This is a genomic window from Streptomyces neyagawaensis (genome assembly GCF_023516595.1).
GTDB classification, from domain to species: Bacteria; Actinomycetota; Actinomycetes; order Streptomycetales; family Streptomycetaceae; genus Streptomyces; species Streptomyces neyagawaensis.
Window position 1 is genome coordinate 1 of the sequence record NZ_JAMGBG010000034.1, and the last position, 173,142, is coordinate 173,142.

A 173,142-nucleotide genomic window follows, 5' to 3' on the forward strand; every position below is an offset into this window, starting at 1 on the left:
CCCTCGCCCGACGCCGCTACCGGTGACATGAGCGAGGGCCAGCCCACCGGGCGCCGTCGTCGTGCGCTGGCCAAGGCGGAGGAGCGGGCCGCCGCCGAGCCCGCCGGGCGTGCCGTCTTCGCGCTGCCGCCGGCCGAGGCCGACCGTGGCCCCGAGTACGCGCAGAACGCCGGGCTCGGTCCGGTGCCGGTGCCCGCGGCGCCGGGCGTGCCGGGGACGCCGGGTGCGCCGGGTGCGCCGGGTGCGCCTGCCGGAGCTGTGGCCGTGCCTTCGGTGCCCGCACAGGGGGCGCAGGGCGCCCCGGGGGCCCCGGGAGCAGAGGCGTACGACGGTGAGGGCGGCCAGGGAGCCGTGGCGGCCGGGGGGATGGTGCCCGCCGGTGGGGCCGGCCTGCCTGGAGGAGGCGCCGCGCTGCCCGCCGGAGGGGTCGTACCGCCTGGTGGGGCCGTACCCGCCGGTGGGCCTGTACCGATGATGGGGGCTGCGCCTGGCGGAGGACCGGTCCCTGCCGCTGGGCCCGTGCCCGCCGGGCAGCCGATGCCGGGGCCCGTGCCGCCCGGGGGGATGGTCCCCGCCTGGGGCCCGGTTCCCGTGCCGGGGGCTCCCGCCGCTGGTGCGGACGACGGGCGCCATGACGCCGCGCTGCACAACCCGGCGGACGACCACACCCCGCCGCAGCCGCACCCCCTGCCCACGCCGACCGGCCGCCGCCGCGCCGTCCGCCCCGCCGCACAGCAGGGCGACGCCGGGGCCCAGGTCGCCGCCGGGCAGCAGCCGGTGCCTGTCCAGGTTCCCCCGGGTCAGGGCATCCCTCCGCAGATGGTTCCCGGTCAGCCGGTGCCCGCGCAGGGTGCCTCAGCACCACAGCCGGTGCCCGCACAGGGCGTCCCGGCACCGCAGCCCGTCCCCGCGCAGGGTGTCCCCATGGCGGCCGCCCCGGCGCAGGCCGTGGCTCCCGGTCAGCCCGTCCCCGCCCAGGGTCTGCCGGGCGCCCCACAGCCGGTACCCGCTCAGGGGGTTCCCGGGGCCGCTGCTCAAGCCGCTGCCGCACAGGCCGGTGCCGTACCGCCGCAGGGGGTCGCCGGTCCGGCTCAGCAGGTGCCCGCCCAAGCCGTCGCCCCCGGCCAGCCCGTCGGTGGCGCGGCACCGGCGCCCGGTCAGCCCGTCGGCGCTCCCGGTGCGGGCGCGCAGCCCGTGCCCGGCCAGGGTGTCCCCGGGGCCGCCGAGCAGGTCGCTGCCGTACCGGCGCAAGGTGTCCCCCAACAGGGCGCTGCCGTACCGGCCCAGGGTGCCCCCCAGCAGGTGGCCGCGCCGGGACAGCCCGGCGCCGCGCAGGGTGCCGTACCGGGTGCTCAGGGTGCCCCTCAGCCGGTGCAGGCCCAAGGCGTGCCCGGCGGTGTCCAACCCGCCCCCGCCCAAGCCGCGACTCAGCCTCAGGCCACGCCGCAGGCGCAGCCCCAGTCCTGGCCCGACCCCGGTCATCACACCTCCGGCGCGGGTGTCCCCGTGACCGGTGCGCAGGCCCCCTTGCCTCCGCAGTCGACGCCGTCGTCGGGGACCCCGCTGCCGCCGGAGCGTGCCGTGCAGCAGCAGCCTCGTGCCGCGCAGCCGCTGCCCGCCGAGGCCGCGCCGACCGCCGGGCCCGTCGCCTCGCTCGACCCCAACTCGACCCAGGGCCGGGCGATCAGCGTGCGGACACTCGGCCAGGGGGTACCGTTCGCCCGCCAGGGCGCCCCCCAGGCGCAGGGTCAGCCGCAGCCGGGGTCCACCCCCGCTCCGAACCAGCCCGGCGGTTCCGGTCGGCGCCGCAAGCTCGGTACGCCGCCCGAACCCGCCGGTGACCGCCCCGAGTCGGCCGCGCGGCCCCACCCGCAGCCCGGACAGGCCAAGGGCAACGGCAGTGGGCAGACCCCGCTGCCCGCTCAACCGGGCCAGCCCTCACTGGCCGGACAGGTGCCGCTGCCGCCGCAGCCCTCCCTCGCCGGGCAGTCCCGGCTGGTGGGCAACACCGACGGGGCCGGGCGCTCGTACGCCATAGGGGCCCCGGACGAGAACGCGGACGAAGGGCCCGAGCCGCTGGACGGGCCCGGCGGGGCGGTGGAGGTTCCCGACCGGCCCCAGCCGCAGCCGATGGACGACGAGTTGCCGCCGGAGCCGCTGGACAACCCGCGCCGGCTGCTTGTGTGGCCCGCTCCGGACGTGCCCACCCACCAGGCGCTCAGCGAGCGCGGCTACCGGCCCGTCATCGTGAACTCGCGTGAGGACGTCGACGCGCAGATCGCCGCGTATCCGGCCGCCCTCTTCGTCGACCCGCTCACCGGTCCCATCACGCGTACGGCCCTTCAGTCGCTGCGCCAGGCCGCGGTGGCCGCCGAGGTCCCCGTGCTCGTCACGGCGGGGCTCGGCCAGGCGACACGTGACGCGGCGTACGGGGCCGACCCGGCCATCCTGCTGAAGGCGCTCGCGCCGCGTGACTCCGAGCAGCATCCGCCGAGGGTCCTGCTGATCGAGGAGCACGCGGAGATCGCGCTCGCCCTGACCGCCACGCTGGAACGGCGGGGCATGCAGGTCGCGCGGGCCGCGTCCGACGCGGACGCCGTCACGCTCGCCGCGCAGATGCGCCCCAACCTCGTGGTGATGGATCTGCTCCAGGTCCACCGGCACCAGGCCGGGATCATCGACTGGCTGCGGACGAACGGGCAGTTGAACCGCACCCCGCTCGTCGTCTACACCACCGCCGTCGACCAGGCCGAACTCCCGCGCCTCGCCTCGGGCGAGACCGTTCTGTTCCTCGCCGAACGCTCGACGAGCCCGGACGTCCAGACCCGCATCGTGGACCTCCTGGCCCGCATCGGCACGAACTGAGGCCGCCGACCACAGCACTTGGGGCACTGTTTCACGTGAAACAGTGCCCCAAGTCGTGCAAGTCTTCTCAGCCGGCCAGACGCCGGACCCTCAGATCCGCGTCACGTCCCTCAGATCCGCGTCACGTCCCTCAGATCTGAGTCACGTCCAGCTGACCATCCGCGTACTGCCTGCGCAGCACCTTCTTGTCGAACTTGCCGACGCTCGTCTTCGGGACCGACTCGATGATCGTCCAGCGCTCCGGGAGCTGCCACTTGGCGATACGGCCCTCCTCCGCAAGGAAGGACCGCAGCGCCGCGAAGTCCGTGCTGGCGCCTTCCTTCAGTACGACGGTGGCCAGCGGGCGCTCGCCCCACTTCTCGTCCGGCACGGCGACGACGGCGGCCTCGGCGACGTCCGGGTGGGCCATGAGGGCGTTCTCGAGGTCGACCGAGGAGATCCACTCGCCGCCGGACTTGATGACGTCCTTGGCGCGGTCGGTGAGGGTGAGGAAGCCGTCCGGGCTGATCGTGCCGACGTCGCCGGTCTTGAGCCAGCCGTCCTCGCTGAACTTGTCGTCGGGCCTCAGGTGCTCGGCGCCCTGGCCGCCGTAGTAGGCGCCCGCGATCCAGGGGCCGCGGACCTCCAGCTCACCGGCGGACTCGCCGTCCCAGGGGAGCCGCTCGCCGCCGGGGCCGGTGAGGCGGGCCTCCACGGAGGCGGGGAAGCGGCCCTGGGTGAGGCGGTACGCAAGCTCCTCCTCCGAGTCGGCCTCGACGTGGGCCGGCGGCCGGGCGATGGTGCCCAGCGGGGACGTCTCCGTCATGCCCCAGGCGTGGCAGACCCGCATACCGAGCTTGTCGAAGGCCTCCATGAGGGCGGGCGGGCAGGCGGAGCCGCCGATGGTGACCTGGGTGAGGGAGGAGACCTCACGTGGGCGGGCGTGCAGCTCGGCGAGCAGGCCCTGCCAGATGGTGGGGACGGCGGCGGCGTGGGTCGGCTTCTGCGTCTCGATCATCTCGGCGAGAGGGGCGGGCTGCAGGAACCGGTCCGGCATCAGCATGTTGACGCCGGTCATGAACGTCGCGTGGGGCAGGCCCCAGGCGTTCACATGGAACTGCGGGACGACGACGAGGGAGAGGTCCGCGTCCGTCAGGCCCATGGACTGCGCCATGTTGACCTGCATGGAGTGCAGGTAGATCGAGCGGTGGGAGTACACGACGCCCTTGGGGTCGCCGGTGGTGCCGGAGGTGTAACACATGGCCGCGGCGGAGCGCTCGTCCAGCTCGGGCCAGTCGTACGTGGTCGGCTTGCCGGCGATCAGGTCCTCGTACTCGTGCACCTGGACGCTCGCTCCGGCGAGCAGCGACCGGTCGCCGGGGCCGGACACGACGACGTGCTCCACCGGCTTGAGGTGCGGGAGGAGCGGCGCGAGGAGGGGGAGCAGCGAGCCGTTGGCGATGATCACCCGGTCCGCGGCGTGGTTGACGATCCAGGCGAGCTGCTCGGGGGGCAGCCGCAGGTTGAGGGTGTGGAGGACGGCTCCCATGGAGGGGATCGCGAAGTACGCCTCGACGTGCTCCGCGTTGTTCCACATGAGGGTCGCGACCCGCTCGTCGCCCTCGACCCCGAGGTCCTCACGCAGGGCGTGGGCCAGCTGGGCGGTGCGGGCGCCGATCTCGGCGTAGGAGCGGCGGTCGGGTTCCCCCTCGCCGGTCCATGTGATCACCTGCGACGTCCCGTGGATGACCTGCCCGTGGGCCAGGATCCTGGAGATCAACAGCGGTACGTCCTGCATGGTGCTCAGCACGGCGTCCTCCCGGGGCGGCTCTGCCTACGCGGTGGTAACGGTTGCGCTGATTCTGCTCACATACCGCGCGGTATGTCACTAGGTGCCGGGATGATCGATCAGAGAGCGTTACCTGAGGAGCTTGATCGCAGCCGCATGCCAGTGCCAACGATCGGGCTAGCGGACGGGTTCCAGTTCCGGGTCTTCGCGGAGCTTGCTGAGCGCGCGGGACACCGCGGACTTCACCGTGCCCACCGAGACGCCGAGGACCTCGGCCGTCTGCACCTCGCTGAGATCCTCGTAGTACCTCAGGACCACCATCGCCCGCTGGCGGGCCGGCAGCTTCATGATCGCCCGCCACATCGCGTCGTGCAGCGCCTGCTGTTCGGCCGGGTCCGGCGTGTGGACGCCGTCCGGCTCGGGCAGCTCCTCGCACGCGAACTCGTCCACCTTGCGCTTGCGCCACTGGGACGTCCGCGTGTTCAGCAGCGCCCGCCGCACATACCCGTCGAGCGCCCGGTGGTCCTCGATCCGCTCCCAGGCGACGTACGTCTTGGCCAGCGCGGTCTGCAGCAGATCCTCGGCGTCGCTCGGGTTCGCCGTCAGTGACCGGGCGGTCCGCAGCAGCAGCGGCTGGCGGGCCTTCACGTACGCCGAGAACGACGGGTACGACAGGGTCACCAGGGGCGGGGTCGGCCGGGTCCGCGTCGCCGGTACAGCGGCGTTCGAAGCGCTGGTGCAGACGAGTGTGGTCATGGCTCCACGCTAGGAGCGGGCCCGCCCCGGCGGATCGGCCGCAGGTCCCGAAGACGAATCCCCCTCAGGTTGTAGGAGTGGGGCAGACCCCACCTACTGGAGGTGGATGAACGGCCCCCATCCACTGAGGGTGTACCCCTGAGGAACGCCTGCCCGGACCGTACGGGTACGGGGTCGTCGCCGCCCTCACCCGCCCGTGCCCGGAGCACCGGCCCGGAGCACCGGCCCGGAGCACCGGCCCCGAGGGCGTGGCCCCCACCCACCGGCCCTCACCCGCCCGTGCCCAGTACCAGGCCCGAGGTCGGTACTCCGGTGCCCGCGGTGACCAGGACGTGTTCCGTGCCGGCGATCTGGTTGACCGCGGTGCCCCGAAGCTGCCGTACCGCCTCCGCGATGCCGTTCATGCCGTGCAGATACGCCTCGCCGAGCTGGCCGCCGTGCGTGTTCAGCGGGAGGCGTTCCTCCGCGACGTAGTCGGCCGCCTCCCCGGCCGCGCAGAACCCGAACTCCTCCAGCTGCATCAGCACGAACGGCGTGAAGTGGTCGTAGAGGATGCCCACGTCGATGTCGCCCGGCCCGAGCCCGGAGGTCCGCCACAGCTGGCGCGCGACGACGCCCATCTCGGGCAGCCCCGTCAGATCGGCGCCGTAGAAGCTCGTCATCTGCTCCTGGGCCCGGCCGGCACCCTGCGCCGCGGCGACGATCACCGCGGGCGGCTTCGGCAGGTCCCGCGCCCGTTCCACCGACGTCACGACGAGGGCCTGGCCGCCGTCCGTCTCCTGGCAGCAGTCGAGCAGCCGCAGCGGCTCGACGATCCACCGGGAGGCGGCGTGCTCGGCGAGTGTGATGGGGCGCCCGTGGAAGTACGCCGCCGGGTTCGTGGCCGCGTACTTGCGGTCCACCACCGCCACGTGCCCGAACGCCTCCGGGGTCAGCCCGTAGGTGTGGAGGTACCGCTGCGCCGCCATCGCCACCCAGGACGCGGGGGTGAGCAGCCCGAACGGCAGGGTCCAGCCGAGTGCCGTCCCCTCCGCCGACGGCTCGCGGTGCCGCACGCCGGCCCCGAACCGCCGCCCCGACCGCTCGTTGAACGCGCGGTAGCAGACCACGACATCCGCGATGCCCGTCGCGACGGCGAGCGCCGCCTGCTGCACCGTCGCGCACGCCGCCCCGCCGCCGTAGTGGACGCGGGAGAAGAAGGACAGCTCCCCGATGCCGGCGGCCTGCGCGACCGTGATCTCCGGGCTCGTGTCCATCGTGAACGTCACCAGCCCGTCCACGTCCGCGGGCGTCAGCCCCGCGTCGTCCAGGGCGGCCCGCACCGCCTCCACGGCCAGCCGCAGCTCGCTGCGCCCCGAGTCCTTGGAGAAGTCGGTGGCCCCGATCCCGACGACGGCGGCCCGCCCGCCGAGCCGGTCCTTCACCCGCACGCTCATACGACACCCTCCGCCGGGCTTACGACGCCCTCCGCCGGGACGGTGACGGTGACCGTCCCCGTGACATGTCGGCCGATCCCGTTCTCCCCCACGATCTTCACGGTGGCCGTGTCCCCGTCGACCTCCTCGACCGTGCCGGACAACACCATCGTGTCGCCGGGGTAGTTGGGCGCGCCGAGCCGGATGGCGACCCTGCGCAGGACGGCACGTGGGCCGAAGCAGTCGGTGACGTACCGTCCGACCAGCCCGTTCGTCGTCAGGATGTTCATGAAGACGTCGGGCGATCCGCGCCGCCGCGCCAGCTCGGGATCGTGGTGCACGTCCTGGTAGTCGCGCGAGGCGATGGCTCCGGCGACCACGAGGGTCCGGGTGATCGGGATCCGCAGCGGAGGAAGCCCGTCCCCGGCCCTCATGCCCGCACCCCTTCCTCCGCACGGAACACGGGCAACTCCAACTCCTCGTCGTACCGCACGAAGGCGAGCCGTACGGGCATGCCGATGCGCACCTTGTCGTACGGCACCCCGATGACGTTGCTGATCATCCGTACGCCCTCTGCGAGTTCGATCAGGCCGACGGCGTAGGGGGGATCGAAGGCCGGGAAGGGCGGGTGGTGCATGACGACGTACGAGTGGACGGTGCCCTCGCCGCTCGCCTCGACGGTGTCCCACTCGGGCGAGCCGCATGCGTTGCACCCCGGCAGCCAGGGGAAACGCAGCGTGCCGCATCCGGTGCAGCGCTGGATGAGGAGGCGGTGCCGTGCGACGCCCTCCCAGAAGCCGGCGTTGTCGCGGTTGACGACGGGGCGGGGGCGGCGCGGGGGCGGGTCCTGTGGCGGGGCCGCGGCGCGGGGCGCGTACTTGAGGATCCGGAAGCGATGGGTACCGGCGAGTTCGCCGCCGACGCGGACGTCCATGCGGGTGGTGACGAAGTACCCGGTGCCGAGTTTGGTGGTCTTCCGGTCCGACACCGACTCGATGACCGAGTCGAAGCTGATCTCGTCCCCGGGGCGCAGCGCCCGCAGATACTCCTGCTCGCAGTCGGTGGCGACGACGGAGGTGTACCCGGCGCCGTCGAGGAGGGCGAGGAGTTCCTCGTACGCCGATGAACGCGTCTCGTGTCCGCTCAGCCCGCCCATCGTCCACACCTGGAGCATGGTGGGCGGCGCGATCGCGTCGGGTCCGGTGTACGCGGGGTTGGTGTCGCCCATGGCCTCGCACCAGTGCCGGATCATGGGCGAGTTGACGGGGTCCTTGCCGAGGCCACCGCGTACGGCGGGGCGCCCCTCGTAGACCTTGAGTCGCACGGACAGATCCTCGACCACCACGCCACGGCCCCCTCCGGAGGTTTCTGACTACCCGTCAGATTGAAGGAAGGGGTGGGGGAACTGTCAATACGCCGGCGCGGCGGCGAGGAGACTCCGCGCCGATCCGGTTGCGCGGGTGCACGGCGGCGCGGGGGCGCGGGGGCACGGAGGCGCGGGTGCGCGGGTGCGCAGCGGCGCGGGGCACGGAAGCGCGGCGGCGCGGAAGCAACGGACCGTCCGGCCGCATCCATATATGACGTCAAACGCCTGTGCGGCGGCACCGAAGTACCGCCGCACAGGCGCACCACACCCCACAAACATGTCCCACACCCGGGGAGGCGGCCCCTGAGCCACGAGGCCCGGACCCGCCCCCCGTCGGCTCACCAGATGGCGGTGAAGCCGAGGACGGCGTTGTTCTGGTCGAGGGCCGTGAGGCCGGAGCCGTTGACCTGTGCCGTGTTGTTCTGGTTCGAGGTGCCGGACCCGACGGCCTGCTGCTGCGAGGTGGACGAGTTGCCGCTGTCGTCCCCTCCGACCCCGCTGCCGAGGATTCCGCCGTTGGCCGCGTTCGATCCGTTGTCCGCGCCGACACCGCTGCCGGCCGCCGCGGCACCGCCGAAGAGAGCGACGGCGAGCCGCAGGGCCGAGACGGCGGCCAGAACGCGGGCAGCACGGATGCCTGCCATGCATGTCCTCCAGGACGTTCCCAAGTACGAGGCGCGCCGGTGCGGTTGGCCGACCGCTCCGGTGCTGGTCATCGACGTTGCGCAACCAGAGTTGCCCACCGAATCCCCGGCGAACCACCCCGGAAGCCCCCATTCCCCCTCAAGCGTGAGGACTTGTCGATAAACGCTCTTGGATCAAGGAACCCCCAGCTCAGCATGGGGATGGCCACCCAGACCCCCTCAAGATCAAGCGGGGCAAGGGCCGAAGCGTCGCGACATACGCCCTGCCGCCGGCCGAGGAGACGGCCGAGCACCCATACCCCGAACCCTCTTCCCTTTATCGAACGTACGTACGAACATAGAGGCATGGCCACCAAGGACCGGCAGGCCACCACCCTGGCCCTGGCACACGCCCTCTCCGCCGCCGAACGCGGACTGGCGGTGATCCCCCTGTCCCGCTCAAAACTCCCGGCCCTGCGCTCACCCCACCGCGACGACCCGACCCCCACCCCCTGCCACGGCGAATGCGGCCGCTTCGGCCACGGCGTGTACGACGCCTCCACCGACCCCCGCCGCATCCGCGCGCTCTTCGCCGCCGCGCCCTGGGCCATCGGCTACGGCATCGCGTGCGGTCTCCACCCCCACCATCTGATCGGCGTCGACCTCGACACGAAATCCGGTACGGACTCCTCCGCCGCCCTCCGTGAACTGGCCCTGCGCCACCTCTTCACGATCCCGGACACGGTCGTGATCCTGACCCCCAGCGGAGGCCGCCACCTGTGGCTCACCGGCCCGCCCGACGTCGTGGTGCCGAACTCGGCGAGCCGTCTCGCCCCCGGCATCGACATCAGGGGCGCCGGCGGCTACCTGGTCGGCCCCGGCTCCCGCACGGACCACGGCGTCTACGGCACGGTCCCGGGAACGGCCCACCTCCCGCCGGCCCCCTGCCCCTCCGCCCTGCTGCGACTGCTCCTGCCGCCGCCGACCAGGGAGCCCCGAGCGGGCGGAGGCGCGGCCGGTAGGCCGGGCGGCCGGGGGCTGGGCCGTGGCTCCGGCTTCGACCTGGGCGGCGGGATCCCTGCTGCTGACGGCCGTGGCCACGGAGAATGGCGAGGCCAAGGTCATCCCCGTGGTCACGACCACGGCCACGGTTTGATCCACTTCGTCCTCACGGCCCACGAAGGGCAACGCAACACCCGCCTCTTCTGGGCCGCCTGCCGCGCCTACGAGAACGGCCTCGGCCCCGACCTCGCCAACGCCCTCATAGACGCCGCGATCCACACGGGCCTCACGGAACGCGAGGCCCGCTCGACGGTGGCGTCGGCGGCACGGATGTCGGGGCGGAGGGGGTGAGACTCGGTCGCGGAGCACTCGTAGCAACCGGCGTGAGACCGGCGCCCCGAATTGCGGGCGCCGGTCTCACGCGGCTGAAGCTCACTGGGGGTCGCCGCGGGCACGGGTACGCCTCACAGACCTGCTCGGCACCGGCCGAACGGCAACCGACCGCATGCATCGCCCATCACTCGGCGTCCGCGCCACTGCGGGCTACCGACCCATTGCGGGCTACCGACCACCCATGCCCCTTACCTACCGCGGAGGCGGCTCTTCCCGGCCGCCCGGGTCCGTCTGGCCTGTCTGGTCCGTGCCCAGCTGCTGCTTGAGCCGGTCCTGAGCGGTGTCGACGTGACGCCTGTGCTTGCCCTGGGTCTTCTCGTCGACGAAGTCACCGGCCCGGTCGACGCCCTTGCCGGCCTGCTCCTCATGGCCCTTCAGCATGTGCTTGAGCTTGTCCATCACAGACATCGCGGCTCCTTCCGCTGTTCGCCGTCCTCTCCAGAATCAGGGCCCGTCCTCCACCCCGCATCCGGAGGCGCGGAAGGGGCGCCCCGCACACCGGGACACCCCTTCCACCCAGCGAGTTCACCGGAACGCCGCGCGGGGCGTCCAGCGAGGCGCGCGGCGCCGGCGGCCGGGCGTACCGCTCACCCCGTACCGCTGACGCCGGGCGCGACGAACCGTCGGTGCAGCGGGCTGAAGACGATCTCGGGCGCCCCCGTGAGGCCGGCCTTCTGGATCGCGGGCGCGAGCCGCTCACCGAAGAACTCCTCGAACGCCTCCTGGGAGTCCCACACATCCGTCACATGGAACCCCTGGTCGTCGAACCAGGCCACATGCATCTGCCCCCCGGCCGCCGGCTCCTCCTCCCACCCGACCGCGTCCCGCACCGTGTCGTACTGCTCCGGCGTGACCCCCGCCCAGTGCATCGACAACACCACAGCCATGCCAGGCCCCCTTCAGCTGATTTCTCGCCGATACCGGCACGGGGATCGTTCCAGCCACCGGGTTCCGCGCGGCAGAGCGTGCGGACGCACACCGGCGAGCGGCCAAGCCCCCGTACGCTCGCCCGGCGCGGCTCTGTGTGAGCCCACGGGCTTGTGCGATACGAAGGCGTCGCATGGCCTCCCATGGTGTCCGGAATAACACGGTTTTCCCGAGGGGAGTGTGCTGCCCGCCACAGCGGGCCGGAGACGCGTAGGCTCATACTGAGCCATGACAAAGCCCGCGGCACCGAAGCGTCATTTGCCCACCAGCCCGTTCAAGGCCCCGGTCGCACCGGCTCCCAAGCACTTCGCCCTGGGCGATCAGGTCACGCACGACGTGTACGGACTCGGCCGGGTGGTCGGCATCGAGGACGGAATCGCGGCGCTCGTCGATTTCGGCTCGGCGCAGGTGCGGATCTCGAGCCCGTACGCCAAGATGACCAAGCTGTAGAACCGCTGTGCCCGGTCACGGCACACCAGGTCCTCTCAGGGACCTGTAACGAAAGGCAGACCTCTCATCGACCAGACGTCGCTGTTCTCCGCCGTGGAAGGGCAGCCCAGCCGTCCCGCCACGGTATCGCCGCCTCCGACGACCGACCCGTTCCGGGCCCCGGACTTCGGAGAGGACGAGCCCTACTGGCCCGAGGACGCCGAGGACCCGGCCCCGAGCCCCGTTGCCCGGCCGACCCGGTCAGCCCGGCCTCCCAAGGCGGCCTAGCGCCCACCGCGCAGAAGAAGGGCCCCTGACCATCCGACATGGTCAGGGGGCCGTTCACGGTGCGCCCGGCGTGCCCGGTGTGCCCGGAGCGCCGCATGGCACCGGTAATCCGGGCCCCCGGCCCCCGACCACGCCGCAGTAATCACCGCGCCTCGTCCCCCGCCGCGCCGGCCCGTTCATCACGGTCGCCCGAGCGGGAAGAGTCCAGCGGTGCGAGCACATAGGCGGCGATCATTCCTGCCACGCTCATCAGGCAGTTCAGGTAGACGTCCAGGGTGGGCGCGGCGCCGTTGACCGCCATGATCAGAACGATCCCGGTCACGAGCACGGCGAGAAACGTCGTGTAGTGGCGGCGCAGCGACATCCTGAGGTCGATCGGCATGTGCGGTCACCTTCCTCTTCCGATCCTCGGCTTGAGATGTAGGCCAGTTGACCAGGCACCGCTCCACGCGGTCCAGGGATTCCGGCAGAGCCCGAAAGTCCTGGAAGCTTCGGCGGAATTCGGGCTTCTTCGGCGGGATTCGGCGAAGTTCGACGGCCGCCCGGAGAGAGTGGGACGATCACGGTCGTCGACCGATCACACGCATCGAAGCCGATCACCGTCATCGGACCGGATGACGGTGATGGGACCGGATGACGGTCGTCGCGCCGAAAGACGGTCGTCCGAACCGAAAGACGGTCGTCCGAACCGAAAGACGGTCGTCCGAACCGAAAGACGGTCGTCGGAACCGAAAGACGGTCGTCGGACCGGGCGACGCTCTCAGGGGGAACCATGAACGTCCACGCGGGCGGTGTGCCGCCGGCCGTGCGTCGCTTCGCGGCGGAACTGAGCCGGCTGAGGATCACTGCGGGCACCCCGCAGATCACGACGATCGCCGCGCGGGCGCAGTGCAGTCCGTCGACGGTCTCCGAGGCCCTCAACGGGCGCCGTCTGCCCGGCGAGACGGTCACCCGCCGCCTGGTCGCCGCGCTGGACGGGGAGTGGAGCCAGTGGCAGTCCCTGTGGCGCGAGGCCAGGACGGAGCTGGACAGGCTCAAGCGGGAGGGACCCGAAGCACCGGTGGAGGCGCTGAGGGCGGAGATGGTGCGCTACCCGGACCCGTCGTCCTTCTACCGCGCCTCCGCCGCGCGCATCCGGGCGGCCCGCCGCGAGATCCGGCTCACCTATGTCCGACGGCACCCGCCCAGCCACTGGGGAGCACCGGAAGTGGCCGAGTACTACAGCACGGTGCTGGACTGGGCGAGGGACCACTCCGGAGAGGGCGCGAGCGCCCGGCGCATCATCGGCGTCCCCGAGCGCGACGGCACACCGGAGCCGGCCTACTTGCAGTGGCTGCTCGACCACCAGAGGGAGACGGCGGACATCTACGCCTACGAGGCGCGCGTCATGCCCTGGACCGCGTCCTGCGCCTGGCACAACACCGGCCTCGTGGACGACTCCGTCACGTTCATGTCCTTCTCCGGAGCCGGCCGCCAACAACTGACGGGCTTCAGCGTCGAAGGCCCCGCATTCCTGAGGTACTTCGCGGACAGCTTCGACCAGGCGTGGGGCGCGCTGGAACCCCTGGACGTGTACGCGACCCGGCACAGCCGCTGACTGCCCCACCGCCGACCAACTCCCCACCCTCACCCGGCCACCACATCGGACGCACCGTCCTGCCCACCGGAAAACATCAGCCAGGCACCGCCGTTGATCGCGCCGAGAGACACCAACGCCAAACCATGCCGCAACAACCGCATGCCCCCGTCCCAGTCATGCGGAGCCCCAAAGACCAGCCAGGCCGCCAGCCCAATACCGCCCACCACACCCACGATCCCGCCCGCACGACGTAAACCAATACTCATGAGTACATGATCACCCCGCTCTACGAGACCCCCCTCACACAGTGCGAGCAGGTTCTGGGCGACACCCACCCCCCACCCTGACCAGCCGCAACAACCTCACGGCCACCCGTAGAGCTGCAGCAGCTGTACAGCAACCCCCGCAACCGCCCCCGACCACCAACCCCCTGACACCCCCGAGCAACCGGTATGACCGTCCCCGAGCGATCTCTTTTGAGCTACGGACCGGAAGGCTGTCCGTACGCACTCCGGTGGACCGGCAACCGGCCGCTACCTTTGGCCCGTGAACGACAGAGGTGGACGGCTCGGTGCGGCAGCCTGGCCTGTCGTCTGGTGGGGCCTGACAACAGTGGTCTTCCGCCTCATCAGCATGGTCATCGACGACGATCCCAAGAGCTGGACACATTGTGGCGTCCTGGCTGCTGCTTCCATCGCGACCGGCGAACTGTCGGAGCGCTGGCGCCTACGCCGACGACGGACGAAGTCTCAAGGTGCCCCGGACACCGCGACCTGAGACAGACAGGCCGCACCACAGGGGCACCAGATCGAGCGGGGAACAGCGGGGAGTCACGGTGAAGGCATCCGTGTGCGACAGGACGCATCCCCAGCCGTTCGCCAAGGCCAGCGTCCCAACCGGCCGGCAATGATCGCTGCTTCCCAAGCTGATGATCTCCGCACGGCCTTGACCTCCTGGGCACGCCCTGAAAGGCCAACACTGCCGGTTTGAGGACCCTGGCCGGCCACCTCCTCACGCTCGCGCAGGACGGCACACCGGACGGTGCTCATCTCCATCTGGAAGAGAACAACGGGCTCGAAGAAGGCTCCGTAGGCCTGGTCTTGGAGCGGTGCGACGACGAATGATTCGTGCCAGACGCGTGCCAGATCGTGCGGGGAACCACAGGGAACAGCAGGGAACCAATCGACCGTCTACCGCGCGTCTGGGTCCCGCCGACGCAGGTCAGGCCTGGAGCAAGCTCCGGACGCCTTGAGCTTCTCAAGTTGAGGGCGCGAGTCGATTGCGTCACCCTCTCCTGCGAAGCACGGCTTTCAACGCATGCTACGCAGCTCCCGATCGATGTCCTCCTCGGTGATGGGCCGCCGGAAGAAGGCCTGCCACGCGTCAAGCAGCAGGAACACGCCCCATCCGCCGAGGACCCAGCCCGGCCAGAAGTACCCGGCTCCGGTCAGTGCCCACACCACGATCAGGAAAGCGTTGATCACGACGTAGGCCGCGAAGTCCGCTCGGAGTTTGCGTTTCTTCTCCAGCCGTTTGTGTGCCCATTCCCTCTCCGGCTTCGCTCGGGGGGCGTGGGAATCGTCAGGGCCGAAGGGACCCACCATGATCGCCACCTCCTCGGTCGCGGTGGGCTGCCGTGCCTCTTTCCAATGATCCCCCGGATCCGCTGTGGGTGCCGCTCAAGGCAACGACACCGGACGCGCCCCCTGGCGCGGGCAGCGCGTAAGCGGGCCAGAGCCAGCACTCAGACAGGAGCGGCGTCCGTCTCACACCGCTCGGCGGTGTGGACCCCAACCACTCGGGACATGTTCGCGGACGCTTCCAGAGCGCCACGTTCGGTGCAGCGCTTGGTGAGCTACCCGCGGTTTTCGGTATTCGGCTCTGCGTCATCGCTGCCCGCTACAAGCTTGAGCTTTCGGAGGAACTTGCGGCCATCCTTCCCGCCTCTGACACCGATGACGAGTAGGTGCCGGCGGCGTCGCGACCTGCACCACTACCGCACCGGAAATGACGGGGAACAGCAGGGAACCACGGTGAAAGCGACCCGCCCCCGCGAGGCCTCACCATGGCCGTACGCACAGGCCAGAGCCCTGACGAACCGCACATGCCCGCAGTTTCCCAAGCTGAGGGCATCAATGCTGTGGTTCCGCAGCGGTCGGGTCCCTCATCGGCAGGGGCCCTGCCAGTCATCACCCCGGCCGTTCGGGGGATAGGCGGATGACCTCGGAGGCGTGTCCCATCCCGCAGGGGCATCCCTAGGTGGGACGAAAGGGAGACATGATGCCGCTCTATCTATCGAGGTTCAGCTACACGCCGGAGACCTGGGCGAGACTCATCGGCCACCCCGAGGACCGCGCCAAGGCCGCTCAGTCGTACATCGAGTCCGTCGGCGGCAAGCTCCACGGCTTCTGGTACGCGTTCGGCACCCACGACGGCTACAACCTGTGGGAGGCCCCGGACAACGTCTCCATGGCAGCGGTCGCCTTGGCGATCAGCGGAGGCGGCGCGCTCGACTCGTTCGAGACGACCGTTCTCCTGACCATCGACGAAACCATGGATGCCCTGCGCAAAGCCGGGCAAGTTCAGTACCGGGCTCCCGGCGCGTAGCGGTCCAGGCAGCCGGCAACTGACGGGGTCAGGAGTCGAGACGGCAGCGAAGTACAGCACCGTCAGCAACCGTCCGCGCCCAGCAGCGGTCGTTGAAGGCCGCACAGCATCATGCATGACCACCATGACCGACATCCGTAGAGCTACGGATCAGAAGGTGCACGTGCCCCATCCGTGCCCGCTCCAGCGGGAAAGCCGCAGGAAACCACGGTGCTGAGCGGAAACCGCGCACGACGACGGCCCCTGACCGATTGCCTGGTCAGGGGCCGTTCACTACGCGGTGGGTGTGGGATTTGAACCCACGGTGACTTGCGCCACGACGGTTTTCAAGACCGTTCCCTTAGGCCGCTCGGGCAACCCACCCGTGCCCCGGCCCACCAGGGGCGGAGCGGGTACAGCGTACCGGCCCGGCGCGGGTCGCGGGGGCCGTGGGCCGCGCGTGGGCCCTTCGGGGGGAGGACGGGGCACGCACCACCCCGGGAGAGGGGCGGTGCGTGGGGGACGTCAGGGGGGCACCGCCCCCAGCAGCCGGCTGCGCGCTCGTGTCAGCCGACTGTGCGCGGCTCCGTCAGCTGTCGCCCTCGCGTTCGCCGAGGGTGACCTCGGCGGTGCGGGTCTTGCCGTCGCGGGTGTACGTGAGCGTGACCTTGTCGCCGGGCTGGTGGGTCCAGATCTCGCCGATGAGGGTGGGGCCGCTGTCGATGACGTGGTCGTCGAGCTTGGTGATCACGTCGCCCGACTTCAGACCGGCCTTGTCGGCGGGGCCGTTGGGCGTGACCGAGGACGCGCCGTTCGCCCCGGAGTCGGTGATCTCCGCGCCCCCGGTGCCCTCGGTGAGGGAGACCGACGCGCCGATCACCGGGTACACCGGCTTGCCCGTCTTGATCAGTTGCTGGGCCACGTTCTTCGCCTGGTTGATCGGGATCGCGAAGCCCAGGCCGATCGAACCCGCCTGGCCCGAGCCGAAGCCGCCGTTGCTCGCGGACTGGATCGCCGAGTTGATGCCGATGACGTTGCCCCGGGCGTCGAGCAGTGGACCGCCGGAGTTGCCGGGGTTGATCGACGCGTCGGTCTGCAGGGCGCTCATGTACGAGGCCTTGCTGCCCGAGGAGCCGTCGCTGGAGGCGACCGGGCGGTTCTTCGCGCTGATGATGCCCGTCGTCACCGTGTTCGACAGGCCGAAGGGGGCGCCGATCGCGATCGTCGAGTCGCCCACCGCCACCTTGTCGGAGTCGCCGAGCGTCAGCGGGTTGAGGTCCGACGGGGCGTTCTTCAGCTTGATGACCGCCACGTCGTAGCCCTGCGCGTGGCCGACGACCTCGGCGTTGTACTTCTTGCCGTTCGGGAAGGTCGCCGACACCTTGCCGCCGTCGACCGCGTCCGCCACCACGTGGTTGTTGGTGACGATGTGCCCTTCCTTGTCGAACACGAAGCCCGTGCCCGTGCCGCCCTCGCCGTCGCTGCCCGACGCCTCGATCGTGACCGTGCTCGGCAGCGCCGCCGCGGCCACCGCGGCGACCGTACCGGCCGCGCGCTTGACGTCCCCGCCGTTCTGGGAGGCCGAAACAGTCGTGGAACCCGTCGAGTTGTCGTTGCGGTCGGCCAGCGTGTAGCCGATGCCACCGCCTACGCCACCCGCCACCAGCGCGGCCACCAGGACCGCCGCGATCAGACCGCCGCGCTTCTTGGCGCCCGGCTGAGGGGCCGGCTGCTGCGTCTGCTGCCACGAGGAGCCCCAGCCGCCGCCCGCGCCACCGCCGTGCCCGCCGGCGCCGCCCTGGTCTCCGGGGCCGCCCGGTCCCGCGAAACCGCTGCCCTCGGGGTACGTGTGCCCGCCGTCCGCGTACGAGGGGACGGCCGGCGGAGCCGGGGGCGGCCACGCCGCGTCGGGTGCGGAGGAGCCCCCGGGAGCACCAGGAACACCGGGAACACCGGGAACACCAGAGGCTCCCGGCATACCGGGACCGCCGGGTGCCTGGCCGTAGCCTCCGCCGGCGCCGGGCGCCTGCCCGTAGCCATGGCCATGGCCGGGGCCGGCTCCGTGGCCCGAGGCGGCCGCGTACCCGGGCGCACCGGCGGTCACCAGTTCCGGCTGAGCCTGCTGCCCATACGGCTGCTGCCCATGCGCCTGCGGCTGCGCGTGGGCCACCGGCTGCTCGTGCGGCGGCTGCTGCGGCTGAACCGCCGTCTGGTCCGGTGCGGTCGGCGGGACCGACGGGAGCTGGGCCGTCGGGGCGTTCTCGGCGGCGCCGGCCGCGGCCGGGGGCGCCGTGTGGGCGGGCGGTGCCGACTCGGAGGTGGTTCCCGCGGTGGCCGCGCTCGGCTCGGGGGCCGGGGCCGGCGCGGAGGCAGCGGGAGTGTCCACCGGCACGGGAGGTGCGGACGGGGCCGGGGGTACCGCGGTGCCCTCGTTCTCGGTGCTCACAGCTTCTCTCCTCGATCCACGGCTGTCACCTGTCAGCGGTCGACTCGTCTTGGGCGCACAGCGGGGATGTGCGCGAGTTTTTGTATGCGGTCAGCTTTTCCCACGAGCCGTCAGGGCACCATAAGCGGTGTCTGTGGGTCCGGGAGGAACCTTTATATAGGATCTATCTGACTAAAGGTTCGTATCATTCTTGGTGCCGCAGCCGTACAACGCCACCGTCCCGACGCGTACCCCCTTCACGGTGGCACCATGACGCGGTGACCCACGTACGACAGCTCCCTATTCAGGTCGTCGCCCACCGCGGGGCCTCCGAGGAAGCCCCCGAGCACACCCTGGCCGCCTACAAGAAGGCGATCGAGGACGGTGCGGACGCCCTCGAATGCGATGTCCGGCTGACCGCGGACGGCCATCTGGTCTGTGTCCACGACCGACGCGTCAACCGTACGTCGAACGGCCGCGGCGCGGTGTCCACCCTGGAGCTCGCCGATCTCGCCGCGCTGGACTTCGGCTCCTGGAAGAACGGCGACGAGGCACCCGACTGGGAGATCGCCCCCGAGGAGCGGGCCGACACCTCCGTCCTCACCCTGGAACGACTGCTCGAACTCGTGGCCGACGCGGGACGCCGTGTGGAACTGGCCATCGAGACCAAGCACCCCACGCGTTGGGCCGGGCAGGTGGAGGAGCGGCTGCTGGAGCTGTTGAAGCGGTTCGGGCTGGACGCGCCGGCGTCGGCCGACGAGTCGCCGGTACGGATCATGAGCTTCTCGGCGCGCTCGCTGCACCGCGTGCGGGCCGCCTCGCCGACGCTGCCCGCGGTCTACCTCATGCAGTTCGTCTCGCCCCGGCTGCGGGACGGACGTCTGCCGGGCGGCGTCCGGATCGCGGGCCCCTCCATCCGGATCGTGCGCAATCACCCCGCGTACATCGAGCGCCTGAAGAAGGCCGGACACCAGGTGCACGTATGGACGGTGAACGAGCCCGAGGACGTCGACCTCTGCGTCGGCCTCGGCGTCGACGCGATCATCACCAACCGCCCCCGCGCGGTCCTCGACCAGCTCCACCGCTGACCCTCACCGCGCACGCCGCGTACGCGCCCCCCAACCCACCCCACCACCCGCCCTCGCCGCGTGCGCGCCGCCGCTCCTCCGCGTACCCCCTCCTCGCACCCCCTCCGCGCGCGCCCTCCTCGCACCCCCTCCGCGCGCCCTCCACACACCACCTCCACGTGCCGTGCCGCCTCGGTTCCGAATACAAGCCTGTTCACTCTTGGCCATGCCACTGGCCCTCTCCGCAGCCCCGCACACAACGTCGGCGGAGGTAAGAATTCCGCCAGAACGGCGAATCTGTGTGCGCGGACAAGTCCGTACATCGGGGGCGAAATTCAGCCAGTCCCTCACTGGGAGTGCACCGGCGCGTTCGGACCGTATTCGATCGGTGTGAGTGCCTCAGAGCACATGTGTTGGCCGGTTTCCAGTCCAGTCCCATGGGGCATTCACACCGTGGCGTGGGGTGAAGGAGGTCTCGGGGGTGGCGTTGGTGGTGGCACAGGAGGTGCCCACGTCGTCGAGCATGGCCGTACCCCATGGCCCTGCGGGCGTGGGGCAGGCGAGGCACCGGTTGCGTGATCAGTTGCGCGACGGTGGTGTGGCGGAATCGGTCATCGACGACGCCCTGCTGATCCTTTCCGAACTACTGAGCAATGCCTGCAAACACGGCAGGCCCCTCAACGACGCGCTGGCCGGCGACGGCGACGTGCGCTGCGCATGGCGCATGGACCCCTCGGGGCGGCTCACCCTCGAGGTCACGGACGGCGGTGGCCCGACCCGCCCGATTCCGTCCACCCCCTCGGTCACCGCCCACGGCGGCCGCGGGCTCAACATCGTGACGGCACTGGCCGACGACTGGGGCGTACGGGACGACGCCCGGGGCGAGGTCACGGTCTGGGTCGTCGTCCAGGACGACGTCCGCCACACCCACCGCCGGGACGACTTCGCTACGCGCGTCACGGCCCCGCCGGTCTCGTCCCTGCCCGACCTGGACTTCGCGGACGCGTTCGAGGACATGGACTGACCCTCCACCGATCACCGATCCCCTACTGGCCCTCCCCGGAAGCGGCCGCATCCGTCCGGCGCCCGCCCCCGGTTCCTCCGCCAGTCGCCCCTCCCTACGACGGTCCCCCGGCCACGACCGACCAACCTGGCCTGAATCACCGGTTCCGTGACGACTCGGTGCGTTGTCCACAGCGTCCCGTCGGCCGCCGCACGAGCGGCTAGGCTCGCGCCAGTACGAGACGAGCCGTGATCGGGAGACACCCACGATGGCCAAGAAGCGACCCCACACGAAGGCCAAGCGCCCGCAGGGCACCGGCGGAGTCGGCACCGCAGGCGCCGATGGGCAGGTCCCCGTCGTCGGTGCGCGCGAGCCCTGCCCCTGCGGCAGCGGCCGCCGTTACAAGGCCTGTCACGGCCGGGCCGCCGCGCAGGCCGTGACCGAGCTGGTGCAGCGCCCGTTCGAGGGCCTGCCCGGCGAGTGCGACTGGGTGGCGCTGCGCGAACTGGTCCCCGCCGCCACCGTCGAGCTGAAGCTGCGCGAGGCACTCCCCGAGGGTGTCCCGTCGGTCACGCTCGCCACCGTCCTGCCGATGGCGTGGCCCGCGCTGCGCCGCGACGACGGCTCGGTGCTGATCGGCCTGCAGAACGACACGGCGTCGGGCGACATCAGCCGCGACCTCGCCGACACCCTCCAGCGCGCCCTCGTCGCCGAGCCGGGCACCCCCGTCCAGGGCCGGCGCGCCCCGGCCGACGGGCTGCGGCTGCAGGACCTGCTCGACCCCGAAGGTGAGTTCGAGCCAGTTGTGCACACGGGCTTCGAGTTCTGGGTCCCCGACACGGAGAACGCCACCCCGGAGGTCACCGCCTCCCTGGAGCGGGCCAACTCCGCGGCGATCCCGACCGTGAAGCTCTCGGGCGTCGACGCGGCCTACTGGTGCGAGACCCCCGACAAGAACCATCTGCGCTGGGTCATGCCGCACCCGGAGGAGCGTCTTCTGGACGCTCTGGCGCGGCTGCACGCGGCGGGCGCCTCCAGCCTCGGTGAGGGCACCCGTCTGGTGGGCTCCTTCCGTGCTCACGGGCTCACGGTGCCCGTGTGGGACCTCCCCACCGGGGTCGGCGCGGACGACATCGAGAAGCCGGCCGCGGAGTTCGCCGAGCGGCTCGCCGCGGCTCTGGCGGAGGAGTCTCCGCTCACCCCGGAGGAGCGTCGGGCCCGCGGCGGACTCACCAACCGGCAGGTCACGCTCAGCTGACACGGGGAGCGCCGACCGGTCGTCCACCGGTCGGCGCTGACCCTGCGTTTGTGGTGACTCCTGTCACAACTCCCCTACGTGACAGGCAAATTCGTGTCCGAATAGCCGAGATCGAATTTGCGAAGCGCCGATCTCTTGTTACGGTTCCATCAGCCCGGTTGCTGGTGCATCCCCCGTCGCCAGCAACCGGGTTTTTTCATGTCCGGGCCCGCGAGCGGCCGCACTGTACGGATTCGCCGCCGCCGTCAACGCCTTTGAGTGCGGCTGGAGTTGCTTCCGGAACGCAAGAGCAGCGGCCCACTTCCGTCGGGTGCCGCGAACTCCGCCACGGCCGTGTACGCGCCCGGCTCGACCTGAGTGCGCTCCCTCGGTGTCTCGCACGCCCCCGGCTCGTCCTCCGCACCCACGGCGCAGTGCATGCGCACACTTCGACCGCCGGGACCCATCATGCTGAGGACCGAACTCAGCTCCCGTCCGGTCGCGTTGCGGTAGTACGTACGCGCCCAGGTCTCCTCACCCTGGGTGAGGACGCAGGTCTGGGCCTCGATGCCGTCGGGCGAGGTGAGTTCGGGGCCGCAGCGGGCGGCGGTGGCGAGCCCGAGGCCGAGCAGCATGTGCGAGCGGGACGACTCCGCGTCCCCGCGGGCCTCCTGCGCCTTGTCGTCGGGTCCGTCGCCGGGCCCGGCCGCCGACCTCCCGGCGGACCCGCCCCCGGAGTACCCGGTCCCCGCGCGCCCGCCGACTTCAGCGGTATCAGCGACTTCAGCCGATCCGGCGGCTCCGGCGACATCGGCGGCTCCGACGGCTGCGTCGGCCGCATCGGTGGAGAGTCGCTCCGCACCCGTGCCGTCGAGCTGTGCGGCAGCCCGCCGCGCCACGGTGTCGCCGGCGTCGGCCAGGGGTCCCGCCGACGCCACGAGCGGCAGGGTGAGGGTGCACGCCACCGCGACCGTCAGCCCGAGGAGCCGGAGCCCGCGCGCGTCCGGACCACCGCGCACCATTCCGGTCGCTCGGTGGGTCCGGGGTGAGGGCGCACTGTGCCGACCGCGCGACGACGGGGCCCTGAGGCCCCCGGGAAGACGCTGCATGAGCGGAAGATAACGACCCACCGGGGCGCCCGGCCGAGCGCGCGCCGGGCGGGCTCAGAACTCGGGGGCGCTCACACCCGTACGAGTGAGGGCGTCGACGACCGCGTCCACGACGGCCTCGACGTCGGGCACCCAGGGGGCCGCGGAGCCCGGCAGTGGCGCGCGCTCCCAGCGGATCCGGCCGTGGCCCGTCTCGGACGGCGGCAGCGCGATGTAGCCGCCCTCGCCGTGGAAGCGGAGCGAGCCGGGGACGAAGTCCTTGGCGTAGAGCAGTTCGCCCAGCTGCTCCATCGAGTACGGGGCGACGAGGATCGACCAGCGGTGCGGGGCGGCGACGACCGGGCCGAGGCGCATGCCACTGCGGTCCAGCGCGGCGAGGGCCCGTGCGGCGGCGAGGGCCGGCAGGCTGACCGCGCACGGCGCGCTGCCGCCTGTGGCCAGGACGATGGGTGCCGTGGGCCGGTTGGTCCACCACCAGCGGACCATGCGCTCGTCGGTGGTGGCGGCAAGCAGGCCGGGATCAAACGGGTGAGCGCCTGGCACCACGCACTCCGGGTCCGGGCAGGCGCAGCGGGCGCGCCCCTGCGGGTCCGGCGCCACGCCCGGGAGTACGGGCCACTGCCATTCCCTCGCGAACGTCAGGGCCTGCTCGAGCAGCTCGGGCCTCCCGCCGTTGCGCTTGGACAGGAGCCTGCGTCGCCTTCCGGGGATCTCGCGCATGAGCGCTCGTCCTTTCCGTTGCACGCATGGCAACACCGTGGGGTCACTCACAACATGTGTCGTTCACTTCACTGTGCGTACCTGCTGGCGCATCACACCCCTGTCGCGGACAAGGGGAACCCCTGCGGGCCTGGCTCGGCTACGTCCGCGTCCATCGCTTGCGCTGACTTGCAGTCTGTCCAAAGCATGGCGTGGCGTGGGGGTGGCGACGCCTGGCGTTTTGCCGTCCGGCGTTTGCTCGCCGCCTCCGCCACGGGAGGATGGGGCTCGGTCGTCGGTGGATAGGACGCCCGGTTCCGTCGCCAGGTTCCGGATGACTGACGCCACCCCTGGCCTTCACCGAGTACGTACCCATCACGACCGCTGTGACGCTCTGTTGAACAAGGCCAGTCGACCTCAATACGCCGTTCACCACAACACTTTTAAGCCAACTTTGATTTTCCCAAAGGACTGGACAGTAACCCAACACAAGTCCAACAGGGCCACACGGACACCACATATCCCAGCAGGACAATGCTGGACATCCCCTCACGAGTGCGTGTACATGTGGAGACACTGCTAGCGGCGCAGAATGACATGGGGGTTTGCGATGCTATTGAGCAATACGCACCGGTCGGAAAGCCGGACACCATGAACGCCCCTCACCCTCCGAAAGTGGCCGGAATCGATTCCACGGTTCCCTCTCCCGCACACACTGTCGCGCCCGCGCCTGCCGCCCCCGGCGCCTCGGCAGCCACTCCCGCCACAGCAGCGGGCACGCCCCCCGGGGCCGTCCTCCAGGACCGGCTCGCCGGCTGGGTCTCGGACCTCACGACCCTGCACGAACTCACCGAACGGCTGGCACGCACGGACGCGCTCGACGGCGCCCTCCAGGAGGCGCTGAGCGCGGGAGCCGCCCTGGTCGGCGCCCGGCGCGGCCTCGTCGTCCTGGAACCGCGCGACGGACTCGGACCCGACACGACCATCGGCCTCGGCCTCGGCCGCGCCGACCTCGGCCACATGGAGACCGTGCCGCGCAGTTCCCTGCCGTACGGCCGCATCCTCGACGGACTGCCCGGCGGCGACGGCGAGATCGCGCAACCCGACCTGTTCGCCGAGGACGGGCTCGACCCCCGCCACCGTGAGGTCGCCGCCCGGCTCGGATACGCCGCCAGCTACGCGCTCCCCCTGTCCACCGACGCCGCGGGCCGCCTCGGCGCCGTCGTCTGGCTGTACGACGAGCCCGCCGAACCTGCCGAGCGGCAGCGGCACCTCGTCGGGCTTTACGCGCGGTACGCAGCCGAGCACCTGGCGCGGCTCGTCGAGGTCGAGCGGACCCGCGTGTCCATGGCGACCATCGCCGAGGAACTGCTGCCCTCCCGGCTGCCCCGCGTCGCAGGGGTCCAGCTCGCCGCCCGGCACCGCACCGGACCGCTTGGCGGCGGCGACTGGTACGACGCCCTGCCGCTGCCCGACGCCGCGCTCGGCCTCGCGGTCGGCTCGGTGACGGGGTCCGGGCCCAGCGCGATCGCCGCGATGGGCCGGCTGAGGGCCTCGCTGCGCGCGTACGCCGTGATGGAGGGCGAGGACCCCGTCGCCGTCCTCTCCGACCTCGAACTGCTGCTCCGCCTCACCGAGCCGGCCCGCTCCGCGACGGCCCTCTTCGCCTACGTCGAGCCCGCGCTGCGCAAACTGACGCTGGCCGGAGCCGGGCACAGCCCGCCGCTGGTGATGGGCGACCGGCGCACCGAGTTCGTGGAGACGTCCCTGTCGGCGCCGCTCGGCATGCTCGCCTGCTGGGAGGCGCCCAGCATCGAGCTGACCGCCCAGCCAGGAGAAACCGTCCTGCTGTACACCGACGGCCTCCTCCAGCGCACCGGTGAGCCCGTCGACCGCGCCTTCGCCCGGCTCCACGCGGCCGCCGCCGGCGTCCCCCGCGCGCTGCGCGCCGACCCCGGCGCCCTCGCCGACCACGTCCTGCGGACCGTGCTGCCGGACGAGCTGGATGCGACGGACGGCGCGGAGGACGTGGTGCTGCTGGCGGCACGGTTCGAGTAGCCGACCGGGTCGTGACGGCATCGCGTGAGCGAGCGCGGCTGGGTGCCGCGAGCACCGTACGACCGCTTCCCGTGGGCCCGCGCGGCTGCTTCCCATGAGCCCGCGCCGCTGTTCCCGCGAGCCTCATACGGCTGCCTCCCGCGAGCCCCGTACGACTGCTCCCGCGAGCCCCGTACGACCGCTTCCCGTGGGCCCGCGCGGCTGCTTCCCGTGAGCCCGCGCCGCTGTTCCCGCGAGCCTCATACGGCTGCCTCCCGCGAGCCCCGTACGACTGCTCCCGCGAGCCCCGTACGACCGCTTCCCGAGAGCCCGCGCTGCTGCTTCCCGTGAGCCCTCGGTGACCGGGTGTGAGACGTCCTGAAGGGTCCTGGGCCCCGTCCGTCGCGACCGTACGATGGACGGGGTCCAGTGCCGTACCTAGGAGGATGACCGTGGCGGACGAGCTCGAGCCGGCGACCCCGGAGAACGAGGCCACCGAAGCCGAGGAGCCCATCAAGCAGCGCAAGAACGGCCTGTACCCGGGCGTGTCCGACGAGCTGGCCGAGAACATGAAGTCCGGCTGGGCCGACACCGAGCTGCACGACCTGCGGCCCATCGCCCAGGCCGCCGAGACCGCCGCCCGCCGCGCCGCGCTCTCCGCGCGCTTCCCCGGCGACCGGCTGGTGATCCCCTCGGGCAACCTGAAGACCCGCTCGAACGACACCGAGTACCCGTTCCGGGCGTCGGTGGAGTACGCGTACCTCACCGGCAACCAGACCGAGGACGGCGTCCTCGTCCTGGAGCCGAAGGGCGAGGGCCACGAGGCGACGCTCTACCTCCTGCCGCGGTCCGACCGCGAGAACGGCGAGTTCTGGCTCTCCGGCCAGGGCGAGCTGTGGGTCGGCCGCCGCCACTCGCTGACCGAGTCGGAGAAGCTGTACGGCATCCCCGTCTCCGACGTGCGCGAACTCGCCGACTCGCTGCGCGAGGCCACCGGCCCCGTCCGGGTCGTCCGCGGCCACGACGCGGGCATCGAGGCGGCGCTCACCGACAAGGTCACCGCCGAGCGCGACGAGGAACTGCGCGTCTTCCTCTCCGAGGCACGACTGGTCAAGGACGAGTTCGAGATCGGCGAACTGCAGAAGGCGGTCGACTCGACCGTGCGCGGCTTCGAGGACGTCGTCCGGGTGCTCGACAAGGCCGAGGCCACCTCCGAGCGCTACATCGAGGGAACGTTCTTCCTGCGCGCTCGGGTCGAGGGCAACGACGTCGGCTACGGCTCCATCTGCGCGGCCGGGCCGCACGCCACCACGCTGCACTGGGTCCGCAACGACGGCCCCGTGCGCTCCGGCGACCTGCTGCTGCTCGACGCGGGCGTGGAGACCCACACGTACTACACCGCCGACGTCACGCGCACGCTGCCGATCAACGGCCGTTTCAGCGAGATCCAGCGGAAGATCTACGACGCCGTGTACGACGCGCAGGAGGCCGGTATCGCGGCGGTGCAGCCGGGCGGCAAGTACCGCGACTTCCACGATGCCGCGCAGCGGGTGCTGACCGAGCGGCTGGTGGAGTGGGGGCTCGTCGAGGGCCCTGTGGAGCGCGTCCTGGAACTGGGCCTGCAGCGCCGGTGGACCCTGCACGGCACCGGGCACATGCTCGGCATGGACGTCCACGACTGCGCGGCCGCGCGGGTGGAGACGTATGTCGACGGCACGCTGGAGCCGGGGATGGTGCTGACCGTCGAGCCCGGGCTGTACTTCCAGGCGGACGACCTGACCGTTCCGGAGGAGTACCGGGGGATCGGCGTCCGGATCGAGGACGACATCCTGGTGACGGAGAACGGCAACCGGAACCTCAGCGCCGCGCTGCCTCGCCGAAGTGACGAGGTCGAGCTGTGGATGGCGTCCGTGAAGGGTGCCGGACAGAGCTGAGAGGGGGGTGGTGGCCGGGGTCCCTCGGGGGTGCTCCGGCCATCGACTTTTTCTGCGGGTGGTGGGGCCGGTTCGCGCCCACGCGGCGGAGCCGCATGTGTCACCGCCTCGCGCCTCTGAAGGGTAGGGGCCGCGGCCCGCCCTTCTGCTGAAAAGCACGGGGGGCGCAGCCCCGGTCGCTTTTCAGGGCCGCGGGAAACTGCGCGAGACACCACAACGAACCCGCACCCGCCAACGAACCGCGCACCCCCGGGCTACCAGGCGCCCCGGCCCACCCCCACCCGCAGCGCGTCGGCGAACAACGCCCCCGCGAGCAGGGAACCGCTGCCCCGCGGACTCCAGCCCCGCTGCTGCAGGTCCGCGTCGAACGCGGCCAAGGCCCGGCGGCCGGCCGGCGTGGCCGTACCCCCCTCGTCGAGAACACCACGGGCGGCCGCCTGGACGTGACGGAGTCCGTGCGGGCCGGCGGTGTAGAGCAGTTCGGTGTCCTGGAGGGTCGACATGACCGTCAGCAGGGCATCGAGACGGGCGTCCTCCTCCGGTGTTCCGGCGGTGCGCGCCGCGGCCAGCACGTCCAGGGCCCGGCGTACATGAGGGAAGCCGGCGCGGGCCTCGCCCCGGGCGCCGGCCGCGCCGTACTTGGCGGAGACCGAGGACCCTCGGGACGGCAGCCGGGGCGCCCTTCGGTCGGGGTGGACGGCGATCTTCTTCGCGGTGGCGACGAGTTCGCGGCCCCGGGCGCCCGGTTCCAGGGCCGCCGCGGCGACCAGGAGGCCCAGGACCCAGGTGGCGCCCCGGTGGCCGCCCCCGGCGAGGGCCAGTGAGTGTTCGGTGGAGCGCCCTATCGCCCCGAGTTCCGCGCGGAGTTCGGGTGTCGGGGCGCCGTTGCGGCGGGCGCAGGCCGCCATCGCTCCGAGGCCGGGGAGCAGTGCCTTCGCCGACCAGCGCAGGGCGCGGTGGTCCTGGCGGGTGATCCGTGCGCGGAGGTCGCGCGGGTCGGGCAGCCCGGGTTTGGGGGTCAGCTCCAACTGCCGGGTGAGCGCGGTCACGGCGGCACGCGCCAGCGCCTCGTCCTCGCGGCTGCTCATGGCCGGGCCTACGAAGCGGAGGTGGCGGTGGCGGTGTTGGTGTCAGTCGACGCCTCCGACGAACCGTCCGTCGGGGCGTCCGTCGGAGGCTCGCCCGACGGCGGAAGCTCGCCCGACGGCGGTGTGCCGCCCTCGCCACCACCGCCGTTGCCGCTTCCTGCGCCGGTGTTCTCGGTGTCGGGGTCGATGCCGAGGGTGAGGAGGCCCTGGTAACCACGGGCGGGGGTGCCCTTCTTGACGGCCTTGAGGGTGAGCAGGCCGCTGGCGGCGCCACCGCCGTCGTAGACCATGTCGTCGTCGAGGGTGGTGTAGCTGCCGCTGTGCCGGGAGTACGGCTCCAGGGTGAAGATCTCCTGGGCGATCTCGTCGTCGAAGAAGAACTGGCCGGTGTGATTGACCTTGCCTCCCTCGTAGGTGCCGTCCTCCTTCGCGCCGCCCGTGTGCACCTTGACGTGGATGTGGCAGGTGCGGGGCGTGTACCAACCGGGGAAGATCGTATGGAACTTGACGACGCCGTGGGCGTTGGCGATCTGGTAGCCGCGCAGGTAGGTGTCGTTGTCGGCGGTGGAGCCGTCCTCGCTCTCGGCGGGGGCCGAACTACCGGGGTTGGCGGTGGTGTAGCCGGAGTAGTAGCCCCAGGCGTCGCAGTGCCAGATCTCCACGGCCGCGCCGGGGACCGGGGTGCAGCCGTCGGTGGCGTCGACGACCGTCAGCCGCAGGGTGAGCGGGACGCCGCTCTTGCCCTCGGTGATGTCCTTCCGCACCAGGGCGCCGTCCAGGTAATACGGCCCCTCGGTGACGCTCGTCATCAGCGTCATGCAGGTGCTGCCGCTCGCACTCGTCGCCGAGGCCGAGGCCGCCGTCCCCGCCGTTCCGGTCGTCTCGTCCGCGAACGCTGCCCGATAACCGGCGACCGCCAGCCCACCGGCCGCGACCGCCCCGCCGGTCACGGCGAGCGCCCGACGCCGAGTGATCGATTTGCTTGCGTGATGTCCCGTCATATCGCAGAAGCTAGGGGCGCAGTCCGTCAGGGGGCTGGGGAGTGACTGTGAGGGGGCTGAGAGCGGGAGGCAGGTCGGTCGGCGTGAGGCGGAACCGTTCGCTTGGGCGCTGCGTCGTCCCGCTTGGGCAGCCTTCCACCCCTGCTTGTCGTTACGGAGAGTGACTTTAGCGGAGCTTATCCGGGGCCGAGAAATGTTGTACAGGGCCGGGCGCTCCACGAGGACGGAAGTCGATCAAGTCGCCTGGGGGCGCTCTTGGTTGGGTGGGGCGCCGAAGAATGCACCGCCGCGCTCTTCGTGCTTCAGATCGAGTTCAGTACGCCACCTCGAGGACCGTTTTACCCCTTTTGTCGATTGGCTCAAAAGTAAAGAATGGGCAAAAACCTTACGAGGTCCAGGCCTGCTCGCGATCGTCATCATGGCGAGGTTGACCAGGCCTCAGGGCGGTGGCCTCGACATTGGCAACAGAGGGAGGTGTGGGCATTCACCCACTGGTGTGACCCGCCTCACGTTTATGCCGTGGAGGAGGCGCTCGCCGTCCGGTACGGGCGCTATCGTCAGCACGCAATCAGGCCGACTGGTATCTGATGCCGCTCGTCCAGTCGGCCCCTGCAGCGTTCTGACTCGGCCTCCCGACGCGCGGTTCCCGTCGGCCAATGCTTCAGTTATCGAAGGCCATACAGGTCAGCACCTGAGGTGCTGTCAGAAGATGAGGTCCGAATGAACGCTTCTCTCGACATCGCGGCCGAAGAGCCGGGAAAGCCGACCGCGGTCGGCCCGGAGCGGGTCTCCCTCGTGCGTTTGGCTGCACAGAGTAGCGGCGCACTGTCCCCGGCGGTGACTCGCGCCGTGTCGAACGGCGTCGAGCGGCGGGGACCGGGCAGGGTCGCGGTCGCGGCCTTCCAGAGCTCGGTCTGATCTCATCGATCACCCATCGATCGGGAACTGACACACCTCTCATGACACCCATGGGCCGACCAATCCACCCCTTACGCCAATTCGTGCTCAAAATGCACAGCCGCTGCGATCTGGCATGTGATCACTGCTATGTGTTCGAACATGCGGACCAAAGCTGGCGCGGTCGGCCCATTGTGACGTCCGACGAAGTCCTGAAGGCCACGGCGGAACGCATCGCCGAACATGCCACAACGCATGGCCTGGACACCGTTCATGTGGTTCTGCACGGCGGCGAACCGCTCCTGGCCGGTCACACCCGGCTGCGCCGAGCGGCCCAGGAACTGCACCGGACGCTCACCGGTGTGTGTGCGCTCGACCTGCGGATCCACACCAACGCCGTCACCCTCGACGAGCGGTTCCTCGACCTGTTCGACGAGTTCGACATCAAGGTCGGCGTCTCGCTCGACGGCGACAAGGCCGCGAACGACCTGCACCGCCGCTACGCCAACGGGCGCAGCAGCCACGACCGGGTCCTGCGGGGCATCGCCCTGCTCGACCGGCCCCGCTACCGCCACCTGTTCGCGGGCATCCTGTGCACCATCGACGTGCGCAACGACCCGATCGCCGTCTACGACGCGCTCGCCGAACTCCGGCCGCCCCGCGTCGACTTTCTCCTCCCGCACGCCACCTGGGACGAACCCCCGCTCCGGCCGGCCGACGACACGGACGGCACGGCCTACGCCCGCTGGCTGCTGGCGGTGTACGACCGTTGGGCGGCGGACGGCCGCCCCATGGACGTACGGATCTTCGACTCCGTGCTGCGGACCCTGCGCGGCGACAGCAGCCTGACCGAGTCGCTCGGGCTGGCGCCCGCCGACCTCGCCGTGATCGAGACCGACGGCAGCTTCGAACAGGCCGACTCCCTCAAGACGGCCTACGACGGCGCCCCCGTCACCGGCATGGACGTGATCACCCACTCGCTCGACGAAGTGGCCGCGCACCCGGGCCTCGTCGCCCGGCAGCAGGGACTCGACGGGCTGTCCGACCAGTGCCGGGCCTGCCCGGTCGTACGCTCCTGCGGCGGCGGGCTGTACGCCCACCGGTACCGGACCGGCAGCGGCTTCCTCAACCCGTCCGTGTACTGCTCCGACCTGCTGCGCCTCATCACCGACATCCGGGACCGACACATGTCCGACCAGTCCGTCCAGCCCGCGCTGGCCGACGAGCACCTCGACGAACTGGCCGCGGGCCTCGGCTCCACCGCCACCACGGACCTGCTGGCCCGCCACCAGCTCTCCCTCGGCCGCGAGCTGCTGGGCCTCGTCTGGCACGAGACACCGCACACCCCGCTGGGCGAAGCAGCCTGGGAGACACTCACGCTCCTCGACGGCACGGCCCCCGAATCCGTCGACCGGGTCCTCACGCACCCCTACGTACGTCCCTGGGCCCTCCGGTCGCTGCGAGGTGGCACGGACGCGGCCGAGATCGCCATGCGCGGCGTGGCGGAGATCGCCGCGGCCGCCGCACTGCGCGCCGGACGGGCGGAGGCAGTCGTCGTGCCCGTCCACGAGGGGGTGCTGCGACTGCCGACGCTGGGAACCCTCACGCTGGGGGACGGCGTCGAACAGGCCGAGGTCCGCACGAACGACGAAGGCTTCACGGTCCGCGCGGACGGCACGACGTACACGGTGTCCTGGAAGGGCCCCAAGGACCCTGCCTGGCGGGGGAGCCGACGGTTCGAACTGGACGGCTGGGCCGTGGCGCTGGAGGACACCGACCCCTGGCGGGACTGCCACGGCCATCCGGCGCACCCCCGGCTCGGCGAGGACGAGGCCGAGGCATGGCGGACCGACCTGGCCGCCGCGTGGGCGTGGATCCGCCGCGAACTTCCTCAGTACGCCCCCGGTATCGCCGCCGGGCTCCAGGTGGTCACCCCTCTCCGCCCCTCCTCCGACGGCTCCGACATCAGCTCGGCGGCCCGCGACGCGTTCGGGGCGGTCGCCATCGCGCGCCCCTCCGACCCCGAGTCGCTCGCGTTGCTGCTCGTCCATGAGTTCCAGCACGTCAAGCTCGGTGCCGTGCTCGATCTGACGGATCTTTACGACCCGTCGTGCGACAAGCTGTTCTACGCCCCTTGGCGCCCTGATCCGCGTCCGCTGGAGGGGCTGCTGCAGGGGACGTACGCCCATCTGGCGGTGATCGACTTCTGGTTCGCGCGGTGGCGGTCCGCCGACGGTGACACGGCCCGCAAGGCCGAGGTGCAGTTCTCCCGCTGGCGGGACCAGACGGCCGAGGCGGTGGAGACCCTCGCCGGGTCCGGTGCCCTCACTCCCGCGGGGGAGCGGTTCGTGGCTGGGATGCGGGGGACCCTCCGAGGGTTCCGGACGGCCGACGTAGGGGCGGAGGCACTGCGGGCGGCCCGGCAGGTGGCCGGAGAGCACCGGGGCGCCTGGGAGGCGGCGGCGCGGTAGAACCCACACGGCGAGGGCGGCGACTCAATGCCTGGTCGGGCCGGGTTCTTTCCGGCCGCAACTCCCCGTTCCTCCGGCCCCGCAGCGGTACGGCCCCTCACCCTTCGCGTCGGCCACCACGGCGTCGGGTTGCCAGAACATGACCTTCCGGAGCCGAGTCGGGTGTGTTCGTCCTGTTCCGAACAGGACTTGTGGGTTCCTACACTAGGGGCCCAGTCACGGAGCGTCGGGGGGCATACGTGCAAGGAGCCGGTCTGGCCAGAGGAGGCAGTAGCCCTTACTTCTTCCTCAGTTACGCGCACACACCGAGCCATGACTCGAGTGGCGGCGACCCCAATGTGTGGGTGAAGAAGCTGTACGACGGTCTGTGCGAGCACATCATGGGGCTGACCGACCTGCCCCGGGGGGCGAAGGTCGGGTTTCTGGACCAGAAGATGTCGGTCGGCACCAAGTGGACCGACGAGTTGTCCATGAATCTCGCGCGCTGCAAGGTGTTCGTCCCGCTGTACTCACCGCGCTACTTCACGAGCCGGCAGTGCGGACGTGAGTGGTGGGCGTTCTCGCAACGCCAGGTCACCCAGCGGGCGCGCGGCGGTCCCGCGCGGGAGAACACGATCATCCCGGCGTTATGGGTGCCGGTGGAACCGGCCCAGATGCCCCAGGTGGCGAGGGACCTGCAGTTCAACCACTCCGCCTTCGGGCAGGACTACGCGGACGAGGGCTTCTACGGGCTGACCAAGCTGCGCTACTTCCGGGACGAGTACGAGCGGGCCGTGTACCGGCTGGCCAAGGAGATCGTGCGGGTGGCCAACGAGGCCACGTTGGAGGAAGGCAAGATCTCCAAGGAGTACGAGTCCCTGCCGGCCGCCTTCGGCTCGGACGAGCGTCCGCCGGAGTTCGACATATCCGTGCTCGCCTGCACCCGTTCCGACCTGCCGCAGGGCCGCAAGCCGGACTACTACGGGGACCAGCCGCACGAATGGAACCCCTACCACCCCGAGTCCGCCCTGCCACTGGGTGATCACGCGGCGGAGCTCGTCCGCACCAGGAACTACAAGGTCAACGTCGGTGTGCTCGACGAGAGCGCGCGGATGTTTCACGAGGGCCGGCCGAAGGCGCCCGGACTGATGCTGCTCGACCGCTGGGCTCTGGAGTCACAGCGGAGCAGGGAGCTGGTGGGCAGGCTGTGCGGGGAGCAGCGCCCCTGGATCAGCGTCATGACTCCGCGGCACAAGGACGACGTCGTGACCGCCGAGCGGGAACGGGAGCTGGACGAGCTCACCTACCGCACGCTCGTGTCCCGCATGACGGACCGGGCCGGCCACTACTCGGCCAACGGCAGCATCCGCGACCTGGACTCCTTCGGCAACGAGCTGAACCGGGCCGTGACGTCGGCCGTCCACTACTACTGGGAGAACGTCGAGACCTATCCACCGGAGGGACCACCGAGCGAGCCTCCACGGCTGAGGGGGCCCGACCTGGGTTAGCGAGCCCCGGGTGACGGACCCCGGCAGCACCACCTGGCACGACCACCGAAAGGCGCGCGACGAGCGAGGCCGAAAGAGGCCGACAGGGCGGAGGGCATGAGCATGACCAAGAGCCGCAACGGCACCGTGATCACGTTCTACTCGTACAAGGGCGGCACCGGGCGGACCATGGCGCTCGCCAACGTGGCCTGGATCCTGGCCGCGAACGGACACCGTGTCCTGGCCGTGGACTGGGACCTGGAGGCGCCGGGCCTGCACAAGTTCTTCCATCCCTTCCTCGACGCCCAGTTGCTGCGGGGGACCCCCGGACTGATCAACCTGATCGACGACTACCGCCGGGAGGCGCTGCGCAACCTGCCCGACCGGGCGTCGGACTGGCACCGCCACTACGCCCGGGTGAGGCCGCACGCGCTGTCGTTGGACTGGGCGTTTCCCGAGGGCGGCAGCCTGGACTTCCTGTCCGCGGGCAAACGGCACCGGGACTACCCGATCGTCGGCAACATGGACTGGGACCGCTTCTACGCCAGCTACGGCGGCGGCCAGTTCTTCGACGCGATGCGCGACGACATGCAGCGCTTCTACGACTACACGCTGATCGACAGCCGGACGGGCCTGAGCGACCTCGCGGACATCTGCACCGTGCAGATGCCGAACACCCTGGTCGTCTGCTACACGCTGAGCGAGCAGAGCATCGAGGGTGCCGCCGCCGTCGCACAGGACATCAAGGAACTGCACGGCGAGAAGGGCATCCGCATCCTGCCCGTCGCCATGCGCATCGACCTCGGTGAGAAGGACAAGCTGGACGCCGGCCGCGCCCGCGCCAGAGAACGCTTCTCCGGACTGCCCTCCGGCCTGAACACCGACCAGATGGCCGACTACTGGGCGACCACGGAGATCCTCTACCAGCCGTACTACGCGTACGAGGAGATCCTCGCGGCCTTCGGCGACCCTCCGAAGTCGGCCAACTCCATGCTGAGCGCCTGCGAACGGCTCACCTCTGTGATCACCGAGGAGCGGGTCACCAAGCTGCCGCCCATCAGTGAGGCGAAGCGGGCCCAGTACAAGGCCGCGTACACCCGGCAGCGGCCGGTGCCGCTGTCCCAGCTGACGCTCTACTACGTGTCCGAGGACCGGATGTGGGTGGACTGGCTGGAGTCGGTGCTGCGCGGTGCCGGCTTCGAGGTCGTGCCGAAGAACGTGCAGACGATGCCGACGGCGGAGATCGGCGCCGAGGCCATGCCCGGCGGGGCGCACCGGGTGCTCGCGGTGCTCTCGCCCAGCTTCGTCGACTCCCGCCGGGCGCGGGTCGCCTGGGAGGCGGCGGTGCACTCCGGTGGCTCGGAGAAGCGGCAGCAGCCGTTGTCGATCCGTGTCGACGACGTGCAGATCAGCCTGCCGTTCGCCGGCCGGAGCGTCATCGACCTCAAGGGCCTCAACGAGACCCAGGCGTACAGCGCTCTGCTGAACGGCCTCGACCGCCCCGAAGCGGTCTCCACCGTCTCCCCCAGCTCGCGCGGCCTGCGCTTCCCCAGTGTGGGCAGACGCGTCTCCAACGTCCCCGCTCGCTACCGGTGGTTCACCGGCCGCTCCACCATCCTGGACAAGCTGCGCGAGCAGCTGACCACGAACCGCCCCGGGCAGCGCGTGCCGCAGGTCCTGCACGGCCTCGGCGGTGTGGGCAAGACACAGCTCGCCCGTGAGTACGCCCACCGGTTCATGGCGGACTACGACGTGGTGTGGTGGGTCGATGCCGAGCAGCCCGAACTGGTGCTGCCGAAGCTGGCGGCGCTCGCACAGCCCCTCGGCCTCGGTGTGGGCGAGGACGTGAAGGAGGCGGCCGAGGCGGTGATCCAGGCTCTGCGCAGTGGGGAACCGTTCAATCGCTGGCTGTTGATCTTCGACAACGTCGAGGACCTCGACAAGGTGCTGAAGAGGTTCCCGGACTACACCGCTCCCGTCCCCGACCACGTCTACGGCCACCTCCTGGCGACCACCCGCACCCGGCCCACGCTCCCGAAGGTCCAGCCGCTGGAGGTGGAGGTCTTCACCCGCGAGGAGAGCGTGGAGCACCTGTGCCGCCGGGTGCCGGGGCTGAGCGAGGAGGACGGCGGGCTGGTCGCCGACGCGGTGGGCGACCTGCCGCTCGCCATCGAGGTCGCGGCGGCCTGGCTGGAGGCGACGGCGACACCCGTCGAGGAGTACATCGAGCAGCTGCGCGAACAGTCCACCCAGGTGCTTTCCGTCAAGGAGGCGGTGGAGGCCGTGGAGTACCCGAGGTCCGTGGGCGCCACGTGGAACATCTCCATCAACCGTCTCCGGGACGAGTCACCGGCCGCCGCCCGCCTCCTCGAACTCTGCGCGTTCTTCTCGGCCGAACCCATCTCGATGGGCCTCATCGGCAGCGACGCGATGATCAAGGCACTGCTGCCGTACGACCGGGACCTGCGCGCCCGCTACATGCTGGGCCGGGTCACCCAGGCACTGAACCGTTTCGCCCTCGCCAAGGTCGACTCGACCGACAACTCGATCCAGGTGCACCGCCTCGTCCAGGCCGCCGTCCGCGACGGCATGGACGAGGTGAAGTTCGACGACACCATCCATGAGGTGCACCGCATCCTGGCCGCCGCCCGGCCGCCCGAAGAGGCTCTGGACGACCCCGCCCAGTGGCCGGGCTTCGAGGTGATCTGGCCGCATCTGACGCCGTCCAACATCCGGAACTGCTCGGAGGAGGACCCACGGCAGCTGATGGTCTACCGCGTCCGCTACCTGTGGAAGCGCGGTGACCTGCACGCCGCCCGCACCCTGAGCAGCCAGCTCAACGAGTTCTGGTCGGGTGAGTTCCCGGACGCCAACGACGAGCAGATCCTCAATCTCCGCTTCGAACTGGCGAATGTGCTGCGCTCGCAGGGGCAGTACCAGGAGGCCCTCGACCTCGACGAGAAGACCCTCGCCGACCAGAGGGAACTCCTCGGTGACGACCATCCGAGCATCCTGATCACCTCCGGAAGCTTCGCCGCCGACCTGCGCGCGGTCGGCCGCTTCAAGGAGGCCCTCGACCTGGACCAGCGGATCTACCGGGGCTTCCGCGAGATCTTCGGCGAGGATCACCCCCGTACGTTGTCCGCCGCCAACAACCTCGCCATCGACTACCGGCTGGCCGGCGACAGCGAGGCCGCCCGGCAGCTCGACGAGGACACCGTCCGCCGCCGTACCGCGCTGCTCGGGCCGCTGCACCCGTACACCCTCACCACCAAGGGCCATCACGCGCGTGACTTGCGGGAACTGGGCGACTACAAGAACTCGGTGGAGATCCTGCGCGAGGTCCGCGAGGGCTTCAAGCAGGTCATGAACCCGAATGTGCCCGAGGTGCTGCGGGTCGACAAGAGCCTCGCGGTCTCCCTGCGCAAGGACGGCCAGATCGCGGAGGCGCTGCGCATCTCCCAGGAGACCTCGGAGACGTACGCCCTGTACCGCGACCGCTACGGCAGCAATCTCCCCGAGGCCTTGGCCTGCAGACTCAACCTCGCGGCGGACTACTTCGCCACGGATGCCGGGAACGGCGCCGCGCGGGCGGTCGAACTGGTCAACGAGGTGCTGGAGGGCTACAAGACCTCCTTCGGCCCCGAGCACCCGTTCGTCATGTACTGCCTCAACAACCTGTCCATCTACCACCGGGCCCTGGGCGAGGTGGAGAAGGCCGCAGAGTTGAGCAAAGAGGCCCGTGACGCCTTGGCGGAGGACCTCGGGGAGGGCCACCCCGCGGTGCTCTGCGCGGGGGTCAATCTCGCCAACGCCTATGGGGAGATGGGCATGTACGACCGTGCCGAGCACTGGGAGCGGTTGGCCGTCGAGGGGCTGCGCCGCCGCTTCGGCCCCACCCATCCCGACGTGCTGGTGAGCATCGGCAATCTGTCGATCACTCTGCGGGACATGCAGCGCCAGGAGGAAGCCGAACGGCTCCAGCAGCAGACGGAGTCGAGGGCGTCCGTGTTGCTGGGCGACGCCCATCCCGTCACCGAGTCCATCCGCGTATGGCGCCGGGTGGGCAGGGACCTGGAGCCGCAGCAGACCTGAGCACCGGGGAGGTCCGGAGGTCGGTGGCTCCGCGGAGCGCCGACCTCCCCCACGGCCCAGGTGTATTGATCACGAGCGTTGTTAACGCTGGCCGGGCTTGATCATGGCGAAGGCCTCCGTGTGTGGTGGAGGTGTCGAATCTTCACCGCACGGAGGCCTTCAAGTCCCACCGTAAAGCCCGGCTGACCCTTCATGGCGGGTGACGGCTGGTCGAACGTGTCCGCACCGGGCGCCCTGTCGCCCATGTTGCCGCCGAGATGGGCATCTCCCGGGTCACCGCTGACAAGTGGATGCGTCGTCGCTGGCGGACCGAAGGCGAGCAAGGGCTGCACGACCGGTCCATCCGTCCCCGCACGACACCGCATCGCGCGGCGGGGGCGATCGGGGCCCGCACATGCCGTCTTCGACGGGACGGCGAGCTCGGCCCAGCTCGTATCGGTCCGGTCCTGGGACTTCCCGCCTCGACCGTGCACCGTGTCCTGGTCCGTCATGGTCTGAACCGCTTGTCGTTCCTGGACCGGCCCACCGGCCAGGTCATCCGCCGCTACGAACGCGACCGGCCCGGCGAACTCGTCCACGTGGACGTCAAGAAACTCGGCCGCATCCCCGACGGCGGCGGGCACAAGGTACTGGGCCGCCAGGCCGGCCGCGCCACACGCAACGGCATGGGCTTCGACTACATCCACTCCGCGGTCGCCGACCACAGCCGCCTCGCCTACAGCGAAGTCCACGCGAACGAGAAGGCCACCACCTGCGCGGCCTTCCTGCGCCGGGCCGCCGCCTTCTTCGCCGCCTCGGGCATCGACCGCATCGAGCGGGCACCGACCGACAACGCCTTGCCCTACCGCAAGAGCTTCGCCTGGCGGCAAGCCCTGGACGACCTCGGCGCGGCCGGCAAGCTCACCCGCGCCTACCGGCCACAGACCAACGGCAAGGTCGAACGCCTCAACCGCACCCTGCTCGACGAATGGGCCTACCTACGGCCCTACATCACCAACAGCGAACGCACGGCAGCACTGGCAGACTTCCTTCACACCTACAACCACCACCGCTGCCACACCGCACTGGGCGGCCGGCCACCCATCAGCCGCGTCAACAACCCCGCGGGGCAATACACCTAGGGCCTGCCGTCTGGATCATGCCGGCTTCGGGCTACGGCACCTTGATGCCTGCCGGTGAGCGGGGGCTTGGTGCGTGCAGCTGCAAGGCGGAGGAGGGCGTCAACGCGATGGGCCTCCGCGCAAGGTTGTTCGAGCGTGGGGGAGTTGGGGACCGACGACAGCGCGGCAGATGTGCGTGCCAAGCCCTGCGGCACAGGCGTGATCCGAACGACGGAACCTAGCTTACGGCCCAGCTCAGGACCCGGGTCAGGACCCGCAGAGCGCCGAAGTGGGCGGCGCCCCGCTCGACCTCGACCTCCGCGTCCGGGATGTGCCGGCCGAGCCAGCGGGTGTGTTCGACGGGGGCGAAGATGTCGTCCTCACCGTGCCACAGCTTCACCGGCGTGTTGATCCGGCCCAGATCGAACCCCCACCCCGTACTGAACGCCATCACGTCGTCCACCCAGCCGTCGGGAGAACTGCGCAGGCCCTCCGCGAAGTTGCGGACCAGCATGTCCTGGATCCCGGCGTCCGCGACGATCCACCGGTCCGACTCGGGAAGCCCGCCGGCCATCTCGGCGACGGACGCGGCCGGGTCGGCGAGGATCGACCGCGAACGGCGCCCGAGGGTCGCGGTCACCCGGCTGCGGCCGATGGCGGCGTTCACGTACTCACGCACGTTCGACTCGGTCATGCCGTCGAACCAGTGCAGTCCGGGCGCGTCCCGCGGGGCGAGGCTCACCAGGGCCGCCGCCCGAGTCGTGCGGTCCGGCAGCAGCGCGGCGCAGGCCAGTGCGTGCGGGGCGCCGCCCGAGCGGCCGACCACGGCGAATCGGCCGATGCCGAGCGCGTCCGCGATGTGCCGGACATCGGCAGCGGCCGCGCTGACGGTGCGGCCCGGCAGCCGGTCCGAGTCGCCGTACCCGGGCCGGTCGAAGGTGATCAGCCGGACGCCCAGGTGGTACAGCACCCGTTCACGCGGAGCGGGCCCGAACCTGCTGCCCGGTGTGCCGTGCAGCAGGAATACCGGTCGGCCGGCGGGATGCCCGCCGTCGTTGATCGACAGGCGCCGACCGTCCGAGGTACGCACCATGAGCTGCATTCGCCATCCCCTGTCGTCCCGTCCCGCCCGTGTGCCCCGCCAATCCCCGCCCCCGCCGGTCGTCAACCACCACGGCGTGCAAGGTCTTCGGGCCGCGCCCGACGTCGGCGGTGGACATCTTCGAGGGAGCCCATGCCCGTGAACACCCCGCGAGGCGGACGCCCGGCGCGGAGTGGCGTGCGGCACGCGTGCGCCGCAGGGCAGGCAGGTGTCGTACGGCTGGGTGCGGTCGTCCTGGCCGACCGTGTCGTACGGAGTGGCACGGCCGGTCGGGGCGTGCCGGCGTACGGCTCGGCGTCGTCGTACGGCGTGGGAACGGGCACGGCGGGATCACGTGCTGGTCTGTCACGTGCTGGTCTTCCACGTGCTCTTCGGTCACATGCTCTTTGATCACATGGTGTTCGGTCGCATGCTGTTCGGTCACGCGCGCCGTCGGCGCGGGTGTCTGCGCACGGGCCTCAGCTGCCGTGTCCGGTGACGTTCTGTCGGCCCGCGGCTGCGTCCCCCTCACCGGTGAACGCCCGTGCTGGTCGCCAACTCCCCCATCCAGCCAGTATGCAACCGGACGGCCACCCGGCCCAGACCGCGCGCTACACCGCCACGAGCGGTGCGCCCTCTTGCCATTTGAGGATCTTGTCGAAGCTCACGACGGCGCCGCCGCAGCCCGGTTTGTTGCCGATGTGGACGTGGTCGGCGAGTTCGCGGATCAGGCAGAGGCCGCGGCCGTTCTCGTCGTCGGCGTGGGCCTGGCGGGGCGGCTGGCGGTGCGGGAAGCCGGGGCCCGAGTCGGCGACCTCGATACGGCACTTCTCGCCGTCGAGGTACGCGGTGACCCGGTATGCCTCGGACGTGCTGCCCGACGGGACGGCGCCACCGTGCTCCACGGCGTTGGCGCAGGCTTCGCTGAGGGCGACGGAGAGGTCGTACGAGATGTCCGGGTCGACGCCCGCCGTCTCCATCGTGCCGAGCAGCAGCCGCCGGGCGAGCGGCACGCTCGCAGCATCACGCCGCAAATGGAGTGACCACCAGATGCTCATGCTCCAGCCTCCCGGCCACGGCTCGACATACCGTTACGTATTGCCACCGAGACGGGCGCGCAATCGCCCGGAACCGGTCCCGCCGCCCATACGGCGGATGCGTGCTCGTCACAATCGGTGTATGCGGACGAAACCCTTCCGAATCCCCCACCACTTCCACACCTCGGGCCCCAGGAAATGGGCCCGAGGGAGGTGGGGTGCCGGGACGCCGCGCCCCCGGGCCACCGTGACGCCGGGACGCCGTGCCGCCTGGGCGTCGGGCCCGAGGGCGCCGCTCCCTCCGGTGCCGTACCGCCGTCTGAACACCGGCTCCTCCCGCCCCGTACCTCACCGTGGGAACCCGGCGCTCCCCCGACCGGACCTCGATGGGATGATGACCCCGCCATGAAAGCCCGCACACGCACCGGAGGTGATCTCCGGGTTCTACGGGCCGCGGTGTTCGCCGCGGTCTGCGTCGTGCTGGCCGGCGCGGGCCACGCGCTCGCCTCGTGCGCGTCCATTCCGCTGTGGAGCCTCGGTGTCGGATTCGTCGGCGTCTTCGCCGTCGCCGCCGCCCTGGCCGGCGGGGAACGCTCGCTGCCGGGCATCGCGGCCCTGCTCGCCGTGGGCCAGACCGTGCTGCACACCCTCTTCGGGCTCGGCCAGCACGGCGTGGGGACCACGTCGAAGGCCACCGCCGCCATGGACGCGGCGCTCGTCGAACGCGCCGCACGACTCGTCTGCGGGGCCACCGCGGCGGCCATGAGCCCCGCCGAGGCCCGACGGATCCTCGTCGACGCGGGGCTCGGCGGTACGTACGCCACGCACCACCCCGCGGACGCCATGACGACCGCGCCGGACTCCTCGGCCGCCGTCCTGCCGTCCCTGCCCATGCTGCTCGGCCACGTCCTCGCGGCCGTCGCCGCCGGGTGGCTGCTCCGCCACGGCGACCTCGCGCTGCTGCGCCTCGCCCGGCTGTCGGCCCACGAGCCGCTCGTACGGTCGCTGCGGGGGGCGCTCGCGCTGGCGCGGGCTCTGCGGTCGGGGCTCCAGGGCGCGCCGGACGCCGTATCGCGCGCCCCTCGCCCCACGTCCGCGACGCCGCCGGCCCCGCGGACGACCGCGCTCCAGCACACGGTGATCCGACGCGGCCCTCCGACCGCCGCGCTCACCCTCGCCGCCTGACACGACGACGGCCACTCGTACTCACACTCCACGTACTGCCTGCACACGGCTCGGCAGCGCGGGCTTCACCGCCTCGCGTCGCCTCTCCGCGCATGCGCAGGAGGGAGTCGGGGACGTCGGCGTGCGGCGCACGCGCGCGTGCGGTCGCGGTTCTGTGGGTGCAGGTGTGGGTGCGGTACGAGCGTGGCTCGATCCGCGCTCCTCGCGCCTCCCCTCAACTGCTCATGACACGCGTTCCCCTTCCGTCCTTTCCTCTCCCACTCACTCACCGTGGAGTGTCACCAGTCATGAAGGCTTCTCGTATCGCCGCCGTCGGCGCCCTTGCCGGTTCCGCCGTCCTCGTCCTGTCCGGTCCCGCGTTCGCGCACGTCAGCGTCGCGGCGGAGGGCACGGCGGCGAAGGGCGGGTACGCGACCGTCAACTTCAAGGTCCCGAACGAGCGCGACGACGCCTCCACCACCAAGGTCGAGGTGAACTTCCCGACCGACCACCCGCTCGCCTCGGCCCAGCCCGAGGCCGTCCCGGGCTGGAAGATCAAGGTCACCCGGGCCAAGCTCGACAAGCCGATCGAACTGCACGGCGAGCAGATCGACGAGGCCGTGTCCAAGGTCACCTGGACCGCCACCGGCAAGGGCATCGAGCCGGGCTATTTCCAGAAGTTCCCGCTCTCCCTGGGCCAGCTCCCCGAGGACACCGACGAACTGGTCTTCAAGGCGCTGCAGACGTACTCCAACAAGGAGGTCGTCCGCTGGATCGAGGTCCCGCAAAAGGGGCAGGAGGAGCCCGAGCACCCGGCGCCGGTGCTCGCGCTGTCCGCCGCCTCCGGCGACCACCACGGCTCGTCCACCGCCGCCTCGGACGAGTCGGAGCATGCGGAGGACGCGAAGAACGCGAAGGACGCCGAGGCCGCCTCGAAGGAGACCGCGGCCGAGCCCGCCGACAGCAGTGACACCACGGCCCGCGTGCTCGCCGTCGTCGGCATCGTCGTCGGCGCCGCGGGCGTGGCGTACGGCGTCCTCGCCGGCCGTCGGCGCACCGACGCCTGACCCCCGGCCTCCCGGCTTCTCCCTTCCCTTCCCTCCCCTCCCCGGCGCGCACACGGTCGTCGTACGGCGTGTGTGTCCGCCGCAGCGGCGCCCGCCCGGTGCGCGCCGGGGATCGAACCACCTGGGACATTTCCATATGCACACGAATACGAAGATGACCAAGAACACGAAGGACGCCAGGAAGTCGAGGCAGACGTACGCGGTCGGTGCCCTGCTCGTCGCGGCCATCCTCGGCCTCTCCGCCTGCGGCAGCGAGGACGCGTCCACGACGTCCGTCGTCGAGGTCTCCGAGACCGGGGCGACCAAGGTGTCCACCGTTCTCGACGAGCCGTTCGCCAAGCCGGACCTGGTGCTCACCGACACCGAGGGCAAACCGTACGACCTCCGCAAGGAGACCAAGGGCAAGCCGACGCTGATCTACTTCGGCTACACCAACTGCCCCGATGTGTGCCCGCTGACCATGAACAACATCGCGGTCGCGAAGAAGGAGGTCTCGAAGAAGCTGCCGAAGTCGGAGCTGGCGAACCTCCGGATCGTCTTCGTCACCACCGACCCGGAGCGGGACACTCCGGCCGAGCTCGGCAAGTGGCTCAAGGGCATCGACCCCGAGATCGTCGGCCTGACGGGCGACTTCGACAAGATCCAGGCAGGCGCGCTCGAGCTCCACATCTCCATCGCCCCGCCGACCAAGGACGAGAACGGCAAGACCGTCTCGGAGCACGGCACCCAGGTCATCGCGTTCTCGCCGAAGACCGACGCGGGCTATGTGCTGTACGACAAGAGCGCGACCGTGCAGGACTACGAGAAGGACCTGCCGAAGCTGCTGAAGGGCGCGAAGCCGTGAGGGTGCGTACGGCGGGAGTCGCTGTGGTCGTGGCCGGTGGGATCGTGGCCGGTGGGCTCGCGCTGACCGGGTGCGGCTCGTCGGACGCCTCCGGATCCTCTGGCTCCTCCGCGGCCGAGCTGTCCGTGAAGGCGGCGTACATGCCGCAGCCGGTCACCGACTCCATGGCGGCCGGATACCTCGTCATCGAGAACAAGGGCGGCGCGGCGGACGAGCTCACCTCCGTGACCAGCGATCTCGCTCAGGACGTCACCGTCCACGAGACGGCCGGGCAGGCGATGAAGCAGGTCTCGGCGCTGCAGGTCCCCGCCGGTGGTGAACTCGTCCTCCGGAGCGGCGGAAGTCACCTGATGTTCGAGAACCTGAAGCGCAAGCCGAAGGAAGGCGAGACGGTGTCCCTGCGCTTGAACTTCATCAAGTCCAAGGCCATCACGGTCGAGATGCCCGTGAAGTCGGCGACGTACCAGCCGACGACCGGTCACTGAGGGAGGGAACCCCGTTGAGGCCCTTGAACGGGTTGCGGCCGTGGCGCCGACCGAGACCGTCCCGCGAGGTACGGCGGTCCAGCGCGGCGAGGCGGTCGGAGGGCGTGCGGCGGTCCAGCGCGTCCTGGCGGTCGCGGGGCGTGCGGCACTCCGGTGTCGCGAGGCGGTCGGCCGGTGGTGCTTCGCCGTCGTCGCACCGGCTGAGGGCGTTGCCTCTGCTGCTGCTCGCCACGGTCGCGGCGGTGCTCGTCGGTGCCGTGCCGGTCTCCGCGCATGCCGCGCTGACCGGCAGCGACCCGCAGCAGGGGTCGGTGGTCCAGGAGGCGCCGTCCCAGATCTCGCTCACCTTCTCCGAGAAGGTCGCGACGTCCGACGGCTCGGTGCGCGTGTACGACCCCAAGGGCAAGCAGGTCGACACCGGCGACGTCGCCGACCTGGGCGGCAACAGCTACGGGGTGAAGCTGCGCCCCGGACAGCCCGACGGCACCTTCACCGTGACCTACCAGGTGGTCTCGGCGGACAGCCACCCCGTCTCCGGCGCCTTCACCTTCTCCGTGGGGGCGCCCTCGAAGACGACGGTTCCCGTGCCGGGCCAGGAGGCCGGCGGCGGGGTGGTCGGCGGGCTCTACGGGTTCGCCCGCTACCTGTCGTACGCCGGTTTCATCCTGCTGGTCGGCGGCGCCGCGTTCGTCCTGGCCTGCTGGCAGCGCGGCGCCGGGGTACGACCCGTGCAGCGGCTCGTGGTCTCCGGGTGGCTCACGCTCGCCGTGGCCACCCTCGCCATGCTGCTCCTGCGCGGCTCGTACACCGGTTCCGGCAAGCTCGGCGACGTCTTCGACCTGGACCTGCTCAGCGATGTCCTCCAGACGAAGACGGGCGCCGCCCTCATCTCCCGTCTGCTCCTGCTTGCCGCAGCCGCCCTCTTCATCGCGGTCCTCTTCGGCGCGTACGCCCGGCGGGACGAGGACGACGACGAGGACGACGAGGGCGTCGTGGCGGACGGCGCGGAAACGGGCGGTACGGAGACGGACCGCACGGAGGAGGCGAGTGCCGGGGACGACGACGAGCCCTCCGACGCCGACGACGGCTCCTACCAGCGGGACCTCACCTTCGGGCTGGCCATCGGCGGTGGCGTGGTCGCCGCCGGGCTCGCCGCGAGCTGGGCGATGGCCGAGCACGCCTCGACCGGTCTCCAGGCGGGCCTCGCGATGCCTCTCGACATCCTGCACCTGCTGGCGGTCGCCGCCTGGCTGGGCGGTCTGGCGACGCTGCTCGTCGCGCTGTTCCGGGCCCCCGCCGACGCGCAGATCGAGACCGCGGCCGTACGCCGGTTCTCGCGGGTCGCGTTCGGCAGTGTGCTGGTGCTGACAGCCACGGGGATCTACCAGTCCTGGCGGCAGGTCGGCACCTGGTCGGCGCTGACCGGCACGTCGTACGGGCAGTTGCTACTCGTGAAGATCGGCCTGGTCGCCGTGCTGGTCGGGATCGCCTGGATATCCCGCCGGTGGACCACCCAGCTGGCGGAGGCACCGGTGGCGACGGGGGAGGGCCGGGAGAAGGCCACGGGCGATGGCGCAGGCGCGAGTACCGTCGGCGATGGCGCAGGCGCAAGCGCGGATGCCGTCGGCGATGACGCAGACGCAAGTGCGGGTACCGCTGGCGATGGCGCAAGCGCGGGTGCCGTCGGCGATGACGGTCGCGACGACCCCGAGCGGGCAGCCCAGCTCGCCCGGCAGCGGGTCGCGATGGCCACCGCGCGCGAGAAGCGGCTGCGGGACGCCGATCCGGGTCGGCGGGGCCTGCGCCGGTCGGTGCTCGCGGAGGCGGCCGTCGCCGTCGTCCTCCTCGCCGTCACCACGGCCCTGACCTCCACCGAGCCCGGCCGCACCGTGGAGGAGGCCAAGGCGGCCAACGCGGCCGTCGCGCCGGACACGCAGTCCGGGGCGCTGGCGCTCGACATGTCGTTCGACACCGGAGGCAAGAACGGCAAGGGCGTCGTCCGGCTGGAGATCGACCCGGCGCGCGTCGGCGCCAACGAGATGCACGTCTACGTCCAGGGCCCCGACGGCAAGGCCCATGACATCCCCGAGGTGAAGGTCGCCGTCACCCTGGAGGCCAAGGACATCGGCCCCCTGCCCGTGGTGCCCGACCACATCGCCACCGGGCACTGGACGGCCGACGGCGTGCAGATCCCCATGGCGGGCGACTGGAACATCGAGGTCACCGTACGCACGTCCGACATCGACCAGGTGACCGTGAGCAAGAACGCGAAGATCGGCTGAACCGCACCATGACCGACCCGTCCACCACCGACCAGTCCACCACCGTTCCGTCCGACGCCCCGTCCGAGGGTGTCCCCGCCAAGGGCACCTCCGCCAAGGGCGTGCCCTCCGAGGCTTCCGAGGGCACCCCGTCCGAGGGAGCGATCTCACGACGCCGTCTGCTCGGTACCGCCGGTGCCACCGGTCTCGCCCTGGGCGCGGCCGGGGGAGCCGTCGGATACGCGACCGGGTCCTCGTCCTCGTCCGACGCGTCGTCCTCGTCCGCCTCCGGGGGCGAGGTCGCCCCGCTCTCCTCCCTCGGGGCGGGAGAGGTGATGTTTCACGGGAAACATCAGCCGGGGATCACGACGCCGCTCCAGGCCCGCGGTCACCTCGTCGCGTTCGACCTGGCTGCCGGGGCGGGTCGCAAGGAGGCCGCCGCGCTGCTGCGTCGCTGGTCGGAGACGGCCCGGCGGCTGATGGCGGGCGAGGCAGCGGCCCAGGACGACACCGGGGTGGCGCGCGACGCCGGGCCCTCCTCGTTGACGGTCACCTTCGGCTTCGGGCACAGCTTCTTCGCCCGTACGGGGCTGGAGAAGCAACGCCCCGACTCGCTGGACCCGTTGCCGGACTTCTCCTCCGACCAGCTGGACAAGGCGCGCAGCAACGGCGATCTGTGGGTGCAGATCGGCGCCGACGACGCCCTCGTCGCCTTCCACGCCCTGCGCACGATTCAGAAGGACGCGGGCGGCGCGGCCCGGGTGCGCTGGCAGATGAACGGCTTCAATCGTTCGCCGGGCGCCACGGCGCATCCCATGACGGCCCGCAATCTGATGGGGCAGATCGACGGCACGCGCAATCCCAAGCCGGCCGAGCCCGACTTCGACGAGCGGATCTTCGTACCCGCGTCGGGGGCGTCCGGCGAGCCGGCGTGGATGGCGAACGGCTCGTACGCCGTCGTACGCCGTATCCGCATGCTCCTCGACGACTGGGAACAGCTGTCGCTGAAGGAGCAGGAGAACGTCATCGGGCGGCGGAAGTCGGACGGCGCTCCCCTGAGCGGGGGCGCGAAGGCGACGGAGACGACGGAGACGACGGAGATGGACCTGGAGAAGACCGACTCCCGGGGTGATCTGCTCGTTCCGATCAACGCGCACGCCCGGATCAGCCGCCCCGACCAGAACGGTGGCGCGGCCATGCTGCGCCGGCCGTTCTCCTTCCACGACGGCATCGACGCGAAGGGCGTCCCCGACGCGGGCCTCCTCTTCGTCTGCTGGCAGGCCGACCCGCTCCGCGGCTTCGTCACCGTCCAGCGCAAACTCGACCGCGGTGACGCCCTCTCCAAGTTCATCCGCCACGAGTCCAGCGGCCTCTTCGCGGTGCCGGGCGGCGCGGCGAAGGGCGAGTACGTGGGCCAGCGGCTGCTGGAGGGGTAGTGGGTGCGGCGGCGCCGGGGTGCGGGGCTCAGGTGCTGCCGAGGTCCGGTGCCGGGCCCGCGGTGGGGGCGCTCCGGGGCCGGGGTCGCCCGCGGGGGTGGTGTGGACGGTAGTCGTGCGCCGTCCCCGTGTAGGCCCATTAGGGTGAGGTCATGCCAGCCAGCTACGTGTACCTCGGCCCCGAGGGCACCTTCACCGAGGTCGCCCTGCGCACGCTGCCGGAGTCCGCGACCCGCGAGCTCGTCCCGATGGTGTCCGTCCCCGCAGCCCTCGACGCCGTCCGTACCGGCGAGGCCGAGGCCGCCTTCGTCCCGATCGAGAACTCCGTCGAGGGCGGTATCACCACGACCCTCGACGAGCTGGTCGCCGGCGCCCCGCTGATGATCTACCGCGAGGTGCTCCTGTCGATCACCTTCGCGCTGCTGGTCCGCCCGGGCACGAAGCTCGCCGAGATCAAGACGGTCACCGCGCACCCGGCCGCCCAGCCGCAGGTCCGCAACTGGATGAAGGCCAACCTGCCCCCGGATGTCGTCTGGGAGTCCGCCGCCTCGAACGCCGACGGCGCCCGGCTCGTCCAGGAGGGTCGCTACGACGCCGCCTTCGCCGGCGAGTTCGCGGCCTCGCGGTACGGCCTGGAGGCCCTGGAGACGGAGATCCACGACGCGGAGAACGCCCAGACCCGGTTCGTCCTGGTCGGCCGCCCCGCCCGGCCCGCCGCCCCGACCGGCGCCGACAAGACCTCCGTCGTCATCTGGCAGCGCGACGACCACCCCGGTGGGCTGCGCGATCTGCTCGGCGAGTTCGCCGTCCGCGGCGTCAACCTCATGCTGCTCCAGTCCCGCCCTACCGGTGAGGGCATCGGCAACTACTGCTTCGCCATCGACGCCGAGGGCCATATCTCCGACCGCCGGGTGGCCGAGGCGCTGATGGGCCTCAAGCGGGTGTGCCTCCAGGTGCGCTTCCTCGGCTCGTACCCGCGTGCGGACGCCGCCGTGGCGGAGATCCGGCCCACGCTGCCGGGGACCTCGGACGCCGAGTTCGTCGCCGCCGCGGACTGGGTGGCGCGCTGCCAGGACGGTCGGTTCTAGGCCACGCGGTCGGTCCTACCTGCTTATTTTCTTTGTCCACAGAAGTTATCCACAGGTGGGCTTCTCGATCTGGGGACAAGTCGACAGCGCAGTGCCATGCAGTCGACAAATCCCCTTACAGAGCCTCGCTCTGTCCACAGCCCCGTAGATCACCCTTCGTCCACGCGTTTCCCAGGGTCAATCCTTTAGGGCGACTCATTCCCACGTGAATCCACTCGAATGTGGGCGTGAGGGCGGTTTGAGCCGGGAATCCTGGAGTCGACACCCACCTTTCAAAACGATCTTCCCGACAGTCCACAGATCTTTCGCACAGCCTGTGGATAACTTTTGCGGACTGTGGACCCCTGTGGACGAGCGGACCCCAAGTCCCGTACACCGCAAGGGAATCCAGTCAACCAAAGGCCATCTTCGCGCCTCCTTTCAGGGAATCGGCCCACAATTCATTGACGTCCACCGACCGCATGAACGCGGGGGACATTTCACGCAAATCGCCACTGTGGCGGCGTACCGCAATTCCGAGTCGTGGGGCGGAAGCACTCCCCGGTAGCCTTGAGGGGTGATTGACCTTCGCCTGCTCCGTGAGGACCCCGACCGTGTGCGCGCGTCCCAGCGCGCCCGTGGAGAGGACGTCGCGCTCGTCGACGCTCTCCTGTCTGCCGACGAGCGGCGCAGGTCCTCCGGCGTCCGCTTCGACGAGCTCCGCGCCGAACAGAAGTCGCTCGGCAAGCTGATCCCCAAGGCCACCCCCGACGAGAAGGCCGAGCTGCTGAAGCGCGCGGAGCAGCTCAAGGCCGACGTCAAGGCCGCCGACGCCGAACGCGACGCGGCCGACTCCGAGACCCAGGAACTCCTCCTCCAGCTCGGCAACCTCGTCCACCCCGACGTCCCCGTCGGCGGCGAGGAGGACTTCGTCACGCTGGAGACGCACGGCGAGATCCGCGACTTCACGGCCGAGGGCTTCGAGCCCAAGGACCACCTGGAGCTGGGCACGCTCCTCGGCGCCATCGACACCGAGCGCGGCGCCAAGGTCTCGGGCTCGCGCTTCTACTTCCTGACGGGCGTCGGCGCCCTCCTGGAGCTCGCCCTCGTCAACGCGGCGATCGCCCAGGCCACCGCGGCCGGCTTCACCCCGATGCTGACCCCTGCGCTGGTCCGCCCACAGTCGATGGCCGGCACCGGCTTCCTCGGCCAGGCCGCCCAGGACGTCTACCACCTGGACAAGGACGACCTCTACCTGGTCGGCACCTCCGAGGTGGCGCTCGCCGCGTACCACATGGACGAGATCATCGACGCCGACCGCCTCCCGCTGCGCTACGCCGGCTTCTCGCCGTGCTTCCGCCGCGAGGCCGGTTCGCACGGCAAGGACACCCGCGGCATCTTCCGCGTCCACCAGTTCGACAAGGTGGAGATGTTCTCGTACGTCAACCCGGAGGACTCCCAGGCCGAGCACCAGCGCCTGCTGGAGTGGGAGAAGCAGTGGCTGACGTCGCTGGAACTGCCGTTCCGCGTCATCGACGTCGCCTCCGCCGACCTCGGTTCCTCGGCCTCGCGCAAGTTCGACTGCGAGGCGTGGATCCCCACCCAGGGCAAGTACCGCGAGCTGACCTCGACCTCGGACTGCACCGAGTTCCAGTCCCGCCGGCTGTCGATCCGCGTCCGTGACGGCAAGCAGGTCCGCCCGCTGGCCACGCTCAACGGCACGCTCTGCGCCGTCCCGCGCACTATCGTCGCAATCCTGGAGAACCACCAGCAGGCCGACGGCTCCGTCCGTGTCCCCGAGGTCCTGCGCCCGTACCTGGGCGGCCGCGAGGTCCTGGAGCCGGTCACCAAGTGAGCGACGCGGCTGCCACCGGGGAAGCGCCCGCGGGGGCCCTCTCCGCCCCCTCGGGCTTCCCGTACAAGCTGATCGCGACCGACCTCGACGGAACGCTCCTGCGCTCCGACGACTCGGTCTCGCAGCGCACCCGTGAGGCGCTCGCCGCGGCCACCGCGGCGGGCGCCGCCCACATCGTCGTCACCGGCCGGGCCGTCCCCTCGACCCGCCACATCCTCGACGACCTCGGCTACCGCGGCCTGGCCGTCTGCGGCCAGGGCGCCCAGGTGTACGACGCCGGGGAGCACCGGCTCCTCACGGCGGTCACCCTGGACCGGAAGCTCGCCGCGGTGGCCCTCGCCAAGATCGAGGCGGAGGTCGGCCCGCTGTACCTGGCCGCCAGCCGCGCGGGCCTGGACGGCGAGCTGCTGGCCGGTCCGGGCTACGCCTTCCGCGGCTCCCTGCCCACGGTCCCGTTCACGGACGTCTCCGACCTCTGGTCGGCGCCGCTCAACAAGATCTACCTACAGCACCCCACCTTGACCACCGACGAACTCACCGAGGCCGCCCAGCGGGCAGCCGGCGGCTTCGTCACGGTGGCCATGGCCGGCGAGGGCATCGTCGAACTCCTCCCCCTCGGCCTCACCAAGGCCACCGGGCTCTCCCTCGCCGCGCGCCGCCTCGGGGCCAAGGCCGCCGACACGATCGCCTTCGGCGACATGCCCAACGACATCCCGCTCCTGGCCTGGTCCGCCCACGGCGTCGCCATGGCCAACGCCCACCCCACCCTCAAGTCCATCGCCGACGAGGTGACCTCCTCCAACGACGCCGACGGCATCGCCGAGGTCCTGGAACGCCTTCTGCCGGACTGAGCCTGCTCACGCCGCGACGTCCGGCGGCCGGCCGCCGCCGGGGCACGCCGACTTCGGGGCCGAGGGCTCCGAGGTGATGGGCTTGGGGCCGGTGGTCTGAGGTCGGCGGGTTCCGAGGTCCGCGAGGTCTGAGATCCGCGAGGTCCGACGTCCGCGAGGTCTGCGGGTGGGGGGTGATGGCCAGGGGGCGGCGGGGCCGGGGTCTGTGGGGCGCCGAGCGATGGCCGGGGCCAGCGGATCTGAGATCTGTGGGAACGAGTTCAATGGGGCTGAGGCTTCTTGCCGGGGCTGGGGCTGGAACTGAGGCTTCGGGCCGGGGCTGCCGCTGAGGCTTCAGGCCGGGGCCGAGGCCGGGGCTGGGGCTTCGGGCCGGGGCTGAGGTTCCGGCTTCGGGCCGGGGCTGGGGCTTCGGGGCGACAGCCGGGGTCTGGAGGCTGTGGGTCCGGAGCCTGCGGGTACGGAGCGATGGCCAGGGTCGACGGATCCGAGCTCTGTGGGTTGGGGGGCGACGGCCCTCGGGGCGATCGTGGGCGGGCGTCGTCCCGGCTGAGCCGTCACCTGGGGGCGGCCTCCTCGCCGGACAGCACGGCCTGGATCAGCTGGTGTGCGCGGCTCCGGCGCGAGTCGGTGGATCGGCATCGACACCGAGGCCCCTCACACGCGCCCCCAAACCCAGCACTCGGCCAAGTCACAGCGACAGCGACCCGGCGGAGGATGCACGATTCGAACGTGCGCGGGCAGAACCCGACCACGGCTTAGCAAGCCGGTGCCTTACCACTCGGCCAATCCTCCGGGTGGGCGGCCCACGCGAAGCGATTCGCGTGCTCGAAGCGGCCGCCCCGGGCAGTTCCCTTGCGGCGCGAACTCGACGGAGGGGTAACTACTCCGGACTCCGCCGCGGACTGCCCTGTCGGGAACTCGACGTACTGCGCCTGATGAACAGCATCGCCGGGCTCCTCTCCCAGAACGTGGTGCCGCCTCCATCCGGCGGCCTGAACACCAACCACTCTGCCTGGCGCCCGAGTTGTCCGCCACCGAATATCGTCCGCGCCCGTCCCGCCGTGGAGAACGGTCAGCGGCGACGCCACTTGCGCCGGCGCGCCTTGCTGAAGAACCACCCCGCAGGCGGTTCGTCCGACCGCCACGGCTGGGGATCAGGCGCCTGCTCCCGCCAACGCGCCGCAAGCATCCGAGCCCTCGCCGAAGGCTCGGCGGCCTCCGCGGACCGTATGAAGTCCTCATCCAGAACGAGGTCGTCCCACATGCCCGCCGACTCGTCGCGGCTCGGGCCTCCGGCCCCTGACGCCGCCTCGGAACCGCCCCCGGACGCCATGTCCTGCCCCTCGCCCCCGTCGGGTGTGACCTCAGCCGCCATCCCGTGCCCTCCTGCCTCCTGGCCGCCCTTCCTGGCCGTCTCCTACCACTTCGCGCCCCTTGGCCCACTGTGCCTGGACGCGTGTGAAGCCTCCGTCAAGCCCGCGGGGGCCCGCCGAGGCGGCTGCGTGCCCCAAAGGGTGCCCGCGGCCGCCTCCCCGGAGGGTCGCGTCACTCCTCGCCGGCCAGCTTCAGCGTCCGCAGCTTCTGTCCCGCGTACCAGGTGGCCCCGGCCGTGACGACCGTCAGCAGGATCACCGCCGTGGACAGTCCGACTTCGGAGGTCACGAGGTCTCCGTCGGTGACCTTCTGGGCCACGGCGAGGGACCACTGCTGGACGCTGAGCGTGCGCGCTCCCTGCACCAGCGACCCGAACAGGGCCTCCCAGACGAGCGCGTAGACCAGCCCGAAGACCACCGCGTGCCGGGTCACCGTGCCCAGGAGCAGGAACATCGCCGCGTACGCGATGGAGGCGACCAGCGCCGCGACCGTGTAGGCGACCGCGATCTGCTGCCCGTTGCCGTTCAGGATCAGGCCCGCGACGAACGTCGGTATCGCCGAGAAGGCCATGGTCACGGCGATCGCCACGATCAGCTTCGTGAAGATGATCGTCGACCGCTTCACCGGCTTCGCCAGCAGATACACCACCGAACCGTCGTCGATCTCAGGCCCGATCGCGCCCGTCCCCGCGATGACGCCGATGATCGGCACCATGGTGGCGAGCGCGAACCCACCGAGCAGATCGGCCGCCACCTGGTCGTCGGCTCCGCTCAGACCGCGTACGGCCGCGGAGATCACGAGCAGCAGCACCGGCAGCGCGGCGAGAATGAGAGCCCGACGGCGGCCGAGCAAGGCCCGGTAGGTGAGCCGGGCGACTGTGGGGTCGTACATCTTCGGCCTCCTACGCCGCGACCAGATACGAGAACACGGACTCGAGGGACTCGTCCGACGGTGAGACCGTGAGCAGACGGATGCCCTGGTCCCGGGCGACCTTCGGCAACAGGGCGGTGAACCGTCCGAAGTCGACGGCCTGGATGCGCAGCGCGCCCTCGGTCAGGTCCACTTCGATGCCGGCGGTCGACGGGTCGGCGATCAGCGCGGCGGCCAGTGCCCGGTCGTCGCTGGAGCGCACCAGATAGACGTGCGGACGGTCGGTCATCAGACGCCGGATGCGCCGGAAGTCACCGCTCGCCGCGTGCCGCCCGGCGACTATCACCTCGATATGGGAGGCCAGCTGCTCCACCTCTTCGAGGATGTGTGAGGAGAACAGCACCGATCGGCCCTCGTCGCCCATGCGCCGCAGCAGGTCCATGAGCTGCATGCGCTGACGCGGGTCCATACCGTTGAACGGCTCGTCGAGCAGCAGCAGGGACGGGTCGTGGACCAGGGCGGACGCCATCTTCACTCGCTGCCGCATGCCCTTGGAGTACGTCGAGATCTTGCGGTCCTGCGCGTACTCCATCTCCACCGTGGCGAGCGCCCGTTGGGCCGCCGTCGCCCCCAGGCCCTGCAACTCGGCGTTGGCGACGACGAACTCGCGGCCCGTGAGGAAGTCGTACATCGCCTCCCGCTCGGGGACGATGCCGATGTCCTTGTAGATCTTCTCGTTCCGCCAGACCGGCCGGCCGTCGAGAGTGACCGTGCCCGTCGAGGGGGCGAGGAAGCCGCCCATCATGTTGATGAGGGTGGACTTCCCGGCGCCGTTCGGGCCGAGGAGGCCGGTTACGCCGGGGCCGATGGTCATCGTGATGTCGTTGACCGCCACCACGTTGCCGAACCAGCGTGAGACGTGATCGATATTGAGCGTGGTCACAGCCCGGCCTTTCGGTAGCGGCGCATCAGCAGGCCGTAGGAGCCCGCGATGAGACCCAGGACGACGAGGAGATAGACGACCCCCTGTCCGCTGGACGGCCCGTGCCCGCCGGGGAAGGCGGAGGTGGCGCCCAGGAAGGCGGTCTGCACGCCGTCTATCAACGTGATCGGCGAGAAGAGGCCGAGCCAGGGGATCACGCCACTGCTGGACTGCTCGTCGGCGATGGCCTGGACGACGGACACGGCTCCGTAGGAGATGGTGAAGACCGCGATGACGGCGGCGATGCCGAACCCTCGTCGAGGCGTGACCGCGGAGATCACCAGACCGATGCCGGCGAAGAGGAGTGACAGCAGGGCCACGGACACCAGTCCTTGTGCGAAGCCCTTGGTCTGGTCGGTGAAGTCCAGCTTGGCCAGGAGGGCGCCCACGTAGAGCACGACGAGGGGAACGGCGGTGATGATGAAGAGCGCCGAGGTCAGCGCGGCGTACTTGGAGCGCACGTAGTCCGAGGTCTCGATCGGACGCGAGAAGTACAACGGCACCGTCTTGAAGCGCAGATCGAGGGAGACCGACTGGGGCGCCTGGGAGGCGACGTACAGCCCGATGACGGCCTGCATGATGATCGCGTAGTCGGTGTACTTGATGGGCAGGTCGTTGGCCTTCGTGGCGACCGCGACCGCCACCATGATGGCCGCCGGCACGCACATCACCGCGAAGAGCATCGCCGGCAGCACCTTGGACTTGGCCGACCGGCCGAGCCCGTACGCACCGCGCAGGGACTGCGAGTACAGCGAGCGGCGGGCGTAGGCGCGGCCCAGACGGGGGCCGTCGTAGCTGCGGTAGCCGATGTTGTGGATACGGCTCTGTTCGCCGGTGCGTGTGGGCTGTGCACCGGCTTGGGCCGGGGCCTGGGCCCGGGTCTGCTCAACCGCCATGGCCGACCGCCTCCTTCCAGGCATCCTGCGTGCGCTGGGAAATCGCCTGCTCGTCGCTGTCCTGGAACACCTCGGCGATGTGGTGCCTACGCTGCTCCATGCGGACCAGGCCGAGGCCCAGATCCGCGACGACGTCACGGATCAGGTCGTAGGTCTCCTCGCCCTGCGCGGTGAGCAGCAGGACGTGCCCGGCGCCGGGGAGACCGCTGCCGTCGGAGACGGTCACACCGCGCGCTTGGAGCGCCTCACGCAGCGCGCGGGTGCCGTCGGGATGCTCGTCGGTGTCCGTGACCTCGATCGCGAGGGTGGCCGTGCTCTGGGTGAAGTCCCGCGTGGAGCTGGACCGCAGGAGCTTGCCGCCGTCGATGACCACGACGTGGTCGCAGGTGCGCTCCAGCTCGCCCAGCAGGTGCGATGTGACCAGGACCGAGATGCCGAAGTCGGTGTGGATGCGGCGGATCAGGCCGAGCATCTCGTCCCGGCCGACCGGGTCGAGGCCGTTCGTCGGCTCGTCCAGGAAGACCAGTTCCGGATCGTGCACCAGGGCTTGCGCCAGCTTCACGCGCTGCTTCATGCCGGTGGAGTAGCCGCCCATCGGGCGGTACCGCTCCTCGTAGAGGCCGACATGGCGCAGGGTGTCAGCGGTCCGCTCGCGGGCGGCGGTCGGCGGGAGCCCCGACATCCGGGCCATGTGCACGACGAACTCGGTGGCCGACACATCGGGCGGCAGACAGTCGTGCTCCGGCATGTACCCGACGCGCTCGCGGATGGCGGCGCCCTTGCTGGCGACGTCCAGTCCGAGCACCTCGGCACGGCCTTCCGTGGCGGGGGACAGACCCAGGAGGATCTTGATCAGCGTGGACTTGCCGGCGCCATTGGCACCGACGAGTCCCGTCACACCGGGTCCGATGTCCACGGAGAGCCGGTCAAGAGCGGTCACCCTCGGGAACCGCTTGCTCAGGCTTTCGGTCGCGATCACAGTCACGATTTCGACATTAGGGCCGGCGGGCCTTCGTGGTCGTCACCCCGCAGAGCTGTCTCGACGTCACCCTCGAGTCGTACGGGCCCGTAGGGGGCATCAGCCGTCAGTCCCCCTAGGGGTCACCCTGAGGTCGAACAACCGGCAGGCCAGGGCCCGGCGGGAGTAGTCGCCGCGATGGAAGAACGACCGGCTCCTCGATTTGGTCCCCGCGGTCTTCCACAGCCTCGGCCACCCCTATTGACGCAGCCGCGGATCACTGTCACATTCGTTGATGTCACATTGCGAACACGGACCGTAGTCGACGAAGACAGGTGGGGCGGTGGCATGAGCTCGGTGACACGGGAACGCGCGGCGGACCTGCGGGGGTTCCGTGAGGTGCAGACCCTCGCGTACGCGTGTGCGGAAGCGGTCGCGGCCCAGCTGAAGCCGGGTGTGACCGAGCGCGAGGCGGCGCGGATGCAGCGCCGCTGGCTGCGGGAGCGTGGGGTGCGGGACTGGTTCCATCTGCCCTTCGCCTGGTTCGGTGACCGCACGGCGTTCGTGAACTTCCGCATACCGCTGCAGTTCTTCCCCACCGACCGCCGTCTCGAGCCGGGCATGCCGTTCATCCTCGACATGGCCCCCGTCCACAAGGGCTACACCGCGGACATCGGCTACTCGGGCTGCCTCGGCCCCAGTCCTCTGCACGACAAGCTGATGGCGGACCTCGAAGCGCATCGGGAGCTGATCCTGCGTGAGGTGCGCGAGCGGCGTTCACTGCGGGAGATCTACGAGGACGTGGACCGGCTCATGGTCCGCCAGGGGTATGCCAACCGCCATCGCGCGTATCCCTTCGGTGTCATCGCGCACAAGGTCGACCGGGTCAAGGAACGTCGCTGGTCACCCCATGTTTTCGGGTTCGGCACCCAGGCGCTGAAGGGTCTGGCGGCGGACGCGTTGCACGGGCACCGTGACGGCTGGTCGCCCTTGTGGTCCCCGTACCGGTTCTCGGACCATCCGCCGCAGCCGGGGCTGTGGGCGGTCGAGCCGCACCTCGGCTTCCGCAGCACCGGCGCCAAGTTCGAGGAGATCCTGGTCGTCACCGACTCCCGGGACCCGCAGGAGAGCGCGTTCTGGCTGGACGACGACTTGCCGCACGTACGGCGGTGGGCGGAGGAGAAGTGCCGATGAGCGAGGGGGAAGAGGTGAAGGCTTCGGTGGGGCCGGCGCGTGCGCGGGAGCGCCGGGTGTGCGCGGACGGGGTCGAGCTGTGCGTGGCTGAGCTAGGCGACCCACAGCAGCCGACGGTGCTGCTCGTGCACGGCTATCCCGACTCCAAGGAGGTCTGGTCCGAGGTGGCCGCGCACCTCGCCGAGCGGTTCCACGTGGTGTTGTACGACGTGCGCGGCCACGGCGGGTCGACGGCGCCGCGGCCGTTGCGCGGCGGGTTCACCCTGGAGAAGCTGACGGACGACTTCCTCGCGGTCGTGGATGCCGTCAGCCCCGACCGGCCCGTTCATCTCGTGGGACACGACTGGGGCTCGGTGCAGGGCTGGGAGTTCGTGACGGTCGAGCGCACCGAGGGCCGCATCGCGTCCTTCACCTCAATGTCCGGACCCTCCCTCGACCATCTCGGCCACTGGATCAAGCGGCGCGCGAAGTCCCCCACCCCGCGCCGGCTCGGCCAGCTTCTCAACCAGGGCGTCAGGTCCTGGTACATCTATGCGCTCCACACACCCGGACTGCCCGAGTTCGCCTGGCGCGGTCCGCTCGGCAAGCGGTGGCCCGGCATGGTCCAGCGGGCCGAGAAGCTGTCGCCGAGCGGCGGCTATCCGTCCCCGTCGTTGCCCGAGGACGCCGCACACGGCGTGTGGCTGTACCGGGACAACGTACGGCCCCGCCTTGCCGAGCCGCGGGACGACGCGTACGCGCACGCGCCCGTGCAGCTCATCACTCCCCTGGGAGACGCGTTCCTGTCCGAGCGGCTCTACGACGAACTGGACCAGTGGGCTCCGCGGCTGATCCGACGCACTCTCCCCGCCAAGCACTGGATCCCGCGCACACGCCCTCACCAGCTGGCTGCCTGGATCACCGAATTCGTCACGGCCACCGACGGAGGACGCCCAGCGCCCGCCGCATCCACCGGCAAGTACGCCGACCGGTTCGGCGGGCAGTTGGTGCTGGTCACCGGAGCCGCGGGCGGGATCGGCCGGGCCACCGCCTTCGCGTTCGCCGAAGCCGGTGCGCGCGTCATCGCCGTCGACCGGGACGCGGAGGGCGCGGCCCGCACAGCGGAACTGTCCCGGCTGATAGGCGCCCCCGAGGCCTGGGCCGAGACGGTCGACGTCTCCGACGAGCAGGCCATGGAGAAACTCTCCGAGAAGGTCGCCGCCGAGTACGGGGTGGTGGACGTACTGGTGAACAACGCCGGGATCGGCCTCTCGGGCTCCTTCCTCGACACCACCCCCGAGGACTGGCGGAAGGTTCTCGACGTCAACCTGTGGGGCGTGATCCATGGCTGCCGCCTCTTCGGCAGGCAGATGGCAGAGCGCGGGCAGGGCGGCCACATCGTCAACACCGCCTCGGCCGCGGCCTATCTGCCCTCACGGACATTGCCCGCCTACAGCACCTCCAAGGCGGCCGTGCTCATGCTCAGCGAATGCCTCCGAGCGGAGCTGGCCGGCAAGGGCATCGGGGTCTCGGCGATCTGCCCCGGCATCGTCAACACCAACATCACCTCGACCGCCCGCTTCGCCGGTGTCGACGCCGCGGAGGAGAAGCGCCGACAGCGGAACGCCGCCCGGCTGTACGGCCTGCGGAACTACCCTCCGGAGAAGGTCGCGGACGCTGTTCTGCGGGCGGCGGTGCGCGACCAGGCCGTGGTGCCCGTCACCCCGGAGGCCCGCGGCGGCCGTCTCATGGCGCGCTTCACTCCCAGGGCACTGCGCGCCTTCGCCCGACTGGGGCCCCGACTGTGAGCCCGGCGCGCGAAGATCACCCCGAGGACGGGGCGGAGCGGCACGCGATCGCACCACGAAGGGTCTCCTTCGACTGGGAGAAGACCCCGCTGCACTGGATCCCCGACGAGCCGACCGCCACCCACGTCATCAACGTGCTGCATCTGCTGCTGCCGGCGGGGGAGCGGTGGTTCGTGAAGGTCTTCAAGGAGGGCCTGCCGCTGGTCACGGACCCAGAACTCCTGAAGGACGTCAAGGGGTTCATGGGGCAGGAGGCCACACACAGCGTGCAGCACGCGTATGTGCTGAACCATCTCGCGGCGCAGCGGCTCGACACCGCGGATTTCACCAAGTACGTCGACTTCCTCTTCGAAAAGCTGCTCGGTGAGAGACCTCCTCTGGGGGCCCCGATCCCGCCCCGGGAGTGGTTGCGTTTCCGCCTGTCGTTGATCGCGGCGATCGAGCAGTTCACGGCGGTGCTGGGTGACTGGGTCCTGGCCGCGGAGGGGCTCGACCGGGCCGGAGCCGACGAGGTCATGCTCGACCTGCTGCGCTGGCACGGCGCGGAGGAGGTCGAACACCGTGCGGTCGCCTTCGACATGTATCAGCACTGCGGAGGCCGGGGCCGGTCCCGCTACGCCCGCCGGATCGCGGGCATGGCGGTCACGGCGCCGGTGATGCTCTACATGTGGGTGTGGGGTACCGCCTATCTGATACGGCACGACCCGGAGCTCGCCGGACGCCTGCGCTACTCCCTCGCCGCGCACAACAGGGCTGTGCGCAAGGGGCTGCTGCCCACTTGGAAGGAGCTCGGCACGGCCGTCCCCCGCTATCTGCGACGTTCCTACCACCCCTCGCAGGAGGGTTCGTTGCGCAGGGCTGTGGCGTATCTGGCGCAGTCGCCCGCAGCACGTACGGCAGCAGCGGCGATCGTACGAGCGGGGACGTAGACGGCGTGATCGCCCGGGCGTGGACGCAAGGAGAAGCAGGCGGAGCCCGGGCGTGGACGCAAGGAGAAGCAGGCGGGGAAGGTATGAGGACCATGAACGACGAACCGGCCGAGACGACCGGCGCGCCCACGGCTGCCGCCCGCACCACCTCCGCCAACGCCACCCCCCGGGCCACCACGGGGAGCGCCCCCACCACCGCGCTCCCGCCTGTCGGAACGCGCCTGCCCGCGCCCATCTCCGCCCCCAGCCCGGCTTCCACCTACCGCATCGAGGATCTGGCGCACCTCAGCGGCACCACCGTCCGCACCATCCGCGCCTACCAGGACAAAGGGTTGCTCCCCCGCCCCGAGCGGCGCGGCCGGGCGAACGTCTACTCGCAGGCCCATCTCCAGCGGCTGCACCAGATCGCGGACCTTCTCGACCGCGGGTACACCTTGGCCTCCATCAAGGAACTCCTCGAGGCATGGGACACGGGCCGCGGCCTCGGAGGGGTGCTCGGTCTGGTCGCCGAGGTGGACGGACCGTGGACCGACGAGCAGGCCGACCGGATCACCCGGTCCGAGTTGGTCGAACGGTTCGGCGGGGTCCCGGACGAGGCCGCCGTGACGGACGCGGTCGAGCTGGGCGTACTGGAGCCGGTCCCCGGCGAGGAGGACCTCTTTCTCGTGCCGAGCCCTCAAGAGCTGTCTGTCGCGGCCGAGTTGCACGCTGCCGGAGTTCCGTTGTCGGCGATCACGGGCCATCTAAGGGAGTTGAGGGGACAGATCGAGCACATCGCCGCTCGTTTCCTGGACTTCACCACCGAGCACGTGTTCGCTCGCTACCTCAGCGGGCACCAGGCTCCGAGCGAGGCGGACACTGCCGAAGCCGCAGCCCTGATCCGTCGGCTGCGGCCTCTCGCCCAGCAGTCGGTGGACGCGGAACTCGCCCGCGCGATGCGCTCATTGGCGACCCGACACCTCAGACAGCATCTCGGTGCCGACGCCTCCGTGCAGCGGACGAGTGAGTCGTTCCCGGTTCAGATCCCGGCCTCCACAATTCAGGCGGTGGAGAGGCTCGTCGGCCCCGAGCACCTCCAGGCGTTCATCACAGCGGCCGCGGAACGAGAGGTGCAGACACGCACCTTGGACTGCCTGACAGCAAGTGCTCAGAATACGAGCAAACTTGACCAATCACCCTGAAGAGGGGGTGGTGTTGTCCACAGAATCTCCAATTCCCCTGTGGATAACTCCACTTGGCTGTGGATCAAACATCGCGGCCAAAATCGCGTGCGTGACGCGTGTCTCGCGGGCACGCTGGCGGCATGGACGAAAGACGCACCGTGAAGGTGTCGAAGTACCTCTCCAAGCATCTGCGACACCAGCCCGAGCGGATCGGGCTCACTCTGGACGACGCCGGCTGGGTCGAGATCGACACGCTCATCGAGGCGGCCGCCGCACACGGCTTCCGCTTCACCAGGGCGGAACTCGACCACGTGGTCGAAGCCAACGACAAGCGGCGCTTCGCCGTGCAGGGCGACCGCATCCGCGCCAATCAGGGCCACACCGTCGAGGTGGACCTCGGCCTGCCCCCGGCGACCCCGCCGCCGTACCTCTACCACGGGACGATCGCGGCCTATATGACCGCGATCCGCGCGGAGGGCCTGCGGCCCATGAACCGGCACGACGTGCACCTGTCACCCGACCGAGAGACCGCCACCCGGGTCGGCGCCCGACGCGGCCGCCCGGTCGTTCTCTCCGTCGACACCGGAGCGATGCACCGCGACGGCCATGTGTTCCGGGTCAGTGCCAACGGCGTGTGGCTGACCGAGGCGGTTCCGCCCCAGTACTTGCGCTTCCCGCAGACCCACTGACCACGCCCCGGAGCGGACCCACCCCTCCCGTCCCTGGTCGGACCATCGCGCGTCTGCGCTTACGCTCGAAGCATGAGTCTGCGTCTGAGCACCGTGATCCTGCCGTACCTCCGCTGGCACGACGGCGGCCGCACCACCTGGCAGCGGGCCGACCAGCTCGGGTTCCACACCGCGTACACATACGACCACCTGTCGTGGCGGACCTTCCGGGACGGGCCGTGGTACGGCGCCGTACCGACCCTGACCGCCGCGGCCGCGGTCACGGACCAGCTGCGGCTCGGCACCCTGGTGACCTCGCCGAACTTCCGCCACCCGGTGACCCTCGCCAAGGAACTGATCTCCCTCGACGACATCTCCGGCGGCCGGATCACCCTCGGCGTCGGCGCGGGCGGCACCGGTTTCGACGCCACCGTGCTCGGCCAGGAGCCGTGGACACCGCGCGAGCGCGCCGACCGGTTCGCCGAGTTCGTCCCCCTGCTCGACCGGCTGCTCAGGGAGGACTCCGTCTCCTTCGAGGGCGACTACTACTCGGCCCACGAGGCGCGCAACATCCCCGGCTGCGTCCAGCGCCCCAGGCTGCCCTTCGCGGTGGCCGCCACCGGCCCTCGCGGCATGAAGCTGGCGGCGCGCCACGGACAGGCGTGGGTGACCACGGGGGACCCCAAGCTGTTCGAGACGGGCACCCCGGAACAGTCCGTGCAGGCCATGCGCGGGCAGATCGAGAAGCTGGCCGACGCGGCCGCCCAGATCGGTCGGGACGCCGCCGGGATCGACAAGGTGCTGCTCACCGGCTTCACCCCGGACCGCGGCCGTCCGCTGGAGTCGCTCGACGCGTTCGTGGACTTCGCCGGCCGCCACGCCGAGCTGGGCTTCACCGACATCGTGATCCACTGGCCGATCCCGGACTCCGACTTCGCGGCGGACGAGAAGGTCTTCGAACGCATCGCCATGGAGGCCCCCGCCCAGCTGTCCTGAACCCGCCGGTCAGCCGCCGCGGCCAGGAAGGCCACGGCGGCTATCGGCGCAGGTCGAGACATGTGCACAGGACAGGCATCACTCACCTGTGCGGGCGCCCGCACGGCCGTGCACGCATATGCGCGACAATGGGGTCCGTGACCTCAGCGACGAGACAGCCCGAGACCCCGGCCCCGACCGTCCCGCCGCGGCTGATAGCCACGGACCTCGACGGCACCCTGCTCCGAGACGACAAGTCCGTCTCCCCGCGTACGGTCGCCGCCCTGGCGGCCGCCGAGCAGGCCGGCATCGAGGTCTTCTTCGTCACCGGGCGCCCGGCCCGCTGGATGGACGTCGTCAGCGAACACGTCCACGGCCACGGCCTCGCGATCTGTGGCAACGGAGCAGCCGTCGTCGACCTGCACGGCGGCCCCGGCACCCACCGTTTCGTCAAGGTCCGCGAACTGGCGCGGGAGAACGCGCTCGATGCCGTCAGGCTGGTGCGGGACGCAGCGCCGGGCACGGTCTACGCCGTCGAGCAGACGTACGGCTTCAACCAGGAGCCCGAGTACCCGAAGCTTCACATGGAGATCCCCGACATCCTCGCGTCGGCCGAGAAGCTGCTGGCCCCGGGCGGTGTCGCCGATCACGAGCCGGTGCTGAAGATCCTCGCGTACCACCCCTCGATCGACCCCGACGACTTCCTCGCCACCGCCCGCCTGGCCGTCGGCGACCGCGCCACCATCACCCGGTCCAGCCCCAGCGCCCTGCTGGAGATCAGCGGCCCGGGTGTCTCCAAGGCCAGCACCCTCGCCCTGTGCTGCGCCGAGCGCGGTATTTCGCACGAGGAGGTCGTCGCCTTCGGCGACATGCCGAACGACGTGGAGATGCTCACCTGGGCCGGCCAGTCGTACGCCATGGGCAACGCGCACCCGGACGTCCTCGCGGCCGCCTCCGGCCGAACCGTCGCCAACAACGAGGACGGCGTCGCGGTCGTCATCGAACGCCTGCTGGCAGAGCGGCCGTAACCGAGGCGGAGCGCCGTGGCTACAGCCGCACCCCGTGCTTCAGCAGCCACGGCACGGGGTCCACGCCCGACCCCAGCTCCGGCGTGACCCGTACCTCGAAGTGCAGATGCGGACCGGTGGAGTTCCCGGTGGTGCCCGACTGACCGATCCACTGACCGGGCGCCACCCGTTCGCCCTGGTCGACGGTGACGGCGGCGAGGTGTGCGTACTGGGTGTAGTAGCCGTCCGGGTGCTGGAGCACGACCTCGATGCCGAAGGCACCGCCGCACGACACTTTCACCACCCGCCCGACCCCCACCGCCCGCACCGGTGTGCCGATGGGTACCGCGAAGTCCTGCCCGGTGTGCCGGCTGGACCAGCGCTCACCACCACTGCCGAAGCCGGCGGAGAGCTCGTACGACTCCACCGGCGCGACCCACGGTCGTGTACGGCCCTGGTTCGGCTGTTCCAGGCGGACGGCGCCCCGGCAGGAGCCGGCCGCGACGGACGCGTCGGCCTGCCCCTGGAGCGTCCACTGGGCCTGTTCGAGTTTCCGCTGGATGTCCTGCTTGATCTCGCCGAGTTCGGAGTTCCGCTTCTCCAGCCGCCCCCACGCCGTCGCGGCCCTCGCCTTGCCCGCGGCGAACCGCGCCTCCGCGCGCCGGCTCCTCGTGACCGCCTTGTCGAGCGCCAGATCGGCCTGCCGTCCGGCTCGCTGCCCCCGCATGAGCTCGTCGGGATCGTCCGCGAGGAGCATCTGCGCGGTGTAAGGCATCCCGCCGCCCTCGCGGTACTGGGCCCGGGCGATCCGGCCGAGGTCGGCGTGGAACGCGGCGAGCTGCCGCCGTTCCCGCCCGAGCAGCTTCTCCATCCGCTGAGCCTGCACCCCTTGCCGATCCGCGGCCCTCCGCCCGGCCTCGTACTGCTGCGTCGCCACGGCCGCCTCCTCGAACAGCCGCGCCACCTGGGCACTGACCCCGGCGTCAGCGGGAACAAAAGCCGGGCTCACTCCGCCGTCACCGCCGCCGACACCGCCACTCTCGGCGGCTGTCGGCCGAGCCGCGAGAACCGCGGCGGCACACAGCAGCACGGCGACGAGAACCCGATGGCGGCGAAGTGAACGCATGCCGCGATCGTGGCCCGCGCCGGAGACCGTGGTCATGTCCGGGGCGTCCAGCCGGGGGACATCCTGCCCTGGATGGACCAGGTCGACTGCTCCGAACAGGGGCCCGACACCATCGCGTTCGGCGAGGATCCTTGCGCAAGCCCCACGCACGTACGGCACCTGACGCGGCGCCAGCCTCGACAGCGCCCGAGACCGCACGCGAACGGGGGCGCTCCGCCCCTGGTCAGAGGCTCAAGCCCTGACCAGCAACTCCCCCGCCGCCTCTCGCTCGACCATCGCACGCAAGGGGCCGTCCACCGAGGTCAGTTCGGCGTAGGTCCCGCGCTGCGCGACGCGCCCCTCCGCCAGTACGACGACCTCGTCCACGGCGTCCAGCCCGGCCAGCCGATGGGTGATCAGCAGGGTCGTCCGGCCCTCGGTCGCGGCCAGCAGATCGGCGGTGAGCGCGTCGGCCGTCGCCAGGTCGAGGTGTTCCGCCGGTTCGTCCAGGACGAGGACGGGGAAGTCGGCCAGCAACGCCCGGGCGAGGGCGAGCCGCTGACGCTGGCCGCCGGACAACCGCGCCCCGTGCTCACCGATCAACGTGTCGAGTCCGTCGGGCAGTCCGTCGACCCAGGCGAGCAGCCGTGCCCGCGCGAGCGCGTCCCTCAGGTCCTCCTCGTCGGCGTCCTTGCGGGCCAGCAGCAGGTTCTCGCGCACGGAGCTGTCGAAGAGGTGCGCGTCCTGCGCGCACAGCCCCACGAGGCGCCGTACGTCGTCCCCGTCGAGCGTGGAGGCGTCCGCGCCGCCCAGCGTGTACGTCCCCTCGCGCACATCCAGGAACCGCAGCATCACCTGGGCGAGCGTCGTCTTGCCCGCACCCGAGACACCGACAACGGCGACCCTCCGGCCCTGTTCGAGGGTGAGGTCCAGCCCTGCGAGCGCATCCCGTTCCTGGCCCGCGTACCGGGCACCGAGCCCTTCGAGTCGCAGTGGGAAGGGCGACACCGGCGGCTTCGCGGGCTGTTCCGGCTCGCGGACGGGGTCAGGGGCATCCAGCACCTCGTAGACCCGCTCCGCGCTTCTGCGCACCCGCTGGCGGAACTGGGCCGCGAGCGGCATGCCGAGCACCGCCTCGAACGCGGCGAGCGGGGTGAGCACGACGACGGCCATGGCCACACCACTCAGCCGTCCGTCGCCGACCGCCCGGGCTCCCAGCAGTGCGGTGCCGGTGACGGTGAGCCCCGACACGAGCGCCGTCAGACCGTCGCCGATCGCGGTGGCGGTGGCGGCGCGTGAGGCGATCCGGGTGAGGACCCGGTCGGCCCGCTTCGCCTCGGCGGTGCGAGCGGGCAGGGCGCCGGCGACCGTCAGCTCGGCGGTGCCGCTCAGCAGGTCGGCCACGCGGGTGGCCAGCACGCCACGGGCGGGCGCCAACCGCTGCTCGGCCCGCCGGGCCACGGCTCCGGTGATCAGGGGCACCCCGGCCCCGGCCGCCAGCAGCCCGGCGGCGAGGGCCGCACCGGCCTCGGGCAGCAGCCAGGCGGTGAACCCGACGGAGGCGGCGGACACGGCCACGGCCGCACCGGCCGGCAACAACCAGCGCACCCAGTAGTCCTGCAGAGCATCCACATCGGCGACGAGCCGTGAAAGCAGGTCGCCCCGCCGCACCCTGCGCAGCCCGGCGGGAGCCAGGCGCTCCAGTCGCCGGTAGACGGCCACCCTGGCGTCGGCGAGCATCCGCAGCACGGCGTCGTGGGACACCAGCCGCTCCGCGTACCGGAACACGGCCCGCCCGATCCCGAACGCCCGCGTGGCGGTCACCGCGACCATCAGATACAGCACCGGAGGCTGCTGCGAGGCCCGCGAGATCAGCCACCCGGACGTCGCCATCAGTCCGACGGCGCTGCCGAGGGCGAGGCTGCCGAGCAGCAGGGCGAGAGCGAGGCGGCCCCGGCGGGGGCCGGCCATATGACGGACGCGGGTCAGCACGCCGCCCTGCCGTTCGAGCGGGAGGGACACAGAAGGCACGGCGGCCGCCGCCGCTTCCGGCTGGTCGGGGCGGCGGGGCGCAGTCGCTTCTGCACGGTCGGCGGAGGGTGCCACGGCGGACACCGCGGCCTCCTCCAGGCGGACCACCCGGTCCGCGACGTCGAGCAGCGCCGGTCGGTGCACCACGAGGAGGACGGTCCGGCCAACGGCCAGCCGCCGTACCGCTTCCACGACCTCCGCCTCGGTCTCCCCGTCCAGCGAGGCCGTCGGCTCGTCGAGGAGCAGAACGGGCCGGTCCGCGAGGAAGGCCCGGGCGAGCGCGAGCCGTTGCCGCTGGCCGGAGGAGAGACCGGCGCCGTCCTCGCCAAGTACCGTGTCGACCCCGGCGGCCAGCGCGTCCACGAACTCCAGCGCTCCGGCGTCGGCCAGCGCCCGCCGCACCGCCGCGTCGTCCGCGTCCGGCCGGGCCAGCCGTACGTTCTCGGCGATGGACCCGGCGTACAGGTGGGGGCGCTGCGGCACCCAGGCGACCCGCGAGCGCCACTGCTCCATGTCGAGCATGGCGAGATCGGCTCCGCCGACCGACACGGTGCCCGCAGTGGTCCTGGTGAACCCCAGCAGGACGTTCAGGAGCGTGGACTTGCCCACCCCGCTCGGCCCGACGATCGCCACTGTCTCACCGGGCGCGACGGTCAAGGACACATCGGAGACGGCGTCGTACGAGCGCCCGGGGTACCGGACCGTCACCCCCTCGAAGCAGATGTCACCGGAGGGCGGGACCGTCCCCGTGCCGGACGCCGGGACCGGTGTCTCCAGGACCTCGAAGATCTCCTCGGCCGCCGCGAGCCCCTCGGCGGCCGCGTGGAACTGGGCACCCACCTGTCGGAGGGGCAGGTAGGCCTCGGGCGCCAGGACGAGGATGACGAGTCCGATGTACAGATCCATCTCGCCGTGCACGAGCCGCATGCCGATGGTGACCGCGACCAGCGCCACCGAGATCGTCGCCAGCAGTTCCAGAGCGAAGGACGACAGGAACGCGATCCGCAGCGTACGCATGGTCGCCTGCCGGTACTCGCCGGTGATCCTTTTGATCGACTCGGCCTGCGCCTTGGCCCGGCCGAACACCTTGAGCGTCGGCAACCCGGCCACGACGTCGAGGAAGTGCCCCGAGAGCCGTGACAGCAGGCGCCACTGGCGATCCATCTGGGAGCGGGTGGCCCAGCCGATGAGCACCATGAAGATCGGGATCAGGGGCAGAGTGCCGACGATGATCGCAGCCGACACCCAGTCCTCGGTGACGATCCGCGCGAGCACCGCCACGGGCACGACCACCGCGAGGCCCAACTGCGGCAGGTAGCGCGAGAAGTAGTCGTCCAGCGCGTCGACGCCGCGAGTGGCGAGGGCGACCAGCGAACCCGTGCGCTGGCCGCTGAGCCAGCCGGGCCCGAGTGCGACGGCTCGTTCCAGAAGTCGGCCTCGAAGCTCCGACTTCACGGCCGCACTCGCACGATGAGCAGCCAGCTCGGTGAGCCACGAGACGACGGCCCGTCCCATCGCAACTGCCACCAACAGCAGCAGGGGAGTGCCGAGTTCACCGACGGTCAGCCCGTGCTGGAAGGCACCGACCACCACCTCGGCGATGAGCATCGCCTGCGCGATGACGAGCGCGGCCCCGACGGCACCCAGGCCGATGACGGCCGCGAGGAAGAGGCGGGTCGCTCGCGCGTACCGCAGCAGTCGTGGGTCGATCGGTTTCACGTGAAACACCCTTTTCTCAGCGGGCATGTTTCACGTGAAACATGCCCCTTCGACCACAGGGGGTGTGTTTCACGTGAAACATCGCGAACCACACCCCTGGGGCCCAGACTCAGTGCGCCGGCTCGGCGATGTGCTGCGTGCCGATCCGCTTGCGGAACACCCAGTACGTCCAACCCTGGTAGAGCATCACGATCGGCGTGGCGACGGCCGCACACCAGGTCATGATCTTCAGGGTGTACGGACTCGACGAGGCGTTGGTGACCGTCAGGCTCCAGTCCTCATTCAGCGAGGACGGCATGACGTTCGGGAAGAGCGTCAGGAAGAGCATCGCGACGGCCGCCACGATGGTGAGACCGGACAGAGCGAACGCCCAGCCCTCACGGCCCGCCCGAACGGCGACCAGCGCTGCCACAAGCGCGGCGACCGCGACGATCACCGCGACCAGCGAGGCGCCGTCACCCTTGTCGATCTGCGTCCAGAGGAGGAACAGCAGCACCAGTCCCGCCGTCACGGCCCCGACCCTCAGGGCCAGCTTCCGGGCTCGTTCCCTGATGTCCCCGACGGTCTTGAGCCCGACGAACACCGTCCCGTGGAAGGTGAACAGCGTCAGCGTGACGAGGCCGCCCAGCAGGGCGTACGGGTTCAGCAGGTCGGCGACGCCGCCCACGTACTCGAAGTCCCGGTCGATCTTGACGCCGCGCACGATGTTGGCGAAGGCCACACCCCATAGGAAGGCGGGCAGCAGCGAGGTCCAGAAGATCGCGGTCTCCCAGTTGCGCTGCCACTTCTCCTCGGGCCTCTTGGCCCGGTACTCGAAGGCGACACCGCGGACGATCAGGCAGACCAGGATGAGCAGCAGGGGCAGATAGAACCCGGAGAAGAGCGTGGCGTACCACTCGGGGAAGGCGGCGAAGGTCGCGCCGCCCGCCGAGAGGAGCCACACCTCATTGCCGTCCCAGACGGGCCCGATGGTGTTGATGAGGACCCGCTTCTCCGACCGGTTCCGGGCCAGCAGCCGGGTGAGGACACCGACCCCGAAGTCGAAGCCCTCCAAGAAGAAGTAGCCGATCCACAGGACCGCGATGGCGACGAACCAGACGTCGTGAAGTTCCATGACTGAGCAGCTCCCTCGGCCTAGTACGAGAAGGCCATCGGCTTGTCGGCGTCACGGGAGTCGCCGCCGATCTTCGTGGGCGGGTTGAGGTCGGCCTCCGTCAGTTCGGGCGGCCCGGCCTTGACGTACTTCACGAGCAGCTTGACCTCGACGACGGCAAGGATCGCGTAGAGCGCGGTGAAGACGATCATCGAGGTGAGGATCTCGCCCTGCGAGACACCGGGGGAGACCGCGTCACGGGTCCGCAGCACGCCGTAGACGACCCACGGCTGACGTCCCATCTCGGTGAAGATCCAGCCCCAGGAGTTGGCGATCAGCGGGAAGCCCAGGGTGAGGATGGCGATCCGCCAGTACCACTTGGTGAGGGTGGGGCCGAGGGCCCGGCCCGGCAGGAGCGAGAGGTGCGGCACCTCGTCGTCGCCGACCCTGAGGTGCTGCGGAAGCAGGAACTTCTTTCGGGTCAGCCAGAGCCCGACGGCGCCGAGGGCGAACGATGCCATCCCGAAGCCGATCATCCAGCGGAAGCCCCAGTAGGCCACGGGGATGTTGGGCCGGTAGTCGCCGGGCCCGTACTTCTCCTGCTCGGCCTTGTTGACGTCGTTGATGCCGGGGACGTACGAGCTGAAGTCGTCCTTGGCCAGGAAGGAGAGCAGGCCCGGGATCTCGATGGCGACCTTGTTGTGGCCCTCGTCGACATCACCGACGGCGAAGACCGAGAAGGGCGCGGGCGCCTCGCCGTCCCAGAGGGCCTCGGCGGCAGCCATCTTCATGGGCTGCTGCTCGTACATGACCTTGCCCAGCAGGTCGCCGCTGATCGCGGTGAGCATGCCGCCGACGACCACGGTGACCAGGCCGAGCCGCAGCGAGGTCTTCATCACGGGGATGTGCTTCTTGCGCGTCAGGTGGAACGCGGCGATGCCGACCATGAAGGCGCCGCCGGTGAGGAAGGCCGCCGAGAGGGTGTGGAAAACCTGGGTGAGCGCCGTGTTCTGGGTCAGCACCAGCCAGAAGTCGGTCAGCTCGGCACGGCCCTTGGCCTCGTTGATGCGGTAGCCGACGGGGTGCTGCATCCACGAGTTGGCCGCGAGGATGAAGTACGCCGACAGGATCGTGCCGATGGAGACCATCCAAATACAGGCCAGATGGATCTTCTGGGGCAGCTTGTCCCAGCCGAAGATCCACAGACCGATGAAGGTGGACTCGAAGAAGAAGGCGATCAGCGCCTCGAAGGCGAGCGGAGCACCGAAGACGTCGCCGACGAAGCGCGAGTAGTCGGACCAGTTCATACCGAACTGGAACTCCTGCACGATGCCGGTGACGACACCCATCGCGATGTTGATCAGGAAGAGCTTGCCCCAGAACTTGGTGGCCTTGAGGTACTTCTCCTTCCCCGAGCGCACCCAGGCGGTCTGCAGGCCGGCCGTGAGCGCGGCGAGCGAGATCGTGAGCGGGACGAAGAGGAAGTGGTAGACGGTCGTGATGCCGAACTGCCATCGCGCCAGTGTCTCCGGCGCCAGAGCGAGGTCCACGTCTTCTCCTTACATGCCGTGGCACTGCGGCAGTAGCCCCGCCTGTTCCGTACATCACGGGGCAACCGGGACGCGCTTGTGAAAGCGTTCACATTCACAAGCAATTATGCCGCATACCCGTTCGGGCATCGATGGGCGGGGGGTCCCTCTTCCCGTGCCGATGGTCCCGTGTCGCAAATCCCTAGGTCAGAAATGTGATCAGACACAAAAGGGCCCGAGGGGGAACCTCGGGCCCGCATCCTTGACAGCCGCCTGGCCGAGGCAGACGAACCGCCCCCGGCCAGAGCTCGCTAGAGGTCCTTGCGGAACTCCGCCGTCACCTTCAGGAAGATGTCGTTCGCCTCGTCCTCGCCGATCGTCACCCGGACACCCTCGCCCGGGAAGGGCCGCACGACGACGCCGGCCCCCTCGCACGCGGCGGCGAAGTCGACCGTCCGCTCCCCCAGCCGCAGCCACACGAAGTTCGCCTGGGTGTCGGGCACCGTCCAGCCCTGGCCGCGGAGCGACTCGACGACCCGGTTGCGCTCGCAGACCAGCGAGCCCACCCGCCCGAGAAGCTCGTCCTCGGCACGCAGCGAGGCGACCGCCGCCTCCTGGGCGAGCTGGCTCACCCCGAACGGCACGGCCGTCTTGCGCAGAGCGGCCGCAACCGGCTCGTGAGCGATCGCGAAACCCACACGGAGGCCCGCGAGCCCGTACGCCTTGGAGAAGGTCCGCAGCACACAGACGTTCGACCGCTCACGGTAGAACTCGACGCCGTCCGGCACCTCGACATCCCGCACGAACTCGCGGTACGCCTCGTCCAGCACCACCAGCACATCGCTGGGCACCCGGTCGAGGAACCGCTCCAGCTCGGCCCGGCGGACAGCCGTCCCGGTCGGGTTGTTGGGGTTGCAGACGAAAATAAGCCGGGTCCGGTCGGTGATCGCGGCCGCCATCGCGTCCAGGTCGTGCACCTCGCCCGACGTCAGCGGCACCTGCACGGACGTCGCCCCGCTGATCTGCGTGATGATCGGGTACGCCTCGAACGACCGCCAGGCGTAGATCACCTCGTCGCCCGGCCCCGCGGTCGACTGGATCAGTTGCTGGGCGACACCGACCGAGCCCGTACCCGTGGCCAGGTGCGTGAGCGGCACCCCGAAGCGGTCCGACAACTCGTTCATCAGCCCGGTGCACGCCATGTCGGGGTACCGGTTGAACGACGCGGCCGCGCCGGTCACGCTCTCCAGCACGCCGGGCAGCGGCGGATAGGGGTTCTCGTTGGAGGACAGCTTGTACGCCACCGGACCGCCCGCCGCGGCCGGCTTGCCGGGCTTGTAGGTGGGGATACCCTCCAGCTCGGCTCGCAGCTTGGGGCTCGTCTCGCTCACCGCAGTCCTCCTCGTCGACGTAATGCTTCTCACCTTATGAGGATTCGGCGCGCCTGCGAATGGGTGTGGGCAACGAGGTCCGTCACTGTCGTTTCACCTGCATCACGGGCATCAGCGCACGAAGGGGAACAAAGCGGGGGCGCGCTGCTCACAAACGCACGCGCCGGTGGCTCGCGCCGTAGCGCGCATCACCCGTGCAGGTGAGTTGAGACCTCTTCGAAACATGAGCCACTTGGCAGGCTCATGCGTGCCGACAAGTAGCGTACTGATATTAGATCGTTCAACTCCCTTGCATTGCAAGGCAATTGGATATGGTTGACCTTGCAGAAACGTACCTGTCAACGGGTGCATATGCGTCCGCACTACCCCACCGCATGAGCCCTACTATCGGCTCGCCATGACAGCAGCAGGGAAGCACCAGGTGAGCCGGGCGGAAACTCCCCGCCGAGGCAGCCGGTCGGGCCGGGCGGGCATCCGAGACGTGGCCGCCGCCGCCGGGGTCTCCATCACGACCGTTTCCGACGCCCTCAACGGCAAGGGCCGGCTCCCGGACGCCACCCGACGCCATGTACGCGAGGTCGCGGACCGACTTGGCTACCGCCCTTCGGCGGCGGCTCGAACCCTGAGAACGGGCAAGTCCGGCCTCATCGGCCTGACCGTGACCACGTACGGGGATGAACCTTTCACCTTCACCGAGTTCGCGTACTTCGCGGAGATGGCGCGAGCGGCCACCTCGGCCGCGCTCGCCCGGGGCTACGCCCTCGTCATCCTGCCCGCGACCTCGCGCCACGACGTGTGGTCCAACGTGGCCCTGGACGGCACGGTGGTCATCGACCCGTCCGACCAGGACCCGGTGGTCAGTGAGCTGGTCCGCCAGGGATTACCGGTGGTCTCCGACGGCCGCCCGGCCGGAGCCCTGCCGGTCACCGCGTGGGTCGACAACGACCACGAGGCCGCGGTCCTCGGCATCCTCGACCACCTCGCCGACGCCGGCGCCCGCCGGATCGGCCTCCTCACGGGCACGTCGACGGACACGTACACCCATCTCTCGACGACCGCATACCTGCGTTGGTGCGAGCGTGTGGGCCAGGATCCGGTGTACGAGGCCTACCCGGCGCACGATCCGTGCGCGGGAGCCGTCGCAGCCGACCGGCTGCTGGCCAGGCCCGACCGCCCGGACGCGGTCTACGGCCTCTTCGACCCGAACGGCACCGATCTCCTCGCCGCGGCCCGGCGCTACGGCCTGCGCGTCCCGGACGACCTGCTCCTCGTGTGCTGCAGCGAGTCCGCCGTGTACGCCACCACGGAGCCGCCGATCACCACGCTCTCGCTGAAGCCGCGCCGGATCGGCACGGCGGTGGTCCAGCTCCTCATCGACGCCATCGAAGGGGTCGAATCGGACCAACCGGTCGAGCAGGTGATACCGACGGAGCTGATCGTGCGGACCTCGTCCGAGCGGCGTTCGCCGCGTACGACAGTCAGTCCGCCACGATCACCCGAAGAGGGTTGACGCCCGAGCTGAGGGCCCGAACGCGAATTGGGCGGGGAGAGCCCCGCCCAATTCGGGAGAAAACCGTGGTGAACTCGGGCCCCGCGCCATTTCACCACCCCTGGGTCATCACATGGCGCGATCCGCATTCCTATGATGGGCGGACGACACCGCGGGCCGCTGCGACCAGGCAGTCCGATGCGGTGCAGATGCGGCGCGATGGTGGTGGAGGGGTCGATGACTCAGGGGGCCGGTCAGGGACCCGAGGTGCGGACGCCGACGGTGCGTGATTTCCGCGTGCCCGCGTACGTCCACGAGGCCGGTCCGTACGGACACACCACACAGCCCGGCCAGACGGGCGATCCCGCCGAGACCATGGAGTACCCCGAGGGGTACACCCCCACCCAGCGGGACCTTCCGGTGATCAACCGGGGTGACACCCTTCAGGTGACCATCGACCCGGAGGCCGTGGCCGCCGAGCAGCCCTCCGGCAGGCCGGGCCCGCTGTTCGTCGTCGGTGACGTGCACGGCTACCTGGACGAGCTGATCGCCGCTCTGCGGGAGAAGGGCCTCGTCGACGCCGCGGGCAACTGGTCGGCGGGCACCGCCCGACTCTGGTTCCTCGGCGACTTCACCGACCGCGGCCCGGACGGCATCGGTGTCATCGATCTCGTGATGCGCCTGTCCGCCGAGGCCGCGGCGGCCGGCGGCTACTGCAAGGCCCTCATGGGCAACCACGAGCTGCTGCTGCTCGGCGCCAAGCGCTTCGGCGACACACCCGTCAACTCGGGCGCCGGCACCGCCACCTTCCAGGCCGCGTGGCTCCTCAACGGCGGCCAGAAGACCGACATGGACCGCCTCCAGGACCACCACTTGCAGTGGATGGCCCGCCTCGACGCCATGGAGGAGGTCGACGGCCACCTCCTGGTGCACTCGGACACCACCGCCTACCGCGACTACGGCGACTCCATCGAGGCCGTCAACGACACCATCCGCGAGACGATCACCCGCAACGACGCGGACGAGGTCTGGGACCTCTTCCGCAAGTTCACCCGGCGCTTCTCGTTCCGCGACGAGGGCGGCGCCGACGCCGTGCGCTCCCTGCTCGACGTCTACGGCGGCACACGCATCGTCCATGGCCACAGCCCCATCCCGTATCTCCTGGGCGAGGTCGGCTCGGAGGACGGCGAGGACGGGGCGGGCCCCTCGGTCGAGGGGCCGTACATCTATGCGGACGGTCTGGCGGTCGCCATGGACGGCGGCGTGACGATGGCAGGAAAGCTGCTGGTCCAGCAACTCCCGCTGCAGAGCTGATCCCCTCTCGGGCCGGCCTCCTCCGTCGAAAGAGTTCGCCGGCCAGGGTCCAATTTCTTCAAACCCCCTGTCACCGCCCGCCGTCACCGCTCTACCATCGGCTTATCCGTAGCAGGCTCCCCTCCGTTTCTGCCCGACGGCTCGTCAGCATGCCGAGCCACAAGCCCTACGGAGCATCGGGGGATGCACATGAACAGCGTTCCGCAGCACCTCCTCAGTGAGGACCGCCAGGAGTACGAGCGGATCCTCGGCGAGGCGCTGCGCTCCGCGCCGTACCGTCCGGAATTCGCCGCAGGCCTGCAGCGGCTCAACCCCGAACAACTGCGCACCATGGCTCTCAACGCCACGGCCATCATCACGGCGGCCGCGGCGACTGAGTACGAGTACTACGTCAAGGCCCGCGACGAACTGCGCAACCCGCCACCGGCCCGCACCACTTCCTCAAGCACGGCGTCCGGCTCCACCGAGCCCGACGGGACGGCGGTGGGCCTCGTGGCCGCCATGGGCGAGGTCGGCGAGGCCGCCGGAGCGGGCGCGGGTGCCGTGGCCGCCGTGCTCGCCCCCGTGCTCGCCGGCACCGCCGCGGTGATCTTCCTGCTCGTCGGCTACATCATGAAGGTGCTCGACCCCGATCGGGCGATCGCCGAGACGCTCCTCACGACCGGTTGGGTCTTCGGCGCGGTCACGGCGGCGGCGATTCTCGTGGCCGCCGTCGGCCTGCTGCTCACCGCCCTGCGCAACGGCGCCACCGCCCTGGAGGACCGTGGAGCACGCGACGAGTTGAACGAAGAGGTGACCCGCGCCAAGGAGGCATGGCGTGACGCCCTCCTGCAGCGCGGCATCCTGCCGTTCCTCCGGGACGCCCTGGCCCACCCGGACCCCGCGGTGCTGGGCGAGCCGGACCGGCCGACTCCGCCCAGCCGCATGCCGCACCTGGGCTACAACCGGCCCAACTTCACCAGCCCCGGCAGCGGCTCCTCCGGTTCCCGTCCCAGCTTCACCAGCCCGGACTTCAGCAGCCCGGACTTCGGCGGCCCGGAGCACCAGCCGGAGTGACCCGCCCGGCCCGGGCCGCCGCCCGGAACCCACCGGGGCGGCGGCCGCCTGACGCTCAGCGGTGTCACCCGCACGAGTGCCGGCGGTCGCGTTCGCCGCGGTCGGCCGACCGCCACGGTCACGCACCCGGCGCCGGCGGCCCGCGTACAGCCGACGGTCAAGGCGGCCCTGTGCCGGTGGAGGGTCCCCACCCGCGCCACCGCCCGACCGGCTGACGTCTGCGGACTCCTCAGTCCGCGAGCGGCAGATAGACCCGATTCCCGGCCTGCGCGAACTCCTTGGACTTCTGTGCCATGCCCTCCTCGATCTCAGCCTGCGAGGTGCCGTGTTCGCGGCGGATGTCCTGGGAGATCTTCATCGAACAAAACTTCGGGCCGCACATGGAGCAGAAGTGAGCCGTCTTGGCCGGCTCCGCCGGGAGCGTCTCGTCGTGGAACTCGCGGGCCGTGTCGGGGTCGAGGGCCAGGTTGAACTGGTCCTCCCAGCGGAACTCGAAGCGGGCGTCCGACAGCGCGTCGTCCCACTCCTGTGCGCCCGGGTGTCCCTTGGCGAGGTCCGCCGCGTGGGCCGCGATCTTGTAGGTGATGACGCCCGTCTTGACGTCGTCACGGTTCGGCAGACCCAGGTGCTCCTTGGGCGTGACGTAGCAGAGCATTGCGGTGCCCCACCACGCGATCATCGCGGCGCCGATGCCTGAGGTGATGTGGTCGTACGCCGGCGCGACGTCCGTGGTCAGCGGGCCGAGCGTATAGAACGGAGCTTCATCGCAGATCTCCTGCTGAAGCTCGATGTTCTCCTTGATCTTGTGCATCGGGACATGGCCCGGGCCCTCGATCATCGTCTGTACGTGGAAACGCTTCGCGGTCCGGTTGAGTTCCCCGAGCGTGCGCAACTCCGCGAACTGGGCGGCGTCGTTGGCGTCAGCGATCGAGCCGGGCCGCAGACCGTCGCCGAGCGAGTACGTGACGTCGTACGCGGCGAGGATCTCGCACAGTTCCTCGAAGTGCTCGTAGAGGAACGACTCCTTGTGGTGGGCCAGACACCAGGCGGCCATGATCGAGCCGCCGCGCGAGACGATGCCGGTCTTGCGGTTGGCGGTGAGCGGAACGTACGCCAGGCGCACACCCGCGTGGACCGTCATGTAGTCCACGCCCTGCTCGGCCTGCTCGATGACCGTGTCCTTGTAGATCTCCCAGGTCAGTTCCTCGGCCTTGCCGTCGACCTTCTCGAGGGCCTGGTACAGCGGCACCGTGCCGATCGGCACGGGGGAGTTGCGCAGCACCCACTCGCGCGTGGTGTGGATGTTCCGCCCGGTCGACAGGTCCATGACCGTGTCGGCGCCCCAACGGGTTGCCCAGGTCATCTTCTCCACCTCCTCCTCGATGGAGGACGTGACCGCCGAGTTGCCGATGTTGGCGTTGACCTTCACCAGGAACCGCTTGCCGATGATCATCGGCTCGATCTCCGGGTGGTTCACATTCGCCGGCAGCACCGCCCGGCCCGCCGCGATCTCCTCACGGACGACCTCGGGCGAAACGTTCTCGCGTACCGCCACGTACTCCATCTCAGGAGTGATCTCCCCGCGCCGCGCATACGCGAGCTGCGTAACGGCCCGGCCGTCACGGCTGCGCCGCGGCTGGCGCGGCCGCCCCGGGAACACCGCGTCGAGATTCCGCAGGCCCCCACGCGGTGAGGTGTGCTTGATGCCGTCGTCCTCGGGGCGGACAGGGCGACCCGCGTACTCCTCGGTGTCGCCACGGGCGATGATCCAGTTGTCGCGGAGAGGGCTGAGGCCCCTCCTGACATCGGTCTCGACGGTCGGATCGGTATACGGACCGGAGGTGTCGTACAGGGTGACGGACTGGCCGTTGGTCAGGTGCACCTGACGGACCGGCACCTGTAGATCGGGGCGCGAGCCCTCGATGTACGCCTTGTGCCAGCCGATGGACCTGTCAGTCCCCGCAAGCCGTACAGCCTGGGGATTGGCGTCCTGCTGTGAGGCATTTGCCCCGTCTGTCTGACTGGAGGCAGACGTGCGTGTGTCCTCGATGGTCATGAGACCTACTCCCTACGCCGGCATTACCCGGTAACAGGTTCAGCGGTCGACGCAGCGATTTCCGTCCGCCGATGTTCCACGTGAAACATCGCGTCTACGGAGGTCAGCGCCCTCTCAGCCCGGTGCTCCGAGCTCCCGCGTGTGCAAAGGTGTCTCCACGCTAGCGTCCGATGTGGCGCGGTGAACAGTGGGCCTCGCTCGTTCTTGCGATGATCGGTCGGTGACCACGATGCAGCAGCCTCCGCCTCCCCCCTCCGAGCCGCCCCACGGCCATGGCCCTGGGAACGGGCACGGCCATGGCTCCGGCGGGGGTCAGGGATACGGCTCCGGAGGGGGAAACGGCCCCGGTGACGGGCACGGACAAGGCCCGTCCTCCGGGGGTGGCCACGGCCACTCCCACAGTCACAGCCACGGCCCGGCCGCGCCTGTGTCCCAGCACCTGCGCAAAGTGATCGCGGCGGTACTGATCCCCTTCGCCACCGCGGTCCTCGTGGGCCTCGTCGTCCTGTGGCCCGGCGGTGCACCGCCGCACGAGCGCACCGGTGTGGGCTTCGACCGGCAGACCCAGTCAGCCACCGTCACCAAGGTTGAGGAGGTCGACTGCGCCTCCGTGAACGCCTCGGGCGTGCCGCCCACCGGTGACACGTCCACCGCCGAGGGGTCGTCCGCCCAGCAGCAGGAGAAGGGCACCTGCAAGAAGGCGACGGTGCGCGTCGACACCGGCAAGGACAAGGGCCGTACGTTCACGGAGATCGTCCAGCCCGACCAGTCACGGCAGTTGAAGGAGGGCCAGGAGGTTGTCGTCGCCTACGAGCCCGCCGCGCCCAAGGATCTGCAGTACTCGGTCACCGATGTGAACCGTAAGTTCCCCATGGCGCTGCTCGCAGGGATCTTCGCGCTCGCCGTCGTGGTGGTGGGGCGCATGCGCGGAGTCATGGCGCTGGTGGCCCTGGCGATCAGCTTCCTGGTGCTGACGTTCTTCATCCTGCCGGCCATCCTTCAGGGCTCGAACCCCCTGGTGGTGGCGGTGGTCGGGGCGAGCGCCATCATGCTGATCGCGCTCTACATGTGCCATGGCCTCTCGGCCCGCACCTCGGTCGCGGTGATCGGCACCCTGATCTCTCTGCTGCTGATCGGCCTGCTGGGTTCGCTGTTCATCGACTGGGCCGTGCTGACCGGGAACACGGATGACAACACCGGTCTGATCCACGGCCTGTACCCGGAGATCGACATGAGCGGCCTGCTGCTCGCGGGCGTCATCATCGGTTCCCTCGGTGTCCTCGACGATGTGACGGTCACCCAGACCTCGGCGGTCTGGGAGCTGCACGAGGCCAATCCGGCGATGGGTTGGCGCGGGCTGTACCGCGCGGGCATCCGCATCGGCCGCGACCACATCGCCTCGGTGGTCAACACGCTTGTCCTCGCCTACGCCGGCGCCGCTCTGCCGTTGCTGCTGCTCTTCTCGATCGCGCAGAGCAGCGTCGGTACGGTCGCCAACAGCGAGTTGGTCGCGGAGGAAATCGTGCGCACCCTCGTCGGGTCGATCGGTCTGGTCGCCTCCGTGCCGGTGACCACCGCTCTCGCCGCGCTGGTCGTCTCGGCCGACCGCCCGGGCACCTCCGCGGCGGCGTCCGCGGCACCCGCGGCCGCTCCGGCACGCGGGGGGAAGGGGCGCCGCCGCAAGCGCTGAAGCGTTACGGCACGGGGTGACGTACGGGTCAGCCCGCGCTCTGCTCCTCCGCCAGGATGCGGTCCAGCGCCTCGTCGAGCAGGGTGTCGAAGTCGGCGAGGGAACGCTCCTGCCCGAGCGGCACAAGCTTGTCCGTGCGGTCCAGGAAGGCCACCAGCGGCGCCGTACCCACCCGGAAGAGCGCCTGGTCGTTGCCCACCTGAAGCCGGATCAGCACCTCGCCGAAGGTCTCCGGATCGGCGGGCGCGATGTGCACGTCCCCGTCCCCGCAGGGCCGGCCCACACCGTCGATGAGCAGCTCCCTGCCGAAGGCCCAGGTCACCGGGGCGTCACCGGGCAGATGGAAAGTGAGCCGCACGGCATAGGGATCACAAGTCTCGTAGCGCAGCTCCACCGGGATGCGGAAGGAGAGTTCCTCCGACACGAGGAAGCTCATCATGACTTCTGCCTGTACCGACTCGCGCATCGCCTACCCCGCCATGTTGGTCGACTGGCCAGGAAACATCTGCCTGACGCTCCTGGAAGTTTGCTGAAAGTACACGGGAGATCACAAGGAGTGATTTTTCAGATGCTGATAGAGATCGCGAGTGTCCCTAGCAGCATTCCGATCTCGGTCTGCAACCGATGCGCTGCGGGCAGCAGCCGGTCGGCCTGGTGCACGGGAAGCGAGAGGGCCAGGGTCGCGGCGGTCGTCCCCGCGGTGATGGGAATCGCGGCGCAGACCGTCCCCAAGGCGTACTCCTGGCGCTCGACGACGGGTTCCATCCGTCCGATCCGGTCCAGGCGCCGTAGCAGCGTCTCGTTGTCACGCACTGTGTACGGCGTGATCGACTGTACGGGGTAGCGCTCCAGGTGGTCGCGGCGGGCCTCGTCGCCGAGTTGGGACAGCAGGCACTGTCCGATGGCGTGCGCGTGGCCCGTCTCCCGGAAGTCGGCCCACTCCTCGACCGCGGGGGCGCTCGGGCTGTCGGCGACGCACTTGACCTCGATCTCGCCGTCCCGGTAGATCGCGAAGTACACGGGGGCGCCGATGGTGTCCCGCCAGTGCGCCAGGGCCTCGTCGACCGTGCTGCGACGTTTCTGCTGCGCTCCGCTGCTGCTCAGCCGTTCCGCGGCCTCGCCGAGGAAGAACAGTCCTTTCTCCCGGCGGAGATAGCCCTCGTGTACCAGGGTGCGCAGCAGGTGGTACGCCGTGGGCAGGGCGAGCCCGGCGTCCCGCGCCAACTGTTTGGCCGGTGCTCCGTGTTCTCGCTCGGCGACGGCTTCCAGCAACCGCATCGCCCGCTGCACGGAGCCGATGAGGGTCCCCGACTGCGGGTCGGGCACGCTCGGTGGGGCCACCGGGGCTGACGGGCGCGCTCCTCGCCCCGACCGGTGCGCCGGAGGCGGTGCTGCGGGCCGGGCGGGTTCGGTGGCCGGCTCCGACTCGGGCGTGGGTGCCGACACCGTCGCTGACGATGCCCCGGGCGGCGGCGCGGACGTCTGTGGCGCGGGCGACGGTGGGGGCACCGTCCGGGGGGCCGGAGGGGGTTGTGTGGGGCGGGTGGTGTCCTCGCCCGGTGAGGTGCGCGGCTGAGCCGGAGGCGCGGCGGGCTTCGAGGGGGTCGCGCGCGGTTGGGACGGGGCCGTACGCGGCTGCGACGGCGGGGCGGGCAGTTCGGCGCGGCGGGTGCGCGGGTGCCCGGGGGCGCCGACCAGCGGCGTCGATCGAGGGCCCGGTTGTGCGGGTGGGCCGGCAGCCGGTGTGGACAGGGAGCGCGGCCGGGCCGGTGGGAAGAGGGGTTCTGCGGGTGCGGTGTCAGCCGTGGCCAAGGGTCACTCCCGAAGCGCGAGGAGGGCCGCCCGTGCGGGGAACACGGGAGGAGGTGCGCCGCCCGCGGGGCGGAGCCCGCGACGAGTTCCCGGACTCTAGCCGCCCGCCACCACCCGCAGACGGCCCCGACGGGAAACTTCCCCCGGCCGAGGGAACCTCACGTTCCTGTTACCGCCGCGCCCTGACCAGCCCTCACTCACTCACGCCTCAGCAGTTCCCCCGTGCTGACGCGTCACCAGTCGCTGCGGGACGACGAGCTCGCCGTGAACTTCCTTACGACATAGATGAGTCCGCCGACCAGGGCCACGAAGACCAGCACCTTGAACAGCAGGCCGAACACGACCTGGAGGATGCTGACCAACAGCCCGCCGAACACGACCAGGGCGATGACCGGCACCGCGATCCACTTCACCCACCACGGCATCCCCGCGAAGATCTCCCGCATCGCCTTGCTCCTTGTCTCCGCCCGTGGCCCTCGTTCGGGCACTGGTTCCGGGTCCCTTCATGTCCTGCCATCGATGCTAGGGCCGCGCAGGGGGCGTCCGGGGGCTTCGCACCCCTTGTCCGTCCCTGATCGTTCCCCTAGGGAACCCGGAAGTGGAGCTCAGCCCTCCGGCGGAGAGAACACCACCACGACCCGGAGATCCTCGGTGATGTGGTGGAACTTGTGGGCGACCCCGGCGGGCACGTAGACCACGCTGCCCCGCGCCACCTGCGTGGTCTCCAGGCCGACCGTGAGTGAGGCCCGCCCGCTCACGACGAGGTACACCTCGTCCTGGCTGTGCGGCCGCTGAGGGTCGAGCTCGCCCGCGTCGAGCGCGTAGAGACCGACCGACATGTTCCGCTCGCGCAGGAACTGCAGATAGGCACCGTCGTTGGCGGCGCGCTCCGCCTCCAGTTCATCCAACCGGAATGCCTTCATCGACTTTGTCGCCCCTGCCCGGTGCTCGTACCGATCCGTTCTGCCACGATCAGACACATGATGAATTTCCTAGTCAAGACGATCGCCAACGCGGGCGCACTGGCCGTCGCCGTCTGGTTGCTCGACAAGATCACGCTCACCGGGGACAGCACGGGCAAGAAGGTCGGCACGCTGCTGCTGGTGGCGCTCGTCTTCGGCCTGGTGAACGCCGTGGTGAAGCCGCTCGTCCAGCTCTTCACGCTGCCCCTTTTCATAGTCACCCTGGGCCTGTTCACGCTGGTGGTGAACGCCCTGATGCTGCTGCTCACCTCCTGGCTGGCCGACAAGCTCGATCTGAGCTTCCACGTGGAGGGCTTCTGGACCGCTGTCCTGGGCGGCCTGATCATCTCGATCGTCTCCTGGGCACTCCACCTCGTCCTGCCCGACGCCGACTGAGGCCTTGAGATGACCTACCGCGTCTGTTTTGTCTGCACCGGCAATATCTGCCGCTCGCCGATGGCCGAGTCCGTCTTCCGCGCCCGTACGGAAGAGGCCGGACTCGACGGTCTGGTCGAGGTCGACAGTGCGGGCACCGGTGGCTGGCACGAGGGCGAGCCGGCCGATCCGCGTACCGTCAGCGTCCTGGAGGCCCACGGCTACGGCAGCGGCCACACCGCGCGACAGTTCCATGCCTCGTGGTTCTCCCGCCTCGACCTCGTCGTCGCCCTGGACGCGGGTCACCTGAAGGCGCTGCGCCGCCTCGCGCCCACCCCACAGGACGCGGACAAGGTCCGCCTTCTGCGCTCCTACGATCCCGCCGCGGGTGACGACCTCGACGTTCCCGACCCCTACTACGGTGGCATGGACGGCTTCGAGGAGTGCCTCGAGCTGGTGGAGGCCGCGAGCGAGGGTCTTCTGACCGCCGTACGCGAGCAGGTGGAAGGACATGCCGCATGAGTGAGGAGAACCCCGTCCCGGATCTGGGCGAGGGCACACGAGCCGTCCGCGTCGGGCTGCCCGAACCCGTCAAGCATGAGCCGACCCTTCCGGGCCCGGTCTTCGCCGCCCACTACCACCTGCCGGGCGACCCCACCGGCCCGTACGCGTACGGGCGGGACCAGAACCCCACCTGGACCCTCCTGGAGCGTGCCATCGGGGAGTTGGAGGCGCCCGGCCGGGAGGAGGTCGAGACGCTCGCCTTCGCCTCGGGCATGGCCGCGATCTCCGCGGTCCTCTTCTCCCAGCTGCGCTCCGGAGACGTCCTCGTCCTGCCGAGCGACGGCTACAACGTGCTGCCCCTGGCCGGTGAGCAGCTGCGGTCGTACGGCGTCGAGGTGCGCAGCGCCCCGACCGGCGGCGACGCCCAGCTCGATGCCCTGGACGGCGCCAAGCTGCTGTGGGTGGAGACGCCGTCCAATCCGGGGCTCGACGTGTGCGACATCCGCCGACTCTGCGAGGCGGCGCACGAGCGGGGCTGCCTGGTCGCTGTCGACAACACCCTGGCGACTCCGCTCGGGCAGCGGCCGTTGGAGCTGGGCGCGGACTTCGCGGTGGCCAGCGGCACCAAGCAGCTGACGGGGCACGGTGATGTGCTGCTCGGTTATGTGGTCGGGCGCGATGCCGGGCTGATGGCCGCCGTACGGCGCTGGCGCAAGATCGTCGGAGCTATCCCCGGCCCGATGGAGGCCTGGCTCGCGCACCGTTCCCTGGCCACGCTCCAGCTGCGGGCCGACCGGCAGAGCACCAACGCCCTGGCCGTCGCCGAGGCACTGAAGGGGCACCCCGAGGTGACCGGGCTGCGGTATCCGGGACTGGGGGACGATCCGTCCCACAAGATCGCCTCGCAGCAGATGCGGCGCTACGGATGCGTCGTCTCGTTCTCGCTGCCCACGCGCGCGCGTGCCGACCGCTTTCTCGACGCGCTGCGTCTCGTGGACGACGCCACGAGCTTCGGCGGGGTGCGGTCCACGGCCGAGCGGCGCGGACGGTGGGGCGGGGACGCGGTGCCGGAAGGCTTCATCCGCTTCTCGGCCGGCGCGGAGGACACCGACGACCTGGTGGCGGATGTACTGCGGGCCCTCTCCGTGGCTACCGGCTAGTACTCCGCTACGTACAACGGACGGTCCGAGCCTCCCCCCTCGTGGCTCGGACCGCCCCGGTTCCGCGCGCGAAGAACCGCGCGACCAAGGCTAGTTGACTCTGTGTCAGTGTCCAATCACAGTAGCGACAGAGACCTATCGACTTATTTATAGTTGGGCGCTCCGGGGCGGCGAAGGGGCGACCATGGATCTGGCCTTACTGCGTACGTTCGTGACCGTGCACCGGGCCGGTTCGTTCACCCGTGCCGCAGCCCTGCTCGGCCTCTCGCAGCCGGCCGTGACCTCGCAGATCCGCACCCTGGAGCGGCAGCTGGGCCGCCCGCTGTTCCTGCGCCAGGCCAGGGGCGTGACGCCGACGACCATCGGCGACGAACTCGCCCACAAGGCGGCCCCTCATCTCGACGCGTTGATGGAGATCGCCGAGACGGGCCTCGACGACGACGCCTCCTTGGGCACACTCCATCTCGCCGGGCCCCCGGAGTTCACCGCCGAGCGTGTGCTGCCCGCTCTCACGGAGCTCATCGACGACGGTCAGGGCTTCGCACTGCGGGTGTCCTTCGGCAACGCCGACGAGACGCTGGAGGGCCTCGGGGCCGGCCACCACGACCTGGCCATCACCACCGCGCAGCCCCGCGGCGCCCTGCTGACCGCGACCGCCCTCTGCGACGAGGAGCATGTGCTGGTCGCCGCCCCGCGGTGGGCCGAGCGCATCGGCCCCGGCAAGCTGCATCCCAAGGAGGCGCACCTGCTGGAAGGGCTTCCGGTCGTCGAGGTGCACGAGTCGCTGCCGTTCATCGCGCGCTACTGGGCCTCGGTCTTCGACTCCCGGCCCGCTGCCTCCGGCACCGTGGTCGTCCCGGACCTGCGCGCGGTGCTGGCCTGCGCCATCTCCGGGGGAGGTCTGGCCGTGCTGCCCCGCTATCTCTGCGTCGACGCCCTGGAGCGCGGCGACGTCGTGGCGCTTCTCGAACCGGCGGTGCCGCCGCTGCGGACGTACTTCCTGGTGGTCCGTACCGGCACCCTGGCCATGCCGCACATCGCCCGGGCCCACGAGTGGCTGCTGCGCACCGCGGTGGGCTGGTCCTGAGGCAGCGGGTGCCGTAGCTCATTTCCGTGGTCGGGCAATGTTTCACGTGGAACATGACGGGCCACATTTCTCCCATGACCGTCCGACCCGTGGTCAAACGCACCGCCCGCGCCATCCTGCTCGACGGCGATGACCTGATCCTGATCAAGCGGACCAAACCGGGTGTCGATCCCTACTGGCTCACGCCGGGTGGCGGGGTCGAGCCGGAGGACACGACCGTCGTCGACGCACTCCACCGCGAGGTGCACGAGGAGCTCGGCGCCAAGATCACCGATGTCGTGCCCTGCTTCGTGGACACCGTCGAACACATCGGTGAGGACGGTGGCGCCACGGGGGTCAAGGTCCAGCACTTCTTCGTCTGCCGTCTGGAATCCATGGACACGTCGAAGCGGCACGGCCCGGAGGTGGACGAGCCTCTGGGCGAGTACGAGATCGTGCGGGTGCCCTTCACCCGGGTCGGGATCGCCTCCGTCCACCTCGTCCCGCTGTCCCTGCGGCATTACCTCGATGGGAACATCGAGGGCGTCCGCGCGATGCACGCCCCCGACCTGGGCTGACGAACAGCCGCCGCTGCCCGTCACGGGCGGCCGACTGCCGGCTCAGTCGCCTGCGGCCACCAGTTCCTCCACCGAGTCGTGGCGTATGCGGTCCGACGGGACACCCACGCCCCTGAGCGCGTCCACACCGCTGCGGATCATCCCGGGCGGACCGGAGAGGTACGCGTCGTACTCGGTCCACGGTCCGTATTCGCGTATGGCGTCGGGCAGCTGGAGCAGACCGTGCCGGTCGACCACCGGCCGGACCTTCAACCAGGAGTTGCTCTGCTGCAGTCGCAGCAGGGTGTCGATGTCATAGAGGTCCTGGTCGCTGCGGGCCCCGTAGAAGACCTCGGCCGGGCGGTGCCGTCCTCGTTCGGCGAGGTCCTCGATCATGGCCTTGATGGGGGCGATGCCGGTGCCGCCGCCCAGGCAGAGCAGTCCGCTGTCGGTGCTGTGGTCGACGGTCATCGCACCAGCCGGCGGACCTAGCCGGATGACATCGCCGGGGCGGGCACGGTGCACGAGCGCGTTGGAGACCCAGCCCGCCGGGACCGCTTTCACATGGAACGACAGCAGTCCGTCCGAGCGGGGCGCCGAGGCGAAGGAATAGTGCCGCCAGATCCGCGGCCACCAGGGCGTCTCCACGCTGGCGTACTGACCGGCCAGGAAGGGATACGGCTGGTTCGGCCGGACGGTGAGGACCGCTATGTCGGCTGTTCTCAGTTCGTGCGAGACGACCTCGGCGAGCCACCACGGCGGGGAACGCAGCTCGTCCGCGGCAGCCGCGTCGATCATCACCTGAGAGATCGTGGTGTATGTCCGGACCCAGGCCGCCTCGGTCTCGTCGTCCCAGGTCCTGGCGGCGTAACGGCTCAGGGAGCCGATCAGGCACTCGCCGACCGCCGGGTAGTGGTCAGGCTGTGTGCCGTACTTGCGGTGGCCTCGGCCGAGGTTCTGGAGGTAGTCGACGAGGACGGGGGTGTTGTCGATGTGCTCGGCCGCGGTCAGCAGGGCCTTGAGCAGACGGTCCCGTTGGGCGTCCATCGCCGGCGGGAAGAGGGAGCGCAGGTCCGGGTGCTGGACGAACAGGAGCGCGTAGAAATACGAGGTGACCTTGTCGGCGACAGGTCCGATCTCGGCCATGGTCCGCCGGATGAGCACGGCGTCGGGCGAGGCCTCGGGGGTGCGGCCCGCGCGGGGGGTGGGAACCCGGGCCTCGAAGACGGACTGCTCGGAGCCATGCTCATCGCCGAGGGCAGCCGGTCGGGGCGGAGGACTGGACGGCGGGTCCTGGAACGGGGGTATTCGCTCGCGAGCGGCCTCGTCCGGGGTCCGCTGCGGCACGGTCGACGGTTCCTGGGGGCGGCCCACGGGACGCAGCCCGGCGAGACGGTTGCCCTCGATCTCCTGGTCCCGGTCGGGGGACGGCTGGGTGCGCGGTGTGAACCAGCTGCCTCCGTCACTGTCCCCCGCAGCGCCGTTGCCGGCCGACGTGGTGGTGGTCGGAGCGTCCATGGTGTGCCTCGCCTCGAGCATCTTTCGGTCGATCTGCGCACTCCCTCAACCGGAAGGTCGCATGTTTCCCCCGCGGACGGCCTTGCTTTCCCCGTTGTGTTCCCCCACCACCAATGCGGCCACATTCAACCCGGCTTCCGGCACCGTACGGACAAGTAGGCGAGAGTGTGACGTGGGACGCAGCAATACGTGGCAGCGTTCCACAGCGCACCAACGCCCACGTTCCACAACGGTGAACGCGGGTCTTCGATCTCTCCGTCCGGTTAGGCTGCATTGGACTGTGTTCGTACCCGCAGCATGAGACGACTACATCTCGCTTCGGACACGAACCGGACTCGACCCTACCGGCACGCGCGTCACATACAAGTCCCCCCATGTCCCGGCGGGAATTCAACAGGGGCGAATCAGCGATTCCTTCAATTACCGGGCGCGGCGCACCAATTCATAGGCATCCCACAGATCCTGCCCCGTGTAGGAGAGCGTGGCCAGCGCGGCCACATGCTGATCCGCATTTACGGCGACCGAGATCGGCACGGAGCCGAAGAGGTCCGCGTCGGACAGCGAGTCACCGTACGCGACACAGTCCGCGCGGGTCAGTCCGAAGCGCGCGCAGAGGCGATCCGCGATCTCGACCTTGGCCGCCGGGGTGAGGATCCCTGCCGGATCCACCGGCTCGGTGAAAGGCACTTGGGGAAAGAGCGAACCGTACGCCGCATGCGCACCCCATGCCGTCAGCCGCTCGACGAAGAACGAAGGCGAGAGGGAGATGACGGCGCAGTACTCTCCCCTGTCCCGGATCTCGGCCCAGGTGTCCTGGATACGCCGGAGCCAGGGCGCCCCCTCGAAAGCCGCTGCGACATGGATCTCGGTGAGCCCGGCCCACAGACCATGGACGCGCTGCGCGTAGGTCCGTGAATCAATCCGCCGGTTCACGAAGTCCCGTTCGAGCGCGGTGATCTCGTGGTCCAGGCCGAGCTGTCGGGAGATCTCCACAGGCGCTGCCGATCGGTGCAGCAGGGTCCCGTCCAAATCGAACAGGTGCAGTCGCGTCATAGCGGCCGAGGCTAGTGCCGTGACCGGAAGGGTTCACCGGCTCGCGGCAAACCTTTCCGGTCACGGCACTGGCCAGCCCCACGCTTCACGCCTGCTCGGGTGTGCCTGCGCGCTGCTGTTTCACGTGAAACATCTGTCCGCGCGCTGTGCGGTTGTGGGCAAGATGGCCAAAAGCGCGTTCGTCCCCCAGCAATCCGGTGGACGTCAGGCTCCTGCGTCGGACAGCCTGGCCCGCGTGCCGACACCTTCCCCCTCTGCCCTGCCCATCCGCCGTCTCACCCCGCGCGATCTCACCGCCTGCGCCGACTTGTCCGAGAACCGGGGCTGGCCCCGCGAAGAGCACAAGTGGGGGCTGCTGCTGGCAGCCGGGGCCGGGTACGGCATCGACGATCCGGAAGGTGGCCTCGTCGCCGCCTGTGTGGTGACCGACTACGGAGCTGCGGGCCGCCCGGACCTGAGGGCGATCGGCATGGTGCTGGTGGCCGAGCGGCACGCCCGGCAGGGCATCGGCCGCCGTCTGATGCGCCACGTCATCACCGAGTCCGGGACGACTCCGCTGACGCTGCACGCGACGCCCAACGGACAGCCGCTCTACGAGGAGCTGGGGTTCAAGGTCACGGGGCGGGCCGAGATGGTCCGGGGACACTTCTCGGCCGACGGGGTCGATCCCGCTGTCACCACCCGCACGGCCACCGCCGAGGACCTCACGACGATCGTGCGGCTCGACGGGGAGGTGTTCGGCACGGACCGCACTCACGTACTCACCCGGCTCCCCGCCTTCGCCGATCAGATCCGCGTCGCCGAGGAGAGCGGCCGGATCATCGGCTACGCGGCCGCCTGGCCCAACATGGACACCCATGTCGTAGGCCCTCTGATCGCCCGGGACACGCGGACGGCGAAGGCACTCATCGCCTCCCTGGCCGCCCACACCGGACTCCCTCTCCGCACGGACATCGACGTACGGCACGAGGAACTGCTGGCGTGGGTGAAGCAACACGGCCTGAAGCCGGTCGCCTTCAACGCGGTGATGACCTACGGAATGTCCGAGCTGCCGGGCGACTGGTCACGCCGATACGCTCCACTGACCGTGGCGGCGGGCTGAGCTCTAGAGCCGGGCGGGCACGGCCGACGCACAGCCGTCAGCGGTGCACGGCCGTCCGCCGGTCCGTCATGACCCCGCCCGCCACAACCGTGCTCGGCACGTTCCTCTTGCGCTCCAGAGCCGCCGAGAGGAACGCCAGCACGAGGGCACTCACCGCGAGGGCGGCTCCGACCCAGTTGGGTGCCGTGTAACCGAAGCCCGCGTCGATGACGAGGCCACCGAGCCAGGCCGCGAGCGCGTTACCGAGGTTGAAGGCACCGATGTTGACGGCCGAAGCCAGGGTGGGCGCGCCCTGCGCCTGGTCGAGGACGCGCTTCTGCAGCGGCGGCACGGTGGCGAAGCCCAGGGCACCGACCAGCGCGATGGTCACGGCCGCGGCGACCTTGTCGTGGGCGGTGAGGGTGAACAGCGCGAGGACGACGGCAAGGGCGCCCAGGGAGACGTACAGCATGGGCATGAGCGCGCGGTCCGCGTACCTGCCGCCCACGAGGTTGCCGGCGACCATGCCGACACCGAAGAGGACGAGGAGCCAGGTGACGGAGGCGTCGGCGAAGCCGGCGGCGTGGGTCATCATCGGCGCGATGTAGGTGATGGCTGCGAAGACCCCACCGAAGCCCAGCACGGTCATCGCCATGGCGAGCAGGACCTGGACGTTCTTGAAGGCCGCCAGTTCATGGCGCAGGCGCACGCCCTGCGGCTTGGGCATGTCGGGGACGAGCCGGGCGACGCCCAGCAGTCCGACGACGCCCAGTGCCGCCACTGCGGCGAAGGTGACCCGCCAACCCAGCGACTGTCCGATCAGTGTCCCGAGGGGCACTCCGATCACGTTGGCGACGGTGAGACCGCTGAACATCATCGCGATGGCACCGGCCTTCCGGTCCGGTGCCACAAGGTCGGCGGCGACCACCGAGCCGATCCCGAAGAAGGCTCCGTGGGCGAGTGAAGCGACGACCCGGCCGAGCAGCATGACGGTGTAGGTGGGCGCGAGGGCCGAGAGCAGGTTCCCCACGACGAAGAGGCCCATCAGCAGCATCAACATCCGCTTGCGGGACACCCTCGTACCCAGAGCGGTCATGATCGGGGCGCCGAGCACCACGCCGAGCGCGTAGCCGGTCACGAGGAAACCGGCGGTCGGAATGGAGACCCCGAAGTCGCCCGCGACCTCAGGCAGCACCCCCATGATCACGAACTCCGTCGTGCCGATCCCGAAGGCCCCGATCGCCAGGGCCAGCAGCGCGAGAGGCATGAGGACGTACCTTTCAGAAGAGTGCAGGGGCAGGTTTCAAGCGTACACAATAATTGCAGACGCGCTATATACGCCTGGGCTGACTATTGCATCGGTGGCCTATCCTGGAGTGAACCGCTCCGGGACGGAGGAGACCGATGACAGCTACGGAACCCGCGCTCACCGCCCTCGCCCAGGGCTGGTGCGCTCTCTCCCTGCTCCACGGCAGGATCGAGTCCCGCATCGAGCGCGCACTGCAGTCCGGGCACGGTCTGAGCGTGCGCGAGTACTCCCTGCTGGACGTCCTGAGCCGCCAGCACGACGGTGAGGGCGGGCACCTGCAGATGAAGCAGGTGGCCGACGCTGTCGTCCTCAGCCAGAGCGCCACCACCCGCCTGGTCACCCGACTCGAGGACCGCGGCCTGCTGTCGCGCTACCTGTGCCCGACCGACCGCCGGGGCATCTACACCGACGTCTCCGAGGCCGGGCGCAAGCTCCTGGCAGAGGCCCGGCCCACCAACGACGCCGCACTGCGCGACGCGCTGGACGAAGCGGCGAAGAACCCCGAACTGGCACCCCTGGTCCGCGCCGTGGAGTCACTGAACGCACCTGCATAGGGTGCGGGCATGGAAGATCTTGAAGTTCGCTCGGCTGCCAAGGACGACATCGCCGACATCGTCGCCATGCTCGCCGACGACCCGCTGGGGGCCCGGCGTGAGTCGCCGGACGATCTGACGCCTTACTTCGCGGCCCTGGAGCGCCTGAGTGGTGACCCCCACCAGCACCTGATGGTCGCTGTCCGCGAGGGCCGCGTCGTCGGCACACTTCAGCTGACGATCATCCCCGGTCTCTCCCGGCGCGGCTCCACCCGGTCGATCATCGAGGGTGTGCGCGTGCACGCGGATGAACGCGGGAGCGGTCTCGGCACCCACCTCATCGAGTGGGCGATCTCCGAATCACGACGTCAGGGGTGCCAGTTGGTCCAGCTGACGTCCGACGTCACGCGCACCGATGCCCACCGTTTCTATGAGCGTCTCGGCTTCGAGGCCACCCATGTGGGCTTCAAGCTTCCGCTCTGAGCAATCCGGTGATGCGTGCACCCAGTGATGCGCACAGGGTCCTGTTTCACGTGAAACATCGCGCGCGCCAGGACCCCACCCGCCCTGTCGGCGACTACGCAATCCCACGCCACCCCTCAGGATCCACCCCACCGGGCACTGGAGCGCCCTCGTCGTACGGCTGACGCGTGAACACGAAGGAACCGATATCCAGGTGGCTCACGCGCTTGTCCGGCCCTCGTACGGCCTGCAGGCGCTCTCCCGCGAAGTATCCGTTGAGGCCGGTCCAGCAGCCGTCGTCGTCGCGCCGGAAGCGAGCGCTGCGCCCCGTGCCCGACAGCGGCTCCAACGACACACCTCCGTCGGCCGCGAGGCGCAGCACGAAGCTGTACGTCCCCCAGTACCAAGGCCCCACCAGTTCCAGGACCGTCTGGTCCACCTCGGGCAGCGGACGCCACGGCTCCGGGATCCGCGGCTCGGCCTCCGCCACGATGCGGACCAGATCGGCGGCCACCTCCGACACCACCGGCCCGGAAGTGCAGTTGGCCAGCACCACGGCCGCTACATCGTCCTCGACGCTGATGGTCAGCTGTGCGAGGAAGCCGGGTACCGATCCTCCATGGCCGACGAGCAACCGGCCGTCCCGGGCCTGGATCTGCATGCCCAGCCCGTACGCCGAGCCGGCCGACACATCGGCGGCGTCACCCGTGGCAGCGGCAGGCGTCCGCATCTCCTGAACCGACGCCGCGCTCAGCACCCGATCGTCACCCTTGGCCAAGAACGCTGCGAAGCGCGCCAAGTCCCCTGCGGTGGACCAGAGTTGCCCTGCGGGTCCCATTTTCCCGAGGTCTTCGACCCGCTCCGGCATCATCACATCGGCCCAGGGGTGAACGGCCCACCCACCAGCGTGCGGCGCCTCGGGGTGCCACGTCGTGCGGGTGAGACCCAGCGGTTCGAGTACCTCGCGTCGCAGGACGTCCTTCCAGGAGGCGCCCCTCACCTGCTCGACCAGCGCGCCGAGAAGCGTGAAACCGGGGTTGGAGTAGTGGAAGCGGCGGCCGACGGGATGCCGGTGCGGCTCCTCGCCGAGCACATCGGCGAGTTCCGGACGCAGTGAGCCGGGGGTCCGCTCCCACCAGGGGGAGGGCGACTCGGCCGCCAACCCGCCCGTGTGGGCGAGCAGGTGAGCGATGGTGGCCTCCCCCGCGCCGGTGCCGGGCAGATGCTTCTCCAGCGGATCACCGAGATCCAACAGGCCCTCGTCCCGCAGGCGCAGGACCAGCACCGCCGTGAAGGTCTTGGTGATCGAGCCGATCCTGTACTGCACGTCCGAGTCCGGCGCATGCCCGTCGACGGAGGTCCGCGCCCCGTCCCACACCGTCCTGCCGTCTCGCACGACCGCGGCGACCAAGGACGGTGCGCGGCCCTCGGTCTGAGCGACGGCGATACGGTGCAGCAGAGCCCGGCGGGTGGCGGGAAGCAACTCTCCCAAAGGTTGTGTCATGGGCTCAGTCCACCCGGCCCGGCCACGCACGTCGAGCACATTTCGTTCCGGACGGCCGACGGTCGGATCAGGTCTGGGCCATGTCCACGAACCGCGAGTAGTGCCCCTGGAAGGCGACAGTGATTGTCGCCGTCGGACCGTTACGGTGCTTGCCCACGATGATGTCCGCCTCGCCGGCGCGCGGGGACTCCTTCTCGTAGGCGTCCTCGCGGTGCAGCAGGATGACCATGTCGGCGTCCTGCTCGATGGAGCCGGACTCACGCAGGTCGGAGACCATCGGCTTCTTGTCCGTGCGCTGCTCGGGACCGCGGTTGAGCTGCGACAGCGCGATGACCGGCAACTCCAGCTCCTTGGCCAGCAGCTTCAGGTTTCGCGACATGTCCGAGACTTCCTGCTGACGGCTCTCGGACCGCTTGCCGGACTGCATCAGCTGCAGATAGTCGATGATGACGAGCTTCAGGTCGTTGCGCTGCTTCAGACGCCGGCACTTGGCTCGGATTTCCATCATCGACAGGTTCGGGGAGTCGTCGATGTAGAGGGGCGCGGCCGAGACGTCCGGCATCCTGCGGGCCAGCCGGGTCCAGTCCTCGTCGGTCATCGTGCCGGATCGCATGTGGTGCAGGGCTACGCGTGCTTCCGCGGAGAGCAGACGCATCGCGATCTCGTTGCGGCCCATTTCGAGCGAGAAGATCACGCTCGGCAGGTTGTTCTTGATGGAGGCGGCACGGGCGAAGTCCAGCGCCAGCGTGGACTTACCCATGGCGGGACGGGCCGCGATGATGATCATCTGACCGGGGTGGAGTCCGTTGGTGAGCTGGTCGAGGTCGGTGAAGCCGGTCGGCACGCCGGTCATCTCTCCCGACCGTGAACCGATCGCCTCGATCTCGTCGAGCGCGCCCTCCATGATGTCGCCGAGCGGCAGATAGTCCTCGGTGGTGCGCTGCTCGGTGACCGCGAAGATCTCCGCCTGGGCTCTGTTGACGATCTCGTCGACGTCGTCGTCGGCCGCGTATCCCATCTGGGTGATGCGCGTGCCGGCCTCGACCAGACGGCGAAGGACGGCACGCTCGTGGACGATCTCCGCGTAGTACTCGGCGTTCGCCGCCGTCGGCACCGTCTGCACGAGGGTGTGCAGATAGGACGCGCCACCGACCTTGGTGATCTCGCCGCGCTTGGTGAGCTCGGCGGCGATGGTGATGGGGTCGGCGGGCTCGCCCTTGGCGTAGACGTCGAGGATCGCCTGATAGATGGTCTCGTGGGCCGGCTTGTAGAAGTCGGCGCCCTTGAGGATCTCGACGACGTCGGCGATGGCGTCCTTGGACAGCAGCATGCCGCCGAGGACGGACTGCTCCGCGTCGAGGTCCTGCGGCGGCACACGCTCGAAGGCCGAACCCCCGCCGTCCCACTCCCCGTTGTCCCGACCGCGGTCGTGCTGATCGTCCCGTCCCCGGCCGCCGTCGGGGCGTCGTCGGGAGGCAGGCAGACGATCACTGGGTCCGCTGTCGGCCCACGGGTCGTCCAGGGGCTCGGAAATGCTCACCGAGCGACCTCCTCCCGTCCGCCGAGCGGACCTCGCCGTGCTTCTCAGTTCTACGGCACGACACTGACAAATGAGAGGCCCAACTCCGGTTACGGCACGTCGGTTTTGCGAGGTTTCCGCGGTCTGCCGAGGGAGTGGGCGCCGCACCACCGTAGGCCCGCGGGCACCTTCAGCCAATCTGGTTATCCACAGGCCATGTGGACGACGCCCCAGATGCTGTGGAGAACTCCACGAAACCTGTGCACGACTCGGTGGACAGCCCTGTGAACAAGCCCTCGCCTCAGCTACTGAAACCTCCCTGAGCTGCATGTTTACCGTCCACTGGCTGTGCAGAAGAAAAACTTCCCCGCCAGGATCAAGATCATCACGATCCGTGCGCGAGGACACACTCAACCGGGCTCGATGTAATAGTCATAGGCCGATTGCATCTCTTACCTGTGGAAGATTAGATTGGTGCTCATGACACAGGCTCCAGCGACCTCCAAAGCCGAGCGCCGACGCCACGACCGCGAGATCGTCGCACTCGCCGTTCCGGCCTTCGGCGCGCTCGTCGCCGAGCCTCTGTTCCTCATGGTCGACACCGCCATCGTCGGCCATCTCGGCACCTCACAACTCGCCGGCCTCGGCGTTGCCTCCGCCCTCCTCGTCACCGCCGTGAGCGTCTTCGTCTTCCTCGCCTACGCCACCACGGCGGCCGTCGCCCGGCGGGTCGGAGCCGGCGATCTCAGAGCAGCCATCCGTCAAGGCATGGACGGCATCTGGCTCGCTCTGCTGCTCGGTGTCGGCGTCGTCGCGGTCGTACTGCCCACGGCACCTGCCCTGGTCACCCTCTTCGGCTCGTCCGAGACAGCCGCTCCCTATGCCACGACCTATCTGCGGATCTCTGCGCTGGGCATCCCGGCCATGCTCATCGTGCTCGCCGCGACGGGCGTCCTCCGGGGCCTCCAGGACACCAAGACTCCTCTGTACGTCGCCGTCGGGGGCTTCGTCGCCAACGGCGCCCTCAACGCAGGACTCGTCTACGGCGCCGACCTCGGCATAGCCGGTTCGGCCTGGGGCACGGTCATCGCTCAGTGCGGGATGGCTACCGCATACCTCTGGGTCGTGGTCCGCGGAGCACTCAGACACGGCGCTTCACTGCGACCGGACACGGCCGGGATACGCGCTTCCGCTCAGGCGGGGGCACCGCTGCTGGTCCGTACGCTCTCCCTACGCGCCATCCTGATGATTGCCACGGCGGTCGCCGCCCGACTCGGCGACGAGGACATCGCTGCCCACCAGATCATCCTGTCGCTCTGGAGCCTGCTCGCCTTCGCCCTGGACGCAATAGCCATCGCCGGGCAAGCCATCATCGGCCGGTATCTCGGAGCCGGTGACGCCCAGGGCGCCCGCGAAGCCTGCCGCCGCATGGTGCAGTGGGGGATCGCCACAGGTGCCGTTCTCGGGCTTGTGGTGATCGCCGCCCGCCCTCTGTTCATCCCGCTCTTCACAGGTGATCCGGCGGTTCAGGAGGCCGCGCTGCCCGCACTGATCGTGGTGGCGCTCGCCCAGCCGATCTCCGGGATCGTCTTCGTGCTCGACGGCGTATTGATGGGCGCAGGGGACGGCCCTTATCTGGCCCGGGCCATGCTGGTGACCCTCGCGGTCTTCGCGCCCGCCGCTCTGCTCGTCCCGACCTTCCATGGTGGCCTGACAGCCTTGTGGGGCGCGATGACGCTGATGATGGCGACCCGCATGCTGACCCTGTGGCTTCGTTCCCGCTCGGGCCGCTGGATCGTCACCGGAGCCACTCGCTGAGCGGGCCGAGCGCCGTTTCACGTGAAACATCACCCGGTTCACGCTGTTTCACGTGAAACAGCCACCGGTGTCGGCACCAGCGCCAGCAGGCGAGGGCCGCAGCGCTTCTACCGCAGCGCCTCTGCACGCAAGTGGGGCCGCACCCCTTCACAGGGTGCGGCCCCACACAGTGCTCTATCGCACGCAGCGCTTAGGCCGCGATGACCTCGATGTTGACCTTGGCGGCAACCTCGGGGTGCAGACGCACGGACGTCTCGTGAGAGCCCAGCGTCTTGATCGGAGCAGCCAGCTCAATGCGGCGCTTGTCGACCTCGGGGCCACCGGACGCCTTGATCGCGGAAGCGATGTCGGCCGGGGTGACGGAACCGAAAAGACGACCGGCGTCGCCGGAGCGGACAGCCAGACGGACCTTGACGGCCTCGAGCTGGCCCTTGACCTGGTTGGCCTGCTCGATGGTCTGGATCTCGTGGATCTTGCGAGCACGACGGATCTGCTCGACGTCCTTCTCGCCGCCCTTGGTCCAGCGGATAGCGAACTTCCGCGGGATCAGGTAGTTGCGAGCGTAGCCGTCCTTGACGTCGACGACGTCGCCGGCAGCGCCGAGGCCGGAGACCTCGTGGGTGAGGATGATCTTCATGAGTCTGTCCCCTTCCCTTAGCGCGCGGTGGACGTGTAGGGCAGCAGCGCCATCTCACGGCTGTTCTTGACGGCCGTGGCGACGTCACGCTGGTGCTGCGTGCAGTTGCCGGTCACGCGGCGGGCACGGATCTTGCCGCGGTCGGAAATGAACTTCCGCAGCATGTTCGTGTCCTTGTAGTCCACGTACGTGACCTTGTCCTTGCAGAAAGCGCAGACCTTCTTCTTAGGCTTGCGCACAGGCGGCTTCGCCATGGTGTTTCTCCTGTGTGATCAAGAAGTGTGGGGTACGGCCCCCGCCCTCGACCGACAGACCGGTGATCCGGCCCGAGCGGTCCTAGAAGGGGGGCTCGTCCGAGTAGCCGCCACCGCCGCCGGAGCTTCCGCCCCAGCCGCCACCGCCGCCGCCCTGGTTGCCACCGGCGGGAGCGCTGGTCGCCCACGGGTCGTCCGCGGGAGCGCCGCCGCCCTGCTGACCGCCGCCGGGGCCTCCGCCCCAGCCGCCGCCACCCTGGCCGCCGCCGCCACCGCCACCGCCGTAACCACCCTGGCCGCCTCGGCCGGCGGTCTTGGTGACCTTGGCCGTGGCGTTGCGCAGGCTGGCGCCGACTTCCTCCACGTCCAGTTCGTAGACCGTGCGCTTGACGCCCTCACGGTCCTCGTAGGACCGCTGCTTCAGCCGGCCCTGCACGATGACGCGCATGCCTCGCTGGAGCGACTCGGCGACGTTCTCCGCCGCCTGACGCCAGACCGAGCAGGTCAGGAACAGGCTCTCGCCGTCCTTCCACTCGTTCGTCTGACGGTCGAAGGTGCGGGGGGTGGACGCGACACGGAACTTCGCGACCGCCGCACCGGAAGGGGTGAAGCGCAGCTCGGGGTCGTCGACAAGATTGCCGACGACCGTGATGACGGTCTCGCCTGCCATGGGGAACCTCTCGGCGGGTTTGCTGCTCTGGCTGCTTGGTTGCTGCTACTCGAAACCCGAGATCAGCTGAGCGGGAGGCTCAGTGGGTCTCGGGACGGAGGACCTTGGTCCGGAGGACCGACTCGTTCAGGTTCATCTGGCGGTCGAGCTCCTTGACGACCGCAGGCTCGGCCTGCAGGTCGATGACCGAGTAGATGCCCTCGGGCTTCTTCTTGATCTCGTACGCGAGACGACGACGGCCCCAGGTGTCGACCTTCTCGACCTTTCCGTTGCCCTCACGGACGACGGAGAGGAAGTTCTCGATCAGCGGGGAGACAGCACGCTCCTCGAGATCGGGGTCGAGGATGACCATCACCTCGTAGTGACGCATGTGGAACCCACCTCCTTTGGACTCAGCGGCCACGGTCGTTCCGTGGCAGGAGGGTTGTGATGCGTACGCAACGGTATCGGCCACCACTGACAATCGGGGTTCCCGCTGGGATTCCCTGTCATGGCCTGGGCAGACACCGGTGCAGACGGTACACACTACCCGCACACCCGCTTCCGGTTGAAATTCGGCGGTGGTGACCGTCAATCTGTACACATCGGGTGTGTATGGCGCTACGATGCGCCGCCTTCCGCAGGAGGTGCCCCATGGCACAGACATTGCGACCCAACATCGCCGGATCCCTGTTCGCAACCGACGACAAGCCCCACCCCGTGCAGGACACGCTGCTCGCCGTGACGCTCGTCCTCGGTGCGGTCTCCTTCATCACGGCGATGTTCCACCACCTTCATCTGATCAGTTCCTGGACGGGGCTGGTGGGAATCCTGACCGGCGCGTACGGGCAGTTCATCTCGGAAACGACTCGTGAGCGCTTCGGCCTGATCGTGGGTCTCGGTGCCTCGGCCGTCGGCTTCTTCCTCGGCATGGCCCATGGAGGTCTGTTCGGCGGACTCATCGGCTGACTCTTCTCCCAGCCGCAGGGTTGACACGACGGGCGGTGCTTCGCACTGTCCGCCGTCCCACAACGGACCAAGCGGCCGAATAGCACCGTCCGGCGCCCCGGCCGCGCGTCGGCCGGGGCCCAGGTCCCATGCGGCCATTCGGCGTGCCCGCAGGGCGCAGTAGGCTTCGGCGCGAGAGCCGGAGCCCCTGTACCCATGGGGACACACCAGCCCGAGGAGCGCCCCGAATGAGCCTGACCCTGAGGACGATCAGCCGAGAGCAGCATCTGGCGTACATCCAGAGCCTGCCCTCGGCTAGCCACATGCAGGTCCCGGCCTGGGCCGACGTCAAGGCCGAGTGGCGCTCCGAGAACCTCGGGTGGTTCGACGACAAGACCGGTGAGATGGTGGGCGCCGGCCTGGTGCTGTACCGCCAGCTTCCCAAGATCAAGCGCTATCTGGCCTACCTGCCCGAGGGCCCGGTCATCAACTGGTTCGCGCCGAACCTCACCGACTGGCTGGAGCCGATGCTCGCGCACCTGAAGAACCAGGGCGCCTTCTCGGTGAAGATGGGCCCGCCGGTGATCATCCGGCGCTGGGAGGCCACCTCCATCAAGAAGGGCATCCAGGACCCGGATGTGAAGCGGCTGCGCGACATCGAGGCCGACTTCATCGAGCCCCGCGCCTTCGAGGTCGCCGACAAGCTGCGCCGCATGGGCTGGCAGCAGGGCGAGGACGGCGGGGCCGGCTTCGGTGACGTGCAGCCCCGCTACGTCTACCAGGTGCCGCTGGCGAACCGGTCCCTCGAAGAGGTCCACAAGAACTTCAACCAGCTGTGGCGCCGCAACATCAAGAAGGCCGAGAAGGCCGGCGTCGAGGTCGTCCAGGGCGGCTACCAGGATCTGGAGGAGTGGCAGCGGCTGTACGAGATCACCGCTGTCCGCGACCGCTTCCGGCCCCGCCCGCTGTCGTACTTCCAGCGCATGTGGACGGCCCTCAACACCGAGGACCCCAACCGCATGCGGCTCTACTTCGCCCGGCACAACGGCGTGAACCTGTCCGCCGCGACGATGCTGGTCGTCGGTGGGCACGTCTGGTACTCGTACGGCGCCTCGGACAACATCGGCCGTGAGGTCCGGCCCTCGAACGCGATGCAGTGGCGCATGCTGCGCGACGCCTACGCCCTCGGCGCGACCGTCTACGACCTGCGCGGCATCTCCGACTCGCTGGACGAGACGGATCACCTCTTCGGCCTGATCCAGTTCAAGGTGGGCACGGGCGGCCAGGCCGCCGAATACCTCGGTGAGTGGGACTTCCCGCTCAACAAGCTGCTCCACAAGGCGCTCGACATCTACATGTCGCGCCGCTGACTCCCCCGTTTTTGCTTCCATACCTCTGATACACCGCAGCCACTAGAAAGGTTCCGGGACCGGCCATGGCGCTCACGCTCTACGTCGACACCGCGCGCTGGCGGGCACACCACAAGCACGTTCAGGAGCAGTTCCCGGGACTCGTCCCCGTCTGCAAGGGCAACGGCTACGGCTTCGGGCACGAGAAGCTGGCGGAAGAAGCCACGCGCCTCGGCGCGGACGTCCTCGCCGTCGGCACGACGTACGAGGCGGCCCGGATCAAGGACTGGTTCAGCGGTGACCTGCTGGTGCTGACGCCGTACCGACGGGCCGAGGAGCCCGTCCCCCTGCCCGACCGCGTGATCCGTTCCGTGTCGTCGGTCGACGGCGTGTACGGCCTCGTGGGCGCCCGCGTGGTCATCGAGGTCATGTCCTCGATGAAGCGGCACGGTGTGAGCGAGCAGGAACTGCCCCAGCTCCACGCCGCCATAGAGAACGTGCGCCTGGAGGGCTTCGCCATCCACCTGCCACTGGACCGCACCGACGGCTCCGACGCCGTCGAGGAGGTCATCGGCTGGATGGACCGCCTGCGTGCGGCCCGTCTGCCGCTGCACACGATGTTCGTCAGCCACCTCAAGGCCGAGGACCTCGCCCGGCTGCAGCAGCAGTTCCCGCAGACTCGCTTCCGCGCCCGGATCGGCACCCGGCTGTGGCTGGGGGACCACGAGGCCACCGAGTACCGCGGAGCAGTCCTGGACGTCACGCGCGTCTCCAAGGGCGACCGCTTCGGCTACCGGCAGCAGAAGGCGGCCTCGGACGGCTACCTGGTGGTCGTGGCGGGCGGCACGTCGCACGGGGTGGGGCTGGAGGCTCCCAAGGCCCTGCACGGCGTCATGCCGCGTGCCAAGGGGGTCGCCCGAGCCGGCCTCGCGACGGTCAACCGGAACCTTTCTCCGTTCGTCTGGGGCGGCAAGCAGCGTTGGTTCGCGGAGCCGCCGCACATGCAGGTGTCGATCCTCTTCGTGCCCGCGGACGCCCCTGAGCCGCAGGTCGGCGAGGAGTTGGTGGCCCATCTCCGGCACACCACCACTCAGTTCGACCGGATCGTCGACCGCTGAGCCACGCCGCCCGGCCGCCACATGGTGCCGGGTGGGACCGCAAGCCGCATCCATGTGAAAGGCCGTGCACGGGGTTCCCGCGCACGGCCTTTCGTGTGCCTCACCTGCCGTGTTCGCTCAGGGCGAACGGTCCGTGGAGTCCTGGCTGCCCCACTCCACAAGGGGGCCGTCGAAGTGTGCCGCGTGCCGCGGGGGACGGGCGGCGGCACCGTACACATGCACGTCTTCCGCGCCGTCCAGCACGCCGCCGGACGGGTCGTCGTCTCCGGCGCGGCGCACCATGTCCCGCTCCGGCATGAAGATGTCGCGTACCACGATGACGCACAGGTACAGCGTTCCCAGCAGATGGGCCATGATCGCCACGTGGTAGCCCTCGGGGGGCAGTCCCTTATGGGCCTCTCCGCTCGTCGTGTACGCGAGATACAGCCAGATCCCCAGGTAGTACACGACCTCGCACGCCTGCCAGATGAGGAAGTCGCGCCACCGGGGACGGGCCAGCGCGGCCAACGGCACCAGCCAGAGCACGTACTGCGGTGAGTAGACCTTGTTGGTGAGGATGAAGGCCGCCACGATCAGGAAGGCCAGCTGGGCGAAGCGCGGACGCCGTGGTGCGGTCAGCGCCAGTGCGGTGATGCCGCCGCAGATGAGGAGCATGGCGATCATCGCGTACGCGTTCGCCGTCTCGGGGGTGATCTGGATGTTCGTCCGCTGCGAGATGACGAGGAAGGCCGAGCCGAAGTCGACGCCTCGTTCCTGGCTGAAGCGGTAGAACTTCGCCCAACCGTCGGGCGCCAGGAGCATCACGGGGAGGTTCACGGCGAGCCAGGCGCCGACCGCGCCGAGGAGTGCGGTCCCGAACTCGCGCCACTTGCCCGCTCGCCAGCACAGGACGAAAAGCGGGCCGAGCAGCAGGAACGGGTAGAACTTGGCGGCCGTGGCAAGCCCGATCAGCACACCGAATGCCAGGGGGCGCTGACGCGACCACATCAGCATCGCGGCCGCCAGCAGGGCCACGGCGAGCAGATCCCAGTTGATGGTCGCCGTCAGAGCGAACGCCGGCGCCAAGGCCACCAGAAGGCCGTCCCAGGGGCGCCGGCGATGGATGCGGGCGGAGCACACGGCGATGACCGCCGCGCAGGCCATCAGCATGCCCGCGTTGACCATCCAGTACCACTGCTCTTGTTCCTGGATGGTGCCGCTGCCCGGGGTGAGCCACGCGGCGACCTCCATGAAGACACCGGTCAGCACCGGGTACTCGAGGTACTCCATGTCGCCGGGGATCTTGTCGAAGTACGGCACCAGCCCGTCGGCGAAGCCGCGCCCCTGATAGAGGTGGGGGATGTCCGAGTAGCAGGCGTGGGTGTACTGGGAGCTGGCCCCGAAGAACCAGGCGCCGTCGTAGCAGGGCAGCTTCTGCACCATGCCCAGCGCGAACATGCCGATCGCGACGAGGGCGACGACCCGGACCGGGCTCCACCAAGACGTCCCGAGCAGTGCACGTCGCCCGATGGGGCCGCCGATCAGCTCACTGCCGGCCGCAGCGACCTCGTCCTCCTTGGTCGGCCGCACCGGCTCCGGCTCGTCCACGCTCATTCGCGTCGTCTCCGCACTGGGCATGCCGCACATCCTGCCGTACGTGCCAGGGACTACGTCGAGGACCGCCGCATCCAGCTGTCCGGGATGGTCTGTGTTTCACGTGAAACAGCCTCTTGAGCGCTCGCTCTCGTGCCCCGCACATGAGAAGGGCCGCCGCACCTCAGCGGTGCGGCGGCCCTTGTTTCACGTGAAACACCCTCTACCGGGACGAAGAGCTATCCGGCGGGTCCTCCGAAGAGCCCCCCGTTCTGATTGCCTCTTGTGTTGTCCTCCGGTTCACTCGGGGTTGGTGTCACCCCGCCGTCCGTTCCACCGGTGTCCGTGCCCCCTGTGTCCGTACCGCCGGTGTCCTGACAGGTCGGGTCGAACGGGTTCTTGCAGGGCTTGTCGCTGGGCGTCGGCGACGGAACGACGGGCTCGCTCTGGGACGGCGACGGCGACGGCTCCGGGCTCTCCTCCGGGCTCTCTTCCACCGAGGGAGTCGGCGTCGGGTCCGGGTCGTCGTTGACGATCACACCGATGGGCTGCGGCTCCGGGAACGCCTTCGGAGGCACGTTCTTGAGCGCGTCCTCCATGTAGTCGTGCCAGATCTCCGCCGGGAACGAGGCACCATGGATCGTCTTCTGACCACCCGTGCCGTACATCTCCAAGAACGTGCGGTTCTTGTTGGATTCGTCGTCGTCCATGCGGTACATGCTGATCGCCGTCGACAACTGCGGGGTGTACCCGACGAACCAGGCCGACTTGTTGCCGTCGGTGGTACCGGTCTTGCCGGCCACCTCGCGGCCGGCCAGCTGGGCCGAGGTACCGGTTCCCTTGTCGACGACGGTCTTGAGGACGTCCGTGACGTTGTCTGCGACGTCCGCGGTGAAGGCCTCCTTGGGGGAGGCAATTTCTTCGTGGTCGAACTTCGTCAGGCCCTCGTACTCGACCTTGCTCACGGAGAACGGGTCGTTCTGCTTGCCGCTGGCGGCGAAGGTCGCGTACGAGCCCGCCATACGGATGGCGCTGGGGTCGGAGATACCGATCGAGAACGAGGGGAAACTGGTGCCCGTGAGGCTGTCCTTCTTGAGGCCCGCCTCGATGGCCGCTTCCTTCACCCGGTTGAGACCGACGTCCATACCCAGCTGGACGAAGGCAGAGTTCGCCGACACCCGCATCGCCTCACGCAGGTCGATCTGGTACTTCGGCGGGCTACCGTACGACTCGTCGCCGTCGTTGGCCTGGAGCCACTCCTTGCCCTCTTCGTTGGTCCAGACGGTGCCGTCGTAGTCCCTGATCTTGAGGTTGTTCTTGCCGCTGTAGAGGCTCTTCGGCGAGACGATGGTGCGTTCGTCCTGTGCCTGCTCCGGATCCAGATCGGCGTCGCGCTTGCCCCACGTCATGGCTGCCGCCAGGACGAAGGGTTTGAACGTCGAACCGACCTGCGCGCCGGTCACGTCGGCGTTGTTGGTGAAGTGCTTGGTGGCGTCCTCACCGCCGTAGATCGCCTCGATGGCACCCGACTTCGGATTCACCGACGCCCCGCCGAACTGCACATGGGTGTCCGTCTCCGGCCGCAGCTTGGGCTTGATGTGCTCCTTGCGCACCTTCTTCACGGCCGCCTCGAGTTCCTTGACCTTGTTCTTGTCGAAGGTCGTGTGGATCTCGTAGCCGCCCCGCTCGAGGGCCTTCGGCGTGATGTCGGTGTTGTTGAGGATGTAGCCCTTGGCCGTGTCGACGAGGTAGCCGATCTGCCCGCCCAGCTGGGCGTTGGACCTTGGCCGCTCGATCTCGGGGAAGTCCTTGTACTTGGCCCGCGTGCCCGGCGAGAGGCGCTTGTCCTTGACCATCTCATCGAGGATCCATCCCCAGCGCTCCGTGGCCCGCTTGGTGTTCGCCTCGGGCGTGGCTGCTGGGTCGATCGAGGTTGCTCCGGCCGGGTCGTAGTACGTCGCACCCTTGAGGACGGCGGCGAGGAAGGCGCACTGGCTCGGGTTGAGCTTCTCGGCGTCCTCGCCGAAGTACGTGCGGGCGGCCGCCTGAAGGCCGTAGGCGCCACGGCCGAAGTAGGCCGTGTTCAGGTAGCCGCGCATGATGTCTTCCTTCTCGACGGAGGCGCCCACCTTCACCGAGATGAAGAGTTCCTTCACCTTCCGGGAGAGGGTCTGCGACTGGTCGTCGAGCATGGCGTTCTTGACATACTGCTGGGTGATGGTCGATCCACCCTGCGTCTGGCCGCCCTTGGCCATGTTGACGACGGCGCGGGCGATACCCATGGGGTCGACGCCGCTGTCCGTCTCGAACGTCTTGTTCTCGGCCGACATGACCGCGTAGCGCATCGCCTTGGGGATCTTCTCGTAGGCGATGATCTGGCGGTTGACCTCACCACCCGTCGCGACCATCTGCGTGCCGTCGGACCAGTAATAGACGTTGTTCTGCGCCGTCGCGGCCTCGGCCGGGTTGGGCACCGCGACGACGGCGTACCCGATACCGGCGGCCGCCACGAGGCATCCGAAGAACCCGATGAAGAGCGCCGTCACCTGGCGCCAGGACGGCACCCATCGCATGGCCCCGTACTTGCCGGCGCGCGGATAGTCGATGAAGCGCTTCTTGCCGGGAGGAGCGGGCCGTCCCCGGCCCCGACCCGGTCCGCGTCCGGCGGGCTCGGCCGCTCTCCGGCGGCTGCCACCGGTACCGGTACTTCTCTGCGCTGCCCGGCGGGCCGCTGCGCGTCCCTCGTAAAGGGAGTCATCACCTCCCGCCCCATAGGTCTCGGAAAGTGACCCATTGGTGCCCCGCGGTGCAGCGCGGCGGCCGGAGGGCGCCGATTGGCCGCGCCTGGCCGCGGCACGTCCGCCTCCCTGCGGCTGCGGCGGTTTGCGACGGTGCTCGCTCATCGAACGACTACTCCTCGGGCAGGCGCACCCGTGCGCGCCTGGAAACGGCGGCTGGTTTCCGGTCCCCCCGAAGTACGGATGCGGTCGTGTTGGCATTCATCCGTACCGCACCCAGGACCACGACGTGCTCTAACGTCACTCGCTTCCCGGTGGTGTGCATGCCGCACAGACTACGCACCGTCAAAACCTACTGAGCACCGAACTTCACCCCAAATCCGGCAACTTGCTTCGTACCAATCAGTGATGTGACCCCGTTCACCGTGCCCCCACTTGTCGCATACGTAGGGGCGTTCTATCGTCGTGATGTATCGAGTCGATACATCAGCTCGACATAGTGGGTGTCGGGACGGCCAGCAGGAGAGGGGAGGCGACGATGAGCCGGCGCTCCGGGATCCTCGAGTTCGCCGTACTCGGCCTGCTGCGCGAAGCCCCCATGCACGGCTATGAGCTGCGCAAACGACTCAACACCTCACTGGGTGTGTTCCGCGCCTTCAGCTACGGGACGCTCTACCCCTGCCTCAAGACGCTGGTCGCGAGCGGCTGGTTGATCGAGGAGTCGGGGGGTGCTCAGGACGACGCTCCCGCCGCCCTCACGGGCCGCCGCGCCAAGATCGTCTACAGGTTGACGGCGGAAGGCAAGGAGCACTTCGAGGAACTGCTCTCGCAGACGGGTCCAGACGCATACGAGGACGAGCACTTCGCCGCTCGCTTCGCGTTCTTCGGACAGACCTCCCGCGATGTGCGCATGCGCGTCCTGGAGGGCCGACGCAGCCGTTTGGAGGAACGGCTGGAGAAAATGCGTGCCTCCTTGGCACGCACGCGCGAGCGCCTCGACGACTACACCCTTGAGCTCCAGCGCCACGGGATGGAGTCCGTGGAGCGCGAGGTGCGCTGGCTGAACGAGCTCATCGAAAGCGAGCGGGCGGGCCGTGATCTGAAGGGTCCCGCCCATGGAGAGCCCGCTCGCGACACCACAGAGGGAGCGCCGGGCGCCCTGCCCCGGCCCGGGGACACCCCCGGTCCGGATGCGCCCGGCGACACCGCCACGTGAGGTCCCTGCCAGGACCTCACTCGTACACACAGGGAGCAACCGGAATGGGTTCGGTTCGCGTAGCCATCGTCGGCGTGGGCAACTGCGCCGCGTCGCTGGTGCAGGGAGTCGAGTACTACAAGGACGCCGACCCGGCGTCCAAGGTCCCCGGCCTCATGCACGTGCAGTTCGGTGACTACCACGTCCGAGACGTGGAGTTCGTCGCGGCCTTCGACGTCGACGCGAAGAAGGTCGGCCTCGACCTCGCGGACGCCATCGGCGCCTCCGAGAACAACACCATCAAGATCTGCGACGTGCCGAGCACCGGCGTCACCGTCCAGCGCGGCCACACCCTCGACGGTCTCGGCAAGTACTACCGCGAGACCATCGAGGAGTCCGCCGAGGCCCCGGTCGACATCGTCCAGGTCCTCAAGGACAAGCAGGTCGACGTCCTCGTCTGCTACCTGCCCGTCGGCTCCGAGGACGCGGCGAAGTTCTACGCCCAGTGCGCCATCGACGCCAAGGTCGCTTTCGTCAACGCCCTGCCGGTCTTCATCGCCGGCACCAAGGAGTGGGCGGACAAGTTCACCGAGGCGGGCGTCCCGATCGTCGGTGACGACATCAAGTCGCAGGTCGGTGCCACCATCACGCACCGCGTCATGGCGAAGCTGTTCGAGGACCGGGGCGTCGTCCTGGACCGCACCATGCAGCTGAACGTCGGCGGCAACATGGACTTCAAGAACATGCTCGAGCGCGACCGCCTCGAGTCCAAGAAGATCTCCAAGACCCAGGCCGTCACCTCCCAGATCCCCGACCGGGAGCTCGGCGAGAAGAACGTCCACATCGGCCCGTCCGACTACGTGGCCTGGCTCGACGACCGCAAGTGGGCCTACGTCCGTCTCGAGGGCCGTGCCTTCGGTGACGTCCCGCTGAACCTGGAGTACAAGCTCGAGGTCTGGGACTCCCCGAACTCCGCCGGCGTCATCATCGACGCCCTGCGCGCCGCGAAGATCGCCAAGGACCGCGGTATCGGCGGCCCGATCCTGTCGGCGTCGTCGTACTTCATGAAGTCGCCGCCGGTGCAGTACTTCGACGACGAGGCGCGGGAGAACGTCGAGAAGTTCATCAAGGGCGAGGTCGAGCGCTGACGGAACGAGGCGCGACGCGCTAAGTCCACTCGCTCTTCGGGTCGTTGAGGGTCCCCGGGTCGTACACCCGGGGACCCTCCCCGTATGTGAGGCTGTGCCCCATGGCTGTCGTACGAGACCTGCGGGTGCTCCTGCGCTTCCGGGACTTCCGGCGTCTGCTCGCCGTACGACTGCTCTCCCAGGGAGCGGACGGGGTCTACCAGGTCGCGCTCGCCACCTACGTCGTCTTCTCCCCGGAGAAGCAGACGTCGGCCGCGGCGATCGCCTCGGCCATGGCCGTCCTGCTCCTCCCCTACTCCCTCGTCGGGCCCTTCGCCGGTGTCCTGCTGGACCGCTGGCGGCGCCGTCAGGTGCTGCTCCACGGCAATCTGCTCCGCGCACTGCTCGCGTCGGTGACGGCCGTCCTGATCCTGATCCACGTCCCGGACTGGCTCTTCTACGTCTCCGCGCTCTGCGTCACGGCGGTCAACCGCTTCGTGCTGGCCGGACTCTCCGCCTCACTGCCCCGTGTGGTCGACGCCGACCGCCTGGTGGTCGCCAACTCCCTCTCTCCCACCGCCGGCACGCTCGCCGCTACAGCGGGCGGTGGACTCGCCTTCGTCGTGCGGCTGCTGGGCTCGGACTCGGATGCCGTGGTGGTCCTCCTCGGCTCGGCGCTGTATCTGTGCGCGGCCCTCGCCTCGCTGCGCCTCGCCCGGGATCTCCTCGGCCCGGACCCCGCGTGGGTGCAGACGCGGTTGGGTGTCGCGATCGCCGGCACGGCACGGGGACTGGTGGCGGGCGTACGACATCTCGTCGCGCCGGGGCGACGGGCGGCGGCGTGGGCGCTCGCGTCGATGACGATGATGCGGTTCTGCTACGGCGCCCTCACGGTCATGGTGCTGATGCTGTGCCGGTACGCCTGGTCGTCATCGCCCTCAGGAGCGGCTGACTCGGAGGAGGGGCTCGCCCTGCTCGGACTCGCCGTGGGGATCTCGGGGGCCGGGTTCTTCACTGCGGCCGTGCTGACGCCCTGGGCGGCCGGACGTCTGGGGCCGGCCCTCTGGATCGTGACGTGCGCCGCGACCGCCGCCGTACTGGAACCCGCTCTCGGCCTGCCCTTCACGGAGCGCCCCATGCTGGTCGCCGCGTTCGTCCTGGGGCTCGTCACTCAGGGAGCGAAGATCTCGACGGACACGATTGTGCAGTCAGCCGTCGACGACGGCTACCGCGGCCGTGTCTTCTCGCTCTACGACGTTCTCTTCAACGTGGCGTTCGTCGGCGCCGCGGCCGTGGCCTCGCTGATGCTCCCTCCCGACGGCCGCTCCGTCGCCCTGGTGCTCACGGTGGCGGTGATCTATGGAGCCGTCGCCCTGGGCATGGCGCGCTTCGGGATGGCGAAGCAGTCGCACCAGAACGGTCCGCGCACGCTGACCTGAGCCCGGTGTTTCACGTGAAACATCACTCCGGTCAGCGGAGTGGCAGCCGGCGACCTCGCCCCCGGCACAACGGTGCGGCGCGATGTTTCACGTGAAACATCGCGCCGTAGCTGAGGCAGGCCCCCGGAAACCTAGGGCATCTGAGCCCACCACTCCTTGAGCGCCGCCACCGCCTCGTCATGCTCCATCGGCCCGTTCTCCAGCCGCAGCTCCAGCAGGAACTTGTAGGCCTGCCCGATGACCGGGCCCGGGCCGACGCCCAGGATCTCCATGATCTGGTTGCCGTCGAGGTCCGGACGGATGGCGTCCAGCTCCTCCTGCTCCTGAAGCTGGGCGATGCGCTCCTCCAGACCGTCGTACGCACGGGACAGCGCACTCGCCTTGCGCTTGTTCCGCGTGGTGCAGTCGGAACGAGTCAGCTTGTGGAGGCGATCGAGGAGCGGACCCGCGTCGCGGACGTAGCGGCGGACGGCGGAGTCCGTCCACTCGCCGGTGCCGTACCCGTGGAAGCGCAGATGGAGCTCGACCAGACGCGAGACGTCCTTGATGAGGTCATTGGAGTACTTGAGGGCCGTCATGCGCTTCTTGGTCATCTTGGCCCCGACCACCTCGTGGTGGTGGAAGGAGACCCGGCCATCCGTCTCGAAGCGCCGGGTGCGGGGCTTGCCGATGTCATGCAGCAGCGCGGCGAGACGGAGGGTGAGGTCGGGCCCGTGCTCCTCGAGCGCGATCGCCTGTTCCAGGACGATCAGCGTGTGGTCGTAGACGTCCTTGTGCCGGTGGTGTTCGTCACGCTCCAGCCGCAGCGCGGGAAGCTCGGGCAGGACGTTCCGGGCGAGACCGGTGTCCACCAGCAAGGTCAGGCCCGTGCGGGGGTGTGCGGAGAGGATCAGCTTGTTCAGCTCGTCCCGGACCCGCTCCGCGGACACGATCTCGATCCGGCCGGCCATGTCGGTCATCGCCGAGACGACCTCCGGCGCAACCTCGAAGTCGAGCTGCGCGGCGAATCGAGCGGCTCTCATCATGCGCAGCGGGTCGTCGGAGAAGGACTCCTCCGGCGTGCCGGGGGTGCGCAGCACTCGCGCCGCGAGATCCTCGAGCCCGCCGTGCGGGTCGATGAACTCCTTCTCCGGCAGCGCCACCGCCATCGCGTTGACGGTGAAGTCACGCCGCACGAGGTCTTCCTCGATGGAGTCGCCGTACGACACCTCCGGCTTGCGGGAGGTCCGGTCGTAGGCCTCCGACCGGTACGTCGTGACCTCGATCTGGTAGCCGTCCTTCTGGGCCCCCACCGTGCCGAAGGCGATCCCGACCTCCCAGACGGCGTCGGCCCAAGGGCGCACGATCTTCAGCACGTCCTCGGGGCGGGCGTCCGTCGTGAAGTCCAGGTCGTTGCCGAGCCGACCGAGCAGCGCGTCCCTGACCGAGCCGCCGACCAGAGCCAGCGAGAACCCCGCCTCCTGGAAGCGGCGGGCAAGATCATCGGCGACAGGGGCGACGCGCAGCAGTTCACTCACCGCGCGGCGCTGCACCTGGCTCAGGGCACTGGGCTGTTCGTTGGCGTTCGGCACAACAGAAAAGGGTACGTGGCCACCGTGGCGGTGGTCGCCTTCATTGAACGTGCACAACGGTTTCGCGTAGATGACCCCACCCCCAGCCCCTTTGATACGTGTACATACAGGGACAGCCCGGTCTCACCGCCCGTTCTTGTGGCACGGACCGCGGCACTTCACCTCGGCGCGCATCGTTACCATGCGTGGACGCACATTCCGACGACCACTGACGACGACGAGGACGGGCGAGCGCGTGGCCGAGGCGGCAGACTTCCAGGGGACCAGTCCCTCACCTGCCCGCCGCTGGCTGCTGCGTACAGGGGCGCTGATCGCCGGGGCGCCGCTGCTGGCCGGTCTGCTCCAGCTCTCCGCCCCTCCGGCGGCTCTGGCGGCGCCGAAGGCCGCGCCGGCAGATGCCACGGGGACGAACACCGTCGCTGTCTCGCTCGACTCGCTCAGCCCCAGCGCGCCCACCGACGGCGACACGGTCACCGTTTCCGGCACGGTGACCAACAGGGGCAAGCAGACGATCACGGACGCCCATGTGGGCCTGCGGGTGGGCTCGTCTCCCCTCACGACCCGTTCCTCCATCGACAGCGCGGCCAAGCGCAACGGCTTCGACCAGTTCGTCGACGGGACGGAGGTCGGCGGGAAGTACGTGGAGAAGTTCTCCAAGCTCGCTTCCGGCGTGGCCCAGCCCTTCACCATCTCGGTGCCCGTCAAGAAGCTGGACCTCGGCGCGGACGGCGTCTACCAGCTCGGTGTCTCCCTCTCGGGCCAGACCTCCGCGGCCCGGTACGAACAGGTCCTCGGCATCCAGCGCACGTTCCTCCCGTGGCACCCCGACGAGGCGGACACCAAGACAAAGACCACGTACCTCTGGCCGCTGATCTCCACCAGCCACCTCACGGCCGAGACCGGGCCCGGAGAGCGCCAGACGCCCACGTTTCTCAACGACGACCTGGCCAAGGAGATCTCCGCGGGCGGGCGCCTGGACCAGATGCTGGCATTGGGCAAGGATCTCGACGTCACCTGGGTGATCGACCCCGACCTGCTGGCGTCCGTGGTCGCGATGACCGAGACCTACAGCGTCCGGAGCGGTAGCACGACCGTCCCGGGCAGGAGCCAGGCGGTCGCCAACGCGTGGCTGGCGGAACTCGAGACCGCGGTCCAGGGCAAGGAAGTGGTCGGGCTCCCCTTCGCCGACCCCGATCTGGCGTCGCTGGCACAGAACGGCAAGACCGTCACGGGCTCCCTCAGCCGCCTCAAGGACGCCACCGACGTCGCCGCGGACACTGTCGAGAACATCCTCCACGTGGAGCCGAACACCGAGTTCGCATGGCCCGTGAACGGCGCTGTGGACTCGTCCATCATCAAGGTCGCCACCTCGGCGGGCGCCGACAAGGTGATCGCCCGCAGCGACAGCCTTCAGGAGAATCGCGGCCTGTCCTACACGCCCACCGCCGCCCGCCCCATCGGTGGCGGCACCACGGCCGTTGTCGCGGACGCCCAGCTGTCCACGGCGTTCCAGGGCGACATGACCAAGGCCGAGAGCTCCACGCTGGCGGTGCAGAGGTTCCTCGCCCAAAGCCTGATGACGAACCTGCAGACCGACAAGCAGCGCAGCATCGTGGTCGCCCCGCAGCGCATGCCCTCGGCCAGCCAGGCCCAGACGATGGCACAGGCCCTGACGACGCTCCAGGACGGTACCTGGTCTCAGTTCCAGGACCTGTCCGCGGCCGCCGAGGCGAAACCCGACCCGAACGCCAGCACCAGGATCCCTTCCGCCTCGGCATACCCCAAGTCGCTGCGCAAGCAGGCACTGCCGAAGTCGGCGTTCGAGGAGATCCACGGCACCCAGAGCGACCTCGACCGCTTCAAGGTGATCCTCAACCGCCAGTCGCGCGTGGTCACGCCCTTCGGCCGGACCATGGACCGGGAGATGTCCACGTCGTGGCGGGGTCACGCCGCGGACGCGAGGGCCTACCGGGACGGCGTCCAGTCCTACCTGGACACGCTCACCAGCCAGGTCCGGCTGATCGAGAAGTCCGAGACGAAGCTCTCGGGTCGCAGTGCCACGATCCCCGTGACCGTGCAGAACAACCTCGTGCAAGGCGTCGACAACCTGACGCTGCGCCTCACGTCACAGCTTCCGAAGCGCCTGAAGATCGGCGACGACGACTATTACGAACAGTCCATCGACATCTCGGGCGGACACAGCGAGTCCGTGAAGTTCACCACCAACGCCGAGGCCAACGGCAAGGTCGACGTCGTCGCCCAGCTCTACACGAAGGACGGCCAGAAGTACGGCTCCCCGGTCGTCTTCACCGTGAGCGTCACCGAGATCACCCCCACGGTGATGCTCGTCATCGCCGGCGGCGTCCTGCTCCTCGTCCTCGCCGGGTTCCGGATGTACACCCAGCGCAAGCGCGCCGCCGCCCGCCAGGCGGCGGAGGACACCTCGCAGGACGAGTCGGCGGACAACACTTCTCCGGGCGAGGAAGCGAACACCGAGGCGGCCTCGGTCGTACACACTGACGGAGTCGTACACACTGACGAAGGGGATTCCTCGGCCGAGCCCGTGGCAGACGCGCCGGAGCACCCGAGTGACCCGGCCACGGACACCGCATCGGAAAACACCGACCGGTCCGGAACGGGTGAGAGAGTGGACCGTTGAGCGATTGTCGTGGCCCGTGGGCCCGGGGACGATGAGGTGGGGTAACCATGAACGCGCCGTACGACGGTGACCGCGGCCAGGGCGCGGCCGACTCGGGCTACCCCGACGGCTCGCTGCCCGGTTCGGCCCCGGTGCCGCCGCAGCCTCCCGCGGACATGTACCTCCAGGATGCCTACGACCAGGACCCCTACCGCGCGCGGGATCTGTCCGCTCAGGACCCGGTGGCCGAGGCGCTCTACGACCGCGCCGCGCACCCTCCGCCGCCTCCGGGTGCCCACCAGCCGCAGCAGCCGCCGCCGCAGCCGCTCTACGGGCAGCCCGCGCCGTCGCAGTACGCCCCCGACCCGCGGGTATGGGCCCAGACCCCCGCGCCCGAACCGGACGGTCCGTCCCGGCATCTGCCGTACGGCGACAACGCCCGGACGACCCAGTTCGTGGGGGTGGACGACCTGGTCACGCAGGCCGGCGAGGAGCGCCACGAACCCGACGCGTTCGCCCACCTCTTCCGTGACCAGCAGCAGGGCGGCAACGGCCCCGTGGGGCAACCCTCCGTGCCCGGCCCGACCCCCGCTCCGGCCCCGGGTCCGGGCCGTCCGCAGCACGAGGAGCCCGCACAGGCCCCCGCGGCCGCGCCGGCCCCGAAGAAGGGCGGGCGGGCCTCAGGTCTGCTGAAGTCGAGCGCCGTGATGGCGGCGGGCACCATGGTCTCGCGCCTCACCGGCTTCATCCGCTCGGCGATGATCGTCTCGGCGCTGGGCCTGGCCCTGCTCGGCGACGCCTTCCAGGTGGCCTACCAGCTACCGACCATGATCTACATCCTGACCGTCGGCGGCGGCCTGAACTCCGTCTTCGTGCCGCAGCTCGTGCGTGCGATGAAGGACGACGACGATGGCGGCGAGGCGTACGCCAACCGCCTGCTGACCCTCGTCATGGTGGTCCTCGGCCTTCTCACGGCGCTCGCGATGTTCGCAGCCCCGCTCCTGGTGCGGGCGCTGTCCGTGGGAGTCGCCGACAACCCCGCGGCCAACGAGACCGCCGTGACGTTCACCCGGTACTTCCTGCCGTCCATCTTCTTCATGGGCGTCCACGTGGTGATGGGGCAGATCCTCAACGCCCGCGGCCGGTTCGGCGCGATGATGTGGACGCCGGTCCTCAACAACATCGTCATCATCGTCACCCTCGGCGCGTTCCTGTGGGTCTACGGCAGCGCGGCCGACTCCCGGATGACCGTCGACAACATCCCGCCGGAGGGCGTGCGTCTGCTCGGTGTGGGCATCCTGCTCGGCCTCGTCGTCCAGGCCCTCGCGATGATTCCCTACCTGCGGGAGACCGGGTTCCGGCTCCGGCTCCGCTTCGACTGGAAGGGCCACGGCCTCGGCAAGGCCGCGATGCTCGCCAAATGGACGATCCTCTTCGTCCTCGCCAACCAGGCCGGCGCTCTGGTGGTGACTCAGCTGGCCACCTCCGCGGGCATCCACTCCGACGTCAAGGGCACCGGTTTCGCGTCCTACGCCAACGCCCAGCTGATCTGGGGGCTGCCGCAGGCCATCATCACCGTGTCCCTCATGGCGGCCCTCCTCCCGCGCATCTCGCGGTCGGCGGCCGAGGACGACGCGGGAGCCGTCCGGGACGACATCTCACAGGGCCTGCGCACGACGGCCGTCGCCATCGTGCCGATCGCTTTCGGGTTCCTCGCGCTGGGCATCCCCATGTGCACCCTGATCTTCGGTTCTTCCGGCACGGTCGAGGCCACCAACATGGGCTTCATGCTGATGGCCTTCGGCCTCGGCCTGATCCCGTACTCCGTGCAGTACGTCGTCCTGCGCGCCTTCTACGCGTACGAGGACACGCGGACGCCGTTCTACAACACGGTCATCGTGGCCGCCGTCAATGCCGGGGCCTCCGCGATCTGCTTCTTCGTGATCCCGGCCCGCTGGGCGGTGGTCGGTATGGCGGCCTCGTACGGCCTCGCCTACATGATCGGTGTGGGCGTCGCCTGGCGGCGGCTGAAGAAGCGGCTGGGCGGTGACCTGGACGGCTCCAGGGTGATGCGGACGTACGCACGGCTGTCCATCGCATCGCTGCCCGCGGCGCTGGTCAGCGGCGCGGCCTGCTACGGGATCAGCCGGAGTCTGGGACAGGGCGTCGGCGGCTCGATGCTCGCCCTCGTCGGGGGAGGAATCGTTCTGCTCGGTGTCTTCTACGTCGCCGCACGGCGCATGCGCATCGAAGAGCTCAACTCGATGGTCGGTATGGTCCGGGGACGACTGGGGCGCTGAGACGGGGTTAGGCGCACAACCATCGTCCGTCGTCGCGTGTCGCTCATAGCGGCGGACTGTGGGCACAATTGGCTTTGGCGTCGCAGAGCGCGCAACGGATGGGGAGGCAGGAACGACGGTGGCGGAACGGAGCACGGCTGCCGTCGACGTGGCAGACAACAGCGGCGACGAGCCGCTGACCGCGCAGGCGGACCAGTCCACGGCCGACGGGGAGGCCCAGAACCGGGAGCGGGACACGGACAGCTCGGCGAGCGAAGAGGCACAGGGAAGCGGCGGCACCGAGAGCCCTTCCAGGACGACACCGCCCGAACTGCACAGCGGTCACAAGCTCGCCAGGCGCTACCGCCTCGAAGAGTGCGTCACCCGTCTGGACGGTTTCAGCAGTTGGCGTGCCGTGGACGAGAAACTGCGGCGTGCGGTCGGAGTTCACGTCCTGCCGGCCGACCACACGCGCGCCCGCGCCGTGCTGGCGGCGGCGCGTTCCTCGGCGCTGCTGGGTGACCCCCGCTTCGTCCAGGTACTGGACGCCGTGGAGGAGAACGACCTCGTGTACGTGGTGCACGAGTGGCTTCCCGACGCCACGGAACTGACGACGCTTCTCGCTTCCGGTCCGCTGGAACCGCATGACGCGTACCAGATGGTCACGCAGGTCTCGCACGCCATGGCCGCCGCGCACCGTGAGGGCCTGTCCCACCTCCGGCTCAACCCGAGCGCTGTTCTGCGCTCCGCCGCCGGGCAGTGGCGCATCCGCGGCCTCGCGGTGAACGCGGCGCTGCGCGGTATCAGCTCCGACACGCCGCAGCGCACGGACACGGAGGCGATCGGCGCGCTGCTCTACGCGTCGCTCACCCAGCGCTGGCCGTACGAGAACGACGCGCACGGCTTGTCCGGGCTGCCGAAGGGCGTGGGGCTGATCGCTCCCGACCAGGTGCGGGCAGGTGTCCACCGTGGTCTGTCGGAGCTCTCCATGCGTGCGCTCGCCAACGACGGCGCCACCGCCTCGCGGCACGAGTCTCCGTGCACGACGCCGGAGGAGCTGGTGAAGGCGATCGGTGAGATGCCCCGCATCCGCCCGCCGGAGTCGGCGTTCACCGCCCCGCCCGACTACCAGCGCACGACGTACCAGCAGGGCACGTACGGCCGTCCGTCGCCCCATCCGGGCGCCACGCAGCCCATCCCGACCCCGCCGCCGCCGCTCCAGAGCCGTACCGGCAAGGCCCTGAAGTGGGCGGTGTCGGCGCTGCTGATCGCCGCGCTCGGCCTGGGCAGCTGGCAGCTGGCGGACGCCCTCATGGAGCGCGGCGACCGGTCCAACGACACGGACACGGGCCAGACGACGGACAACGACAAGGGCGACAACACGGCCAAGCCGCTCCGCAAGCTCGGCATCAGCGGCGCTGCGGAGTACTACCCGGACGGGAAGCCGCAGCACGCCGACGACGTGGATCTGACTTACGACAAGAGCGGTTCCACGTACTGGCGGACGTACTCCTTCAACGACGGCCCCACCCTGGCGCCCTACAAGCAGGGTGTCGGCATCGTCTACGACCTGGGCTCCGCCCAGGAGGTGTCAGCCGCGTCAATAGGGCTGTACTACACGGGGGACCACACATCGGCCACGCTCTACGCGGCCGACTCCCTCTCGTCGTCCGCCCCCCTCGATTCGATGACGAAGATCGCCTCGAGCACGACCAGCGGCGCCAACCTGAAGATCTCCGCCAAGAAGCCGGTGAAGACCCGGTACGTTCTGGTCTGGCTCACCGCCGTGCCCAAGTCGGCGCCCGACCAGTTCAGTGGCGCCGGCTACAAGCAGGCGATCACCGACGTGAAGTTCATGGGCTGAGAGTTCTTAGAGGAAGGGGGTCCGATGGCGCCAGTCGCTGACCACAGCGGGACGAGCGATCAGGACCTCCTGGCCCAGCATGTCGGGGGCGACCCCGATGCCTTCGCGGAGCTCGTACGGCGCCACCGGGATCGGCTGTGGGCGGTGGCGCTGCGGACCCTGGGAGACCGCGAGGAGGCCGCTGACGCCGTCCAGGACGCGCTGGTTTCCGCCTATCGGGCCGCGCATACCTTCCGGGGTCAGTCGGCCGTCACGACCTGGCTGCACCGCATCACGGTGAACGCCTGCCTGGACCGCGCCCGCAAGGCCGCCTCGCGCAAGACCTCCCCGGTCGACGACACCGAGCGGCTGGAGCAGCTCCTGGAGCCGCACGAGTCGGCATCCGCTCCCGCCGAGCGCAACGACGTCCACCGCGAGCTCCTGGAAGCCCTGGGAAAACTGCCGCAGGACCAGCGGGCGGCCCTCGTTCTGGTGGACATGCAGGGCTATCCGGTGGCGGAGGCCGCACGGATCCTCGATGTCCCGACCGGGACGGTGAAAAGCCGCTGTGCCCGTGGCAGAGCCAGACTTCTGCCGCTGCTGACCCACCTCCGCGGCGACGGTGAGAGTGACAGCGGCGAAAAGTCGGGGCGCGGAAGGAACCGGACGCAGGGGACATCCGTCCCACCCGCAGCGGGACCACATGATGCAGGACCAAGCGATGCAGCTGCTGTGAAGGGCGGAGGTGGGCGAGCGTGACATCCACGACCGACACAGCCGGACATCCGGACGTCGAGGAGATCTCCGACCTCACCGAAGGTCTTCTTCCGCCGTCCCGCACCGAGGGCGTCCGACAGCACCTGGACGAATGCTCGCTCTGCGCCGATGTGTATGCCTCGCTGGAGGAGATCCGCGGCATGCTCGGCACCCTGCCGGGCCCTCCGCGCATGCCCGACGACGTGGCGGGACGGATCGATGCGGCTCTGGCTGCTGAGGCCTTGCTGAGCGCCACCACGCCCGACCCGGAGATCGAAGAGACCTCGGCAGCGTCCGACTCCTCTGGCACGACGGGTACCACGTCGCGGGCGGACGGTGGTGTTCATGTTTCACGTGAAACATCGACGGCGACGGATCGTCCCGCCGGTCACGGCCGGGGGCCCACGGGCCCGGGCCGCTCCACACCCAAGCGACGCGCTCGCCGCATCCGGATTCTCGCCGCGGTCTTCGCGACCGCCACTCTGGGGCTCGGTGTACTGCTCGTCCAGTCGATGGACGACAGCGGCTCCGGTGACGGCCCTCCTAGCGCTCAGAGTCCGGCCTCCGACGTGTTCTCCGGCGTCGAGCTGCAGAAGCGCGTGGACGATCTCCTCGGCGGCCAAACGACGAAGGAAGCACAGGGCGGGGACTCGGTCGGCGCCAATACAGCGCCCGGCGATCCGGAGCGCTTCAACTCGAACCCCACCACGAAGCTCACGAAAGATGTGCCCCCTTGTGTCGCCAAGGGCATCGGCGACGTGACCGGGGCCATCGCATCAGAACCCGGGACCTATGAGAAGGCGGACGCCTATCTCGTCCTGTTGCCCGTCCCGAAGGACGCTTCGCACGTCACGGCCTATGTCGTCGACGCCTCCTGCGTGGGCAAGGCCTCGGCACCCGCCGGAGAGGTTCTGCTGAAGGAGACGTACGCCCGCCCCTGAGGACCGTGCGCCGCGCCACCCCTGGCATCCCTGTGCGGTGTCACGTCTCCGTGTGCCCGGACACACCGGGAATGCACGCCCCTTAGGATCCGTTGGGTGGGGTGAGAGTTCCGAGAGCAGCTCCCACCGGCAGTACGCAGCACTCTCCAGAGACGAGGAATCAAGCCGTGAGCGACGTCCGTAACGTGATCATCATCGGCTCCGGGCCCGCCGGCTACACGGCAGCGCTCTACACCGCGCGCGCATCGTTGAAGCCGCTGGTGTTCGAGGGGGCCGTCACCGCAGGCGGCGCGCTCATGAACACCACCGACGTGGAGAACTTTCCCGGCTTCCGGGACGGCATCATGGGCCCCGACCTCATGGACAACATGAGGGCCCAGGCCGAGCGCTTCGGTGCCGAGCTCGTTCCGGACGACGTCGTCGCCGTCGACCTGACCGGTGAGATCAAGACGGTGACGGACACCGCGGGCACCGTGCACCGCGCCAAGGCCGTCATCGTCACCACGGGCTCGCAGCACCGCAAGCTCGGGCTGCCCAACGAGGACGCCCTCTCCGGGCGCGGCGTCTCCTGGTGTGCCACCTGTGACGGGTTCTTCTTCAAGGACCAGGACATCGCCGTGATCGGTGGCGGTGACACCGCCATGGAGGAGGCCACCTTCCTCTCCCGCTTCGCGAAGTCCGTGACCGTCGTCCACCGCCGGGACACGCTGCGCGCCTCCAAGGCGATGCAGGAGCGTGCGTTCGCCGACCCGAAGATCTCCTTCATCTGGGACAGCGAGGTGGCGGAGATCCAGGGCGACCAGAAGCTCGCCGCGCTGAAGCTGCGCAACCTCAAGACGGGTGAGACGTCCGACCTGCCGGTGACGGGCCTGTTCATCGCGATCGGCCACGACCCGCGCACGGAACTCTTCAAGGGTCAGCTCGACCTGGACGACGAGGGCTACCTGAAGGTCGCCTCCCCGTCGACCCGGACGAACCTGACCGGTGTCTTCGGCGCCGGCGATGTCGTCGACCACACCTACCGCCAGGCGATCACCGCGGCCGGCACCGGCTGCTCCGCCGCCCTCGACGCCGAGCGCTTCCTCGCCGCCCTCGCGGACGGCGAGCAGACTGCCGAGCCCGAGAAGTCCACTGTCTGACCCCCGTCCGCCCCACCGCACCAACCAGTTAGGAGCCCGCCGTGGCCGGCACCCTGAAGAATGTGACCGACGACTCCTTCGAGCAGGACGTCCTGAAGAACGACAAGCCCGTCCTGGTGGACTTCTGGGCCGCGTGGTGTGGCCCGTGCCGCCAGATCGCGCCGTCCCTCGAAGCGATCGCCCAGGAGTACGGCGACAAGATCGAGATCGTCAAGCTCAACATCGACGAGAACCCGGCCACGGCAGCCAAGTACGGCGTCATGTCCATCCCGACCCTGAACGTCTACCAGGGCGGCGAGGTCGCCAAGACCATCGTCGGCGCCAAGCCGAAGGCCGCGATCGTGCGTGACCTCGAGGACTTCATCGCCCAGTAGATGGCACCGCCGCAAGGTGGCACCGCCGTCGCTCGGCGACGATGTTTCACGTGAAACATGAAGGGGCCGATCCCGTCGGGGTCGGCCCCTTCGCTTGCACAGGCTCGCCTTTCGCCTGCACGCGCCCCCGTTCGGTCGCTCTCAGAGCGGCCGCAGGGCTGGCTCCTTCTGGACCGCTCCCAGAAGCCGGTCGAGCGCCAACTCGACGTCCTCCTTCCAGGAGAGCGTCGTCCGCAGCTCCAACCGGAGCCGAGGGTAAGCGGGATGAGGACGGACCGTCTTGAAGCCCACGGCGGTCAGATGGTCGGCGGGCAGCACACAGGCCGGTTCCTTCCAGCGTGCGTCACCGAATGCCTCGATCGCCTTGAAGCCTCGCCGCAGGAGGTCCTTGGCCACCGTCTGCACCATCACCCGACCGAGCCCCTGCCCCTGAAAGCCGGGCACGATGTAGGCGGTCATCAACTGAACCGCGTCCGGTGAGACCGGGCTTGTCGGGAACGCCGTCGAGCGCGGCACATAGGCCGGCGGTGCGTAGAGCACGAACCCCGCAGGGATGTCGTCCACATAGACGACTCGCCCGCAGGACCCCCAGTCCAGAAGAACGGCGGAGATCCAGGCTTCCTTCTCCAGTGCGGGAGTACCGGCCTTTAGCGCTGCCTCACCGCTGACGGGGTCCAACTCCCAGAAGACGCACGAGCGGCAGCGCGTGGGAAGGTCCTGAAGGTTGTCCAGCGTGAGCGGTACGAGCCGACGCCCCATGAAGGCTGTTCCTCGCTTCCTACGCCCGCAGCGTCGCGAGCGGCTGTCAGAGCGCTTCGCTCCCTGAGCAGGCTGCCGACGAATCCGCCGATCGCACCCAGCCCCAGGCCGGCGGTCAGCAGACCGGAACGGCTCACGGTTCGCATTGCCCCCGCCTCCCATAAAGGTGCCACAAGGTGGATGCGCCCTACCTCACCGCATCGTATCGACGATGTGATTGCCTAGACACTGCCTGCAAGCAAAGAGCGGGCAGTGTCCGGTATACATCGGACACTGCCCGCTCATGCGGTCGACCAGCCGAAAGGCGTCCTACCTATCGACAGCTCAGGCTTCGCTCTCGTCGCTGTCGCCGTCCAGCAGGCTCCGCTGAAGGACGGGTCCTTCACCGGGGGCGAGCGACGACAGAATGCGCTCCAGATCTTCCATCGAGGCGAACTCGACGGTGATCTTTCCCTTCTTCTGGCCCAGGTCGACCTTAACTCGCGTCTCGAAGCGGTCCGAGAGCCGGGTCGCCAGATCGCTCAGCGCGGGGGAGACACGCGCGCCGGCGCGCGGGCCCTTGGAGCGTGAGGTCGTCTTGGGCCGCGAGCCCATGAGCGTGACGATCTCCTCGACCGCTCGCACAGAAAGCCCCTCGGCCACGATCCGGTGCGCCAGCTTGTCCTGCTCCTCCGAGTCCTCGACCGAGAGCAGTGCCCGCGCGTGCCCGGCGGAGAGGACACCGGCGGCCACGCGACGCTGCACCGCAGGTGAGAGCTTCAGCAGGCGCAGGGTGTTGGAGACCTGAGGACGGGACCGGCCGATGCGGTCCGCCAGCTGGTCGTGCGTGCAGTTGAAGTCCCTGAGCAGCTGGTCGTAGGCGGCGGCCTCTTCCAGCGGGTTCAGCTGAGCCCGGTGAAGGTTCTCCAGGAGGGCGTCCAGAAGAAGCTTCTCGTCGTCCGTGGCCCGCACGATCGCCGGGATCGCCTCCAGGCCGGCCTCACGGCAGGCGCGCCAGCGCCGTTCACCCATGATGAGCTCGTAGCGGGCCGGTCCCAGTTGCCGCACGACGACGGGCTGGAGAAGGCCGACTTCCCTGATGGAGGTGACCAGCTCCTGGAGGAGGTCCTCGTCGAACACCTCACGGGGCTGCCGCGGGTTCGGCGTGATGGAGTCGAGGGGCAGTTCGGCGAAGTGTGCGCCGATAGGGGCTGCGGGCACCTCGATGCCGCCGTTCGAAGGCAGCTCCTCTGTTTCACGTGAAACATTGGGCAGCGTGGCCACCCTCGCGGCCACCACCCCACGCTCCTGGGCGAGGATCGGTACCGCTGCCGGGGAAGGGGACGCAGGTCCACCGATGGCCGGTGGTGCCGCCTTCTCCCCAGTCGGGGCTGCTGGGATCAGTGCGCCAAGACCACGGCCCAACCCCCTCCGTCGCTCGCTCACTGGATCCCCTCCACCATGCTCGGGTTGTTCTGTGCGCCGATGTGGGCGTGCGTCGGGTCATAGCCCACGCCGACGCCCTTCAGCGCGATTTCTCGTGCCGCCTCAAGGTAGGAGAGGGCACCGCTCGAACCTGGATCGTAAGTCAGCACGGTCTGCCCGTAGCTGGGGGCCTCGGAGATACGGACAGAGCGCGGAATGCTCGTCCGCAGCACCTCGTCGCCGAAGTGGTTGCGCACCTCGTCGGCGACCTGGGAGGCAAGACGCGTCCGGCCGTCGTACATGGTGAGCAGGATGGTCGACACATGGAGGGCGGGGTTGAGGTGCCCCCGCACCAGGTCGACGTTGCGGAGCAGCTGGCCGAGGCCCTCCAGCGCGTAGTACTCGCACTGGATCGGGATGAGGACTTCCTGGCCGGCGACCAATGCGTTGACCGTCAGCAGGCCGAGTGAGGGAGGGCAGTCGATCAGGATGTAGTCCAGCGGTTGCTCGTACGCCTGGATCGCTCGCTGGAGTCGGCTCTCACGGGCCACCAGGGACACCAGCTCGATCTCCGCACCGGCAAGATCGATCGTGGCGGGAGCGCAGAAGAGTCCCTCCACATCGGGGACGGGCTGGACGATCTCGGCCAGGGGCTTGCTCTCGACGAGCACGTCGTAGATGGACGGCACCTCGGCGTGATGGTCGATCCCCAGCGCGGTGGAGGCATTGCCCTGGGGGTCCAGGTCGATCACCAGGACACGGGCGCCATGCAGAGCCAGCGAGGCGGCGAGGTTGACCGTGGTCGTGGTCTTGCCCACTCCGCCCTTCTGGTTGGCGACCACCATGACCCGAGTCTGCTCAGGCCGGGGCAGCCCCTCCCCGGCGCGGCCCAGAGCCTCTACCGCCAGTTGAGCAGCACGACCGATGGGAGTGTCGTCCATCGGGGGCGGTGTTTCACGTGAAACATCCTCCCCCATCGATTCGGTACGGGGACCGGGGACCGGATCGGTCATCGGTCCCGCGATGTTGGCGTTGGACCGCAAGGATTCACTCTCCTCGACTTCAGGCTCGCAATGAACAGAGCCTCCCATGTCTTCGGGGTCGTGAACCAGTGAGGCCTGGGGTTCTGTGGAGAATTCCACCTCTGTGGAAATCTCTCTCGCCTCTCCGAGTGACCCGAGAGGCCTTCGGTCGCGCGGTTCGGCCGCGGCGCGGCCACGGCCGATGATGCCGTGTAGCAATGAGCGACGTTTCACGTGAAACACGATGCATAGCCGCTCAGGCCACCGCCGCGCGACACTCCGACATGCGTAGGTTGGGGGCTTGTGTGGAGTATGCCTCGTCGTCAGGACGGGTCAGCCCGCGCGTTGAGCCACAAGGCCAGTGGCCGCTCGCCGCGCATGCCCGTCAACGACGTCGGCGGGCCCGTCCCGTCCGAGCCGCCTTCGCTCGCTTCGCTGCGAAGCGGACACCGCCCGGGCTCTCGCCGACCTCCACACGGACGACCGTGGAGAGCGGATCCACCACACCCTCACCGACATGGTGGATGGAGGTTTCCACCGCTCCGAGCTTGCTCAGTGCCGTGGCCGCGCTCTTCAGCTCCTCCTCGGCGGTGTCGCCCTTGAGCGCCAGCATCTCTCCGTACGGACGCAGGAGTGGAATGCCCCAGGTGGCGAGTCGGTCCAGGGGAGCCACGGCCCGTGCTGTCACCACGTGGACCGGTTGGAGCGTGCCGAGGACCTCCTCGGCGCGGCCTCGGAGCACTGTGACATGGTCGAGGCCCAGCAGCTCCACGACCTCCGTCAGGAAGTTGGTGCGCCGCAGCAGCGGCTCCAGCAGCGTGATCTTCAGGTCGTCCCGAACGAGCGCCAGCGGGATGCCGGGCAGACCCGCACCGGAGCCGACATCGCAAACCGTCACACCCTCGGGGACGACCTCGGAGAGCACCGCGCAGTTCAGCAGGTGCCTCTCCCAGAGCCGAGGTACTTCCCGCGGGCCGATGAGCCCTCGCTGCACTCCCGCTTCCGCCAGCAGTTCGGCGTACCGGACCGCGTCCGCGTAGCGATCACCGAATACGTCGCGCGCCTGCTCGGGCGCAGGGGGAAGCTCCGCTGCCTCCGTCACGGGGACCGTCCTTCCGTACCGCAAGAGCGCACTGTGCGCTGACACCAGAACAACAGGCTGACAAAGTTCGGCCCCGCCTGCGGGCAGACGGGGCCGGAGAGACGTACGTACCGAATCAGGCAGGCAGCACGACGACGAAGCGCTGGGGCTCCTCGCCCTCGGACTCGCTGCGCAGGCCCGCGGTCTTGACCGCGTCGTGCACGACCTTGCGCTCGAAGGGCGTCATCGGCTTCAGCTTGATGGGCTCACCGGTGCTCTTCGCCTCGGCCGCGGCCTTGGCACCCAGCTCGGAGAGCTCGGCACGCTTCTTGGCGCGGTAGCCGGCGATGTCGAGCATCAGGCGGCATCGGTCACCGGTCTCGCGGTGCACGGCCAGGCGCGTGAGCTCCTGGAGCGCTTCGAGCACCTCGCCTTCCCGGCCGACGAGCTTCTGCAGGTCGCGGCTGCCGCTGTCGCTGATGATCGAGACAGAGGCACGGTCGGCCTCGACGTCCATGTCGATGTCGCCGTCGAGATCGGCGATGTCCAGCAGACCTTCCAGGTAGTCCGCCGCGATCTCACCCTCCTGCTCCAGGCGGGTGAGGGTGTCTCCACCCTCGGAGGCGGCGGAGGTGGTGCCTTCCGTCACGGGATGGGCTCCTTCTTACTTCTTGGACGGGGACTTGGGGCGCTGCTGGCCCTTGCGCTGACCGGACTGGGCCTTGCTGCGGCCGCTGGTGCCGGGCTGGGGCGCCGCCTTCTTGGCTGCGGCTGCCGGCTTGGCGTCCTCGGGCTCGTCGGACTTGCTGAGCGAGGTGGGCGCGCTCTGCTGCTCGGCGTCGTCAGCGGTCTTCGTGGCACCGGCCTGACGCTGGGCCTTGGTCTGGCGCTTGGGCTGCTGACGCTTGGCGGGAGTCGGCGTACCGTCCTCGGCGGTGGCCACGGCTGCGGCCTCGCCCTTGATCACGGTTCCGTCGGTCTGGGCCGCGAGGCCCTCCTTGTTCAGACCGTTGATGAACTTCCGCTCGTACTCGTTGCGGTCACGGCCCTTGACGACGATCGCCTTGACGATGGCGCGCTCACGCCGGTTGCGGGTCTTGCCGTGACGCGTGACGTGCTTGAGGAGGCGCTCCAGGTACGCGGCCTGGGCCTTGGAACCCGGGGTGGGGTTGTTGTGGATGACGTACATCTGCTGGCCCATGGTCCACACGTTGGTGGTCAGCCAGTAGACGAGGACACCGACGGGGAAGTTGATGCCGAAGACGGCGAACATGATCGGGAAGATGTACATCAGCATCTTCTGCTGCTGCATGAACGGCGTCTTCACCGTGGTGTCGACGTTCTTCGTCATCAGCTGACGCTGCGTGTAGAACTGCGACAGCGACATCAGGACGATCATGATCGCGGTCACGATGCGGACCGTGGTGATCGAGGAGTCGAGCTTTGCCGCCTCCGCAGCGCTGTCCGTGAAGGTCGCGGCCAGCGGAGCGCCGAAGATGTGCGCCTTCTGGGCGCTCTCCAGCAGGCTCTCGTTGATGACACCGATGGTGTCGTTGTTCGCGATGCTGTTGAGCACGTGGTACAGGGCGAAGAAGAACGGAGACTGCGCCAGGATGGGAAGGCACGAGGAGAGCGGGTTGGTGCCCGTCTCCTTGTACAGCTTCATCATCTCTTCGGACTGACGCTGTTTGTCGTTCTTGTAGCGCTCCTGGATCTTCTTCATCTCGGGCTGGAGCGTCTGCATGGCCCGAGTCGCCTTGATCTGCTTCACGAAGAGCGGGATCAGGCAGATCCGGATCAGGATCACCAGGGACACGATGGACAGGCCCCAGGCCCACCCGGTGTCATCGCCGAAAAGGGCGCCGTACACCTTGTGGAACTGGACGATGACCCAGGAGACGGGTGTCGTGATGAAGCTGAAGAGACTGGCAATCGTGTCCACTAATCATGCTCCTTGGGCATGGGACGGGCTCTCGGCGGCCGGGCTCGAAGGGGTGTGCCCCTCGGTGGCCGGTTCGGCGGCGGAGGACCCGCCCTTGCGTGCGCGCCACGCGCCACGCACCATCTCGTGCCACCGCGGACGCTTGCGCGGCGGAACATGGTCCACACCGCCGAGCGACCACGGGTTGCACCGCAGGATGCGCCAGGCCGTGAGGGCCGTGCCCTTGATCGCACCGTGGCGGTCGATGGCCGTATAGCCGTAGTGGGAGCACGACGGGTAGTACTTGCACACCGGCCCGAGCAGCGGACTGATCGTCCACTGGTACAGCTTGATCAGCGCCAGCAGCGGGTACTTCATCGTGCGCCCCCTCCCAGCAGCCGTCGTATGGCGGCATCCAGGTCTTGGGCCAGTTGTACGTGGTCGGCGTCGCCCGCACCGGGCAGCGCTCGTACGACTACCAGGCTACCGGGGGGAAACTGGGCGACTCGATCGCGCATGAGATGGCGAAGCCTGCGCTTCACCTTGTTGCGGACGACCGAACCGCCGACGGCCTTGCTCACGACGAAACCCGCACGCGTCGGGGGAGCGCTCTCCCCAGGCGCGTGCGGGTCCATGGAACCGCTACGTAGGTGAACGACGAGGAGCGGGCGTCCGGCCCGACGCCCTCGTCGTACCGCGGTCGCGAAGTCCTCGCGCCGCCTCAGCCGGTTCTCGGTGGGCAGCACGACGGCATGACCTGACCGGGATCAGGCGGACAGGCTCGCGCGACCCTTGGCACGACGGTTCGCGAGAATCGCGCGACCGGCACGGGTACGCATCCGCAGACGGAAGCCGTGGGTCTTCGCGCGACGACGGTTGTTCGGCTGGAAGGTGCGCTTGCTCACTCGGGGGCTCCAGAAATAAATCGGTAGTTGCGGGGTGCCGTCCTGGCTGTCACCGTGCGCCCACGAGTAGCTCGTATTAACGCCCGAGTGCACCGCTTTCCGATCACCTGACGCGATCTGTGCCCATCGGAGGCAGGCGGCAGCAGCCATCGACAACTCGACCTGGTTACGGTACGCGCGGCTGCGCCATCCGGTCAAACCAGAGGTTACGGAGGGACACTATCCACAGGCTGGGGACAACAACTTGAACCGTACCGGCCGCCGTGACTACCGTGACGGAACTCCGATTCGTTCCCATTCCTCGGCTGCCGGGTGACCGACCGACCCACCAGACCTGGTCCCGAGCGCACCACCCGAGTTCCATCCCGACCCCCGTCCCAGAACCACACGTTCGTGGGACCTGTGAGAGAGCGTGCCCTGTGGCTGACGTACCTGCCGATCTTGCCGCAGTGTGGCCACGAGTACTGGAACAACTTCTGGGTGAGGGCCGAGGCCAGGGGGTCGAGGTCAAGGACGAGCGCTGGATCAGACGCTGCCAGCCGCTCGCGCTGGTCGCGGACACCGCTCTGCTCGCCGTTCCGAACGAGTTCGCGAAGGGCGTACTCGAGGGCCGGCTCGCGCCGATCGTCAGCGAGACCCTGAGCCGGGAGTGCGGCCGCCCGATCCGGATCGCGATCACCGTGGACAGCTCCGTCGGTGAGACGCCCGCGCCGCCGGTCCAGTCACGCTTCGAGGAGCCCGAGCTCCCCTCGGGCCCGGGACAGAGCCGCGACTCCTACGACGGCAGGGACACGTACGACGGCGGGCGGGACGTGCGCGGTCCGTACGACAGCCAGAGTGCTTACGACCATCAGAACTCGTACGACGGCCAGAGCCGCGACCCGTACGAGAGCTACGGCCGCCATCGCGCCGACGACCGGGGCGCCGGCGGTGCGGGCGACCAGCTGCCGCCGCCGCGCGCGGACCAGCTTCCCTCCGGTCGCGGTGACCAGCTCCCGACCGCGCGCCCCGCGTACCCGTCGGAGTACCAGCGGCCCGAGCCGGGCGCCTGGCCCCGGCCGTCGCAGGACGACTACGGCTGGCAGCAGCAGCGGCTCGGCTTCCCGGAGCGGGACCCGTACGCGTCGCCGTCGTCGGACTACCGTTCGCAGTCGATGGAGCGGCCGCCGTACGACCAGCGCCCGGAGTACGACTCGCCGCGCGGTGACTACGACCGGCCGGGCGTCGACTACGACCAGCGGCCGGACCGGCGTGAGCTTCCCGAGCCGTCGCCGGGGGGGCCTGGCGCGCACCGGGGCGGTCCGGTCGGCGGTGCGCCCGGTCCGCTGGCCGCGCAGCCGGCGCCCGCGACCGGTCCGGGCGAGCCCACGGCCCGCCTGAACCCCAAGTACCTCTTCGACACGTTCGTCATCGGCGCCTCGAACCGCTTCGCGCACGCCGCCGCGGTGGCGGTCGCCGAGGCGCCGGCGAAGGCGTACAACCCTCTCTTCATCTACGGGGAGTCCGGCCTCGGCAAGACGCACCTGCTGCACGCGATCGGGCACTACGCGCGCAGCCTCTACCCGGGCACGCGGGTGCGGTACGTGAGCTCGGAGGAGTTCACCAACGAGTTCATCAACTCCATCCGCGACGGCAAGGGCGACAGCTTCCGCAAGCGCTACCGCGAGATGGACATCCTGCTCGTCGACGACATCCAGTTCCTGGCGGACAAGGAGTCGACGCAGGAGGAGTTCTTCCACACGTTCAACACGCTCCACAACGCGAACAAGCAGATCGTGCTCTCCAGCGACCGGCCGCCGAAGCAGCTGGTCACGCTGGAGGACCGGCTGCGGAACCGCTTCGAGTGGGGGCTGATCACCGACGTCCAGCCGCCCGAGCTGGAGACGCGTATCGCGATCCTCCGCAAGAAGGCGGTGCAGGAGCAGCTCAACGCCCCACCGGAGGTGCTGGAGTTCATCGCCTCGCGGATCTCGCGCAACATCCGCGAGCTGGAGGGCGCGCTGATCCGGGTGACGGCGTTCGCGTCGCTCAACCGGCAGCCGGTGGACCTCGGGCTGACGGAGATCGTCCTCAAGGATCTGATCCCTGGTGGGGAGAACGCGTCCCCCGAGATCACCGCGACGGCGATCATGGCGGCGACGGCCGACTACTTCGGGCTCACGGTCGAGGATCTGTGCGGCACCTCACGCGGCCGTGCCCTGGTGACCGCCCGGCAGATCGCCATGTATCTGTGCCGTGAGCTGACCGATCTGTCGCTGCCGAAGATCGGCGCGCAGTTCGGCAACCGGGACCACACGACCGTGATGCACGCCGACCGCAAGATCCGCGCGCTGATGGCCGAGCGCCGCTCCATCTACAACCAGGTCACCGAGCTGACGAACCGCATCAAGAACGGCTGAGGCCCAGGCCCTGCCATCCGCCGAGGGCGCCCCGGGACGCGTTCCCGAGGGCGCCCTTCGGCGTTTCTGCGGGCCGTTCTCAGCGTTCCCAGGAGCCTGGTTCGTCCGTCCCAGGAGCCTGGTTCGTCCGTCCCAGGGGCCGGGTTCGTTCCTTCCCTGGAGCCGGGTTCGACCTTCCCAGGAGCCCGGTTCGTCATCCTCAGGAGCCCGTCAGGAGCTTCCCCATGCCCTTCCCCGAGGCTTCCGACCCTTCCCGAGGCCCTTCCGCGAGGCTCCCCGAGCCTCCGCAGGGGCTCCGCGGAGGGCGTCCCGCGTCATCGAGTCGTCAGCCGGTGTTCGAATACCTGCCGCGTTACGGCCGTCCTCCACAGATTCGGGGACTTTCTCCCGTCCACACCCTGGGGACCGGGAAGTTATGCAGATCATGTCCACAGGGCAGCCCTGTAAGGGATCATCAGGCCAGGTCAACACCCTGTGGATTGGTGGACGAACGATCTCCACAGACTGTGGACGAAGCGAAGATCCACAGACTGTGGACAGAGTTGTCCACCGGCAACCCACAGCCTGTGGCCGGTTGTCCCCAGCGATCCCCAGCTTCTCCACATGCCTGTCCACTGTTCGGCAAGGAAACCGCCCTTCTCACCGCGTCGAGTGAAAGGCGTCACACGAAGTTGCCTGGCTGGGCTGTGGGAAAGACGGGTAAACCTGGGGACACGGTTGGGGAGAAGTGCCGTCCGGCTGTGCACGGTGTGTGCAGAACTTTCTGTTCTCCACAGACAGGCGTGGTTGTCCACCGCCTCCACCCACAGGGTCAGTGGACAAAATCTCCCGCCTGAGCTGCGCAAACGCGGTTATCCACGGTTTCCACAGGCCCTACTACTACTCCCAACTAGAGAGAGCTGGGAATTCGTTTCGAAGAGGGCTCTGTGCACAACTCGCTCTCGGCTGCCCGACCGCGCCTCGTCACGACTTGACCCCGGAAGGCTCCGAGTGTCAGTGGCGTGCGTCAGACTGGTCCCCGGTGTCCTTCCCCTCACAGGAGCCAGCGACACCGCGACAGACGACGAAGCCAGGCAGGCCGAGAAGCGCCGGCAACAGCAGGAGGCGGCAACAGTGAAGATCCGGGTGGAACGCGACGTACTCGCGGAGGCCGTGGCCTGGGCGGCGCGCAGCCTCCCGGCCCGTCCGCCGGCGCCTGTCCTCGCCGGCCTCCTTCTGAAGGCCGAGGAAGGCCAGCTGAGCCTGTCCAGCTTCGACTACGAGGTCTCCGCGCGGGTGTCCGTGGAGGCGGAGGTCGAGGAGGAGGGCACCGTCCTCGTCTCGGGCCGTCTCCTCGCGGACATCTGCCGCGCCCTCCCCAACCGCCCGGTGGAGATTTCCACAGACGGTGTACGGGCGACGGTGGTCTGCGGCTCCTCGCGGTTCACCCTCCACACACTGCCTGTGGAGGAATACCCGTCCCTGCCGCAGATGCCGAACGCCACGGGCACCGTCCCCGGCGAGGTCTTCGCTTCCGCCGCCGCCCAGGTGGCCATCGCCGCCGGGCGTGACGACACGCTGCCCGTCCTCACCGGTGTGCGCATCGAGATCGAGGGCGACACGGTCACGCTGGCCTCCACCGACCGCTACCGTTTCGCGGTCCGCGAGTTCCTGTGGAAGCCGGAGAACCCGGACGCCTCCGCGGTCGCCCTGGTGCCCGCCAAGACGCTCCTGGACACCGCCAAGGCGCTCACGAGCGGCGACAGCGTCATCCTGGCGCTCTCCGGCTCGGGGTCCGGCGAGGGCCTGATCGGTTTCGAGGGCGCCGGACGCCGGACGACCACCCGTCTCCTCGAGGGGGACCTGCCGAAGTACCGCACGCTGTTCCCGACCGAGTTCAACAGCGTGGCCGTGATCGAGACCGCCCCCTTCGTGGAGGCCGTCAAGCGTGTGGCCCTGGTCGCCGAGCGGAACACCCCGGTGAGGCTCAGCTTCGAGCAGGGCGTGCTGACCCTGGAGGCCGGCTCCAGCGACGACGCACAGGCTGTGGAAAGGGTCGACGCCCAGCTGGAGGGCGACGACATCTCGATCGCCTTCAACCCGACGTTCCTGCTGGACGGCCTGAGCGCCATCGACTCCCCGGTCGCCCAGCTGTCCTTCACGACGTCCACCAAGCCCGCGCTGCTCAGCGGCAAGCCGGCGGTGGACGCGGAGGCGGACGAGGCCTACAAGTACCTGATCATGCCGGTGCGACTCAGCGGCTGACCCGTCGAGCGGCCGCCGGTGCCGCTCACGGGCGGCCGGAGGCCGTCCACAGCGCTGCGGGGCCCGGTGGATCACCGGGCCCTCGGTGTGAAAGCGCAGGTCGTGGCGTACCTATGAGCGGGTATGCCCACAGATGTGCGTGAGCGTCCGGGTTTAGGCTCGGGCATGGGTACGCAGTGCCCTCATGCCACGTCGCAACCTAAGGAACAACTGATGGAGCTCGGTCTCGTCGGCCTCGGCAAGATGGGCGGCAACATGCGCGAGCGGATACGCCGCGCGGGCCACACCGTCATCGGATACGACCGGAACCCGGATCTCGCCGATGTCCACAGCCTCGAAGAGCTTGTGGGCAAGCTCGAGGCCCCCCGCGTCGTGTGGGTGATGGTCCCGGCCGGGGCCCCCACCCAGTCGACCATCGACGAACTGGCCGAGCTGCTGGAACCGGGCGACGTCGTCGTGGACGGCGGCAATTCGCGCTGGACCGACGACGAGAAGCACGCCGAGGAGCTGGCGGCCAAGGGCATCGGCTTCGTCGACTGCGGTGTCTCCGGCGGCGTCTGGGGCCTGGAGAACGGCTACGCGCTGATGTACGGCGGCGACGCGGAGAACGTGGCCAAGGTCCAGCCGGTCTTCGACGCGCTGAAGCCCGAGGGCGACTCCGGCGCGGTGCACGCCGGCAAGGTCGGCGCCGGGCACTTCGCGAAGATGGTCCACAACGGCATCGAGTACGCGATGATGCAGGCGTACGCCGAGGGCTGGGAGCTGCTGGAGAAGGTCGACTCCGTCACGGACGTCCGTGAGGTCTTCCGCTCCTGGCAGGAGGGCACGGTCATCCGCTCCTGGCTGCTCGACCTGGCCGTGAACGCCCTGGACGAGGACGAGCACCTGGACGGGCTCCGCGGGTACGCGCAGGACTCGGGCGAGGGCCGCTGGACCGTGGAGGCCGCCATCGACCACGCCGTGCCGCTGCCCGCGATCACGGCCTCCCTCTTCGCGCGGTTCGCGTCGCGCCAGGAGGACTCCCCGCAGATGAAGATGATCGCGGCGCTGCGGAACCAGTTCGGCGGCCACGCGGTCGAGAAGAAGTAACCCGCGCCCCAAGGCCCGCAGAGGGCACGAACACCACTACGGTCGACGAGAAGTCATCCACAGGACCGCACCGCGGTCCACAACTCTGGGGGAGGTCGGCACCCGACCATGCACGTCACGCATCTGTCGCTGGCCGACTTCCGCTCGTACGCCCGGGTCGAGGTCCCGCTCGACCCGGGCGTCACCGCGTTCGTCGGCCCCAACGGACAGGGCAAGACGAACCTGGTCGAGGCCGTCGGCTACCTGGCGACCCTCGGCAGTCACCGCGTGTCCTCCGACGCGCCCCTGGTCCGCATGGGAGCCGACCGTGCGGTCATCCGGGCCCAGGTGCGGCAGGGTGAGCGGCAGCAGCTGGTCGAGCTGGAGCTGAACCCCGGCAAGGCCAACCGCGCCCGTATCAACAGATCGTCGCAGGTCAAGCCGCGTGATGTGCTCGGCATCGTACGGACCGTGCTGTTCGCGCCGGAGGACCTCGCCCTGGTGAAGGGCGACCCCGGTGAGCGGCGGCGCTTCCTCGACGAGCTGATCACCGCGCGGGCGCCCCGCATGGCGGGTGTGCGCTCCGACTACGAGCGGGTCCTCAAGCAGCGCAACACCCTCCTCAAGACGGCCGCCCTGGCCCGCCGCCACGGCGGCCGCAGCATGGACCTGTCCACGCTCGACGTCTGGGACCAGCACCTCGCGCGCGTGGGCGCCGACCTGCTCGCCCAGCGCCAGGACCTGGTCGCAGCGATCCAGCCGCTGGCCGACAAGGCGTACGAGCAGCTGGCCCCCGGCGGCGGCCCCATCGGCCTGGAGTACAAACCGTCCTCTCCGGGGATCGTCGGCCACGCGCGCGAGGAGCTGTACGAGCAGCTGATCGCCGCCGTCGCCGAAGTCCGCAAGCAGGAGATCGAGCGGGGCGTCACCCTCGTGGGCCCCCATCGGGACGACCTGGTTCTCAAACTCGGTCAGTTGCCCGCCAAGGGATACGCCTCCCACGGGGAGTCCTGGTCCTACGCCCTGGCGCTGCGCCTCGCCTCCTACGACCTGCTGCGGGCCGAGGGCAACGAACCGGTGCTGATCCTCGACGACGTCTTCGCCGAGCTGGACGCGCGACGGCGGGAGCGGCTGGCCGAGCTGGTCGCCCCGGGCGAGCAGGTCCTGGTGACCGCCGCGGTCGACGACGACGTGCCCGGCGTACTGACGGGGACGCGGTTCGCCGTGTCCGACGGGGCGGTGGAACGCGTATGAGCGGATCCGAGGGAAGCCCGAAGACTCCCGAGCCGTCCGGTGTGGACCTCGCGCGCGTGGCGCTGCGCGCCGCCAAGGAGGCCGCACGCGCGCGTGGGGACGCGGCGCAGCAGAAGAGCCAGGCGCGGCGCGGTGGCGGTTTGCGCTCCGGCGCCCGCCGAGACGGCCGGGACCCGATGGCCCTCGGCTCCGCCATCAACCGGCTGATCACCGAGCGGGGCTGGGAGACGCCGGCCGCCGTCGGCGGGGTGATGGGCCGCTGGCCGCAGATCGTCGGCGAGGACCTGGCCCGGCGCTGCGTTCCCGAGCGGTACGACGAGGACGAGCGGGTCCTGCACGTGCGGTGCGATTCCACGGCCTGGGCGACGAACCTGCGCCTGCTCGCCCCGCAGCTGGTCGCCCGGCTCAACGAGGACCTCGGCCACGGCACCGTACGGCTGCTCAAGGTCCACGGACCCGGTGGTTCCGCCCACCGCTACGGCCCGCTGCGGGCCCCGGGAAGCACCGGTCCCGGCGATACCTACGGGTGACCGTAGTCACATTTTGACGCTCTCCCGGAAGCCGCCGGCTGCCCGGTCGCACCCCCCTGTGATCCCGCGTGCACGGTCGCGTGCGGATGCGAACTCCTACCTGACCCGGGGGTAGCAAAGGGTTGACACCCGGAAGCGCTGAGTGCCTCCGTGAGCCTCTTGGAGCCCCGCTCCGCATATGGGGAGTCGGGAAGGACCGGTTGAGGGCGGCACATGCGGACTCAGGTACCGGCAAACCCCCATCACTGTCGGCGCTACCGGTAGACTGGGAGCGAAACCCGCCCCATTCGTGGGGACCGCTTCGGAAACACTGTGCAACGCTGACAAAGGCTTCCACCGCAACATGCCGCAGCCGCTCCGGCAAACCCGCCGGGAGTCTGGCTTGTGCTGTGCCAGAAAGGGCGCTTCGTGGCCGATTCCGGCAACCCCAACGAGAACATCCCGTCCACCGAGGCCCTGGCCGGAACGGCCGAGGCCTCATCCTCGGCGTACGACGCCAGCGCCATCACCGTCCTCGAAGGGCTGGACGCGGTCCGCAAGCGGCCCGGCATGTACATCGGCTCGACCGGTGAGCGTGGCCTGCACCACCTGGTGCAGGAGGTCGTCGACAACTCCGTCGACGAGGCCCTGGCCGGGTACGCCGACACGATCGACGTGACGATCCTGCCCGACGGCGGCGTGCGCGTCGTGGACAACGGCCGAGGCATCCCCGTGGGTATCGTCCCGTCGGAGGGCAAGCCGGCCGTCGAGGTCGTGCTGACCGTCCTGCACGCGGGCGGCAAGTTCGGCGGCGGAGGCTACGCGGTCTCCGGCGGTCTGCACGGCGTGGGCGTCTCCGTCGTGAACGCCCTGTCGACCAAGGTCGCCGTCGAGGTCAAGACCGACGGCCACCGGTGGACGCAGGACTACAAGCTCGGCGTCCCGACGGCCCCGCTGGCCAAGCACGAGGCCACGCAGGAGCACGGCACCTCGGTGACGTTCTGGGCCGACCCGGACATCTTCGAGACCACCGACTACTCCTTCGAGACGCTCTCGCGGCGCTTCCAGGAGATGGCGTTCCTCAACAAGGGTTTGACGATCAAACTCACTGACGAGCGCGAGTCCGCGAAGGCCACCGCGGGTGCGGACGAGGCCGGCGAGGACGAGAAGCACGAGGTCAAGACGGTCACGTACCACTACGAGGGCGGCATCGTCGACTTCGTGAAGCACCTCAACTCCCGCAAGGGCGACGTGGTGCACCCCTCTGTCATCGACTTCGAGGCGGAGGACAAGGAGAGGCACCTCTCCGTCGAGATCGCGATGCAGTGGAACAGCGGTTACAGCGAGGGGGTGTACTCCTTCGCCAACATCATCCACACGCATGAGGGCGGCACCCACGAGGAGGGCTTCCGCGCGGCGCTCACCGGTCTGATCAACCGCTACGCGCGCGACAAGAAGCTGCTGCGGGAGAAGGACGACAACCTCACGGGTGACGACATCCGCGAGGGTCTGACGGCGATCATCTCGATCAAGCTGAGCGAGCCGCAGTTCGAGGGCCAGACCAAGACCAAGCTGGGCAACACGGAGGCGAAGACCTTCGTGCAGAAGGTCGTGCACGAGCACCTCACCGACTGGCTGGACCGCAACCCGAACGAGGCCGCGGACATCATCCGCAAGTCGATCCAGGCGGCCACCGCGCGCGTGGCGGCCCGCAAGGCCCGTGACCTCACCCGTCGCAAGGGCCTGCTGGAGACGGCGTCCCTGCCGGGCAAGCTGAGCGACTGCCAGTCGAACGACCCCACCAAGTGCGAGATCTTCATCGTCGAGGGTGACTCCGCCGGCGGCTCGGCCAAGTCCGGCCGCAACCCGCAGTACCAGGCGATCCTCCCGATCCGCGGCAAGATCCTCAACGTCGAGAAGGCGCGGATCGACAAGATCCTGCAGAACCAGGAGATCCAGGCGCTGATCTCCGCCTTCGGCACCGGGGTCCACGAGGACTTCGACATCGAGAAGCTGCGCTATCACAAGATCATCCTGATGGCGGACGCCGACGTCGACGGCCAGCACATCAACACCCTGCTGCTGACCTTCCTCTTCCGCTTCATGCGCCCGCTGGTCGAGGCCGGGCACGTCTTCCTGTCGCGTCCGCCGCTCTACAAGATCAAGTGGGGCCGGGACGACTTCGAGTACGCCTACTCGGACCGTGAGCGCGACGCCCTGATCGAGCTCGGCCGGCAGAACGGCAAGCGGATCAAGGAAGACTCGATCCAGCGCTTCAAGGGTCTCGGCGAGATGAACGCCGAGGAGCTGCGCATCACGACCATGGACCAGGACCACCGTGTCCTCGGCCAGGTCACGCTCGACGACGCCGCCCAGGCCGACGAGCTGTTCTCGGTGCTCATGGGCGAGGACGTCGAGGCCCGGCGCCAGTTCATCCAGCGCAACGCCAAGGACGTCCGCTTCCTCGACATCTGAGTCGGTCTCAGCTGACCGCACCAGGAAGGATCCCCACCAGCAATGGCCGACGAGATCACCCCCGTCACGCCTGACCCCACCGAGGGCGAGACCACCGTGCGCATCGAGCCCGTCGGGCTCGAGACGGAGATGCAGCGCTCGTACCTGGACTACGCGATGTCCGTCATCGTGTCCCGCGCGCTGCCCGACGTACGCGACGGTCTCAAGCCCGTCCACCGCCGTGTCCTGTACGCCATGTACGACGGCGGCTACCGGCCCGAGAAGGGCTTCTACAAGTGCGCCCGTGTCGTCGGTGACGTCATGGGCAACTACCACCCCCACGGCGACTCCTCGATCTACGACGCGCTGGTCCGCCTCGCACAGCCGTGGTCGATGCGCATGCCGCTGGTGGACTCCAACGGCAACTTCGGCTCTCCGGGCAACGACCCGGCGGCGGCCATGCGCTACACCGAGTGCAAGATGGCGCCGCTGTCGATGGAGATGGTCCGTGACATCGACGAGGAGACCGTCGACTTCACGGACAACTACGACGGCCGCTCCCAGGAGCCGACCGTCCTGCCGGCCCGCTTCCCGAACCTGCTGATCAACGGCTCGGCCGGTATCGCGGTCGGCATGGCCACCAACATCCCGCCGCACAACCTCCGCGAGGTCGCGGCCGGCGCGCAGTGGTACCTGGAGAACCCGGAGGCCTCCCACGAGGAGCTCCTGGACGCCCTGATCGAGCGCATCAAGGGCCCCGACTTCCCGACCGGCGCCCTGGTCGTCGGCCGCAAGGGCATCGAGGAGGCGTACCGCACGGGCCGCGGCTCCATCACGATGCGCGCGGTCGTCGAGGTCGAGGAGATCCAGAACCGCCAGTGCCTGGTGGTCACCGAACTGCCGTACCAGGTCAACCCGGACAACCTCGCGCAGAAGATCGCCGACCTCGTCAAGGACGGCAAGATCGGCGGCATCGCCGACGTCCGCGACGAGACGTCCTCCCGTACGGGCCAGCGCCTGGTCATCGTGCTGAAGCGGGACGCGGTCGCCAAGGTCGTGCTGAACAACCTGTACAAGCACACCGACCTGCAGACGAACTTCGGCGCCAACATGCTGGCGCTGGTCGACGGCGTGCCCCGCACGCTCTCCCTGGACGCGTTCATCCGCCACTGGGTGACGCACCAGATCGAGGTCATCGTCCGCCGTACGCGCTTCCGGCTGCGCAAGGCCGAGGAGCGCGCGCACATCCTGCGCGGTCTGCTGAAGGCCCTGGACGCCATCGACGAGGTCATCGCGCTGATCCGGCGCAGCGACACCGTCGACATCGCGCGCACCGGTCTGATGGACCTCCTGGAGATCGACGAGATCCAGGCCAACGCCATCCTCGAGATGCAGCTGCGCCGGCTGGCCGCCCTGGAGCGTCAGAAGATCCTCCAGGAGCACGCCGAACTCCAGGCGAAGATCAACGAGTACAACGAGATCCTCGCCTCGCCGGTCCGTCAGCGCGGGATCGTCAGCGCCGAACTCGCCGCGATCGTCGAGAAGTACGGCGACGACCGCAAGACGATGCTGGTCCCCTACGACGGCGACATGTCCATCGAGGACCTCATCGCCGAGGAGGACATCGTCGTCACGGTCACCCGCGGCGGCTACGTCAAGCGCACCAAGGCCGACGACTACCGGGCGCAGAAGCGCGGCGGCAAGGGCGTGCGCGGCGCGAAGCTCAAGGAAGACGACATCGTCGACCACTTCTTCGTGTCCACGACCCACCACTGGCTGCTGTTCTTCACCAACAAGGGCCGTGTGTACCGGGCCAAGGCCTACGAGCTGCCGGACGCGGGACGTGACGCGCGTGGACAGCACGTCGCCAACCTGCTGGCCTTCCAGCCGGACGAGGCGATCGCGGAGATCCTCGCGATCCGCGACTACGAGGCCACGCCGTACCTGGTGCTCGCCACCAAGGGCGGTCTTGTGAAGAAGACGCCTCTGAAGGATTACGATTCGCCCCGTTCCGGCGGCGTCATTGCGATCAACCTCCGTGAGAAGGAGGACGGTTCCGATGACGAACTGATCGGAGCCGAACTCGTATCGGCAGAGGATGACATCCTTCTGATCAGCAAGAAGGCACAGTCGATCCGCTTCACGGCGACCGACGACGCGCTGCGGCCCATGGGCCGTGCGACCTCGGGTGTCAAGGGCATGAGTTTCCGTGAGGGAGACGAGCTGCTCTCGATGAATGTTGTTCGACCCGGTACGTTCGTGTTCACTGCCACAGACGGCGGGTACGCGAAGCGGACCGCCGTCGACGAGTACCGCGTTCAGGGTCGCGGCGGCCTCGGCATCAAGGCCGCCAAGATCGTGGAGGACCGCGGTTCGCTCGTCGGCGCGCTGGTGGTCGAGGAGACCGATGAGATCCTCGCCATCACGCTGTCGGGCGGTGTGATTCGTACGCGGGTCAATGAGATCAGGGAAACCGGCCGTGACACCATGGGCGTCCAACTGATCAACCTGGGCAAGCGCGATGCCGTGGTCGGTATCGCCCGTAACGCCGAGGCGGGACGCGAGGCGGAGGAAGTCGACGGCGAGGACGCCGTCGACGAGACCGCCGAGGGCGTCGCGACGATCGGCACGGACGAGGGTGAGGCGCCCTCGGCCGAGTAGGCACGAGGAGTGAGTCAGCGTGAGCGGAGCCACGGGCGCCGGATCGTCCGGTAGTTCGTCCGGCACTTCGACCGGTGCGGAAACGGACGGCGGCGGCCGTGGCTCCGCCGCGCGTGCGATGGACACGCACACGACGCAACTGAAGGCGATCAAGCCGAACCCGACCGATTCGGCTTCGCCCTCACCCTCGTCCGAGAAGCATGGATCGCAGGGGGGAACTGTGACGGACACAAGGGGGGCGCAGGCGAAGCCGCCCGCGCCGGGGACCCCGCCCACGGCGCCGGGCGGGCGCCAGACGCCGGCGCAGCCCCAGCCGCAGGCGCACGCCCAGCCGTCGGCGCAGGCCGCGGGCTCGGCGCTGCCCGGCGAGCGCGGTCCGCAGCAGCAGACGGGGCCGTACCACCCGCCGCAGGCGTACCAGGCGGCGCCTGGCGAGAGTGCCTCGCGCAAGCCGCGTCCGGGGGCCGGCACGGTGCCGCGTACCCGCAAGGCGCGGCTTCGGGTGGCCAAGGCCGACCCGTGGTCGGTGATGAAGGTGAGCTTCCTGCTCTCCATCGCCCTCGGCATCTGCACGATCGTCGCGGCCGCGGTGCTGTGGATGGTCATGAACGCGATGGGCGTCTTCTCCACGGTCGGCGCGACCATCTCCGAGGCCACCGGCTCGAACGAGTCCAACGGCTTCGATCTTCAGTCGTTCCTGTCGCTGCCCAACGTGCTGATCTTCACGACGATCATCGCGGTCATCGACGTCGTCCTCGCCACCGCCCTCGCGACGCTCGGCGCGTTCATCTACAACCTCTCCGCGGGCTTCGTCGGTGGCATCGAGCTGACGCTGGCCGAGGACGAGTAGACGTGTAGGGGCGACGGCGCCCTGAGACGGAGCCCTCTGCGGGGTGTCCCACCGCTTCGCGGTCCCTCCCCGGGTATCGATTTTGGGACTGCCCACGTCGTGCGCTAATCTTCAGGAGTCAGCGCGCGGGACACACACCGCAGAGCGCGGCGGGGCTATAGCTCAGTTGGTTAGAGCGCATCCCTGATAAGGATGAGGCCACAGGTTCAAATCCTGTTAGCCCCACAGCGGCATAGCGCCAGGTGAGAAGCCCGGTAGACCATCAGCGTCTACCGGGCTTCTACATTTGATGATCTTGGTTTCCCGCTACTCTCCCGTAACGTCGTCGACTTGGGGTCTACCCTTGCGGCACGCAGTGAGCCCCCTGCCAGTAGGCGCGGCAGGGGGCTCCACTGTGTCCGGCCGCATGCCTCCCGAGCTCGTGGCCGGACACCGACGACGCGCTCACGGAGCTGTGGACCCGCCGTCGGTGTCCAAAAAATTTGGACACTACGAATATGACAGGCTCCGAGCGAGGTGTCCATAATTTTTGGACAGCTCTTGGCCTAGGGCTGGCATTGTGTGACCGAAAGCTTGGACACTATGGCTACCGGGAGCCCTGAGCGGCGCTCGACGCGTACCGGAGAGCGACCCCCACCGTGAGCACCGGGAGATGAGGAACCATGGCGCCTGAGACGCCCCAGGAGCGTACAGAGCTGGCAGACCTGGTCGCCGCACGCATTGCCGACCTCGGACTCAGCTACCGCCGCCTGGCGGACCTCTGCGTCGACCCGGAGGCCCTAACCGAGGAAGAGGCGCGGCCCTGGGCGCGCAGCACCCTGGAGAACCTCATCAAGGGGCGCCGCATCACCGCCCCCACGCTGCCCATGCTCAGGGCCCTCGCCGCGGGCCTGCAACTGCACCTCGGCCAGATCCAGGAGGCCGCCGGCGCCCAGTTCCTCGGCATCGACAGCGTATGGAGCCAGGACGGCCAGGCCCGCGCGCTCGTCATCGGCTTCCGCGAGATGAGCCCCGAGGACCAAGCGAAGGTCCTGGCGCTCATCGAGGAGAAGACCCAACTTCGGCGCGACTGAATCCAACCCCAACACCGGCCCGCCAGTGTGCACTTGACGCGGGGTCATTACTTACCGTGCATCAAGGGGTGGCTGAAAGTCGCCGTCGCGGGCATGATGGGCGTTCGCCTGGGAAGCGCTTGCCGATAGAATAACTCCGTGCTGCCCGCCCTGTCCCCGGGACGAGCAGCCGGGACCGTGGGGGCTCCATGTCGAACCAGCAGTCAGTGATCTACATCCTCGGAGTGCCGGACAGCGCCTCGCCCGGGCAGCTCATCCACATCGAGGAGCATCCCGAGGCGCTCGCCGCCGTCTACATCAACCCGCTCGAGATGCGGAACGCCGCGGTATGGGACGTGAACTGGCTCACGCGCCACCAGATGGGCCATGGGCTGTGGCAGCAGAACTGGGGCGACGACTCACACGAGGGCCGCGTCCACGAGCCGCCCCGCGGCCTGGACCTGGCCGTCGCCCGCTGGGAGCTCGTCGCCCGCGACAGGCTCCCGGACGACGTGCACGTCTTCCCTGTAGAGCACGAAGGGCGCTTCATCTGGTACATCCGCTCGGGCTACGCCACGCAGGCGCTCTGCGACGCTGTGAACGCGGCCTTCGACCGGATCGTGGGTGACGCCCTGTGGGTGCAGCGCTGGTACGACCGCAACCGATTCGGCATTGACGTTCCCGACCTGCCGCTCCTCCCCGCCGCAGAAGTGGAGCTGCCGCTCTCGGCACGGTGAGCAGTTCGGTGCCCGAGCAGGGTGATGACTGTTCGTGATCCTGTGTAGCTTTCGCGTACACGCGTCTACTGGATGTAGATCGATCGCTGCTGTGGGTACAGTGCAGGTAGGGGAGATGGACGTGGTCATTCCGTCCATCTGACGCACAGCCCCGAGCAAGCCCGGCTGGGATGCTCGGGAGGCTCCCGGCCGGAAGGGGCGCCCCTCGCCGCATCAGTCGGCGAGGGGCGTCATGCTGCACACAGTAAACCGCCCCGCCCTCCAATACGGAGGACGGGGCGGCGGCGCTCAGCCAGACGGGCTGAACGCCTTGCGGAGCCGTGGACGCACATCACACCGCCCCGCCTTCCGGGCCGCCCGACGCGGCGGCCGGCCCGGGGCCTTGATGAGTGACCGCCCGAACCTGACGAACGGGCGGCCACCCCTCCACTCGGAGCCGGCACGGGGGTCGACCGGCAGCCGAGGTCTACGCGGCAGCGTCACGCCGCCGCACGTACGCCGCCCACAGGCCCTTGGCCGTCGCGCAGCGGATCTCGCCGTACTCGCAGTCCTCGCAGAGCATCGAGTGGTCCATGAACGCCTGGTAGCGGGCGTACGTCCCCGACGGCGCGACCGCCTGGAGGTACCCGGGCCCGCCGCTGCCCCTCTCACGGGGCTGCCACTGGACGCCGCTCACCGCCGCTTCCTCCTCCTTGGCGCCTCCTCCGGCTCGGCAGCCGGCTGCTCGTGAGGATGGCGGCGCATCTCGATCTCGCACGTCGTGGCCTGCGAGATGTTGTCCTGTGCCTCGGCCTCAGCCCGCTGCCGGTCCAGTGCCTCACACACATCGCACCCCGGCGCCGGGCGCGGTGGACGGGTCGGGTCAGGCAGGTAGATGGGCGGTTCGTCGGTCGTCTGCTGTCTCATCCGAGGTCCTCCATCGCAGGGCTCCACGGGCCGAAGGCGGCACCGAGTAGCGCAGGGTCGGTCAACAGGCCGGAGCCGTCCGGCGGGCGCAGCCACACCCGGCCCCGCACCCCGTACAGCACCGGCGGACAGGCCAGGGCCCAGCCCGCAGGCCGTACGGTGAGCTGCGTGACGTCGCCCAGCTCGTCACCGAGGTCCGCGGGCAGCAGCCACGAGGCGACGCAGGTGGAGACGTCGGCGAGGACGGGTCTGCTGTGGTCCCGTGTTCGCCGCATCACGTCCATCGCCAGAGCGAGCGGCGCCTGAGCTACCCGCCAGTGCTCGCCCGTCGGGAACGACGCCAGCTCCTCCTCGTCCCAGAGCATCTGCGCCGCAGCAGGGTCGGGGGCGCAGGAGAGGAGCCAGTCCTGTCCGGCCTGCCGCAGACTCTCCATCCTCGACGTCGTCTTCATGCCGCCGGGCTCTTCCCTCGAAGTGCACCAGCCAGGCGCATGGCCACGTCCGCGCGCACCCGCCCGAGGTCCACGAGCCGGAGATCGGGCGCCGTGTGCTCCACCGCAAGGGAAGGGAACACGATTCCCGCCTGCCCGAGGGCCTCCCTCAGCGACTCCACAGCCGCGTACGGGTCGATGTCTGGCAACTCGCGTGCTTCGACCATGAACAGCACGCTATGGAGGGGGTGTTGACAGGCGCCAGACGATGTTCTCGAATGTTCTCACTGTCCCGTTGAATGTTCGCGTGTGGTCTCACGAAGGCACGGCTGCCTAGTAGTAAGCGCCATCGGGCCTGGTGATGCTGAAGGCGACACTCACCCCTCGGTACCAAGGGAGCGACCATGGCACGACGGCTGCGATTCAACGGCACCGACAGCAAGAACGGCGCTTGCCCGGCCCTTCACGAGGACCTCGACAGCGGCGAATTCATCGTCCAGGGCCGCCCCGTCACGGCGCCGGACGATCTCCGGCAGCTCCAGCACTTCGGCCTCGACGACGCCGCGGTCGTCGTGCCGCGCGAACTGCTCGTCAATCACGGCCCCAAGGAGATGGAGCGCGTGCCCAAGCTGATCAGCCTGGCCGAGTTCGGCCAGCTGTTCCATCACTTCGACCACTCGGCCTGGCACCTGGAGACCCGGCGCGGTTACGCCTCCGACCGCGACGACGAGGGCTACGCCCAGTTCCTCGCCACAGGCCAGGCCCCGATGGACCTCGACAGCGACTGGTGCCAGAACATCCGCAGGCAGACCGAGGCCGGGAAGTACGTCGGGCGCGTGCGCGTCGTCGACAGCCCACCGACCGAGGGCCAGCTGTTCCTCCTGTCGTACGCCCGGTGCAACGCGGCCACCGGCGAGGACGCTCGGAACCTGTGGCGGGAGGCCGCCGAGCGAGCCCACCTGCCAGCCGAGGATTTCTGGATCTTCGACAGCCGCCTCGTGGCCATCCTCCGCTTCGACGACGAGGACGTCTTCCACGACGTCGAGATCATCACGGAGCCCGCCGAGGTGCTGCGGTACTGCCAGGTCCGCGACGCGGCCGTCCACGCCTCCGTCCCGTACGACACATTCGCCGCCCAGCTCGACGCGAAGGGCTGACCCACCGCCGGTGAGCACGGACTACCAGCAGGCCAGGGAGGCGCTCGGCATGCGCCTGCGCGAACTGCGCCTGTCCGCCCCCGGCGGCCGCCTCACCGGCACCGTGCTCGCCGAGCGACTCGGCTGGCCGCACTCCAAGGTGTACAAGCTGGAGGGCGGCCGACAGACCGCCACGAGCGACGACCTGCGGGCCTGGGCGGACGCCGTCGGCCAGCCGGACACCTTCGAGGAACTGGCCGCCCGGCTCCAGGGCTTCGAGTCCCACATCAGGTCCTGGCGCCGCCAGCTCGCCGCCGGCCACCTGCCGGTCCAGGACAGCTGGAACCTCGAAGTCGACCGGTCCCGGGTCATCTACGCATGGGAGGAGTCCGTCGTCCCCGGCATGCTCCAGACGGCCGACTACGCGCGGCACATGTTCCTGCGGTACGCCGACCTCCAGGGCCTCCAAGGTCCCAAGCGCGACACCGACGAGGCCGTGCGGGCGCGGATGAAGCGCCAGGCGTGGCTGTACGAGGGCGGCCGCAAGTTCCACGCCCTGGTGTGGGAGGCAGCCCTCTACGCCCTGATCTGCCCCCCGTCCGTCCTCGCCAGTCAGCTCGACCGGCTCATGGGCGTCATCGGCATGGACACCGTAGAACTCGGCATCATCCCGCTCGGCGCCTCTCTCAAGATCCCTACGGCGAACGGGTTCTGGGTCCTCGACGAGCGGCTCGTCATCGCCGAGGACTGGCACGCCGAACTGTGGCTCGACGACGCGGACTCCGTGGCCACGTACCTGAAGGTCTGGCGCACGCTTCGGGAGTCCGCGGTCTACGGAGCGGACGCACAGAACGTGATCGGTCGGGTTCGCCGGACACTGAACCCCCGCTGACCCCGGGCATGACGAAGGGCCCCCTCCCGCCCGAAGGCGAGAGGGGGCATGAGTACGTCAGCGGCCAGCGGCTTGCCAGACGGCAACGCCGAGGGCTCCGAGGGCCGTCAACGCGGACAAGGTCGGCAGGGGCCAGCGGTTCCGTTCCAACGCGTCCAGGCGCGTCTCGTGGTCGGCGAGGGACTTGTCCGTCTGGTCACCGCGCTGCACGAGCAGAGCCAACTGGCCTTGCGTAGTGGCGTTCCCGACGTCGACCGAGCGCCGGATCTCCGCCAGCTCCAGCACGATCGACGTCGACTCCGGGGGTGTCACTCGCGACCCCCGTCGTCCGTGCGGAGCCAACCAGGCAGCAGCTGCTGGACGCCCGGCAGCGCCATCACCCGAGCGAACCCGCCCGCAACCGCGAGCGATCCCGCGACCCACGGCAGGGCCTCCGGGACACCGGAGGCGGACACGATCGCGGGCAGCATCACGGCGATGCCGACCGCGGTCTGAAGGACGGTGCGCACGGCGCGCTTCGTCGAGTCCTGCATGGTCACTCCTTCACGTCGAAGCCGTACCGCTGCCCCAGGAGGGACAGGGAGGTCTTGCCGAAGTAGCCGTCGGCGGGCTGGCCGAGCTGGCGGCCGCGGAACCCGCACCGCTCCTGCCACTCGCTGACGGCCGGCCGGGTCCGGGTGCCGAGGGAGCCGTCGACCCACCGCTTCCCCAGCAGGCCAGCGCGGTACAGGGCGTCCTCGACGACCAGGCCCTCGGCCTTGTAGGTGGTGCCGCCCTGCGGCAGGCCCGGGTCGCGGCGCTGCGCGGCCTTGATGTGCGCGAGAGAGACGACCGGCCGGGACGTGCCGGGCTTCGGCGGTACGGGCTCGCCGGCGCGGGCGATGATCGTGGGCAGCAGCTCGCTGCGGAACTGCGCGGCCCGCTTCTCGCCCGGGCAGGCGGTCCCGGACGGCGACCACTCCCGGAACATGCGGTGGATGCCGAAGCCGGGCTCGGCCCAGCCGGGGCAGGCCCGCAGGGGCACGTCGTGGGTGCGGTGCACCCACACGCCGAGGTCGGCCAGGACGTCGAGCTGCTCGTCCGTCCACGGGTCCGACGCCTTGGTGTTGGACGCCGACTCGACGCTGATCGCGCCGGTCCCGTCCGGCCTGCGGTTCGCCTGGTAGTTCGCGTCGGCGCGGGTCGTCGTCGACAGGTATTGGCCGAGGCTGCCGTCGAAGTCGACGCCGAAGTGGCTTTCCAGCGACGTCGAGTTCTTCCAGTAGGCGTAGAGGCGGTGCTCATCCCATGGCGCGACGATCGTGTGAAAGAGGAGCTGTGTCGGGCGGATCTGCGGCTGCTCACTGGACTCCGGCTGAAGCTCCAGCCGGACCGCGCCCGCGTACCAGGCCATCAGCTCTTCACCTCCCCGGACCCCGTGTTGCTCGCGGCCAGGACCGCCCAGTTCTTCGACTTCCACAGGTCGTCGAGGGCCTTGGTGATCTCCGGTCCGGTGAGGGTCTCGGCGAGCTGGTGGGCCAGGTCGTGGAACGGGCGGCTCACCGCCTGGAGGTGCTGGGGCAGGTGGTCGTAGCGGAAGTTCCGGAGCATCGCGGCGGTCGCGGGATGGATCTCTGCGGGCATGAGCACGCCTCCAGGGCATGAGAAAAGCCCCGGCTAGACGGCACGGGGCGTATGGATGAGCGCGGGTCAGTCCTCGGGGGCACCGACCCGCACGGGCCGGATCATGATCGTCACGTTCCGGCTGTGGTCGTCGTGATGGCCCGACGCCTCCACCAGCACCCCGTTCGGCGCGCCGGGGCCGGTCGGCCACGCCTGCAACTCGCCGAGGATGAAAGCCCTGGCGGCCTCGGCCTGGGTCAGGTCGCCGTGGTTGTCGGCCGCCTGCACCTCGGCGATGACGTCCGCCACGAGGCCCTCGGCGCGGATGGTGAGACTCAAGGAGTCCTCCTCAGGTGATGTCGGTGGCCGTCGTGTTCGGCGTGACGGACAGATCGTTGAGCTGGCCTGTGGCGTAGGTGCCGCGCCAGTCGTTGCCGTACCGGGAGAGCGTGGTGACGGTGTTCGTCGCGGAGAACGCGTAGGCCGCCTGGTTGCCGGAGCCGTGCGGGCGCACCTTGTTGCCGCTGACGTTGATCGAGTCGGCGTTCGTCGACAGGCGGATGCCGTATGAGGCGGCGTTGGTCGTCCGGCTGGGGCTCCGGATGAAGTTGTCCCGCAGGTGCACGAAGCTGGAGCTCTGGACGAGGATGCCGTTCTCGCCGGGCTCTCTGATCTGGTTGCCGACGATGTTCGAGTTGCTGTTGTCGACGATCGTGATGCCGTGCGAGGAGCAGGCGAACACGTTGTTCCCGGTGATCGTCAGCGTGTTGCAGTCCTCGGTCGAGATCCCGGTGCCGGCCACGTTGGCGATGATGTTGTCGCCGACCGCGATGCGGCTGCACTCCTGGAGGCGGATGCCGTTCTGGGCAGAGGTGCTGCCGTCGATGGTGTTCCCGGTGATCGCTACGTTGAGGATGGTGCCGGTGGCCTCCCCGAGGCAGATGATCGGCTCGTCGTAGGCCAGACCGCCCCGGAAGCTGTTGCCGGAGATCGTGATGTTCCGCATGCTCTGCGAAGCACCAGTCGGCGTGCCGTCCGGAAGCTTGGTGTCCTCAGGGTCGGACACGATGACCGACCGGCACCGAACGCCGGAACCACACGACACGAACGTGTTGCCCGTGATGGTGACGTCTTCCCAGTTGTAGGCGCTGATGCCGTACTGGAGGACGCCCTCGAACGAGCATCCCATGATGCGGATCCGACGATGCCACTTAGTGATGGTGGCGGAGTGCGACCCGATGCCGCGTGGCCAGGCCGTCGTGCCAGCCGTGCCCGAGGCCCCGAAGTAGCACCCGCTGATCAGTACGTCCTCGGTCGGTGTGTGGTCGTACGGACCGAAGCCGCCGAACACACCCGAGGACTTGGCGAGGTCGAGCTGGATGGCCTCGGAGAAGTCCCGACCGCCAGGGTCGACGTAGCCACGGAAACGACAGTTGAGCACCGCCCCACGCAACGTCGAGTTCATCTCGACAGCATGGAACCCCGGCAGATCGCGGACTTCGAGGTCCCTGATCACGATGTCGGTGGCGTGCCCGATGCTGATGCACATCGCGCTCGCGGTGAGGCCGGCGGTCGTCCCCCTCATGTTCCACAGGCCGCCCTCGATGACGATCCGGGAGTGGCCGGTGTACCCGCCGAACGCCTGGCCCGCGTCGCCGTTGATGATCATCGTCGCGGAGACATTGCGCCGGAACTCGGCGCCGGCCATCAGCGTGAGCCTCGTGTTGTTGTAGATCCGCAGCGTCGCGCCGATCAGGTACACGCCCGGCGGGACGAGTACCTGGGCGCCGCCGACGTCCCGCGCGGCATTCAGCGCGAGTTGGATGCCTGGGGAGGCGTCCGTCGTACCGCTGCTGTCCGCGCCGAAGTTCGTGACCTGGAACGCGGAGCGCTGGTTCATGGCCTCCAGGCGGCCGGCCGTGATGTCCATCCCGGCGAACCACTGCTCAACGGGGGTGACCAACGAGTCCTCCTCTCTACAGCGATGCGGGTGGGCGCCGGGCCAGCGTCACGGGCGTGCCCGAGCTGTGCGCCTTGGTGACGCCGTTGACGGAGCGGGCGCCGATCGTGAACGTCTGCGGCGACGAGGTGCCGCTGATCGCGGTCACCGACATGTGCTCGCCGCCGACATCGATCAAGATGGGCATCTCGTTGGCGTCGGTCGTCCACCTCGGCCCGGCGGTGACGGCGACGGACAGCGTGAGGTCGTCCGCGTCGATCCCGGCCGCCAACTCGCTGCCGTCGGTGAGGGCCTTGGTGGGCTGGTAGGCGCCGACGATGAAGCGGAGGTCGTCGATGTAGACCGCGTCCTCCCCGGCGCTCGCCGAGTTGTCCTTGGCGTACCGGAACAGGACGACGCTCTTGCCGGTGACGTCCACGGTGAACTTCGTCCACCCCACGGTGCCCTGGGCGCGGAGGACTTGGACGCCGTCGACGAGGACCAGGAGCCGGTCGCCCTCGAAGCCGGGCCCGCTGTTCTCGCTGCTGGTGCGGTACCAGAACGAGAACGACGTCGCCCCCGCCGGCACCGACACGGCAGCATCGCTCGTCTGGTTGTTGCCGATCGCCCCCGAGCGCAGCGAGTTCGTGCCCGAGTGGGCCTGCGCGCTCGTCCGCGTCCACGGCAGGTTCCCACCGTTGGTGATGGTCACCTCGTAAACGCCGTCCTCGAACCCCTCCCGGACGACGTTGATGTTCGCCAGGTCCCACGGGCCTCCCGGCTCGCACGTGAAGGTCCTCGTCCATGTGCGGGGCAGGAGCGTCTCCGTCCAGCCGGTGACGAGGAGGTCGATGTCCCCGTACGAGACGTGCCCCGGCAAGGACTTGAGGCGGATGATGTCGCCCTCCCGCATCCGCAGCACGGCCGGGATCAGGTGCGGCGCCCTGTGCAGTTTGACGGTGACCGCCGGGTAGCGGGCGCCGTCGTAGGTGCCGTGGTACAGCCGCCAGTACGCGATCGGCTCCGCCTGCACGTCGTCCGCCAGCGACAGGGTGACGGAGTCGTCGTACAGGCCGATCCCGGCCGGTGGCGCCTGTACCGACAGCTTCCCGGTCTCCAGGACGGCGCGGGCCTCCGAGCCGCCGTCGCGGACCACCGTGCGGTCGTTGCGGTAGATGTCAGCCTCGTCGTCCGGCTCCAGCGGCGGCGCGAGGCCGGGCTGCCCGTAGACGAGTGTGAGAGCCGGGTCCTGGGTGTACATCGACGACCGGTCCCGGTACACGAGCCCGGGCCGCCGGCGGTCCTCCAGGAGCAGGCCGCCATCGGCGCTCGCCGCCGCCTGAAACAGCTCCACCAGTTTGGCCACCCGCTGCGGGCCGACCCGTTCCACCGGCAGATCACCGGGGATACGGGCCATCGGTACGCCCTCCTCGCCCGCCAGGCGCCGCATCCGCACCCACGCCGTCTCACCCGCGTACGCGTTATCCGAGCCGTCGTAGATGGTGCCCGCCGCGGCCGGCATCACGGAGAGGTGCCCAACCGACCAGCCCTCCGTCAAGGGGCCCCAGTTCGCGGTGACAGCGGTGACGTGCCCGGCAGAGGCGGTGATGTTCTTGGCGAGTTGCAGGGTGCTTCCGTTGACGTTGGCCCAGCCGATGACCCACTCCATCTGACCGCCGCCGAGGTCCTGCACGTAGAAGCGGAGCCGGTACCAGCCATGGAACGGGTCATCGACGAGGCTCACCCCCTGGTTGACCACGTCAGTGCCAGCGGCGTTGAACCCGGCGACGTGCGCGGACCCGGCGCGCATGCTGATCACCCAGCGGCGCACAGTGCCAGTGGTGGAGACGCTGAGGATCTCCGCACGCGGTCCGGACGAGGGGGGCGCCTTGTCGTCGGCGTTGTAGACGCACTCGACTTGCCACTGCCCGTCTGCGGCATCAGGCACGACCGCGGACAAGGTGGCGGCTGCCGTGAGCCTCGGCAGCGCCCTCGAGGACGGCAGCGTGTCCACAGCGGCCCACTCGACACCGGTGACGGCCGCCGGGGTGACCCCGGCGATCGGCGAGTAGGCGCGGGAGGCGAGTGTGTCCTCCTCGAACGGCCAGTACGCGATCGGGTTGGCCGACGGAATACGCCGACGCAGAGTGGAGTCGAGGGGCCGCTGCCCCTGGTTGAGCCGACGCAGGATCCCGGCCGCCTGCACCGGTGCCCATACCGCCTGCCCTGAGGGGACCCAGCGCTGCGGCCAGTTGGCGATCTCCCCGACGAAGATCTCCTGTCGGTCCGCGATGCTGGCGGCCCCGGAGTAGGACCAGACTCGGCCGGCGGAGTCGGTGAATCCAGCCGTGCCGAGCGGTTGCGCGGTGAAAACGGGTGCCGCGACGAGAGTGCCTCCGATGCCGGAGCGGACCTCTGCGGCGTAGACCTTCCCCTCGACGACTCGGCGCGGCACCGTGGCGGTCGGCTGGGCCGGCGCGATGAGTAGCGGAGCCGTGCTGACGTGGGTGGTGATCGTGCCCGCCGCGGTGAACGTCGTGTGGATCTGCGTCCACGGTCCGGCGATCGTGGGTGCCCAGTAGTGGGCGACGGCCCAGCTGCCGGCGCCGGTGTCGGCGTCGAGGGTGACGCGCAGCGCGGCCCGCTCCGGCAGGGCAGGCAGCGGCCGGGACACGAAATACGACTCACCCCCGCTGGTGATGCCGCTGATGTAGAGCGAGCCGTCCTGGATCCGCATGTGGTACGACCGGTTGCCGCTGTCGCCCCATTTGCCGAGCAGCATCTGTGCCCCGGGGCTGTACCAGCTGGCCTCGCCTTCCCACCTCAAATCGAGGTCGCCGGTGATGTCCAACGCGGCGTGGTCGGGTGTGCTGGCGTAGCTGGTGTCGCTGCCGTCGAGGTCGAGGAAGTGGACGCCGCCAGGGAGCCACAGCCTGACGGGGGTGTTCACGCTGAGGTCGTACGGCGAGTGCGGGTTCCGGGGGCTGAAGACTCCATCCCGGTTGTCGATCTTCAACGGCACGGTTGCGGGCTCCGCCAACGAGCCGGAACCCCTGTTGCGGATGCCGCGCGCGTGAACGATCGGATCGGACGTCCTGCACCGGGCGGTGATGTCCGTCCACGTCCCGCCCGGCCGGACCTCAACCCGCAGACCGAGCGGGTCTTCAGGGAACGCCACGAGGGCCTACCTCCTTGTGCCGAGGTAGAGCTGGACGTCGCCGCCCGCCCCATCGCCGATCTTGTCGCGGAGGATGCCGACGATCGCGTCGCCCAGCTGGCCTCCGAGGTCCACACGAACCAGCTGCGACGAGCTGCCCCCGACCGCCGCACTGCCGCCCCCGACGCTGGCCATGGCGGCCGGGGCCGGGGTTGCGGCCAGGACCCCGAAGGAGGAGTCCGCCATCGCGTCGGGCATGCCGGGCATGCCTGCCAGGGCACGACCGACCTGCCCGGTGTTCGCCTTGATGCTCTTCGCGAAGTCCGAGACCAGAGCCTGGCCGGAGTACGTGGTGTACCCCCGGCCGGAGAAGGGGCCCTCCTTGGCCGGGGAGTGGGGGAAGAACCTGCTGGCCGCGCTCACCACGCTGGAGACCGCCGACCTGACCGAGCCGACCTTGGACTTGATGCCGTTGATGAAGCCCTGGATCAGGCTCCCGCCGGCCGACAGCAGGATGCTGCCGACGTTGCCCAGCGCGGCCTTCGCCCGCCCTGGCAGACCGCGCACCCAGGACAGGAACTCGGAGCCCTTGCGGGAGGCGCCGTCCTTGAAGCGCTGCCAGGCACTCGCCGCCACGCTGGCGAGGATCGAGCCGAGCGCGGCCAGCGCGGCCAGCGTGCGGCCAGGCAGCGCGCGCACGCTCGTGATGAACGAGGACCAGGCGCGGCTCACGGGGCCGCCGATGTAGCGGGACCAGAGCCCCGCGAACCAGAGGCCGATCGCCATGCCGACCGCGGAGAACATGCCGCCCACCTCGCCCGCCTTCGCGGACACCCAGCCGGTGAACGCCTGCCACCACTTCGGCAGGTTGTCGTTGAGGCCGGTGATCAGGTTCCGTACGAAGCCGATCATGATCATGGCGACGGCCGCGGACAGCGCCGCTCCCACCGTGATCGGCAGAGCGACGATCGCGAGGACGATCGCCGCCGCGATCAGCCCGATCTTCAGGACCTTCTCCGGGTTCGCCGCCACGAAGTCGGCGATCTTCCCGCCGAAGTTCATCAGCCCCTCGACGGCCTTCGGCGCCTGCTCGACTACCTTCGCAGCCACCTTCTGACCGAGGAGCCCGAAGAAGCTGATGATGCGGTCCGCAGTGCCGTCGCTGCCCTTCCCGGCCTCCTCCCACAGACGGCCGAAGACGCCACCGACCTTGCCCCGGAACGTCTCCAGGCCGGGGACAACAACGCCGCCGAGGAAGTCCACGAGGTTCTGCTGCATGCCCCGCTTGAAGGCTTCCAGCTTCGTCCCCGCGTTGTCGCGGAGCGTGTCGCCCATCCGGTCGGCCGCGCCGCCCACCTCGCCCAGGGCTTCGGAAGCCGACGACGGGTCCAGCGCCATCAGCGCCTTCTGCGTGTCCTCGCTCTTCGTGCCGAACAAGGTCAGCGCCAGGGCGCTGCGCTCGGCCGGGTCCTTGATCTGCCGCAGCCCGTCAAAGACCTTGTCGAGAGCCGCCTTGGCCTCCGGGCCGCCCTTAGTGAAGGCGGCCTGCATCTCCTTGCCTGACAGACCGATCTTCGAGAACGCAGCGTCGACCTCTTCACCGCCGGCCTGGGTGATGAGCACGAACTCTTTCAGCGAGTCCGCGACCACATCGGTGTCGCGGGCGCCGGCCTTCAGGCCCTGCGACATCAGCCCGGTGGCGTCCTGGGCGGAGATGCCCATCTGCCGGAAGATCGTCGAGTACTCGTTGAAGGTGTCGGCGATGTCGTCCGCGCGCGGGCCCATCACCTGGAGCCCGCGGGTGAGGACGTCGAGGGCTTCGCCGCCGTCCTTCGCCAGCCCGGTTTTCAGGATCTGGCCGACGGCGTTCGCGGCCTGGCCGAGGTCCAACTCGAAGGTGCTGGCCAGGTCCGAGACCTTCGTGGCCATGGACTCGATCTGGGCGTTCGTCGCGTCCGGCGGCAGCAGGCCCGCACGCATCGTCGCCGAGATCGCGTCTGCGGCGGACTGGAAGTCCTCCGTGATCGCCTTCGAGTACAGGGCTCCGGCGATCTTGCCGTACTTCTGTGCCTCAGCCGGAGTCGCCCCCAGCTGCGCCCCCAGGCGGCCAGTGATCCGGGACTGCTCCATGGCCTGCCCCATGGCCGCCATCAGCGCCGCCCCGGCCGCAAGACCGATGCCGGCCGCCGCCGTCTTCAGCTTCTCCAACCCCTGCCCGGCCTGAGTGACGGCCTCGTCACCGCCCTGACGGGCCCCGTCACCGACCCCGTCAGACAGGGCCTGGCCCGCGTCCTCCCCCGCCGCGCGGGCCGCGGTGGTCGCGTCGTCGCCCGCCTGCTGGACGGCCCTGACGAACCGCCCGCGGACGTCCCTCAGACGGCCGTCAGCGCCCCGCACGAGGCCCTCGCCGAGGTTCTCCCCGGCCTGCTGTCCGGCCCGCTCGGCGTCGTCGCCCATCTGCTCGCCGGTGTCGCGCATGGCGCGCTCGGCACGGCGCAGGGCGGGGTCCACCCCCGAGTCGTCGAGGGTGATGACACCGGTGAGTTCACCAACGACGAGCGCCACAGCACTACCTCCTGGATCTGGGCTCCGGAGGAGCGAAGTGCCGGCTGACGCGGGACTCGGCGGAGAGCAGCCCGTACAGGCGGGTGAGGAACCAGCGCCACGACCGGGCGCGGAGGAGGCCGGGGGTGTTCAGGTCGAGGCCGTAGGTCTCCTGGAAGTCGGCCTCGACCAGTGGCCACTGCTCCAGGAGGCCGGTTCGGGTTACCCGCGGCCTGCGCCGCCCCCCTTGCGACCGCGCCGGCGGGAGCCCGCCCTCGTACCACTCGTAGAGCCCCGTGACCGGGTCGTACTCGCCGCAGCCGACGCCGAGGGCGCTGACCTCTGCTGCCGACGGGCCGTCCGGCTCGGGGCGAGGCGAGAAGGGTCGCCGCCCGCAGACCAGTACCGGGCGGCGGCGTCGCGGTCCTGGACGATCCACACCATGGTCGTGAGAGCCACGTGCCGGAACCGGGTCCAGCTCACGTCCGCGAGGATCTCGTCATGCATCGAGCCGAGGACCAGGCGGTACAGGTCCTTCTCCTCGTCGTCGTCGAGGAGTTCCTCGTCCGGCGAGGTGCCGTTCAGGAAGAGCCGCGCCGCTGCCTTGGTGATCTCCTCGACGCGGAGGCCATCCTCAGCGGGCGGCGACGGGATCCGGAAGGGGCGTGTCTGCCCGTCCTTGCAGAGCACCGGCAGCTCAAGCCAGTCGTCGAGGAAGTCGCCGAGCGCTTCGAACTGTGCGGCCATCAGCTGCCCGCGAGCGGGTTGTCGATCGTCGTGCGGGGTCCGTCGCCGGTGAAGTTGACGGCGACCTCGCCGAGCGCGGTGTACTCGCCGCCCTGCGGCTCCCACTCCGGGATCGCCCTGCCCTCGTACGCCTCCGGCAGGCCCTCGCGGTTGTACCAACGCAGGTGCACCAGGTTCGCCTCGCCGTACGCGTCCGCCGCGAGCCGGATCGCCTCGTGCACCGGGTGGAACACCTTGACGCTCTTGTTGGCCTTGCGGCGGATGGTCATCTCGATGGCCCAGGACTGCGCGGTCTTCGTGTTCCCGGCCCAGCCGTCGGAGTCGTAGTCGGAGCTGTCCTCGATGTTCGGCGGGGCCGTGTGCTGGAACGCGCGGACGCCGGGGCACAGCTGCCAGTCCGGCACGTCGTCCGTGCCCATGTTGACGTCGACCCGCCACTCGCGTGCGAGCTCGTTCTCCTCGATGGGAGTGGACATACGGTCCTCCTAGTCGATCAGGTGAGGCCCGGACCGGATCGTCCGGAAGTAGTAGTTGGCGACCAGCTCCATGCGGCCGTGGGTGTCCTGGCCGATCCACGCCTGGGAGTTGCGCCAGGAGATCTCCACCTGCACGCCGTGCGCGTCGTACGAGCGCCGGTTGTGCAGGACGGTGAACACGTCGTTGGCCAACTGCACGACGGCGAGAGGGTCCGTGCCCGCGCGCATGCGCGCCTGAATGCCGGTCACCGCGTCCGTGGAGTCGTCGTCCGACACCGGGTACGGGGTCAGGCCGATCGCCCGGTCCGGACCGTCTGGCACCTTGCCGAGCACGATCCCCGTGCTCCCGGCCGGCAGTACGCCGCTGGGGTCGTAAGTGCCGACGTCCTCGGCGTCGAGCAGCTCGGCAACGCCCTGGAGGAGATCGACGTCGTGGGTACTCATCGCATCGCCCGCCTCAACTGCGCCGCGACGATCGCGGCCACCTCAGCACGGGAGGCGTTGAGCGGTCCCTCCAGGTACTTCGCCTGCCGGCCGGGCGCGTGCCGGTAGTCCAGTTCCTCGTGCTGCCGCACGGCGTACGGGCCGTCGTATGACACCGCCGCCGTGAGCGTCCCCTCGTCCACGCTGGCCGTGCCCGTGCTCTGGAGGTACCCCTCGTCGAGCGGTACGACGGCCTGCGACTGGGTTAGGACGTGCTCGGCAGCGAGCACCAGGCCCCGCGCGGCCGCGGCCCGCAGCTCCCGCGCGACCGCCGAACCGTTGAAGTCGAGCTGGAAGCGTGCGGCCACAGCGCACCCCCTATTCGAGCTGAATCTCCAGATGGTTGGGCGTACCGAGCTTCTTGCCGTTGCGCCGCTTGGCCTGGATGACCTTCGTTACCCGACCGTCCGGCAGCGTGACCCTCGACAGAGGGGGCGCGGTCTCGTCGAGGCCCGCATACGCGGTCGACGTGGACGTGACCTGCTCACCACCGGGCGTCCGGACGGCTCGGGTCTGCTCGTCGAGGAGACACTTCATCGTGGCCAGCGCCCCGTACACGGGGCCATTGCTCGACTCGCCCGCGTACGGCTCGACGGTGATCTCGTGGATCAGGAACCGGGCAGGGATGGAGCCCATCAGTAGCACCCCGTGGACACGGTCATCCGGAACTTCGACGACGGCAGCGACGCGAGCGCCCGGGCCAGCTTCGGCGCGTAGTACGACGGCCCGGACCGGTTCTCTCCAGCGCCGTACTGGATGCTCACCGAGCCGATGGTCACGCCTTGGAGCGGGCCGGAGATGTCCGTCTCCGGGCCGACCTCCCCCCAGAACTCCACCTGCGCGCACACGGCTTCGGCGAACGCCGCCGCGACCTCGGCGTCGGTCGGCAGGCCGTCGTCGTCGACGTCGTACACGGCAGGGATCAGGAAGTCCCTGTCCAGCAGCCGGGATGCCTCCAGCAGCAGCCGGGCCGCGTCCAGTGGGGGCGCCGCCTGGAGGTAGTTGGCGAGCTGCGTCGTGGTCGCGTAGACCCGGCCGGTGAGCCCGGCGCCCGGGGTGGGCGCGACGGCCACCCGCTGGTTCTCGACGCTCGCTCCGGTCCCGGTAACCGTCCATCGCAGCAGCCACACCCCGGCCTGGGTGTACGTGACGGGCGCCGTCCACGTCTGCCCGCCACCTGCCCCCGTCACGGGCGGGTTCACTGTGGTGCCGTCCGGCAGGGTCACGACCAGCGCCGCGTCCGTGGTGTTGTCGTACGGGTCCACGGTCAGCGACGCGGTGACGAGGTCTCCGACATCAGGCATCAGCCACCTCCACTCACGGACGTCATCAGGGTCGGCCCGCTGACGCCAGCCGTCAGGGCCGGGCCGGACAAGCCTGCGGTCAGGGACTCGGCCGGGCGCTGCACCACGGTGACCAGGGCCCGCGCTGTAGTCGCCTCGACTGCGGTACCGAGCGTGAGCCGCTTCCCGTCGGCCAGCGGCCGCGCGGTCGCGCTCCCTGCGGCGGTGCCGAGGGCCAACCGCTTGCTTGCATCGAGCGGCCGGGCTGTACTGGTCTCGGAGGCCTCGCCGAGCACGAGCGTCTTGTGTCGGCTGAGGGGTTGCGCGGCGTCGGTTCCGGCGGTGACACCAAGGGTTCGCGTCTTGGCCGGGGTGAGCGGGCGGGCGGTGTCCGCCTCGGCGGCCAGGGCGAGCGCGAGGGTCTGGCCGAAGACGTTGACGTTGTCGAACTCGGCGAAGTCGTCTGTGCCGTCGGAGCGGTGGGCGATGAGCTGGAACTCCAGGTCCGCGTCCCCGACCCAGGAGGGGCTGGTCTCTGTCCGCTGGTTCGTCCAGTCGACGCCGTCCGGGGAGGTGTCCCAGAAGACCGTTCCTCCAGTCTCGCGTACTCGTAGCCATGCGTGATCCGTCGACGAGTACGGGACGACCACTGCGCCGGGGTCGAAGTAGCCGGTCCGGGAGAAGCACACCAGCTCGTCACTGGTCATGCGCAGCTCGAACCCCAGGTCGGTTCCGCCCGTGCTGCTCTTGATCAGGATCTGCGCCCACGCCTCCGTCGTCGCCCCGCCACCGGCGTGCGGATACGCGCGCAGGTACACCGAGGACTCTTGAAGGGTGTAGGCGAGGGCTGTGCTGTATGCGTTGAAGCCGGTGTCACAGGCGATCCGGGCCCTGCCGCCCACCTCCGAGATGTTCCCGAAGGAGTTGGGCCACAGCGTTCCGTCGATCGCGTTGTCGTTGAAGTTGTCCTGCACCGTCTCCAGCAACGCCACCCGGGCTCACCCCCTATGCGGCTGAGCTGGCCCGCGCGATATCGCTGACGGTGAGCGTGAAGTCCGTGCCGTCCGGTGTCATCACGCAGTCGTGCTTGGTCAGCGGTACTAGGTCGGCGTCCGTGCCCGCCCCGATGTCGGGGTCGTAGCAGATGATCGCGGCGCCCACGGTGTTGCCGCTCGTGGCGGTCCACGTCACGTCTGCGGCGTCGATCGCGACGCGGTCATTGGCGTCGTCGACCGTCACCGTGACCGACGCCAGGGCCTTGCGGCCCATGTCGGTCTGCTCGTTGGACGCGCCCGCGAGGATCGCGTCCAACGTGTCGTAGTCCCGCATCGTGGCGTCCGACACCAGGCCGGCCGCTTCCAGGAGGACCAGGACCAGGCCGTCGTTCGCGGCCGGCAGGGACGCGTAGTGGGCGAGGCGGCCCAGCGCCTGGTTGAAGATGATGTCAGCCATGGGTCAGGCCTCCTTGCTGCCGTAGCGGTCGATCAGCTCGGCCTTGGTGAGGGCGGCGATCTCTGCGGCCTCGTCGGAGTCCTGGGCGCGGCTGGTGGCGTACTCCACCCAGGCGGCCTTGGAGTCCCGCGCGGACGGCTCCTGCGGCGGGCCGCTGCTCGGCGGGTCCTGCGCGGGAGGCTTCGGGGTCTTGGGCTCCGGGGCCTTCACCGGCTGCGGTGCGGCGATCCTGGTCCAGTTGGGCAGCATCTCCAGCCGGGCGTTGCGGTGCCGGTACTCGACCTCGTCGCCCGTGTTCGCGTTGCGGTACCTGTACGTCATGGGGGATCCCTCCAGCGGGGTCGGACAGAACTCGGCCACCAGCGCCCGCATCTGGCGGACCTGGCCGGAGGCGGCCTGGTAGCGGCGGTAGCGGGCCAGGGATTCGGCCGAGCCGACCGCGCGGGAGCGGCGGGGGGCGGGCGGATGCCACAGGTGGAACAGGTCGCAGTTGCCGCGCCACATGGGCCCGGCGAGCGTGTCGAGGGCGAGCGCCCATGCCTGGTCTTCCTGCCCCCAGCCCGTGAAGGCAGGGTCGAGGGGGACGCCTTCGAGGACGTCCCGGGCGAGGACGACCAGGCCCCCGCCGGGCGTTCCCGGGTGGATCTCCTGCGTCGGCTGCCCGAACATGGCGGCGCCGGCGAGGACGGATTCTGTGGCTTCGGGGGTGAGGCGGCGGACGAGCTGGTGGGGCATCGCCCACCGCGCCCTGCCGGTTCGGATCTCCTCGACGGCGAATGGGGTCCCGACACTCCACACGTCGGCGTCCGCCACGATCAGCACGTCCGCAGTCGTCTGCCGGAGCGCGTCGGCCACCGCCGCGCCCTTCGACCAAGGGCCGTCAGGGCAAGCCCCGGTGACGATCTCCCAACTGGGGTGGGCCGCCTCCCACCGGGCCCGCACGCACGCCCACACAGCCTGTCGTGGACCACCGTCGGGGCGCCAAGGCACCAGCACGGCGACACTCACACCGGCTCCCGGTAGAAGACGACGTCCCGCACCTCACCGCCACGCAGGGCTTGCCCGGGGCCGCGCGCCCACCGGTTCAGCCAGTCGTAATCCCGCACCCACCGGTCCACCTCGCGGAAGCCGTGCCCCTGCATCACCTCGACGACGTCCGCGTACGGGCTGGCCATGGTGGAGTCGTCCACCGTGCTGGTCTCGACGACGACCAGGCGCAGCGCCTGCCAGGGGGCCGCGGCGAGGACGTCCAGCTCTCTGCCCTGTGCGTCGATCACCGCAGCGTCCGCGTGGGGGGCGATCTCGTCGAGGCGCTGCACGTCGACCTCGATCGCCTCCGTCACTCGGTCTCCGCGCTGCGGAGCGGCGAGGGTGGAGAGGTTCGTACGGGCCATCACGTGCAGCTGCGCGCGCCCGGGCTTGGACCCGCACGCGCACTCGTGGACGATCGCGTCCGGGTACTCCGCACTCAGCCGCTCGGCGAGCGCGGGGATCGGCTCGACGAGGGTGATGTTCGGGATGCCGGCCTCGTAGTAGATCGGCACCTCCTGGCCCTCGTGGGCGCCGACGTGCACCAGCTCGGTCGGCCTGTAGGCCAGGTTGTTCAGCAGGGCGGGCAGAGCGCGCATGACGTTCGCCACCGGTTAGCCTCCTCGGGTTGCCGGGTGGCGCAGGTAGTCGGCCACGGTGTCGAAGTCGTCGGTCAGGTCGTCGATCTCGGTGAACCAGTCCCGGCTCACCCTGTGCTTGCCGAGCGGGGTGCCCTGCCACGCCCGCAGCAGCATCCACCCCGGCGGCCGCGTCACGACGCCCGTCGCCCGGACCCCGTGGACGTGCGCGAGCCGCTTGTCCATCCGCCCGAGCTGGCCCGACCACCACGAGGCGGCGAAGATCTCCCCGTACGGCGTGCCGGTCACCTTCGACGGGCCGTACCGTCCGAACACCCGGTACGTCTGCGGCCGGAACCCCGCGATCGTCTCCATGGCGGCATCGGTGAAGTACACGTCGCCGAGGAGGAGCACCGTCCTGCCGGCCCTCGCCCACAGATCCCGCGTGGACGTGTACTCGCACAGCCCGCTGCCGTCCCGCTCATGCACCGTCACCCCGGGCACCCGGTACCGCGCGTCCCCGGCCGGGACCGTGACGTGGACGTCGTCGGTGAACTCGCGGACCTGGCCCACGGTCCGGTACAGCAGCGGCACCCCGTGATGCGCGGTCAGCGGCGCCAGGTGCTTCGGCACCCCAAGGTGGTTGCCCCACTTCTCCGAGCCCCCCGCACAGGCGATGATCACCCGCACTCGAACACCACCCTCTCGACGTCCCGAAGCCGGTGCTCCCACAGATGCCGCTCGCCGATCAGCGTGATCGCCGCCTCGGTCATCTCCCGCCTGCGGGCGGCGGTGAGCGCGTCGATGCTGCGCCCCAGGCCGCCGAAGTCACCGCGGTCGTACAGCAGCATCACGTCGTCGGTGAACCCCAGTCCCGCCATGCCCTCGACGCGCGGGTGCGCGAGGAGACCACCGCGGCCAAGGGTGCAAACGACCCGGTCCGACCAGTACCGGCCGGCCTCCGCAGAGTCGCCGAGGACGAGCTCCGCCGACGCGTACAAGGTGCCCAGGTCCGGGCCCCAGACGGGCCGGGACCGGCCGTACTGCACGAACCGGTGCCCCCACCGGCGGCGGGCCCAGTTGAGCAACGCTGGCCGGTGTCGGCCGTGGATGTCGGGCACGTAGCCGCCGACGAACACCGCCCGGCCGGGGAAGCGGCGCCGGTCGGGGAGGCTGCGGCCGAGCCAGCGGCGGCCGAGCGGCGGAGGCAGCCAGTGATGATTCACCCCGCGCGCGGCGAACTCCGCCTGGTGGCCGCCGTCGGCAGTGAACACCCACTGGCACGACCACCACGGATGCACGCCGATCTGATCCTCCCGGCGGCCGATCCCCCAGTACAGATCGAGGTGCAGGCCCACGGTGACGGTCCCGGCGTCCTCGATCCGGCACAGCATCTCGGGGATGTTGCCGGTGGGGTCGTGGCCGTGGGTGCGGGCCCAGATCAGCAGGTCCGCGCCCTTGCACGCCCGTACAACGTCGTCGGCCGGGATGTCGCGGGCGGGCAGGTGGAGCATGTCCCAGCCCAACTCTTGGCCGCCTTCGGTGAGGCAGTCCTTCCACCGGTTGAGGTGGAGCGGCCGGGGGGCGCCGAGCACGACAACTCGCATCCGGCGCCCCCCTCTCACCCGCAACCCACCATCCCCAGGCGGGCTTAGGAACCGGTGCCGTCGCTGATCAGGACGGCCCGGTCTGCATCGAGGGTCTTCGTGCCGTACAGGCAGTCGACCGAGACGACGGTCTGCTTGTACTTGATGTCGTAGTCGTAGACCACGCGCAGCGCGAACCCCTTGTAGTTCATGATCGTCGCGTCCTGGGCGCCCGGAGGAACCTCCAGCGTCCGGGTCACCAGGGCGAACGCCGTCTTGTGGAAGGCGACGGACTCCTCCGGGTCGGTGACGTTCTGCGTCATGTACGGGTCGAACCCGGACACGCGCCCACCGAACGACGCCTCCCGCAGGCCCTCCGTGTCGCCCCGCTTGTCCGCCTCACGCCAGGTGCGCTCAGCCACCCAGCGGGACTTCGTCAGCGGGCCCACGACCACGCGCCGCTCCGACGGGGGAACGTTCTGCTGGTCCAGGACCCGGCCGGCCTCGATGAGGACGCGGGAGTCGGACCACGGGTACTGGCCGTTGGGGTAGTTGTAGTCCTCCCCGGCGGTGTTCTCCGCGACGGCGCCGATGGTCTGCGTGATGTCGTCGCGCAGGGTCAGGAGATCGCGGTCGATCTTCTGGGCCATCGCCTCCATCATTGGGTCGAGGAGCTGCTCGCCGAAGTCGTTGATCTCCAGCGTGAGCTGCTCGGTCGTCACCGCGACGGAGACGTCCGGGAAGTGGTTGAGGACGACCGGCACGCCGGACTCGGTGGCGTTCTGCGGCACGATGCCCGTGCTCCGGTTGAACTCGGAGGCGGTGAACGTCGCGGGCTTGCGCACGGTGATCGTGTCACCGACACGGCCAGCGAAGTCGGCCTCGTAGTCGCGGTGCACGAGCATCGCCATGTGCGTGGACTCGTACAGCGTCGCCAGGGCCCGGCGGGCGATGATGTCGGGGGTCAGGAAGGTGTTCGGCACGGTGGCCTCTCTCTATGAGGGCTCAGCCGCCGCGCGCCTTCCGGCGTGCCTCGCGGTGAGCTTCGATCGAGTCGTCGTTCTTGGGTCGTCCTCCGGTCCCGCCGGAGAAGTCGCCGGAGTTGCGCGCGGGCGCCTGGCTCGCGGCCTTGAGCTTGGGGTTGTCGGTCACGGCCTGCTTGATCGCGGCCTGGACCTTCCTCGCGAACTCGTCCTCCGAGGGGTCCAGCCCCTTGATGGAGTTCAGGAAGGCGCGGGAGTCGGTGAGCGCGTCCGGGTCGGCGCCGTGCGCGCCGGCGTGCCGGTAGATCGCCAGCTCGACCGCCGTCTCGCGATGCGCCGCGGTCGCCTGCTCGATCTTCGCCGTGAGCGCCGCCGGGTCGGGCGGGGTGTCCTTGTCGTCCTTGATCAGGCCGAGCGCCTTGCCGAGTTCCTGCACGATCTCCGCGCGGGCCTCGTCGGCCGCCGCCTTCTTCGCGGTCGTGCGAGCCTTCGCAGCCTCGCCGTTCGCCGTCTGCAGCTCCTTCTGGAGCCGGGCGATCGTCGCGGCCGTGTCCTCGCCGTCGCTCTTGGCGGGCGGCTTGGGCTTCGGCTTGGTGTCCTTGCCCGCGTCGTCCTGCCCGTCGTCGCCGGTCCCGCCGGCACCGTCGTCGTCCTGGTCGTCGTCGGTGCCTGAGTCGTCACCGCTGCCGCCGTCGTTGGATCCGGAGCCGTCTCCGTCCCCGCCGTCGGCGTACCACGGGGCGAAAGGGCCGTGACCGTACGGGTGGACCCAGCCAGCACCAGCCAGCCGGGGAAGGGTCTTCTTCTGCATGTCGTGCACTCCCGGTGCGCGTAGGAACGCCCCGCACCCGGCGGGGCTGTACTGCACTCCGGCCCGCACCCGGCGGGCGGAAGACTGTGTTAGCGGGCTGTCTCCAGCCGCTCGCGGTGGCCCTTACGCGGCAGGCCCGTGTCAGCGACCAGCTCGCGGATACGGGCCTGATAGCCGCGAGCGCGCGCCCGGGCGGCCTTCGCCTCCTGCTCGGTCAGCGCGGTCTTCTCCCGCCGCTGCCACTTCCGTACCTGCCGCTCCAGGTACCGCTGCTGCTGGGTGTCCTCGTACGTCCCCCGTGACGCCTGCACAGGCGGGATCCGCGAGGCGCCAGGCAGGTAGGCAGACACGGTGTGCCGGCAGTTCGGGTGCATCAGCCCCGCCGCACGAGCCTCCGGCAGCGACCCGGCCACCTTCACCGTGACCATCTCGCCGTCCTGAGTGGCGTGCTCCACCTGCACCTCGCGCTTCCCGGGCGCGCCCGTGCGGGCAAGGATCTTCCGCTCCCACGGGCGGCACAGCTCGCACTCCTCCGGCGCCTGCGACACCAGCACCAGCTCCACCCCGGCCACGCCGAGACGATCGGAGTGCGCCTCGACAGCGGCACGGCCGACCGCCGACCGCATCGCCATCTCGACGTACGACCGCATGTCCCACGCCCGTCCCGAGCGGTCGACGAACCCCGTGACCCCACGGTTGGCGAACGCGTCGAGGGCGGACTGAGCGGCCTGCCGTCGGGTCTGCACGCCGAGCACCGGCGCGGCAGCGGCGCGGGCGACGACGTCCCGGTACGCGTCCATCGTGGTGCGCAGGATCCGCAGGTGCACGGGCCCCGTGTCGTTGATGACCGCGGCCGCCAGGCGGTCGACGACCGGCGCCGTAGGCAGCGCGGTCGCCGCAGCGGCCGTCTGCCCCACGCCGAGCGCGCCGAGCTCGGCCACGGCCGCCTGCTGGCCCCGTTGGTACGCCTCCACGAGCGCCTCGTGAATGGCGCCGGACGCGTCCGTCTGGAGTGCGGCCAGCACCTCGTCGATGGCGGCCTGGAGGTTGCCGACGGCGGCCAGCTTCAGTTCCACCCAAGCCGGGCTGTCGATGCCAGCGGCGAGGGCTTGGCGCACCTTCTGGAGCAGAACGCCCTCGGCCGCCTCGTAGAGATCAGCGACAGCAGCAGCGAGGTCTTCGGCCATGGCCGGGGAGACGGGCACAGCCCACCACCACCTTCTACGGCAGCGCGCCGGTCTGCATCGGGTCCGGCACGGCCTGTCCGGTCTCCGCCTGAATCCGCGCCACCTCCGCGTCGACCAGGGCCTTGTCCCACTCGGGGTGGACCATCCGGACCCTCGTCTCGGTGGACGCCGCCATCGCCCGGTTGAGGACGTCGGCCGTGTTCGCCAGCGACAGCGGGTCCTCCTGCACCGAGTCGTAGAACTCGATGCTCGGCCGCTGCGGAACCACCTTCGTGCCGAACACGTGCCGGTCGACGGCGAGGAGGGCGTGCACGGCGTTGCCGAGGCCCGGTCGGGTCCGCAGGATCTTGCGGCCCCGGGTGGTCATCGACCGGCGCTCCTTGGCGTTGGTCTCCGTCGCGGTGATCGCGACGTCCCCGCCGATTCCGAAGGTCTGCCCCGAGTAGCCGGCCGACCGAAGGATCTGGTTGACGAGGTCCTCCGCCGTGTCCCGGTGCTCCTGGACCCGGATGTCGAACTGCGCCACGGTCAGCTGCGCACCGTCGCCGCGCGCCAGCATGTCGATGCCCGCGAACGCCTCCTGGTCCGGGTTCCATGAAGCGCCGCGCCCGGGCCCGTTGGACTGGAGGTAGGCGTTCGGGACGACGATGCGCCCCTTGCCGAGGCGGATGTCCCGCATCCACGAGGCGTACGTCTCGTCGAGGGCATCCATGATCGGCTCGACGCCGTCCAGGTCAGACCGGCCGAGGTGCTGGAGCAGCGGGTTGCACCGCCACCGGCGGGACACATCGTTGGGGATGTGCGAGACGTCCAGGCCCTCGTAGCCGGTCTCCACCAGGCCCTCATCGGTGACGACCTCGGCGAGCCCCTCGGTGGCCGGGTGGTCCTCCAGAGGCACCCGGTGGCCGAGCTTGGACTTCGTGCCCTGGAACAGGCCGTGCTCGATGACGCCGGGCTCGTGCCGCTCCAGGTGGCGCCAGACCTGGCCGTCTTCCTCGTGGACGATCCGCCAGAACGTGACCGCGGAGAGCCGGTTCCAGCGGAACTCGGGGACGGCGCGGTCGGCGTGGACCGCGTCGAGCCACGGGCGATCGGCAAGGTCGGTGTCGTATACCGGTCGTAGGTACACGCTGCCCAGTGCGGCGCCGACTTCGGCTGCGGCCTGGAGGGTGGCGAGCATGCCGTCATCGACCAGCTCGTCGAGGCGTTCCTGTGTCGCCGTGTCCTTGCCTTCGACGGTGAACGTCGGAGGCTCGGAGAACAACAGGTTGGCGGAGCCTCCGCAGAGGTCGCCGGCGATCGGGACGTGCAGCTTGGTGCGGCGTTCGCCGGGTGCGGTGGGTGTGCCCCACCACCAGCGGGCCAGCTTGCCGACGACGCCTCCCGCGTACTGGAGCCGCTTGGGGTCAGGGGCGCCGCTGTTGCTGCCGCCGTAGAGGGATTCGAGGCGGTCGGGATCGCCGGACCACCAGGTGTCCCAGGTGTGCATGGCGTCGAGGGCGGGGGCGAGTGCTGGCGGGGGCCAGGGGACGTTACCCGTGGGCAGCGGCATCGGTCACCTCCCTCTCGGAGCGCCAGGCGCGGAAGTTCTTCGCGTACACCCAGCCGTATGCGGCCGCCGAGGCAAGGAAGCCGTACTGCTGGGTGGACAGTGCGTAGGCGATCCACAGGAGCTGGGCGCTGAGGCCGATGGCCCAGCCGAGGGCGCGCTTCCGGCCGGCGAAGTAGAGGCCGGTCACGCCGACTGCGGTGAGGAGCCAGGACCACCAGGCGATCACGCGGCGACCTCCAGTCGCGTTGGTAGGTAGGGCCGCCACAGGGCCTCTGTCGTGCGCAGGCCGTACCGGAGGGCGTCACAGGAGTGATCGTTCTCCTTGATCGGCTTGTCCTCGCCGCGCTCCGCCGCTTCGTCGTCCCAGGAGTAGCCGGGGATCTCGTCGATCAGACCCACCGCGGACTCGTGGATGTACAGGTCTTCGGTGGTCAGCAGCGAGGACACGGTGCGGATGCCGTCGAGGACGGAGTTGTCCGCGTGGGTGACGCCGAGGACCTTGTCACGGTGCAGCTGCTCGATGTACGAGGACGCTGACGGGTCAACGACCGTCCACTCCGGGGCGACGCCGACCACGTTCGTGCCCGGCTGCGGCACCTTCGCGAGCCAGGCCCGGCGGGCCCGGGAGTACTCGGCGTCCGTCATCTGCTTCCGCTCGCGGCGGGAGTCGTACCGGTACTCGGAGACGACGTACAGCTTCCGGTCCGCGCCGAGGCCGAGCAGGATGTCCGCGTACGGGTTGACCGTGCCGTAGTCGATCGCGTCGCACAGCCACCGGTCGATCCTCGGCAGGGTACTCACGACGTGCTTCTTGACGTCGAACTGCTCGTAGATCGCGCCCTCGGACTGAACCCAGTGGCCGAGGATGTAGCGGCGATACCAGAGGCCGGTGAAGTTCCGGCGCATCCGGGCCTTGTAGTCCTCGGACAGGGCGGGGTTGTCGTCCATGACGAAGTGCCAGGTGCGGATGCCCAGCTCGTCGGCGCGGTTGAGCCAGTCCTTCTTCGCCCAGTGGCCCGGGTTGTCGGGGTTGGTCGTGGCGAAGATCAGGGCGCCGGGCACCGACATGCGGTCGATGAGCCGCTTGAAGAACTCTTTCGGCAGCAGCGTCAGCTCGTCGACGTACGCGCCCGCGCCCGTGAGGCCGCGGAGCCGGGCTTCGGCCTTGGCGTCGTTGGCGGTGATGACCTCGATCTGCTTGCCGAGGATCCACGCGACGCTGGAGCCGCGGGTGTAGGAGACGAGCTTGGCGACGTCGACGCCGACGATGCTCGGGTCTTGGAGCGGGCCGAAGACGTTGCGGGCCACGGTGTCGTAGGTCTTGCCGACGACGACCAGCTGGCCGCCGGAGGGGGCTGTCACGACGTACATCAGCCAGCGCAACAGGCTGGCGATGGTCTTGCCCGATCGGACCGAGCCCTCCCACACGTTGAGCCAGGCCGTGGAGTGGGCGATCGAGCGTTCCTGCTTGTCGGACAGCCGCAGCTCAGTGGTCCCCATGCCGGGCTCGCAGCTGGTCGAAGAGGTTCGTGAGCAGCGAGCCGACTTCGCCGGCGCCGCCCTCCTCCTTCGGCGGGGCGAGCCTCAGGGACCGGTCGACTGCGGTGGCGACGAGGCCCATCAGGGCCCGCTTGTCGCCTGGGGTCGGCTCTGGGGCGTCGTAGGTGTCGAAGTCGTGGTCCTTGCCGCCCCAGTCCCAGTAGGTGTGCGGAGCGTTGATCTTCGCGGCCTCGCGCTCGGCGATGTCCTGGAGCGTGAGGGCGAAGGCGGCGCGGCGGGCGGCGAGGTCGGCCTGCCGGATCTCGGTGGCTTGGCGGACCTCGGCGGCCCGGGAGAAGGTCAGGCCGAGGTCTTTGGCGATGGTGCTGATGGTGCGGCCGCCGCGGCCGAGGAGTTCGGCGATCTCGTTGCGGCCCTTGCCCTGGGCGTGGAGTTCGCGGACGCGTTGGCGTTCTTCGTCGGTGACCGGTTTGGCGGTGCCCATGCGCGGTCACCCCCAGGCGCGCGAAGGCCCGGCCTCGCACGGGCGGGCCGGGCCTAGGTGTGTGGGCAGTCGTGCAGCTAGAGGACTGCGGTGCGATCGACGTTGAGGATCTTGCAGGTGACCTTTGTGGCGCCCTTCAGATCCTCGCCCGTGGCGAAGGCCACGTTGTTCTCGGTCTTCGACTTCCCATGGTTGAGGTCCTTGGCGAAGGCGT

The 173,142-nt window shown here is 69.6% G+C and carries 154 protein-coding genes, 3 tRNA genes and 1 pseudogene; 72 read left to right on the forward strand and 86 right to left on the reverse strand.

Annotated elements, in window-relative coordinates; all coding sequences use genetic code 11:
• Positions 1-2,865 (forward strand): response regulator (locus M8J73_RS16910; RefSeq protein WP_505016639.1); only part of this gene is annotated, 2,865 nt, incomplete at its 5' end.
• A 130-nt stretch (positions 2,866-2,995) separates the two neighbouring features.
• Here M8J73_RS16910 and M8J73_RS16915 read toward each other — a convergent pair.
• From M8J73_RS16915 to M8J73_RS16940, 6 genes are all read right to left on the reverse strand, one after another.
• Entirely contained in the window at positions 2,996-4,654 is a 1,659-nt protein-coding gene (locus M8J73_RS16915) for a long-chain fatty acid--CoA ligase (protein ID WP_079054790.1), read from the reverse strand.
• A 156-nt stretch (positions 4,655-4,810) separates the two neighbouring features.
• Positions 4,811-5,389 (reverse strand): SigE family RNA polymerase sigma factor, encoded by a 579-nt coding sequence (locus tag M8J73_RS16920; RefSeq protein ID WP_055538403.1) that lies wholly within the window; start codon positions 5,387-5,389, stop codon positions 4,811-4,813.
• 269 nt (positions 5,390-5,658) lie between these two features.
• Positions 5,659-6,825: a lipid-transfer protein gene (locus tag M8J73_RS16925; protein ID WP_055538402.1), complete on the reverse strand. Its 1,167-nt coding sequence runs from the start codon at positions 6,823-6,825 to the stop codon at positions 5,659-5,661.
• Positions 6,822-7,238 (reverse strand): MaoC family dehydratase, encoded by a 417-nt coding sequence (locus tag M8J73_RS16930; protein ID WP_055538401.1) that lies wholly within the window; start codon positions 7,236-7,238, stop codon positions 6,822-6,824. Before M8J73_RS16930 ends, M8J73_RS16925 begins: the two co-directional genes overlap by 4 nt.
• Positions 7,235-8,134 carry a bifunctional MaoC family dehydratase N-terminal/OB-fold nucleic acid binding domain-containing protein gene (locus M8J73_RS16935; RefSeq protein WP_283946728.1) on the reverse strand — a complete coding sequence of 300 codons (900 nt, stop codon included), beginning with the start codon at positions 8,132-8,134 and terminating at the stop codon, positions 7,235-7,237. The genes M8J73_RS16930 and M8J73_RS16935 overlap by 4 nt, the downstream gene beginning before the upstream one ends.
• Positions 8,135-8,508: 374 nt before the next feature.
• Positions 8,509-8,814 (reverse strand): hypothetical protein, encoded by a 306-nt coding sequence (locus tag M8J73_RS16940; RefSeq protein WP_055542908.1) that lies wholly within the window; start codon positions 8,812-8,814, stop codon positions 8,509-8,511.
• Positions 8,815-9,159: 345 nt separating this feature from the next.
• On the opposite strand from M8J73_RS16940, the gene M8J73_RS16945 reads away from it, so the two are divergent.
• Complete coding sequence (locus tag M8J73_RS16945) at positions 9,160-10,146, forward strand: bifunctional DNA primase/polymerase (RefSeq protein WP_249828773.1); 987 nt, start codon at positions 9,160-9,162, stop codon at positions 10,144-10,146.
• Between the two features lie 234 nt (positions 10,147-10,380).
• Here the strand turns inward: M8J73_RS16945 and M8J73_RS16950 are convergent, their stop codons facing one another.
• Positions 10,381-10,596: an antitoxin gene (locus M8J73_RS16950; RefSeq protein WP_055521759.1), complete on the reverse strand. Its 216-nt coding sequence runs from the start codon at positions 10,594-10,596 to the stop codon at positions 10,381-10,383.
• Between the two features lie 179 nt (positions 10,597-10,775).
• Positions 10,776-11,075, reverse strand: coding sequence for a hypothetical protein (locus M8J73_RS16955; protein WP_249828774.1), 300 nt, complete (start codon positions 11,073-11,075; stop codon positions 10,776-10,778).
• 268 nt (positions 11,076-11,343) lie between these two features.
• Here M8J73_RS16955 and M8J73_RS16960 point away from each other — a divergent pair, with 268 nt between their 5' ends.
• Positions 11,344-11,565, forward strand: a complete 222-nt coding sequence (locus M8J73_RS16960; RefSeq protein WP_055521757.1) for a hypothetical protein — start codon at positions 11,344-11,346, stop codon at positions 11,563-11,565.
• Positions 11,566-11,974: 409 nt separating this feature from the next.
• Here M8J73_RS16960 and M8J73_RS16965 read toward each other — a convergent pair whose 3' ends face one another.
• A complete protein-coding gene (locus tag M8J73_RS16965) occupies positions 11,975-12,214 on the reverse strand; it encodes a hypothetical protein (protein ID WP_249828775.1) in 240 nt (79 codons plus the stop codon).
• A 390-nt stretch (positions 12,215-12,604) separates the two neighbouring features.
• Between M8J73_RS16965 and M8J73_RS16970 the strand changes: the two genes are divergently transcribed.
• Positions 12,605-13,429 (forward strand): helix-turn-helix domain-containing protein, encoded by an 825-nt coding sequence (locus M8J73_RS16970; protein WP_249828776.1) that lies wholly within the window; start codon positions 12,605-12,607, stop codon positions 13,427-13,429.
• 29 nt (positions 13,430-13,458) lie between these two features.
• Here M8J73_RS16970 and M8J73_RS16975 read toward each other — a convergent pair whose 3' ends face one another.
• Entirely contained in the window at positions 13,459-13,677 is a 219-nt protein-coding gene (locus tag M8J73_RS16975; RefSeq protein WP_249828777.1) for a hypothetical protein, read from the reverse strand.
• A 717-nt stretch (positions 13,678-14,394) separates the two neighbouring features.
• Between M8J73_RS16975 and M8J73_RS45755 the strand changes: the two are divergent.
• A pseudogene (locus M8J73_RS45755) lies at positions 14,395-14,535 on the forward strand (Imm32 family immunity protein); the annotation flags it as partial.
• Between the two features lie 186 nt (positions 14,536-14,721).
• On the opposite strand, the gene M8J73_RS16980 reads toward M8J73_RS45755, so the two are convergent.
• Positions 14,722-15,015: a 2TM domain-containing protein gene (locus tag M8J73_RS16980; protein WP_063799158.1), complete on the reverse strand. Its 294-nt coding sequence runs from the start codon at positions 15,013-15,015 to the stop codon at positions 14,722-14,724.
• A 179-nt stretch (positions 15,016-15,194) separates the two neighbouring features.
• On the opposite strand from M8J73_RS16980, the gene M8J73_RS45890 reads away from it, so the two are divergent.
• The gene (locus M8J73_RS45890) at positions 15,195-15,377 is read left to right on the forward strand and encodes a DUF6650 family protein (protein ID WP_492012099.1); all 183 of its coding nucleotides are present in this window, start codon (positions 15,195-15,197) and stop codon (positions 15,375-15,377) included.
• 314 nt (positions 15,378-15,691) lie between these two features.
• Entirely contained in the window at positions 15,692-16,018 is a 327-nt protein-coding gene (locus tag M8J73_RS16985; protein ID WP_055537252.1) for a GYD domain-containing protein, read from the forward strand.
• 278 nt (positions 16,019-16,296) lie between these two features.
• On the opposite strand, the gene M8J73_RS16990 is transcribed toward M8J73_RS16985, so the two are convergent.
• Both M8J73_RS16990 and M8J73_RS16995 read right to left on the reverse strand, forming a co-directional pair.
• Positions 16,297-16,381, reverse strand: a tRNA-Ser gene (locus M8J73_RS16990).
• A gap of 205 nt (positions 16,382-16,586) precedes the next feature.
• Positions 16,587-18,443 carry a S1C family serine protease gene (locus M8J73_RS16995; protein ID WP_055539238.1) on the reverse strand — a complete coding sequence of 619 codons (1,857 nt, stop codon included), beginning with the start codon at positions 18,441-18,443 and terminating at the stop codon, positions 16,587-16,589.
• Between the two features lie 257 nt (positions 18,444-18,700).
• On the opposite strand from M8J73_RS16995, the gene M8J73_RS17000 reads away from it, so the two are divergent.
• From M8J73_RS17000 to M8J73_RS17010, 3 genes are all read left to right on the forward strand, one after another.
• Positions 18,701-19,510 (forward strand): glycerophosphodiester phosphodiesterase, encoded by an 810-nt coding sequence (locus M8J73_RS17000; protein ID WP_055539237.1) that lies wholly within the window; start codon positions 18,701-18,703, stop codon positions 19,508-19,510.
• Positions 19,511-19,970: 460 nt separating this feature from the next.
• The gene (locus M8J73_RS17005; RefSeq protein WP_063799244.1) at positions 19,971-20,513 is read left to right on the forward strand and encodes an ATP-binding protein; all 543 of its coding nucleotides are present in this window, start codon (positions 19,971-19,973) and stop codon (positions 20,511-20,513) included.
• Between the two features lie 247 nt (positions 20,514-20,760).
• A complete protein-coding gene (locus M8J73_RS17010) occupies positions 20,761-21,750 on the forward strand; it encodes a DUF5926 family protein (RefSeq protein ID WP_055540160.1) in 990 nt (329 codons plus the stop codon).
• Positions 21,751-21,995: 245 nt separating this feature from the next.
• Here M8J73_RS17010 and M8J73_RS17015 read toward each other — a convergent pair whose 3' ends face one another.
• Both M8J73_RS17015 and M8J73_RS17020 read right to left on the reverse strand, forming a co-directional pair.
• Positions 21,996-22,751 carry a hypothetical protein gene (locus tag M8J73_RS17015; protein WP_206187917.1) on the reverse strand — a complete coding sequence of 252 codons (756 nt, stop codon included), beginning with the start codon at positions 22,749-22,751 and terminating at the stop codon, positions 21,996-21,998.
• A gap of 141 nt (positions 22,752-22,892) precedes the next feature.
• Positions 22,893-23,558 (reverse strand): bifunctional DNA primase/polymerase, encoded by a 666-nt coding sequence (locus M8J73_RS17020; RefSeq protein ID WP_055540159.1) that lies wholly within the window; start codon positions 23,556-23,558, stop codon positions 22,893-22,895.
• Between the two features lie 513 nt (positions 23,559-24,071).
• Between M8J73_RS17020 and M8J73_RS17025 the strand changes: the two genes are divergently transcribed.
• A complete protein-coding gene (locus M8J73_RS17025) occupies positions 24,072-25,595 on the forward strand; it encodes a PP2C family protein-serine/threonine phosphatase (RefSeq protein WP_079054989.1) in 1,524 nt (507 codons plus the stop codon).
• Positions 25,596-26,020: 425 nt separating this feature from the next.
• Positions 26,021-27,508, forward strand: a complete 1,488-nt coding sequence (locus M8J73_RS17030) for an aminopeptidase P family protein (protein WP_055540157.1) — start codon at positions 26,021-26,023, stop codon at positions 27,506-27,508.
• 254 nt (positions 27,509-27,762) lie between these two features.
• Here M8J73_RS17030 and M8J73_RS17035 read toward each other — a convergent pair whose 3' ends face one another.
• A complete protein-coding gene (locus tag M8J73_RS17035; protein ID WP_249828778.1) occupies positions 27,763-28,596 on the reverse strand; it encodes a triphosphoribosyl-dephospho-CoA synthase in 834 nt (277 codons plus the stop codon).
• A gap of 8 nt (positions 28,597-28,604) precedes the next feature.
• Positions 28,605-29,597 (reverse strand): intradiol ring-cleavage dioxygenase, encoded by a 993-nt coding sequence (locus M8J73_RS17040; RefSeq protein ID WP_206187835.1) that lies wholly within the window; start codon positions 29,595-29,597, stop codon positions 28,605-28,607.
• Between the two features lie 720 nt (positions 29,598-30,317).
• On the opposite strand from M8J73_RS17040, the gene fxsA reads away from it, so the two are divergent.
• The 5 genes from fxsA (at position 30,318) to M8J73_RS17065 (ending at position 39,647) form a co-directional block, all read left to right on the forward strand.
• Positions 30,318-30,515 carry an FxSxx-COOH cyclophane-containing RiPP peptide gene (gene fxsA, locus M8J73_RS17045; protein WP_055538757.1) on the forward strand — a complete coding sequence of 66 codons (198 nt, stop codon included), beginning with the start codon at positions 30,318-30,320 and terminating at the stop codon, positions 30,513-30,515.
• Positions 30,516-30,556: 41 nt separating this feature from the next.
• The gene (locus tag M8J73_RS17050) at positions 30,557-32,965 is read left to right on the forward strand and encodes an FxsB family cyclophane-forming radical SAM/SPASM peptide maturase (RefSeq protein WP_055538758.1); all 2,409 of its coding nucleotides are present in this window, start codon (positions 30,557-30,559) and stop codon (positions 32,963-32,965) included.
• Positions 32,966-33,204: 239 nt separating this feature from the next.
• Complete coding sequence (locus tag M8J73_RS17055) at positions 33,205-34,452, forward strand: TIR-like protein FxsC (RefSeq protein ID WP_240501268.1); 1,248 nt, start codon at positions 33,205-33,207, stop codon at positions 34,450-34,452.
• A gap of 102 nt (positions 34,453-34,554) precedes the next feature.
• Positions 34,555-38,526 (forward strand): FxSxx-COOH system tetratricopeptide repeat protein, encoded by a 3,972-nt coding sequence (gene fxsT, locus M8J73_RS17060; RefSeq protein ID WP_055538768.1) that lies wholly within the window; start codon positions 34,555-34,557, stop codon positions 38,524-38,526.
• A gap of 206 nt (positions 38,527-38,732) precedes the next feature.
• The gene (locus M8J73_RS17065; RefSeq protein WP_240501269.1) at positions 38,733-39,647 is read left to right on the forward strand and encodes an IS481 family transposase; all 915 of its coding nucleotides are present in this window, start codon (positions 38,733-38,735) and stop codon (positions 39,645-39,647) included.
• A 217-nt stretch (positions 39,648-39,864) separates the two neighbouring features.
• Here the strand turns inward: M8J73_RS17065 and M8J73_RS17070 are convergent, their stop codons facing one another.
• On the reverse strand, positions 39,865-40,728 hold the full coding sequence (locus tag M8J73_RS17070; RefSeq protein WP_055538759.1) for an alpha/beta fold hydrolase: 864 nt from the start codon (positions 40,726-40,728) through the stop codon (positions 39,865-39,867).
• 590 nt (positions 40,729-41,318) lie between these two features.
• Positions 41,319-41,765, reverse strand: coding sequence for an ATP-binding protein (locus M8J73_RS17075; RefSeq protein ID WP_055538760.1), 447 nt, complete (start codon positions 41,763-41,765; stop codon positions 41,319-41,321).
• A 384-nt stretch (positions 41,766-42,149) separates the two neighbouring features.
• Here M8J73_RS17075 and M8J73_RS17080 point away from each other — a divergent pair, with 384 nt between their 5' ends.
• The 9 genes from M8J73_RS17080 (at position 42,150) to M8J73_RS17120 (ending at position 52,774) form a co-directional block, all read left to right on the forward strand.
• Positions 42,150-42,929, forward strand: a complete 780-nt coding sequence (locus tag M8J73_RS17080) for a hypothetical protein (RefSeq protein ID WP_206187836.1) — start codon at positions 42,150-42,152, stop codon at positions 42,927-42,929.
• A gap of 287 nt (positions 42,930-43,216) precedes the next feature.
• Positions 43,217-43,975, forward strand: a complete 759-nt coding sequence (locus M8J73_RS17085; protein WP_055538762.1) for a YcnI family copper-binding membrane protein — start codon at positions 43,217-43,219, stop codon at positions 43,973-43,975.
• A 154-nt stretch (positions 43,976-44,129) separates the two neighbouring features.
• Positions 44,130-44,819, forward strand: a complete 690-nt coding sequence (locus M8J73_RS17090; protein ID WP_055538763.1) for an SCO family protein — start codon at positions 44,130-44,132, stop codon at positions 44,817-44,819.
• Entirely contained in the window at positions 44,816-45,304 is a 489-nt protein-coding gene (locus tag M8J73_RS17095) for a copper chaperone PCu(A)C (protein ID WP_055538764.1), read from the forward strand. Before M8J73_RS17090 ends, M8J73_RS17095 begins: the two co-directional genes overlap by 4 nt.
• A gap of 209 nt (positions 45,305-45,513) precedes the next feature.
• Complete coding sequence (locus M8J73_RS17100) at positions 45,514-47,586, forward strand: copper resistance CopC/CopD family protein (protein WP_055538765.1); 2,073 nt, start codon at positions 45,514-45,516, stop codon at positions 47,584-47,586.
• A gap of 8 nt (positions 47,587-47,594) precedes the next feature.
• Positions 47,595-49,001: an iron uptake transporter deferrochelatase/peroxidase subunit gene (gene efeB / locus M8J73_RS17105; RefSeq protein ID WP_055538766.1), complete on the forward strand. Its 1,407-nt coding sequence runs from the start codon at positions 47,595-47,597 to the stop codon at positions 48,999-49,001.
• A gap of 152 nt (positions 49,002-49,153) precedes the next feature.
• Positions 49,154-50,089: a prephenate dehydratase gene (gene pheA / locus M8J73_RS17110; RefSeq protein WP_055542385.1), complete on the forward strand. Its 936-nt coding sequence runs from the start codon at positions 49,154-49,156 to the stop codon at positions 50,087-50,089.
• Positions 50,090-50,645: 556 nt separating this feature from the next.
• Positions 50,646-51,923, forward strand: a complete 1,278-nt coding sequence (gene serS / locus M8J73_RS17115) for a serine--tRNA ligase (protein ID WP_055542384.1) — start codon at positions 50,646-50,648, stop codon at positions 51,921-51,923.
• Positions 51,920-52,774, forward strand: coding sequence for an HAD family hydrolase (locus M8J73_RS17120; protein ID WP_055542383.1), 855 nt, complete (start codon positions 51,920-51,922; stop codon positions 52,772-52,774). Before serS ends, M8J73_RS17120 begins: the two co-directional genes overlap by 4 nt.
• A 708-nt stretch (positions 52,775-53,482) precedes the next feature.
• Here M8J73_RS17120 and M8J73_RS17125 read toward each other — a convergent pair.
• From M8J73_RS17125 to M8J73_RS17150, 6 genes are all read right to left on the reverse strand, one after another.
• Positions 53,483-53,566 (reverse strand) — tRNA-Ser (locus tag M8J73_RS17125).
• Between the two features lie 280 nt (positions 53,567-53,846).
• Entirely contained in the window at positions 53,847-54,107 is a 261-nt protein-coding gene (locus M8J73_RS17130; RefSeq protein ID WP_055537332.1) for an SGM_3592 family protein, read from the reverse strand.
• Between the two features lie 212 nt (positions 54,108-54,319).
• Entirely contained in the window at positions 54,320-55,039 is a 720-nt protein-coding gene (locus M8J73_RS17135; RefSeq protein WP_055520940.1) for an ABC transporter permease subunit, read from the reverse strand.
• 10 nt (positions 55,040-55,049) lie between these two features.
• Complete coding sequence (locus M8J73_RS17140) at positions 55,050-55,961, reverse strand: ABC transporter ATP-binding protein (RefSeq protein WP_055537331.1); 912 nt, start codon at positions 55,959-55,961, stop codon at positions 55,050-55,052.
• Complete coding sequence (locus M8J73_RS17145) at positions 55,958-56,896, reverse strand: ABC transporter permease subunit (protein ID WP_055537330.1); 939 nt, start codon at positions 56,894-56,896, stop codon at positions 55,958-55,960. The genes M8J73_RS17140 and M8J73_RS17145 overlap by 4 nt, the downstream gene beginning before the upstream one ends.
• The gene (locus tag M8J73_RS17150) at positions 56,886-57,875 is read right to left on the reverse strand and encodes an ABC transporter ATP-binding protein (RefSeq protein WP_055537329.1); all 990 of its coding nucleotides are present in this window, start codon (positions 57,873-57,875) and stop codon (positions 56,886-56,888) included. Before M8J73_RS17150 ends, M8J73_RS17145 begins: the two co-directional genes overlap by 11 nt.
• A gap of 327 nt (positions 57,876-58,202) precedes the next feature.
• Between M8J73_RS17150 and M8J73_RS17155 the strand changes: the two genes are divergently transcribed.
• The 7 genes from M8J73_RS17155 (at position 58,203) to M8J73_RS17185 (ending at position 65,598) form a co-directional block, all read left to right on the forward strand.
• Positions 58,203-59,048, forward strand: a complete 846-nt coding sequence (locus M8J73_RS17155; RefSeq protein WP_055537328.1) for a M24 family metallopeptidase — start codon at positions 58,203-58,205, stop codon at positions 59,046-59,048.
• The gene (locus M8J73_RS17160) at positions 59,045-60,835 is read left to right on the forward strand and encodes an SDR family oxidoreductase (protein WP_055537327.1); all 1,791 of its coding nucleotides are present in this window, start codon (positions 59,045-59,047) and stop codon (positions 60,833-60,835) included. Before M8J73_RS17155 ends, M8J73_RS17160 begins: the two co-directional genes overlap by 4 nt.
• Entirely contained in the window at positions 60,832-61,764 is a 933-nt protein-coding gene (locus M8J73_RS17165; RefSeq protein WP_055537326.1) for a metal-dependent hydrolase, read from the forward strand. Before M8J73_RS17160 ends, M8J73_RS17165 begins: the two co-directional genes overlap by 4 nt.
• Positions 61,765-61,856: 92 nt before the next feature.
• Positions 61,857-62,945, forward strand: a complete 1,089-nt coding sequence (locus tag M8J73_RS17170; protein ID WP_249828779.1) for a MerR family transcriptional regulator — start codon at positions 61,857-61,859, stop codon at positions 62,943-62,945.
• A gap of 122 nt (positions 62,946-63,067) precedes the next feature.
• Entirely contained in the window at positions 63,068-63,616 is a 549-nt protein-coding gene (locus M8J73_RS17175) for an RNA 2'-phosphotransferase (RefSeq protein WP_055538026.1), read from the forward strand.
• Between the two features lie 72 nt (positions 63,617-63,688).
• A complete protein-coding gene (locus tag M8J73_RS17180; protein ID WP_055538025.1) occupies positions 63,689-64,591 on the forward strand; it encodes an LLM class flavin-dependent oxidoreductase in 903 nt (300 codons plus the stop codon).
• Between the two features lie 137 nt (positions 64,592-64,728).
• On the forward strand, positions 64,729-65,598 hold the full coding sequence (locus M8J73_RS17185) for a Cof-type HAD-IIB family hydrolase (RefSeq protein WP_055538029.1): 870 nt from the start codon (positions 64,729-64,731) through the stop codon (positions 65,596-65,598).
• A gap of 19 nt (positions 65,599-65,617) precedes the next feature.
• On the opposite strand, the gene M8J73_RS17190 is transcribed toward M8J73_RS17185, so the two are convergent.
• From M8J73_RS17190 to hisC, 5 genes are all read right to left on the reverse strand, one after another.
• Positions 65,618-66,703 (reverse strand): M23 family metallopeptidase, encoded by a 1,086-nt coding sequence (locus M8J73_RS17190; protein WP_055538028.1) that lies wholly within the window; start codon positions 66,701-66,703, stop codon positions 65,618-65,620.
• A 231-nt stretch (positions 66,704-66,934) separates the two neighbouring features.
• On the reverse strand, positions 66,935-70,432 hold the full coding sequence (cydD, locus tag M8J73_RS17195) for a thiol reductant ABC exporter subunit CydD (RefSeq protein WP_055538024.1): 3,498 nt from the start codon (positions 70,430-70,432) through the stop codon (positions 66,935-66,937).
• A 109-nt stretch (positions 70,433-70,541) separates the two neighbouring features.
• Positions 70,542-71,546, reverse strand: a complete 1,005-nt coding sequence (gene cydB, locus M8J73_RS17200; RefSeq protein WP_055538023.1) for a cytochrome d ubiquinol oxidase subunit II — start codon at positions 71,544-71,546, stop codon at positions 70,542-70,544.
• A 20-nt stretch (positions 71,547-71,566) separates the two neighbouring features.
• Positions 71,567-73,075, reverse strand: coding sequence for a cytochrome ubiquinol oxidase subunit I (locus tag M8J73_RS17205; RefSeq protein WP_055538022.1), 1,509 nt, complete (start codon positions 73,073-73,075; stop codon positions 71,567-71,569).
• 290 nt (positions 73,076-73,365) lie between these two features.
• Positions 73,366-74,445: a histidinol-phosphate transaminase gene (gene hisC, locus M8J73_RS17210; protein WP_055538021.1), complete on the reverse strand. Its 1,080-nt coding sequence runs from the start codon at positions 74,443-74,445 to the stop codon at positions 73,366-73,368.
• 397 nt (positions 74,446-74,842) lie between these two features.
• Here hisC and M8J73_RS17215 point away from each other — a divergent pair, with 397 nt between their 5' ends.
• From M8J73_RS17215 to M8J73_RS17225, 3 genes are all read left to right on the forward strand, one after another.
• Positions 74,843-75,955, forward strand: coding sequence for a LacI family DNA-binding transcriptional regulator (locus M8J73_RS17215; RefSeq protein WP_079054745.1), 1,113 nt, complete (start codon positions 74,843-74,845; stop codon positions 75,953-75,955).
• Positions 75,956-76,156: 201 nt separating this feature from the next.
• Entirely contained in the window at positions 76,157-77,248 is a 1,092-nt protein-coding gene (locus M8J73_RS17220) for a metallophosphoesterase (protein ID WP_249828785.1), read from the forward strand.
• A 183-nt stretch (positions 77,249-77,431) separates the two neighbouring features.
• On the forward strand, positions 77,432-78,304 hold the full coding sequence (locus M8J73_RS17225) for a hypothetical protein (RefSeq protein WP_055538018.1): 873 nt from the start codon (positions 77,432-77,434) through the stop codon (positions 78,302-78,304).
• Between the two features lie 229 nt (positions 78,305-78,533).
• Here the strand turns inward: M8J73_RS17225 and thiC are convergent, their stop codons facing one another.
• On the reverse strand, positions 78,534-80,360 hold the full coding sequence (gene thiC, locus M8J73_RS17230; RefSeq protein WP_055538017.1) for a phosphomethylpyrimidine synthase ThiC: 1,827 nt from the start codon (positions 80,358-80,360) through the stop codon (positions 78,534-78,536).
• A gap of 220 nt (positions 80,361-80,580) precedes the next feature.
• Between thiC and M8J73_RS17235 the strand changes: the two genes are divergently transcribed.
• Complete coding sequence (locus M8J73_RS17235) at positions 80,581-82,050, forward strand: YibE/F family protein (RefSeq protein ID WP_055538016.1); 1,470 nt, start codon at positions 80,581-80,583, stop codon at positions 82,048-82,050.
• A 28-nt stretch (positions 82,051-82,078) separates the two neighbouring features.
• Here the strand turns inward: M8J73_RS17235 and M8J73_RS17240 are convergent, their stop codons facing one another.
• The 4 genes from M8J73_RS17240 to M8J73_RS17255 form a co-directional block, all read right to left on the reverse strand.
• Entirely contained in the window at positions 82,079-82,516 is a 438-nt protein-coding gene (locus M8J73_RS17240) for an SsgA family sporulation/cell division regulator (protein WP_055538015.1), read from the reverse strand.
• 98 nt (positions 82,517-82,614) lie between these two features.
• Positions 82,615-83,340 (reverse strand): IclR family transcriptional regulator, encoded by a 726-nt coding sequence (locus M8J73_RS17245; RefSeq protein ID WP_055538027.1) that lies wholly within the window; start codon positions 83,338-83,340, stop codon positions 82,615-82,617.
• A gap of 755 nt (positions 83,341-84,095) precedes the next feature.
• Positions 84,096-84,308, reverse strand: a complete 213-nt coding sequence (locus M8J73_RS17250) for a DUF5326 family protein (protein ID WP_055514548.1) — start codon at positions 84,306-84,308, stop codon at positions 84,096-84,098.
• A 159-nt stretch (positions 84,309-84,467) separates the two neighbouring features.
• Entirely contained in the window at positions 84,468-84,785 is a 318-nt protein-coding gene (locus tag M8J73_RS17255) for a cupin domain-containing protein (RefSeq protein WP_033530837.1), read from the reverse strand.
• Positions 84,786-84,842: 57 nt separating this feature from the next.
• Between M8J73_RS17255 and M8J73_RS17260 the strand changes: the two genes are divergently transcribed.
• From M8J73_RS17260 to M8J73_RS17280, 5 genes are all read left to right on the forward strand, one after another.
• Positions 84,843-85,220, forward strand: a complete 378-nt coding sequence (locus M8J73_RS17260; protein ID WP_055537177.1) for a phage holin family protein — start codon at positions 84,843-84,845, stop codon at positions 85,218-85,220.
• Between the two features lie 9 nt (positions 85,221-85,229).
• Entirely contained in the window at positions 85,230-85,721 is a 492-nt protein-coding gene (locus tag M8J73_RS17265) for a low molecular weight protein-tyrosine-phosphatase (protein WP_055537176.1), read from the forward strand.
• On the forward strand, positions 85,718-86,863 hold the full coding sequence (locus M8J73_RS17270; RefSeq protein ID WP_055537175.1) for a cystathionine gamma-lyase: 1,146 nt from the start codon (positions 85,718-85,720) through the stop codon (positions 86,861-86,863). Before M8J73_RS17265 ends, M8J73_RS17270 begins: the two co-directional genes overlap by 4 nt.
• A 184-nt stretch (positions 86,864-87,047) precedes the next feature.
• On the forward strand, positions 87,048-87,950 hold the full coding sequence (locus M8J73_RS17275; protein WP_055537174.1) for a LysR family transcriptional regulator: 903 nt from the start codon (positions 87,048-87,050) through the stop codon (positions 87,948-87,950).
• Positions 87,951-88,024: 74 nt separating this feature from the next.
• On the forward strand, positions 88,025-88,507 hold the full coding sequence (locus M8J73_RS17280; RefSeq protein WP_055514539.1) for an NUDIX domain-containing protein: 483 nt from the start codon (positions 88,025-88,027) through the stop codon (positions 88,505-88,507).
• Positions 88,508-88,549: 42 nt separating this feature from the next.
• Here M8J73_RS17280 and M8J73_RS17285 read toward each other — a convergent pair whose 3' ends face one another.
• A complete protein-coding gene (locus tag M8J73_RS17285; RefSeq protein WP_240500984.1) occupies positions 88,550-90,004 on the reverse strand; it encodes a globin domain-containing protein in 1,455 nt (484 codons plus the stop codon).
• A gap of 420 nt (positions 90,005-90,424) precedes the next feature.
• Positions 90,425-91,057 carry an HAD family hydrolase gene (locus M8J73_RS17290; protein WP_055537173.1) on the reverse strand — a complete coding sequence of 211 codons (633 nt, stop codon included), beginning with the start codon at positions 91,055-91,057 and terminating at the stop codon, positions 90,425-90,427.
• A gap of 235 nt (positions 91,058-91,292) precedes the next feature.
• On the opposite strand from M8J73_RS17290, the gene M8J73_RS17295 reads away from it, so the two are divergent.
• Positions 91,293-92,159 (forward strand): GNAT family N-acetyltransferase, encoded by an 867-nt coding sequence (locus M8J73_RS17295; protein WP_055537172.1) that lies wholly within the window; start codon positions 91,293-91,295, stop codon positions 92,157-92,159.
• A 37-nt stretch (positions 92,160-92,196) separates the two neighbouring features.
• Here M8J73_RS17295 and M8J73_RS17300 read toward each other — a convergent pair whose 3' ends face one another.
• On the reverse strand, positions 92,197-93,405 hold the full coding sequence (locus M8J73_RS17300) for an MFS transporter (protein ID WP_055537171.1): 1,209 nt from the start codon (positions 93,403-93,405) through the stop codon (positions 92,197-92,199).
• A 137-nt stretch (positions 93,406-93,542) separates the two neighbouring features.
• On the opposite strand from M8J73_RS17300, the gene M8J73_RS17305 reads away from it, so the two are divergent.
• A complete protein-coding gene (locus tag M8J73_RS17305) occupies positions 93,543-94,001 on the forward strand; it encodes a MarR family winged helix-turn-helix transcriptional regulator (RefSeq protein WP_055537170.1) in 459 nt (152 codons plus the stop codon).
• A 9-nt stretch (positions 94,002-94,010) separates the two neighbouring features.
• The gene (locus tag M8J73_RS17310; protein ID WP_055537169.1) at positions 94,011-94,463 is read left to right on the forward strand and encodes a GNAT family N-acetyltransferase; all 453 of its coding nucleotides are present in this window, start codon (positions 94,011-94,013) and stop codon (positions 94,461-94,463) included.
• A gap of 94 nt (positions 94,464-94,557) precedes the next feature.
• Here M8J73_RS17310 and M8J73_RS17315 read toward each other — a convergent pair whose 3' ends face one another.
• Together M8J73_RS17315 and dnaB are read right to left on the reverse strand one after the other, a co-directional pair.
• Positions 94,558-95,946 (reverse strand): serine hydrolase domain-containing protein, encoded by a 1,389-nt coding sequence (locus tag M8J73_RS17315; protein WP_055537180.1) that lies wholly within the window; start codon positions 95,944-95,946, stop codon positions 94,558-94,560.
• A 67-nt stretch (positions 95,947-96,013) separates the two neighbouring features.
• Positions 96,014-97,486 carry a replicative DNA helicase gene (gene dnaB, locus M8J73_RS17320; RefSeq protein ID WP_055537168.1) on the reverse strand — a complete coding sequence of 491 codons (1,473 nt, stop codon included), beginning with the start codon at positions 97,484-97,486 and terminating at the stop codon, positions 96,014-96,016.
• 450 nt (positions 97,487-97,936) lie between these two features.
• Between dnaB and M8J73_RS17325 the strand changes: the two genes are divergently transcribed.
• Positions 97,937-99,283, forward strand: a complete 1,347-nt coding sequence (locus M8J73_RS17325) for an MATE family efflux transporter (protein ID WP_055537167.1) — start codon at positions 97,937-97,939, stop codon at positions 99,281-99,283.
• A 190-nt stretch (positions 99,284-99,473) separates the two neighbouring features.
• Here M8J73_RS17325 and rplI read toward each other — a convergent pair whose 3' ends face one another.
• The 4 genes from rplI to rpsF form a co-directional block, all read right to left on the reverse strand.
• A complete protein-coding gene (gene rplI, locus M8J73_RS17330; RefSeq protein WP_055537166.1) occupies positions 99,474-99,920 on the reverse strand; it encodes a 50S ribosomal protein L9 in 447 nt (148 codons plus the stop codon).
• Between the two features lie 17 nt (positions 99,921-99,937).
• Positions 99,938-100,174 carry a 30S ribosomal protein S18 gene (gene rpsR, locus M8J73_RS17335; RefSeq protein ID WP_003949403.1) on the reverse strand — a complete coding sequence of 79 codons (237 nt, stop codon included), beginning with the start codon at positions 100,172-100,174 and terminating at the stop codon, positions 99,938-99,940.
• Between the two features lie 82 nt (positions 100,175-100,256).
• Positions 100,257-100,844 (reverse strand): single-stranded DNA-binding protein, encoded by a 588-nt coding sequence (locus M8J73_RS17340; RefSeq protein ID WP_055537165.1) that lies wholly within the window; start codon positions 100,842-100,844, stop codon positions 100,257-100,259.
• Positions 100,845-100,923: 79 nt separating this feature from the next.
• On the reverse strand, positions 100,924-101,214 hold the full coding sequence (rpsF, locus tag M8J73_RS17345; protein WP_004950685.1) for a 30S ribosomal protein S6: 291 nt from the start codon (positions 101,212-101,214) through the stop codon (positions 100,924-100,926).
• Positions 101,215-101,477: 263 nt separating this feature from the next.
• Here rpsF and M8J73_RS17350 point away from each other — a divergent pair, with 263 nt between their 5' ends.
• The 3 genes from M8J73_RS17350 to M8J73_RS17360 all read left to right on the forward strand — a co-directional run bounded on the left by M8J73_RS17350 (position 101,478) and on the right by M8J73_RS17360 (position 104,238).
• A complete protein-coding gene (locus tag M8J73_RS17350) occupies positions 101,478-101,792 on the forward strand; it encodes a hypothetical protein (RefSeq protein WP_055537164.1) in 315 nt (104 codons plus the stop codon).
• Between the two features lie 227 nt (positions 101,793-102,019).
• Positions 102,020-103,141 (forward strand): peptidoglycan bridge formation glycyltransferase FemX, encoded by a 1,122-nt coding sequence (femX, locus tag M8J73_RS17355; protein WP_055537163.1) that lies wholly within the window; start codon positions 102,020-102,022, stop codon positions 103,139-103,141.
• 65 nt (positions 103,142-103,206) lie between these two features.
• Positions 103,207-104,238, forward strand: coding sequence for an alanine racemase (locus M8J73_RS17360; RefSeq protein ID WP_055537162.1), 1,032 nt, complete (start codon positions 103,207-103,209; stop codon positions 104,236-104,238).
• 117 nt (positions 104,239-104,355) lie between these two features.
• On the opposite strand, the gene M8J73_RS17365 is transcribed toward M8J73_RS17360, so the two are convergent.
• Together M8J73_RS17365 and M8J73_RS17370 are read right to left on the reverse strand one after the other, a co-directional pair.
• On the reverse strand, positions 104,356-105,855 hold the full coding sequence (locus M8J73_RS17365) for a glycosyltransferase family 87 protein (protein WP_055537161.1): 1,500 nt from the start codon (positions 105,853-105,855) through the stop codon (positions 104,356-104,358).
• A 194-nt stretch (positions 105,856-106,049) separates the two neighbouring features.
• Complete coding sequence (locus tag M8J73_RS17370; protein WP_206187761.1) at positions 106,050-108,713, reverse strand: transglycosylase domain-containing protein; 2,664 nt, start codon at positions 108,711-108,713, stop codon at positions 106,050-106,052.
• 373 nt (positions 108,714-109,086) lie between these two features.
• Here M8J73_RS17370 and M8J73_RS17375 point away from each other — a divergent pair, with 373 nt between their 5' ends.
• The 3 genes from M8J73_RS17375 (at position 109,087) to M8J73_RS17385 (ending at position 112,309) form a co-directional block, all read left to right on the forward strand.
• Positions 109,087-109,764 carry a PadR family transcriptional regulator gene (locus M8J73_RS17375; protein WP_055537159.1) on the forward strand — a complete coding sequence of 226 codons (678 nt, stop codon included), beginning with the start codon at positions 109,087-109,089 and terminating at the stop codon, positions 109,762-109,764.
• A gap of 44 nt (positions 109,765-109,808) precedes the next feature.
• The gene (locus M8J73_RS17380) at positions 109,809-110,891 is read left to right on the forward strand and encodes an inositol-3-phosphate synthase (protein ID WP_055537158.1); all 1,083 of its coding nucleotides are present in this window, start codon (positions 109,809-109,811) and stop codon (positions 110,889-110,891) included.
• 101 nt (positions 110,892-110,992) lie between these two features.
• Positions 110,993-112,309 carry an MFS transporter gene (locus M8J73_RS17385; protein WP_055537157.1) on the forward strand — a complete coding sequence of 439 codons (1,317 nt, stop codon included), beginning with the start codon at positions 110,993-110,995 and terminating at the stop codon, positions 112,307-112,309.
• Positions 112,310-112,440: 131 nt separating this feature from the next.
• On the opposite strand, the gene M8J73_RS17390 is transcribed toward M8J73_RS17385, so the two are convergent.
• Entirely contained in the window at positions 112,441-113,880 is a 1,440-nt protein-coding gene (locus M8J73_RS17390) for a CCA tRNA nucleotidyltransferase (protein WP_055537156.1), read from the reverse strand.
• 235 nt (positions 113,881-114,115) lie between these two features.
• Here M8J73_RS17390 and M8J73_RS17395 point away from each other — a divergent pair, with 235 nt between their 5' ends.
• The 7 genes from M8J73_RS17395 to trxA all read left to right on the forward strand — a co-directional run bounded on the left by M8J73_RS17395 (position 114,116) and on the right by trxA (position 123,850).
• Positions 114,116-116,539, forward strand: coding sequence for a DUF6049 family protein (locus tag M8J73_RS17395; protein WP_055537155.1), 2,424 nt, complete (start codon positions 114,116-114,118; stop codon positions 116,537-116,539).
• Between the two features lie 47 nt (positions 116,540-116,586).
• Positions 116,587-118,818, forward strand: a complete 2,232-nt coding sequence (murJ, locus tag M8J73_RS17400) for a murein biosynthesis integral membrane protein MurJ (protein ID WP_055537154.1) — start codon at positions 116,587-116,589, stop codon at positions 118,816-118,818.
• 118 nt (positions 118,819-118,936) lie between these two features.
• A complete protein-coding gene (locus M8J73_RS17405) occupies positions 118,937-120,661 on the forward strand; it encodes a protein kinase family protein (protein ID WP_055537153.1) in 1,725 nt (574 codons plus the stop codon).
• Between the two features lie 24 nt (positions 120,662-120,685).
• Positions 120,686-121,399 (forward strand): RNA polymerase sigma factor SigM, encoded by a 714-nt coding sequence (gene sigM / locus M8J73_RS17410; protein ID WP_055537152.1) that lies wholly within the window; start codon positions 120,686-120,688, stop codon positions 121,397-121,399.
• A complete protein-coding gene (locus M8J73_RS17415) occupies positions 121,396-122,337 on the forward strand; it encodes an anti-sigma factor family protein (protein WP_055537151.1) in 942 nt (313 codons plus the stop codon). Before sigM ends, M8J73_RS17415 begins: the two co-directional genes overlap by 4 nt.
• 167 nt (positions 122,338-122,504) lie before the next feature.
• Positions 122,505-123,476, forward strand: a complete 972-nt coding sequence (gene trxB, locus M8J73_RS17420; RefSeq protein WP_055537150.1) for a thioredoxin-disulfide reductase — start codon at positions 122,505-122,507, stop codon at positions 123,474-123,476.
• Between the two features lie 41 nt (positions 123,477-123,517).
• Positions 123,518-123,850 carry a thioredoxin gene (trxA, locus tag M8J73_RS17425; protein ID WP_055537149.1) on the forward strand — a complete coding sequence of 111 codons (333 nt, stop codon included), beginning with the start codon at positions 123,518-123,520 and terminating at the stop codon, positions 123,848-123,850.
• A 141-nt stretch (positions 123,851-123,991) separates the two neighbouring features.
• On the opposite strand, the gene M8J73_RS17430 is transcribed toward trxA, so the two are convergent.
• The 9 genes from M8J73_RS17430 to rpmH all read right to left on the reverse strand — a co-directional run bounded on the left by M8J73_RS17430 (position 123,992) and on the right by rpmH (position 130,942).
• Positions 123,992-124,609 (reverse strand): GNAT family N-acetyltransferase, encoded by a 618-nt coding sequence (locus tag M8J73_RS17430; protein ID WP_055537148.1) that lies wholly within the window; start codon positions 124,607-124,609, stop codon positions 123,992-123,994.
• Between the two features lie 324 nt (positions 124,610-124,933).
• Positions 124,934-126,034, reverse strand: coding sequence for a ParB/RepB/Spo0J family partition protein (locus M8J73_RS17435; RefSeq protein ID WP_055537147.1), 1,101 nt, complete (start codon positions 126,032-126,034; stop codon positions 124,934-124,936).
• On the reverse strand, positions 126,031-127,104 hold the full coding sequence (locus tag M8J73_RS17440) for a ParA family protein (RefSeq protein ID WP_079054670.1): 1,074 nt from the start codon (positions 127,102-127,104) through the stop codon (positions 126,031-126,033). The genes M8J73_RS17435 and M8J73_RS17440 overlap by 4 nt, the downstream gene beginning before the upstream one ends.
• Before the next feature lie 316 nt (positions 127,105-127,420).
• The gene (gene rsmG, locus M8J73_RS17445) at positions 127,421-128,137 is read right to left on the reverse strand and encodes a 16S rRNA (guanine(527)-N(7))-methyltransferase RsmG (RefSeq protein ID WP_055537145.1); all 717 of its coding nucleotides are present in this window, start codon (positions 128,135-128,137) and stop codon (positions 127,421-127,423) included.
• Positions 128,138-128,252: 115 nt separating this feature from the next.
• Positions 128,253-128,765, reverse strand: a complete 513-nt coding sequence (locus M8J73_RS17450; protein WP_055537144.1) for a Jag family protein — start codon at positions 128,763-128,765, stop codon at positions 128,253-128,255.
• A 15-nt stretch (positions 128,766-128,780) separates the two neighbouring features.
• Complete coding sequence (gene yidC / locus M8J73_RS17455) at positions 128,781-130,058, reverse strand: membrane protein insertase YidC (protein ID WP_055537143.1); 1,278 nt, start codon at positions 130,056-130,058, stop codon at positions 128,781-128,783.
• 3 nt (positions 130,059-130,061) lie between these two features.
• Positions 130,062-130,415: a membrane protein insertion efficiency factor YidD gene (gene yidD / locus M8J73_RS17460; protein ID WP_055514477.1), complete on the reverse strand. Its 354-nt coding sequence runs from the start codon at positions 130,413-130,415 to the stop codon at positions 130,062-130,064.
• Positions 130,412-130,783 (reverse strand): ribonuclease P protein component, encoded by a 372-nt coding sequence (rnpA, locus tag M8J73_RS17465; RefSeq protein WP_079049646.1) that lies wholly within the window; start codon positions 130,781-130,783, stop codon positions 130,412-130,414. The genes yidD and rnpA overlap by 4 nt, the downstream gene beginning before the upstream one ends.
• 21 nt (positions 130,784-130,804) lie before the next feature.
• Positions 130,805-130,942 (reverse strand): 50S ribosomal protein L34, encoded by a 138-nt coding sequence (gene rpmH, locus M8J73_RS17470; protein ID WP_015659252.1) that lies wholly within the window; start codon positions 130,940-130,942, stop codon positions 130,805-130,807.
• 419 nt (positions 130,943-131,361) lie between these two features.
• Between rpmH and dnaA the strand changes: the two genes are divergently transcribed.
• The 11 genes from dnaA (at position 131,362) to M8J73_RS17525 (ending at position 146,170) form a co-directional block, all read left to right on the forward strand.
• The gene (gene dnaA / locus M8J73_RS17475) at positions 131,362-133,341 is read left to right on the forward strand and encodes a chromosomal replication initiator protein DnaA (RefSeq protein ID WP_055537142.1); all 1,980 of its coding nucleotides are present in this window, start codon (positions 131,362-131,364) and stop codon (positions 133,339-133,341) included.
• A gap of 1,113 nt (positions 133,342-134,454) precedes the next feature.
• Positions 134,455-135,585, forward strand: coding sequence for a DNA polymerase III subunit beta (dnaN, locus tag M8J73_RS17480; RefSeq protein ID WP_055514473.1), 1,131 nt, complete (start codon positions 134,455-134,457; stop codon positions 135,583-135,585).
• Between the two features lie 213 nt (positions 135,586-135,798).
• Positions 135,799-136,674, forward strand: coding sequence for a phosphogluconate dehydrogenase (NAD(+)-dependent, decarboxylating) (gene gnd, locus M8J73_RS17485; RefSeq protein WP_055537141.1), 876 nt, complete (start codon positions 135,799-135,801; stop codon positions 136,672-136,674).
• A gap of 108 nt (positions 136,675-136,782) precedes the next feature.
• Positions 136,783-137,907, forward strand: coding sequence for a DNA replication/repair protein RecF (gene recF, locus M8J73_RS17490; protein WP_055537140.1), 1,125 nt, complete (start codon positions 136,783-136,785; stop codon positions 137,905-137,907).
• Positions 137,904-138,437 carry a DciA family protein gene (locus M8J73_RS17495; protein WP_206187760.1) on the forward strand — a complete coding sequence of 178 codons (534 nt, stop codon included), beginning with the start codon at positions 137,904-137,906 and terminating at the stop codon, positions 138,435-138,437. Before recF ends, M8J73_RS17495 begins: the two co-directional genes overlap by 4 nt.
• A gap of 384 nt (positions 138,438-138,821) precedes the next feature.
• Positions 138,822-140,891 (forward strand): DNA topoisomerase (ATP-hydrolyzing) subunit B, encoded by a 2,070-nt coding sequence (gene gyrB / locus M8J73_RS17500; protein ID WP_055537139.1) that lies wholly within the window; start codon positions 138,822-138,824, stop codon positions 140,889-140,891.
• A 42-nt stretch (positions 140,892-140,933) separates the two neighbouring features.
• Positions 140,934-143,531 carry a DNA gyrase subunit A gene (gyrA, locus tag M8J73_RS17505; RefSeq protein WP_055537138.1) on the forward strand — a complete coding sequence of 866 codons (2,598 nt, stop codon included), beginning with the start codon at positions 140,934-140,936 and terminating at the stop codon, positions 143,529-143,531.
• Positions 143,532-143,550: 19 nt separating this feature from the next.
• A complete protein-coding gene (locus tag M8J73_RS17510) occupies positions 143,551-144,381 on the forward strand; it encodes a DUF3566 domain-containing protein (RefSeq protein ID WP_055537137.1) in 831 nt (276 codons plus the stop codon).
• A gap of 151 nt (positions 144,382-144,532) precedes the next feature.
• Positions 144,533-144,606: transfer RNA gene (locus M8J73_RS17515), tRNA-Ile, on the forward strand.
• 437 nt (positions 144,607-145,043) lie between these two features.
• Positions 145,044-145,454 (forward strand): hypothetical protein, encoded by a 411-nt coding sequence (locus tag M8J73_RS17520; protein ID WP_055536589.1) that lies wholly within the window; start codon positions 145,044-145,046, stop codon positions 145,452-145,454.
• 188 nt (positions 145,455-145,642) lie between these two features.
• The gene (locus M8J73_RS17525; protein ID WP_055536588.1) at positions 145,643-146,170 is read left to right on the forward strand and encodes a hypothetical protein; all 528 of its coding nucleotides are present in this window, start codon (positions 145,643-145,645) and stop codon (positions 146,168-146,170) included.
• 466 nt (positions 146,171-146,636) lie between these two features.
• On the opposite strand, the gene M8J73_RS17530 is transcribed toward M8J73_RS17525, so the two are convergent.
• The 3 genes from M8J73_RS17530 to M8J73_RS17540 all read right to left on the reverse strand — a co-directional run bounded on the left by M8J73_RS17530 (position 146,637) and on the right by M8J73_RS17540 (position 147,734).
• Positions 146,637-146,846 carry a hypothetical protein gene (locus M8J73_RS17530; RefSeq protein ID WP_055536587.1) on the reverse strand — a complete coding sequence of 70 codons (210 nt, stop codon included), beginning with the start codon at positions 146,844-146,846 and terminating at the stop codon, positions 146,637-146,639.
• 226 nt (positions 146,847-147,072) lie between these two features.
• Complete coding sequence (locus tag M8J73_RS17535) at positions 147,073-147,528, reverse strand: hypothetical protein (protein WP_240500839.1); 456 nt, start codon at positions 147,526-147,528, stop codon at positions 147,073-147,075.
• The gene (locus M8J73_RS17540) at positions 147,525-147,734 is read right to left on the reverse strand and encodes a hypothetical protein (protein ID WP_055536622.1); all 210 of its coding nucleotides are present in this window, start codon (positions 147,732-147,734) and stop codon (positions 147,525-147,527) included. The genes M8J73_RS17535 and M8J73_RS17540 overlap by 4 nt, the downstream gene beginning before the upstream one ends.
• Before the next feature lie 177 nt (positions 147,735-147,911).
• Between M8J73_RS17540 and M8J73_RS17545 the strand changes: the two genes are divergently transcribed.
• Together M8J73_RS17545 and M8J73_RS17550 are read left to right on the forward strand one after the other, a co-directional pair.
• Complete coding sequence (locus M8J73_RS17545; RefSeq protein ID WP_249828780.1) at positions 147,912-148,664, forward strand: DUF6879 family protein; 753 nt, start codon at positions 147,912-147,914, stop codon at positions 148,662-148,664.
• Positions 148,665-148,674: 10 nt separating this feature from the next.
• A complete protein-coding gene (locus tag M8J73_RS17550; protein ID WP_055536584.1) occupies positions 148,675-149,535 on the forward strand; it encodes a helix-turn-helix domain-containing protein in 861 nt (286 codons plus the stop codon).
• Positions 149,536-149,592: 57 nt separating this feature from the next.
• Here the strand turns inward: M8J73_RS17550 and M8J73_RS17555 are convergent, their stop codons facing one another.
• From M8J73_RS17555 to M8J73_RS17685, 27 genes are all read right to left on the reverse strand, one after another.
• Complete coding sequence (locus M8J73_RS17555) at positions 149,593-149,847, reverse strand: hypothetical protein (RefSeq protein ID WP_055536583.1); 255 nt, start codon at positions 149,845-149,847, stop codon at positions 149,593-149,595.
• Positions 149,844-150,068, reverse strand: a complete 225-nt coding sequence (locus M8J73_RS17560; RefSeq protein WP_055536582.1) for a hypothetical protein — start codon at positions 150,066-150,068, stop codon at positions 149,844-149,846. Before M8J73_RS17560 ends, M8J73_RS17555 begins: the two co-directional genes overlap by 4 nt.
• A gap of 2 nt (positions 150,069-150,070) precedes the next feature.
• Positions 150,071-150,928, reverse strand: a complete 858-nt coding sequence (locus tag M8J73_RS17565) for a peptidoglycan recognition protein family protein (RefSeq protein WP_055536581.1) — start codon at positions 150,926-150,928, stop codon at positions 150,071-150,073.
• Positions 150,928-151,158, reverse strand: coding sequence for a hypothetical protein (locus M8J73_RS17570; protein ID WP_063799130.1), 231 nt, complete (start codon positions 151,156-151,158; stop codon positions 150,928-150,930). The genes M8J73_RS17565 and M8J73_RS17570 overlap by 1 nt, the downstream gene beginning before the upstream one ends.
• 66 nt (positions 151,159-151,224) lie before the next feature.
• On the reverse strand, positions 151,225-151,476 hold the full coding sequence (locus tag M8J73_RS17575) for a hypothetical protein (protein WP_055536580.1): 252 nt from the start codon (positions 151,474-151,476) through the stop codon (positions 151,225-151,227).
• A 10-nt stretch (positions 151,477-151,486) separates the two neighbouring features.
• Positions 151,487-153,100 (reverse strand): right-handed parallel beta-helix repeat-containing protein, encoded by a 1,614-nt coding sequence (locus M8J73_RS17580; RefSeq protein ID WP_249828781.1) that lies wholly within the window; start codon positions 153,098-153,100, stop codon positions 151,487-151,489.
• A 13-nt stretch (positions 153,101-153,113) separates the two neighbouring features.
• Entirely contained in the window at positions 153,114-156,026 is a 2,913-nt protein-coding gene (locus M8J73_RS17585) for a hypothetical protein (protein ID WP_249828782.1), read from the reverse strand.
• Between the two features lie 234 nt (positions 156,027-156,260).
• Positions 156,261-158,798: a phage tail tape measure protein gene (locus M8J73_RS17590; RefSeq protein ID WP_055536578.1), complete on the reverse strand. Its 2,538-nt coding sequence runs from the start codon at positions 158,796-158,798 to the stop codon at positions 156,261-156,263.
• Positions 158,799-158,999: 201 nt separating this feature from the next.
• A complete protein-coding gene (locus tag M8J73_RS17595) occupies positions 159,000-159,524 on the reverse strand; it encodes a DUF7426 family protein (protein WP_055536577.1) in 525 nt (174 codons plus the stop codon).
• Entirely contained in the window at positions 159,524-160,000 is a 477-nt protein-coding gene (locus M8J73_RS17600) for a phage tail tube protein (protein ID WP_055536576.1), read from the reverse strand. The genes M8J73_RS17595 and M8J73_RS17600 overlap by 1 nt, the downstream gene beginning before the upstream one ends.
• A gap of 9 nt (positions 160,001-160,009) precedes the next feature.
• Positions 160,010-160,444, reverse strand: a complete 435-nt coding sequence (locus tag M8J73_RS17605) for a minor capsid protein (RefSeq protein ID WP_055536575.1) — start codon at positions 160,442-160,444, stop codon at positions 160,010-160,012.
• Entirely contained in the window at positions 160,441-160,791 is a 351-nt protein-coding gene (locus M8J73_RS17610; protein ID WP_055536574.1) for a hypothetical protein, read from the reverse strand. Before M8J73_RS17610 ends, M8J73_RS17605 begins: the two co-directional genes overlap by 4 nt.
• Positions 160,792-160,801: 10 nt before the next feature.
• Positions 160,802-161,119: a hypothetical protein gene (locus M8J73_RS17615; protein WP_055536573.1), complete on the reverse strand. Its 318-nt coding sequence runs from the start codon at positions 161,117-161,119 to the stop codon at positions 160,802-160,804.
• Positions 161,119-161,787, reverse strand: coding sequence for a hypothetical protein (locus M8J73_RS17620; protein WP_055536572.1), 669 nt, complete (start codon positions 161,785-161,787; stop codon positions 161,119-161,121). The genes M8J73_RS17615 and M8J73_RS17620 overlap by 1 nt, the downstream gene beginning before the upstream one ends.
• Entirely contained in the window at positions 161,787-162,758 is a 972-nt protein-coding gene (locus M8J73_RS17625) for a hypothetical protein (protein ID WP_055536571.1), read from the reverse strand. The genes M8J73_RS17620 and M8J73_RS17625 overlap by 1 nt, the downstream gene beginning before the upstream one ends.
• Positions 162,759-162,771: 13 nt before the next feature.
• Complete coding sequence (locus M8J73_RS17630) at positions 162,772-163,218, reverse strand: hypothetical protein (RefSeq protein WP_055536570.1); 447 nt, start codon at positions 163,216-163,218, stop codon at positions 162,772-162,774.
• Positions 163,219-163,221: 3 nt separating this feature from the next.
• Positions 163,222-164,073, reverse strand: a complete 852-nt coding sequence (locus M8J73_RS17635; protein WP_055536569.1) for a hypothetical protein — start codon at positions 164,071-164,073, stop codon at positions 163,222-163,224.
• A gap of 149 nt (positions 164,074-164,222) precedes the next feature.
• A complete protein-coding gene (locus M8J73_RS17640) occupies positions 164,223-164,858 on the reverse strand; it encodes an FkbM family methyltransferase (protein ID WP_055536568.1) in 636 nt (211 codons plus the stop codon).
• A gap of 3 nt (positions 164,859-164,861) precedes the next feature.
• Positions 164,862-165,458: a hypothetical protein gene (locus M8J73_RS17645; protein WP_157873007.1), complete on the reverse strand. Its 597-nt coding sequence runs from the start codon at positions 165,456-165,458 to the stop codon at positions 164,862-164,864.
• Positions 165,459-165,505: 47 nt separating this feature from the next.
• The gene (locus M8J73_RS17650; protein WP_157873006.1) at positions 165,506-166,432 is read right to left on the reverse strand and encodes a glycosyltransferase family protein; all 927 of its coding nucleotides are present in this window, start codon (positions 166,430-166,432) and stop codon (positions 165,506-165,508) included.
• A gap of 44 nt (positions 166,433-166,476) precedes the next feature.
• On the reverse strand, positions 166,477-167,394 hold the full coding sequence (locus tag M8J73_RS17655) for a major capsid protein (RefSeq protein ID WP_055536565.1): 918 nt from the start codon (positions 167,392-167,394) through the stop codon (positions 166,477-166,479).
• 22 nt (positions 167,395-167,416) lie between these two features.
• Positions 167,417-168,205, reverse strand: a complete 789-nt coding sequence (locus tag M8J73_RS17660; protein ID WP_249828783.1) for a hypothetical protein — start codon at positions 168,203-168,205, stop codon at positions 167,417-167,419.
• Between the two features lie 89 nt (positions 168,206-168,294).
• Complete coding sequence (locus M8J73_RS17665; RefSeq protein WP_055536563.1) at positions 168,295-169,410, reverse strand: phage minor capsid protein; 1,116 nt, start codon at positions 169,408-169,410, stop codon at positions 168,295-168,297.
• Positions 169,411-169,426: 16 nt separating this feature from the next.
• Positions 169,427-170,944, reverse strand: a complete 1,518-nt coding sequence (locus M8J73_RS17670; protein ID WP_055536562.1) for a phage portal protein — start codon at positions 170,942-170,944, stop codon at positions 169,427-169,429.
• Positions 170,925-171,170: a hypothetical protein gene (locus tag M8J73_RS17675; protein ID WP_055536561.1), complete on the reverse strand. Its 246-nt coding sequence runs from the start codon at positions 171,168-171,170 to the stop codon at positions 170,925-170,927. The genes M8J73_RS17670 and M8J73_RS17675 overlap by 20 nt, the downstream gene beginning before the upstream one ends.
• Positions 171,167-172,444, reverse strand: a complete 1,278-nt coding sequence (locus M8J73_RS17680; protein ID WP_055536560.1) for a PBSX family phage terminase large subunit — start codon at positions 172,442-172,444, stop codon at positions 171,167-171,169. The genes M8J73_RS17675 and M8J73_RS17680 overlap by 4 nt, the downstream gene beginning before the upstream one ends.
• Positions 172,431-172,928 carry a helix-turn-helix domain-containing protein gene (locus M8J73_RS17685; protein WP_063799129.1) on the reverse strand — a complete coding sequence of 166 codons (498 nt, stop codon included), beginning with the start codon at positions 172,926-172,928 and terminating at the stop codon, positions 172,431-172,433. The genes M8J73_RS17680 and M8J73_RS17685 overlap by 14 nt, the downstream gene beginning before the upstream one ends.
• Positions 172,929-173,142 lie beyond the last annotated feature (214 nt).

Coding starts and splice junctions, on each gene's coding strand:
- M8J73_RS17010 (WP_055540160.1), top strand. CDS start 20,761: ATGGCCAAGAAGCGACCCCACACGAAGGCCAAGCGCCCGCAGGGCACC.
- M8J73_RS17080 (WP_206187836.1), top strand. CDS start 42,150: ATGAAAGCCCGCACACGCACCGGAGGTGATCTCCGGGTTCTACGGGCC.
- cydB (WP_055538023.1), bottom strand. CDS start 71,546: ATGGAACTTCACGACGTCTGGTTCGTCGCCATCGCGGTCCTGTGGATC.
- M8J73_RS16970 (WP_249828776.1), top strand. CDS start 12,605: ATGAACGTCCACGCGGGCGGTGTGCCGCCGGCCGTGCGTCGCTTCGCG.
- M8J73_RS16980 (WP_063799158.1), bottom strand. CDS start 15,015: ATGGTGGGTCCCTTCGGCCCTGACGATTCCCACGCCCCCCGAGCGAAG.
- gyrA (WP_055537138.1), top strand. CDS start 140,934: ATGGCCGACGAGATCACCCCCGTCACGCCTGACCCCACCGAGGGCGAG.
- M8J73_RS17440 (WP_079054670.1), bottom strand. CDS start 127,104: ATGGGAGGCTCTGTTCATTGCGAGCCTGAAGTCGAGGAGAGTGAATCC.
- M8J73_RS17525 (WP_055536588.1), top strand. CDS start 145,643: ATGTCGAACCAGCAGTCAGTGATCTACATCCTCGGAGTGCCGGACAGC.
- M8J73_RS17135 (WP_055520940.1), bottom strand. CDS start 55,039: ATGTACGACCCCACAGTCGCCCGGCTCACCTACCGGGCCTTGCTCGGC.
- M8J73_RS17305 (WP_055537170.1), top strand. CDS start 93,543: ATGACAGCTACGGAACCCGCGCTCACCGCCCTCGCCCAGGGCTGGTGC.
- M8J73_RS17225 (WP_055538018.1), top strand. CDS start 77,432: ATGCACATGAACAGCGTTCCGCAGCACCTCCTCAGTGAGGACCGCCAG.
- M8J73_RS17315 (WP_055537180.1), bottom strand. CDS start 95,946: ATGACACAACCTTTGGGAGAGTTGCTTCCCGCCACCCGCCGGGCTCTG.
- M8J73_RS17385 (WP_055537157.1), top strand. CDS start 110,993: ATGGCTGTCGTACGAGACCTGCGGGTGCTCCTGCGCTTCCGGGACTTC.
- M8J73_RS17190 (WP_055538028.1), bottom strand. CDS start 66,703: ATGCGTTCACTTCGCCGCCATCGGGTTCTCGTCGCCGTGCTGCTGTGT.
- M8J73_RS17175 (WP_055538026.1), top strand. CDS start 63,068: ATGGACGAAAGACGCACCGTGAAGGTGTCGAAGTACCTCTCCAAGCAT.
- M8J73_RS17085 (WP_055538762.1), top strand. CDS start 43,217: ATGAAGGCTTCTCGTATCGCCGCCGTCGGCGCCCTTGCCGGTTCCGCC.
- murJ (WP_055537154.1), top strand. CDS start 116,587: ATGAACGCGCCGTACGACGGTGACCGCGGCCAGGGCGCGGCCGACTCG.
- fxsA (WP_055538757.1), top strand. CDS start 30,318: ATGAACGCTTCTCTCGACATCGCGGCCGAAGAGCCGGGAAAGCCGACC.
- pheA (WP_055542385.1), top strand. CDS start 49,154: ATGCCAGCCAGCTACGTGTACCTCGGCCCCGAGGGCACCTTCACCGAG.
- M8J73_RS17155 (WP_055537328.1), top strand. CDS start 58,203: ATGAGCTCGGTGACACGGGAACGCGCGGCGGACCTGCGGGGGTTCCGT.
- M8J73_RS17030 (WP_055540157.1), top strand. CDS start 26,021: ATGACCGTGGCGGACGAGCTCGAGCCGGCGACCCCGGAGAACGAGGCC.
- M8J73_RS17250 (WP_055514548.1), bottom strand. CDS start 84,308: ATGCGGGAGATCTTCGCGGGGATGCCGTGGTGGGTGAAGTGGATCGCG.
- M8J73_RS17160 (WP_055537327.1), top strand. CDS start 59,045: ATGAGCGAGGGGGAAGAGGTGAAGGCTTCGGTGGGGCCGGCGCGTGCG.
- M8J73_RS17260 (WP_055537177.1), top strand. CDS start 84,843: ATGATGAATTTCCTAGTCAAGACGATCGCCAACGCGGGCGCACTGGCC.
- M8J73_RS17290 (WP_055537173.1), bottom strand. CDS start 91,057: ATGACGCGACTGCACCTGTTCGATTTGGACGGGACCCTGCTGCACCGA.
- fxsT (WP_055538768.1), top strand. CDS start 34,555: ATGACCAAGAGCCGCAACGGCACCGTGATCACGTTCTACTCGTACAAG.
- rpsR (WP_003949403.1), bottom strand. CDS start 100,174: ATGGCGAAGCCGCCTGTGCGCAAGCCTAAGAAGAAGGTCTGCGCTTTC.
- M8J73_RS17570 (WP_063799130.1), bottom strand. CDS start 151,158: ATGCCCGCAGAGATCCATCCCGCGACCGCCGCGATGCTCCGGAACTTC.
- M8J73_RS17090 (WP_055538763.1), top strand. CDS start 44,130: ATGACCAAGAACACGAAGGACGCCAGGAAGTCGAGGCAGACGTACGCG.
- M8J73_RS17180 (WP_055538025.1), top strand. CDS start 63,689: ATGAGTCTGCGTCTGAGCACCGTGATCCTGCCGTACCTCCGCTGGCAC.
- rplI (WP_055537166.1), bottom strand. CDS start 99,920: ATGAAGATCATCCTCACCCACGAGGTCTCCGGCCTCGGCGCTGCCGGC.
- M8J73_RS17560 (WP_055536582.1), bottom strand. CDS start 150,068: ATGCAGGACTCGACGAAGCGCGCCGTGCGCACCGTCCTTCAGACCGCG.
- M8J73_RS17350 (WP_055537164.1), top strand. CDS start 101,478: ATGGCACAGACATTGCGACCCAACATCGCCGGATCCCTGTTCGCAACC.
- M8J73_RS17565 (WP_055536581.1), bottom strand. CDS start 150,928: ATGGCCTGGTACGCGGGCGCGGTCCGGCTGGAGCTTCAGCCGGAGTCC.
- M8J73_RS17215 (WP_079054745.1), top strand. CDS start 74,843: ATGACAGCAGCAGGGAAGCACCAGGTGAGCCGGGCGGAAACTCCCCGC.
- M8J73_RS17620 (WP_055536572.1), bottom strand. CDS start 161,787: ATGCCTGATGTCGGAGACCTCGTCACCGCGTCGCTGACCGTGGACCCG.
- M8J73_RS17275 (WP_055537174.1), top strand. CDS start 87,048: ATGGATCTGGCCTTACTGCGTACGTTCGTGACCGTGCACCGGGCCGGT.
- M8J73_RS16945 (WP_249828773.1), top strand. CDS start 9,160: ATGGCCACCAAGGACCGGCAGGCCACCACCCTGGCCCTGGCACACGCC.
- M8J73_RS17365 (WP_055537161.1), bottom strand. CDS start 105,855: ATGCCCAGTGCGGAGACGACGCGAATGAGCGTGGACGAGCCGGAGCCG.
- gnd (WP_055537141.1), top strand. CDS start 135,799: ATGGAGCTCGGTCTCGTCGGCCTCGGCAAGATGGGCGGCAACATGCGC.
- recF (WP_055537140.1), top strand. CDS start 136,783: ATGCACGTCACGCATCTGTCGCTGGCCGACTTCCGCTCGTACGCCCGG.
- M8J73_RS17545 (WP_249828780.1), top strand. CDS start 147,912: ATGGCACGACGGCTGCGATTCAACGGCACCGACAGCAAGAACGGCGCT.
- M8J73_RS17020 (WP_055540159.1), bottom strand. CDS start 23,558: ATGCGCGAGATCCCCGGAAGGCGACGCAGGCTCCTGTCCAAGCGCAAC.
- M8J73_RS17130 (WP_055537332.1), bottom strand. CDS start 54,107: ATGGCGTCCGGGGGCGGTTCCGAGGCGGCGTCAGGGGCCGGAGGCCCG.
- M8J73_RS17280 (WP_055514539.1), top strand. CDS start 88,025: ATGACCGTCCGACCCGTGGTCAAACGCACCGCCCGCGCCATCCTGCTC.
- sigM (WP_055537152.1), top strand. CDS start 120,686: ATGGCGCCAGTCGCTGACCACAGCGGGACGAGCGATCAGGACCTCCTG.
- M8J73_RS17680 (WP_055536560.1), bottom strand. CDS start 172,444: ATGGGGACCACTGAGCTGCGGCTGTCCGACAAGCAGGAACGCTCGATC.
- M8J73_RS17265 (WP_055537176.1), top strand. CDS start 85,230: ATGACCTACCGCGTCTGTTTTGTCTGCACCGGCAATATCTGCCGCTCG.
- M8J73_RS17300 (WP_055537171.1), bottom strand. CDS start 93,405: ATGCCTCTCGCGCTGCTGGCCCTGGCGATCGGGGCCTTCGGGATCGGC.
- M8J73_RS16940 (WP_055542908.1), bottom strand. CDS start 8,814: ATGGCAGGCATCCGTGCTGCCCGCGTTCTGGCCGCCGTCTCGGCCCTG.
- M8J73_RS16960 (WP_055521757.1), top strand. CDS start 11,344: ATGACAAAGCCCGCGGCACCGAAGCGTCATTTGCCCACCAGCCCGTTC.
- M8J73_RS17520 (WP_055536589.1), top strand. CDS start 145,044: ATGGCGCCTGAGACGCCCCAGGAGCGTACAGAGCTGGCAGACCTGGTC.
- yidD (WP_055514477.1), bottom strand. CDS start 130,415: ATGAAGTACCCGCTGCTGGCGCTGATCAAGCTGTACCAGTGGACGATC.
- M8J73_RS17070 (WP_055538759.1), bottom strand. CDS start 40,728: ATGCAGCTCATGGTGCGTACCTCGGACGGTCGGCGCCTGTCGATCAAC.
- M8J73_RS16950 (WP_055521759.1), bottom strand. CDS start 10,596: ATGTCTGTGATGGACAAGCTCAAGCACATGCTGAAGGGCCATGAGGAG.
- M8J73_RS17375 (WP_055537159.1), top strand. CDS start 109,087: ATGAGCCGGCGCTCCGGGATCCTCGAGTTCGCCGTACTCGGCCTGCTG.
- thiC (WP_055538017.1), bottom strand. CDS start 80,360: ATGACCATCGAGGACACACGCACGTCTGCCTCCAGTCAGACAGACGGG.
- M8J73_RS17075 (WP_055538760.1), bottom strand. CDS start 41,765: ATGAGCATCTGGTGGTCACTCCATTTGCGGCGTGATGCTGCGAGCGTG.
- femX (WP_055537163.1), top strand. CDS start 102,020: ATGAGCCTGACCCTGAGGACGATCAGCCGAGAGCAGCATCTGGCGTAC.
- M8J73_RS16925 (WP_055538402.1), bottom strand. CDS start 6,825: ATGAGCGTGCGGGTGAAGGACCGGCTCGGCGGGCGGGCCGCCGTCGTC.
- M8J73_RS17380 (WP_055537158.1), top strand. CDS start 109,809: ATGGGTTCGGTTCGCGTAGCCATCGTCGGCGTGGGCAACTGCGCCGCG.
- M8J73_RS17170 (WP_249828779.1), top strand. CDS start 61,857: ATGAACGACGAACCGGCCGAGACGACCGGCGCGCCCACGGCTGCCGCC.
- M8J73_RS17670 (WP_055536562.1), bottom strand. CDS start 170,944: ATGCCGCTGCCCACGGGTAACGTCCCCTGGCCCCCGCCAGCACTCGCC.
- M8J73_RS17050 (WP_055538758.1), top strand. CDS start 30,557: ATGACACCCATGGGCCGACCAATCCACCCCTTACGCCAATTCGTGCTC.
- M8J73_RS17430 (WP_055537148.1), bottom strand. CDS start 124,609: ATGGGGCGTCGGCTCGTACCGCTCACGCTGGACAACCTTCAGGACCTT.
- M8J73_RS16985 (WP_055537252.1), top strand. CDS start 15,692: ATGCCGCTCTATCTATCGAGGTTCAGCTACACGCCGGAGACCTGGGCG.
- M8J73_RS17145 (WP_055537330.1), bottom strand. CDS start 56,896: ATGGCGGTTGAGCAGACCCGGGCCCAGGCCCCGGCCCAAGCCGGTGCA.
- M8J73_RS17495 (WP_206187760.1), top strand. CDS start 137,904: ATGAGCGGATCCGAGGGAAGCCCGAAGACTCCCGAGCCGTCCGGTGTG.
- M8J73_RS17660 (WP_249828783.1), bottom strand. CDS start 168,205: ATGCAGAAGAAGACCCTTCCCCGGCTGGCTGGTGCTGGCTGGGTCCAC.
- M8J73_RS16920 (WP_055538403.1), bottom strand. CDS start 5,389: ATGACCACACTCGTCTGCACCAGCGCTTCGAACGCCGCTGTACCGGCG.
- M8J73_RS17040 (WP_206187835.1), bottom strand. CDS start 29,597: ATGACGGGACATCACGCAAGCAAATCGATCACTCGGCGTCGGGCGCTC.
- M8J73_RS17310 (WP_055537169.1), top strand. CDS start 94,011: ATGGAAGATCTTGAAGTTCGCTCGGCTGCCAAGGACGACATCGCCGAC.
- M8J73_RS17285 (WP_240500984.1), bottom strand. CDS start 90,004: ATGGACGCTCCGACCACCACCACGTCGGCCGGCAACGGCGCTGCGGGG.
- M8J73_RS17255 (WP_033530837.1), bottom strand. CDS start 84,785: ATGAAGGCATTCCGGTTGGATGAACTGGAGGCGGAGCGCGCCGCCAAC.
- M8J73_RS16975 (WP_249828777.1), bottom strand. CDS start 13,677: ATGAGTATTGGTTTACGTCGTGCGGGCGGGATCGTGGGTGTGGTGGGC.
- M8J73_RS17630 (WP_055536570.1), bottom strand. CDS start 163,218: ATGGCTGACATCATCTTCAACCAGGCGCTGGGCCGCCTCGCCCACTAC.
- M8J73_RS16965 (WP_249828775.1), bottom strand. CDS start 12,214: ATGCCGATCGACCTCAGGATGTCGCTGCGCCGCCACTACACGACGTTT.
- M8J73_RS16930 (WP_055538401.1), bottom strand. CDS start 7,238: ATGAGGGCCGGGGACGGGCTTCCTCCGCTGCGGATCCCGATCACCCGG.
- M8J73_RS17025 (WP_079054989.1), top strand. CDS start 24,072: ATGCTGGACATCCCCTCACGAGTGCGTGTACATGTGGAGACACTGCTA.
- M8J73_RS17540 (WP_055536622.1), bottom strand. CDS start 147,734: ATGGTCGAAGCACGCGAGTTGCCAGACATCGACCCGTACGCGGCTGTG.
- M8J73_RS17360 (WP_055537162.1), top strand. CDS start 103,207: ATGGCGCTCACGCTCTACGTCGACACCGCGCGCTGGCGGGCACACCAC.
- M8J73_RS17535 (WP_240500839.1), bottom strand. CDS start 147,528: ATGAAGACGACGTCGAGGATGGAGAGTCTGCGGCAGGCCGGACAGGAC.
- M8J73_RS17240 (WP_055538015.1), bottom strand. CDS start 82,516: ATGCGCGAGTCGGTACAGGCAGAAGTCATGATGAGCTTCCTCGTGTCG.
- M8J73_RS17685 (WP_063799129.1), bottom strand. CDS start 172,928: ATGGGCACCGCCAAACCGGTCACCGACGAAGAACGCCAACGCGTCCGC.
- M8J73_RS17340 (WP_055537165.1), bottom strand. CDS start 100,844: ATGGCAGGCGAGACCGTCATCACGGTCGTCGGCAATCTTGTCGACGAC.
- M8J73_RS17595 (WP_055536577.1), bottom strand. CDS start 159,524: ATGGCCGCACAGTTCGAAGCGCTCGGCGACTTCCTCGACGACTGGCTT.
- M8J73_RS17015 (WP_206187917.1), bottom strand. CDS start 22,751: ATGGTGCGCGGTGGTCCGGACGCGCGCGGGCTCCGGCTCCTCGGGCTG.
- M8J73_RS17370 (WP_206187761.1), bottom strand. CDS start 108,713: ATGAGCGAGCACCGTCGCAAACCGCCGCAGCCGCAGGGAGGCGGACGT.
- rpsF (WP_004950685.1), bottom strand. CDS start 101,214: ATGCGTCACTACGAGGTGATGGTCATCCTCGACCCCGATCTCGAGGAG.
- M8J73_RS17035 (WP_249828778.1), bottom strand. CDS start 28,596: ATGAGCAGCCGCGAGGACGAGGCGCTGGCGCGTGCCGCCGTGACCGCG.
- M8J73_RS17270 (WP_055537175.1), top strand. CDS start 85,718: ATGAGTGAGGAGAACCCCGTCCCGGATCTGGGCGAGGGCACACGAGCC.
- M8J73_RS16955 (WP_249828774.1), bottom strand. CDS start 11,075: ATGGCTGTGGTGTTGTCGATGCACTGGGCGGGGGTCACGCCGGAGCAG.
- M8J73_RS17600 (WP_055536576.1), bottom strand. CDS start 160,000: ATGTCCACTCCCATCGAGGAGAACGAGCTCGCACGCGAGTGGCGGGTC.
- M8J73_RS17650 (WP_157873006.1), bottom strand. CDS start 166,432: ATGCGAGTTGTCGTGCTCGGCGCCCCCCGGCCGCTCCACCTCAACCGG.
- M8J73_RS17605 (WP_055536575.1), bottom strand. CDS start 160,444: ATGAGTACCCACGACGTCGATCTCCTCCAGGGCGTTGCCGAGCTGCTC.
- M8J73_RS17615 (WP_055536573.1), bottom strand. CDS start 161,119: ATGGGCTCCATCCCTGCCCGGTTCCTGATCCACGAGATCACCGTCGAG.
- efeB (WP_055538766.1), top strand. CDS start 47,595: ATGACCGACCCGTCCACCACCGACCAGTCCACCACCGTTCCGTCCGAC.